Source organism: Pseudalkalibacillus salsuginis, assembly GCF_021646685.1.
Lineage (GTDB): Bacteria > Bacillota > Bacilli > Bacillales > Fictibacillaceae > Pseudalkalibacillus > Pseudalkalibacillus salsuginis.
In genome coordinates this window covers 807402-1028687 of record NZ_JAKJHW010000001.1, presented here as the reverse complement: position 1 = coordinate 1028687, position 221286 = coordinate 807402, and the positions used below count along the sequence as shown (strand labels likewise).

The 221286-nt window shown below is 40.5% G+C and carries 213 protein-coding genes, 1 tRNA gene, 9 pseudogenes and 2 riboswitches (1 of these 225 cut by a window edge); of the genes and pseudogenes, 170 read left to right on the top strand and 53 right to left on the bottom strand.

Translation table 11 applies throughout. From position 1 onward, the window contains the following. The 6 genes from L1611_RS05155 to L1611_RS05130 all read left to right on the top strand — a co-directional run. Positions 1-559: IS3 family transposase (locus L1611_RS05155; RefSeq protein ID WP_236311998.1), on the top strand; the 559-nt coding region annotated here is incomplete at its 5' end. A 225-nt stretch (positions 560-784) separates the two neighbouring features. Beyond that, positions 785-1162 carry a hypothetical protein gene (locus tag L1611_RS05150; protein ID WP_236311997.1) on the top strand — a complete coding sequence of 126 codons (378 nt, stop codon included), beginning with the start codon at positions 785-787 and terminating at the stop codon, positions 1160-1162. 151 nt (positions 1163-1313) lie between these two features. Continuing rightward, the gene (locus tag L1611_RS05145; RefSeq protein WP_236311996.1) at positions 1314-1781 is read left to right on the top strand and encodes an NUDIX hydrolase; all 468 of its coding nucleotides are present in this window, start codon (positions 1314-1316) and stop codon (positions 1779-1781) included. Between the two features lie 541 nt (positions 1782-2322). Next, positions 2323-2649: an HIT family protein gene (locus L1611_RS05140; protein WP_236311995.1), complete on the top strand. Its 327-nt coding sequence runs from the start codon at positions 2323-2325 to the stop codon at positions 2647-2649. 377 nt (positions 2650-3026) lie between these two features. Continuing rightward, entirely contained in the window at positions 3027-3506 is a 480-nt protein-coding gene (locus L1611_RS05135) for a metallophosphoesterase family protein (protein ID WP_236311994.1), read from the top strand. Between the two features lie 133 nt (positions 3507-3639). Next, positions 3640-4173, top strand: a complete 534-nt coding sequence (locus L1611_RS05130; protein WP_236311993.1) for a hypothetical protein — start codon at positions 3640-3642, stop codon at positions 4171-4173. A gap of 306 nt (positions 4174-4479) precedes the next feature. Here the strand turns inward: L1611_RS05130 and L1611_RS05125 are convergent, their stop codons facing one another. After that, positions 4480-4677: a type II toxin-antitoxin system death-on-curing family toxin gene (locus L1611_RS05125; RefSeq protein ID WP_236311992.1), complete on the bottom strand. Its 198-nt coding sequence runs from the start codon at positions 4675-4677 to the stop codon at positions 4480-4482. 817 nt (positions 4678-5494) lie between these two features. Between L1611_RS05125 and L1611_RS05120 the strand changes: the two genes are divergently transcribed. Then, the gene (locus L1611_RS05120) at positions 5495-5938 is read left to right on the top strand and encodes a JAB domain-containing protein (protein WP_236311991.1); all 444 of its coding nucleotides are present in this window, start codon (positions 5495-5497) and stop codon (positions 5936-5938) included. A gap of 96 nt (positions 5939-6034) precedes the next feature. On the opposite strand, the gene L1611_RS20625 is transcribed toward L1611_RS05120, so the two are convergent. Continuing rightward, complete coding sequence (locus L1611_RS20625) at positions 6035-6157, bottom strand: hypothetical protein (protein WP_265738346.1); 123 nt, start codon at positions 6155-6157, stop codon at positions 6035-6037. 371 nt (positions 6158-6528) lie between these two features. Between L1611_RS20625 and L1611_RS05115 the strand changes: the two genes are divergently transcribed. From L1611_RS05115 to L1611_RS05060, 13 genes and pseudogenes are all read left to right on the top strand, one after another. Then, positions 6529-7443, top strand: coding sequence for an aminoglycoside phosphotransferase family protein (locus tag L1611_RS05115; RefSeq protein WP_236311990.1), 915 nt, complete (start codon positions 6529-6531; stop codon positions 7441-7443). A gap of 171 nt (positions 7444-7614) precedes the next feature. After that, entirely contained in the window at positions 7615-8190 is a 576-nt protein-coding gene (locus L1611_RS05110) for a GNAT family N-acetyltransferase (RefSeq protein ID WP_236311989.1), read from the top strand. 1182 nt (positions 8191-9372) lie between these two features. Next, positions 9373-9826, top strand: a pseudogene (locus tag L1611_RS05105) (proline dehydrogenase family protein); the annotation flags it as partial. Positions 9827-9899: 73 nt separating this feature from the next. Then, a pseudogene (locus L1611_RS05100) lies at positions 9900-10106 on the top strand (aldehyde dehydrogenase family protein); the annotation flags it as partial. A gap of 191 nt (positions 10107-10297) precedes the next feature. Continuing rightward, positions 10298-10426: pseudogene (locus L1611_RS20905) on the top strand (proline racemase); the annotation flags it as partial. A 202-nt stretch (positions 10427-10628) separates the two neighbouring features. After that, positions 10629-11654: a TRAP transporter substrate-binding protein DctP gene (dctP, locus tag L1611_RS05095; RefSeq protein WP_236311988.1), complete on the top strand. Its 1026-nt coding sequence runs from the start codon at positions 10629-10631 to the stop codon at positions 11652-11654. Between the two features lie 157 nt (positions 11655-11811). Then, positions 11812-12309 (top strand): TRAP transporter small permease, encoded by a 498-nt coding sequence (locus L1611_RS05090; protein ID WP_236311987.1) that lies wholly within the window; start codon positions 11812-11814, stop codon positions 12307-12309. A 32-nt stretch (positions 12310-12341) separates the two neighbouring features. Continuing rightward, positions 12342-13643, top strand: coding sequence for a TRAP transporter large permease (locus tag L1611_RS05085; RefSeq protein ID WP_236311986.1), 1302 nt, complete (start codon positions 12342-12344; stop codon positions 13641-13643). Positions 13644-13982: 339 nt separating this feature from the next. Continuing rightward, entirely contained in the window at positions 13983-14198 is a 216-nt protein-coding gene (locus tag L1611_RS05080) for a hypothetical protein (RefSeq protein ID WP_236311985.1), read from the top strand. A 209-nt stretch (positions 14199-14407) separates the two neighbouring features. After that, complete coding sequence (locus L1611_RS05075) at positions 14408-15388, top strand: ornithine cyclodeaminase family protein (RefSeq protein WP_236311984.1); 981 nt, start codon at positions 14408-14410, stop codon at positions 15386-15388. A 1105-nt stretch (positions 15389-16493) separates the two neighbouring features. Continuing rightward, positions 16494-17240 carry an ornithine cyclodeaminase family protein gene (locus L1611_RS05070; RefSeq protein ID WP_236311983.1) on the top strand — a complete coding sequence of 249 codons (747 nt, stop codon included), beginning with the start codon at positions 16494-16496 and terminating at the stop codon, positions 17238-17240. Positions 17241-17691: 451 nt separating this feature from the next. Then, a pseudogene (locus tag L1611_RS05065) lies at positions 17692-17994 on the top strand (hypothetical protein); the annotation flags it as partial. A gap of 35 nt (positions 17995-18029) precedes the next feature. Continuing rightward, on the top strand, positions 18030-19082 hold the full coding sequence (locus L1611_RS05060) for a proline racemase family protein (RefSeq protein WP_236311981.1): 1053 nt from the start codon (positions 18030-18032) through the stop codon (positions 19080-19082). Positions 19083-19753: 671 nt separating this feature from the next. Here L1611_RS05060 and L1611_RS05055 read toward each other — a convergent pair. Then, positions 19754-20320, bottom strand: a pseudogene (locus L1611_RS05055) (putative PEP-binding protein); the annotation flags it as partial. 611 nt (positions 20321-20931) lie between these two features. On the opposite strand from L1611_RS05055, the gene L1611_RS05050 reads away from it, so the two are divergent. The 6 genes from L1611_RS05050 (at position 20932) to L1611_RS05025 (ending at position 29581) form a co-directional block, all read left to right on the top strand. Continuing rightward, complete coding sequence (locus L1611_RS05050) at positions 20932-23229, top strand: glycoside hydrolase family 127 protein (RefSeq protein ID WP_236311980.1); 2298 nt, start codon at positions 20932-20934, stop codon at positions 23227-23229. 14 nt (positions 23230-23243) lie between these two features. After that, the gene (locus L1611_RS05045) at positions 23244-25190 is read left to right on the top strand and encodes a glycoside hydrolase family 127 protein (RefSeq protein WP_265738345.1); all 1947 of its coding nucleotides are present in this window, start codon (positions 23244-23246) and stop codon (positions 25188-25190) included. A 42-nt stretch (positions 25191-25232) separates the two neighbouring features. Next, the gene (locus tag L1611_RS05040; protein WP_236311979.1) at positions 25233-26612 is read left to right on the top strand and encodes an ABC transporter substrate-binding protein; all 1380 of its coding nucleotides are present in this window, start codon (positions 25233-25235) and stop codon (positions 26610-26612) included. Between the two features lie 75 nt (positions 26613-26687). Further along, entirely contained in the window at positions 26688-27641 is a 954-nt protein-coding gene (locus L1611_RS05035) for a carbohydrate ABC transporter permease (RefSeq protein WP_236311978.1), read from the top strand. Next, entirely contained in the window at positions 27642-28472 is an 831-nt protein-coding gene (locus tag L1611_RS05030) for a carbohydrate ABC transporter permease (protein ID WP_236311977.1), read from the top strand. A gap of 50 nt (positions 28473-28522) precedes the next feature. After that, on the top strand, positions 28523-29581 hold the full coding sequence (locus tag L1611_RS05025) for a M24 family metallopeptidase (protein WP_236312046.1): 1059 nt from the start codon (positions 28523-28525) through the stop codon (positions 29579-29581). A gap of 150 nt (positions 29582-29731) precedes the next feature. Here the strand turns inward: L1611_RS05025 and L1611_RS20900 are convergent, their stop codons facing one another. Further along, positions 29732-30346 carry a YesL family protein gene (locus L1611_RS20900; protein WP_407681705.1) on the bottom strand — a complete coding sequence of 205 codons (615 nt, stop codon included), beginning with the start codon at positions 30344-30346 and terminating at the stop codon, positions 29732-29734. Between the two features lie 708 nt (positions 30347-31054). On the opposite strand from L1611_RS20900, the pseudogene L1611_RS05020 reads away from it, so the two are divergent. The 12 genes and pseudogenes from L1611_RS05020 to L1611_RS04960 all read left to right on the top strand — a co-directional run. After that, a pseudogene (locus L1611_RS05020) lies at positions 31055-31239 on the top strand (class II aldolase/adducin family protein); the annotation flags it as partial. Between the two features lie 342 nt (positions 31240-31581). Next, positions 31582-32697 carry a GntR family transcriptional regulator gene (locus tag L1611_RS05015; protein WP_236311976.1) on the top strand — a complete coding sequence of 372 codons (1116 nt, stop codon included), beginning with the start codon at positions 31582-31584 and terminating at the stop codon, positions 32695-32697. 385 nt (positions 32698-33082) lie between these two features. After that, positions 33083-34594: an arabinosylfuranosidase ArfA gene (arfA, locus tag L1611_RS05010; protein WP_322972514.1), complete on the top strand. Its 1512-nt coding sequence runs from the start codon at positions 33083-33085 to the stop codon at positions 34592-34594. Positions 34595-34628: 34 nt separating this feature from the next. Continuing rightward, positions 34629-35573, top strand: a complete 945-nt coding sequence (locus L1611_RS05005) for a carbohydrate ABC transporter permease (protein WP_236311975.1) — start codon at positions 34629-34631, stop codon at positions 35571-35573. Further along, positions 35574-36413, top strand: a complete 840-nt coding sequence (locus tag L1611_RS05000) for a carbohydrate ABC transporter permease (protein ID WP_236311974.1) — start codon at positions 35574-35576, stop codon at positions 36411-36413. Between the two features lie 130 nt (positions 36414-36543). Continuing rightward, positions 36544-37164, top strand: a complete 621-nt coding sequence (locus tag L1611_RS04995) for a YesL family protein (protein WP_236311973.1) — start codon at positions 36544-36546, stop codon at positions 37162-37164. Positions 37165-37295: 131 nt separating this feature from the next. Further along, a complete protein-coding gene (locus L1611_RS04990; protein ID WP_236311972.1) occupies positions 37296-38633 on the top strand; it encodes an ABC transporter substrate-binding protein in 1338 nt (445 codons plus the stop codon). 198 nt (positions 38634-38831) lie between these two features. Continuing rightward, complete coding sequence (gene abnB, locus L1611_RS20775; RefSeq protein ID WP_322972513.1) at positions 38832-41243, top strand: arabinan endo-1,5-alpha-L-arabinosidase AbnB; 2412 nt, start codon at positions 38832-38834, stop codon at positions 41241-41243. A gap of 87 nt (positions 41244-41330) precedes the next feature. Further along, the gene (locus tag L1611_RS04975; RefSeq protein ID WP_236311971.1) at positions 41331-42815 is read left to right on the top strand and encodes an alpha-N-arabinofuranosidase; all 1485 of its coding nucleotides are present in this window, start codon (positions 41331-41333) and stop codon (positions 42813-42815) included. Between the two features lie 238 nt (positions 42816-43053). Further along, positions 43054-44256, top strand: a complete 1203-nt coding sequence (locus L1611_RS04970; protein ID WP_236311970.1) for a sn-glycerol-1-phosphate dehydrogenase — start codon at positions 43054-43056, stop codon at positions 44254-44256. Between the two features lie 45 nt (positions 44257-44301). Then, positions 44302-44487, top strand: a complete 186-nt coding sequence (locus L1611_RS04965; RefSeq protein ID WP_236311969.1) for a hypothetical protein — start codon at positions 44302-44304, stop codon at positions 44485-44487. A gap of 364 nt (positions 44488-44851) precedes the next feature. Continuing rightward, positions 44852-45199 (top strand): winged helix-turn-helix transcriptional regulator, encoded by a 348-nt coding sequence (locus tag L1611_RS04960; RefSeq protein WP_236311968.1) that lies wholly within the window; start codon positions 44852-44854, stop codon positions 45197-45199. A gap of 76 nt (positions 45200-45275) precedes the next feature. Here L1611_RS04960 and L1611_RS04955 read toward each other — a convergent pair whose 3' ends face one another. Further along, a complete protein-coding gene (locus tag L1611_RS04955) occupies positions 45276-45836 on the bottom strand; it encodes an NAD(P)H-dependent oxidoreductase (RefSeq protein ID WP_236311967.1) in 561 nt (186 codons plus the stop codon). 439 nt (positions 45837-46275) lie between these two features. Between L1611_RS04955 and L1611_RS04950 the strand changes: the two genes are divergently transcribed. From L1611_RS04950 to L1611_RS04890, 13 genes are all read left to right on the top strand, one after another. After that, positions 46276-46905, top strand: coding sequence for a sulfotransferase family 2 domain-containing protein (locus L1611_RS04950; protein WP_236311966.1), 630 nt, complete (start codon positions 46276-46278; stop codon positions 46903-46905). A gap of 390 nt (positions 46906-47295) precedes the next feature. Next, entirely contained in the window at positions 47296-47541 is a 246-nt protein-coding gene (locus tag L1611_RS04945) for a hypothetical protein (RefSeq protein WP_236311965.1), read from the top strand. Positions 47542-47669: 128 nt separating this feature from the next. Beyond that, positions 47670-47861, top strand: coding sequence for a hypothetical protein (locus L1611_RS04940; RefSeq protein WP_236311964.1), 192 nt, complete (start codon positions 47670-47672; stop codon positions 47859-47861). Then, a complete protein-coding gene (locus L1611_RS04935) occupies positions 47861-48469 on the top strand; it encodes a LysE family transporter (protein WP_236311963.1) in 609 nt (202 codons plus the stop codon). The genes L1611_RS04940 and L1611_RS04935 overlap by 1 nt, the downstream gene beginning before the upstream one ends. 207 nt (positions 48470-48676) lie before the next feature. Further along, positions 48677-48798: riboswitch (SAM riboswitch) on the top strand. Positions 48799-48909: 111 nt separating this feature from the next. Next, positions 48910-49380, top strand: a complete 471-nt coding sequence (msrA, locus tag L1611_RS04930; RefSeq protein WP_236311962.1) for a peptide-methionine (S)-S-oxide reductase MsrA — start codon at positions 48910-48912, stop codon at positions 49378-49380. Positions 49381-49499: 119 nt separating this feature from the next. After that, the gene (locus L1611_RS04925) at positions 49500-50732 is read left to right on the top strand and encodes an SGNH/GDSL hydrolase family protein (RefSeq protein ID WP_236311961.1); all 1233 of its coding nucleotides are present in this window, start codon (positions 49500-49502) and stop codon (positions 50730-50732) included. Positions 50733-51021: 289 nt separating this feature from the next. Next, entirely contained in the window at positions 51022-51867 is an 846-nt protein-coding gene (locus L1611_RS04920; RefSeq protein ID WP_236311960.1) for a DUF72 domain-containing protein, read from the top strand. A gap of 42 nt (positions 51868-51909) precedes the next feature. Further along, positions 51910-53307, top strand: a complete 1398-nt coding sequence (locus L1611_RS04915) for a bifunctional metallophosphatase/5'-nucleotidase (protein WP_236311959.1) — start codon at positions 51910-51912, stop codon at positions 53305-53307. 67 nt (positions 53308-53374) lie between these two features. Then, a complete protein-coding gene (locus tag L1611_RS04910; protein ID WP_236311958.1) occupies positions 53375-53680 on the top strand; it encodes a YunC family protein in 306 nt (101 codons plus the stop codon). 74 nt (positions 53681-53754) lie between these two features. Then, positions 53755-54531 (top strand): sporulation protein YunB, encoded by a 777-nt coding sequence (gene yunB / locus L1611_RS04905; RefSeq protein WP_236311957.1) that lies wholly within the window; start codon positions 53755-53757, stop codon positions 54529-54531. A gap of 103 nt (positions 54532-54634) precedes the next feature. After that, positions 54635-54821, top strand: a riboswitch (Lysine riboswitch). A gap of 90 nt (positions 54822-54911) precedes the next feature. Then, positions 54912-56489, top strand: coding sequence for a Na+/H+ antiporter NhaC family protein (locus L1611_RS04900; protein WP_236311956.1), 1578 nt, complete (start codon positions 54912-54914; stop codon positions 56487-56489). A gap of 402 nt (positions 56490-56891) precedes the next feature. After that, positions 56892-58415, top strand: coding sequence for a sodium-dependent transporter (locus tag L1611_RS04895; protein ID WP_236311955.1), 1524 nt, complete (start codon positions 56892-56894; stop codon positions 58413-58415). Next, positions 58416-58520, top strand: a complete 105-nt coding sequence (locus tag L1611_RS04890; protein ID WP_236311954.1) for a methionine/alanine import family NSS transporter small subunit — start codon at positions 58416-58418, stop codon at positions 58518-58520. A 249-nt stretch (positions 58521-58769) separates the two neighbouring features. Here L1611_RS04890 and L1611_RS04885 read toward each other — a convergent pair whose 3' ends face one another. Continuing rightward, positions 58770-59765: a M23 family metallopeptidase gene (locus tag L1611_RS04885; RefSeq protein WP_236311953.1), complete on the bottom strand. Its 996-nt coding sequence runs from the start codon at positions 59763-59765 to the stop codon at positions 58770-58772. Between the two features lie 215 nt (positions 59766-59980). Here L1611_RS04885 and lipA point away from each other — a divergent pair, with 215 nt between their 5' ends. Next, entirely contained in the window at positions 59981-60880 is a 900-nt protein-coding gene (gene lipA, locus L1611_RS04880; protein ID WP_236311952.1) for a lipoyl synthase, read from the top strand. 196 nt (positions 60881-61076) lie between these two features. Here lipA and L1611_RS04875 read toward each other — a convergent pair whose 3' ends face one another. Continuing rightward, the gene (locus L1611_RS04875; protein ID WP_236311951.1) at positions 61077-61691 is read right to left on the bottom strand and encodes a YhcN/YlaJ family sporulation lipoprotein; all 615 of its coding nucleotides are present in this window, start codon (positions 61689-61691) and stop codon (positions 61077-61079) included. 108 nt (positions 61692-61799) lie between these two features. On the opposite strand from L1611_RS04875, the pseudogene L1611_RS04870 reads away from it, so the two are divergent. Continuing rightward, positions 61800-62075: pseudogene (locus L1611_RS04870) on the top strand (YutD family protein); the annotation flags it as partial. 106 nt (positions 62076-62181) lie between these two features. On the opposite strand, the gene L1611_RS04865 reads toward L1611_RS04870, so the two are convergent. The 3 genes from L1611_RS04865 to glpX all read right to left on the bottom strand — a co-directional run bounded on the left by L1611_RS04865 (position 62182) and on the right by glpX (position 64284). Then, on the bottom strand, positions 62182-62439 hold the full coding sequence (locus L1611_RS04865; protein WP_236312043.1) for a hypothetical protein: 258 nt from the start codon (positions 62437-62439) through the stop codon (positions 62182-62184). Positions 62440-63028: 589 nt separating this feature from the next. Then, a complete protein-coding gene (locus L1611_RS04860) occupies positions 63029-63301 on the bottom strand; it encodes a DUF3055 domain-containing protein (protein WP_236311950.1) in 273 nt (90 codons plus the stop codon). Positions 63302-63315: 14 nt separating this feature from the next. Continuing rightward, a complete protein-coding gene (gene glpX / locus L1611_RS04855) occupies positions 63316-64284 on the bottom strand; it encodes a class II fructose-bisphosphatase (protein ID WP_236311949.1) in 969 nt (322 codons plus the stop codon). 192 nt (positions 64285-64476) lie between these two features. Here glpX and L1611_RS04850 point away from each other — a divergent pair, with 192 nt between their 5' ends. From L1611_RS04850 to L1611_RS04840, 3 genes are all read left to right on the top strand, one after another. Further along, positions 64477-65760 (top strand): EAL domain-containing protein, encoded by a 1284-nt coding sequence (locus L1611_RS04850; RefSeq protein ID WP_236311948.1) that lies wholly within the window; start codon positions 64477-64479, stop codon positions 65758-65760. Between the two features lie 24 nt (positions 65761-65784). Further along, positions 65785-66234 carry a DUF86 domain-containing protein gene (locus L1611_RS04845; protein ID WP_236311947.1) on the top strand — a complete coding sequence of 150 codons (450 nt, stop codon included), beginning with the start codon at positions 65785-65787 and terminating at the stop codon, positions 66232-66234. A gap of 149 nt (positions 66235-66383) precedes the next feature. After that, on the top strand, positions 66384-67151 hold the full coding sequence (locus L1611_RS04840; protein WP_236311946.1) for a TIGR01457 family HAD-type hydrolase: 768 nt from the start codon (positions 66384-66386) through the stop codon (positions 67149-67151). Positions 67152-67186: 35 nt separating this feature from the next. Here L1611_RS04840 and L1611_RS04835 read toward each other — a convergent pair whose 3' ends face one another. Next, positions 67187-67693 (bottom strand): phosphatidylglycerophosphatase A family protein, encoded by a 507-nt coding sequence (locus tag L1611_RS04835; protein ID WP_236311945.1) that lies wholly within the window; start codon positions 67691-67693, stop codon positions 67187-67189. 264 nt (positions 67694-67957) lie between these two features. On the opposite strand from L1611_RS04835, the gene yutH reads away from it, so the two are divergent. Both yutH and L1611_RS04825 read left to right on the top strand, forming a co-directional pair. Further along, positions 67958-68977: a spore coat putative kinase YutH gene (gene yutH / locus L1611_RS04830; protein ID WP_236311944.1), complete on the top strand. Its 1020-nt coding sequence runs from the start codon at positions 67958-67960 to the stop codon at positions 68975-68977. Between the two features lie 123 nt (positions 68978-69100). Next, entirely contained in the window at positions 69101-70075 is a 975-nt protein-coding gene (locus L1611_RS04825) for a 2-hydroxyacid dehydrogenase (protein ID WP_236311943.1), read from the top strand. A gap of 70 nt (positions 70076-70145) precedes the next feature. Here the strand turns inward: L1611_RS04825 and L1611_RS04820 are convergent, their stop codons facing one another. Further along, positions 70146-70367, bottom strand: coding sequence for a NifU family protein (locus L1611_RS04820; RefSeq protein ID WP_221566648.1), 222 nt, complete (start codon positions 70365-70367; stop codon positions 70146-70148). Between the two features lie 277 nt (positions 70368-70644). Next, entirely contained in the window at positions 70645-72282 is a 1638-nt protein-coding gene (locus L1611_RS04815; RefSeq protein ID WP_236311942.1) for an FAD-dependent oxidoreductase, read from the bottom strand. Between the two features lie 229 nt (positions 72283-72511). Here L1611_RS04815 and L1611_RS04810 point away from each other — a divergent pair, with 229 nt between their 5' ends. The 7 genes from L1611_RS04810 to L1611_RS20620 all read left to right on the top strand — a co-directional run bounded on the left by L1611_RS04810 (position 72512) and on the right by L1611_RS20620 (position 77151). Then, positions 72512-72748 (top strand): YuzB family protein, encoded by a 237-nt coding sequence (locus L1611_RS04810; RefSeq protein WP_236311941.1) that lies wholly within the window; start codon positions 72512-72514, stop codon positions 72746-72748. A gap of 554 nt (positions 72749-73302) precedes the next feature. Further along, entirely contained in the window at positions 73303-74520 is a 1218-nt protein-coding gene (locus L1611_RS04805) for a NupC/NupG family nucleoside CNT transporter (protein ID WP_236311940.1), read from the top strand. A 321-nt stretch (positions 74521-74841) separates the two neighbouring features. Next, complete coding sequence (locus L1611_RS04800; protein ID WP_236311939.1) at positions 74842-75072, top strand: hypothetical protein; 231 nt, start codon at positions 74842-74844, stop codon at positions 75070-75072. Positions 75073-75085: 13 nt separating this feature from the next. Beyond that, complete coding sequence (gene dapF, locus L1611_RS04795; RefSeq protein ID WP_236311938.1) at positions 75086-75985, top strand: diaminopimelate epimerase; 900 nt, start codon at positions 75086-75088, stop codon at positions 75983-75985. Between the two features lie 50 nt (positions 75986-76035). Next, positions 76036-76233 (top strand): aspartyl-phosphate phosphatase Spo0E family protein, encoded by a 198-nt coding sequence (locus L1611_RS04790; RefSeq protein WP_225067533.1) that lies wholly within the window; start codon positions 76036-76038, stop codon positions 76231-76233. 57 nt (positions 76234-76290) lie between these two features. Then, entirely contained in the window at positions 76291-76647 is a 357-nt protein-coding gene (gene erpA / locus L1611_RS04785) for an iron-sulfur cluster insertion protein ErpA (protein ID WP_236311937.1), read from the top strand. 372 nt (positions 76648-77019) lie between these two features. Then, on the top strand, positions 77020-77151 hold the full coding sequence (locus L1611_RS20620; RefSeq protein ID WP_265738343.1) for a hypothetical protein: 132 nt from the start codon (positions 77020-77022) through the stop codon (positions 77149-77151). A gap of 149 nt (positions 77152-77300) precedes the next feature. Here the strand turns inward: L1611_RS20620 and L1611_RS04780 are convergent, their stop codons facing one another. Continuing rightward, positions 77301-78293 carry an NAD(P)/FAD-dependent oxidoreductase gene (locus L1611_RS04780; protein ID WP_236311936.1) on the bottom strand — a complete coding sequence of 331 codons (993 nt, stop codon included), beginning with the start codon at positions 78291-78293 and terminating at the stop codon, positions 77301-77303. 273 nt (positions 78294-78566) lie between these two features. On the opposite strand from L1611_RS04780, the gene L1611_RS04775 reads away from it, so the two are divergent. The 5 genes from L1611_RS04775 to L1611_RS04755 all read left to right on the top strand — a co-directional run bounded on the left by L1611_RS04775 (position 78567) and on the right by L1611_RS04755 (position 82311). Continuing rightward, positions 78567-79766, top strand: coding sequence for an NAD(P)/FAD-dependent oxidoreductase (locus L1611_RS04775; RefSeq protein ID WP_236311935.1), 1200 nt, complete (start codon positions 78567-78569; stop codon positions 79764-79766). A 217-nt stretch (positions 79767-79983) separates the two neighbouring features. Beyond that, a complete protein-coding gene (locus L1611_RS04770; RefSeq protein WP_236311934.1) occupies positions 79984-80469 on the top strand; it encodes an NUDIX domain-containing protein in 486 nt (161 codons plus the stop codon). A gap of 140 nt (positions 80470-80609) precedes the next feature. After that, complete coding sequence (locus L1611_RS04765) at positions 80610-80747, top strand: YuiA family protein (protein ID WP_236311933.1); 138 nt, start codon at positions 80610-80612, stop codon at positions 80745-80747. 117 nt (positions 80748-80864) lie between these two features. Further along, positions 80865-81188 (top strand): YuiB family protein, encoded by a 324-nt coding sequence (locus L1611_RS04760; protein WP_236311932.1) that lies wholly within the window; start codon positions 80865-80867, stop codon positions 81186-81188. Between the two features lie 427 nt (positions 81189-81615). Further along, a complete protein-coding gene (locus L1611_RS04755; protein WP_236311931.1) occupies positions 81616-82311 on the top strand; it encodes a 3D domain-containing protein in 696 nt (231 codons plus the stop codon). A gap of 128 nt (positions 82312-82439) precedes the next feature. On the opposite strand, the gene L1611_RS04750 is transcribed toward L1611_RS04755, so the two are convergent. Together L1611_RS04750 and L1611_RS04745 are read right to left on the bottom strand one after the other, a co-directional pair. Continuing rightward, entirely contained in the window at positions 82440-83249 is an 810-nt protein-coding gene (locus tag L1611_RS04750; RefSeq protein ID WP_236312042.1) for a cobalamin-binding protein, read from the bottom strand. Between the two features lie 12 nt (positions 83250-83261). After that, positions 83262-83744, bottom strand: a complete 483-nt coding sequence (locus L1611_RS04745; RefSeq protein WP_236311930.1) for a divergent PAP2 family protein — start codon at positions 83742-83744, stop codon at positions 83262-83264. A gap of 121 nt (positions 83745-83865) precedes the next feature. On the opposite strand from L1611_RS04745, the gene L1611_RS04740 reads away from it, so the two are divergent. The 4 genes from L1611_RS04740 to L1611_RS04725 all read left to right on the top strand — a co-directional run bounded on the left by L1611_RS04740 (position 83866) and on the right by L1611_RS04725 (position 88146). Then, on the top strand, positions 83866-84243 hold the full coding sequence (locus tag L1611_RS04740) for a DUF309 domain-containing protein (protein WP_236311929.1): 378 nt from the start codon (positions 83866-83868) through the stop codon (positions 84241-84243). A 55-nt stretch (positions 84244-84298) separates the two neighbouring features. Then, positions 84299-85798 carry a leucyl aminopeptidase gene (locus L1611_RS04735; protein ID WP_236311928.1) on the top strand — a complete coding sequence of 500 codons (1500 nt, stop codon included), beginning with the start codon at positions 84299-84301 and terminating at the stop codon, positions 85796-85798. Positions 85799-86070: 272 nt separating this feature from the next. After that, the gene (locus tag L1611_RS04730) at positions 86071-87393 is read left to right on the top strand and encodes a Na+/H+ antiporter family protein (RefSeq protein ID WP_236311927.1); all 1323 of its coding nucleotides are present in this window, start codon (positions 86071-86073) and stop codon (positions 87391-87393) included. Positions 87394-87552: 159 nt separating this feature from the next. Continuing rightward, positions 87553-88146: a sulfite oxidase-like oxidoreductase gene (locus tag L1611_RS04725; protein ID WP_236311926.1), complete on the top strand. Its 594-nt coding sequence runs from the start codon at positions 87553-87555 to the stop codon at positions 88144-88146. Positions 88147-88292: 146 nt separating this feature from the next. Here L1611_RS04725 and L1611_RS04720 read toward each other — a convergent pair whose 3' ends face one another. From L1611_RS04720 to L1611_RS04710, 3 genes are all read right to left on the bottom strand, one after another. Beyond that, complete coding sequence (locus tag L1611_RS04720) at positions 88293-89312, bottom strand: C40 family peptidase (protein WP_407681694.1); 1020 nt, start codon at positions 89310-89312, stop codon at positions 88293-88295. A 27-nt stretch (positions 89313-89339) separates the two neighbouring features. Beyond that, complete coding sequence (locus L1611_RS04715; RefSeq protein ID WP_236311925.1) at positions 89340-90506, bottom strand: DUF819 family protein; 1167 nt, start codon at positions 90504-90506, stop codon at positions 89340-89342. A 108-nt stretch (positions 90507-90614) separates the two neighbouring features. After that, positions 90615-90929, bottom strand: coding sequence for a DUF3870 domain-containing protein (locus L1611_RS04710; RefSeq protein WP_236311924.1), 315 nt, complete (start codon positions 90927-90929; stop codon positions 90615-90617). 484 nt (positions 90930-91413) lie between these two features. Between L1611_RS04710 and L1611_RS04705 the strand changes: the two genes are divergently transcribed. Beyond that, positions 91414-91881 carry an SRPBCC family protein gene (locus L1611_RS04705; protein WP_236311923.1) on the top strand — a complete coding sequence of 156 codons (468 nt, stop codon included), beginning with the start codon at positions 91414-91416 and terminating at the stop codon, positions 91879-91881. Positions 91882-91941: 60 nt separating this feature from the next. Here L1611_RS04705 and L1611_RS04700 read toward each other — a convergent pair whose 3' ends face one another. Further along, positions 91942-93105 (bottom strand): CapA family protein, encoded by a 1164-nt coding sequence (locus tag L1611_RS04700; RefSeq protein WP_236311922.1) that lies wholly within the window; start codon positions 93103-93105, stop codon positions 91942-91944. 120 nt (positions 93106-93225) lie between these two features. Between L1611_RS04700 and L1611_RS04695 the strand changes: the two genes are divergently transcribed. Beyond that, complete coding sequence (locus L1611_RS04695) at positions 93226-93507, top strand: hypothetical protein (RefSeq protein WP_236311921.1); 282 nt, start codon at positions 93226-93228, stop codon at positions 93505-93507. Between the two features lie 172 nt (positions 93508-93679). Here L1611_RS04695 and L1611_RS04690 read toward each other — a convergent pair whose 3' ends face one another. Further along, positions 93680-94549, bottom strand: a complete 870-nt coding sequence (locus tag L1611_RS04690; RefSeq protein WP_236311920.1) for an alpha/beta fold hydrolase — start codon at positions 94547-94549, stop codon at positions 93680-93682. Positions 94550-94747: 198 nt separating this feature from the next. Here L1611_RS04690 and L1611_RS20770 point away from each other — a divergent pair, with 198 nt between their 5' ends. From L1611_RS20770 to yugI, 5 genes are all read left to right on the top strand, one after another. Beyond that, positions 94748-95137, top strand: a complete 390-nt coding sequence (locus L1611_RS20770; RefSeq protein ID WP_322972512.1) for a hypothetical protein — start codon at positions 94748-94750, stop codon at positions 95135-95137. A gap of 152 nt (positions 95138-95289) precedes the next feature. Continuing rightward, positions 95290-95571: a hypothetical protein gene (locus L1611_RS04680; RefSeq protein WP_225067555.1), complete on the top strand. Its 282-nt coding sequence runs from the start codon at positions 95290-95292 to the stop codon at positions 95569-95571. Positions 95572-95662: 91 nt separating this feature from the next. Next, positions 95663-97045 (top strand): class II fumarate hydratase, encoded by a 1383-nt coding sequence (locus L1611_RS04675; RefSeq protein ID WP_407681693.1) that lies wholly within the window; start codon positions 95663-95665, stop codon positions 97043-97045. A gap of 340 nt (positions 97046-97385) precedes the next feature. After that, positions 97386-99299, top strand: a complete 1914-nt coding sequence (gene asnB / locus L1611_RS04670) for an asparagine synthase (glutamine-hydrolyzing) (RefSeq protein ID WP_236311918.1) — start codon at positions 97386-97388, stop codon at positions 99297-99299. 164 nt (positions 99300-99463) lie between these two features. Next, on the top strand, positions 99464-99856 hold the full coding sequence (yugI, locus tag L1611_RS04665; RefSeq protein ID WP_236311917.1) for a S1 domain-containing post-transcriptional regulator GSP13: 393 nt from the start codon (positions 99464-99466) through the stop codon (positions 99854-99856). A gap of 309 nt (positions 99857-100165) precedes the next feature. Here yugI and L1611_RS04660 read toward each other — a convergent pair whose 3' ends face one another. After that, the gene (locus tag L1611_RS04660; RefSeq protein ID WP_236311916.1) at positions 100166-100396 is read right to left on the bottom strand and encodes a DUF378 domain-containing protein; all 231 of its coding nucleotides are present in this window, start codon (positions 100394-100396) and stop codon (positions 100166-100168) included. Positions 100397-100602: 206 nt separating this feature from the next. On the opposite strand from L1611_RS04660, the gene L1611_RS04655 reads away from it, so the two are divergent. The 5 genes from L1611_RS04655 to L1611_RS04635 all read left to right on the top strand — a co-directional run bounded on the left by L1611_RS04655 (position 100603) and on the right by L1611_RS04635 (position 107153). After that, a complete protein-coding gene (locus L1611_RS04655) occupies positions 100603-101766 on the top strand; it encodes an iron-containing alcohol dehydrogenase (protein WP_236311915.1) in 1164 nt (387 codons plus the stop codon). Between the two features lie 164 nt (positions 101767-101930). Beyond that, the gene (locus L1611_RS04650; RefSeq protein WP_236311914.1) at positions 101931-103583 is read left to right on the top strand and encodes an SLC13 family permease; all 1653 of its coding nucleotides are present in this window, start codon (positions 101931-101933) and stop codon (positions 103581-103583) included. A gap of 170 nt (positions 103584-103753) precedes the next feature. After that, the gene (locus L1611_RS04645) at positions 103754-104944 is read left to right on the top strand and encodes an MFS transporter (RefSeq protein WP_236311913.1); all 1191 of its coding nucleotides are present in this window, start codon (positions 103754-103756) and stop codon (positions 104942-104944) included. Between the two features lie 105 nt (positions 104945-105049). Further along, entirely contained in the window at positions 105050-106402 is a 1353-nt protein-coding gene (locus L1611_RS04640; RefSeq protein ID WP_236311912.1) for a glucose-6-phosphate isomerase, read from the top strand. Positions 106403-106745: 343 nt separating this feature from the next. After that, on the top strand, positions 106746-107153 hold the full coding sequence (locus tag L1611_RS04635) for a YugN-like family protein (protein ID WP_236311911.1): 408 nt from the start codon (positions 106746-106748) through the stop codon (positions 107151-107153). On the opposite strand, the gene L1611_RS04630 is transcribed toward L1611_RS04635, so the two are convergent. Continuing rightward, complete coding sequence (locus L1611_RS04630) at positions 107147-107905, bottom strand: ion channel (RefSeq protein WP_236311910.1); 759 nt, start codon at positions 107903-107905, stop codon at positions 107147-107149. The two genes, L1611_RS04635 and L1611_RS04630, sit on opposite strands and share 7 nt — an antisense overlap. Positions 107906-107991: 86 nt before the next feature. Between L1611_RS04630 and L1611_RS04625 the strand changes: the two genes are divergently transcribed. The 8 genes from L1611_RS04625 to L1611_RS04590 all read left to right on the top strand — a co-directional run bounded on the left by L1611_RS04625 (position 107992) and on the right by L1611_RS04590 (position 115430). Beyond that, complete coding sequence (locus tag L1611_RS04625) at positions 107992-108291, top strand: YggT family protein (protein ID WP_236311909.1); 300 nt, start codon at positions 107992-107994, stop codon at positions 108289-108291. Positions 108292-108358: 67 nt separating this feature from the next. Beyond that, the gene (chbG, locus tag L1611_RS04620; protein WP_236311908.1) at positions 108359-109063 is read left to right on the top strand and encodes a chitin disaccharide deacetylase; all 705 of its coding nucleotides are present in this window, start codon (positions 108359-108361) and stop codon (positions 109061-109063) included. Positions 109064-109208: 145 nt separating this feature from the next. Continuing rightward, complete coding sequence (locus tag L1611_RS04615) at positions 109209-110927, top strand: pyruvate oxidase (protein ID WP_236311907.1); 1719 nt, start codon at positions 109209-109211, stop codon at positions 110925-110927. Between the two features lie 111 nt (positions 110928-111038). Beyond that, entirely contained in the window at positions 111039-112649 is a 1611-nt protein-coding gene (locus L1611_RS04610) for an FMN-binding glutamate synthase family protein (protein ID WP_236311906.1), read from the top strand. A gap of 134 nt (positions 112650-112783) precedes the next feature. Continuing rightward, positions 112784-112859: transfer RNA gene (locus tag L1611_RS04605), tRNA-Ala, on the top strand. Between the two features lie 268 nt (positions 112860-113127). Then, entirely contained in the window at positions 113128-113649 is a 522-nt protein-coding gene (locus L1611_RS04600; protein ID WP_236311905.1) for a hypothetical protein, read from the top strand. 15 nt (positions 113650-113664) lie between these two features. Then, positions 113665-114420 carry a hypothetical protein gene (locus tag L1611_RS04595; protein WP_236311904.1) on the top strand — a complete coding sequence of 252 codons (756 nt, stop codon included), beginning with the start codon at positions 113665-113667 and terminating at the stop codon, positions 114418-114420. 2 nt (positions 114421-114422) lie between these two features. Then, positions 114423-115430 (top strand): hypothetical protein, encoded by a 1008-nt coding sequence (locus L1611_RS04590; RefSeq protein ID WP_236311903.1) that lies wholly within the window; start codon positions 114423-114425, stop codon positions 115428-115430. A 105-nt stretch (positions 115431-115535) separates the two neighbouring features. Here L1611_RS04590 and L1611_RS04585 read toward each other — a convergent pair whose 3' ends face one another. Continuing rightward, a complete protein-coding gene (locus L1611_RS04585) occupies positions 115536-116714 on the bottom strand; it encodes a tyrosine-type recombinase/integrase (RefSeq protein WP_236311902.1) in 1179 nt (392 codons plus the stop codon). Position 116715: 1 nt separating this feature from the next. Next, complete coding sequence (locus L1611_RS04580) at positions 116716-117675, bottom strand: hypothetical protein (protein WP_236311901.1); 960 nt, start codon at positions 117673-117675, stop codon at positions 116716-116718. A 133-nt stretch (positions 117676-117808) separates the two neighbouring features. Between L1611_RS04580 and L1611_RS04575 the strand changes: the two genes are divergently transcribed. The 11 genes from L1611_RS04575 (at position 117809) to L1611_RS04525 (ending at position 130350) form a co-directional block, all read left to right on the top strand. Next, complete coding sequence (locus L1611_RS04575) at positions 117809-117997, top strand: hypothetical protein (protein WP_236311900.1); 189 nt, start codon at positions 117809-117811, stop codon at positions 117995-117997. After that, positions 117998-118186 (top strand): helix-turn-helix transcriptional regulator, encoded by a 189-nt coding sequence (locus tag L1611_RS04570; RefSeq protein ID WP_322972511.1) that lies wholly within the window; start codon positions 117998-118000, stop codon positions 118184-118186. It abuts the gene before it with no gap. A 42-nt stretch (positions 118187-118228) separates the two neighbouring features. Then, positions 118229-119077 (top strand): bifunctional DNA primase/polymerase, encoded by an 849-nt coding sequence (locus L1611_RS04565; protein WP_236311899.1) that lies wholly within the window; start codon positions 118229-118231, stop codon positions 119075-119077. Beyond that, positions 119049-120575 (top strand): YfjI family protein, encoded by a 1527-nt coding sequence (locus L1611_RS04560; RefSeq protein ID WP_236311898.1) that lies wholly within the window; start codon positions 119049-119051, stop codon positions 120573-120575. Before L1611_RS04565 ends, L1611_RS04560 begins: the two co-directional genes overlap by 29 nt. Before the next feature lie 268 nt (positions 120576-120843). Further along, on the top strand, positions 120844-121266 hold the full coding sequence (locus L1611_RS04555) for a helix-turn-helix domain-containing protein (protein ID WP_236311897.1): 423 nt from the start codon (positions 120844-120846) through the stop codon (positions 121264-121266). Positions 121267-121429: 163 nt separating this feature from the next. Next, complete coding sequence (hsdR, locus tag L1611_RS04550) at positions 121430-124681, top strand: type I restriction-modification system endonuclease (RefSeq protein WP_407681692.1); 3252 nt, start codon at positions 121430-121432, stop codon at positions 124679-124681. Positions 124682-124683: 2 nt separating this feature from the next. Further along, a complete protein-coding gene (locus L1611_RS04545; protein ID WP_236311895.1) occupies positions 124684-126168 on the top strand; it encodes a class I SAM-dependent DNA methyltransferase in 1485 nt (494 codons plus the stop codon). Beyond that, the gene (locus L1611_RS04540) at positions 126161-127657 is read left to right on the top strand and encodes a restriction endonuclease subunit S (protein ID WP_236311894.1); all 1497 of its coding nucleotides are present in this window, start codon (positions 126161-126163) and stop codon (positions 127655-127657) included. The genes L1611_RS04545 and L1611_RS04540 overlap by 8 nt, the downstream gene beginning before the upstream one ends. A gap of 804 nt (positions 127658-128461) precedes the next feature. Further along, positions 128462-129553 (top strand): response regulator aspartate phosphatase, encoded by a 1092-nt coding sequence (locus L1611_RS04535; protein WP_236311893.1) that lies wholly within the window; start codon positions 128462-128464, stop codon positions 129551-129553. Positions 129554-129567: 14 nt separating this feature from the next. After that, complete coding sequence (locus L1611_RS04530) at positions 129568-129999, top strand: hypothetical protein (protein WP_236311892.1); 432 nt, start codon at positions 129568-129570, stop codon at positions 129997-129999. Between the two features lie 198 nt (positions 130000-130197). Further along, complete coding sequence (locus tag L1611_RS04525; protein WP_236311891.1) at positions 130198-130350, top strand: hypothetical protein; 153 nt, start codon at positions 130198-130200, stop codon at positions 130348-130350. 194 nt (positions 130351-130544) lie between these two features. On the opposite strand, the gene L1611_RS04520 is transcribed toward L1611_RS04525, so the two are convergent. The 4 genes from L1611_RS04520 to L1611_RS04505 form a co-directional block, all read right to left on the bottom strand. Continuing rightward, the gene (locus L1611_RS04520; RefSeq protein ID WP_236311890.1) at positions 130545-132686 is read right to left on the bottom strand and encodes a YhgE/Pip domain-containing protein; all 2142 of its coding nucleotides are present in this window, start codon (positions 132684-132686) and stop codon (positions 130545-130547) included. Positions 132687-133006: 320 nt separating this feature from the next. Further along, positions 133007-133732 (bottom strand): hypothetical protein, encoded by a 726-nt coding sequence (locus L1611_RS04515; RefSeq protein WP_236311889.1) that lies wholly within the window; start codon positions 133730-133732, stop codon positions 133007-133009. Continuing rightward, the gene (locus L1611_RS04510) at positions 133713-134246 is read right to left on the bottom strand and encodes an RNA polymerase sigma factor (RefSeq protein ID WP_236311888.1); all 534 of its coding nucleotides are present in this window, start codon (positions 134244-134246) and stop codon (positions 133713-133715) included. Before L1611_RS04510 ends, L1611_RS04515 begins: the two co-directional genes overlap by 20 nt. 309 nt (positions 134247-134555) lie before the next feature. Beyond that, entirely contained in the window at positions 134556-134990 is a 435-nt protein-coding gene (locus L1611_RS04505) for a DMT family transporter (RefSeq protein ID WP_236311887.1), read from the bottom strand. Positions 134991-135524: 534 nt separating this feature from the next. Between L1611_RS04505 and L1611_RS04500 the strand changes: the two genes are divergently transcribed. The 11 genes from L1611_RS04500 (at position 135525) to L1611_RS04450 (ending at position 149152) form a co-directional block, all read left to right on the top strand. Then, a complete protein-coding gene (locus tag L1611_RS04500; protein ID WP_236311886.1) occupies positions 135525-136415 on the top strand; it encodes a nitrilase-related carbon-nitrogen hydrolase in 891 nt (296 codons plus the stop codon). Positions 136416-136512: 97 nt separating this feature from the next. Continuing rightward, positions 136513-137880 carry an NAD(P)-dependent oxidoreductase gene (locus tag L1611_RS04495; protein WP_407681691.1) on the top strand — a complete coding sequence of 456 codons (1368 nt, stop codon included), beginning with the start codon at positions 136513-136515 and terminating at the stop codon, positions 137878-137880. A 42-nt stretch (positions 137881-137922) separates the two neighbouring features. Continuing rightward, positions 137923-139209: an NAD-dependent dihydropyrimidine dehydrogenase subunit PreA gene (gene preA / locus L1611_RS04490; RefSeq protein WP_236311885.1), complete on the top strand. Its 1287-nt coding sequence runs from the start codon at positions 137923-137925 to the stop codon at positions 139207-139209. Positions 139210-139230: 21 nt separating this feature from the next. Then, a complete protein-coding gene (hydA, locus tag L1611_RS04485; RefSeq protein ID WP_236311884.1) occupies positions 139231-140646 on the top strand; it encodes a dihydropyrimidinase in 1416 nt (471 codons plus the stop codon). A 307-nt stretch (positions 140647-140953) separates the two neighbouring features. After that, positions 140954-142414, top strand: coding sequence for an NCS1 family transporter (locus tag L1611_RS04480; protein ID WP_236311883.1), 1461 nt, complete (start codon positions 140954-140956; stop codon positions 142412-142414). A gap of 51 nt (positions 142415-142465) precedes the next feature. Further along, positions 142466-142684, top strand: coding sequence for a hypothetical protein (locus L1611_RS04475; RefSeq protein ID WP_236311882.1), 219 nt, complete (start codon positions 142466-142468; stop codon positions 142682-142684). A gap of 106 nt (positions 142685-142790) precedes the next feature. Next, positions 142791-143027 (top strand): hypothetical protein, encoded by a 237-nt coding sequence (locus tag L1611_RS04470; RefSeq protein WP_236311881.1) that lies wholly within the window; start codon positions 142791-142793, stop codon positions 143025-143027. 63 nt (positions 143028-143090) lie between these two features. After that, on the top strand, positions 143091-144713 hold the full coding sequence (locus L1611_RS04465) for a PucR family transcriptional regulator (RefSeq protein ID WP_236311880.1): 1623 nt from the start codon (positions 143091-143093) through the stop codon (positions 144711-144713). A gap of 118 nt (positions 144714-144831) precedes the next feature. Further along, positions 144832-146298, top strand: a complete 1467-nt coding sequence (locus L1611_RS04460; RefSeq protein ID WP_236311879.1) for a CoA-acylating methylmalonate-semialdehyde dehydrogenase — start codon at positions 144832-144834, stop codon at positions 146296-146298. Between the two features lie 16 nt (positions 146299-146314). Further along, complete coding sequence (locus L1611_RS04455; protein WP_236311878.1) at positions 146315-147676, top strand: aspartate aminotransferase family protein; 1362 nt, start codon at positions 146315-146317, stop codon at positions 147674-147676. 171 nt (positions 147677-147847) lie between these two features. Then, on the top strand, positions 147848-149152 hold the full coding sequence (locus L1611_RS04450) for a lysine N(6)-hydroxylase/L-ornithine N(5)-oxygenase family protein (protein ID WP_236311877.1): 1305 nt from the start codon (positions 147848-147850) through the stop codon (positions 149150-149152). A 344-nt stretch (positions 149153-149496) separates the two neighbouring features. Here the strand turns inward: L1611_RS04450 and L1611_RS04445 are convergent, their stop codons facing one another. After that, on the bottom strand, positions 149497-150243 hold the full coding sequence (locus L1611_RS04445; RefSeq protein ID WP_236311876.1) for an SDR family oxidoreductase: 747 nt from the start codon (positions 150241-150243) through the stop codon (positions 149497-149499). Further along, a complete protein-coding gene (locus tag L1611_RS04440; protein WP_236311875.1) occupies positions 150233-150616 on the bottom strand; it encodes a MerR family transcriptional regulator in 384 nt (127 codons plus the stop codon). Before L1611_RS04440 ends, L1611_RS04445 begins: the two co-directional genes overlap by 11 nt. 538 nt (positions 150617-151154) lie before the next feature. On the opposite strand from L1611_RS04440, the gene L1611_RS04435 reads away from it, so the two are divergent. After that, positions 151155-151352 carry a hypothetical protein gene (locus L1611_RS04435; protein ID WP_236311874.1) on the top strand — a complete coding sequence of 66 codons (198 nt, stop codon included), beginning with the start codon at positions 151155-151157 and terminating at the stop codon, positions 151350-151352. Between the two features lie 78 nt (positions 151353-151430). On the opposite strand, the gene L1611_RS04430 is transcribed toward L1611_RS04435, so the two are convergent. Beyond that, positions 151431-151670, bottom strand: coding sequence for a hypothetical protein (locus L1611_RS04430; protein WP_225066817.1), 240 nt, complete (start codon positions 151668-151670; stop codon positions 151431-151433). Between the two features lie 103 nt (positions 151671-151773). On the opposite strand from L1611_RS04430, the gene L1611_RS04425 reads away from it, so the two are divergent. Together L1611_RS04425 and L1611_RS04420 are read left to right on the top strand one after the other, a co-directional pair. Then, positions 151774-152403 (top strand): TVP38/TMEM64 family protein, encoded by a 630-nt coding sequence (locus L1611_RS04425; RefSeq protein WP_236311873.1) that lies wholly within the window; start codon positions 151774-151776, stop codon positions 152401-152403. A 33-nt stretch (positions 152404-152436) separates the two neighbouring features. Next, positions 152437-153273, top strand: a complete 837-nt coding sequence (locus L1611_RS04420) for a deoxyribonuclease IV (protein WP_236311872.1) — start codon at positions 152437-152439, stop codon at positions 153271-153273. A 31-nt stretch (positions 153274-153304) separates the two neighbouring features. Here the strand turns inward: L1611_RS04420 and L1611_RS04415 are convergent, their stop codons facing one another. Further along, positions 153305-153457, bottom strand: a complete 153-nt coding sequence (locus tag L1611_RS04415; RefSeq protein WP_236311871.1) for a hypothetical protein — start codon at positions 153455-153457, stop codon at positions 153305-153307. A 189-nt stretch (positions 153458-153646) separates the two neighbouring features. Between L1611_RS04415 and L1611_RS04410 the strand changes: the two genes are divergently transcribed. From L1611_RS04410 to L1611_RS04400, 3 genes are read left to right on the top strand one after another with little or no spacing between them, the layout of a single operon-like run. Continuing rightward, positions 153647-154657 carry an ABC transporter substrate-binding protein gene (locus L1611_RS04410; RefSeq protein WP_236311870.1) on the top strand — a complete coding sequence of 337 codons (1011 nt, stop codon included), beginning with the start codon at positions 153647-153649 and terminating at the stop codon, positions 154655-154657. Positions 154658-154675: 18 nt separating this feature from the next. Beyond that, positions 154676-155494 carry an ABC transporter permease gene (locus L1611_RS04405; protein WP_225066812.1) on the top strand — a complete coding sequence of 273 codons (819 nt, stop codon included), beginning with the start codon at positions 154676-154678 and terminating at the stop codon, positions 155492-155494. Beyond that, entirely contained in the window at positions 155494-156231 is a 738-nt protein-coding gene (locus L1611_RS04400; protein ID WP_236311869.1) for an ABC transporter ATP-binding protein, read from the top strand. The genes L1611_RS04405 and L1611_RS04400 overlap by 1 nt, the downstream gene beginning before the upstream one ends. A gap of 39 nt (positions 156232-156270) precedes the next feature. Here the strand turns inward: L1611_RS04400 and L1611_RS04395 are convergent, their stop codons facing one another. Next, complete coding sequence (locus L1611_RS04395) at positions 156271-157638, bottom strand: DUF2254 domain-containing protein (RefSeq protein ID WP_236311868.1); 1368 nt, start codon at positions 157636-157638, stop codon at positions 156271-156273. 235 nt (positions 157639-157873) lie between these two features. On the opposite strand from L1611_RS04395, the gene L1611_RS04390 reads away from it, so the two are divergent. Both L1611_RS04390 and L1611_RS04385 read left to right on the top strand, forming a co-directional pair. Continuing rightward, a complete protein-coding gene (locus L1611_RS04390) occupies positions 157874-158839 on the top strand; it encodes a helix-turn-helix transcriptional regulator (RefSeq protein ID WP_236311867.1) in 966 nt (321 codons plus the stop codon). Positions 158840-158918: 79 nt separating this feature from the next. Then, positions 158919-159377 (top strand): SRPBCC family protein, encoded by a 459-nt coding sequence (locus tag L1611_RS04385; protein ID WP_236312037.1) that lies wholly within the window; start codon positions 158919-158921, stop codon positions 159375-159377. 472 nt (positions 159378-159849) lie between these two features. Here the strand turns inward: L1611_RS04385 and L1611_RS04380 are convergent, their stop codons facing one another. Beyond that, on the bottom strand, positions 159850-160737 hold the full coding sequence (locus L1611_RS04380; RefSeq protein ID WP_236311866.1) for a LysR family transcriptional regulator: 888 nt from the start codon (positions 160735-160737) through the stop codon (positions 159850-159852). A gap of 91 nt (positions 160738-160828) precedes the next feature. Between L1611_RS04380 and L1611_RS04375 the strand changes: the two genes are divergently transcribed. From L1611_RS04375 to L1611_RS21005, 4 genes and pseudogenes are all read left to right on the top strand, one after another. Then, positions 160829-161722, top strand: a complete 894-nt coding sequence (locus tag L1611_RS04375; RefSeq protein WP_236311865.1) for a DMT family transporter — start codon at positions 160829-160831, stop codon at positions 161720-161722. 255 nt (positions 161723-161977) lie between these two features. Beyond that, the gene (locus L1611_RS04370) at positions 161978-162421 is read left to right on the top strand and encodes a pyridoxamine 5'-phosphate oxidase family protein (protein ID WP_236311864.1); all 444 of its coding nucleotides are present in this window, start codon (positions 161978-161980) and stop codon (positions 162419-162421) included. Positions 162422-162480: 59 nt separating this feature from the next. Beyond that, on the top strand, positions 162481-162942 hold the full coding sequence (locus L1611_RS04365; RefSeq protein WP_236311863.1) for a GNAT family N-acetyltransferase: 462 nt from the start codon (positions 162481-162483) through the stop codon (positions 162940-162942). 23 nt (positions 162943-162965) lie between these two features. Beyond that, a pseudogene (locus tag L1611_RS21005) lies at positions 162966-163142 on the top strand (tetratricopeptide repeat protein); the annotation flags it as partial. Between the two features lie 115 nt (positions 163143-163257). Here the strand turns inward: L1611_RS21005 and L1611_RS04360 are convergent. After that, the gene (locus tag L1611_RS04360; protein ID WP_236311862.1) at positions 163258-164109 is read right to left on the bottom strand and encodes a dimethylarginine dimethylaminohydrolase family protein; all 852 of its coding nucleotides are present in this window, start codon (positions 164107-164109) and stop codon (positions 163258-163260) included. 476 nt (positions 164110-164585) lie between these two features. Continuing rightward, positions 164586-165203, bottom strand: a complete 618-nt coding sequence (locus L1611_RS04355) for a TetR/AcrR family transcriptional regulator (protein WP_236312036.1) — start codon at positions 165201-165203, stop codon at positions 164586-164588. 143 nt (positions 165204-165346) lie between these two features. Here L1611_RS04355 and kynU point away from each other — a divergent pair, with 143 nt between their 5' ends. The 5 genes from kynU to L1611_RS04330 all read left to right on the top strand — a co-directional run bounded on the left by kynU (position 165347) and on the right by L1611_RS04330 (position 168852). Continuing rightward, on the top strand, positions 165347-166633 hold the full coding sequence (kynU, locus tag L1611_RS04350) for a kynureninase (protein ID WP_236311861.1): 1287 nt from the start codon (positions 165347-165349) through the stop codon (positions 166631-166633). 32 nt (positions 166634-166665) lie between these two features. Continuing rightward, complete coding sequence (gene kynA, locus L1611_RS04345) at positions 166666-167520, top strand: tryptophan 2,3-dioxygenase (RefSeq protein WP_236311860.1); 855 nt, start codon at positions 166666-166668, stop codon at positions 167518-167520. Between the two features lie 259 nt (positions 167521-167779). After that, positions 167780-167986 carry a helix-turn-helix transcriptional regulator gene (locus tag L1611_RS04340; RefSeq protein WP_236311859.1) on the top strand — a complete coding sequence of 69 codons (207 nt, stop codon included), beginning with the start codon at positions 167780-167782 and terminating at the stop codon, positions 167984-167986. Beyond that, complete coding sequence (locus L1611_RS04335) at positions 167983-168453, top strand: hypothetical protein (protein WP_236311858.1); 471 nt, start codon at positions 167983-167985, stop codon at positions 168451-168453. The genes L1611_RS04340 and L1611_RS04335 overlap by 4 nt, the downstream gene beginning before the upstream one ends. A gap of 63 nt (positions 168454-168516) precedes the next feature. After that, complete coding sequence (locus L1611_RS04330) at positions 168517-168852, top strand: L,D-transpeptidase (RefSeq protein WP_236311857.1); 336 nt, start codon at positions 168517-168519, stop codon at positions 168850-168852. A gap of 67 nt (positions 168853-168919) precedes the next feature. Here the strand turns inward: L1611_RS04330 and L1611_RS04325 are convergent, their stop codons facing one another. The 4 genes from L1611_RS04325 to L1611_RS04310 all read right to left on the bottom strand — a co-directional run bounded on the left by L1611_RS04325 (position 168920) and on the right by L1611_RS04310 (position 171809). Beyond that, positions 168920-169720, bottom strand: a complete 801-nt coding sequence (locus L1611_RS04325; protein ID WP_236311856.1) for a VLRF1 family aeRF1-type release factor — start codon at positions 169718-169720, stop codon at positions 168920-168922. 158 nt (positions 169721-169878) lie between these two features. Further along, complete coding sequence (locus L1611_RS04320) at positions 169879-170454, bottom strand: GNAT family N-acetyltransferase (RefSeq protein WP_236311855.1); 576 nt, start codon at positions 170452-170454, stop codon at positions 169879-169881. A 25-nt stretch (positions 170455-170479) separates the two neighbouring features. Further along, positions 170480-171193: a nucleotidyltransferase domain-containing protein gene (locus tag L1611_RS04315; protein ID WP_236311854.1), complete on the bottom strand. Its 714-nt coding sequence runs from the start codon at positions 171191-171193 to the stop codon at positions 170480-170482. Positions 171194-171467: 274 nt separating this feature from the next. Further along, positions 171468-171809 (bottom strand): hypothetical protein, encoded by a 342-nt coding sequence (locus L1611_RS04310; RefSeq protein WP_236311853.1) that lies wholly within the window; start codon positions 171807-171809, stop codon positions 171468-171470. A 322-nt stretch (positions 171810-172131) separates the two neighbouring features. Here L1611_RS04310 and L1611_RS04305 point away from each other — a divergent pair, with 322 nt between their 5' ends. The 9 genes from L1611_RS04305 (at position 172132) to L1611_RS04265 (ending at position 182959) form a co-directional block, all read left to right on the top strand. Then, positions 172132-173700 (top strand): fatty acid--CoA ligase, encoded by a 1569-nt coding sequence (locus L1611_RS04305; RefSeq protein WP_236311852.1) that lies wholly within the window; start codon positions 172132-172134, stop codon positions 173698-173700. A gap of 22 nt (positions 173701-173722) precedes the next feature. Then, positions 173723-174868: an acyl-CoA dehydrogenase family protein gene (locus tag L1611_RS04300; RefSeq protein WP_236311851.1), complete on the top strand. Its 1146-nt coding sequence runs from the start codon at positions 173723-173725 to the stop codon at positions 174866-174868. A 46-nt stretch (positions 174869-174914) separates the two neighbouring features. Continuing rightward, positions 174915-176537 carry a long-chain fatty acid--CoA ligase gene (locus tag L1611_RS04295; RefSeq protein ID WP_236311850.1) on the top strand — a complete coding sequence of 541 codons (1623 nt, stop codon included), beginning with the start codon at positions 174915-174917 and terminating at the stop codon, positions 176535-176537. 17 nt (positions 176538-176554) lie between these two features. Then, positions 176555-177403, top strand: a complete 849-nt coding sequence (locus L1611_RS04290; protein WP_236311849.1) for a 3-hydroxyacyl-CoA dehydrogenase family protein — start codon at positions 176555-176557, stop codon at positions 177401-177403. 28 nt (positions 177404-177431) lie between these two features. Beyond that, positions 177432-178583: a thiolase family protein gene (locus L1611_RS04285; RefSeq protein ID WP_236311848.1), complete on the top strand. Its 1152-nt coding sequence runs from the start codon at positions 177432-177434 to the stop codon at positions 178581-178583. A 59-nt stretch (positions 178584-178642) separates the two neighbouring features. Next, entirely contained in the window at positions 178643-179407 is a 765-nt protein-coding gene (locus L1611_RS04280; protein ID WP_236311847.1) for an enoyl-CoA hydratase-related protein, read from the top strand. 212 nt (positions 179408-179619) lie between these two features. Continuing rightward, positions 179620-181056, top strand: a complete 1437-nt coding sequence (locus L1611_RS04275; protein WP_236311846.1) for an alanine/glycine:cation symporter family protein — start codon at positions 179620-179622, stop codon at positions 181054-181056. A 162-nt stretch (positions 181057-181218) separates the two neighbouring features. Beyond that, entirely contained in the window at positions 181219-181572 is a 354-nt protein-coding gene (locus tag L1611_RS04270) for a hypothetical protein (RefSeq protein ID WP_236311845.1), read from the top strand. A 157-nt stretch (positions 181573-181729) separates the two neighbouring features. Then, positions 181730-182959: an MFS transporter gene (locus L1611_RS04265; RefSeq protein ID WP_236311844.1), complete on the top strand. Its 1230-nt coding sequence runs from the start codon at positions 181730-181732 to the stop codon at positions 182957-182959. 223 nt (positions 182960-183182) lie between these two features. On the opposite strand, the gene safA is transcribed toward L1611_RS04265, so the two are convergent. Next, entirely contained in the window at positions 183183-183806 is a 624-nt protein-coding gene (safA, locus tag L1611_RS04260; RefSeq protein ID WP_236311843.1) for a SafA/ExsA family spore coat assembly protein, read from the bottom strand. A gap of 138 nt (positions 183807-183944) precedes the next feature. Between safA and L1611_RS04255 the strand changes: the two genes are divergently transcribed. The 10 genes from L1611_RS04255 to L1611_RS04210 all read left to right on the top strand — a co-directional run bounded on the left by L1611_RS04255 (position 183945) and on the right by L1611_RS04210 (position 196204). After that, a complete protein-coding gene (locus L1611_RS04255) occupies positions 183945-185003 on the top strand; it encodes a sulfite oxidase (protein ID WP_236311842.1) in 1059 nt (352 codons plus the stop codon). Positions 185004-185304: 301 nt separating this feature from the next. Next, on the top strand, positions 185305-186699 hold the full coding sequence (locus L1611_RS04250; RefSeq protein ID WP_236311841.1) for an FAD-binding oxidoreductase: 1395 nt from the start codon (positions 185305-185307) through the stop codon (positions 186697-186699). After that, complete coding sequence (locus L1611_RS04245; protein ID WP_236311840.1) at positions 186696-187682, top strand: bile acid:sodium symporter family protein; 987 nt, start codon at positions 186696-186698, stop codon at positions 187680-187682. The genes L1611_RS04250 and L1611_RS04245 overlap by 4 nt, the downstream gene beginning before the upstream one ends. A 496-nt stretch (positions 187683-188178) precedes the next feature. After that, positions 188179-189414 carry a M20 family metallo-hydrolase gene (locus tag L1611_RS04240; protein WP_236311839.1) on the top strand — a complete coding sequence of 412 codons (1236 nt, stop codon included), beginning with the start codon at positions 188179-188181 and terminating at the stop codon, positions 189412-189414. 17 nt (positions 189415-189431) lie between these two features. Further along, positions 189432-191045, top strand: coding sequence for an amidohydrolase (locus L1611_RS04235; protein WP_236311838.1), 1614 nt, complete (start codon positions 189432-189434; stop codon positions 191043-191045). Beyond that, a complete protein-coding gene (locus tag L1611_RS04230; RefSeq protein ID WP_236311837.1) occupies positions 191042-191263 on the top strand; it encodes a DUF3311 domain-containing protein in 222 nt (73 codons plus the stop codon). The genes L1611_RS04235 and L1611_RS04230 overlap by 4 nt, the downstream gene beginning before the upstream one ends. Beyond that, the gene (locus L1611_RS04225) at positions 191264-192730 is read left to right on the top strand and encodes a sodium:solute symporter family protein (RefSeq protein WP_236311836.1); all 1467 of its coding nucleotides are present in this window, start codon (positions 191264-191266) and stop codon (positions 192728-192730) included. A gap of 415 nt (positions 192731-193145) precedes the next feature. Next, positions 193146-194414: an ammonium transporter gene (locus L1611_RS04220; protein ID WP_236311835.1), complete on the top strand. Its 1269-nt coding sequence runs from the start codon at positions 193146-193148 to the stop codon at positions 194412-194414. A 67-nt stretch (positions 194415-194481) separates the two neighbouring features. Continuing rightward, on the top strand, positions 194482-195480 hold the full coding sequence (locus tag L1611_RS04215) for a DUF294 nucleotidyltransferase-like domain-containing protein (RefSeq protein ID WP_236311834.1): 999 nt from the start codon (positions 194482-194484) through the stop codon (positions 195478-195480). Beyond that, positions 195470-196204, top strand: coding sequence for an exonuclease domain-containing protein (locus L1611_RS04210; protein WP_236311833.1), 735 nt, complete (start codon positions 195470-195472; stop codon positions 196202-196204). Before L1611_RS04215 ends, L1611_RS04210 begins: the two co-directional genes overlap by 11 nt. A gap of 85 nt (positions 196205-196289) precedes the next feature. On the opposite strand, the gene L1611_RS04205 is transcribed toward L1611_RS04210, so the two are convergent. The 3 genes from L1611_RS04205 to L1611_RS04195 form a co-directional block, all read right to left on the bottom strand. Continuing rightward, positions 196290-196613, bottom strand: coding sequence for a MerR family transcriptional regulator (locus L1611_RS04205; protein WP_236311832.1), 324 nt, complete (start codon positions 196611-196613; stop codon positions 196290-196292). A gap of 344 nt (positions 196614-196957) precedes the next feature. Further along, entirely contained in the window at positions 196958-198124 is a 1167-nt protein-coding gene (locus L1611_RS04200; RefSeq protein ID WP_236311831.1) for an aminotransferase, read from the bottom strand. Then, positions 198121-198618, bottom strand: a complete 498-nt coding sequence (locus L1611_RS04195) for an Lrp/AsnC family transcriptional regulator (protein WP_236311830.1) — start codon at positions 198616-198618, stop codon at positions 198121-198123. The genes L1611_RS04200 and L1611_RS04195 overlap by 4 nt, the downstream gene beginning before the upstream one ends. 134 nt (positions 198619-198752) lie before the next feature. On the opposite strand from L1611_RS04195, the gene L1611_RS04190 reads away from it, so the two are divergent. The 10 genes from L1611_RS04190 (at position 198753) to L1611_RS04145 (ending at position 207109) form a co-directional block, all read left to right on the top strand. Beyond that, positions 198753-199877 (top strand): NAD(P)/FAD-dependent oxidoreductase, encoded by a 1125-nt coding sequence (locus L1611_RS04190; protein WP_236311829.1) that lies wholly within the window; start codon positions 198753-198755, stop codon positions 199875-199877. A 226-nt stretch (positions 199878-200103) separates the two neighbouring features. Beyond that, positions 200104-200829 carry an SDR family NAD(P)-dependent oxidoreductase gene (locus tag L1611_RS04185; protein ID WP_236311828.1) on the top strand — a complete coding sequence of 242 codons (726 nt, stop codon included), beginning with the start codon at positions 200104-200106 and terminating at the stop codon, positions 200827-200829. Between the two features lie 5 nt (positions 200830-200834). Next, on the top strand, positions 200835-201899 hold the full coding sequence (locus tag L1611_RS04180) for an S-adenosylmethionine:tRNA ribosyltransferase-isomerase (protein ID WP_236311827.1): 1065 nt from the start codon (positions 200835-200837) through the stop codon (positions 201897-201899). Continuing rightward, positions 201896-202240, top strand: coding sequence for a VOC family protein (locus L1611_RS04175; protein WP_236311826.1), 345 nt, complete (start codon positions 201896-201898; stop codon positions 202238-202240). The genes L1611_RS04180 and L1611_RS04175 overlap by 4 nt, the downstream gene beginning before the upstream one ends. Positions 202241-202353: 113 nt before the next feature. After that, entirely contained in the window at positions 202354-203562 is a 1209-nt protein-coding gene (locus L1611_RS04170) for a M24 family metallopeptidase (protein ID WP_236311825.1), read from the top strand. Next, entirely contained in the window at positions 203563-204018 is a 456-nt protein-coding gene (locus L1611_RS04165; RefSeq protein ID WP_236311824.1) for a hypothetical protein, read from the top strand. A 128-nt stretch (positions 204019-204146) separates the two neighbouring features. Then, on the top strand, positions 204147-204671 hold the full coding sequence (locus tag L1611_RS04160; protein ID WP_236311823.1) for a sigma-70 family RNA polymerase sigma factor: 525 nt from the start codon (positions 204147-204149) through the stop codon (positions 204669-204671). Then, positions 204661-205995, top strand: a complete 1335-nt coding sequence (locus tag L1611_RS04155; RefSeq protein ID WP_236311822.1) for a DUF4179 domain-containing protein — start codon at positions 204661-204663, stop codon at positions 205993-205995. The genes L1611_RS04160 and L1611_RS04155 overlap by 11 nt, the downstream gene beginning before the upstream one ends. 174 nt (positions 205996-206169) lie before the next feature. Further along, positions 206170-206589, top strand: coding sequence for an NUDIX hydrolase (locus L1611_RS04150; protein WP_236311821.1), 420 nt, complete (start codon positions 206170-206172; stop codon positions 206587-206589). A 100-nt stretch (positions 206590-206689) separates the two neighbouring features. After that, the gene (locus L1611_RS04145; RefSeq protein WP_236311820.1) at positions 206690-207109 is read left to right on the top strand and encodes an organic hydroperoxide resistance protein; all 420 of its coding nucleotides are present in this window, start codon (positions 206690-206692) and stop codon (positions 207107-207109) included. Between the two features lie 123 nt (positions 207110-207232). Here L1611_RS04145 and moaA read toward each other — a convergent pair whose 3' ends face one another. Together moaA and fdhD are read right to left on the bottom strand one after the other, a co-directional pair. Further along, on the bottom strand, positions 207233-208240 hold the full coding sequence (gene moaA / locus L1611_RS04140) for a GTP 3',8-cyclase MoaA (protein WP_265738341.1): 1008 nt from the start codon (positions 208238-208240) through the stop codon (positions 207233-207235). 31 nt (positions 208241-208271) lie between these two features. Then, entirely contained in the window at positions 208272-209063 is a 792-nt protein-coding gene (gene fdhD / locus L1611_RS04135) for a formate dehydrogenase accessory sulfurtransferase FdhD (protein ID WP_236311819.1), read from the bottom strand. A 408-nt stretch (positions 209064-209471) separates the two neighbouring features. Between fdhD and L1611_RS04130 the strand changes: the two genes are divergently transcribed. Continuing rightward, positions 209472-210728: an L-lactate MFS transporter gene (locus L1611_RS04130; protein ID WP_236311818.1), complete on the top strand. Its 1257-nt coding sequence runs from the start codon at positions 209472-209474 to the stop codon at positions 210726-210728. Between the two features lie 523 nt (positions 210729-211251). Next, positions 211252-212049: an SDR family NAD(P)-dependent oxidoreductase gene (locus L1611_RS04125; RefSeq protein WP_236311817.1), complete on the top strand. Its 798-nt coding sequence runs from the start codon at positions 211252-211254 to the stop codon at positions 212047-212049. Between the two features lie 62 nt (positions 212050-212111). Here the strand turns inward: L1611_RS04125 and L1611_RS04120 are convergent, their stop codons facing one another. Together L1611_RS04120 and L1611_RS04115 are read right to left on the bottom strand one after the other, a co-directional pair. After that, positions 212112-212387, bottom strand: coding sequence for an HU family DNA-binding protein (locus L1611_RS04120; protein WP_221566520.1), 276 nt, complete (start codon positions 212385-212387; stop codon positions 212112-212114). Positions 212388-212843: 456 nt separating this feature from the next. After that, positions 212844-213029 carry a cold-shock protein gene (locus L1611_RS04115; protein ID WP_236311816.1) on the bottom strand — a complete coding sequence of 62 codons (186 nt, stop codon included), beginning with the start codon at positions 213027-213029 and terminating at the stop codon, positions 212844-212846. 140 nt (positions 213030-213169) lie between these two features. Here L1611_RS04115 and L1611_RS04110 point away from each other — a divergent pair, with 140 nt between their 5' ends. The 5 genes from L1611_RS04110 (at position 213170) to L1611_RS04090 (ending at position 218103) form a co-directional block, all read left to right on the top strand. After that, on the top strand, positions 213170-213532 hold the full coding sequence (locus L1611_RS04110; protein WP_236311815.1) for a hypothetical protein: 363 nt from the start codon (positions 213170-213172) through the stop codon (positions 213530-213532). 760 nt (positions 213533-214292) lie between these two features. Continuing rightward, a complete protein-coding gene (gene liaF / locus L1611_RS04105; protein ID WP_236311814.1) occupies positions 214293-215033 on the top strand; it encodes a cell wall-active antibiotics response protein LiaF in 741 nt (246 codons plus the stop codon). 13 nt (positions 215034-215046) lie between these two features. Further along, positions 215047-216108 carry a HAMP domain-containing sensor histidine kinase gene (locus L1611_RS04100; RefSeq protein ID WP_236311813.1) on the top strand — a complete coding sequence of 354 codons (1062 nt, stop codon included), beginning with the start codon at positions 215047-215049 and terminating at the stop codon, positions 216106-216108. Beyond that, entirely contained in the window at positions 216092-216751 is a 660-nt protein-coding gene (locus L1611_RS04095; RefSeq protein WP_265738340.1) for a response regulator transcription factor, read from the top strand. The genes L1611_RS04100 and L1611_RS04095 overlap by 17 nt, the downstream gene beginning before the upstream one ends. 545 nt (positions 216752-217296) lie before the next feature. Beyond that, a complete protein-coding gene (locus tag L1611_RS04090; RefSeq protein WP_236311812.1) occupies positions 217297-218103 on the top strand; it encodes a class I SAM-dependent methyltransferase in 807 nt (268 codons plus the stop codon). 313 nt (positions 218104-218416) lie between these two features. Here the strand turns inward: L1611_RS04090 and L1611_RS04085 are convergent, their stop codons facing one another. From L1611_RS04085 to L1611_RS20765, 4 genes are all read right to left on the bottom strand, one after another. After that, entirely contained in the window at positions 218417-219085 is a 669-nt protein-coding gene (locus L1611_RS04085) for a Type 1 glutamine amidotransferase-like domain-containing protein (protein ID WP_236312033.1), read from the bottom strand. 242 nt (positions 219086-219327) lie between these two features. Beyond that, positions 219328-219651, bottom strand: coding sequence for an SRPBCC domain-containing protein (locus L1611_RS04080; protein ID WP_322972510.1), 324 nt, complete (start codon positions 219649-219651; stop codon positions 219328-219330). Positions 219652-219723: 72 nt separating this feature from the next. Beyond that, positions 219724-220113: a MerR family transcriptional regulator gene (locus L1611_RS04075; protein ID WP_322972518.1), complete on the bottom strand. Its 390-nt coding sequence runs from the start codon at positions 220111-220113 to the stop codon at positions 219724-219726. Continuing rightward, positions 220040-220234: a MerR family DNA-binding transcriptional regulator gene (locus L1611_RS20765; RefSeq protein WP_322972509.1), complete on the bottom strand. Its 195-nt coding sequence runs from the start codon at positions 220232-220234 to the stop codon at positions 220040-220042. Before L1611_RS20765 ends, L1611_RS04075 begins: the two co-directional genes overlap by 74 nt. 830 nt (positions 220235-221064) lie before the next feature. Here L1611_RS20765 and L1611_RS04070 point away from each other — a divergent pair. Continuing rightward, positions 221065-221286 (top strand): annotated as a pseudogene (locus L1611_RS04070) (GNAT family N-acetyltransferase) (it continues 216 nt past the right edge of the window).

Here is a 221286-nt window from a genome sequence, read left to right as displayed (position 1 = left end):
TAAGAAAAGACCATTCTATGGAAAACGGGGTTCGGTCTTATTCCCTAATGTACTTAATCGTGAATTTTACGCAGAAAAACCGTATCAGAAGCTAGTAACAGACATTACGTATGTACGTGTGGGGGATTCATTTAGCTTTTTATCGGCCGTTTTGGACCTTTATAACAACGAAATCGTTGCATGGGAACTATCGGATCGCAATGACCTTGAATTAGTAACGGATACGTTAAAGCAGCTAGAAGGTAAATCCTTTCATAAGGACGCACTCATTCACTCTGATCAAGGTTTCCAATACACCACGAATAGTTATGATAAGCAATTGACGAATTTAAAAGTGCGAGGAAGCCACTCACGTAGAGGAAATTGTCATGACAACGCTTGTATCGAGTGTTTCTATTCTCACCTTAAAACAGAGAAGTTGTATTTTAACAAACCAAAAACAAAAGAAGAGGCACTTCAGGCAATCCAAGAGTATATTGATTTCTACAATAATGATCGTTTTCAAGAAAAATTTAACGGCCTTTCCCCGATTGAATATCGTGAAAAGGCCGCAGCTTAAAGTGCTCTTTTTATAATTGTCTACTTGACAGGGTTATGTGCAAGTTAAGTTTTTGTGCTTTTCTTTTATCCATTTCTTTGAGCCAGCAATCGGGCAGGATTGTGGAATAAGGAAAAAGGAGGCATTTCCAGAATAGAATTAGCCTCTTTTGTGTAATTAATAATTGAGTTACATCAATAAATTTGTAATAATTGGAATTAAATAAGTTATCTTAAGGGGGGTAATATGAAGAGAAAGCTTACCGTGTTAGTAGTTGGTCTATTTTTGTTGACAGCTTGTAATTCGGAAAACTTTACTTTTTCTGGCGAAACGGAAAATTGGGCAGCTAGTCTGAATGTTAACCAAAACAATGACTATGAAGATCAGGAATTTGTACTTCATTATAAGGGTGAAAATGTAGATTCCGTTGGAGAAATTGCTTATGATGTAAAAACTAATGCAGGGAGTTTTGGAGGAAGTGGTTTAACATTGGAGGAAAACGGCTCTCTTAAAGATAGCTCAAAGGGTAATCCGACCACTGCCAAAATTAGTAAAGACTCCAAGGTAGAAGTGATAGTGGAATGGAATGATAATGCAGAAACCATTACATTAAACACAGATTAGTTCCTCCACAAAAGGGGGCATATCGAAGTAGATATGTCTCTTTATTATGAAATTAACTATTGAGTTAGATCCATTAGTTTGAAATAATTGGTATTAGCATCCTGAATTTTTGTAGATTCTTTTATATTCTATTTATAGGGAGAGTTATGTTTTGGGATATGTTGAAGATTTAAGAGAGATTGTAGGTCATAGACCATTAATTTTTGTGGGTTCAGTAACAGTAATTGTTGATAATACTGGAAGGTTATTATTACAACAACGTAAATTTCCTAATGGTGCCTGGGGAATACCTGGAGGATTGATGGAATTAGGTGAATCTACAGAAGATACTGCTAGGCGAGAACTTTTTGAAGAAACAGGTCTTACGGTAAGCAAACTTAATCTTATTAATGTATATTCTGGTCCACAAAATTATATAAAAGCTGAAAATGGTGATGAATTTTATGTTGTAACCACTGCCTATTATTCCGAAGGTTATGAAGGAATTATAAACGTTGACAAAGCTGAATCTATTAAATTTGATTTCTTTCAACCGAAGGAGTTACCAGAGAATATTGTTAGAAGTCATAAGGTGATTTTAGAAGAATTCTTTAAAAAGCATTATAGTCACCAAAAATAATCATGATCAGTAAACGGGTTAATTTCATTTAATACATAAAAGGGGTCATTGATCTAAAAGGATAACGCCCCTGTGTTTAATGCATAAGAATCAGGTAGCATTCCTGTTTAATATGAATACTAATTATAAGGGGGGTACAGGTACTGAATAAAAGAAGTTGGTGGATTTTAACTTCAATTACTCTTGGAATAGTGATGGTATTAGTTTTCTGTAATTGTTATGAAGGAAAATAAATCATACTTAATAACTGACAAAGAAAAGGTCTTAACTATTGCAAATGAAATATCAAGTATGAAAAAACATTCGAAAGTTACTGACTCTAATCCAGAAAAAACACCAGAGTTTACAAAGATTCTTATTTGAACAATAGATAACACTACTTATGGTGGAAGTATACTTATCAAAGGAGAACGAATTTTTCAAATTTCTAACGGTTATTATTATTATTGGAACATAAATTATAAAAAGTTAAATGAAGAATTAAATACATCTATTAAAACTGCTACCATACTAAACTAACTGAAGAAAAGGAGTTATTGTTATGACACAAGATTTTTACTGCGATGAAGTGTTGAGTGGAAATACGGAAGTGGATAAGGTAGAAGAAACGGATAAAGTTATAGCATACCACCATACAAAACCATCGTATGAAGTACATATTGTGGCAATACCTAAAGTTCATATTCCTTCTTTAACTAAAATTGAGGATAAAGAACTTGAAATATTTAATGAATTGATGGATGTTGTAAGAAAGGTTGCTAATAAAGTAGAAACTGATTACGGTGCTTGTCGAGTAATTACAAACTTAGGTAGATACCAAGATTCGAAACATCTACATTGGCACATAATTTCAGGTGATAAAATTTAATTTTCATTATTTAAAAGAAATTGGTTACTCCATTATAATATATGCAAGTATCAGTGGGTTACTTATTCCATAATCGGGGCGATAACCAAATACCGAATTCGCCAAATACGAAGTTGGGGGAGTTTTATGCAAACAAAAATAGCGGTATTAACAGATATTCACGGAAACAGTTCTGCCCTAAGAGCCGTACTTTCTGATATAGAAAGTGACGGAGAGATTGATCATATATACTGTCTCGGGGGATTTAATCGCCATTGGGCACGAAACAAATGAAGATCTTGAGCAGTTGCATTCGCGAAGTAATATTACATATGTCATAGGTAATCACGATGGAGCTGTTCTTAACATACTCGAAGGTAAAGAACCTGGAAGTCAAGGTGAGGAAAGGGCTCATCATTACTGGATTGCAGAACATATGGGATAAGAAATTTCTTCCCTTCCTATGTAGGATCCCCAAAAGCATAGTTACAGAAATTAACGGTGTAAAGATACGTTTGATTCATTATCATTTAGATGGTAAGGGCCAATTCCTACCGATAGATCGCAACCCTTCTTCAGTAAAACTTGAAAAACTATATGATGGTGATGAAGCTGAAATAGTGTGTTTTGGTCACCACCATATTCTTCATCATTTTAAAACAAATAATCGACTTTTTATTAATCCAGGGGCCTTGGGTTGTAATTACAAACCTATTGCTACATATTCCACAGTGCTAATAAAAGATAATGGGTCTATTGACTGTAACTTTAAAGAAGTCCGTTATGACAACAGTGAATTCCTAATTAGTTATGATCGATTACAGGTTCCTGCCAAGGATTCTATTTTAAATATCTTTTTATGGGAATCAACATCGTAATACTGTTTAAAAAAGTTATTCCATAAAGGGGGCGTTGTTCTAAGAAGGATTACGCTTCTTTTGTTTAATATTTAACAATTGAGGAGTTAGACTGTTTTAATATATATTTTACAAGAGTTTATGGGGGGTTAGTATGCTTGTAAAGAATAAGAAAAATTTTTTACTTTTAGTTGCTGCCTTATTGTTAGGCGTTATATCGATTTATGGTTATTTGAATAGTTCATTTTATCTTAATGGTAATGATGAAGAATCTATAATCAAAACAATACATTCTATAGATATGCACAAGGATTCATCTATCGAAGTAATTGAGATCAAAAATATAGGGAGTCAAAGGATTGTTCCATTTTTAGATAATGGAAGACCTGCTTATATTCAATTTACAAAAAATAAATATGGAAATTATAAGTGGAATAGTGTTGAAAGAAGTAGTGGAGGTTCCCTTTCTAATTTCTTAATTCACAATGATGGTCGATTTAGTTTATTTCTTGTGGTAACAACGGAAGAAAATGAAATAGCGAAAATGAAATTAGGTGTTAATGAACATGTTTATATAAAAGAATTTGAAATTCATAAGAACTCCGCAACATGGATTGATTTACCCGACGATAAAGAACAGAGATACACCTATAATTACTACGATAAGGACGGCAACTTAATTGAATAAAATAAAGAGCAATTGTTCTTGAGCATTAAAACAATAACTTTGAATATCGGCTTGTTCCATTATAGGGGGCTTTAATGGAATAAAGCCCCTCAGGATAATATAACGGAGAAAAGAGCTCAGATCTGAGCTCTTTTTCTTGTGACTTCCTTTGCGAAACTGTCTGTAAAAACTCTGCGATTTGCCTTGTGATTTTGGCTGCGAATTTCGTGTTTGTACCTCAAAACGGAACCCGTTAAAGTTCTTCTTAGCTTCTTTATTTAAGTACTTTAGAATAAAATTCTATCCGTTCTCCCATTTCTTCAAAAGTCATTTTTTCAATACGACATCCACTGTAAATTCAACATCTTCCTGGGGATCCATTACAAGTTCGTGGCCATTATAAAATAAAAAATGATCCAGTTCGGTAAATACTGTCCGTTTGTTGCCGTTAAGCATCGAATGGTTTTGTGCCAGTGATTCAAACAGTGCAGCCGCCTTTTGAAAAATGGTTTTGTACGCACTCAATAACGGTATCGTTCATTAAACTCCACGTCTTGTTCGGTAAGATAAACAATTTCCTTCGGCTTAAGCCGTTGTTTTTACTTTTTCACTAAAGGTGAAGCTCTGGCGCTTTAAAAGTTTGACAGAATCAGTCTTAGACATCAGAACATTCTATCGTTATTTATCCAAGAGGTAATATCTTTTTAATAAAGGTGATTGACACAGATTTGACACAGATTAAACATATATTAATAATAAATTTAAAACATATGTCAACTTATATGTTAAATGATTGATAAATACCAACCGAGGTTGTTTTAATGGGAAAGGGGCTGCAAAATTACGGTTTATGGATTGTAACCAGAAACAGTACATTCGACATAGTCGTTATTGGTTTGAGTTAGGAGAAATAGTCCAAATATATATAACGAATTAAATTTGTATCAACAAAGTTCTTAGGAATGCTTAAGAAAATGAACTGCCTACTTTTTGTAACGTCAATCGGGCATCGAGCCCTTTAACGTTAGGCGGTCTATCTCTTCCGGGATGTTCCCACCGCCTCCTCCACTATCCATGGTTTTATCCTTCCTTTGTTCTCCTCAGTATAATTATTTGCTCATCACTCGGTAAAGGATCTGCGTGGTCGAACGGCCGCAAACAAAACCAAGTCGGCTAAGCCAGCGTAACTAGGTAAAAAACGACCGTGAACGCTGGCTAAGTCATTGGGTTTTGCAGATGCCGTAACTTCCCACTTGATGCTTGCGCATACATTCGTAATCCTTCTACTCTCGTTTTCACAAAAATTCCTTTCTTTTCAAACAAAGAAAGGAGTTGTTTCATAATGGAAATAATTTATGAGATTCAACGGATTAGACAGGTGATTTCAGAGGTGGAAGGAGGGGAAACACACATCATCCGTTCTCCAGAAGATGCTGCAAAAGTTGAGGCTGGATTTATCGGAGAAGATGATCGCGAAGTATTCTTTGTCATGTGTCTCAATACAAAAAACAGAGTAGTTGCCGTTCATCGTTGTTATGTAGGTTCAATCAATGCCAGCATTGTTCACCCCAGGGAAGTATTCAAAAGTGCAATCCTAAATAACAGTGCAGCCATCATCCTTTGTCACCAGCATCCCTCTCAAGATACAAAACCATCCAGGGAAGATATCGAGGTGACAAAACGTCTTGTCGAGGCTGGACAAATGATGGGGATTGAGGTTCTCGACCATCTGATTGTCAATGCAGAAGTCGGGTTTACCAGCTTAAAAGAAAAAGGATATGTTTAAAAATTGGAGGAGGGAGATGCTTCTCCTTCCTTTTATTTCTTTGTATAAGTTCTTTCTATAGGGCATCGAACCCTATAGAAAGAAGAAAGTTTAACGTTAGTATTTTTCTTGTATTTCTTCTAAAACTTCAACTGTCACACGGATTTTTTTGTCTTGAAATTGATTGAAAAAGTCTTCTACACTTCTTCCGTTAAAAACCTTCACCATTTCTGCTGGCACCTTTAAATTCTCACCATCATCATTGAAGTCATAACCAACTTTATTAAGTTTAGGGGTGTTTGTTTGGTATTATGCTTTGTTAGGAAAGAGAATTTCGAAAGAAGAAAAGGAAGCTGGAAAAGATTTAACATATAAGATAAATCCCTTTACAGGAACCTCTAAAAATAATAAACAAAAAAAATAATCATCTGTATTGTTTATCTAGACTTACACAAACGGGTTGCGTTACTTTAAGATCCAGCTGCCATCCCAGGTGGCTTTTTTCTTTTTGAACAAACGGGGCAGTTTAGTGGAACAAGGAATTACATGACTACATAAAGAAATAGAGCATGTGAACATGAAAATAGTTTTACGAAGGGAGGAGAATAGTAATGGAGAATGCACCTCAATTTTGGAGAGATTATATTGACTTCCTTCCCATTTTAAATAAAGCAGTTAAGTGGGAACCTTTACGTCAATGGTCACTTTCTGAAGTTTGGAGAATAGTAATGCCAGATGGAAATACAATGATAGCTAAAATAGGAAAAGAAATAAACTCTGGTGAAGTTTCAGTATATAAAAAATTGCTTATCCCATTTGAGCTAAATGTACCAGCAATTTATAACGTCTATGAAGATAATAAGATTGGTGCTTTAATAATGGAAGACCTTAAAGGGCAAACGATAGAAGAATCTCCTCAATTTAAATATTTTGTTAAAGCAGCGCAAACCTTATCAAGTATCCGCACAAAGGCAAGGGTTGCTCTAACAGAAGGAAAACTTACAAATAAAGATTATTTATCTTACCTCGTCTCAAAAAAAGATGTATTAAATGATTTAACGTACATAAATCAACAAACGTATATAGAAATTGCACAACATGTGCTAAAAAAAGCGTTGGAAGAGTTACCGAAACATCTTAATCGGTTATATAAGGAATTTCCAAAAACACTGACCCATAATGATTATCATCCAAAAAATCTACTGATTCACGATGAGGGACTCGCTGTTATTGACTGGTCATCAGCCTATATAAGTCCCCACTTAGGAGATTTATATTGTTTAATTACTTCAGCTAAGGACTACAATATAAGTCCAACTGATTTAATTACTGCCTTTTGTGAAAACATTGATGAAAACTGGGCTCATGATATTGAATGGCAAATAAACATTGGGGGGATTTGTTGGACAATTCATGTAGTTCGATGGTTGTTAGACTATGGGTTAAAGGCTATACCAATTGCAAGTGAATGGATACCTGACTTGGTATTAGATATTGGTAATTTAGTTGAAGATTTATCATATTAAGAGGCAGTATTTTTTAAAATGAGCCTTTCAAAACGAAAACCACTATAATTTTTTTCAATAGGTCCCTATTCAATATCTCGAATAAGCAATTGACCTTGTTCAGCTAACGGGTGTAAAAGCGAAATTATTCAGTTAAGCAGCATAACCCGATCTTTTAGGGGGTGTCTTTTATTGAGCCAAATTGAATTAAAACGATATAAAATCAAGAATGGAGAAACGATACAAGTGAGAACAGCATTTACTAAAGATGCTAACAAGGTACTTAAATTTAATAAAGCGATAATTAGTAATTCTCCCTATTTATTGACTACTGAGGAAGAATTTAAGATAACAATCGAACAGCAAAAAGACTTCTTAAAGCAGATGTTAAATGATGAAGGAAAGCTTGCAATTTTAGCTGAATACCAGGGGGAAATTATAGGCTTTTTAGATTTTCATAATGGAAATAAAAAGAGGGTCCAGCATCATGGGAGTTTTGGTATGAGTGTCGCCGCCGAATTTAGAAATCAAGGAATTGGTAAAGCTTTGTTAACGGAATTAATTAATTGGGCGAAGGAGAATTCTTTAATTGAGAAGGTTTCACTCGAGGTTTTTGCTGATAATACAAATGCTATTTCTTTATATGAAAAGGCAGGGTTCACTAAAGAAGGTCGAAAATTAGCAGCTATTAAGGTTGATTCGGGAAAATATTTTGATTTAATTTTAATGGCTTATTTTACAAAGCATAAAAATATTACTAGAAATTGAATTACAAGTACATCTTTGTCCTCGGAAGTGTCTATTATAAATTAAAATTTATGGTTGGCCGTACAGGGATTAAAATATAATAAACGTCTATTGACTCAGAACAAAATGAGTGAAAATGAATCGAAGAGTATGACAGGATGATTGACGATACTCCTGTAACTCGAAAAGGATTTTACGAAGAAATTCTCCCTAAAATACGTAATCCTAAAGGAGATTTAGTATCATTTGCAAAATTTGATTAAAACATTGCTTACTCAACAAACGGGGGCGCTTTAATTGAATAAGTCATGAGTAAAATGTATGATCATCATATATTGGGTTATATCGAATCTCTTTCTTATTATATATGGATTATATTTGTTTAATTACTCTTACTAAGAGATAATTTTTAACAACTTATTGTAATTCTTTAAGTTGAAAAACGTGCCAATTTCGTGCCAAATTTGTGCCAACTAAGATTGACAAAAGGTGAATTGTTTTGAATAGTATATATTCCTCAAAACCTTGATATATTAACGTTTTTACAAAAGTAAAAAAGGGTTTGAAAGCGCTTTTTAATTAAATTCGAAATGGAAGGCTCAATCGGATAACATCTAATAACCCTTGGCATAACAACGTTTATGCCAAGGGTTATTTTTATGGCGTGCCGATTCAAATTTAAAATCAAATACAAAGACACATGGAGTCATACAATACCATGTATATTTATTCGTTCGAAAATCATATTACTGTATCAGCTAATTGAAGAGTACCTCTCATTAAAGATTTTAGTTCATAATTCTCTAAATCTTTTGGTTTATGTTTTTGTGTTTCAAGAACAGTTGGTTAAAAACTTTGGATTACCCCTGAGCCTGCTACAATTTTAGTAAAAGGACATTAATTAAGCTCTATGCTAAGTTAATGTCCTTTTCTAATAAAAAAATGGAACGATTGCTCCTTTTATATAAAAAAAGGTTTACAACAAACTATATTTAATGCTAGAATATTTTCAAAAGGTTACAAATTTTTAGAAGATTCAAGGGATTTGAATGAGTACAGTTAAAGAGCTCAATAAATTAGAGAAAAGTAAAAAGGTTGTATTTATCTTTCCCAGGAAGACTGCATTAAAGCTGGCGGTCTAAATATGGATGGGACACTGGAAGCGATTCAAAAGTCTTTTGAATTACACGGTCGTAAAGAAGTAATATTGGAACGGTATTACAAGCATATCTCTACCGAACAAAAGAAGATGTCGATGATTTAAATAAATATAAGGCAAATTTACGTTTGGTAAAAGGTGCCTATAAAGAGTTTTCCGAAGTTGCTTTCCCTAAAAAAGCGGATGTTGACAAGAATTATGAAAAAATCATCAAAACACACCTGTTGAATGGAAATTATGCAGGTATCGCGACCCATGATGACAAGATAGTCGATAAAATCATTCAATTTACACAAAAACATTACATCCCCAAAAATCAATTTGAGTTTCAAATGTTATACGGGATTCGTTCTGATTCTACAAAAGCAATTAGCTGTACAGGGATATAAAGTTCGAGTTTACGTACCTTACGGAACTGACTGGTTTGGCTACTTTATGCGGAGACTTGCAGAACGACCTGAAAATGTTGCATTTGTCTTAAAGAATACATTTAAATAGAAACATATTCTAGGAGGAAACAAAATGACTAAAACACTTGATACTCTTAAACTCGATACGTTTCAGAGATTCATCCGTCATGGGAGATTTTATTACCGGACGCTTCATTAGTTTCACAGGATCTAAAGATGTGGGCCTTCATATTAATGAGCTTACAGGAAAAACGACTAAAGGCCAAAAGTGGATCAAACGGGTCAATACAGAAGTAGGCGGAAAAGACGGGATTGTGGTGGATGAAACAGCTGATTTAGAGGTAGCAGCAAAATCGATTGTCGCTTCCAAGAGGTTGCATATGCTATTGCTGTACCGGTATTTACTCTTAGATTGCCAACACTGTCATAAACATAAAGTTCTCGGCAGGGACTACTTTCCAAGAAACAAATATTTCCGTCGCCGTTACAGCTGATACCGTTAAACCGACACAAATGGCCAGTGGGAAGTATAGATACTAAATTTTAGGGACGAGTCGTTGATAAAACAACAGTTGGGAATTTTCCGACTATTTTTTCTAAAATTAATGGAAACGCTTTCGTTACAAGAAGTCACGAATTTATACTACATCTGGATGATCCAATAAAACACGGTTTTTTATTAAAGTAAAATATATACACTCCATTATTACTTGTTAACCCACACTCATAAGGTTAAAACATCACCAAAAGAATAGACTATAAGAATTAAATTCAGACTGTTCATTCTATTAATATTGTTCTATTAACAGGAGGTGGTGAGGCAAGAAATATAATTTAACTTTTTTATACTAAATGATACATTTATTCGAATTTATAAAGGAGGAATAATTTTGAAGAAAAAGATTTTTAGTTTATTTGCTATATTACTTGCATCACTTGTAGTTTCAGCCTGTAGTTCAAGTGAAAGCGTGTCAGATGGAAAAGGAAAAGCTGGAGATACCATTGATATAAGAATCTCAGGACAATCACCAGATGATCATCCAAGTACTCAATCATTGTATAAATTCGCAGAACAGGTAAAAGAAAAAACTGATGGACGAATTAATGTAAAGGTTTATCCAGCAAACCAGTTGGGAGATTACACGACAGTGTATCAAGAAGTAGGTCAGGGAACCATTGACATGGCTTTAATCTCGCTTCCGGGTGAATTAGATGATCGTTTAAGATTAAATTTTGTTCCATATTTAATAGAAGATTATAAAGATATAGAAAAAACAATTGGTACTGACTCTTATGTTTTTAATAAGTTACAAGAGATAAATAATGAGCAGGGTGTTCAATTACTAGGGTTTTATGCAAATGGTTTCGGAGGAATTGGTACTGCTAAGGAAATGACAAATTTATTAGACTTGGGAGAAGATAAAGGTTTGTTAATACGGGTACCACCAGATGATGTATTCAAAAAACCAATGGAGGATATTGGTTTTAGAACTGTGACAATTCCATATGCAGATTTATATACTTCTTTACAAACAGGTTCAGCAGATGGATGGTCTGGTGGAGAAGCTTCCTTAAATTATCTGGGCTTTCGTGATGTAATAAAATATTTTTACTCAACGAATGATTTCTTTAATGCGGACGCTTTTATTATAAATAAAAATCTCTTTGAAAAAATTAATAAAGAGGATCGTAAAATAATAGAGGACTTATCCGAAGAAATGATGGCTAAGAGTATTGAAACTGTTGAAAACTATGATAAGGAATACAGAGAAAAATTGGAGGAAGAGGGAATAAAGGTTGTTCAATTAAATGAAGAAGAAATTCAAAAATTAGCTGAGCATGTTCGAAAGAATACTTGGCCAGAGCTTAAAGATCATTTAGGTGATGATATTATTGATGAATTAATGAAACAATAACATTTACTTTCTAGTGGAAATGGCATGTTACCTATGTGTTTTAAAGTATAAATGCCATTTCCAATACAATAATCTTATGCTTTAAAAAGTTTAATTTTGCATTTATAGGAAGGAGAGGATTTACCTGGGTATATTAATCAAAATACAGAAGGGGATTATGGTCATATCCAGCATCCTTATTCTGATCGGCTTATTTCTATCTGTAACTTTTCGTTATGTTTTGAAAATCGATTTATTTGGAATTGAAGAACTACTCCTTATCCCCATATTTTTGTTGTATTTCATAGGTGCTGCCCAAGGTAGTTACGAGGGAAGTCACATCACTGCTGATATTTTAGAATCCTATATTAAAAGTGAAAAAATAAAAGCATGGAATAGATTGATAACCTCAGCTGTAACACTTATTGTTTGTTTAATTATAACATTTTGGACTGCACAGTACTTAATTTGGAGTTTTAACAATGGTGGTACAACATCCGGCTATCAAATACCTTTATATATACCTCATGGAACAGTATTTATTGGATTTATATTAATGTCTTTTTATTCATTGATTCATTTTTTTCATCAAATTAGTTTAGTTAAACATAAAATGAAAAAAGATAAAGTAGAAAGTAAAGTAGAAAGTTCTCTGAAAGCACATCTTGGGAACTAAAATTTTAATACAAAATATAAGGGTGGGATGTAATGGAAATGTTAATTGCTTTATTAATTTTAATATTTACTTTAATCATTGGAATACCAATACCATTTGTTTTTTTAGCAACAGTCATATATTTAGTATTTGCATTAGGTTATGATCCTAGCTTTTTAATCCCTTATGGATTTAGTAAACTAAATAATACGGTTTTATTGGCAATACCACTTTTTATTATGGCTGGTTCTATAATGAGTATAGGTGGTATTGGAAAGAGAATTGTTGACTTTACAGAATTTTTTGTAGGAAAAATTAAAGGTGGAATGGGAATTGTTACAATATTAGCTTGTGGAATTTTTGGGGCAATGTCTGGTAGTGCGGCGGCCGCACTTACTAGTATTGGAAAAATAATGTTACCTCGGTTAGAGGAAAGTGGTTACTCAAGGGGCTTTGCAACATCATTAATCTCTAGTGCTTCCGTACTCGGTTTACTTATTCCTCCAAGTGCTCTTATGATTTTATATGCTTGGATTGGAAATCAATCTGTATTAGCTAGTTTCCTTGCAACAGTAGGGCCAGGTATTATTTTAATGACTTTTTTAAGTATAATTAATATTATTTATATGAAAAAGAGAAATATTGAAAGTGTTGAAAACCCTAGTGAAATATTATTAACGAGAGGAAAGCGATTCCAAAAGAGAACTGTTGCAGCTATGCCTGGTTTATTAATGCCATTTATCGTATTAGGTAGTATTTATGGAGGAATAATGACGCCAACAGAAGCTGCGGCAATAGCGGTAATTTATGCAATTCCGGTAGGATTTTGGATTTACAAAGAATTAAAAAGTAAAGGACTTTTTGAAGCATTAGCTGAGGCGGCAACTACAACAGGTGTTCTCATGGTTATGTTATTTGCCATTATGATTCTTAGTCGTATTATTATCATGGAAAATGTACCGGATACGTTAATGGAACTACTATTTAAAATTACAGAAAATCAATTACTACTAATGCTATTGATTAATCTATTTTTAATTTTTATTGGAATGTTGATGGATGATGTTAGTGCTGTATTACTTTCTACACCACTACTACTCCCTATAGTTGTAAATCTAGGTGTTGATCCGATTCATTTTGCTGCAATTATTGGTGTAAACCTAGGTGTGGGACTTCTTACACCGCCAACAGCTCCTTTATTATATCTTGGTGGTAGGATGAGTAAAGCACCAATAAAAGAATTATTAGGTCCAACAATGGTAATGATTTTATTTGCATGGGTTCCAACATTATTAATTACTACATTTGTCCCTGAAGTAGCATTGTTTCTTCCAAAGTTACTTTTAGGTAAATAGTGTAATTTTTATAAATAAGCATTACTACAGCTTGTAGACAAAGCTCTTATAAATAAAGGTGTAATTTTTGGTAGCTTAAAGGATTGTGTAAACTCTGCTGTATCAAGCGAAGTTATTATTTCAAAAACTGTTTGGATTAATTAATGATGGTTTATAAAAAGGAGGCGTTTTTTTGTTATTACTTTCAGGAAAAGACATCGAGAATTCCTTATCAAGGGAGTTAGTTCGAAATTCAGAAATAATTATTACGGCAACAACATCAGTCTCCCCCGTTATTCCAGATGATACGGATCTTTATAAAAATAAGTTAGTTGTAGGGTAGGATCTTACAAAAGTAATATGAGGGAATTGCCACAAACTTTGTTTGAGCAAGCTGATTATTATTATATTGATTCGGAACAAGGAAAGGTAGAATCTGGTGATATTATAGACCCGATGGAAAAAGGCTGGGTTAAAGATCCTCAGGTTTTACTTTTATCCGATTTGTTATCTGGGAAAACAAAAGCACCGAGAAATGACAGTCTTATTATATTTTTCCTAAAGGATTCAGTATAGGAGATATTTGGGCATAAGGGGGTTTTGAAAATTAGACTGAATATATAATATTGGGAAAAGTTTTCCGGAAATTTTAGTAGTAATTGGTTCTTGTACAAAAACTTCACCAAAATCCATCATAGTTACGCAAATTATTAAAAAGGTAAAATTTTACTAAACCTGTAAAATTTATATAATATTAGGCACTATTTAAATCTAAGGGGGATATTATGCGACAAATTTCAGAAGAACAAGTACAAAATATACTTGATATGGAACTGGTTCTTCCTGTTATCAAGGAAGCTTATGAAGATTGTGTTGAAGGGAAAATTTATGCAGGAAACCGTATTTTTATGCCTATTCGCGGCGAAAAAAATGTAGGACAATGGTTAGTCGCTAATTGTACGAACAAACCTTTCTTCGGATCAAAATTCTCATCTGTTTTCCATGGGAATTTGAAAAAAGGTCTGCCTAGTACAATCTCTAAAATCAGTTTATATTCAGCTGAAACTGGCGAACTTCAAGCACTGATTGATGCGAACTATCTGACTGCCATCAAAACAGGCGGCAGTGCAGCAATCGCTACTGACTTAATGGCAAGAAAAGATGCCAACAAACTAGGAATTATCGGCTCAGGTCTCCAAGCGTTCTCTCAAGTATTGGCCATCCAAGAAATTCGACCTATTGAGGAACTTTACGTGTATGATATTAATCCTGGACGAGTAGAAAGTTTTATTGAAAGAATTGAAAAGATCAAAAATCGGCCATATAAAATCATTGCGGCTAAAACGGCTGACGAGTGCGTGTCATCCTCTGATATCATCTGTACTTGTACTACCTCACTCACTCCTGTTTTTAAAGGAAGTTCAGTCAAACCAGGTACACATATTAACGCGATTGGTTCTTTTACCTCTTTTATGCAGGAAATTGATACAGAAACAGTACTGAAATCGGATAAAGTAATCACGGAACACGTTGAGGGTTTATGGGAAGCCGCCGGTGATATTTTGATTCCATTCGAACAAGGAAAGATTACCAAAGACAAAGTGTCAGGTACGGTGGGAGATGTGCTAACTGGAAAAATTCCAAAAAGAGAAAATGAGCAAGAAATCACGCTCTATGAAAGTGTCGGATCCGGTGTCTTAGATATCGCACTTTCTATTGCTGTTTACAATAAATTAGTGAAAGAATTAGTGAAAGATGTGAAATAAACCATTTTTAAAAGTATTTATTCAGAAAGGAGCATTGTAACGTGACAGGGAGTAAGAGCTAGACAATTGCACCAATATCTGGAGTCCATAAAAAAGTGTTTATCAGTTTTGCCTTAGGTCAAATACTTACAGATGGACCCGCGGCGCATTAGCTAGTTGGTGAGGTAACGGCTCACCTGGATTTTTTAATTGGTAATTATTGTGTTATTATGTAAATTAGTATTAGGAAAACTCCCCCAATTCCTTATAGATACTTACAACGAAAGAAAAGAGCAGACTGTTCATTTCATAACAGTTTGCTCTTTTTTGTATGCGTGCCCAGCATGCCGTTAATTGCTAGTTGGTGGAAGTCCAACCTGAGTAAGTGCCAAGACGCTCAGTAGCTGACAGGCAACTAGTGGAAAAATCCTAAGGTTGTAGCCCTGTTACAAAGTAACTCTAACAAAGAGTGCGAGCAAACTAACAGGTTGTAACATAAAGTGAATCCTACCGTCTCGTCAAAAGAACCTGCCTACGGTAGCCAAAGAGAAGTCGAGCCTTGGTGTAATGGGCAAAGACCATGGAAGGTGTGAAGAGCTTGGAACAGCAGCACCGAAGAATCTCTCGGGGTATGGGGAACGACATGTTAGGAAAGTAATTAACGGAACTGGGGATACCCACCCTGTCACTTTCTTGAGAAAGTAAAGCAAAAACCTATAAGTGTAAACGAAATGGCTGATGGATGAGAGGGAGTTGGAGGGGGTCATAGAATACAAAAAATAAGCAATTTAATTGAAACACTAAAAGATAAACAAATCAAGTAGAAGATCCTACTATTTTAAAATAGTATGACATTACCGAGCTGATTTCATGGGAGTATTAGGTAATGTCTTTTTTTGATTAATTCACCCGCAAAAGGATCAGATAAACCTTTTTATTAAAAAATGGTTTACAATCAAACCTTTTAGGTGCTAATATACATTAAAGTTAATCAAATTTTTTGATAAATTCGACAAAAGGGGAATCTACTATGGCCAGTGAAGAATTTAGAAAAAGTAGAACAAAGTAAAAGGGTTGGTTTATTTACCTTTTACAAGAGGACTGCATCGAAGCCGGTGGTCTAGATATGGATGGTACACTTGAAGCGATTCAAAAATCTTTCGAATTACACGGCCGCAAGGAAGTAATCCAACCGTCAAAACCGGTTATTCGCTGGGGAGGACCTGAAACAGAAGAGACAAGAGGAAGAATAATGACGATGCCTTCTTATCTTGTTGGTGAAATTGATGTAGCAGGAATGAAGTGGATTCCGAGTATGCCAGAAAATCCGAGAAAAATTGGACAGCCGAGGGCTTCTGCCATCATTATTTTATCTGATCTACATAATGGTTTTCCCCTTGCAATTATGAATGGAACAATTGTAAGCGCTATGAGAACTGGAGCGGCAACTGGTATCGCTATAAAATATTTAGCCAATCCAGATTCCCGTACAGTAGGAATCATTGGAGCAGGTGTCCAAAGTAGAACACAGTTAATGGCTGTAACAGGTGTGTTTAAAAATCCAATTGAACAAATTAAAGTATTCGACTTAAATGAGGAGAAAACTAAACAATTCGTAAAAGAAATGCAATTAGAGCTAAATGTAAACGTTGTCAATGTGACAAGTGCAGAAGAAGCAATTCGAGAATCAGATATCGTAATCACCGCGACAATGTCAACTTTCCCGTATGTAAAAGGAGAGTGGCTAAAAGAAGGAGCATTCCACTCTGAAATTTCTTTCTGGGACACAGATCCGAAAGAATTAGTTCATTATGATAAAGTCGCCATGGATGATTTCGAACATGTGAAGCATCATGGAGTAAATTTACATTAGTAGATGCTCATTTACATCTTAAGTCATCTTTTTAGAAGATTGAACAGTCCAGTTTTGAAATGCGTTAGAAACGGGCACTCTCATAGGTATGTTACGGGGTGTGTTACCCATTTGGCGGATTCAACTTATTCGGTACAGACTTAAGGGTAGAAAGTTATGATTTTTTAAAATTATTTAATCATGGAAACCTTCACATGAATAGAAAAATGAGATGAAGAGGGATGTATTTTTTGATTATTCAAAATATGGAGGGGAATTATGAAAAGAGTACGTACATTAGAAGAAATGCCTTTAGGTAACTTTCATTTTCAAATGTTCTTCTACACCGGCGGGGGAGGGCCTTTATTGACGGGTACATCATTGGTATCATCGCAGTAGCCTTGTCCGTCTCCCCAGTACTTCCGGACGATACGGAGCTCTATAAAAATAAGTTAGTTGTAGGGTAGGATCTTACAAAAGTAATATGAGGGAATTGCCACAAACTTTGTTTGAGCAAGCTGATTATTATTATATTGATTCGGAACAAGGAAAGGTAGAATCTGGTGATATTATGGACCCGATGGAAAAAGGCTGGATTAAAGATCATCAGGTTATACTTTTATTCGATTTGTTATCTGGGAAAACAAAAGCACCGAGAAATGACAGTCTTATTATTTTCAAAACAGTAAATATGGCCTTGTTCGATGCCTCTATTGGTAATTACGTATATAAAAAAGCCAAAAAAGCAGGGATTGGTCAGGAAGTTAATATTTAATGAATATGGAATAAAAAGCATAGGAGTGATAAGATATGAGTTTTAAAAGAATGATCCATGCTGTAGACACTCATTCTGGGGAGCCTCTGCGTGTAATTACTGGAGGAGTCCCTAATATACCTGGAAAAACAGTTTTTGAGCAGATGTGTTGGCTTGAAAAAAACGATGATCAGCTTCGAAAGCTTATGTTAAGGGAACCAAGGGGATATCCACCTCTGTGTTGTAACCTTATCGTGCCCCCGAAGCATCCGAATGCAGATGCTGGTTACATTATAATGGAGCAGGTTGAATATCCAGTTATGTCTGGTGGCAATACCATCGCTGTTGTTACAGTACTTTTGGAAACGGGCATGCTGCCCATGCAGGAACCAGTTACTGAACTAACACTTGAAGCTCCTGCTGGACTTATTCGTGTAAAAGCAGAGTGTTCAAATGGTAAAGTTACGAACGTAACATTTAAGAATGTTCCGGCTTTTGCACCATATATAGATGCAGAAATTGATGTACCTCATTTGGGAAAAGTAAAGGTGGATGTAGGATGGGGAGGGATGTTCTATGTTATTGCTGACGTACGCCAGTTTAAGGGACTTGAACTTATCCCTGAACATGGTCGTGAAATTGCCCGTATTTCCTCTATGATCCGCAAGGCTGCTCAGGAACAATTACCTGTAGAACATCCTGATTATCCAGGAGTCGGTATTACTATTTCTCAGCTTTCTGGACCATCTACAAATTCTGAAGCAGATTGGAAAAATGTTGTTAACGTTGCTTCCGGAGATCTTGACTGGGATGACCCTTCTACATGGACGGGTGCTCTGGATCGGTGTCCTTGTGGGACTGGAACTAGTGCAAAAATGGCTACCTTGTATGCTAAGGGTGAATTGAAATTAAATCAAGACTTTCGACATGAGGGGATTTTAGGGACAGTATATAATGGGCGTCTTGTTGAGGAAGTAAAACTTGGTGACTATAAAGCAGTAGTTCCTACAGTTAGCGGTGAGGCTTGGATTACCGGATTTAACACTTATGTACTTGATCCAACAGACCCTTTTCCAAACGGATTCAATATAGGAGATATTTGGGCATAAAGTATTGAAAAGAGTAACGTCATCTCCATGTGTAAATGTAAAGGTACTTAAAGAGGTTTTTAAAATTTATCAATTTTGTTCTGATACGGACTTCTCTACATCAGATGAACCTCCGAATGATGATAAACTCGGATTGGATAATTTTTAAATATAGTATCTTGTGCTAATTCCTTAACAATTTCCTCCACAAGAGATACTTGAATTTAGAAATAAAAATGTAAGAGAAAGCCAAAATAATTTATCAGGTATTTATATCATCCATAATTGTGTGAAAGATATTTATTACGTTGGACAATCGGAAAGTGTATTGGGCAGAGCTTATGAAAGAACCCTGAAATATATAAGGATTATATTGTTGGGAACGCGAACAATATAATCAACTTTACTAAATTGATAAAACCTTGGCACTATTGTGTCAGGGTATTTTATAGATGATTATGACTTTGAAGAATATAAAGATTTATTAATGTGAGGATTAGCACATACAAAGAAAGGAACCCTAAACATCATCACAGGAGTTGTTTAGAGTTCCTTATTAATTATTACTTAGATCGTCCATTATCGTATTATCTTATTCAAGAAGAGGGTTCTCTTTCCTCATTTAATTGAACTGAGGTTCTTTTATAGGACTACTTTGCTCATGACGTATAGTTGCCTGAGCTGCTGCAAGCCGTGTAGGCGAATGCAAGTCCTGTTTCTCCCTGGACTTGCTCACCAATATTAATCACCAGTTGACGCATTGCTTTCAATTCATTCACATGGCTGACCAAAGGAATCATGATTTCGGATTTAACGTTGATTCCTTTGGTCATAACGTTGGACATCGCATTAAAAATGGCCATGACTTGCATTTCGTAAATTTCAGGATGCATCATACCTAAGCGGCAGCCCCGATGTCCTAACATAGGATTCGATTCTTCTTATAGCCTTACTTTCCGTAAGAATTTTTGCTTTTCCTGTATCTTGAATGAATAAGGTTCGGTCAGTTGCAGCTTTGTCACATCAACGAGCAGTTCTTCTTTGTCCGGCAAAAACTCATGGAGTGGTGGATCTAATAAGCGAACGGTAATCGGATGTCCTTGCATCGTTTCAAAAATTTGCTCAAAATCCTGCTGTTGCATAGGCAGGAGTTGATCGAGAGCGTCTTTCCGTTCCTCGGTAGTTTCAGAAAGAATCATACTTTGTACCGTAGGGATGCGTGAGGCATCCATAAACATATGCTCTGTACGATAAAGTCCAAAATATACGTACATGATTGGTACTGTAAGTAAAAAAATTTTAGCAAATTGTAGAAGACTATTTAAATCCAACTAATTACTTATTAATTAAAAAAACATTGAATTTTCTGAAATGATTTTATATAATTTAAAAAACCTCTTATACGTACATGTATATTATTTTTGTCCGCTCCACATCGAGGTTATTCGTATAATCAATGTAACAGTTGGTTATTTAAGAAGTTGTATTATAAAATCTCCCTTCAGTTTGATAGTGTCGTAGTTGACTCATGAGAAAGTTAAATTTGAGATTTCATCTTTTAACTTCACTTCTTCTAACGATAATAGCTTGTTTTATCTGGCAATTTCTTTTATTTAATCTTCAAATTACGCCCCCCTTAGTTTCTCATCTTTAGATACACAATAAAAGTGTTTAAGTGTACCTACTTGCCATATCCTTTTTTACTTAAAAACCAATCGTAAATAATGTTTTTTTCCTATAGTAAGGACTGAGAAAGTCATTATACTTGCATAATTAAATGTCAAATTATTAGAGAGGAGGATTTTTATAAAGGAGGATAATAGAGAATGAATGATCTAGTTGTACTAATATTTCAAAAAGGAGTATGAATATGGTTGTAAAGATGCAAGTTGAGACAAAGGCGAAACCATTTGATTTAAAAGATGTAAAAATTTCAAGCGGTCCATTTAAACATGCAATGGAACTTAATAAGGAGTATTTACTTCAATTGGAACCGGATCGTCTACTTGCAAGATTTAGAGAATATGCAGGCCTCAAACCAAAAGCTCAGCAGTATGAAGGCTGGGAGGCAATGAGTTTATCGGGTCATACACTCGGCCATTATTTATCAGCCTGTGCAATGTTCTATACATCTTTGGAAGATATCAGATTTAAAGAGCGTTTCGACTATATCATTGATGAGCTTGAAACTTGTCAAAATGCACATGGGGATGGTTATGTTTCGGGCATTCCACGAGGTAAAGAAATATTTCTTGAAGTTGCATCAGGTAATATCCGGTCAAAAGGGTTTGACTTAAATGGAGGATGGGCTCCCTTATATACGCTACATAAACTCATGGCTGGACTGCGTGATGGGTATCAGTTATTAGGTAATAAAAAAGGATTGGAAATCGAAATTAAACTTGCAAATTGGCTCCACGGTATATTCTTAAACATTAGTGACCAACAAATGGAAGAGGTAATGGTATGTGAAATTGGTGGTATAAATGAAGTCCTAGCAGATTTATATGCTGACACGGGTGAGACCAAATATCTTAAACTTGCAGAACGTTTTTGGCATAAAAAAGTTTTGGATCCACTTTCGGAAAATGTGGATTGTTTACCCGGGAAGCATGCAAATACTCAAATACCGAAAATAATTGGGTTAGCTAGGCAATATGAACTTACTAATGATGTAAAACGTAAAGAGACTGTAGAATTTTTTTGGAATCGTGTCGTAAAGCATCACTCATATGTAAACGGTGGTAATAGCTTTAGTGAATATTTTGGAGAGCCGGATTTGTTAAATGATCGGCTCGGTCCGCATACTGCGGAAACGTGCAATACTTATAATATGTTAAAACTGACGAGTCATTTATTTCAGTGGGGGGCAGCAGGTGAAAAGGCGGATTATTACGAAAGAGCTCTTTTTAATCATATTTTAGCATCACAGAATCCAGAAGAAGGATCCGTTTGCTATTGTCTATCATTGGATATGGGTGGTTTCAAAGATTACAATAGAAAATTTGATTTTACTTGTTGTATCGGAACGGGGATGGAAAATCATGCAAACTACGGAAGTAACATTTATTTCCATGATAAAGACAAGCTTTACATCAACCAGTTTATTTCATCCACTCTTAACTGGGAGAGCAAGGGGATAAAGTTGTCACAAGATACAACCTATCCTGAAGACGACATAGTTAAATTTCAGGTAACTACTAAAGATCCAGTGAATTTTTCAATGTTAATTCGTTACCCTTATTGGGCTGAAAACGGCATACAAGTAAAAGTCAATGGGGAAGTACAGAAAGTTGATAGCAACCCCGGGACCTATATAGAAATTGAAAGGACATGGTTGGATGGTGATCAGGTAGAGGTTTATATTCCAATGACACTGCGGCTTGAAAGTATGCCAGATAATCCAAACAGAGTGGCTGTAATGTACGGACCTTTAGTCCTTGCGGGTGAATTAGGTCCACTGAATGATCCAGCAGCTAAAGAACATTTATACACACCGGTTATGATTACAAATGACAAAAAAGTAGAAAAGTGGATTGACCCAGTAGAAGGGAAACGGAATACATTTCAAACGAATGTTGGTTACCTAAAAGATGTGAAACTTTATCCATTTTATAGGATGCACGATAAAATGTACTCGGTTTATTGGGATGTATTTTCGGATGAAGAATGGAAGGAAGCCGAAGAAGAGTATCGTAAAGCCCGCAAAAGAATGAAAATTATGGAAAATTGCACAATAGATTATGTACAGCCAGGAGAAATGCAGCCTGAAAGGGACCATGATTTTGATGGTTACTATACTAGCGTTGGGAGACTTAATAATCGTGGGTACAGGCAAACAGGTGTTGGCGGATGGTTTTCCTATGATTTAAAAGTAAAACCTGATTCTGAAATGATGCTTATTATCACTTATACAGAAGCCAAAGAGTTACAAGATTGTCAATTTGATATTTTGGTAAATGATACTGTGTTGCTTCATAGCACTAAGGGGTTCAAGGAAGTTAATAAGTTTTATAATATCAATCATGTCCTACCACAGGAATTGGTCAATGGAAATGAAGTTATCAAAGTTACATTCAAACCTCACGACGGTCATAGGGTTCGAAGAGTTTTTGGTTTACGAACAGTAAGTAGAAAACAATTTGACGCGCTTGGAAAGAGCCAATAAGGAGTGTTGATTCGTTGAAAACAGTAGATAGTAAATTAACTGATGTTCAAGTAACAGACAATTTTTGGAGTAATTATATGGATGTAGTTATTAATGAAGTGATTCCTTATCAATGGGCTGCATTAAATGATCAAATTCCAGATGCACCACCAAGTCATGCGATTAAAAACTTTCGAATCGCAGCGAAAGAAGAGAAAGGGGAGTTTAAAGGTTATGTATTTCAAGACAGCGATGTGGCGAAATGGTTAGAGGCAGTTGCCTACAGTTTTGAAACGGATCCAAATCCTGAGTTAGAAAAAACAGCTGATGAAGTGATTGATCTTATTGGAAGAGCACAAGAAGAAAGCGGATATTTAAACACTTATTTTACTATAAACGAACCAGATCAAAAATGGACAAACTTACGAGATCACCATGAGCTATATTGTGCAGGTCATATGATAGAGGCAGCGGTTGCATATTACCAATCTACTGGTAAGAGAAAATTATTGGACATCATGTCTCGGTTCGTTGATCATATTGATTCAATATTTGGTCATGGGGAAAATCAACTGCCTGGATATCCTGGCCACCAAGAAATAGAACTATCGCTTGTGAAACTTTACAGAGTGACAAATAATAAGCGATACCTGAATTTAAGTAAGTATTTTATTGATGAACGGGGTAAAACTCCCCATTATTTTGATATTGAAAAACAAAAGAGAGGTGATGAAAAAAAGCCTTGGTGGACTGATGAATATGGGAGCTATAGCTATCATCAAGCACATTTACCTGTCAGGGAGCAGAAAGAAGCAATTGGACATGCTGTTCGTGCCATGTATATGTATACAGCAATGGCTGACTTGGCTTCAGAAACAAATGATCAAACGTTAAAAGAAGCTTCTAAAAGATTATGGGAAAATGTTACCCAACGTCAAATGTATATCACGGCAGGAGTAGGCTCTATGAGCCATGGAGAAGCATTTTCTTTCGACTATGACCTTCCTAATGACTTATGTTATACCGAAACTTGTGCCTCCATAGGTTTAGTATTTTGGGCAAAAAGAATGTTAAACCTTGAAAAGGATAGTCAATATGCCGATGTGATGGAACGTGCTCTCTTTAACGGAACGATAAGCGGAATGGACTTAGACGGAAAGAAATTCTTTTACGTAAATCCATTAGAAGTATGGCCAAAAGCCAGTCTGAAAAGAAAAGATAGGATCCATGTAAAGCATGAACGCCAAAAATGGTTCAATTGTGCTTGTTGCCCACCTAATTTGGCGAGGCTAATTACCTCCATTGGACATTATGTATACTCTGCAGATCAAAACGAAGCTTATGTACACCTTTATGTGGGAAGTGAAGGAGAACTCGATATCGGAGAACAAAAGGTCAAAATTGTCCAGAAATCAAATTTTCCTTGGGATGGAAATATCAATATAACAATACTCCCTGAAGAGGAAGCTGTTTTTACAATTGCCCTTCGTATCCCTGGATGGTCCAAAGGGGCAATTTTAAAGGTTAATGGGGATGTCATCGATCTCAATGATGATGTAAAAAAAGGGTATGCCTATATTTCTCGCAAATGGCGAAAGGGGGATGAAATTCACTTAAACCTTCCTATGACAATTGAAAAAATGAAAGCGCATCCAAATGTTAGAGGGAATATAGGTAAAGTCGCTATTCAACGTGGACCACTCGTTTATTGTTTAGAAGAAGCTGATAATGGAGGTAATTTACCGAGCATCTACCTTCCTCTTAATAGCCAACTTAACGCTCATTTTGATAAGGATTTTCTTGGAGGCATGACTGTTATTACAGGAGACGCTGAACGGTTAGATGACTATGGATGGGACGAGCAACTTTATCAACCTGCAGAATCTAAAAGAAAACCTACAAGGATCAAAGCAATACCTTATTATGCTTGGTGCAATCGAAAGCCAGGGGAAATGCTTGTTTGGATTAATGAAAAAAGCTAGTTGAAAAGTGATATTCCAACATTGATAGGAGGTTTGTATCAAATGGTGAGAATTAAGCAGAGCATTACCATATTTTCAATTCTATTTTTAATTACTAGTTTAATAACCGGTTGTCTAGGTGGGACCGATGCAACAGGAACAACTAAAAAAGATGGTGTCGTACAATTGAAATTTACTTACTGGGGAGGACCATTAGAAAAAAAGGCGATTGAAGGAGTAATCAAGGATTTCAACGACTCCCACCCTAAAATTCAAGTCAATCCACAACAAGTTCAAGGAAGTTATCTAGAAAAAATGAATACTATGGCGTCTTCGAATACATTGCCAGACCTTGGATATTTTTCTGAAGGTTCATTACCGACATGGCTTGAAAACGGGAAAATTAAAGATTTGAAACCCCTTTTTGAATCTGGAGAAATCAATGAAAAATTAGATTATGCTATTTTCCAGTTTGATGACGATGGCCCTATTGGTGGGGCTAGTGTAGCAAATGAAGTATACAACATCTATTATAACAAGGATTTATTTGATGAAAAAAACATCCCATATCCACCTACAAAGGCAGAAGATGCATGGACTTGGGAGGAATTCATCGATGTTGCAAAAAAATTAACTGTCGATCGAAATGGAAAACATCCCGATGACCCAGGCTTTGATCCCAAAAACATTAAAACCTATGGGGTTAATAATTTCTCCACAAGATATGAACCTTATATTTACAGTAACGGTGGTGGTATCGTTTCACTTGATGGCAAAGACATTTTGATTGACGAGCCGGAAACTATTGAAGCATTACAAAAAATTGCTGATTTAATGTATGTTCATCATGTTATGCCAAAACCATCAGACCTATCCACAATCCCTAATGTTGATACAGCCTTATTAACCAAAAGAGTAGGAATGACCCTTGATGGTCAGTGGGCATTGCAGGAACTGGGAAAAGCCAAGGTCGACAAAAACCTGAATTTAGGAATTGGAGTTTTACCTAAATTCAAGGAACCTGTAACCTCTAGTGAGGGGACTCCTATAGTAGTATTTGACACAAAAAACTCAAAGGAAAATTGGGATGAAACAAAAGAATTTCTTAAATTTATAATGGATCCTGAAAATTCATTGCCATTAATTCAAAGTGGTTTATGGATGCCGAACGAAGTGCAATGGTATAAAGATCCTGAACTTATTAAAAAATGGACAGACAACCCTGTTCATCCGCCTGAATATAAAGAAGCGGTTATTGATTGGGCTATGAACAATGTTCGTCAAAATCCTAATTATTACTGGAAAGATCGAAGCAAGGTCAATCAAATTTTAACTCCTGCCCTTGATCAACTTTGGAGTGGTGAAAAGACTGCAGAAGAAGTTGTGAAGGATGATATTATGCCGAAAATAGAGAAACAGTTTGGAGACAAATACAGTAATTAACCTGAGGCAGTCACGAAATTTTCTGAATATTCGTGACTTTCTCTTCCTTATAAAGCTATGAAAAGGAGGGGTCATATGAATCTTGAAAAGGAGATTAAGTTAGGAACAGGTGTCCCTAAGGAAATTACAAAAAAAACAAAAATTCGTAGCCTTCACAGAAAGGAAGCTATAGCAGGCTATATATTTGCTTTGCCTGCCATTTTAGGCTTGCTTCTCTGGACAATAGGACCTATGATTGCAAGTTTGATTATGAGTTTTACAAATTGGAAAATTATTGGGGCATCAGAGTGGGTAGGATTTCAAAACTATGTCAATATCTTTACTAATGATATATATTTTAAAAAGTCTCTATGGGTTACTTTTTATTTTGCCTTCGGAAGTACATTTTTTACGCTTCTATCTGCTCTGATTGTCGCTCTGTTGATGAATATGAATGTTAAAGGCCAATCGGTGTTTAGAACGATGTACTATCTGCCAGTCATCGTTCCTGCTGTGGCTTCTAACATATTATGGTTGTGGCTTTTTAATCCAGATTTTGGATTACTAAATACCATTTTGGATTTTTTAGGATTACCGACACTGATGTGGATATACGATGAGTCCACTGCCATTCCATCGTTAATCCTCTTAAGCGTTTGGAGTTGTGGAGGAACGGCACTCATTTTCCTTGCCGGGTTACAGGATGTCCCAAAACAACTTCTTGAAGCGGTTGATATCGATGGGGGAAACGTTTGGCATAAATTTAGATATGTTACGATTCCAACCATTACACCGGTAATTTTCTTTAATCTCATCATGGGATTAATTGGTGCATTCCAGGCTTTTACTCAGGCTTACGTAATGACAGAGGGTGGGCCGAATAATGCAACATTTTTTTATGTATATCTCATTTTCCGGGAAGCCTTCCTACAGAACAATATGGGATACGCTAGTGCACTCGCATGGATCCTATTCATTATTATTGCCCTGTTTACACTATTCATCTTCAGAAGCTCAAAAGATTGGGTTCACTATGGAGGTAGGAAATAGATGAAGGCGAAAACAATTAAAAAAAATATTGCTTTAATCATTTTAATTATTGGTGCTTTGATAAGCTTTATTCCATTCTTTTGGCTTATTCGTAGTTCACTGATGACTAACGTTGAGATTTTTGAATTTCCCCCTAAGCTCCTACCCGAAAAATTTATATGGAGTAACTATATTGAAATTTTCTCTATTATCGATTTTGGGCTGTATGTAAAAAATACACTCTATATCCTTATACCATGCCTTATAGGAACGGTTTTTACAAGTTGTCTATGCGGATATGCTTTTGCGAGATTAAGGTTTCCTGGTAGGAATATATGGTTTGGAGCAATCATTGCTACAATGATGCTTCCACCTGCTGTCACCTTAATCCCGACCTTTATGATGTGGTCAAAACTTGGCGGTATTAATACTTATTGGCCCTTGGTATTCCCGAGCTTTTTTGGAGGGGGAGGTTTTTTCATCTTCTTGATGCGTCAATTTTTCTTGAATATCCCTAAAGAGTTAGATGAATCTGCTTTAATAGATGGTGCAAGTTATTTTCAAATTTTCACAAAAATATTACTTCCCTTAGTGAAGCCTGCAATGTTGGTAATCGGCTTTTTTACATTTACGAATGTATGGAATGACTTTTTTGGTCCATTAATCTATTTAAATGATGAATCCAAATTCACATTGGCATTAGGGTTATTACAGTTAAAAGGTTCTTATTCATCTGATTGGAACTTGATGATGGCAGCTGCTGCCGTAATGGTCATACCGGCTGTGCTCATTTTCTTTATCGGACAAAGATACTTCATTGAAGGGATTAGTCTGACAGGTATTAAAGGATAGATGCCTGAAAATTATAGGGGAGTAGGTTGATTATGACTACGAAAGTCAATATGGACAAATTAAAAAGTGTTAGAAATCGATTTGAAGAAGTAGGTATTGATGGAATGGTGATTACCAGTCGATCAAACCGACGTTATATGACTAATTTTACCGGATCTGCTGGCATTGTGATCATTTCAGAAAGAGAGGCAAAATTATTAACTGATTCCCGTTATGAAGAACAGGCTGGAGAACAAGCAGTAAACTATGAAGTTGTTTTGTATAAACGATCTGTTGAAGAATTAGCTGAACATGTAGAAAAAATGGGGATCAAGAAGCTTGGAATTGAAAAAGACTACATGACTTATGGGGAGTATCTTCAATATAGGGATAAAATAAATGTTGAACTTGTTCCATTATCAGGTGTAATTGAAAGGCTTCGAGAAATTAAGTCAGAAGAAGAAATCAATACAATCCGTGAGGCAGCTAAGATTACTGATAAAGCATTTACTCATATAGTCGAATTAATTCGTCCTGGATTGGCGGAAAAGCAAGTAGCCAATGAGTTAGAATATATCATGAGGAAAGAAGGTGCGACATCCTCAGGTTCTGATACTATTGTGGCTTCAGGTTATCGATCAGCTCTGCCACATGGGGTTGCATCTGAAAAAACCATCGAAAAAGGAGAAATGGTTACATTAGATTTTGGCGCGTATTATAATGGTTACCGGTCTGACATGACCAGAACAGTTGCGGTTGGGGATCCAGGAGAAAAGTTAAGAGAAGTATATCAAATTGTTCTGGAGGCGTTAAATCGTGGGTTGTCAGGTATAAAACCAGGACTCTCTACAAAAGAGGTGGATGCTTTACCACGTGATTTCATAAAAGCGAAAGGGTATGGGGAATATTTTGGTCATGGTGCAGGGCATGGAATCGGCTTAGATATTCATGAGAATCCATTCTTTTCAACCACTGGCAACAATGTAGTACAAGCTGGTATGGTGGTAACCGTTGAACCCGGTATATATTTACCTGGAATCGGAGGGGTTCGAATTGAAGATGACATACTTATAACCGATAATGGAATTGAAGTATTAACCCATTCACCTAAAGAATTGTTGGTTTTATAGGCTCTATTTTTCTAATATTTTGCATTTTTATTAAGTCTTCGTGAATAAACACGAAGGCTTTTTTTCGGAACAAGCAGAAATAAAACATGAGAGGAATTAGATTTACATCTCGTTGCCATATCCAATCGAGGAGTATCACAAATGCTCAATTTAAGTATATAAAATTTTCTCATCGGGAGTTTTATCTTTTTTTATTTTTTTAAGTTTATAAAAAGATTTATTACATAAGTAATAAATACTATAGGATGACAGTCCTCCTATAAAAAGGAAACTTATAGGCATATAACTAATTATGATTAATGAAATGACCACTATAATTATATTTACTAGTGAAATTGAGATCTGTCCCACTGAAAAGAGAAATGAATTACGGATAATAGAATACCATTTTGCTTTATATTGAACTAAAACGGGAAATATATAAATAGAAGTAATTATAAATAAAAAGATCATTAATGCTAAGACTGAGGTTGTAACTATTTTTAAAAACGTATATGGCATTCGAAAGCTTAAACTAAGATTCATAAGTAATATTGAAACTGTTATTGTCCAAACAAACCCTAGTAAAATACATTGTTTAAAATTTTCCTTGAAATAGGTCCAAAAAGCAGAGAAAATATTAATTTCATTTTTCAAAGTCCATTGTCTTACTACTCCAAACATAGCGTATGTTGAGGGGAAAATGGTAATAATGGGAAGGCAAGTGATAATCCAAAGGATATTTAGAAGTAAAATCTGGGACAATCTATCAATAAAACGATACATTCGACTATCATACGTAAACAGATTCATTTTCCATCACCCTTATTAGTATTGTATTATACTACCAAACTATATGAATATTGGAATTTTTTTGATTGAGCAATATCAAAAAGAGGAATTATACAAAAGTTTATTTTATGCAGTTATAACCTTCAGGGTGTTATGATATCCAAAGTGAGCCAATTCGTAATAAGATTAGCCCTTAAATCTTTTATCGGGTTTAGTCTCTTATGTAATTGTTTAAATCTTCTTGAAGATCTAATGTAGGGTTTCATTAATCCTCAAAATTCACCTGCCTTCAAAATTCCATCTCTTATGTTTTTATCGACTTCATCATATACAATCTCGTAGATAAGTTTTGTTATTCTCAACCCTTGAAAATAGAATTATTTAAATATTTTAAATAGTATTGAAATAGTGATTTCAGTATATTGCATTTATCTTATGATTTCAACATAATTCAATATTCAGCAGACGAATTTTTGGATTATTAAATGAAATGGAGAGGGTTCATGGAAAACAATAAAAATATAGTTATATTATTTTTACATTTGATTATTGTTCATACGTACAAATTATATTAATATGTAATAAATTTAATAATATATACGTATATGTTGGTTCGTATATAAGGAAGGAGTGGATATTAAATGTTAAGAAGCAAACCTAGCCTTACCTAAGCATGGACTACTCACTTTTACTTGGGGAAATATAAGCGGTTTCGATAAAGATACAAGGTAGGTTGTCATAAAGCCAAGCGGAGTTCCTTACAATGAAATGTCTATTGATGATTTGGTCGTACTGGATTTTGAAGGAATGTTGCAGAAGGTAAACTTACACCGTCATCTGATACTCCGACACATCTTGTGTTATATAAAAATTTCACAAATAGTGGTTAGGAAGTATTGGAATAGGTTAAAGATCATTCCGAGCAAATTGCAAAGGAACTGAATGATTCTGAGAGACTGTCCTTCTTAAATCCATATTAACTAGTGCCGGTATTAGAAAATTGACAAATGGATAGATGTTCTCTAATCTTAGTGTACGGATAAGTGGAAAGACGTGTAATACATCCGTTCATTTAGTCTTAGCCATATTCTTGAATTCACAATTTGAAGTGGCACCCTCAGTGGAGGAATATCAGTTGTGAAAGATTACAATCATGCCATTATCTATCATTGTGAAAGCGATTGATATTTGGACGGTGATTTTGCTAGAGCTTTTTTTGAGGTGTATATATGGAAACGAAATACAATATTGTCAAAAAAGCAATTATGTCTAAAATTTTAGACGGTACCTTTCAGCCCAACCAAAAGATCAGTTCAGAGAGCGAACTGATGAAGACATTTAATGTAAGTCGTCATACTATCAGGTTGGCAATAGGAGAATTGGTTAGTCAGGGATGGCTTTATCGGGAGCAAGGTGCAGGTACCTTTTGTGCCGACAGAACAGCAAAAGAAGGTAGCAATAATGGCCGGAATTCCAAAAATATTGCGATCCTTACAACATATATATCTGACTATATTTTCCCCTCCATTATAAGAGGGGCTGAATCATATTTGAGCGAACATGATTATCATGTCACTTTATTTAGTACGAATAATGATCATGAGAATGAAAAGCGATTTTTAGAAAGAATCATCGCCCAACAATATGATGGGGTTATTGTAGAACCGACAAAAAGCGCTTTTGCCAATCCCAATATCAATTATTATCTGAATTTAGAACGAATGAATATTCCGTATATCATGATCAACGCATACTATGATGAACTTGAGCCGATACACATTGTAATGGATGATGACAGAGGTGGATATATCCAGACGGAACACCTGATTAAACAAGGACATCAGAACATTGTAGGTTTTTTTAAAACGGATGATATCCAAGGTTCCAAGAGGATGAAAGGGTATATTAAAGCTCATCGTAGCCATCATCTAGCTATAAACCCCAAAAATATCATTTCATATAACACCCTGGAGAAGAATCAAAAACCAATGAAAGAACTGAATGAATTGTTAAAACAAACGAATGACGATAGACCAACCGGAATCGTTTGTTATAATGATGAGATCGCAATTAACTTATTGGATGTTCTTCGAGAAAAAGATTTACAAATACCAGATGATATTTCAATCGTTGGGTATGATGATTCATTTTTAGCCAAAGTTTCAGAGGTTAAGCTGACTACGATTGAACACCCCCAAAGCAAGATGGGGGAAAAGGCTGCTAAAATGATGTTAGAAATGATAAAAGGAACAAATGGTCATCAGAAGAAATCGGATGAGGTAGGATCTGTCATATTCGAACCCAAGCTTATCATTCGAAATTCTACGAAAGAATACAAGGGTTGACTCTATTCATAAGAGTTGGCCCTTATTTATTTTTGTCCAAGGATAGAAAATGTAAAAATTTTAGTTGCGGTGACGCTCCACCGTCCAACCACTTGGATCACTTCAGTCCTCCTGCGGCTGCGATAACCTCCTAATCGGACTTCCAGTGCCCTTCGTGGTTGCACTTTTCTGTATATTGGAATAAATTTTATTTTAATATTCAAAAAACATTGAAATTTACAATATATTTCTATATAATCTTAAGTGCGGCAACTTATACGTACATATTTTATTTTTTTCTCTTTTATAATGTATATGTTCGGACATAAAAGTGATAATTTTGTCTGATTGAAGTCTCTGAAAATGATTGCATATTGATAAATTATATTCTTAGGGAGTGATTGTAGTGGCTGATCTATTAAAGGCAAAAATGATTGTAGATAAAAACTATGAGATTGCAAAAGTGGATGAACGGATTTATGGATCCTTTATTGAACACCTTGGGCGAGCTGTGTATGGTGGGATCTATGAACCAGAGCACCCAGATTCAGATGAACAAGGATTTCGTACAGATGTTATCGATCTCGTCAAAGAACTGAATGTTCCGATCATCAGGTATCCTGGGGGCAATTTTGTGTCAGGGTATAACTGGGAAGATGGTGTCGGCCCCAAAGAAGAGCGACCACGGCGTTTGGAATTAGCTTGGCGGACGATTGAAACGAATGAACTAGGAACAAATGAGTTTGTAGATTGGGCAAAGAAAGTCAATGCTGAGGTAATGATGGCTGTCAACCTGGGAACTAGAGGCATAGATGCAGCTAGAAACCTATTAGAGTATACGAATCACCCTGGAGGTACCTATTGGAGCGATCTAAGAAAATCACATGGTTATGAAGCCCCTCATAATATTAAAACCTGGTGTCTTGGAAATGAAATGGATGGGCCTTGGCAAATCGGTCATAAAACCGCTCACGAGTATGGAAGAATTGCGAAAGAAACGGCAAAAGCAATGAAACTAGTAGACCCGACAATAGAATTGGTAGCATGCGGCAGTTCAAATACTAATATGCCTACCTTCCCGGAATATGAAGCAATCACGCTTGACCACGCATATGAGGAAGTAGATTATATTTCCCTTCACCAATATTACGGTAACCATGCAAATGATCCTGGAAACTATTTAGCAAAAAATATGGATATGGATCACTTTATCAAGACCGTCATATCTACTTGTGATTATATCAAAGCGAAGCATCGCAGCAAAAAGACCCTCAACCTCAGTTTTGATGAATGGAATGTTTGGTATCACTCGAACGAGGAAGACAAGAAAATTGAGCCATGGACAGTTGCGCCGCCTCAATTAGAAGATCATTATAACTTCGAAGATGCCCTGTTAGTCGGCAGTATGTTGATCACATTTTTACAACATGCGGATCGAGTGAAAATGGCATGTTTAGCGCAACTAGTGAATGTAATAGCTCCTATTATGACTGAAAATACAGGACGTTCATGGAAACAAACAATCTTTTACCCATATATGCATGCATCCGTTTATGGTCGGGGTATATCAATCAAACCGATCCTTACGTCCCCAAAGTATGACAGCAAAGATTATACAGATGTTCCTTATATAGATAGTGCTGTTGTTTATAATGAAGAAAAAGAAGAAGTGACAATCTTTATGGTAAATAAAAATTTGGAAGAATCTATCACCGTATCCAGTGATGTTAGAAGCTTTGAAGGATATCGATTATCAGAGCATATCGTTCTTGAAAATGATGATTTGAAAGCGGTCAATACAGCATCCCATCAGGCTGTAACTCCTCATGGAAACGGCCAATCTACTCTGGAAGAAGGTATGTTGGAAGCTAGCTTGCCAAAAACTTCTTGGAACGTCATACGTTTAAACAAATCATAATGGATAGTAAAGTGAACAATAGGGAGGCGTTATGATGTTGCCTGTACCCAAGAGTACAAAACAGGAGACCATATTGATCAAAGGTCAAAACCAATTTGTCAAGTTCTTGAATTCTAAAAAGGTAGTACCTTACATATTTGTGCTACCTTTTATACTTTCATTTTTGATTTTATCTTTATATCCATCTATACAGGCGATTATCATGAGCTTTCAAAGTGTATTGCCTGGCCAGGTCACATTTATCGGAACCGATAACTATTCCAGAATATTCAATCCTACTTTTTTCAAGGCCCTGTCAAATACAACCATTTATGTCATTTTGACAGTGTCAATTTTGGTAGCATTTCCAATTATCATAGCCGTTTTGCTAGACTCCAAGATTGTCAGATTCAAAACGTTTTTCAGATCCTCCTTATTCGTTCCTGCATTAACTTCAACCATTGTTGCTGGTATGGTATTCAGGCTTTTGTTCGGAGAATCTGATTCGGCAGCAGCAAACCAATTCCTGAATTGGATCGGGTTAGAGTCTGTCGAATGGAGATATAATGCATGGTCAGGAATGTTCTTGATGGTATTGCTTTGCTCTTGGCGTTGGATGGGTGTCAACATATTATACTTCCTTGCAGCTTTGCAAAATATCCCTAAGGAAACCTATGAGGCAGCTGATATTGATGGAGCGACGGCATTTCAGAAATTCAGATATGTCACCCTGCCATTTCTGAAGCCAGTGACTATTTTTGTCACAACGATATCGATCATTGCAGGGTTTCGAATGTTTGAAGAAAGCTTCGTTTACTGGCCGGCAGGTTCACCTGGAAATATCGGTTTAACAGTAGTTGGATACCTTTACCAACAGGGAATCCAACAAAATGACATGGGATTCGGTGCTGCGATCGGAGTTGTATTGATGTTGATCATCTTCGTGATCAGTTTCATTCAGCTGATTCTTACAGGGGCGTTCAAAAGGGGGGATGAATAAATGGAACGGAAGAACAGCAAATCATTAAAATGGATAACAAATATCAGCTTTTTTGTAATCGCTTTCATTACGCTGTTTCCCATCCTAAGTTTGTTGCTATCCTCCTTTAGGCCTTCAACTGAATTGATGAGAAAAGGGATTAGTCTGACTTTGGATCCAAGCACATTGAACTTGGACAATTATACGTATATATTCACCCAAGCAGCTGATTATTGGACATGGTACGGCAATAGTTTGGCTATCTCAGCAATAACGATCATTCTCTCTTTATTTTTCTCGTCAATGGTTGGGTATGCATTAGCTTTATATGACTTTAAGGGCAAAAACCTTTTCTTTACACTTGTCTTGTTCATCTTGATGGTGCCCTTTGAAATTTTGATGCTGCCGCTTTTCCAGTTGATGATCAAGATGCAGTTGATCAATACGTATGCAGCTGTTGTAATTCCGGCCATTGTGGCACCGGTAGCAGTCTTCTTCTTCAGACAATATTGTTTGGGCCTGCCTAAAGAATTGATGGATGCCGCAAGAATAGATGGGTCTACCGAATACGGTATTTTCTTTAAGATCATGCTGCCGCTCATGACGCCTTCTTTAGCAGCGATGGCGATTTTACAGGGGTTACATAGCTGGAATAATTTCCTCTGGCCACTGATTGTACTACGATCCAATGATATGTTCACCTTGCCGATCGGTTTAGCAACACTATTGACACCATATGGGAATAACTATGATGTTTTAATCGCAGGGTCTGTGATGACCATTGTGCCTATAATTATTCTTTTCATTTTCTTTCAACGATACTTTGTCGCAGGGCTTACTGTTGGGGGAGTTAAAGGTTAGGGTATGTTAAATTTTAATGATGTATTTTTTAGTGGAAATTTCTTTAAACGAAATTCACGAAACTCCTGCGGGAAAAGTGAACAGGTAATACCCCGCAGTGAGGAAAGAGAGAAGAAGAGGTGGCAGGCTAATGAAGGGGGAAGAAATCGTCTCAACCTTTGATCTTATTTTCAGTTGGATCATGCGACTGGCCGTTTTAAATGTATTGTGGTTCTTATATTCTCTTCTTGGGTTATTCGTTGGCGGAATTTTTCCTGCAACAGTAGCAGCGCTAGGAGTATCAAGAAAATGGATAAATGGAGAACTGGATATCAAGGTTAGGCGTACATTTGACCAGATCTACCGCCAAGAATTCGTTAATTCAAATATTTTAGGCTGGTTACTGTTTGCGGTGGGCGTATTGCTTTATTTCAGTTATCAAGTCATTGTCCATTCTGCAGGTGAAATTACATTTATCATCCCATTTGTATTCTACCTTGTTTTATTTTTCTACGTCATTATTGTTTTATGGTCTTTTCCATTATTAGTACACTATCAAGCAACTTGGTTCCATCAAATCAAAAATGCATTGATTATTGGTTTGATTAATCTTCATTATACGTTTGCCAGTGGATTGGTTGTCTTTGCAGTGGCATATTTCTCTCTGGTTTATCCCGGAGTGATTCCCTTTTTTTCCATTGGTGTTGCGGCATTAGGATGCATGTGGTTATCTATGAAGATTTTTTGGAAATTGGATCAACATTTATCATAGTTCAATTAAAAGCAGCAGTTATTGTTTTGTTGCAATTCGTTTTCATTAATGTAGGGGGTGATAAGAGTTTTGATTGTTTTATCAGAATATGGGGTCTTTAGATTTGAATATTATGGAAAAGGGGGAGGATTATGAAGAAAGCAAGTATTTTAGTTTCGTTTTTAGGATTAATGGTATTGGTTTTAGTGGCTTGTAGTGGTGATAAGCAAAGCTCAAATGAAGCTGAAGAATCGGAAGTGATTGGTGGCGATGTAGAAAACGCTACTGAACTTACCTATTGGACATTTATAGAATTACACATGGATTTCTTTAAGGACGCTGTACCCCGCTGGAATAAAGAACACCCGGACAAGCCGATCAAATTGGTTGCTGAGACATACCCCTATGATCAAATGCATAATAATCTGCTGTTAGCATTGCAATCAGGTAAAGGTGCACCGGATATTGCCGATATTGAGATCAGCCGCTTTCCAAATTACTTACAGGGTGAGCCGCAAATGCTGCCGATGAATGAATATGTTGATCCGGTCAAAGACAAGTTCGTCTCCTCACGCTTTGACATCTATGCCAAGGATGGAAACTATTATGGTTTGCCCACTCATGTTGGGGCATCTGTTATGTATTACAACAAAGAGATCATGGACGAAGCCGGAGTAGATATCGATTCCATCAAAACTTGGGATGATTTCAATGAAGCTGGCAAAAAGGTTGTTGAAAATACGGATGTGGTCATGACAACGGTTGATACAAATGATTACATTAATTTATGGTCGATGATTTCCCAACAAGGATCCGACTTCTTTAATGAAAATGGAGAGCTTACCGTTAACAATGAAACGAATGTAAAGACGCTCCAGTTTTTGAAAGATCAAATTAACAAGCATAAAATCGCAAAGGTGACACCTGGTGGTGAGAAACACTCGGAAGAATTCTATGCATTTATGAATAAAGGCGGAGCAGCAGCCATCAATATGCCAATGTGGTATATGGGAAGATTCTTGGATTACATGCCAGACCTCAAAGGTAAAATGGTCATCCGTCCAATGCCAGCTTGGGAACAGGGCGGCTACCGTTCTGCCGGTATGGGTGGGACGGGCACTGTCGTCACAAACCAAACGGAACATGCAGAACTAGCGAAGGAGTTTTTGGCATTTGCGAAGCTTACAAAGGAAGCCAACATCCAACTATGGAAGGTCTTAGGGTTTGACCCTCCACGGTTCGATGTTTGGGAAAGTGAAGAAATCCGGGAAGATAACAAATATTATCAATACTTCGGTGAGGATATATTTGATACGCTTGTAGAAATCAAAGATGAAATCAATGCTGTCAATATTACACCGAACACCCCGGATGTCGCAACGGAGTTTAATACAAACGTGTTTAACAGTGTCATCAGGCAAAAATCGCAAACGCCAGAGGAAGCGCTTAAAAAAGCAGAAGATACACTTAAAACTAATATGAAGGAATGATTAGGACGGGGCTGTTCCAAAAGAAAGTGTCAGACACCTCCATCACAACATTTAGAGAAAAAACCGTGAATTGTTCTCTAGATGTTCTAGAAACGGAGAGAGTCATACGCATATGGGACAGCCCTCACCCTTATCATCTTACAACCATGAGAGATTCAATTCTTTATCTGGTATGACAGAGAGGAGAATAGGACGAATATGAAAAAATTTTTTTGCAGAAAATTATTTCTGCCCTTTTTATTTGTCACCTTAATGATACCGGGCTCAGCGGTTGCCAATAGTGACAGTCATAAACCTGATGGTGGACGAGGGGAGGAGGGGCCTGTTTTTAAAGAGGCATCTGTACATGATCCTTCAGTTATCAAGGTAGATGACACCTTTTATGTATTCGGTTCACACTTGGCTGCAGCAAAGACGAAGGACTTCCAACAGTGGGAGCTTGTGGCATCGGGTGTTCATCCTGACAATCCATTATTTGATAATGTATTGCAAGAATTAGAAGAAACGCTATCATGGGCGGAAACGGACACCCTTTGGGCAGCAGATGTTGTTCAGCTGAAGGACGGCAAGTTTTATATGTATTACAACACGTGCAGAGGAGATTCCCCAAGGTCAGCAATGGGTGTAGCAGTAGCTGACAAAGTCGAAGGTCCCTATAAAGACTTAGGGATCATTTTAAAGTCGGGGATGACTGATGAAGAATCTGATGTGGATGGAACCCCTTATGATGATGGCCTATATCCCGAAAAGTACGATGCCACAAAGCATCCGAATGTAGTTGATCCTCATACCTTCTTTGATAAGAACGGGAAGCTTTGGATGATGTACGGTTCTTATTCCGGCGGCATTTTCATACTGGAAATGAATCCTGAAACAGGAAAGCCTCTTCCGGGTCAAGGATACGGTAAAAAGCTGATGGGAGGGAACCACAGCAGAATCGAGGGTCCATATATTCAATATCATCCAGAAACTGATTATTATTATATGTATTTGTCTTTCGGAGGGCTTACTTCAGACGGTGGTTACAATATGCGGGTTGCTCGATCCAAAAATCCTGATGGACCGTATTACGATGCTGAAGACAATAACATGATTGATGTCCATGGCAAACCTGGCACTATTTTTGACGATCGTTCCATCGAACCCTATGGCGTAAAATTGATGGGGAACTACTTGTTTGAAAGGAAAATTGGTGACCCGGGAACAGGTATTGGCACTGGTTATGTTTCACCAGGTCATAATTCAGTCTTTTACGATCAAGAAACAGGTCAGCAATTTTTAATATTCCATTCACGCTTTCCGGAAAGAGGTGAGACCCATGAAATCCGGGTTCATCAAATGTTCATGAATAAGGATGGCTGGCCGGTAGTTGCACCCTATCGGTACGGAGGGGAATCTCTTGATGAAGTTTACCGAAAAGATATCATAGGCGATTACAAATTTATCAATCATGGCAAAGATATTTCTGAAGATATTAAAGAATCTGTTACGATAAGCCTTCATAAAAACAATAAGGTTTCTGGAGAAGTCAGTGGAAAATGGAAAAAGACAGGTCATAACAGCGCAGCACTGACCTTGGATGGTGTAACATATGATGGGGTGTTTCTGCGTCAATGGGATCTCACATCAGAAACCTATAAAATGACATTCAGTGCAGTGTCCAAACAAGGTGTTTCTATTTGGGGCAGTAAAATGATCTCGGACAGATCAGATGAACAACTCGTCGAAGACGTCCGAGCGGACTTGAGCTTGGGAGATACAAGCAACATAATAGATGACTTGACATTACCGACGGTTGGTACTCACGGAACAGAAATCTCTTGGCATTCCTCCAATACCGACGTCATAACGGATGAGGGAATCGTTCATCGACCAGAGGCTGGGTTGGAAAATGTAACGGCAATACTGACAGCAACAATTGTAAAAGGTGATGCTACAGCATCGAAAAGCTTTGCAATTTCCGTTCTTGCGGAAAGAGAGGAAGGGTTAATCGCATATTACGCTTTTGAAGGCAACCTTAGCGATAGTACCGGTAACTTTGACCCAGGTACAGCCACGGGTGATCGAATCAACTATATAGATGGTAACATTTCCTTCACTGGAGGTGTTGCTGGGGATGCAGCGCTGTTCAATGGTTCATCAGGAATCCGACTCCCTGATGGCCTCATTTTAGGTGATGCGTATTCTGTTTCGCTCTGGTTGAATCCTGAACAATTAACGACCTATACAACGGCCTTCTTTGGTGCCAGGGATTCGAATCATTGGGTCAGCTTAGTGCCTAAAGGGCACATTGGAGTCCAAAATCATACGATGGTATGGTCAGCAGGATCTACATGGTATGATGCCGCGGCCGGAATGCAAATTGGAACAGATGAATGGACACATCTTGCGTTCACTGTCGGCAATGGCACGATAAAGGTCTATGTTGACGGTCAGGAAACGTTTACAGGGGCTGGATTCCCGAATACGTTTACGACTGCTGACAGCCTCTTCAGCCTTGGTGTCAATTGGTGGGATCCTCCTTTCAAAGGCTTAATGGACGAGCTGCGCATTTATCAGGGAACACTCTCAGAGCAGGAAATTTCGGAAATTTCAGGGGGAATTCGCTGATAGAACCGATCTTTTTGAACCATCCTTCCGCGACTTCCACCGTTATCCATCAATAATATTATCAAATTCATAGAGGAGTATTACGTTATGGAAAATAAGATCGTTGTGAATTCAGATGTCATTCAAGGAACCATAAACAGGAATATTTATGGACATTTTGCAGAACATCTCGGCCGATGCATATATGAAGGAATCTGGGTAGGTGAGGATTCTGCGATCCCCAATACATTGGGTATTCGAACTGATGTATTGAACGCACTCCGAAAGCTCGACATTCCTGTACTTCGTTGGCCTGGAGGATGCTTTGCCGATGAATACCATTGGAAAGACGGTATTGGCCCTCGAGAAAAACGGAAACGAATGGTCAATACACATTGGGGCGGCGTTATAGAGAATAACCATTTTGGTACTCATGAATTCATGGTGCTTTGTGGGCTGCTAGGGGCTGAGCCATACATATGTGGAAATGTCGGGAGCGGAACCGTTCAGGAAATGTCTGAATGGGTAGAGTACTTGACATTCGATGGCGAATCGCCTATGGCGGACTGGAGAATGGAAAACGGCAGAGAAGAGCCTTGGAAGCTGAAGTACTTCGGCGTTGGGAATGAGAGCTGGGGATGCGGCGGTAACATGCGTCCTGAGTATTACGCTGATCTATACCGACGTTATCAAACCTATGTACGTAATTATGGTAAGAATAAGATTTACAAAATCGCAGGTGGTGCAAATGTCGATGATTTCACTTGGACAGAGGTTTTGATGCGAGAAGCTGGGCATCTTATGGACGGTCTAAGTTTGCACTATTATACGATTCCGGGAGACTTCTGGAAAGGAAAAGGATCTGCCACCGATTTCACAGAGGATGAATGGACCATCACCATGAAAAAAGCTTTACAAATGGATGAACTGATCACGAAACATGCAACCATCATGGATCAGTATGATGCAGCTAAACGGGTGGGCCTGATTGTTGATGAATGGGGAACTTGGTTTGATGTAGAACCAGACACAAATCCGGGTTTTCTGTATCAACAAAATACAATCAGAGATGCTTTAGTGGCAGGTGTTACGCTAAATATATTTAATGATCATTGTGATCGGGTCCAGATGGCGAACATCGCTCAAACCGTTAATGTCCTACAAGCAATGGTATTGACAGAGAAGGATAAGATGACCGTAACACCGACCTATCATGTGTTTGAAATGTATAAAGTGCATCAGGGCGCAAAGAAGCTTTCGATGGATATTAACGTAGATTCGATTAAAATTGGTGATCAATCCATACCCCAGGTGACTGCATCAGCATCTAAAGATACAGATGGAAAAATCCATATAAGTCTTTGTAATCTAGATCATAGAAAGGCTTCTACGATTCACCTTGACATGCGTGGTGACATTTCATTGGCGGAGGTATCTGGCCGTATCCTTACCTCTTCCTCTATGGATGCGAGAAATACTTTCGATGAACCTGACAATGTGAAACCAATCCCATTTCAACATTACAGTGTTGCAGGACATACTTTGGAAGTCGTGCTACCCGCAATGTCTGTAACCGTCTTAACGATTTGCTGACCTTAACTTCAAAAGGAACGTACGATCCGTTCTTTTTACACGTGATAAGGATTTCAGTATAAGCGCTACTTTGCTTTAACCTAAGTCAGAGGCTTGGTTTTGTTCGGTTTTCTTTATACGTGGAGGGGATGACTTTTCATAGAGAAGATCGTTCGGTGTCGTTGAAAACTTAAGGAATCCCAGTACGAGCGTAACTAAGGTTCAGCCTCGCAATAAAATCAATTGGGTGGTGTTAATCTTGAAGATAATACCAGAAATAAGGGGGTTGGTTCAGTATGGAGGGACTGTCCTTCCTGAAGTCACGATCGAAAAAGGAGCCTTGCAACAGATTCCCCTATATATGGAATCAAAGCGTTTTAAAAACGTTATTTTAGTAGCAGACAAAAATACCAATGAAGCCGCGGGGCTACAGCTTTCAAAGATATTGCCCCATCATATTGACCATCAGCTGATCATTTTGCAGCCCAATCAACATGGTCAGGTACTTGCAGACGAACCGACCCTCATTCAATTATTTGCAGAAATGCCGCCATTTACGGATGCTTTGATAGCAGTTGGGACGGGAACCATCCATGATATCGTACGTTTTATAGGATATAAAATGAACATACCTTTCATATCTGTGCCAACAGCTGCATCCGTCGATGGTTTCACTTCAAAAGGTGCTCCGTTATTATTTCGAGGAATGAAGCAAACCGTTCAAACGACTTCCCCTCTGGCTGTTTTTGCAGATGTTGATCTTTTGGCTGCAGCTCCAAAGCAGCTGACTGCGGCTGGCTTTGGTGATATTTTAGGCAAGTACACCTCATTGCTTGATTGGAAAATCTCAGAATTGATCGGAAACGAACCCTATAATCAATTGGCTTCTGATATAACGAGGCGTTCACTTGAAGCGTGTGTTTCGAATGCAGAAATGATTGCACAAGGTGATGCTGATGGTATTGCAATTTTGATGCAATCTTTGGTGGAATCCGGGTTGGTTATGCTTCTTCTTGACTTTTCACGGCCAGCATCTGGTGGGGAGCATCACTTGTCTCACTTTTGGGAAATGGATCTTCTTGATAAAAATGAAGAACAGCTGCTGCATGGTGCAAAGGTCGGTGTGGCAACGGCGATCATTTCTGAATTATATAAACAATTAGGAGAGCAGTTGGATGTAGAACATCTGTCCATAGCGACCCCTTATAATGAATCGTTAAGAAAACATTGGGGGGCCATAAAAGACTTGATTGATGAACTACCTGATCCGAGCAAGCTTAGAAAGCTATTAAAAACAGTCGGTGGTCCCACGACTGCTGTTGATTTGCACATCTCTAACGACCTGGTGCAAGAGAGCTTGAACGAAGCTTATAAATTAAGAGAAAGATGTACAGGGTTGTTTTTAATCAATCAATTCAAGCAATCCAGCATCACATATCCAATCGATTCGTTACCCATATAGACTTTTTGACAAACGATTAAAAAGCCGAAAAAGGAGTGTCCAATAGTGAAATGGTTAGATGATGAACGATGGAACGAATTGCTGAATAACCCAGAGAATGCGATAGAGAAGCGTGTGAAAACAATACCCTATATGTCGATCGAAAACCAGGCGAAATGCAAGTATAGATTCGAGGAAAACATTTTTTTATTAAAAAATGACCAAGTTTTGTCCACAAAAGATTGCTTTTAATGTTCAATTACGAGTAGTGTTGTATACGATTCTTGTTTTAAAATTGATGTTTACATGCGCGTTTACAACTTAAAACGCTGTAGTACTGTGGTTTAATCAAGTTCGAGATAGAAGGTTCAATCGGATACCATCCAATAACCCTTGGTATAAAAACGATTATGCCAAGGGTTAATTGTGTCGTGCCAAATAATCAAATGAAGACGTTTTTTAATAGTCGTTTTAGGGATGTTTTGTTAAAATTTATTCAAATAGAGGTATAGCTAAATTTTATACAATCTTTTTAACACCCTTTAAGACTACATAATGGTCTATAATAATGTATATACATTTATATCATATACCTACCTAAAGGAGAGTGTAACTAGTGCAACGTAAAGTCAGAAAAACCTGTGTTCCGACTGGTGTAGGACAAAAAGACACCGGCTTTGGATATACGTTATCCTTGATAGGAGGTAAATATAAAATGATCATTATGTATTGGCTCTCAGAAAATAAAAGGATGAGGCATAATGAGTTGAAGCGAAGTATCGGTACCATTTCTTTTAAAACGCTAAGCATCATGTTAAAAGAGCTGGAGGCAGATGGCCTTATCATACGTAAGGAATTTCCCCAAATACCTCCAAAAGTAGAATATTCATTATCTGATCGTGGTCTTTCTCTCGTTCCATTATTAAATATGATGTGCGAGTGGGGAGAAAAAAACCGTTTATAAGATTTGTGAGCTGTACAGCGGCAGCTGACCAGGGCGGCTTGCGCTTTTCTTTATAGCTTCAATAAAGCTCTTCCTATTAGAGGCTGTCTATAAAGTTCAAATAATCCTGAGCACTTTTTTCCAACTCTCTTGCACCCGGTCCATTTTCTTCTTTTTCGTTTCCACCCGGCTCATTTTCTTTGCCATAAAACGGAAATAACGAACGATAATCTGCATTGCAATACAGGAATATCGTTTCAAATGGAATTAATATTTGTTCAAGTGTATACCGATACCGTCCATTTTCACTATAATCTTCTTTTTTAATTCCTGCAGATACACCTAAAGCAACTTTGCGATTCTTTAATTTATCCCCTCCATTTGAACCATAAGCCCATCCATAAGCTAAAACATCGTCCAACCATTTTTTAAGGAGAGGTGGACAATTAAACCAATATATAGGGAACTGTAAAACAAGATTACCATGCGATTCAATTAATTGCTGTTCTTGATCCGCATCAATGTTTCCGTCAGGGTAAACCTTATGCAATTCGTGCACAGTATACTTTTCCGGATATTTTTTAATTTCTTCCACCCATCGTTTATTTATGACGGATGTTTCTATGCTTGGGTGTGTTACGATAACAAGAGTTTTCAAAGATTTGTCCTCCTTAAGTATATTTATATATTGAGTATAAATTGCATACTACAGAAGTGTAAGTATGTACTTTTAGTACAGGTACTTACTTAAAGGTGAGTGTTAAGGGGGACTAGCGAGCCTATTATCCGCAAAATAGAATAGCTGGATTCGAGGGATTACTGCACGTTGTACGGGTACTTATAGTCATTGTTAATTATTCATGAAAAGGGCGCAAGAATTGAAAATTAATAGGCTGTTTTAGCATCCATTTGCCATTAGGAGTTCTTGCACATTTATACAACAGAACTTGTTTTCCTCCGAGGGGGTATTTTTATTAAGTCAGATATAAAAGGCTTAATTTTACAGAAAATCGCATAAGAAAAATGCCGTTCCATATAAAGAAATCCTAAATAAAATAAGATAATCTTCCATATGAAACGGAGAGGAAAAAAGAGTAATGATAATATCACATAAATATAAATTTATTTTTTTAAAAACTAAAAAAACAGCAGGGACTAGTATTGAAATTTCATTGTCAAGGTATTGTGGTGATAAAGATATTATCACACCTATCATGTTTGAGGATGAGAAGATTAGAGCTGACCTGGGGAAATACCCACAAAATTACCAAATTGGTCAAATTAATTTTTATAATCATGATTCCGCAAATAAAATAAAATCTTTAATAGGGGAAGATATCTGGGACTCTTATTATAAGTTTTGTTTCGATAGAAACCCTTGGGACAAAGTTATTTCTTTATATTATTTTCTTGTAAAAGACCCTAAAAAAGAAAGCTTTGATGAATTTTTGGAACGAAAAGGTTATAAATATGCTTATAACTTCCCTATCTATACAATTAATAACAAATCAGTAGTTGACTACCTTGGGAAATATGAAAATCTAGAAAGTGATCTAAAATCCATTTGTAATAAGATTTCCCTTCCTTTTGATGGTTGGTTACCAAACGCGAAAGGTAATTTCAGGAAAAATCACCAACATTACAGTACACAATATAATAAGCATCAAAGGGAAGTAATTCATAATTTTTTTAAAAAAGAGATTGAATTATTAAATTATAAATTCTAAGACCTGTTAGAAACTAGGATCTTTTATCCTTACAAAATCATTGGCAAGTGTCCCTATTAATACCCAGTGGCATAATCATTGTTATGCCACTGGGTATTTTTTAATGGATAGGAAGTATAAAAATTTTGGTGCGGTGAGGAAATGTCTAGCTCTACCGCCTAACCACTTGGATCACTTCAGTCCTCGTGCGGCGGCGACAGCCTCCTCGATGGACTTCCAGTAACCTTCGTGGCTGACCAGAGTATTTTCGCTTTTCTTGATGTCTAGCTCCATTATCAGAAGTGATTAGGCACCGAAGATTCCCTCGATTACTAATGGCAATTTGAAAAAAAGGATAAACTAAAAATATACCTTTAAATCCAAGCGGTCATTTTCTAAGGTGGTGTAAAAATGAAGTGGATCATTAAGTCAAAGCATTTGAATGAGGACGAAAAAATTATTGGATTAGAATTGCAGGATGAAGCCGGTACATTCGATGCGAACGTCAGATGGGACGGATCTATGGAGATACACATACATTCAATAACTGAAGAAGATAACATGGTGGTTGATACAATACATACGTATGATATTGATGGACTTATAAACAAATTGGAAGGATTAAAAGAAGTGTGTATGGATTATCTTGACGATTGAAAATAAGAGCAGGCGGGAAGAAAGAAAAAATCATCGTATTGTTAAATCACATTAGGAAAGTAAAACTCCAATAAAAGAGGATGGATTGTTCATACTAAATCAAAAAATCTGTTAAAGAGGGAGATTATATGACACATCAAAAAAATAATCGGACCAATCAAGCTCCATTTGTTGATCAAACTAATAAAAAAGAAGATGACACATACGGCATATTCAAACAAGAAATGGAAGTAGATTCAGATGTCAATGAAGATCCAAATCGGGAAAGGTTATTGGATGAATCAATAAATTCTTTTCTAGAATCAAAAGAAGGACAGTAATGGAAGAACATTTCGTTGTCGTCGCTAATGATCCTATCAATGCCGCTCAAATTGATCAAGGAATAAAGAATGGATTTCTTCATTCATGGTCAATAGGATTGGGTTCCATTTTAGCGGACTTATTTTTCATATTGGCTGTGTTCTTTGGGGTTGTTCATTTTTTAGATGTGCCTTTTATGAAGTCATTTCTTTGGTTATTCGGCACTTTTGTCCTGATGTACACAGGGATTGAAAGTATAATCAGTACTCAACATATGGATGTAAATCATCAGGATATGAGAAAAATTTCTTTGAAAAGAACGTTTGCAACTGGATTTTTAATTTCAATTACAAATCCACTTTCTATACTGTTCTGGCTAGGTATTTATGGCTCTGTACTCGCTGATACGATTTCACGTTACGATGACTACCACTTGGTTTTATATGGCGGAGCGATCCTGATCGGCTTGATGCTATGGGATATTACTATGGCGTTTGCGTCAAGTGGATCTAAAAGGCTTTTGACCTCTCGGATGTTAAAAGGTATATCCATATCGTCAGGGATATGTATGTTGGGCTTCGCTTTTTACTTCGGGTATCAAGCTGTTAAGCTCTTTTTAACCTTTTGAAAAATATTTTTCAGTCATTCAGTATTAGACCACCCAATCCTGTATTCAAGCATTATTTATAAAAATATGTAGAGTGAAGGCACCTTTCCGTGATTACTAAGGAAGAGGTGAAGCCATTATTTTTTACAAATTGATAATGTAAAATAGGCTTTACTTCCTTGCAGAAATAGTGTAGGATTATAATCAAAATAAAATCATAATGAAAACTTCTTATCCAGAGAGGCGGAGGGACTGGCCCTTTGATGCCCGGCAACCATCGAATCAATCAATCGATTGAAGAGAACGGTGCCAATTCCTGTAGGATGGTCAAACATCCTAGAAGATGAGAGGATCGTTGAGATAATTACGAACCCTTTTCTTACTGGATAAGAAAAGGGTTTTTTCGTTATTTCGAAAAGCTCTCTAAAGAAGTTTCGTTATTTTGAAAGGAAAGATGATAAGTGGAAATAGCTATTTTTGGGGCTGGATGCTTCTGGGGTGTTGAAGCATTTTTTGAAAAATTCGAAGGGGTTATCTCGACACGCGTAGGTTATACAGGCGGTCATATCCAGAATCCATCATATGAACATGTGAAGACTGGAGAGACAGGTCATGCGGAGGCGGTCAAAATCCAATATGACCCTGCAGTGATCTCTTATACCGAACTGCTGAACACATTTTTTGAAATTCATGACCCGACTACACAAAATAGACAGGGCATTGATATTGGCAATCAGTATCGTTCAGTCATTTTTTATACAGATGCAAAGCAACAATATCTAGCTAAAGAAAAAATCAAGAAACTTGAAGAAAAAGCAGTCTTCAAGCTTCCGATTGTAACAGAAATCCAGGCAGCATCAACCTTCTATGATGCTGAGGAATATCATCAAAAGTATTTTCAAAAGAATGGTTCAGTCGCTTGCGGCATGTAGTAATGGTGCCTGGCTCAAATAAACCCTTTCCTTGGTTTCACCCCAAGAAAGGGTTTATAATTGTCGAATAGACTCTCTTAGGAAAGAAAAATCGACAAGATATGAAGGGCAAGGAAATTATGTTACGTTTACAGTATTTTGTTCTCGCAAGCGGGATTATTATTTTACTCTCTGTATGCATGGCTGCTTATGGAGATATTGGCTCAACAAACGATAAAGGACAGGGAGAAGGAAATTGGGTAGGTGCTTGGACAGCAAGTATGCAAGCCCCTTTTGAAGACGGGGTATCCGAAAAGGGTTTCGAAAACCAAACGATTCGTTTCATCATTCATCCTCATACTGATGGTAAAAAAATGCGCATCCGTCTTTCGAATACATTCGGGTCAGAACCGCTGACAATAGACAAGGTGAATGTTGCTGTTTCAAAAAAAGGAGCAGGGATCGTTCCTGATACAAATCGCTCGGTTACATTCGGTGGCGACCAGAAGGTCACAGTCCCTTCAGGGGAAAAAGTATTCAGTGATCCGATTTCCTTTAAGGTTAAGAATGCAAAAAACATTGCAGTAAGTCTTTATGTCCGGGATAAAACCGGACCTGCAACCTGGCATCCCCGTTCGATGCAAACGGCTTATATCTCTTCAGGTGACCATGTATCCAACCCTGATGGTTCAGCCTTTAAAACAAAAGAAAATGCCTGGTTCTGGTTGGATGGGGTGGACGTCATTCCGGATTCTTCTGTTAAAGGGTCGCTTGTTGTTTTGGGAAGTTCAATCGCCAATGGAAATCATTCTGAGCAGAATGCGAATCATCGATGGCCAGACTTTTTAGCAAAACGGTTCAACCAAGGGACGGATAACAAAATGTCTGTATTGAACGCAGGAGTCTCTGCCAATCATTTGATCAAAAGTCTACCCGATAAAGGTGAGAATGCTCTGACAAGGTTAGAGCAGGATGTTTTCGGCCAAACAGGGGTCGAAGCGATTATCCTGCATCAAGGGTTGAATGATATCAGGCATCATCCAGAATATGATTCTGAAAAAATCATTGGAAGAATGAAAGAGATCATCGAAGCTTCCCATGATCAAGGGCTTAAAATTTATGGAGGAACCTTAACCCCTTTCAAAGGGTCAGGAAAGTATACTCCAGAAAAGGAGAAAACCCGTCAGGAAGTGAATCACTGGATCAGGACAAGTGGAGAGTTCGATGGTGTGATCGATTTTGACAAAGCACTGAGGGATCCAGAGGACTCTGAACGATATCTTCCTAAATATGATGCAGGGGATCATCTGCATCCGAACGACGCTGGATATAAGGTAATGGCTGAGACTGTGGATCTTTCCATGTTTAAATAGCCTGCGAAAAGAGCTCTGATAAAAAAAGAGCTCTTTTTTTACATTTAAAGAAAGTGAAAAATACTTTCTTCAATATAAGCGCAACTAAGGCTCAGCCTGCGCTAAAGGCTTGGCAAAGCTCGAGTTTTCTTTAAATGGTCTAAATGTACCAATCGGCGTGATTCATCACATAGGCGGCGCAAATATACTTTAGCTGTTAATGCCACATTCAAATACTTGCACTTTTCCTTGATACGACTCAAAATATAAAGTGACAATTATCGATTTTCAGAAGAAAGGATCCAATGACATGATTGAGATTGGACTGACTGGTTGGGGTGATCATGCTTCGCTTTATCCAGCAGATATCAAATCATATGAAAAATTGCAGACATACAGCAGTTTTTTTCCGACCGTAGAAATCGATTCAGCCTTTTACGCTGTCCAACCGGTGAAAAACTATGAGAAATGGGTGAAAGAAACCCCGGCTCGTTTTTCATTCGTAGTCAAGGCATACCAGGGTATGACTGGCCATACAAGAGGGGATATCCCTTTTTCAAGTGATGAGGAGATGTACCTACTCTATAAAGAATCGATCAAGCCATTAGAAGTTGCTAATAAGCTTAAAATGGTTCTCTTTCAGTATCCGCCTTGGTTTGATTGTAACCGTGAGAACGTCGATTTATTGAGATGTACAAAAGAACGGATGGGGGATATCCCTGTTGCACTTGAGTTTCGGCATGAGTCCTGGTTCCACCCTTCCTTTAAGGATCGGACCCTTGATTTTATGAAAGAAGAAGGCTGGATCCATAGCATTTGTGATGAACCTCAATCTGGAGCAGGCTCGATACCGACTGTACTGGAACCAACCCATACAGATCATACGCTGGTCCGATTCCATGGTCGCAATGTTCATGGTTGGCAGAAAAAAGGGAATCCTAACTGGCGTGATGTGCGTTATTTATATCGATATAATGAAGAAGAGCTCTTAGAATGGAAGGATAACCTCTTGAAGCTTGAAAAACCTGGGCATGAGGTCACGGCTCTTTTTAATAACAATTCCGGTGGAGATGCAGCAGATAATGCAAGACGTATGGTCGAACTCCTGGGAATCGAATACGAAGGACTAGCGCCGCGACAGCTCGATCTCTTTTAATTTTACTGACAAAAAGATTACTACTGAACAGGAGATGATACAATGAGCAAACAAATGCTCCATCTGTATCATATCAATGATCTACATAGCCACCTGGAACAGTGGCCGAAGATAGTGGCATTTTTAAAAGATCGACAACGATTACATGACGAGAATGATGAAACTTTCATTCGTTTTGATATTGGAGACCATGCCGATCGCTTCCATCCGATAACAGAGGGGACATCAGGAAAAGGCAACGTTCAATTAATGAATGAAGCTTATTTACTTAATGCCACTATTGGGAATAATGAAGGAATCACATTTTCAAAAGATCAGCTGGATCACCTGTACGATGAAGCGAACTTTCAAGTATTGGTTGCGAATCTTAAAGAAAAGGACGGATGCTTTCCAAAATGGGCGAAACCGTATGAAATCCATGCATTGGCAAATGGATTGAAGGTCGGTGTGATTGGGGTGACAGCTCCATATAAAGCCTATTACGAACAGCTAGGTTGGAATATCCAGGATCCGTATGAGGCGATTGAAACGGCGATAGGAAAGATCCGGAGCCAAGTCGATATACTTATTCTGCTCTCTCATCTCGGATTAGAAGCTGATGAGCAGATCTCTGTTGAAATGAAGGAGATCGATATCATACTAGGTGCCCATACCCATCATGTGCTTCCGAATGGACTACACACAAACGATACCACAATCGGGCAGGCTGGAAAGTTTGGTGTCTATATTGGCCATATGAAAATTGTGTGGGATGAAAAACAACGGAGAATCGAACATGTAAAAGCTGACTGTATTGATCTTCAGGAATATGGAAGTGACGAAGAAAGTGAAAAGCTTCTTTTACGGTTAACAGAACAAGCCAATAAAAATTTATTAGAAGTCGTTACGGTACTGGACCAACCCCTCGACCTGGAGTGGTTCGGCGATTCTGCATTTACAAGTATACTGGCCGAAACGATCAGAGAATGGTGCGATTCGGAAATCAGCATGGTCAATGCAGGATTATTGCTTGAACCATTAAAGGAAGGCCCCGTTACGAAAGGGGATCTCCACCGAGTTTGTCCCCATCCGATCAATCCGTGTAAAATCATGCTCAAGGGCGAGTATTTAAAAGAGTTGATTCACCACGCCATGACAAAGGAATTGGAAAGCCTTGAAATCAAGGGCCTCGGTTTCCGTGGAAAAGTGATGGGACGAATGGTTTTCGATGGTGTAGAGATCGTAGGTGAAGAGCTGGAGGATGGCGAATATCATGTACAGAAAATTACCGTTAATGGTGAACCGATAGCACCTGAAAAAGTTTATTCTATTGGAGCAATCGATATGTTTACATTCGGACGTTTACTACCATCCGTCCATTATGCAGAGGAAAAGATTTATTACTTGCCGGAAATGCTGAGGGATGTCCTTGCGTGGAAGTTAAAAACCTTTGAAAGATAGGCACTACGCCAACACGCTTTGTACCACTATGACATATTGATAGTAGGGAAAAGGAGCGTGAGGAAAGATGATTACGGTCACTCCGATTAAAATCGACGGGCATCTATTCACAGGCGTAACAGTTGCGTTACCGAAAACGAATTTCATGTCGATCAGTAATGATAAAGGATATATCATGTGTGGTGCACTTGATGTCGCATTGCTGAATGAGAAATTGGCTGAGCGAAAAATTATCGCTGGTCGAGCTGTAGGTGTACGAACTTTGGATCAGCTCTTGGATGCCCCATTAGAATCCGTTACATTAGAAGCGGAGGCACTTGGGATCACCAAAGGTACAAGTGGACGTGAAGCTCTTCTAAAAATGGCTCGATGATGGCCCTGTACAAAATAATAGCGATACAACCCCCAATCATTGCATACATATAGCAATAGATAGGGGGTATCTTTATGTGGAGAATCCGGAGGCGTCCCCGGAAACGTCCTCTTCCATTCCAATATGTCTTCATCATATCGTTCATCATATTCACTTTATTGACGGCACAAGCATTATGGCTCGTCGATAAGGGCTTACAACCTACTCTGATGGAAATTGCGGAAAACGAAACGAAGAAGTACGCACAGCTGGCGATCCAGAGTGCCATCAAAAAACGGATTGTTGAATCAGAAAGCATAGAGAATATTATCGAGACGACTATTGATAACAATGGAAAAATTGCATCTGTGACTACAAATCCAAGAGTTGCCAACGAAATCCTCCAGTTGGCCACAACCAATGTCCAGTTTTATCTTGAACAAATCGAAGCCGGCAACGTACCAGACCATGCTGAATTTTCAGATGTAGAGGTCATAAGGGAAAGTGAAGGAAATAGGGGGATCTTTACCGAAATCCCTATGGGGCGAGCTACTAATAACACGTTATTGGCAAACTTGGGACCTAAAATCCCGGTTGGTTTCCGTTTGACCGGAGCAGTGGAAACCGATGTCAAAGAAGATCTGATCTATTCAGGAATCAACAATCATATTTATAAGGTATGGATCAATGTTGTAGTGGATGTCCAGATTGTCGTTCCTTTTGAAACAAAGAAATCGAGGATTGTAACGAATATTCCACTAGTAAACAAATACATTTCAGGGGAAGTACCAGACTATTATAACAATGGTGGAAATGGTACGCTTCAACCTACTTTGCCGATCGAGAAAAAAGAAAATGGAAGCAATAACTAGTAATGATTAGAAAGGGTGAATAAAAACGTAGATATACTTGTTTTTTACTAATTAATCCGCTATAATCCAATGTGTCGTAAAATATCATAGAAGCCTTATCATCAGATGAGGTAGTGGAGCGAAGAACATCAGTACTATGGTGCGAGAAAGACATCGATGACCATCACTGGAAAGGGTTATTTGCCGAAACAGTTTACTTTTGTCGAAAGGTATACTGTTGGGGCTGCATCGAATAGGTGCAGCACTGTCACTATTCGGATTGATTGAATTAGTGGAGAACTACGTGATCGATGGGGGATAACTGTTACTTAAAAGGTAACGATAGGTTATTTTCTATCTATCGATGCCTTTTTTTATTTTAAATGTTTAGGAGGAAAAAAATGGAGAATACAATTTATTCGTTGATTCCACCACTTTTGGCATTGCTGATGGTGGCCTTGACGAGAAAAGTGCTGTTGTCACTTGGCGTAGGGATTCTCGTCGGAGCATTCATGCTTAATCATTTTGATATTATTGCGAGTTTTACCCAGATTTTCGAAATTGCAAGGGACCTTTTCGTTACGCAGAACGATACTGGGGCTTGGGAAGTAAACACCTGGAACGTATTCATCTTATTATTTTTATTGATTCTCGGAATTATGACGTCTCTGATTGCGATTGCGGGTGGAAGCCGGGCTTTCGGTGAATGGGCGATTAAAAAGGTCAAAACACGGGTCGGAGCTCAAATCTTAACGATTGTCCTGGGAATTATCATCTTCATTGATGACTACTTCAATTCTCTGGCAGTCGGTAACGTAAGCCGTCCTCTGACGGACCGTCATCGTATCTCTAGAGCAAAGCTTGCTTACTATATCGACTCAACTGCTGCTCCCGTTTGTGTCATCTCACCCGTTTCGAGCTGGGGTGCTTATATCATTGGTTTGATCGGTGGTATTCTTGCCACTCATGAAGTAGCGGGAATCGGGGCTTTAGAAGCCTTCGTGAAGATGATTCCGATGAACATTTATGCATTGTCCGCCTTGTTGCTTGTTTTTGCAACAGCGTTATTGAACATTAACCTTTTCTCGATGAAGATACATGAAGAGAGAGCGGTTAATGAAGGGCAAGTGTTGGACCCTGAAAACAAAGCAGTACCCGGACAACAAAGTGGGTTGCCAGAAAGTGATAAAGGGAAAGTAGGAGACTTGATCTGGCCGATCGTCGCGCTTATTATCGGGACAGTGGCAGCAATGCTTTATACTGGTGCACAAGCGACGGAAGGGAACGTTACCCTGTTATCGATGTTTGAAAATACCGATGTAGCAAAATCATTGGTGTATGGGGGTCTGTTCGGCTTAGCCGTAACCATTATCCTTTTCATGACGAAAAAACTGCCTGGGAAGTATTTTGGTACCGGTATCTGGAAAGGAATCCAATCCATGCTTCCTGCCATTTATATATTGATTTTCGCGTGGGCGATTATCACCATCATTGATGAAATAGGTACTGGAAAGTATTTGGCTGGAATTGTAGATGATAACATCAATATGGCATTCCTGCCTGTATTATTGTTTGGGATTTCTGGAATCATGGCTTTTGCGACTGGGACATCATGGGGAACGTTTGGTGTCATGCTCCCGATTGCGGGTGAAATAGCAGCCGCGACAGATATAAGTTATATTTTGCCGGTACTTGCCGCAGTACTTGCGGGATCTGTATTCGGGGATCATTGTTCACCAATTTCTGATACGACGATCCTTTCTTCGACTGGAGCAGGAAGCAACCATATTGACCATGTGATGACCCAATTGCCATATGCGATTTTGGCAGCCGTTGTCAGCTCGATTGGTTTCCTCATCCTCGGATTTACACAAAGCATCACGTTATCATTGGTAGCAGCGCTTGTACTGCTGGTCATCATCGCTTTCATTTTACGAAAGATGAGTTTCACCAGTATTGAACAATCCGAAAAGGCTTAAATGATCAGTTTCAACAAATCCTATTGTTGATTATCATTTACTAAGTTTCTTTTAGCGAAATCGTAACACTCCTGTGAAAAACGGATCAGGTGAAACCAGGTAAGCGAGGTGGCGAGTGATCGTCGCGGAAAGGCAATAAAGTCACAGAAATCAATAATGGAGATTAGTAAAAGGCTTGACTAAAAACTGGCACTTTTAGCAGTGCCAGTTTTTAGTATTTATGCAGTAGGTTTATACTATAATATGATTTGCAAAATTTGGATATAAATCACTAAAAATTCTAAGAATCTTTTGACATGGGCAAGCGTAATAGATATACTATAATCGAAAAAGTCAGAAAAAACGGAAGTTTTTTAAAAAGGGACTTTAGTCAGAAAAACAAATCAGAATGGGGGAGAATGTATGGAAAATCGAGCACAATGGGGCACGAGAGCTGGCTTTATATTAGCTGCTGTCGGGTCTGCAATCGGTCTCGGAAACATCTGGCGTTTTCCGGCAGTAGCCTATGACAATGGCGGAGGGGCCTTCTTTATTCCTTATCTAATCGCATTATTGACAGCCGGAATCCCACTATTGGTCATGGAGTTCACCATGGGCCACAAGTACCGGGGCTCTGCGCCGCTTACTTACCACCGTATGAATAAAAAGTACGAGTGGATCGGGTGGTGGCAAGTATTCATTTCTTTTGTCATTTCAACTTATTATGCCGTCATCATCGCTTGGGCAATATCCTATTCCATTTTTGCTTTAAATCTTAAATGGGGCGATGATACAGAAGGATTCTTGTTCTCGGAATATTTGAATTTAAGTGCGCCGGGTGAAGTAGGAAGCTTGGTACCAGGGGTATTCATTCCATTATTAATTGTTTGGGTCATAACTTTGGGCGTATTATTCAAAGGGGTTAAGAAAGGTATTGAAGCAGCCAACAAAATCTTCATTCCTGCACTAGTGGTATTATTCTTGATCATTGTCATCAGAGCGATTACATTACCAGGGGCTGGAACGGGTCTGGAAGCATTCTTCAAACCGAACTTTGATGCAATCTGGGATGGCAGTGTCTGGGTTGCCGCTTATGGACAGATTTTCTTCAGTTTGTCGATTGCATTCGCAATCATGATCACCTATTCCAGTTACCTGCCGAAAAAATCAGATATTACAAACAATGCATTCATTACCGGATTCAGCAACTCAGGATTTGAACTTTTAGCAGGGATCGGAGTATTCAGTGCTCTTGGGTTCATGGCGGTGACAGCTAATGTACCTGTGAATGAAGTTGTGACAGGCGGGGTCGGCCTTGCATTCGTCGTTTTCCCTCAAATCATCAACCAATTTCCAGCGTTTAATGAATTATTCGGGTTCTTGTTCTTTGCCTCATTAGTCCTTGCAGGTCTATCATCATTGATCTCTATCGTTGAAACGTATGTAGCTGGATTTTCGGAGAAATTTGGAACTTCACGCGCAAAGGCTGTTTTTGTAGGTGGAGGTCTTGCGGCTTTAGTATCGATTCTTTTTGCTACTCAAGGCGGCCTGTTCTTCCTTGATGCAGCAGACTACTTCATCAACCAATTCGGTATCGCACTTGTAGGATTAGTCGAAGTAGTCGCAGTTGCATGGTTCTTGAAGAAACTTAACGATTTCCAGGGGCATTCGAATGAAATTTCAGATATCCGCCTTGGCGGCTGGTGGAAGATAAGTTTAGGCATCATCACTCCACTTATTTTAGGATACATGATGTTCCAACTTTTCAAACAGAACCTGATGAGGCAATTCCCAACAGAGACTGGAAACTATGAAGGGTATTCTAACTTCTTCATTTTCTATTCCGGATGGGCTGTTGCAATCGGAGCTGTAATCGTCGGAATCCTCTTCTCATTAAAGAAGTGGAATAAAAATACTTCTCTTGAGTCTGAAAAGGAGGTTAACTAAATGTCTGGTGGAGCGATTACTATGATGGTCATCGGAATAGTTGTCCTTTGGGGAGGTTTAGCAGCAAGCATTACTAATGCGGTAAAGTCTTCTAAACAAAAATAATAAGGAAAGGATGAGCTGGTTCTAACCAAGCTCATCCTTTTTTTCTCTTGCACGTTAAGAAAGTATAAAATTTTTGTGCAGTGCAGGAATGTCCAGTTCCAACGCCAGTCCTCCTGCGGCGGTCTGCACATTGAACTACTTAAGAAGTTACCCACGCAGAACCGAACTTTGTTTGGTTCGAGCCTCCTCGTTGGACTTCCAGTGACCTTCGTGGTTGACCAGGGCGTTTATGCTTTTTTGAACGCGTCTTTATCTTTTTTTGTTTCTGATACGGTCTTGACGTTCCCATGCTTTCAGGTATGGATAAGGATCGAAGGACCACTCGTTATAGCCGTTGTCACGGTACATTCCATAATGTAAATGCGGAGGGAATTTCCCAGCCGTGCCTGGCGGTCCGTACCCTGAACTTCCTACATACCCGATTGTTTGCCCAGGTTTGACAACCGAACCTTTACCGATTCCCTTTTCGAATCCTTTTAAATGGGCGTAATAATGGTAAACGTTGTTCAAATCACGAATTCCCACTCGCCATCCCCCAAAACGATTCCAGCCCGCAATTTCTACAATACCATAGGTTGTTGCTCTGACAGGTACTCCATAACCAGCAAAAATATCGGTCCCTTCATGGATGCGAAGCCCACCGAATCCGCGACGATCACCCCAGGTGTTTTTAAAACTGTAATTCGACCTGATCGGTACAGGGAATGCTCGGTCATCGAGACTAAGAGTCTGATACTCCCTGAAGACTTTCGCGATTCCGAGGATGATATCGACCGTTTTATCCCGATGGTAGTAATCCCACAACCCGATTTTAATATTTTCTTCATCAAAGCCGTATGCGTGAAGATAATTGGCGAACGTATAAAGTACGTCCTCATCATTGTTCCGGTCCGCTTTTCCATCATTATTGCCATCAAGGCCAATACCGCCAAACAGTGAAATGGATGATGCATCCGAGTCGTCCAAATTAGGATTCAAAGGTCCAACCCATTGTATTGGTGAATAATAGATCCCAATCAAGCCTTCTTCTTTGGGAAGATCTTTTTGGGCACGCCGGATCGACCGTTCAAATTGGTCTACTGCAGCCAAATAATACCACGGAATCGATGTAAGAGCCTCCATCTTATGATAGAGCGCATAACGCTCAACATCTTCCTTTTGATATGTTTTCTTCGCTTCAGCTTTTTCAGTTGTACATATGCTCAGACCTATTATGAAAATGAGTAACATTACAAATTTTTTCATACAGGGAGTTCAGTCCTTTCCTGTATCTTTTCATAATGTTAGTTTGTATTGAAAAAGGCAAATAATGATTATCAAATCTTGGAAAACAGACGAATGCTTGGATAATGGAACTTCATTAAACAATATGATACAGTAGAAAGGTATTAGATCAACGCATCAGAGTAGTGCCACTCAATGCCGGAATCTTAAACTAATCCAATATTGGAGTGAGTTAGATGGCGAAAAAAGAAGAACATATTCGAAAGCCCGAATGGCTTAAGATCAAATTAAATACAAACGAAAATTACACTGGACTGAAAAAGATGATGCGCGAGAAAAACTTACATACAGTTTGTGAAGAAGCCCGTTGTCCGAACATCCACGAATGCTGGGCAGTCCGTAAAACAGCTACCTTCATGATCCTTGGTGATGTATGTACGCGTGCTTGCCGGTTCTGTGCTGTCAAGACTGGTTTGCCAAATGAATTGGATTTGAAAGAACCTGAACGTGTTGCTGAATCTGTAAAATTAATGGGCCTTAAGCATGCTGTCATCACAGCAGTCGCAAGGGATGATTTAAAAGACGGAGGAGCAGGTGTATATGCTGAAACTGTGCGTGCCGTACGTCGTGCAAACCCTTTCTGTACAGTAGAGGTGCTTCCTTCTGATATGATGGGTAGATATGAAAACTTGAAGACATTGATGGATGCCCGTCCAGATATCCTGAACCATAATATTGAGACTGTGGAAAGATTGACGCCAAGAGTCCGTGCGCGTGCGACGTATGAACGCTCATTGGAATTCTTACGCCGTGCAAAAGAAATGCAGCCGGATATCCCGACAAAATCCAGTATAATGGTAGGGCTTGGCGAAACAAAGGAAGAGATCATACAGACGATGGACGACCTCCGAGCGAACAATGTTGACATCATGACAATAGGACAATACCTCCAACCTACCAGGAAACACCTGAAGGTTCAGAAGTATTATCACCCGGATGAGTTTACAGAGCTTAAAGAAATCGCTATGTCAAAAGGTTTCAGCCATTGTGAATCCGGACCGTTAGTACGTTCATCTTACCATGCTGACGAACAAGTAAATGCAGCATCGAAACAACGACAAAAAGAAGCAAAATAAGGATAAAATACTAAAAATGAGGCTTGACCGGTCAATATGACCCGGTGCAGGCCTCATTTTAATCTTTAAAAACCAAATGATCTCGACAACTCGTGGTCAAACGCTGAAAAACAAAAATTACCCCGACAACTCAAAGATTATCTCGGGAACGATTGCCGAAGAAAAGTGACCCAAATCGGGGTACTTATCATCTTGCTCATCTCATTCCCTCTGACATTCCATCGCCTTCTAATTCACCATCTTTATTCGGATCTGTATATCCTTGCGGCGATTTTTTCATTTCTTTTATCAGACCGTCGATGCTCCGCTTAACGTTAGCTGACGTTTCATCCATATTTTTATATCGTTCAATGTCTTCGAAAAGAGTCGTATCATCGGAAACGTACACATGGAACCAGCGTGGCACCACTGACATCGCGGACCTTTTAACTATATCAGCAGCCCGATTCCGGTCATCCGTTTTGGCATCATAGACAATAAGTACTTTATCACTTGTGACGAGAGTTGCCGAATCCCTGATTATACGATTCTGCATGATTATCCTCGAAATTGTGTCTGAAAGGATTTTCTTATCAATTTGTGGCGCGCTGCCGAAGTTCCTACGATCATCGCTCGGACTTTGGATGCGAGTATAGCCGAAGTCATCCATAGCCTCCGTTGGCGTTTTTCCTGGGGTTCCCGCGCGATCCTTAACATCGGCGGTAGGATTCAATCCATTCCCGTTTGCACCATCGTAATCACCTTTATCCATCCCGCAAGCTTGTAGGATGAGCATTGTGAATGTAAGTCCAGCTATCATGAATTTTTTCATTAACTGTCACCTCCTACCTATAGATTTTGCTGTAGCTTTTATGGTTATACTGCCAGAACTTGTACATCTACCCATAAATCATGATAAAATAGAACTGTGAATGGAGTGATGAAATTGGTTTGCGTGAATGGAATCAATTATGAGGTTATTAAGGAGTTTCGAGATGGATGGAACGAGGAAGAATTCACATCCAGATATAGCGAAATTTTACATAAATACGATTATATTGTTGGTGATTGGGGTTATAACCAACTTCGGTTACGCGGCTTTTTTGAGGACAACAGCGATAAAGCGAATTATGAAACGAAATTCAGTTCAGTACCTGAATATCTGTTGGAATTTTGTAATTTCGGTTGTCCTTATTTCATCGTAAAAAAAGTCAAGGCGAGTGAACCTAAAAAAGAGTCGAGGAAATCTTTGGACAAAAAAGAGATGAATAAAGCAGAAAAAGGGAGCTGACGTAATGTCAGCCCCTTTTTCGTTATTGATTTTAGTAATCCGTATATGGCGGTTCAGTTTCCCGATCTGGATCACTATGCACAGGATGTGCCCCTGGGAATTGCCGTGGAATGTCTTGATGAAGGGTTTTGTTCTCATAGTTGAAAGCACTGTAAGGACGCTGGTCTTCATCAAACGGCGTCGTTTTGCCTAACTTGGTATTGATGGGAGAGCCATAAGGACCCTCAGGTAAGTCCTCAGGTAAGACGAATTTATGCATCGTCTCTACATTCGAGAAATCAGTGTACATTTCATTCTCTTTTCGAAAACCTCTTCTTCTTGCCAAAGGACACCACTCCTTCTAGGCTTTAGGATAGGGGACTTCTATCCTTTATTATATTGCCCTCTGGAGTGGGTTATTACTGAAGTTAAAAACTTACAAAATACATAAAGAAATGCCAATGGATAAGATTTTCATTGAGAAATCAGGCCTCAAAGTTGTACAATCAGAGGTTTTTCTTTATTTGAAAAAGAAAAAAATCGCTCTAATGGGCGATTTTTTCAGAGACGAAAAAGGGTAAGTTTTTGGTTGCAGTGAAGTAATGTCTACCTCCATTGCCAACCACTATCGCGTTTTCAGGGTATCATGAGGCCTCCATGAGTACCTCAAAATTGCTTTTTAGCGTTTTCAGGGTATCATGAGGCCTCCATGAGTACCTCAAAATTGCCTTTTCGCGTTTTCAGGGTCTCATAAGGCTTCCATGAGTACCTCAAAATTGCTTTTCCGTGACACATTGATTTTAGTCGAAGGGTTCACCCACGCAGTTTTGTTTGGTTCGAGCTTCCTCGTCAACCTTACAGTGATCTTCGTGAGTAAATCAGTGAGCTTGCTTTTTTCTTTAAGAAAATACCTCTTCTTCTAAAAACTCTCGAAGCTCTTGCGCATCCTCTTCGTTCAAATTGAAGGCGTGTTCCAAATAGCCTGGCTCATCAAGGTCATCACGGCCGATAATTCCAAAGCGGCCGCCTTGTATATCCAAAATGAGTGATTTCCCGTAGTGGTGATCTGTTTTCGTAATTGCGAGATCGAAGCGTTGATTTTCTCCCATGAAACTTACGAACCGTGTTTTCGTTTCTTCAACATCGTCATATAAAAAGAATCGTTCTGACACCTTATCCTCAACTCCTATTCCATCACTAAGTTCGGTTTATGGTCCAGGTGATGCTGTGCTTTTATTGATCGAATGGTCTTGGTCTTTGCTCTCATCACGAGGGAATCTGTTTCGACATAATCACCTGATAGGAAACGTACTCCTTCCAATAGTTCCCCGCTGCTTACCCCGGTTGCTGCGAAGATGGCATCATCCCCACGGACAAGGTCATCTAATTGTAAGAGCTGTGTTGGGTCTTCCAACCCCATACGGATGCATCGAGCACGCTCTTCATCATTGTATGGAACTAAACGTGCCTGCATATCTCCACCAAGACATTTGATCGCTGCAGCAGAGATGACGCCTTCTGGTGCGCCGCCTGTTCCAATGAACAGATCAATACCAGTGTTCGGAAGAGCGGCTGCGATAGCAGCGCCAACATCACCGTCTCCAAACAGTGTAACACGGGCACCCTTTTTACGGATACGATCAATCAGTTCATCATGTCTCAATCGTTCTTGAATGATCACAGTAAGGTCATGCAGGCGCTTATCATTTGCCTCAGCTACAATATCCATTGTTTTTTCAATTGGATCTGACAAACTTACTTTCCCTGCCGCTGCTTTCCCGACCACAAGCTTTTCCATGTACATATCAGGTGCATGCAATAAACATCCTCGATCTGCTATGGCAATGACAGCCATAGCATTAGGATGCCCTTTTGCGACGATGTTCGTGCCTTCCAACGGATCAACAGCGATATCGACTTCCGGTCCAAGGCCTGTACCAACTTCTTCTCCGATGTATAACATAGGTGCTTCATCCAGTTCCCCTTCACCGATTACGACAGTCCCTTTTAAGTTGACTGAATCAAACATAGCTCTCATGGCTGTTGTGGCAGCATGATCCGCTTCATTTTTCAATCCTCTGCCCATCCATTGTGCTGAAGCGATTGCGGCAGACTCTGTTACTCGAACAATTTCTAAAGCTAATTCGCGATCCAATATTGGTCCCCCTAGTTCTTTTGTATTAATGTTTCATACTAAATTCCCTAAAATAAATATTCGTATAACATGTTGTTCTTATTATGATAACAAGTTATTGTCGAATAGAAAAATATTTCGCTGATAGTAAGAATTTTCAAATATTTATGGTACACTTAATGGACTATGGTTCAACCTCTGAGGTGATATAATTTGCAGAATCCACGAAAGGATTGGCTATATTTTTGGAGGCACCTGTTTGCTCCTAACCAAAGTCTGCGGTTTTTCCCGCCTCACTTCTGGTTGCGTAATCCTGTCACACCGATTTTAAAAAAATCATATCGTAGCAATCGAATGCATGTCGTAATTGTATTTGACGTCCAGACCTATAAGCATCAAATTGAACAATTCGGGATGGCATATGTCCAACAATTTGAGAAGGATGTACGCATCTTGTTTAAGAAGGTGGTTTGCGATACAGTCAAAGACGAAGAGATTTTGTTTTTACAGCAATATTGGGGTGACGATATCGTACTGCTGCTGTCATTGCCACAAGAGAGCAATGTCATCCATATGATTGAGAAATACATAGAAAATATCAAGGTCAACATCAATGAGCATTTTTTTGCCTATGATCAAGAAGATGAAGATAGCTTCCAAACCGGTTATATGGTGTTGGAAGCCCATACAGACCAACCGTTCCATTCATTTTTGAATGCCTATCAAAAAGCGCTGGTCATGGCGAAAAAGGGTGTCGGGGCAAAATACAACCAAATGGTCCATGAAATCAGAGGAATCATTCAAAAAGAGAACATTTCCCTGTACTCACAACCGATTGTCAATGTCCATCAATTAGATGTGATGGCGTGGGAGGTGTTGACAAGAGGTCCAGAACATACCGCCTATGAGCATCCTCTACATCTCTTCAGTATGGCCAGACAGACGAATATGCTTTATCTATTGGAATTGCTGGTGATCAAAAAAGCTCTGCAAAAAATGAGGGGACAGGATGCGATTTTCATAAATGTCACCCCTCAAACGATCGCACATAAACACTTTATCAATGATCTGGATGAAATTCTACAAGACCATGTACATATCAACCCAGCACAAATTGTCTTTGAAATAACAGAAAGTGAATCTGTGGAACGGTATAGCCACCTGTCAAAAACGATTGAAGACCTTCGTAAGCGGAAGATCAGGATCGCTCTGGATGATACAGGAGCAGGGTATGCAAGTTTAAACTCGATTTCTTTCCTTCGCCCTGATATTATTAAAGTGGATCGTTCCTTAATTGAAAATATCAATGGGAACAAGCTGAAGGAGTCAATGCTGCAGGGGCTGATCCATATTGCACGGGAAGCGAACGCGCAAATTGTAGCAGAGGGTATCGAGACAGCGGAGGAAGCACAGGTCATCAAACGGAATGGTGTCCATTTGGTACAAGGCTTTTTTTACGCACGGCCAAGACTGATCCCGACTCCGACGGCGGGTTAATGCTTTAAGAAGTTAGGTGATAGGATGTATTTTGTCGACCGCAAGAAAATTGAAGTACTGTTGCGTTTCATGAATGATCGGCTTGATGCCCTTCAATCTGAGGAGTTTGGGGAAACGATGAAAGACCAGTTGTTCCTTGAACGGATCAGCCATATGGTAATTGAAACGATCATAGATGTGGGGAATAAGATGATCGATGGCTTCATTATGCGAGACCCTGGAAGTTACGAAGATATCATCGACATTTTGGAAGATGAAAAGGTCGTCACTAGTGAAGATGCAGAAAGCTTAAAACAAGTCATCGCATTACGTAAAATGCTTGTACAAACATACACAGAGGTTGATCATAAGGAAGTTGAACATGTATTAGGTGCCAATTTGAAGGCTTTGAACAATTTTCCAGGTCAGGTACGAAGGTATTTGACAGAGGAATTGGGTCCTGTATCAGCATTTTTACCAAATGGAGACTCTTAACAGAAACATATAGCTGCCTATAATGGGCGGCTTTTTTTAGTATAGAAAAACGCATGTTCCAGAACCTTTTTGCAACATCTTTCACAATGTTCCGTGGTATCCTACAATAAGATAAAATAAATTCATCGTATTTGAGGAAGTGGAAAGTAATGAAATATGAAGGGTATTTGATTGATCTGGACGGCACGATGTACAAAGGAAAGGAACGTATAGAAGAAGCGGTAGAGTTTGTGAAACAGCTTGAAAAAGAGGGTATACCCTACCTGTTTATCACAAACAATTCAGCGAGCACACGTCAACAAGTAACCGAAAGACTTCAGAATTTCGATGTTCCAGTAACACCGGACCACGTGTTTACGTCATCAATGGCGATTGCTGAATTTATGAAGCAAGATAAATTAGGGAAGCGTGTTTTCATGATCGGAGAAGTTGGTCTTCAGGAAGCAATTGAAAGGAACGGTTTTGAATTCGTCGAGGAGGATGCCGATTACGTCGTTATGGGGATCGACCGGAGGCTTACCTATCAAAAATTGGAGCGCGCTTGTTTGGAAGTACGGAAGGGTGCACGTTTCCTTTCTACAAATAAAGATGTGGCTTTTCCGACTGACAGGGGACTGGTACCAGGTAATGGCGCATTGACTTCAGTCGTGGCTGTCTCCACAGGGAAAGATCCGATTTTTGTCGGGAAGCCCGAGCCGATCATCATGGATATGGCAATGACAAAAATGGACTTGCCTAAGGAAAAGGTCCTTATGATCGGGGACAATTATCTGACGGATATTTTAGCAGGTATGAGGGCTGGAATCGACACTCTCCTTGTCTTTACTGGCGTCACCACCACACTTGAAGACATTCCACCCGAAGAAAGACCGACTCATACAATAGAGTCATTAGATTTATGGGATATCCATCTATAATAGGAGGAGAGCAGAGTCGAAGAGGGAAATCAACTCTACTCTGTATTAGCGGTTCTATGGGCCAGTCTGCTGGATGCAGCCGCTGCTATGGCACCTACGATATCGTCTAAGAACGTATGGCATTTTCCAGAGGATTTGTCATTCAATATCTTTAAGATTCCTGGCTTCTGTTTATCAATATATCCGTAATTCGTAAATCCGATCGATCCATAAATATTCACAATTGAAAGAGCGATTACTTCATCCACACCGTAAAGTCCTTCGTCCTTTTTCAAAATTTGAAGTAAAGGCTCTTCAATCATGTTTTTTTCAGCGAGTATGTCGAGTTGAATTCCTGTTAAAATTGCATTTTGTACTTCACGCTTGGCGAGGACACGATCAACATTATATTTACAAATCTCAATATCAAGATCTGTATGGTATTGGCATTGCAGAAGGTACACAAGTTCTGCTATATCATTTTCCGTCACTCCACGATCCCACAGCCATTGGCGAGCTTTGATCTCGAGTACATCTTGTTTATCTGAATGGTTTTCTGTCATAGTCTGATCCCCAATCTTTTCAATTTAAACATTGGCTCCATGAAGGACTATCGTTGATTTAAGAGGCTAGAGACTCCGGAAGGTTAGGTGAAAGGTGATTGTATATCCTATGTCAGATCCTTTGGCGTCCGTCCCTAGTTAAGTTTTCTTAGTATATGGTGTTTAGGTTATGTTATGAACAAAATCAAAAATTGCGTTTAAATGATAAACACTCCCTCCATCTGTTTCATAAACTGCTAATACATGGGAGGGGAGTGAAAGCATTTGTTAGAGCGCGAAATATACCACCACTATAGCTTATATGTCGATCATCGAACTCGTATTGGGGGATATGAGGGATTTCGTGCACATGATCGTTATTATGTGTTGGTGCCAATGAATGATGGCAATTATCTAATGTTGCAGGATATGCAGGCCATCATGTCTTATTTATATGAAAAAGGAGAGAAAGACCTGCCAGTCTGGGTGACGAACCAAAGAGGAAAAGTGGTTTCTAGAGTCGAAGGACAGGATATGATTCTCTTTGAACTTCCGAAATTCGAACGGTCGGAGCGAGGATCGATCGGTAAACAGTTGGGCAAATTCCATAAAGCTGGAGAACAGTTTCCGGTGACGAATGAAGAACTGATTCGTTACAACAAATGGATAGAATTATGGACCTCACGACTTGATCAATTGAAAGAACATTACGATGCCATCAATCAAAGCGGACCTTCAAGTGAGTTCGAGCTTCTGTTCTACGAATCGTTTCCTTACTATGAGGGCTTGACGGAGAATGCGATCCAGTACATTGTTGATTATGAGTGGGATCGTAATGGCAAAGAGGAAGGTAGTTATACGATCACACATGAACGATTTCATTCTGGATCATGGATTCCGATCAAACAAGATGATAACCTATTCATGAAATTACCGCTTCATTTGGTCATCGATCACCCAGTCCGGGATGTGGCAGAATATGTCCGCTATCTGGTAACACAGCAAGCGAAAGGGGATGTGATTTCGGAATTCCTCAATGATTATACCGAAGAAAAGCCCTTAACAAGAGGAGGGTGGCGTCTTTTATATGGGCGGTTATTGTATCCTGCATCTTATTTTGATGTTGTGGAGACATATTTTAATGCTGCAAGAGCCCATCAGAGAGACGGCTTAGTGGATCTTTTGAAATACGTGGTATCCTCTGAGGAAAATCATGAGTCCTTTATGAAGAACTTTTTCAATATCAGTGCACTTCCAAGGGATGTCGTTCAGATCGAGCCTGTTGGATGGTTGGCAAAGTCATAGTGACAGGAGGGGGTATGCTGGGGTCAGGCGTTTGCAAGTGTATGCTTGTCAGGAGCCAGGCACTTATGCACTCCTTCCTATACATATCGAACAAAAACGATGAATGAGGAGAGTGGGACAAAAATGGACAACCCTTATGTTTTCATCACAAGGAAAGTTCCGGAAGATACGATCGCACCAATAAGAGAAGTAGCAGACGTTAAAATGTGGGATTCTGAAGATATCCCTGTTCCGAGAGAGGTTTTGTTGGAAGAGGCGGAGGCCGCAACAGCTATTTACTCCATCCTTTCCGATAAAATAGATCGAGAGTTATTAGAGAGAGCAAAAAATTTAAAAGTAGTCGGGAACCTTGCTGTCGGTTATGACAATGTCGATGTGGAAGCAGCGACAGAACATGGCGTTATCGTTTGTAACACACCAGATGTACTGACCGATACGACAGCAGATTTGGCTTTCGCTCTTCTGATGGCGACGGCTCGCCGGATACCAGAAGCACAACAATATATTAAAGATGGAAAATGGGATAACTGGAGTCCTTTATTATTAGCTGGGCAAGACGTTCATCACAAAATCCTCGGGATTGTCGGTATGGGGCGGATCGGGGAAATAGTAGCGAAAAGGGCAACTGGTTTTGAGATGGATATTCTGTATCATAACCGTTCACGGAATGAAAAAGCGGAAAACGAATTCGGTGCTGTGCATGTTTCATTTGACAGACTCGTGGAGACTGCAGATTATGTTCTAAATTTGACCCCATTGACACCAGAAACAGCAGGCATGTTCAATCGAGATGTTTTCAACAAGATGAAGAAGAATGCAATTTTTCTCAATGTTGGTAGAGGAGGAGCGGTTGTAGAAGAAGATTTGGTTGCAGCCATCGTTCAGGGGGAAATTGCCGGGGCTGGATTAGACGTTTTTGAAAAAGAACCCATTCCAGAGGATCACCCATTAATGCAGTTTCAGAATGTTGTCTGCCTGCCTCACATAGGGAGTGCGAGTGTGGAAACAAGGAAAGCGATGTGCAGTTTGACCGCACGTAATATCAGGGCAGTATTGCGTGGTGAAAAGCCAGAAGCAGCAGTGAACTGGAATGAATGATCAAAGAAAAAGAGCGGATCTCCTTTGTCCGCTCTTCCGTTTTATAAGTCAGCACCTAAGCATTTTTTGTTTAAAATACTTGTTCTAATTCAGTTACACCAGGAACCTCTTCAAGCAATGCACGCTCGATACCTGCTTTTAATGTAATGGTTGAACTTGGGCAGCTTCCGCATGCTCCCATCAGTCGAACTTTGACGATTCCGTCTTCGATATCTACCAGCTCAACGTCACCACCATCACGAAGCAGGAAAGGTCGTAATTTATCAAGTACCTCTTCAACTTGTTCACGCATAAATATCTACCCCTTTCTTAATCTTTATTATAATCATTTTCATGAAAAAATGCTATTGTTAAAAGCTGTTCATCCTCATTTTTTATCGTAGCACATTTAAAAAGTGTATGAAATAAGCAGTATGAAGGATTTTGGCAGATTCGGCCAGGTGCTGCCCTTTTCTCAATTACCCTTCCTTAAATAATAATAATCGATGTAAATATACAATGAAATATCTGTAAAGTGAAAGGGCTATCCCAAAGTGTAAGATACAAAGGGGACAGCCCTGAGGTAAGGTTTAATTTGTATGATATTTGTACATCCATAGAATGCCGGATTTCAAAAGCCTTGGGACACGGCCAGTCAGAGCCGTTCCTTTCATCATACCGAAACCGTGTTTTTTACCAAGTGAACCTAGCACACCTTTAAGCTTGATCTTAGGGAGGTCCTCAAGTGGTTCATCCTTCCAAATCTTCAGCAGGACTTCCACGATTTGATCTCCCTGACCTTCAGCGAGCTGGGCACTTGGTGCATGAGGCAAGCTTGCGCAATCGCCTACCACAAAGACATGTTGATCATCCGGAAGATGGTGGTGTGGTGATAAGACGACACGGCCGGCATCATCTTTTTCTACATCTAGTTCCCGTACAAGACGGTTCGGTTGGATTCCAGCGGTCCAGACAATTGCATCACAAGGAATCGATTCCTCATTGTTATATAAAATATTCGGTTCAACACGTGTTATATTGGATCTGTTGACGATCTCCACACCGTGATCGATGAACCACTTCTGGACGTAATTGCTCAGGCGCCTAGGAAAGGTAGAAAGGATTGTTTCACCGCGGTCAAAAAGCTTGATCGACAAATCCGGGCGGCTTTCGCGAAGTTCACTGGCGAGTTCAACACCGCTCAAGCCTGCACCGACTACGCCGACTACACCTTTAGGCGGCAGATTGTTCAGTTTTTGATAGGTTTCACGTGATTTATCGATTGTCTGTATGCTTAAAGTATGGTCGGGTGCACCAGGGACACCGTGATATTTATCCTCACATCCTAAACCGATGATGAGGTCATCATATTCAAGCGAATCATCATCCTCAAATTCAATTTTCTTGTTGTTCAGATCGATATTTGTCACCTCGCCGTACTTGACAATGACACGAGGGTCTTCTGGAAAACTGACCCGGATGTGATGATCTGAAATTGTACCCGCTGCAAGAGCGTAGTATTCTGTTTTTAGACAATGGTACGGCAGACGGTCTACTAATGTGATCTGAATGTCTTCTGGAAGCTTAGAGTCAAGCAATCCATGGATGATTTTCATTCCACCGTATCCAGCACCTAAGATAACGAGTCTTTTCATTCTGTCATTTCCCCTTTTTTCATGAAATCCTTCTATGCTGACTTCCAATAATGTCATGACCCGCTGAATCAAAGATTCCTTCGTGTCGTCGATGCGTGAGGTCGACAAAACATAATGGAAATGGCTGTTACAAACATGGGCACATGAAGTCAAGTCAATGTGTGAACTTATTTCACCTCTCGTGCTTCCCCTGTTAAGAATCGTCCCCCAATGCTTGATAAGAGGGCTTTCTTCTTTCATTACAGTTGCCCAGAGATCTTTCGTGAAATTCGAATCGAGATCATAATACGTTAAGAGATGACGGACTAAAACCTCCATTTGTTTTTGGTAGGGTTGTGAAAAAATATACCCTTTTTCGAGAAAAATACTCAGAGTATGAAGGCGTTCTTCAGCAAAATGCTGCATTAAATCCTCTTTTGAAGGGAAATAATTGAAAAACGTACCTTTTGCAATATTAGCTCTGTCAGTTATTTCCTTGACGCTTGTATGGGCATATCCTTTTTCATAGAAAAGTTCCAATGCAGCTTTCACGATGTTTTCTTCTGTGTAATTCCTTTTTTTGTTACGGTTCACTTCAAGCTGCATCTCCTTTATATGTTAAAAAAGAAATAGGCCATATACCTGTACGAAATAGGGATATGAATACCCGATTATCCAAGCAAATGACCGTGGTCATCTGTAGTATAACGAAAATGTGACAAATCTACAACACTTATCTATAAAATGATGTTGACAAGCCACGTATGTTGACGGAATTCAGTGTAAGGATGTAGGATAAGGATGGAAAGAAAGGTGGTTGAAAATGAGGCCAATCATCGAATTTTGTGTCAGCAATCTGGCTAACGGATCTCAACGTGCAAGGGAAGTACTTGAACAAGATTCGAATCTCGATGTTATTGAATATGGTTGTCTCGGGAACTGTGGACAATGCTTTCGATCACCGTACGCATTAGTGAACGGTGAATACGTTCCAGGTGAAACACCTGAGGAACTTGTCGACAATGTTTATCAATATTTAGAAGATAACCCGATGTTTTAACGGGTGTTAATAGATATCCGGAAAAGATCTCTTTCAATTGGAAGAGGTCTTTTTTTAAAGGATAAGAAAGTTTTTTGGTTACGGTGAAGTGTCTAGCTCCACCGCCCAACCACTTGGATCACTTCAGTCCTCCTGGGCGGTCGACACATTGATTTAGTTCGAAGCGTTTACCCACGCAGAACCGAACTTTGTTTGGTTCGAACCCCTCGTCGGACTTCCAGTGACCTTCGTGGTTAAACAGGGCGCTTGCACTTTTCATGTGTCAGGAATACGACTTCAAGCGAAAGTGTTTAACGAACAAGTATGGATATATATGGACTAGAGGGGAAATATAACCGTATATCCTGCCCATGCTCGAAAAACTTTTGTAACAAAAAACGGGTTAACGCTTTGCTATTTACGGGTACAAAACAATGGTGGAACATAAGGAAAAAAATGCCCTCTTGTAATTTTGTCGAATTCTGTTACATTGATATTGGCGAAACGTTAGATGTCAGACGACTAAATAGAAAGCGTTTTCGATTTCAATACAATACATTAGGGGAGTGAACGTTATGCAATATGTGTGGGGGATCGTCGGTATTTTAACGATCTTGCTCATTGCGTTTCTAGTGTCGAATAATAAAAGGAAAATTCGACTGCGAACAGTTTTAGGGGGTCTGGCAATCCAGATTGGGTTTGCACTGATTGTTATGGAATGGAATGCTGGTAAAGCTGCATTACAAAAGGTCTCCATGGTTGTACAAAACATCGTGAACAACGCAAACGAAGGAATTGAATTCCTGTTCGGAGGTCTTGTTGCAGAAGACAGTGGCCTTGGATTCATTTTTGCGTTCCAAGTATTGACGATCATCATCTTCTTCTCATCTTTAATTGCAGTACTTTATTATCTAGGAATCATGCAATGGATCATCCGTTTGATTGGTGGAGCTATTTCGGCCCTGCTAGGTACAAGTAAAGCAGAATCACTTTCAGCAACTGCCAACATTTTCGTTGGACAAACTGAAGCACCATTGGTTATTCGTCCTTACTTACCACGAATGACACAATCAGAGCTTTTCGCTGTCATGGTCGGTGGACTTGCTTCGGTCGCTGGATCCGTATTGATTGGATACAGCTTGCTTGGTGTACCGCTAGAATACTTGTTAGCTGCAAGTTTCATGGCTGCTCCAGCTGGATTAGTGATGGCGAAAATCATCTTGCCTGAAACAGAAAAATCGGAAACTACAGACGAAATCAAAATGGAAAAAGACGTTGAAGCAGTCAATGTGATTGATGCTGCAGCTCGCGGGGCTTCTGATGGATTAAAGCTTGCATTGAATGTAGGAGCGATGTTGCTTGCGTTCATCGCGTTGATCGCAATGTTAAACGGCTTGCTTGGTTGGATCGGTGGATTCTTCGGATATGGCCAGCTATCTCTTGAATTGATTCTTGGGTATGTTTTCGCGCCATTTGCATTCATCGTCGGCGTACCTTGGGAAGAGGCAGTCCGTGCAGGAAACTTCATTGGTCAAAAGCTTGTGCTGAATGAATTTGTTGCATACTCTGCGTTCGCTCCTGAGATTCCTGAACTAAGTGCTAAGACTGTAGCAATCGTCAGTTTTGCGCTTTGTGGATTTGCAAACTTATCATCTCTTGCGATTTTACTTGGTGGTCTTGGTGGGATTGCGCCAAACCGTCGATCTGACATCGCAAGACTTGGCATAAAAGCCATCATTGCTGGTTCACTTGCAAACATGTTGAGTGCAGCAATCGCAGGCATGTTGATCTGATGATTTTAAGAACCAGTTAGCTCCTCGTTTCATGCGGGGGGCTTTTTCTTTATATCTACGTACACTTTCTGGACCTATGGCTGAAATATTCTGAAATATACAGTAATTATTAGGATTATCCTTATACCATATGGATGTAGTTGTGTTTTTTGGTAAAATGCACCTATATTGGATGGCAGACTGTCGAACATTGGTCCCTGACTGCTATAGACATTATTGTAGTAAGATGTGATGTTGTTGTTGCGGTAGGAAGTATTCATTGTCATTCCGTGAAAAGCTGATTATACTAATAAAACAAAGAGAAAGAGCAGGGGGAAAATCATGTCTTCTTTCAGGTACACATGGCCTTATGAACGAATGATGAAAGATATCTATATCCAACAGTGTCCTTATTGCGGCAAGGAAAATATATTGACGAATTTAAAAGACGAAGACCTTCAAAATGCAAAAGAAGGCTTTCGAACATATTTGATCATGCCCTGTTGCCATACGAAAATGACGATCCTTAAAGCTGATGATGACTATTTTTGGACGACAGAACAATTGCGATGATGGAGGAAGCTTAATGATACAATTCAATTTTACGAAAATGCACGGACTAGGGAACAATTACATCTATGTCAATTTGTTTGAAGAATCACTTCCAGAAGCGAGACTTTCGTCGATCGCAATTTCTGTCTCCGATCAGAATACAGGAATCGGCTCTGATGGACTGATTTTGATCGGTCCATCCGATCGTGCTGATGTCCTCATGCGTATTTTTAATAACGATGGATCTGAAGCGAAGAATTGCGGCAACGGATTGCGATGTGTCGCTAAATACGTTTATGAACATCATCTCGTCGAGGAAGAACATTTTACGATTGAAACACTCGGCGGTATTGTACAAGCTCAGGTTCTTTCAGAAGAGGAAAAGGTTCATCAGGTAACGATCAATATGGGAAAACCGAGGCTAAAACGCTCGGATCTTCCTATGATCGGTACGGGCAATCCTGATGATCATGTTTTACGAGAAAAAATGGTAGTCCTGAACCAACATCTTGAGCTTACGGGCGTATCGATGGGAAATCCGCATGCCGTCTTTTTTATTGAGGACATTGAAACAGCACCTGTCCTTACTGTTGGGCCTGTTGTAGAAAAGTCGGAAAATTTTCCAGAAGGTGTTAATGTTGAGTTTGTCGAAATGATTGGTGAAAAGGAAATGCACTTTCGTGTTTGGGAAAGAGGTTCTGGTGTCACCCAGGCATGTGGAACTGGCGCATGTGCAGCAGTGGTGGCTGCAGTCTTGAACGGAAAAGCAAAACGGGATGATGAAGTCATTGTCCATTTAGCGGGTGGAGATTTGCGCATAACATGGACTGATGGTGGTGATGTATTGATGAGTGGGCCGGCCGTCACCATTTGTGAAGGAACTTACTATTATGGAAGTACGGATTTCAAAAAACAAAAGGACAGTACGATATAACCGGAAAGTACACCTTTTTGTTCCAGTGTATATTTTAGGGGTGGTGGCGTATGATTAAGACATCGAAATCGATATTGTTCAAAAAATATAATGAGCAAATTGAGTGCCTCCGTAGTGAAATGATCCGTACCGCTCGAGTATTAGGTTTGAATCACCCGAAAGTATTATATTATAGTCGAGAAATAGATCGCCGTCATAATGATTTGATCCGATTGAAGGAAGATGGCATTACAGGCCTGGATGGTTGAGGTTCAATAGAAGGCGCTGTATACTAAAGTATAGAGTTATGAAAGGAGTGATCCAGAATGATTATTACAATCACAGAAGCTGCTGCAGATCAAATCAAACAGATGATGGCTGCTGAAGAAGGAGATAACCTCTATCTTCGTGTTGGAATCCAAGGCGGGGGTTGTAGTGGCCTTTCATATGGCATGGGATTTGATAGTGAAGTTCAAGACACGGATACGAAATTTGAGCAACATGGCATAGGTGTAGTCGTCGATTCAGATAGTAAGAAGGCTTTAGAAGGTACGACCATCGATTATAAACAAAACATGATGGGTGGCGGTTTCACGATCGACAACCCGAATGCGATCGCTTCATGCGGATGTGGAACGTCATTCAAGACAGCAACGAATGAAGGAACTCCGGAAGAATGCTGATATAAGGATAACGAGCTGGTGCCAATATGGTGCCAGCTTTTTTGAAGGATAAAAAAGTATATAAAAATTTGGTTACGGTGAATTGATCTCCAGCTCCACCGCCCAACCACTTGGATCACTTCAGTCCTCCTGCGGCGGTCGACACATTGATTTAGGTCGAAGTGTTACCCACGCAGAACCGAACTTGGTTTGGTTCGAGCCTCCTCGTCGGACATTCAGTGACCTTCGTGGCTGATCAGGGCATTTGCGCTTTTCTTTATTGAATCCCATCAATTTAAAGTTGTTTATGCTACCTAAAACTCTATTTTCAAATCTGTAATAAAAATCAGGAGGTTTCGGTCATACTAACAGAAAAAGGAGATGACTGGAACAGTGGCGGAAAGGACAGATGACAAGTCGACACGCGATCGGAAACTCATGAACGCCAACTATATGGTGTATGCAGTCATATTAGGCGTCCCTTTACTAGGGTTATTAATATATTTGATGTACTATCTCATGTAGCATCGGTGCCAGGTACATTCATAGAAGTCAAGCGTAGCAAGGCTTCCAAAATGGTGCCTGGCACCTCCTAGAAAGCCTGTCATATCAACGTTCATTTTTGGTGCCTGGCACGTAAAAAGACTTCGGCTTGGTTTGGCCGAAGTCTTTTCTTAAAACAGGCTTGTGCTGTGCATGGGTTGTACTTTCGCGTTCGGATCGATGTATGCTTTCGCGTTGTTAATGGCGGTCGGCGCTTCACCGAAGCCCGTTGCGATCAATTTGACCTTTCCGTCGTACGTACAGATATCACCAGCTGCATAAATGCCAGGTACATTCGTTTCCATACGGGAGTTAACGACGATGGAATTCTTTAGAATTTCAAGTCCCCATTCTTTGATTGGTCCGAGTGATGAGATGAAACCATAGTTTACGATAAGTGAATCACATTCGATCTCTTCTTCGTTCTCACCTTTACTTTCTTTCAAAACCACTTTGTTGACAACATGCTCATCGCCAATGATTTCTTTGACTTGATATGGAGTCTTAATATTGACTTTGGAATTCATAAGTTGTTCGACACTATGCTCGTGTGCTCTGAACTTTTCACGACGATGAGTCAAGGTTACCTCTTGCGCAATTGGTTCGAGCATGTTAGCCCAATCTACAGCAGAATCTCCACCACCGCATACAACAACCTTCTGACCAGCGAATGCATTCAGATCATTTACGAAGTAGTGTAGGTTTTTCCCTTCATAGCTTTTCGCATTTTCATGCTCCAAGCGCCTTGGTTGGAATGCCCCTACACCTGCCGTAATAATGACAGCTTTTGTATAATGGACATCTTTATCGGTTGTAAGCTTGAAATTCTTATCGTCCATCCTTTCAACCTTTTGGACCGATTGTTCTAGCGCAACTGTCGGATTGAACTGAAATGCTTGCTCTTTCAAATTATTAACGAGATCTTGTGCGAGAACCTTCGGAAACCCTGCCACATCATATATGTATTTTTCAGGGTAAAGCGCTGATAATTGTCCTCCCAACTGAGGCATACTTTCGATGATTTTTACCTTTAGCTGTCTCATGCCTCCGTAAAATGCGGTGAATAATCCTGTCGGTCCTCCACCTATGATCGTAACGTCATAGACATCGTGTTGCTCGGTCATATCATTCTACACCCCCGGTTATCTGTTTGTACCCATTATAACCTTTAATAATCGATTTAGAAAAGGGGGAGTAATAGTTAGGATCGTAAAAAAGTTCCGGCTATGGGTTGAAAAAAAACTAAAAAAGGTCTAAGATTGACCGTGGGACAAATTCGTCTAAAATGTGACATATTACGCAATAGTACGTGAAATGTGTAACAAACTTTTGGGAAAAATCTATAAATAGTATGATTGTCCAAAATCACACACTACTTGAAGAAGAGGTGGAGAGAAATGAGCAGACCAAAAATCGTCATTCTTGGTGCCGGATATGGCGGAATAATGACAGCAACTCGTCTCACGAAAGAACTTGGGATGAACGAAGCGGAAATCACGCTAGTCAACAAACATAATTACCACTACCAAACAACTTGGTTGCATGAGCCTGCCGCAGGTACATTGCACCACGATCGTACACGTATGCCGATAAAAGACGTCATTGACTCGAATCGTATCAATTTCGTCCAAGATACTGTTATTTCTATCGATGACAACACAAAGACTGTCAAATTGGAGAACGGCGAGCTTAGTTACGATTATCTCGTCATTGGACTTGGTTTCGAGTCTGAAACGTTCGGAATCCCTGGTGTCAAGGACCATGCGTTCAATATCCGAAGCGTGGACACTGTTCGTAAAATCCGTGAACACATCGAATATCAATTCGCCAGCTACAATAATGAGCCGAATCCATCTGACAGTATGCTTACAATCGTAGTTGCCGGAGCCGGGTTCACTGGAATCGAATTTATTGGAGAGATGGCTGACCGTATCCCTGAGCTTTGCACAGAATTTGATGTTCCTCGTGAAAAAGTACGTCTGATCTGTGCTGAAGCAGCTCCGACTGTACTTCCAGGTTTTGATGAAGAGCTTGTTGAATACGCGGTTAACCTTCTTGAAAGCAAAGGTGTCGAGTTCATGCTTGGTACACCGATTAAAGAAGTGACAGCAGACGGGGTTGTATTGGAAGAAGAGGAAATCAAAGCTGATACGATCGTTTGGACGACTGGAATTCGTGGGAATTCCATCGTTGAGAACTCTGGTTTTGAAACGATGCGCGGCCGGATCAAGGTTGAAGGTGACCTTCGTGCCCCTGGTAAAGACCATGTTTTCATCGTCGGTGACTGTGCATTGATCATAAATGAAGAGATCAATCGCCCATACCCGCCAACAGCACAGATTGCGATCCAACAAGCATTCACGGTTGGCCGTAACTTGAAAGCGCTGATTAATGGTACCAAGACAGAGACTTTCGTACCAGAAATTAAAGGTACAGTTGCTTCATTGGGTAAAGGGGAAGCAATCGGTAAAGTAGGGAATAAGAAGCTTTATGGGGCAACAGCTGCTGCGATGAAGAAAATCATCGACAACCGCTACTTGTTCTTATTAGGTGGAATCCCACTAGTTGTGAAAAAAGGTAAACTTAAGTTATTTTAATATTTGATACAATAGGGTGAAGCTGTTTGAAAAACAGCTTTGCTCTTTTTTATTTTGTTTTCTAAAATTTGTTGCTAATTGAATAGAGATAAGGAAATGAAAACCGGAAAATATGCCTTAATAGACAATAAAGCAGCTTCGCGAGGTCAGTGGCAGACCGCATTTTTTGAATTCGAAATTGATATATTACATATAAAAAGGGAAGGGGAGGGATTTTGTGAAAAGGAAAAGAGGGAATGTTTGGTTGGCAGTTGCTGGGATCGTTAACTATAACGATCAATGGTTAGTGGTAAAAAAGAAATATGGTGGCTTGACTGGTAAGTGGTCATTTCCTGCTGGGTTTGTTGATGAAGGCGAAACAGTGGATGAAGCGGTTAAACGTGAAATTTTAGAAGAAACAGGGATTGAAGCGGAGATTATTGGGGTACTTGGAATCCGATCAGGCGTCATCAAGGAACAGATCAGCGATAACATGATCATCTTTCAAATGGAGGCAGTAGGTGGGGTGCTCAAGGCTCAAGAAAGTGAGATCGGGGAAGTAGCTTTCCGGTCTGAAAACGAGCTGTTGAACGACCCGGATTCTTCCCTTATGATTCAATTTTTTCTTGGGAAAAGCCATGATTTGAGCGGTTTTTCAACACATGATTTGGACCCGGGAACACAATTTGGATATACGAATTATAAAATTTTCAATTTGCGTTAAAAAAGTCCGAAAAACATATGAAGGATGAGCATTAAACCGTTGTATACGTTTACATGACAGCATATAGCCAAATATCAGATTTTTCAAAAAACTTATCAGATGATATATTATCTGAAAATTTATAAAAAGAGGTGACAACCATGAAAAAGGAGCAAAAGAATCGTAATCCTCAATCTGCAACATGCCAATATTGCAAAGGAATGGGATATTTCCAATTACTGCTCGGTGGATCTGAGACATGTGACCATTGCGGCGGCAGTGGAAAAAAACACAATTAATAGTTATGACAGGTTTTTGAACATGAGTAATTTTATTTAATGGACCCCTTTCGCTAGCATTGACTCTATTGGTTTAAATAAAGTAAACTAGTCAATGGATATAAAGGGGTGACCATTATGCCGTTAACTATTCCAACGCTGATCATTTCCATGCTTTTGTTCATGGTTTTGTTTTTTGGAATCGGCTTTCTACTCAATATGCTTCTAAGAATGACCTGGGTGATGGCTGTCATCTACCCGATCGTCGTGGTCATGATCGTCGATGATGTAAGTTTGACAGAGTATTTCACTGCACCAGCTTCTTCATTTCCAGAGCTTACGAATAGCATTGTTCAATTGCACTTTTCTGATATATTGGTTCTATTATTCGGTTTACTCGGCGCTATTCTTTCTGGAGTTTCGATCAAAATGCTTAGAGTCAGAGGCTATCAAATGTTCTAGAAGTCATAATTTCTTAAAAATAAAACTTGGTGAAGCCAAGCCTGTGGCGACGGCTGAACCTTAGCTGCACTTATGCTGGAGAAAGTGTTTATACTTTCTAATACTGTAAACAAGGGGACTGACCCAAAGCATCGTCCACAGGACGGTTGTTTAGGTGAGTCCCCTTTTTGGTTGCGGTGAAAGAATGTCCAGCTCCAACCCCTAACCAGGGCGTTGCGCTTTTCTTTTTATGTACCAGGCACCTGAAATAAAGCCTGTTATATCAAGGTTTCTGAGCGGTGCCAGGCACCGATTTGGAAGCGTTGGTGCTATTGGCTTTCATTTCGGTGCCTGGCACCAAAACAAAGTGAATATTCAGATAAATGCTTCCTCTCATGAATACTTTCTGGTGATTTTGGAAAGTATTAGGCATGAGAGGAGTGAAGAGATGCAGTTTACAAAAACAATCCTGAAACGCTCTCTTATGTGTTGCTTGTTCATCCTGGCCCTGTTCATGACAATTGGAAAGCTCTCCGGAGTAGAGGCTTCAGGATTAATGGGTTTATCAAATCAAAAAGAAATCTCTATAAACCTAGAAGCAGTGGAACATATGAAAAAAAGAACAGCTATGATGTTCAAGTCGTTATTCAACACGAAAACACCATTATTGATCGCATCCAATACGATTGCCAAAGAGAGTTCTCTTGAAGCAATGGTAGATACAGAACGATACCCTACAGTGGAAGTCGTGGCTACCGGATATACCGCGGGTGTTGAATCGACAGGTAAAACGGAGGCTCATCCGGCTTATGGAATAACAAAATCAGGTGTTAAAGTACGGCGCGATTTATATTCTACAATCGCAGCTGATACCTCTATATTCCCGATCGGCAGTATCCTATTCATCCCTGGATATGGATATGGTGTGGTGGCTGATACAGGATCGGCCATTAAAAACAAGAAGATCGACCTTTATTACGAGGAAGTAAAGGATGTATTCGAAAAGTGGGGAAAGAAGACGTTAGAAGTCTATATCATAAAAAAGGGGAATGGCTCCCTGACAGAACAAGAGTTGACCGAATTGAATGAGCAAAAGTCCATGCAAGTATTCCGTCAACAGCTGTTTCCGCCCAAAGGTACTTAATGATCCCATATGAAAAAGAGGACTGACCCGGACATCCATCATTGATGAGGATGAGGGTTCAGTCCCCTTCATCTTTATCTTTACATATTGTCATTCGATCATTCAATTTCAATTATAATTTTAATTCCTCAACAAAGGTCTCTATGAGTTTCTTTAAAGGCAGGGTAGTGCTCCGGGTGGATGATCGAGGCGATTTTTTGCAACCCAATTAATAGACGAGGTGAAGGCCTGCAAAAGTAGGGTTCTTCCAGGACATGCACATTCTGTGTCTTCATCGCTTTCATTTCATTCCAACCAGGCCGCTTCTGTAAAATGGCAGGTTTCACTTTCTGGGTTCGTACACCTACCCAAACGAGACAAATATGGTCTGGTTCTTTCCTCCGTACCGTTTCCCAATCTGTTTGAAAACTGGCTGTATCCTCTGAAGCAAAACAATTGACAGCACCAGCCAGCGTACTGATTTCCGTTAGCCAATTGATGCCACCAGGTGTGAAAACAGGCTTTGGCCACCATTCCCAATACAGCTTAGGCTTCACATCAATTTTTTCAGCGATCCCCCGGTACATTTCAATCATTGAACGATATTCCTCTACAACCATCTCAGCCCGTTCCTCAATCCCTGTCAACTTGCCTAAAGTCAGAAGATCAGCTGCGATATCTTCCAGGGAGTTTGGATTGAACACATGAAAGGGGATGTTTCGTCTCTTTAGTCGCTCAATATTTTTCTCCATACCCGGCACACTTAATGAGGCGAGGACGAGATCTGGCTCCAGGGACTCCACTTTGTCGATATCGATATCGAGGTCAGGTCCTAAACGTGGCAATCCAACAATTTCTTCAGGCCAATCTGAGAAATTATCCACTCCGACAATAGAAGAAGTTAACCCTAAATAAGCTGCTAATTCTGTATTGCTTGGACAAATCGATACAATCCGGATTCTAATCTCCCCCTAATGAATGAAACTGTAATAAATGCTAAGACTTAACCCGATCCCAAGGATTGCGCCGAAAAATACCTCACTCGGGCGATGTCCGAGCAATTCTTTCAGTTCCCGGCGTTTTTCCTCTTCGTTTTTCTTAGGCCAGTTCTTTATCTCTGTGGTGAGATGCTGAAAATCACGTAGCAATTGATTCAGTACGATTGCTTGTTCTCCAGCTTGCCAGCGGACACCTTTGGCATCATACATGACGATGACACTGAAAACGACAGTAATAGCAAACATCGTTGAGCCGACTCCTTCAAGCAATCCGACTGACGTAGCCAAACTTGTGACACCGCTAGAATGTGAACTCGGCATTCCTCCCGTACTGAAAAATAGATTCCATTCGATCTTTCGAGTAGAAATATACATGATTGGAATTTTGATCGCTTGTGCAAATAATATGGCGAAGATCGAACACCACAATGGAAAGTTAGTGATAAGTGCGTCCAAGAAAAGCAACGTCCTTTCTATAAAACTGATTATTTTTTAGTTTACCATATCCTCTTTGTATTGATTACCCGCATTTTGTTCCAGGTATGCACGTGGTATGATTAGAAGAGGGGGAGATGACATGGATTATCCGATGGAATATTATCAATTCTTCATAAAATTCAATGAAGGTGATTATTACACATGTCACGATCTTCTTGAGGAAATCTGGATGACAGATAAGCAGAATTTGTTTTTAAAAGGGCTGCTCCAGATGTCAGTCGCGATTTACCACTACGAATATGGCAATGTAAAAGGAGCAAGATTAATGTTCCAGCGGGCTATTGAATGTTTCGAGCCGTATCCAACTTACTATTGGGGACTGAATACTATAGAGCTCTCCGATTTTGTGAAGGAATGTCTCGAACGGATACCTGCAATCGAAAGGGTTCCATTTGAAAAAATCAGAACGTTGCCTGACTTGCCTCGAATTTATTTATATCTAAAAGAAGATGTTTAGGTTATCGAAATATTTCGATATAATAGATTTTAATGAGGACAATAGGGGGAATTAGATGTTTACAATTAAAAACGAGATTGACCTAAAGGAAGGTATACATACTCTAGTCGTTGGAATATACTCTGATGACAAGAAACCAACAGGTATTACGAAAGAAATCGATGGTGCGCTCAATAGCCATATTACCGAACTTTTCAAAAGTGGCGAGCTTTCAGCTAAATTGAAAAAGGTGACACGGATTCATACATTAGGGGCGCTCGGCGTCAAAAGTATCTATTTTGTTGGACTCGGCAAGAAAAATGACCTTACATACCGCAATGTACGTGATGCTTTCGGAAGGGCAGCAAAAGAACTCAAGAGCAGTAAGCAGGAAGATATCGCTATCGCCCTTGATTCCTTCAGGTCAGAGATTGAGATTACCCAAACTGCCCACGCATTAGCAGAAGCATTCATCCTTTCCACATATAAATTCGAAGATTATAAAGAGAAAAAGAATGACAAACGCTATGAATTGAAATCGATCACTGTCTACTCTGAAGAAAATGCTGCAACGGTCATTGATGCATTGAAAACTGGAGAAGCGTATGCTGTTGGTACAAATGTAACACGTGATCTGGTCAACACGCCAGGAAACATGCTTACACCGACGGATTTTGCCGAGCGGGCAGTATGCATCTCGGAAAAATACGGCTTCGAATACGACGTGCTTGAGCGTGAGGATATGATGGAGCTCGGCATGGGTGCCTTGTTAGCGGTGAGCCAGGGGTCTGAACAGGATCCGAAAATGATTGTTGTCAAATACATAGCGAAAAAGGATTGGAATGATGTGCTCACATTTGTCGGTAAAGGTCTCACTTTCGATGCCGGCGGATATTCTATCAAGCCAGCCCTCAACATGCATGAGATGAAATCCGATATGGGTGGTGGGGCAGCTGTTCTTGGTGCGATGGAAGCTGTCGGACGACTCAAGCCAGACGTGAATATCATGTTTGTCATCCCATCAAGTGAAAATCTGATCAACGGTTCCGCGATGAAACCGGGTGATGTCATAACTTCCATGAGTGGTAAAACAATCGAAGTGACGAACACCGATGCTGAGGGTCGTCTGATTTTGGCTGATGCGCTTACGTATGCAAAAGAGCTTGGTGCATCCTATCTTGTGGACCTTGCCACTCTTACTGGTGGAATCGTTGTGGCATTCGGGGACATCGCTTCAGGTGTGATGACGAATGATGAAGATTTCTTCGAAAAGTTTGAGAGATCTGCAGAAGAAGCGGGCGAATATGTATGGAGGCTTCCGATGTTCGGCCCATACAAAAAGATTTTAAAAACAAGCGATGTAGCTGATTTTGTCAACTCAGCCGGTAGACTTGCCCATCCGATCCAAGGTGGGGTCTTCCTGTCTGAATTCGTCGGCGAAACACCTTGGCTGCACCTTGATATCGCAGGTACAGCATACAGCAACAAGACGAGCGACCTGGGGCCAAAAGGGGCCACTGGTGTCATGACACGGTCAATATTAAAATTGATTGAAAAATTCGAAACGCAATCCTGATTTCATCTGAACCCCTCCAGTAAACAGGCTGGAGAGGTTTTTTTGCATTAGAAACAGGTGATCCAGGTTCCCGTTGGAAATTTGTTGGGAAGATTTTTGGATCAATCTCTTCCCAGCGCTTGTGCCCTTGTTTTTAGCCGAAATTCATTATGGAATATACCGGGTTCAGGAAACCGGATGTGTTGACACTCTTATTCATTCATGTTAAATTGTTTGAGGTTTTAATACATTAGTGATTTATCAAGATAAAGTATTCTTTGGAGGTCAACATCATGAATGCTGTTATAATTGCTGTATTCGTCATGCTTATCTTAAGCTTGATGCGTGTACAGGTTGTATTAGCACTTGCCATTGGTGCGTTTACTGGTGGAATCGTCGGTGGACTGGGTATCAGCGAGACGATCACTGTTTTTACTGAAGGGTTAGGCAATAATGCTGTAATCGCTCTAAGTTATGCACTATTAGGAGCATTTGCCTTAGGGATATCGAAGACAGGATTGCCAGAGGTACTCGTTTCTGGAGCATTGAAAGTCACACAGAAGCAAGGTGACTCGAAAAAGAAAGCTTTATCGAAAGCACTATTGCTATTGATTATCGTGACAATCTCCATCTTTTCACAAAACCTCATACCAATCCATATCGCTTTTATTCCGATTTTAATCCCGCCGTTGTTGATGATTTTCAATGAACTGAAAATGGATCGGAGAGCATTGGCTTCTTCGATCACCTTCGGGTTGACGGCGCCATACATTCTGTTGCCAGTCGGTTTTGGTCTGATTTTCCACCAGATCATACAGGAAGAAATGGAGAAAAGCGGACTGAATGTTGATATGGCGATGATTCCGAAGGCGATGAGTCTGCCTGTCATCGGAATGGTGATCGGGTTGCTTATTGCCTTATTCGTTTCTTACAGAAAACCGCGCCGCTATGAAAATAAAGACATCGCAAGCGAAAGTGAACGCATTACGGCGGCCTTTTCAGTTCGATCGATCACGGTTGCCATCATTGCGATTGTAGCGACAGTCGTGATACAAATCCTGACCGAATCGATGATCATGGGTGCTTTGACTGGGATCATCATCCTCTTGTTTAGTGGTTCATTCTCGATCCGTGAATCAGATGTTATCTTTACAGATGGGATGAAAATGATGGCCTTCATCGGATTCGTCATGATCACAGCAGCAGGATTTGCAGAGGTGATGCGTGAAACCGGGCATATTGAACAGCTCGTAGAGAGTGCGTCGGCAGTTTTTGCAGGCAATCAAGTTCTTGCCGCACTTATTATGCTCCTTGTCGGTTTGCTCGTCACTATGGGTATTGGTTCGTCCTTTGCAACCATACCGATCATTGCAACGATTTTTGTACCGTTCGCTCAAGAGCTAGGATTCAGTCCTCTCGCGATCGTTGCATTAGTAGGGACAGCCGGGGCATTGGGTGATGCAGGTTCTCCCGCATCTGACAGTACACTCGGTCCCACAGCTGGACTGAATGCTGATGGGCAACACAACCACATTTGGGATACATGTGTTCCGACATTCCTGCACTATAACATCCCCTTAGTGTTATTCGGGTGGATAGCAGCCATCATCTTTTAAAAGTTTGAATGAAGAAACGATCTCTTAGGAAAATCGGGACGAACATCACTAAAATCGCGACAAAACGAGAAACTATCAACAACAACAGTTTGAAAGATCTTAAAAAACACGTCTACATTTCAAGTTATCACAACATTTTCAATTGGAAGAGGTGCTTAAATGTATTTCGGAAAAGAGGAATCGAAAAAAGACGAACGGGTGCCGCCTAATCAAGTCGTTACGAAAAAATGGCCAGTCCTGCATTACGGGAATGTGCCTTATTATCAGGATCTTGGTGAATGGGATCTCAGACTGTTCGGCCATGTAGAGGAAGAAATCCGTTTGACGTATGAAGAAGTGATGGAAATACCGATTGTCAGATTACAAAACGATATACACTGTGTAACAGGTTGGTCGCGCCTTGATAACCAATGGGAAGGGATATCAACGAAAGAAATTTTTAAGAAGGTCAAACTCCTTCCAGAAGTGAATTATGTACTGATTCATGCTGAAGAAGATTGGACAACAAACCTGCCTATTGAAGACTTTTTTAAGGAGTCAAGCCTTCTGGCCCATACACATGATGGAAAGCCCTTGACCCCTGAACACGGATTCCCCCTCCGTGCGGTCATTCCACATCTTTATTTTTGGAAGAGTGCCAAGTGGATCCGTGGTATTGAATTCATAGTTGAAAATAAGCCGGGTTTCTGGGAAAAGAATGGGTATCATATGCATGGCCGTCCATGGAAGGAAGAAAGGTTCAGTTGGGATTGATTGAAAAAAGGTAAAAATACAATAAATATGGGTAAATGACCTGGAATTTATTGGTAAACAAGTCAAATATGTTGGTAAACCCTATTTAAAATTGGTAATGAGCAACCTGCTCTCAGGTTGCTCATTTTTAGTGCCCGGTACGGCCATCAATCGAGGTATCTTCTTGCGCCTGCGTATTCTTCTCCATATCCTGGTGCGTCATAATCATCGATTTTCACCGTCGTACTGGAGTTTGGTGAATGAATCATTTTACCATTTCCGATGTACATGCCGACATGATGGACACGGCCTTGACCATTATTATAAGCGAAGAAGATCAAGTCACCTTTTTGAAGATCTTCCCGGGCGACTGGTGTGCCATGTGTAGCTTGGACAGAGGAGTCACGTGGAATCGTGATGCCATTCGTTTTATAGACAGTATGGGTGAATCCTGAGCAATCAAATCCGAATCCTGACATTCCTGCCCATAAATAAGGGAGTCCCAGAAATTTTTCAGCCGTTTCAATCACATCATCTGCAGTCGTGGAAGGGATATCACTAACAGATTCATAGACATCTACATCTTGAATTGATAACCATTTAGCACCGTCAGTCGGTGTCATCACCAATACCATGCTTCCGACTTCTTTTAACACAGGAAGTCTTGTATTCATGCTGATTTCCATGAATTCAGACGTCTTTTCCATATCGTCATACAACCAAGTGGTCGGTTCTTTTACAAGAGCCACTGACTTACGCTCGACCATCTTCTCGAACCCGGCCCCGTCAGTTAATTGATCTTTTGGCATCCATCCAGGGTAGCCTACATCGTTTCGGGGAGTCGGCTGTTCATGCGCTGCTACTTTTACCCAATCTCCTTGCTTTTCTAGTATCGTAACCTTTGAACCGAGTAAGGCTTGAGTTTCCAAGTTTCCGACAAGCCAAAGCTTCTCCTCGTATGACATTGAACTCGTCCATGTGCGAAGATCCACTGGGTTTGATGCTGACGGTCCATCAACGGGGCGTAAACGTTCCGGTCCGACCCAAAGCGTCGCAGCGGCTACATCGATATAGGCCGTTTCTGACCCGTTTTCACTCGAGTTTTTTGCGCTGACCATATCCATCGATAAAACCCCAACTAACATGACCGAAAGAATTCCAACCATCCATTTTCGTAACTTTTCCATAATCTGATTCTCCTTTCGTTTTTAAAATCAAAGGGCAGACAATATGTTTGCAGTCAAAATCCCGAAGTAAGTTCCTAGCAGGCTTCCGAGCACCGCCATCAATATCCCGATCGGAATCAACGAACGGTGGAAGGCACCCGCTAAGATCGGCGCTGATGCAACTCCGCCGATGTTGGCAAGGGAAGCGACCCCCATTGTAAAGAGGTCAAGCTTAAATAATTTGGCTAGGAGGAACATGAAGACACCATGGAAAAACAAAATCATGAAGCCTGAAAGGATATAGACCGGCGCCTGGAACAACTGTGAAAAATCCGCGTGTGAAGCAATCAAAGCAATGATGATATACAACATCACTTTGGAAATTTCCAATGAACCTGGTATCCTGGCCACTCTGGTCATCGCGAGCACGATTCCGACAACAGAGGCGAAAAGAATCGTCCAAGTCGTACTATTAACAGCTGTACCAAGTTCTGGCAAGCTGTTTCCAAGCTTAGTGCCAAGTGCTGAGACAAAGATGGCAAGGGCAAGCAAGCTGAGCATCTCCACGAACCCGAACCCCGGGCCCTCATTTTCTTCTGCCGTGGCTGAAATCTCAGCGGAAACCTGATCGAGGTATGTTGTATTCGTCTTGGTCCATCGATTGAATTTATCAGCAAAGGGTACCAGCCAAAACATAAACATCACCCAGAAAGAATAGTTCACCGTATCCATGATCAATGCGAAACCGAATATGTTTTCTGGAACGGTAAGGATATCCTGGAGTATAACCATATTCGCCGATCCGCCTGTCCAACTTGCACTTAATGCTGCAAAGGCCTTCCAAGTGTCAGCCGCATAAAAACCCTTCAACAAGATGTATGTAATCGTGAATCCAGCAACGATGCTTAATGAGGCGGCGAAGAATGCACCCAGCATTTTCGGTCCCAGCCGGATGATTTTGCGTAAATCGCAATGGAGCAGCATAAGCATCAACATCGCGGGCAACAGGACACCTCTCACAGTCCCATAGGCGGTATCATTGGATGCGGTCGCACCGAAAACTCCAAATGTCTGCAACAAAGCACAAACTAGATAAATCAAAACGATCCCAGGAACATACTTGAAGAACTTCGAATCGCTCCTTCTTTCAGCGATAGCGATGATCGCAGTGATGACAAGCAAGACACTGACATACATGATCCCATCCTGAATCAATTCATTTCAACTCCCTTCAAAATTTGATTGAATAAAAAAACAGCTAATGGACGGATTAGACACGCCCGATTAGCTGGATTTCCTCTAAGTGGCTAGAAGAAGCAACTATTATCCGGTTATTTGCTGGAATTTGATGCTTGCATTCTTAAATGCGACAACCAACGCTTTTTGGGACGAACCAAAATAGCGCGTCTCGATCTCCCTGGATACTTTTTCTGTATCCATGATCGATTTTCCGAGGAACAGAGATTTTACGAATTTCTCAGTCAGCGGGATAGTCGAAGAGCAATCAGCATCTACAATCAGACCGCTGCTTTTATCGATGACAAGCCCGATGAAGAATACGTTGAACTTTTGGGTGATCGGATTATTGGAACTGGTTTTGGCATCCCCGATTATGTAAATCGTATTTTCACTGTACATGCTTTTCCTCCTAAGGCAAAACACAGGTATTATGAGAGGGTGTCCAAGGGGTTCATGGACAGTCATCAAAATAGGCGTTCTGGACCTTCAGCCATATTGTAATATAGCGGGATAATATTCTCAATATTTAATCTATTTTATGGTCAAAAAATAGGCCGATGTTATCAGATAACCTTTACTGGACAAAAGTACTGCATATAAATAACCTGCTCATCGGCAAATGATATAAAGATTGACATTGAACAAAACGTATTGTTACCTTTTAATCACATATTCTTAAGAAGATGTTCAAAATCAATGAAAAGTTTGATGAACGATCCATTACATTCTTTAGGTCAGAAGGGTGGGCAGGGTACGTTTAAATTATTTAAACGAAGTTCGATTACGACAAATCTACAATCGTTGGGTGAAGAAGTTCGAAAATAAAGATGCCAGTTTAAGGTTCAAAGGCCAGATCGAACAAAACAAGGAGAGGGATGTTGAAATGGAAAACGGACTCAAGCTAGATACATTTCAAATTGAACAAGAAATCACGATCAATGCGCCTAGAGGGCAGGTTTATAAGGCTTTGACAGAAGAGATCGATCAATGGTGGGCATACCGGTTGAGCGGTACAGCGAAGTCTACATTGACACTCGAACCGAAAGTAGGAGGGCGATTTTTAGAAACATGGCACAATGATGAAGGGGCACTTTGGGGTAGCGTTATGTATGTCAAAGCACCAGAAGAAATCCGACTGAATGGGCTCTTAGGTATGAGAGGCGCTGTGAATAGTGCTTATTCATTCCTTTTAGAGGACAAAGGGGACGAAACGATTTTGAAGGTTTCCCACCATGCCAGTGGTTTATTAGATCCACAATGGAAAGAAATGCATGACAGCGGCTGGAAAGAACTCATTGGAAAATTCCTCAAGGAATATGTGGAATCTGGGAAAAAGCCTGACCTGAGCTGAATAAGAATGTGAAAAAGGTGGCTAACTCTTCAAGGAGGTTGCCACCTATCATTATGGAGGTCAGTTTTCAATGAATTGCATGTCAGGAATCCATTGTGACATATGTTGCTTGATCTCGCTATAGACTTGTTGTTGATCAGCAAGCTGGAACATCGGTTGAATCGTATATTGACGATCGACCCAAGTTGGTATAAAAGCTGGCTCTTCTAGTGAAACGGTTACTTCATCACCCTTCACGACTTTTTTGGCCTTGATTTGTACAATACCGCCTATATCCTTGTAATCCCTTCTCTGGCCTGAGAGGAAATTGCCCAGGGAGTAGACGACAAAAGTTCGGCTGCCGTCAGTGTTTTCAATCCATTCAGCTGGCTGGAGGACATGTGGATGATGGCCGATGATGATGTCTGCTCCAGCTTCTGCCGCTTCACTAGCTAGAAGTTTTTGTTGCTCATTCGGCATCCTTTCATATTCATTTCCGAAATGCAGGCTCAAAACGACGACATCTGATAGACGCTTTGCTTCGTCAATTTCACTTTTGATCAAATCAATATCGATCAGGTTCACAAGGTAGGGTTTTGACTCTGGGACAGGTATGCCATTCGTTCCATATGTATAACTTAGGAAGGAAAAGTGAATATCATTCCGTTCTATGAGTCGGATGTCTGCTCGATCCACTTCAGAGCGATAAGCCCCTGTATATGCCATATCGATTTCATCCCAATGATCGAGAGCATTCATGATTGCTTTTTCACCACGATCAAGGGTATGATTATTAGCAATTGTAACGAGATCGACTCCCGATTCTTTCAGCGTGGTGCCAACCTCAAAAGGACTATTGAATGAAGGATAGGTTGAAACCCCGATCTCTGTTCCGCCAATCATCGTTTCTTGATTTGCCATCGTTAGATCAGCACTTTCAAGGTATGGTTTCACAAGCCGGAACATAGGGGTGAAATCATATTTTCCATTGCCTATAGCAGCTTGATTATAAACGTAATCATGTATTAAAATATCACCGACTGCCATTAAGGATGCGGTGGTGGTGATCTCTTCAGGTTCCGATTCAGGAACATTCGGATCAGGAACTTCTGCATGGATCGATCCGCTCTTCATAGCACCATTCGTTCCAGTTTCTGTTTCTGAAAAAAAATCCAGAGTCAAAAACAAAACGACTAACACACTAAAGGAAACGACAAATAGCGAGATAGCTGTGACTTTTTTCATAATACAACCCCCTTACTACTATTTTACCCGTTAAATCACAACAAGCTATGACTGTTTTTGACGAAAAAAATCGAACTTTAGGCTTGAACAAAGAAATTTCATAATAAGGAGTATTTATATATGATTCAATATGGTTTAGGAGATTATTCACATTGGGTGTTTTCGAACGTTCATGTAGACTTGCTGGAAGAAGACAGGTGGAAAAACCTTCATCTTTCATTCGAGTTGAAAAAAGGTGAAATACCTGAAGGACTGACAGACCCCTCGCTTTTAGTCGTAATGGACGGGGATACGGTAATGGAAATCGTTCTATTGAATGAAGGCTGTGATTCCGAGTATAAGCTCACAGATTTGGAAAAAGAACAGCTGATCGGCTTATTAAGGGATAAGAAACTGATATAACAAAAGGGGCAGTTTAGGGGACAACTGTTTTTAAGACAGCTGATTTTCAAAGGAATTCGGCAAATAGGGTCTCTGGTGCCCTCTATTTTTTTTGTAAAGATCGTGTTTTTGATGGAATAAGGTCTCCTATGTCCACAAAATAATGGTTCACTACCTCTGAGGCATACTCCTTCTACATTTGGTTCAATTTTACAATATCAAAAAATCCGCAAATTTCTTCACTGATTTCCTCCGGTATTTCTTCAGGCAATAAATGACCAGCTTTTTCAAACACCTTCAATTTAGCGTTCGGCAAATCATTGACCATCCGCTCGCCAACAGGCAGGGGAATGACTTGATCGTGTTTTCCCCACAGCAAAAGGATAGGATGACTTACTTCTTGCAATTCCGCTGGCTGCATATCCCCTTCACGGTGCCTCAACACTCGGATGAGCGCATGGAAGGTTTTTTGATCATTAAAGGGTTGCGCATAGCCATTGATTAATTCATCATCAATCAGTGATGGATTATGGACGACGGTAAGAAGGTTCTCATGCACCCCTTTCTTACTGATCCAATGCCTGATTACATAAACAAAAAAGGGTAAATAAGAACATTGGACGATAAAACGGCTTGGCCGCTTCAAATATCCGGAGCAACCGATCAATATCAATTTGTTGATTTTATCGGCAGCAATTTTGGAAGCATGCATTGCCACCTGCCCACCCATAGAGTGACCAATGACATAAACATTTTCTATCTTTAAGCTTTCAATGAAATCAGCGATCAGCTGACCATAATTTTTTAATGAGTACATAAACGTTCTGGACTTTTCGCTTTTCCCAAAACCAGGCAAGTCGATCGCATAAATATGAAAATGTTCCTTCAAAATCGGAATGATCCTGCGGAAACTGAAACAAGAACCTAAAAACCCATGAATCATGATCAAGACAGGAGCATCCGCTTTTCCATGAGGATAATGTTCATAATATATATTGATATCCTGAAGCTGTATCTGCTTTGCTGGGTTTGTTTCTTCAGGTGTAGATACCCTCATCTCCATTTTACTACCCTCCGACTTCTGCTTTTTAATTAGGATTTCCATCAATCCACAGGTCATGTAGGTAAAAAAATGACAATAAATTAGCCATGCACTTGGACAAACGTCTTAAAAAAGGGCTCTTTTTCATGGATATAAGCCTTCCGTTTTTTGGCTCAAGTACATATTTTATTATGAAGAAATAGAAGGAGGTTTAGGGGAATGCCTCAGTATTACGATAATGAAGAATACGATTTCGAATCAAATGTATCGGACGAACGTCCAGGTTGTCATCCGAAACCATATTGCCCGCCACCTTGTCCACCGCAACAGCCGCAGCAGGTAGCTGGAGCACAGACAGCGCCGGCACAGAGCCCGCTGTTATGTGTTCCTGTTGGTGCCAATAATCTAGTTGCAGGTGTACAGTCTCCAGGAATGGTTGCAGGTGCGCAATCGCCTTATGGCGGAGCCCCTTTTTATCCACCATATCCTTTTTACCCTGGAATCGGAGGATTCGGGTTTGGTTTTGGATGGGTGTGGGCGGTCGTCGTCATAGTGGTGATCTTGCTCATCATCTGTGGACTCTGGTGGTGGTTCGGAGGTTGGCGTTAGACGATTTTGACATTAAAGAAAGGGCTTGGCGAAACTCAAGCTCTTTTCTTTAGGTCAGTTTCAATTCGTACAAGCGGGCGATAGCCTTGATCGTTGTAATTCCCGATATTTGGGTAAACTGTTACATAATTCGATAATTTTGGAGGTATACCATGCATTCACGTCAAACAGTCATTTACATTTGTGAAGAATACCCGAGCGGTAACCGTTATTACTATAAAAGGGAACTGATCACCCATGATTCGTGGATGAACCCGAAATCATTGGAATGGTCAGCCCCACGCCCGATTTCAGAGAGAACATTCTATGAAAGAGCAAAAGCAGGTTACCGGACAGAGTATCGTAAAATCAACAAGCCAGTTGCAAAGGTTTATCAGTTTCCCCCTCAAGATAATAGATGTTTTCCTTACTACCCAAGAATGAGATGGAGATGACCTGCCTGTAACTGGAAATCAAATGGGTTTAAAAAGCGAATGAAGTGGAACATAACATAATAGCAGATTATCAGGGATGGGAGCTGTAAATTTGGAAAATTATCGTATTGCAAAAGATACATTAGGAGAAATCAAAGTTCCGAAAGATGCCTATTTTGGAGCACAAACCCAAAGAGCCGTCGAAAACTTCCCAATAAGCGGGCTTCGCTTGCCTAGAGCTTTTATCCGGGCACAAGCGATCATTAAACGATCAGCAGCGGTGGCAAACCGTGATACTGGCCAGATTGAGGAACAGAAGGCAAATGCCATCATCCAGGCTGCTGAAGAAGTGATGGACGGAAAGCTCGATGACCAATTTGTAGTCGATGCCTACCAGGCTGGAGCTGGAACTTCCCAAAACATGAACGCGAATGAAGTCATCGCTTCAAGGGCGAGTGAAATATTAGGCGGGGAACGTGGAGATTGGACAAAGGTCCACCCGAATGATGACGTCAACATGGCACAATCGACGAATGATACCATTCATGTCGCCATCAATATAGCTGTCGCTGAAGAACTCCACCGCCTGTTGTACCCGGCACTTGAAAAAACGATTCAAGCATTGGAAGAGAAAGCTGAAGAATTCCAGCCGTACATCAAATCAGGCCGCACCCACTTACAAGACGCCGTTCCGATGCGATTGGGACAATCCTTCGAAGGTTACGTACAAAGTATCCGGAATGCCTATGATGCAGTGAAAATGGCCGAACCTTTCTTATATGAAATCGGTCTTGGCGGCAATGCGGTGGGTACAGGAATCAACTCACATCCAGAATATAGTGACAGAGCCATTGAAGCCGTGGCGGAAATTACCGGCTTGGATTTCAAGCAGCCGAAGAGCCGCTTCAGTTTCATGCAAAATACTGGCGCAGCGATTCGCGTGAGCCATACATTGAAAGAAACCGCCATTCACTTGATTAAGGTTTCTAGTGATATCCGGCTCTTAAGCTCTGGGCCAAGAACAGGGATTGCCGAGTTGAATTTGCCTGCTGTCCAACCCGGTTCATCCATCATGCCTGGAAAGGTGAATCCGGTCATCCCAGAAAACCTTTATATGATCTGTTCACAAGTCATAGGGAATGACACATGTGTATCAACAGCTGGAATCGGAAGTCAGTTGGAAATCAATCCGATGATGCCAATAATCGGCTATAATGTTCTGCAATCGATTACCATCTTATCAACAGGCATGGAAACATTCACTGAACGATGCATAAAAGGGATCGAACCGAATGAGGGCAGAATGAGTGAGTTAATGGAAAAAAGCCTGGCACTTGCTACTGCATTGAATCCGAAAATCGGCTATGAGAAAGCAGCGGAGATCGCAAAAGAAAGCTTTCGTTCAGGAAAGACAGTTCGGGAAGTCATCCTGGAAAAAGGGATAATGTCTGAAAAAGAGGCAGCTGAACTTCTCGACCCAGAAAATCTGGTTTAATGTGTATACATCTCAGAGCAGACATCAGTCTGTCTTTTTCTTTTTATCTTTTGTTAAACAGTTTGATTAAATTAGTGGGGATTTTGCATAGATCAACAATAACTTCAACAGGAACTTTTTTTAAGCAAAAACACCTTATCAGAATTATTTGTCTAAAAAAATCAAAAAACTGTATTTTCAACAAACTTTTTGTGAACGATATGGGTAATATAAGTGAAATTGGAAAAAATATAGTTTTTCTTCTGAAACATAGACCAAAGTCACTCGTCTAATATAATGAACCGGATTATAATATGAAAGTATGGGTATTTTTAGAAAGAAATTGAAGGAGGCAAGTCAGATGTGTGGATTTGTCGGTTGTGTCTCTGACCAACAACAAGAAATCGATGCAAATGAAATAAGACAATTAAAAGGAATGACCAACCTTATCACTCATAGAGGTCCAGATGATGAAGGTTTTTTTTATGATGACCATATCCGTTTCGGTTTCCGCAGACTAAGTATCATAGATTTAGAAAGCGGGCATCAGCCGTTATCTTATGAAAACGACCGTTACTGCATCATCTTCAACGGTGAAATATATAATTATATTGAACTTCGTGATTCTCTAGTCAAGGATGGGTATGAATTTGAAACCCATTCGGATACAGAGGTCATATTGGCTAACTATGTCTGTAAAGGTCCAGAATCGATTAAAGAACTACGCGGAATGTTCAGTTTTCTGATCTGGGATAAAGAGAAGAAAGTGTTATTTGGCGGACGTGATCCTTTTGGAATCAAACCGTTCTTCTACTTAGAAGAGAATGGACATCTCTTTTGCGCATCCGAAAAGAAAAGCTTGCTCGCATTTAAGGAACAGGATGAAGTCAATTTAGAATCTCTTCATCACTACCTTACTTATCAATTCGTACCAGAGCCGGAAACGATGTCCGTAGGCATACAAAGATTGCTGCCAGGCCACTACTTCCTAAAGCAACCTGGTCAAAAAATGAACATCCAATCCTACTGGTTGCCGGCGTTTCATGTAAAACATGCGCCGATTGATCGAACGATAGAAGAAATCCGAAATGTTTTGAGAGATTCCGTGAAGGTACATATGCGTAGTGATGTACCGGTGGGCAGTTTCTTGTCAGGTGGTATCGATTCAAGTGCAATCGTTGCTTTAGCCAGTGAAATCAATCCTAAGATCAAGACATTCACAGTTGGGTTTGAGCGGCAAGGATACAGCGAAATTGACGTTGCAGTCTCAACTGCAGCTGCCTTGAATGTTGAGAACATCCATTATATCGTTAAACCAGAGGAATTCATAAGTGAATTACCAAAAATAATTTGGCATATGGATGATCCCGTTGCAGATCCCGCAGCGATACCGCTATATTTCGTTTCAAGAGAAGCGAGCAAGCATGTAAAAGTCGTACTCTCCGGAGAGGGAGCAGATGAATTGTTCGGTGGATATACAATTTATAATGAACCGAACTCTTTAAGAAACTATCAAATGTTACCTTTAGGGTTACGCAAGTGGTTGAAACAACTATCAAATCTATTGCCTGAGGGGATGAAGGGAAAGAGTTTCATCGAACGAGGCAGCATGTCAATGGAAGAGCGTTATATCGGTAACGCGAAAATGTTCAGTGAGCATGAGAAAGAATATCTGCTTAAATCTTACAATAAAGATTGGAATTATAAGAAAGTCACATCTGCCATTTACGAGAAGACGAAAGGTTATCATGATATCCACAAGATGCAATACGTAGATATGTATACATGGTTGAGAGGCGATATCCTTGTAAAAGCAGATAAAATGACGATGGCGAATTCTTTAGAACTCCGTGTGCCGTTTCTTGATAAAGAAGTCTTCAGGGTTGCGTCTCAAATCGCCCCGACAGATACAGTGACCAACGGTACGACGAAATACGCATTCCGTGAAGCAATGAAGGGGATCGTTCCAGACTCGGTCCTTTACCGCAGAAAGTTAGGTTTCCCGGTACCAATCCGTCACTGGTTGAAAAATGAGTTGTATGATTGGGCGAGAAGTTTGATTAAAGAAAGTAAAACGGAACGGTATTTAGACAAAAAAATCGTCTTGCGTTTACTCGATGAACATCGGACCGGAAAGCTTGATTACAGCCGTAAGCTATGGACTGTCCTTACATTCATGGTATGGCATCAAATTTATGTCGAAAACCTTTATGATTTCCAGGGCTATATGCTTGAAGATGACACTTTCATAGAAAAAAATGCTTTATCAGGCTGATTTATCCTATTAGATGTATGACCGAAAAAATTCATTTGGATTAGTAGGAAACCATTGTCATCCCAGTGGTTTCTTCCTTTTGTGAACGCACAATCCCTTTTGTATAAACCCGTGTTGTGTGTTATACTGTTAAAGTTAAAAAATTTGTAGGAGTTGTTACTTGTATGAAATACGAAGTTGGAAGCATAGTTGAGGGGAAAGTCACTGGGATCAAACCGTTCGGTGCGTTTGTTGCCCTAGATGACCAGCATCAAGGTCTCGTTCATATTTCAGAGGTTTCTCACGATTACGTGAAAGATATAAATGATCACCTATCTGTCGGAGATGCAGTAGAAGTGAAGGTTATGAACGTAGAAGAAAATAGCGGAAAGATCTCCCTCTCAATCCGTAAAACTCAGGATACGCCTGAGCCAAAACAGCAACAGCGTCCTCGTCGAAAGCGCCCAGCTCAAAACGATAACGCACAAGGGTTCAACACTCTTGAAGATAAACTCAAGGTTTGGTTGAAAGAATCCAACGACCGCCAAGCGCAATTGAATAAGCGTTTAAAAAAATAAGCCTAAAAGCAGCTAACCCGGTCGTTAGCTGCTTTTTCTAGTTATCATGTGTACAATTCAGAGTTGTAACCTTGTCTAGCTCCAACGCCCAACCACTTGGATCACTTCAGCCCTCCTGTGGCGGTCAACACATTGATTTAGGTCGAAGTGTTACCCACGCAGAACCGAACTTGGTTTGGTTCGAGCCTCCTCGTCGGACATTCAGTGACCTTCGTGGCTGATCAGGGCGTTTCCGCTTTTCAATACTCTTCAGTCTAAGTGCAACTATAGCTCAGACTTCGTTAATGCTTGGCAAAGCCCGAGTTTTCTTTATGTCATTTCAGTTCTGTTTTCGCGTTCAAACTCTTCAGATGGCTTGAACAACAAGGTGAGGCAATACAATCCGCTGAGTCCTACTAAGCCGTAAACGATACGTGAAAGCGCAGAATCTTGTCCGCCAAATATCGCTGCCACTAAGTCGAATTGGAAAAAGCCTATAAGTCCCCAGTTGATGGCACCAATAATCACTAATGCTAACGCTGTCCGTTGAAGTCCATTCATATTGCGTTATACCTCCTTTTAATGTGGAAAAATTTACTTCTTTCTTATTTTAGAAAATATGGTCATTCTTTATACATTTTTTTATGTGAAACAGATTACTTTACTTAAATGGATTGAATTCGGGATAATATTAACGTACTTACGAAAGAGGAATGCTCGATACCAACCAAAATCCTGAAAAAATAAAAATAAAGAGGAGGAGTATGATGGAATCCTTTGAATTTCGAAATCCAACAAAGTTGATCTTTGGTAAAGGCAAAGTAGAGGCACTCTCGGGGGAGATCCCTCAATACGGTAAAAATGTAATGGTCGTTTACGGTGGAGGAAGTATTAAAAGAAATGGTTTGTACGACCAGGTCATGGAACGGTTGTCAACAATTGGAGCCCAGGTTTCTGAATTGTCCGGAGTTGAACCGAACCCTAGATTAACCACTGTTCGCAGAGGGGTTGAACTTGCCCGTGAAAATAATGTTGACTTCTTGCTGGCAGTCGGTGGAGGAAGTGTCATTGATTGCACGAAAGCCATCGCCGCTGGAGCAAAATACGATGGAGATGTTTGGGACCTCATCACCAAAAAAGCTGAAGTGAAAGATACGCTTCCATTCGGTACCATTTTGACATTAGCTGCTACAGGGTCAGAAATGAATTCTGGTTCTGTCATCACCAATTGGGAAACGAATGAGAAATATGGATGGGGAAGCCCGTTGAACTTCCCTAAATTCTCAATCCTTGATCCCGTCAATACTATAACCGTTCCGCGAGACCAAACGGTTTATGGTATTGTCGACATGATGTCTCACGTGCTGGAGTCTTATTTCCATCCGGCTACGAATACGAAGCTACAAGAGCGGATGGCTGAAGCGATCTTGCTGACGGTGATTGAAACGGCACCAAAGCTGCTTGAAGACCTTGAAAACTATGAGCATCGTGAAACGGTTTTATACAGTGGTACGATGGCGTTGAACGGTATTTTACAGATGGGTGCCCGTGGTGACTGGGCAACTCACAATATTGAGCACGCTGTTTCAGCTGTATACGATATCCCGCATGCAGGCGGTTTAGCAATTTTGTTCCCGAATTGGATGAAACATAATATCGATGAGGCAGAGCGTAAATTGAAACAATTGGCTGTACGTGTATTCCATGTAGATCCATCTGATCAGTCTGATCGCGAACTTGCACTGGCTGCGATTGATCATATTCAAGAATTTTGGACCTCTCTTGGTGCACCAGCACGCTTAGCAGACTACGATATTGATGACTCGAAAATGGACCTGATGGCAGATCGGGCAATGGCACGAGGAGAGTTCGGGAATTTCAGACCGCAAAATAAAGCGGATGTAGAGAAAATCTTAGAAATGTCATTGTAAGAAATAAAGGGGTGACCCGATGCAATTCCTTTAAAGGAAGGGCAATCAGGGACACCTCTTTTAATTCATTGATACAAGAGTCTTCCTTTAAATTAATATGAAAGCGTTTTATCATCAATAGTAAAGGGAAATGTAAAAGGAATGAAGGGACAGGAGGGGAATTGATGCAACAATCAATACGTATTATTTGGACAACGTTATGGAAATGGCACGATCAAGCAAAGGAATTATTGAAACTTTCTTCAACACAAAATGGATCGTCATCCACCACTCAGTCAAACACGAATAATTATACTGCACGTTCATCTGGAGCCGGCCAAGGACCATCATACGGCAGTCGGAAAGGAATCGGACTGATTTTGGGTCCATTGCTTTTCTTTGCAACACTCCTGTTTTTCCGGCCCGAAGGACTTTCGTCTGAAGGATTGGCGATTTTGGCAAGTACGATATGGATTGCAACCTGGTGGATTTCAGAGGCGATCCCGATACCCGCCACATCTTTATTGCCGTTGATTCTCTTCCCGCTTACCGGTGGATTGAGTGGAGATATCACTGCCTCCTCATATGGTGATAACACGATTTTCCTTTTCTTAGGTGGATTCCTGATTGCTTTGACAATGCAAAAATGGAATCTCCATAAACGGATCGCCCTCTTTATCATATCTGCAATCGGTACGAGTACAGAACGAATTATCCTCGGATTCATGGTTGCAACTGGTTTCCTTTCCATGTGGATTTCAAACACTGCTACTGCCATGATGATGGTTCCAATCGGCATAGCTGTCATCTATCAAGTATCTGAACAGTTGAAAAAGGAAGGGCATGAAAATACGGATGTGAAAAATTTCAATTTCGGAAAAGCGATCATGCTTGGAATTGCCTACTCTGCTTCAATCGGTGGGCTTGCAACTTTGATTGGAACACCTCCGAATACCATTTTTGCAGGGGTCATCCAAAACACTTACGGAATCGAAATTTCCTTTGCGTTATGGATGATGTTCGGTGTGCCGATTGTCATTATCATGATGGCCATCACCTGGTATTACCTTGTTAAGTTCGCATTCCCGATGAAAATCCGTGAACTTCCTGGGGGAAGAGAAGTGATTCAGAAGGAAAAAAGGTCACTCGGTATGATGGGACTTGAAGAGAAGGTCATCTTGACAGTTTTCACATTGACCGCACTTGCTTGGATCTCGAGGTCGTTCGTTTTAGTTAACCTGAATGAAAACATCAATGATACGAATATTGCGATGACTGCAGCAATTATCCTATTCATGATCCCATCAGCAACGAAAAAGGGAGAGTTTCTCCTCGATTGGGAAACGGCTAAAGGAGTGCCTTGGGGTATCCTGCTCCTATTCGGAGGTGGATTGGCAATCGCAGCCGGCTTCCAGGAGTCTGGGCTTGCAGAGTGGTTTGGTACTCAATTGGCCGTACTTGAAGGGGTAAATCTGATTCTGATCATTGCAATTGTGACAGCTATGGTGATCTTCTTGACGGAGATCACCTCGAATACGGCAACAGCAACCATGATGTTCCCGATCATGGCATCACTTGCAGCAGCTGTATCCGTTCACCCTTATGCATTGATGATTGCTGCAGGATTAGCGGCAAGCTGTGCGTTCATGCTGCCCGTTGCGACACCTCCGAACGCAGTCGTGTTCGGTTCAGGATATCTGCGGATCCCGGATATGGCGCGTGCAGGATTGGGGCTGAATCTTATATCCATCGTCATCATAACAATAGCGATCTATTTATATCTACCAGCCGTTTGGGGAATCGACATCACCAGCTTCCCGGACACATTCAAGAAATAAGGATTTGAAAGGCGAGGGGAAAGGATCCTACGCCTTTTTCTTTTAATCTTTTTGTAGGTTTTTGTCGTTTCATCGATAAATATCAAAGTTTCGTCGTTAAACCATTGAATTTCGTCGTTAAAATTAGTTTTCCGCCGTTAACCTTCTCGGAATACAAAAGGGTGAACATTATGGATGTTCAACATGAAAAAGCACTCCCATATACGAAGCAAAGTCCAAAGTTCTGGCGTATCATACTTGCCCTTGCAGTGGCATCCTTACTTATCTTCTCGGCTTTATATATCTTCCAACCATTGCTCCCTGTGTTTGTCGAAGAATTCGATATAACTCCGACGTACTCCAGTCTGTTGGTATCATCCTCAGTCATTACGATGATCCTCGGACTCTTTGTGCTCGGCTTCCTGGCTGACCGATATGGCCGCAGGACAATCATGAACCTATCGCTCATCATAACAGTCGCTACTTTATTTGCAATGCCCTTTGCAGAAAGCTTTTCACTCATCGTCGCTTTGCGGTTTTTGCAAGGGTTTTTCATTGCAGGAATTCCAGCGGCGTCGATGGGTTACTTAGGGGACGAAATCGATAAACAACACTTGAGCCTAGCGATGACTTTTTATATTGCAAGCAATGCACTCGGAGGAATGGGCGGTCGGGTTTTTGCGGGTTATTTTACAGACCTTTTCAGCTGGCAGACGACACTTCTGAGCTTATCCGGTTTCGGAGTCATCGTCATCCTGCTCTTTCTCTTTTTATTGCCGGAAGAGCGCCTATTCAAAAAAAAATCAGCTTCCCTCGTTTCAGATCTAAGAGGTATGTTTGTTCATTTGACGGATATACGTCTCATTCCCCTGTTCATCATGGGGCTTTTTCTGCAAACGATGTTCACTGCCATCTGGACCTACCTGCCGTTCTATTTACATAGCGAACCTTTCAACTGGACTTTGAAAATGATTTCATTCACTTACTTTGCCTATGCTCTAGGTGTTCTAGCCCCTCCATTAGCTGGCCGGATTTCGCCTACAGTCGGCCTTTCAAGGGTTATGTTCGGTGGGCTCAGCTTGTTGGCGATCGGAACATGGCTGACAGCAATTCAATATACTCCGCTCATCCTGATAGGACTCGGTATGATCTGTACAGGGTTTTTCATCGCCCATTCGATGGCTGCGGCCCTTGTCAGCAGGACAGCCACACATCATAAAAGCGGTGCATCAAGCTTTTACCTGATCAATTACTATGTAGGCGTGGCAATCGGGAGTACAGCAGTCGGGAAACTTTGGGATCACTTCGCCTGGACCGGGATCATAAGTACCAGTTTTTTACTCCTGATCGTTGTTATTTTCCTCCCAAAATTAAAAGCATGAAATAATTGAGTGTGTAATCGTTTACATTAAGGGAAGTGGTTGCTTTCAATTTTTCATTCCGATAAAGTGATTTATGATAGCAGTAATAGAAGACGGAGGGGTAATATGACATCTACAATTCGTTTTGATTATACAAAAGCATTGTCATTCATTGGTCAACATGAAATTGACCATCTAACAGATCAAATGAAAACAGCGCATGAAGCATTACATAGCGGAACAGGGGCCGGAAACGATTTTCTTGGCTGGATCGACCTCCCGGAAAATTACGATCGGGAAGAGTTTTCGCGAATCCAAAAAGCAGCTGAAAAAATCAAGTCCGATTCACAAGTCCTTCTCGTCATCGGGATCGGTGGATCGTATCTCGGGGCAAGAGCAGCTATCGAAATGCTGAACCACTCGTTCTACAACATGTTGAATCAAGAAGAGCGCAATACGCCGCAGGTCATTTTTGTCGGGCATCATATCAGTTCTACGTATGTTCAGGATCTTTTTGATGTGTTGAAAGACAAAGATGTTTCGATCAATGTCATCTCGAAGTCTGGAACAACGACAGAACCAGCGATCGCCTTCCGTATTTTCCGCAGCTTTTTAGAGGAGAAGTATGGGAAGGAGGAAGCACGGAAGCGTATTTATGCAACAACCGATCGCGAGAAAGGGGCCCTGAAAACCCTCGCTGATCAAGAAGGCTATGAAACCTTCATCATCCCTGACGATATCGGTGGACGATATTCGGTTTTGACCGCAGTTGGCCTCCTCCCGATTGCAGCTACTGGAATCAATATTGAGGAGATGATGAAAGGTGCTGCGGACGCCCGGAACACATATGACAATCCGAACTTGGCCGAAAATGAGTCTTATCAGTATGCTGCTGTCCGTAATGCCCTTTACAACAAAGGGAAAACGACTGAATTGATGGTCAATTATGAGCCTGCGCTCCATTATGTAGCCGAGTGGTGGAAACAGCTTTATGGTGAAAGTGAAGGAAAGGACTACAAAGGGATTTTTCCAGCGTCAGCTGACTTTTCCACAGACCTTCATTCACTCGGCCAGTACGTACAAGAAGGACGCCGTGATCTGTTTGAAACGATATTGAACGTTGAAAAACCTAAAAAAGAAGTTACAATCGAAGAGGACGAAGGAAATCTTGATAAACTCAATTACTTGGCTGGCAAAACGATGGATTTCGTCAATACGAAAGCATACGAAGGAACTTTGCTTGCTCATACAGATGGCGGAGTGCCTAACCTTGTCGTGAACATACCTGAACTCAGCGCATACCACTTCGGTTATTTGGTCTATTTTTTCGAAAAGGCGTGTGCGGTCAGCGGATACCTGTTAGGCGTGAATCCGTTCGACCAACCAGGTGTCGAAGCCTATAAGAAAAACATGTTTGCGTTGCTTGGGAAACAAGGATTTGAGGACTTGAAGGAAGAATTGGAACGTCGATTGAAATAAATGTTTATACCACTTATCGGACATAGGGGACCTTATTTACTCAATAGTCCGATGAATTACAAAAACCTCTTATCCACTTAACGGGACAGCTGTCCACTACGTTTACAGCACTATTTGTTTCAAAAAAAGAACGAAGAAAATCTGCGGGGAAATTTCATTTTTCCTTCGTGGGTTTTTCTTATTTACAGGACTAGTCGATACGCAAAGCCTTTTCATTACGGGGTCCCCTCCGTCTCCCTTATCCCGTAGGTGTGTCGCGAATTTTCGGTCGGCACATTTTTAATGAAAAGAGAGGAGAGTGGTTACGATAAAGATATAGTTTTCTTGAAGGGAGAAACGGAAAATGATTCAAATACAATCTAAATTAGATGGAGAACAGTTTGAACTGAATGAACTGGAATATACCCTCAAACCACTAGGGTATGACATCGGCGGGGGCTGGGACTACGATCACGGTACATTCGATTATAAGCTTGATGACGAACAAGGTTATATGTATCTTCGGGTCCCTTTTCAGGCGATTAAGGGAGAGCTTGATAAAAATGACTGTATCGTCAGTATCCGAACCCCTTATCTCCTGCACCATGTCTATCAGAGAGGGCTTGATGACCATACGGGTGTCGGTGGTAATGCCGCCGCTTCCTTCAACCAATTTTCTGAACCCCAGGATCCGGATGGATCCATTGATGATAAGTGGATTCAATTAGGTGAAGAGATGATTCGGGATTTGGAGGAACTGCTTCTTCAATAACGAAGGTTTTCAAAAAAGGCTGTACTCACAATATTCGATGTGTTAATGATATGATCCGCACCTGCACGTTTCGCATTTTCATATTGAGCAGGTGTTAATATCTCAACGATCGTTACCACTCTAGAACTAATTCCTTTTACTGATAACAAAGTAAGGATAGCATCCATATCGGACTGTTCTTCACTGACCTGATTGTTTGCGGTCAAAATGGCTGTTTTTGCTTCTTGGACATTGGCTTTCTGCAAGGTCAGATCTTCAAATGGTTTTCCATGAATGAAATGGATATTGCCAAACTGGTACGGATTCTGGGGAAGTGTCCGATCAATCAGGACGATTTTTTGTTCCGGATTTTGATTGTGAATCTGTTCAATCAAGTCTTTTGCCCGTTCATTCCAACCGATAATGATGATTTGGCCGCTTTTTTCAAAAGCCATATCACCTTTGATGAGTCCGGCCTGGCGTTTCACCGTATATCCAGCCACCTGTACAAAAAAGTAAGTAAGGAAAGTGGTTCCAGACAGTATCAACATCATCGCCATCAACTTTCCCAACCCTGTTTTTGGAACAAAGTCGCCATATCCTACCGTTGCAGCTGTAACGATCGCCCAATAGACCCCATCAAAGATCGACCGGAAATTGGTTGGTTCAATGAAATGGATTGTCATTCCAAAAATAAAAATGACAGAAAAAACGATGATGATTAACCGCACAATAGGCGGAAGCCGTAAATATTGCAAAGTGATTGTTTTCATTCCATTCACCTATGGTCAAGTAGTGTCATTATTAGCAGTATAACCATATCTTAATTGATAGAAACTTATTGAAAGGAGGAATGAAGATGAAGCGAAGGCCGTTTGGCATTTATTTGGTCAACCTGTTCATGGGCATTATCGAAGCACTCATCCTATTACGTATTGTCCTGAAGCTTTTCGGTGCCAATCCATTTACACCATTTGTCCAATGGGTTTATAATTTGACCATTCCGCTATTATCACCTTTTCAAAATATCTTTCCGTCGCCTTCCATTCAAGGGCGGTATGAACTGGAATTGACGAGTATATTTGCCTTGATCGTCTATGGGATCTTATCCTATTTCCTCGTCCAATTCATCTTGATGGTGAATTCAGGAAATAAATGATCCATAATACTTTATCTATTCAATAGCTCCATCTACAATGAAGAAAAAAGGGCGGGGCGACTATGTCATGATTAAGTTGATAGTAAATGCGGACGATTTCGGATATTCCAGAGGAGTCAACCATGGAATCATCGATGCTTACAAATATGGGATTGTGAATTCAACCACGATGTTCGTAAACATGCCAGGAACAGAGCATGCAGTAGAATTGGCGAAAAACAATCCCGGTTTACGTGTGGGCATTCATCTAACTCTGACCTGTGGAGACGCTATTTCCCCAAATGTCCCTTCATTGACGAATGATGACGGCCAATTTATCCTGACGAGGGATGTTCAAAAGGATCTTAAACTGGAAGAAATCGATAAAGAATGGGAAGCACAGATTGAACACTTCCTAAGGTTGGGATTGGAACCCACTCACTTTGACAGTCATCATCATATGCACAACCACCCCGAACTGCTCCCAATCGTAAAAAGGTTATCCAAAAAATATGATATGCCAGTACGCAATGTTTTTTATAGTGAAAAGGTACCCGGTGTAAAACTGTTGACGGATGTTTTCTATGGTGACTTTATCAGGGAAAATGTTACTGAAGCCTATTTTTCCACGTTACACGAAAGGATAGGAGACGTTTCCAATGTCGAGGTTATGTGCCATCCAGGATATATCGACCAGGAACTGATAAACGGATCCTCCTATTGCGAAAAGAGAACAGAAGAATTGGAGATCTTGATCAATACCAGATTAAGTGAGCCATTTGTATTAGTATAAAAGAGGTACTCAGCAGGGGCTACAAGTACTTTAGGACCCCCCAAAAAACAGATGTAAGATAGCTTTGGATATATCGGTTTGTTTTACTCCTGATGCTTTGTGGTAATCAATTAGAAAAGGCATAAGGCATATGGAGGGAACAGAAATGAAGCATACAGCAGGAAAGGTAGCAGCGGAAGTTCTTGAACATTGGGATATCAAACATATTTTTGGACTACCAGGGGATTCGATCAACAACTTTGTCGAACATCTTAGAGTACAAAAAGAAAGGATCGAATTCATTCAAGTAAGGCATGAGGAAGTAGGTGCGTTAGCTGCGTCTTCTTATTCGAAATTGACAGGTAAAATCGGAGTCTGTCTTTCGATCGGGGGTCCAGGTGCGATCCATTTACTCAACGGCCTATATGACGCAAAAGCAGACCGTGCACCTGTATTGGTCTTAGCTGGACAAGTCCCTACGGATAAAGTAGGCCATGATGCTTTTCAGGAAGTTCACCTTGAGAAATTGTTTGAAGATGTATCGGTATTCAACCAAAGGGTCTCATCTCCAGAATCGTTTCCATCATTACTCGACCAAGCAATCCGTAAGGCGTATGCTGAAAAAGGTGTTTCCGTCTTGATCATTCCAGATGATATTCCAATGGAACAGATCGAAGGTTATACACCGAACTTGACGGAGACAACCTCTGTTTCAAAGCAAATTCCTTCTGACGAGGACCTGGATGCTGGCTTGAAGTACATAAAAGAGGCGAAAAAGCCAGTCATCCTTGCAGGAACAGGAGCTAACAAAGCCAGGGATGAGCTAGTAAGGTTTGCAGAAAAAATTGCTGCGCCTATTATTTTCACTTTACCGGCAAAGGGGACCTTACCTGACAAACATCCGTATAACCTTGGTCAGCTCGGGCAAATTGGAACGAAACCAGCTTATGAGGCAATGGAAGAAACAGATTTACTTATCATGATCGGTACCTCTTTTCCTTACAGGGATTTTCTGCCTGATAAAGCTCCAGCCGTTCAGATCGATCTTGATCCAAGCCAGATCGGAAAACGATATCCAGTGACGGTAGGCATTGTTGGAGATTCATCCATCGCCCTTCAAAAATGGAACGATCAACTGCCAATGAAGGAACAGAGGACCTTCCTGAAAGAATGTCAAGAAAATATGGTGAATTGGTGGAGACATATTGAAAAGGAAGAAAACCAAGTTTCGTCTCCAATAAAACCCCAAGAAGTCATCCCGAAGCTACAAGAAGTGGTTGATGATGATGCAATCTTATCGGTAGACGTCGGAAATGTCACGGTGTGGATGGCCAGACATTTCAAGATCACTCACCAAAAATTTCTTATCTCAAGCTGGATGGCGACGATGGGTTGTGGGTTGCCAGGGGCAATTGCAGGCAGCTTTGCTTATCCAGGACGGCAAGTGGTGACCGTTTGTGGCGATGGCGGTTTTACCATGGTCATGCATGATTTTGTCACAGCGGTTAAATACGACATGCCCATCATTGTGGTGATCATGAATAATCAAAAGATCGGGATGATCAAATACGAGCAGGAAGAACAAGGTCATCTGGAGTATGGGACGGATCTTGAAAATATCGACTTTGCAGCATTTGCTAGAGCTTGCGGGGGTGAAGGATACAGAGTATCAGACCATCGTGAGTTGAGTGACACCTTTAAAAAGGCTGCCCGAGAGAAGAAGCCGGTCATCATCGATGTGATAATCGAGGATCAGCCACCTTTACCTGGTAAAATCACATACGGACAGGCTGCAGGTTACTCGAAGCATATCATGAAAAAATTCTTTAAGGAACATGAAATAGATATGCCTCCGCTAAGAAAAGCACTAAAACGTTTATTTTAAAGCCTCACTATCTCTTCTCGATAAAGGAATATCGGACTGGTGAAGGGCTTTCGGTACATGCGGTTCTTTCCGTTGTATGGCAAATTTCTTGGTTTAATGAGGTGGTTTTAAATGGATCAGAATATCCTCATACTCGTATTCCTTATCGGGATTCTCCTATTCTTATTTGTTGTGCCATGTTCGCTTGTCCTGTTTTTGTGGTGGACCGATCAGAAACAAAAGGAACATGCTGTGTTACGGAACTTTCCTATTCTCGGGAAATTGAGATATATATTAGAAAAGATGGGTCCCGAACTCCGGCAATACTTATTTCTGAATGATAATGAAGGAACACCTTTCTCAAGAAGGGAGTTCAAGAACACAGTGATAGCCGGGAAGTATAAATCCAGGATGCTCGGTTTCGGTTCAGAACGGAACTTTTCAGAGGAAGGTTTTTATATCCGGAATACTATGTTCCCCAAACAGAGAAATGAACTAAGGGTAGATAATGACGATAAGGTGAAAACCAAAATCTATCAGATTGAAAAGGATAATTTGTTTCTACGTAAAGAACATAGGGAAGAGATCCAGGCCGATCCCTTCTTATTGAACGAAGAGGATTCACCTGTCATCGGTGGAAGGACATCCCGCCATCCTTTCAAAGTAAGAGGTCTGGTAGGCCAATCCGCCATGAGCTTCGGTTCCCTTGGTGATCGGGCGCTTACTGCTTTATCCATAGGCTTGTCCCGAGCCAAAGGCACATGGATGAACACCGGGGAAGGGGGACTTTCTGACTATCATTTAAAAGGCGGATGCGATATCATTTGCCAAATAGGACCGGGACTCTTTGGGGTCCGCACCAAAGACGGAAAGTTTTCGTGGGAAGAATTCAAAAAGAAGAGTGATCTTAAAGAAGTAAAAGCGTTTGAATTGAAACTGGCCCAGGGTGGAAAAACCCGGGGAGGACATGTTGATGGCTCCAAGGTAACTCCTGAAATCGCTGGAATCCGTAATGTAGAACCCTGGAAATCCATTGACAGCCCTAACCGGTTCAAGGAATTCGGGAATAACGAGGAAATGTTGGACTTCATAACCGAATTGAGAGAAGTAGGTGGTAAACCCGTAGGGATCAAAATGGTAGTGGGGAACACCAATGATTTTGAAAGACTGGTCGCATATATGAAAGAAACAGGGAAACACCCAGACTTTATCACTGTGGATGGAGGCGAGGGGGGAACAGGGGCATCCTACCAGGAACTTGCTGATTCAACCGGGATTCCGATCAAAACCGCTCTGCCTTTCGTTCATGACACACTGGAAAGATACGGTATCCGTCATAAAGTGAAAATTTTTGCATCTGGTAAGCTTTTAACGCCTGACAAAGTGGCTGTAGCATTGAGTTTAGGAGCTGACTTTGTCAATATCGCCAGAGGACTGATGTTTTCGGTTGGATGCATCCAAGCACAAGTATGTCACACGAATAATTGTCCAGTCGGAGTTGCTACCACAGATCCTAAGTTGCAAAAAGCATTGATTATAGAAGAGAAGTCGTACAGGGTATGCAACTACATATTATCCTTACGTGAAGGTCTCTTCTTTCTGGCGGCATCTGTAGGAATAGATACACCGGAAAAATTTACAAGGGACCATATCGTTTACAAGGATCGAAATGGACGAATAATCCCCGTGGATAATATGGAATTTATCGACCAGCGTCTAAGTCCCCCTAATACCGTACGTTGACATGGATGTCCATTTTCTCCGCGCTACAAAAGATCGACCTTTTTTCTTTTAATCATACAATTGACGAATTCCCTGGAACGAAGTACAATACAATATGTGAGTAATTTTGGATATACTAACAGTACAACAAATAAGGGGCATTAGCTCAGCTGGGAGAGCGCTTCGCTGGCAGCGAAGAGGTCAGCGGTTCGAGCCCGCTATGCTCCACCATAACAGATTACTACAAGTCCTTGATAAAAGGGCTTTTTTTATTGGTACAGTTTTTAATCAAATTTATTATAACAGGGTTGTTGGGGACGATCTGGGGACAATATTTAATTATTTTAATAAGTGAAGAACGTTTATAAAATTTGGTGATATAAATAAAATTAACAATTATTTGAATAAATGTAATTAAAATAATTGTTTATAAATATATATAATGATATTCTTAATAAGAAAAATTTAGAAAACAAACTAAAGAGAGGTGATATGTTGGATGGTGGAACAACAATTAAAGATGTTTAAATTATTTGATCAAAAGGGGTTCAGTTCACTAAGTGAGATTTTTGGTGAAAATAATGTTGTTGAATTTAAAAATACTGATATTATTGGAATCAAATATGATTATGAAAAAAATAAATTGAAGCATGTTATGAAAAAAGTTCCATTTACACTTACACAACAGTTCATTATGACTTCTCTACATTTTGTTGAAATCATTGAAAATATTGGATCGATAGGATGCAGACCTAATTTTACAATTAATATGGATCTTCCTGAAGAAGAATTGACACAAATAAATGAATATATCTTTAAAATATCAAAACCAGATTCAGATAAAGAGATATGTAAAAAACATATTTTTAATGAAATTAACAGACTAGAAGAAGAGTATGGAGTAGAATTTGAATCTGTTAGCTTTACCTTCGAAAACCATAGGATAGTTTTTAGAAATAACGGAATTGTATTCGTCGCCGAAGATTTATTTGATACTGCTGGAGAAATGTTGTGTTACTAAAGTGGGTTGTTTGATTTGACTAATACATTTAAATTCATAAAATGGCTCCTACAAGCAGGGTCTATCCCATTGGTTTTAATATTGGTATGGTTTTTAGAAATTCGTCCATTCACTTATCTATATACGAAAGCAGATAATCTTTTAGCTTTTGATTTAGCTTCTTTTATGGCAAAAAAGAATATTCCAATCACCATCTACGGAGCTATAGATGTGGCACTTCTTACTTTTTTGTATAACTTTGCAGTGATCATACTTTCGAAACTTTTCAAAAAACCTGTAGAAATTAAGATTTCGATTAGCGATTATAAAAGCAATCAAAACATAACTTCTATTCCATTTGATGAAGAACAAATAGGAATGCAAAGCCCAACGCATATAAAACTAAATGGAAAAATTAAGATTACATACGTTAAATGGTTGTTTGATTTAATTTTAAAAGGTATAAGAGTGAGTATTATTTGGCATCCAAAGTGGCTTTCAATTGAGCCTCAGATTAATGGTAGTCCCCAAATGATTGAATTATATAAACGTCCTGGAGAAATATCTTTAAATTTTTTAGACATGTTATCAGAAAGTGACTGGAGTACTACCATGGACGGGAAACTTTCTATTATGGCTAATTCCAATTTTAAACGAGACGGTTATATAAGCATTAAAGTTGGAATCAACTCTAAAAGTAAATTTATTAGAATTTGTTTTGATTGGGTTATGAATATTTTTGTCAAAACTGATTTGAAATCATGTAAAATTATTCTAGAGGAAGGAAGTTGAGTATGGAATTTCCGGTTATACTAGTTCAATTAGACAATATTCCAAATATAGAAGAAGCGTCTAAAAAACTTTTTGAAAATTCTAACTTGGATGCAAGGCCTGAAAGAGGGGAATGGCCGCAAGGGGATACTCTTCGGAAAAGATGGTTGCCAGGCAGTGCGGAAGAAACGCTAGGTGTAAATAAAATTATTTACAATGAACAGTTAGAATTTAAATACATTTATTTAACCGCATATATTGAGAGAGCAAAGAATATTGTAAAAAGTCAGAATGATGAGTGGTTGGATAGATCAGATAGAATAAATAAAGTTGAAACCGATGTTTTATTTTTTGAAAATGAGGATTCTGTATACGCTGCAATATATATGAACCTTACTAAAAGTCAATATAAATTAAATTTCATTTTAAAGGATTTAATGAAAGATGAGATATGGGGTTCAACTACATTGCTTCCCCCAGCATTCCATATATCGGATAGTACATATTATTGGCTTTTAAGTAAATTCTTAACTGGAGATAAGATTTTATCTGAAAGTCCTACTATGACTATAAAATCTTTCACAGGATATAGTGGTGCTGCAATAGATAATGCACATTTAATGTCAGGGGAAGGAGAACGAATCTCTGCTTTATTAGGTACTCTAGCCTTTATTTTCGGTGATGATACATTGAAATCATTAAGATTAAGTATAAGTTTTAATGAGAATGAAAACTTTTTATTTGAGCTAGCTCAAAAAGGAAATGTTCGTTTAATTGAATATGAAGGAGAAATTGCTTTTGAAGAAAGCCATAAAGAGAAAATTCTTCTTACATTAATTTTGTATAAATTAATAACTCCAGGTATCATTAACAGTTTTGAGAAAGCAGAAGTGGATGAAGAATGGAATAGTCAAATAAAGTTGGAGTTTATACATTCAGTGGGAGAGCAAATTATCTCTAAAGTAAAAGAAGAAATGGAAAAGACTGATAATATGCAAAAAGAAATGGCTAATGAGAAAGTCTCCACATAATTTAATCATTTATTCACAAAAAAAGGAACCTATGAAAATAGATTCCTTTTTTACGGTATGTTATGGGTAAACACTGAAAAATAACATCAATCTTTAAACTTTTTTCTAAGAATTAGTTGAAGCACTATTCATAAAAAAAGAATCAAAATGATTCGCTGCTTCCTGGTCTGCTTCTTGTAAAGCATGGCCATAGATATTCATGGTGGTACGGATATCGGCATGACCTAAGCGGCTGCTGATTGTTTTTGCGTGAACACCTTGATTAATCAGTAGAGTAGCAGATGTATGGCGTAGATCATGAAATCGGATGTAACGGAGGTTATTCTTGTTAATAAAACGTTTCCACCATGTTGTTACACTTGAAGGATGCAATGGTTTGCCATGCCAGGAAGAAAAAAGGAAGTAATAATTCCCACCTTCCCAATGGTCACCTGCTTTCATTCGTTCTTTATTTGTAAAGTGTTTGTATGTTTTCAAAGCTTCGATTAGGGATGCAGGAAGTGAAACCATTCTAATAGAGTTTTTCGTTTTGGGTTCTTTAACAATGTGCTGTTTATTCGTATATGTGAGTGTTTGTTTTATTTGTATAGTGCCTTTTTCGAGATCAACATTTTTCCATTCCAGTCCTAACAGCTCTCCACGTCTCATTCCTGTAGTTAAGGCAAGTATAACCATTATTCTCCACATCGGCTTTTCTTTTCTTAAATGGGTGAAAACTTCCGTTGCTTCTTTTTGGCTAAATACCGATGTTTCTTTTTGTATCCTTTTAGGTTTCTTAACCGTTTCAACAGGACTTTTCTTTATCAATTGCCATTCTACAGCCCTGGAAAAAATATTTCGCAATATTCGGTGGTTATATTCTACTGATGAAGAAGATAACACCCCACTTTTCCCGTCTTGTCTTTGACCCTCCTCTTGAAGGTGTTCTAGAAAATTAACAATATCAATTGGCTTGATTTGGCTTAAATTCTTATGGCCAAAATAGGGGATAATCCGATTCTTCAAATGAGTTCGATATGAAGTTATAGTCGCAGGGCTGAGGTGTTTTTCAGCATATTTCTTTTCCCATTCAATTATAAAAGCAGCAAATTTCATCTTTTCGGGAGCGATATATTCACCCGCTTCAACTTCCGTAATGAACTTTGCTAATTCTTTTTTTGCTTCACTTTTTGTTTTACATTTCACTGTCTTGGTTCTCTTAATTCTTTTACCGTGTTGATCATAACCTAGGCTATATATAAGTCTCCAAGATTCTTGCCCCCGTTTTTCTATACTTCCAGCCACATTATTTATCCCCTTTCTTTTTTGCATTATGGGCCATGACTCTGCATGAGTCAGAACAAAACTTTTTCCGCCCAGACTTTGTAAATGGGTCTCCACAGTATGGACAAAATAAAACATTTTCATTGTTACTTATGAGGGTCCATAAATCGTAATAAATAGCCCCCAATAAATAATTAGTGATATAAGTTTCTTTGAACCTAAACCCAATAGAGGATTTTTGGGAAGGAACAATATCACCAAAATCTAAATTAATGGTGTTCTTCATTCTATTTCTTATCACATTGCCTAAAATGTGAACTCCAGCAAGTTCATCTAAGTGATCAATATCCTCTCGTGTGGTTAAGTCTTCCTCATATATATAAACTGGAATTTTTTCTCCTCCATCTATCCATTCAAAGTCTCCTTGTGCAGATGAATTGTAGTTTACTATATCACCAATAATATCTGTGTTTGTTTCAATATTTTTCTTTTTCAATGTGCTATATATTTTTAGTAAGTTTTTGACCTCTTTAATATGATGTCGCCAAAAGTAAACAGGTTCGAACACAGTTGGATAATAATAGTCGATGGTACCACTAGAAGGCTGAGTTAAAATCCCAAGCAAACCGTATTTATTTGCAAATGCTAGGATTTCCTTATCTGTCTCTAAGGAGGCGAATTCTTTGGCAATCCCCTTTGTATCCTTTCTTATATCTTTATAATCATCAACCATACTGAAAAGGCACGGCGTGTCCATCTTTATTAGCTGTTGCACAAAGAAATCATAATTTGTCATTGCTATAGGAGATTTAATGAATTGTTGGACAAAAAGGCTTTCGTATATCGAACGCCTATTCATCCCTCTTAACCATTTTTCATCTACCTCTTTTGGAATAGTTTCTTGTTTTATGTCTTTCAGACTCGTTGTACTTTCCATTTTAATCTGACCGCTATGATGAATTGTTTCATAAATAAGTTCCAATATAATCCCTCCAAAAAATAAAAATTAACGTAATTTAACGATATAAAGCTATAAATATCTTAAATATCGTTAAATTTAATGATAATTTAAGTATATATCAACAACATCATTAAAATCAACAGGAGGATAGATATTGAAGAATGAAGATCTCAGAGAGGCAATAAGTAAGGCAGGATTAAAACACTGGCAAGTAGCGGAAGCAGTTGGGATACATGAGGGCAATTTCAGCAGGTTGTTGCGTAAGGAATTATCTATCGAAAAGAAAAAAGAAATCCATAATATCATCGATAATTTGAAAAATGATCCTAAGGGAGAGGTCTAATTGCGTATAAAAATGAGAGTTGCAGAAGTTGCGGAGTATCTAGGTGTGTCTAAGGATTTGGTTTACCAGTTGGTACGTGAGAAAGAAATTCCCCATGTTCGATTAAGCAAAAGAGTACTGATATTTGATCGTCATTCAATTGATGATTGGATAAGTGATCAGGAGTACAAAAATGAAAAAGGTAATTAACCATGGAAGGAGGGTGTACCAATAATTTCTTCTTATTCAGAAATGCATATATCAGCCATAGCCTACACTCAAAGTTTAGGCTGGCCAGTGATTCCTTTACACGGTATTTCATTTGATAATTGCACTTGTGGGAGACAATGTGGCAGTGAAGGGAAGCACCCACTTATAGCAAAAGGGGTTCATGCAGCAACAAGAGATCTACATTTGATCAATCAATGGTGGAAGAAATGGCCTCAGGCGAATATCGGCATCCCAACTGGTAGTATAAGTGGAGTTATTGCTTTAGATATAGATCCTCGTAATGGAGGAGATGACTCATTCCACAATCTGATGGTAGAACACGGCAGACTTCCTCAAACAGTTGAAGCACTTACAGGCGGCGATGGTCGACATATTCTATTTAAAACATCTCCTTATAGGCGAATTAAAAATAAGGTTGGCATTTTACCAGGTATCGATATCAGAGGGGATGGTGGTTATATTGTAGTATCTCCTTCTGTTCATATTAGTGGTCAGCGTTATAAATGGGAAGTATCAAGTCGTCCAGATAAAAGTCCACTAGCAAATATACCGGAATGGTTATTCCGACTAATAGGAGATCCACAGCAGGAGAAGAAGATAAAGAAACCTGCAAGCTATTGGATAGAAATTCTTAAAGGTGTTCCTGAGGGAAATCGTAACATGTCTGCAGCCTCTCTTGCCGGTTATTTATTAAGACATGGTATAGCCGCTCCTGTAGCATATGAAATAATGCTCTTATGGAACGAACGGAATACCCCTCCAGAGTCACAGAAAGTAATGGAGACTACGTTTAATAGTATTCTAAAACGCGAGATAGAACGATTGAAAGGGAGGGGAATGAATGGGGATAAACATCCAACAAATGGCTGAATATGAATCTTTGAAAGAAGGGAAAAAATCAGAGATGAAGCAGGAGGGAGTACAATGGGTAAAGCCTGTTCCTATAGATGAATATGAACTACCTGTCTTTCCCGTACATGTGTTCCCTGTTTGGTTGCGGGATTATGTCAAAGGGGTGGCTGAGTCTACACAAACTCCCATAGATGCAGCTGGTATGGCAACAATATCTGTTTTATCAACAACCTTGATGAAAAAATTCTACGTAAAGTTATCAGGAGAATGGAGTGAATCTTTGAACACATATTCTATTATATCACTCCCTTCGGGTAATCGTAAAAGTGCTGTGTTCAAAGCTTTGCAAGAGCCGATAACAATTTTTGAACAACAAGAAAGAGAGCGGTTGGGTCTGAAAGTCTCTAAACAAAAAGCAATATTAAAAGCAAAACGAAAACGATTAGAGCGACATGAAAAAGAGTATGCAAAAAATGGGGAAGAAGCAACATTAAAGGAAATTAAGGATTTAACCAACGAAATACAAGAAGAAAAGTTACTCACTATACCACGTTATATAACAGAAGATGTAACGCCGGAAAAACTTGCGGATTTATTAGCTGAAAATAATGAAAAAATGGCTATTTTATCGGCAGAAGGAGGCGGGATTTTCAGTATTATGGCTGGACGATATTCTTCCGATGGAAAAGCGAATATTGAAATATTTTTAAAAGGCTTCAGCGGGGACTATTGTGCAGTTGATCGGATAGGGAGGGCTGCTAAGGTTTTACGAAATCCTGCTCTGACTATTGGACTATTTGTACAGCCCCACGTTGTGCAGGATACTCCACCTAGTTTTCAAGAAAGGGGGTTGATGCCTAGGTTTCTATATTCTTTTCCTAAATCACTGGTCGGAAACCGTAAAATAAGACCAGAGTCAATAAAGGAAGAAGTGAAAAATGCTTATTCTACAACGATTAGGAATTTATTAAGTTTTGAAGTACCTGATCCTATCCAGCTTACACTTGATGAAAACGCACGAAGGTTAGAGGAAACGTTGAGGGAAGATGTGGAAAGTATGTTCTTGGAAGGGGGTGATTTGGCAGAGATGAAGGAGTGGGGAAGTAAGTTGGCGGGTCAGATCATACGAGTTGCAGGTTTATTACATGTAGCTGATTACGCAAACGAATTACCTTTTAGTAATACGAAAATTGAAGAAATATCACCACAGATTAACGAGCTGACTTTTTCTAGAGCACGGCAGCTTACAAAATATTTTATAGAACATGCCAAAGCTGCTTATGATTGTATGAAGGCTGATAGAAGAACAGAAGACGTTAAATATTTGTTGAATGTCATTAAAAAAAAGCAAAAATCCGTAATTGAGTATAGAGAAATACAAATGCTCACAAGAAAACGGTTTTATAGAGCAGAACATTTGAAAAATACATTATTTGATTTAGAGGATCGTGGTTACATTCGGAAAAAGGAGGGTAGAAAAAAGGTTTATCAGGTTAACCCGTATTTCTTATCGTAAAGTCTTTTGAAAGACCCACTTTGCCCACATTAATTTATAAAACCTGACAGTTAAAGGTAGCTATTGTGGGTCAATCCTAAACACACAACCCACAATTACCCACATTAACAAAAGCTTTATGGTCATTTAAATGTGGGTAATGTGGAATATGTACTAACAAGGGGGACCACATAGCAAAACCAAGTATTCTAAGTAATTGCATCGAATCGTGGGTAATGTGGGTAAAAAGAGTTTGTTGGTGATTATGATATCTAAGAAGGATGATTATATGAAAGACAATAAAACTAAGCAAAAATTCATTGAATTGAGAGCTGCTGGGATCAGCTTTGATAAGATTGCAAAGCAATTGAATGTTGCTAAATCTACCCTGATCGATTGGTCTAAAGAGTTTGAGTATGAAGTGGCCAATCTGAAAACCATGGAAATGGAGGCTTTACAAGAGCAATACTTTATTGCAAAGAAGAATCGGATTGAAACTATCGGAGAGCAGACAAAAAAGTTGCAAGAGGAGCTTAGTCAACGTGATTTTTCTAACGTTCCAACAGAAAAATTATGTGAGATATTCCTGAAATATATGCACACTCTTAAACAGGAGGAAGTAGAACCTGTTTTCCAAAGGGAGAAAGGTACAGACGAAAGTCTTGATGATATGTTGAATATGACTACGGTGGAACGTTGGAAAGCGAACTAAAACACTACCAAAATCGACCAATATGTTATAAAGGAAGCTGGTACTTATAATAGTACCAGTTTTTTTATGGAATAATTTTTAAGATGGAGTTAAGTAGGCTCTAAAGTTTGTTACAATGGAATTGTAAATAAAAGTTAGGTTCTCTTTTATGGGGGTGAGCTTGTTGAAAGACAGTAACTTTTACTTTCTTGATGACCATTGGAGTCTATTAACCAATTTAGGCGAAACTGCTGAACGAAATTTATATATTGATCCCAACACTACTTTAATAAAACTTCGACTCTTTGCTGAGACATTGACCAAATACGTCTTAGCTTATGAGGAAATAAAGGAAACATATGATACAAACCAGGTTGATCGTTTAAGTGTACTTAGAAGAGATGATCTAATAACCGAAGAATTATATACCATGCTGGATACGATACGAAGGAAAGGAAATAAGGCAGTCCATGAAGCTGGATATGGGACGGAACAGGAAGCCCACGCTTTATTACATATGGCCTTTCGGTTATCTGTCTGGTTGATGCAGGTATATGGAGATTGGGACTTTAAGGAACCAGAGTTCCAAGAACCCGTCCAAAAGCAAACAATAGATGAAGAAGAACTTAAGAAGTTATCTAGGTCATATGAAGACAAAGTTGCACAACTTGAAAGTCAACTTGAAAAATTAAGACAGGAACAGGCATATGTTTCATCTACTGATAAATTACAGCGTAAAAAAGGCGCGAAATCTTTAGGTAGCCGTTTTAAGCTGACAGAAGAAGAGACCCGCATCCTTATTGATGAACAACTAAGAAAAGCAGGATGGGAAGCGGATACTGAAAAACTTAGATACGGTAAAGGAGTTCGACCTAAAAAAGGAAAGGACCTTGCGATAGCAGAATGGCCTTTAAAAAAGGGATATGCTGACTATGCTTTGTTTATTGGTCTAGAATTTGTAGGAATCATTGAAGCGAAACGGGCTAGTAAAAACATCATTTCTGACATAGAGCAAGCAAAAGGTTATGCTAGATTGGTAGTAAAACATGATGAAGAAGAAATCCAAACTCCATATGGCGATTACTTTGTCCCTTTTTTGTTTGCGACAAATGGTCGTCCATATGTAAAGCAATTTGAAGAGAAATCTGGGATATGGTTTTTAGATGCCAGAAAACCAACAAATCATCCCCGTCCCTTGAAAGCTTGGTATTCACCGCAAGGGATAAAAGAATTACTAAAGAAAGACATCGATCAAGCAAACAAAAAGCTTCAAGATGAAACATTGGATTATCTAAATTTACGTCCCTATCAAGAAGAGGCAATTAAGGCTGTTGAGAATACTCTTGAAAGAGAACAAAGAGAGATATTGATTGCAATGGCCACTGGCACAGGTAAAACAAGAATGGCGATTGGACTGATCTATCGTCTTATTAAACATAATCGGTTTAACCGGATCCTCTTTTTAGTTGACAGAACTGCTCTAGGAGAACAGGCTGAGGCGGCGTTCAAAGATTCAAAGTTGGAAAGCTATCATTCGTTTACAGAAATCTTCGAACTTCAGACATTACAAGATGTAAAGCCCAATCCTGAAACTAAGGTGCACATCGCTACAGTTCAAGGTATGTTAAAAAGGCTCTTTTATTCAGATACAGACACAGAGCAAGAACCCCCAACAGTAGATCAGTATGATTGCATTATAGTGGATGAAGCACACCGGGGATATACGCTCGATAAGGAAATGTCGGATGTTGAAGAGCTTTTCCGTGATCATGCCGATTATGTAAGTAAATATCGTCAAGTACTGGATTACTTTGATGCAGTTCGTATTGGACTGACAGCTACACCTGCTTTACACACTGCTGAAATTTTCGGAAAGCCTGTCTTTAATTATTCTTACCGTGAAGCGGTAGTAGATGGCTATTTAATTGACCATGAGCCACCTTACCAATTCGAAACAACCTTAAAGAAACATGGAATCCAGTGGTCTGCTGGTGAAACTGTACAAGTCTACAACACTCGTACTGGTGAAATTGAAACAGAGTTACTGGAAGATGAGGTCAACATTGAAGTAACCCAGTTTAATAAGATGGTTATCACTGAAAACTTCAACAAAGCAATCTTATCTGAATTGGCAAATTACATTGATCCTGCCAGTGCGGGTAAAACATTGATATTTGCTGCAACAGATGATCATGCAGATATGGTTGTTCGTATTTTTAAAAAAGAATTAGAAGAAATTCATGGTCCAATCAATGATAATACTGTAATGAAAATCACTGGTTCAATAAAGGACCCATCGCAGGCAATCCGCCTTTTTAAAAATGAGCGGCTACCGAATATCGTAGTTACAGTTGATTTGTTGACGACTGGCATTGATGTTCCGACCATCTCTAACCTTGTTTTCTTAAGACGTGTGCGCTCTCGTATTTTATATGAACAAATGCTTGGACGCGCAACCCGAAGGTCCGATGTTATTGGAAAAGATCATTTCTCTATCTATGATGCTGTGGGACTCTACGAATCATTAGAACCATATTCAAAAATGAAACCTGTTGTAAAAAGACCAAAAGTAACCGTTCATCAATTAGTAGAGGAACTGGAGCAGATTCAAAACACAGAACAAAAAACACAGCACAAGGAAGAACTTATTGCGAAAGTCCAACGTAAAAAACAACGCTGGACTGACAAAGACCATGAAGATTTCAAGGTACTATCAGGCGGTAAAACAATCAATGAGTTTGTTGAATGGATAAAACAATCAAAACCAGAAGAAGTAGTTGATAAACTGACTACCAATCAAAACATTCTCCAATATCTAGATGAGAATAGAGGAAGACCTGTCCTCCAGTACATCTCAACTCATGAGGATGAGGTTAAAGAAGTTACCCGCGGTTATGGTAACGCAGAAAAGCCGGAGGATTATTTGCAAAGCTTCGATCAGTTCATAAAAGAAAATATGAACCTGATTCCTGCACTCCAGGTTGTCTGTACACGTCCGAAAGAATTGACAAGAGAACAATTAAGAGAATTAAGAATCGCATTAGACCAAAAAGGATTTACCGAAAAAAGCCTCCAGACCGCATGGAGAGATGCGAAAAATGAAGATATAGCAGCTGACATCATCAGCTTCATCCGCCAACAAGCACTTGGTGATCCTTTGATCGACCATGAAGAGCGGATTAAAAAGGCTATGAAAAAAATCTATTCAATGAAACCCTGGCCAAAAGTCCAGAAGGCCTGGTTGGAACGAATCGAAAAACAATTGCTGAAAGAATCGGTATTGGACCCTGATCCAGAAAAGGCATTTAATGTAGAACCATTCAAGAGTCGTGGTGGGTATAAACAACTAAACAAAATATTTGGTGGACAACTGGACGATATCGTTAGTAAAATCAACTATGCATTATATGTTAAGGATGAAAAGGAGCAAGCATAAGAATGGGCAACCAACAGATTGTACAGAAGCTATGGAATTTATGTAATGTTTTACGGGATGATGGGATCACCTATCATCAATACGTTACAGAGTTAACTTATCTTTTATTTTTAAAGATGATGAAAGAAACAGACAATGAGGAATCCATACCAGAAGAATATCGTTGGGATTCACTAACGAAACTTCATGGGCTTAAGTTAAAAACCCATTATCAAAAATTGCTTATTGACCTTGGTCAGGAAAGCAATACTATTTTAAGTCAGATTTATACAAACGCAAAAACAAATATTGATGAACCGAAAAACCTGGAAAAAATCATCCGCTCCATTGATGAGCTGGATTGGTACAGTGCGAAAGAAGAAGGACTTGGTGACTTATACGAGGGCTTACTCGAAAAGAATGCGAGTGAAACGAAATCCGGAGCGGGACAGTATTTTACTCCTCGTACCTTAATCGATGTTATTGTAAAATTAACCGATCCAAAACCTAGTGAACGATGCAATGACCCAGCAGCTGGTACATTTGGTTTTATGATTGCAGCTGACCGCCACGTCCGTGAGCAAACAGATGACTATTTCGATCTAGGAGAAAAAGAATCGGAATTTCAAAAATATAAAGCATTTACTGGTGTGGAGCTTGTAAAAGACACACATCGTTTAGCTTTGATGAATGCAATGCTTCATGACATCCAGGGTGAGATTATAATTGGGGACACTTTATCAGAGCTTGGAAAAGACCTTAAGAACTTTGATGTAATTATGACCAATCCTCCATTTGGGACGAAGCAAGGAGGAGAACGTCCGACACGTGACGACTTGACGTTTGCAACAACTAACAAGCAGTTAAACTTCCTTCAGCATATCTACCGTGCATTGAAACCAGATGGTAAAGCACGTGCTGCAGTTGTCTTACCTGATAACGTGCTTTTTGAAAGTGGGATAGGTACAAAAATCCGTGAAGACCTAATGGACAAATGTAATTTACATACGATATTACGTTTACCAACAGGTATTTTCTATGCACAAGGTGTAAAGACGAATGTTTTATTTTTTACCCGAGAAACAAGTGACAAGAACAGCACGAAAAATGTGTGGGTATACGATTTACGAACAAACATGCCGAGCTTTGGTAAAAGAAATCGATTAACCGAAAAGCACTTTAAAGGATTTGTAAAAGCTTATAAAGCAGAGGACCGAGCGAACATAAAAGATGAACGCTTTAATGTATTTACGCGTGAGGAAATTAAGAAAAAAGATAACAGCTTAGATATTGGTTTGGTTGCAGATGATTCACTATCTGTATATGAAAATCTTCCTGATCCAATTGATTCTGCCGAAGAAGCAATAGCAAAACTAGAACAAGCTGTTGAGTTATTGAGTGAAGTAGCAATAGAGTTGAGAAAAGTAGAAAATGGAATCAGCTATGAGAATACCACCTATAGCATTGATAAGGTTGCTGAAACTGTTGAGGTGGGTGGCAATGACTAAGAAAGTAAAAAAGCAAAATTCAATTGAGGAATTATTAGAGGAAGCAGTTATTCCTGAAGAAGAACAACCTTATAATGTGCCAAAAAATTGGATTTGGACTAATTTAGGTTCTTTAACAAATGTGGTTGGCGGAGGGACCCCAAAATCAAAAGTAATTGAATATTATGAAAATGGAACTGTTCCTTGGATTACACCCGCTGATTTATCTGGATATAAAAATATGTTTATAGAAAGAGGCAAAAGGAATATCACTAAATTAGGGCTCGAAAAGAGTTCTGCAAAACTTTTACAAATTAATACTGTTTTGTTATCGTCTAGGGCACCAATAGGTTATGTTGTTATAGCTGCGAAAGAGTTATCAACAAATCAAGGATTTAAAAGTTTCTTACCAACGAATGCAATATACCCCCGGTATTTATATTGGTATTTAAAAAATTCAAAAGCGTATCTTGAATCGATGGCAAGTGGAAGTACTTTTAAAGAAATTTCTGGCTCACGGTGTAAAAACATAAAAATACCTTTAGCTCCCTTAAATGAACAAATACGAATTGCTGATAAAGTTGAACGCCTTATAAATAAAATTGATGAAGCAAAGCAGTTGATTGATGAAGCAAAGGAAACGTTTGAACTTCGTCGAGCAGCTATTCTGGATAAAGCTTATCGGGGGGAGTTGACTGCATGGTGGAGAGAAGAAAATCCTAATGAAGAGACTGCAACTACTTTATTAAAAAAAGTTAAAGAAAAACAAAGTAAAACTGATGGCAAAAAGAAAAAAGGAAAAAAATTAGAGCCAGTAATCGATGAACCTTTTGTGTTACCGAAAGGTTGGAAGTGGGTATGCCTAGGTGAAATTGCCTCAATTAAAGGGGGGAAAAGATTACCTAAAGGTCATAACCTTGTTGATCATCAAACCTCTAATCCTTATGTTCGTGTTACAGACTTTAGGGATTATTCGGTAGATATTTCAGGTATAAAGTATATAACTGAAGAAACAGCAAGTAAAATATCCAGATATATCATTACTTCCGATGATTTATATATTTCTATTGCAGGAACTATTGGAAAGATTGGTGATATTCCTAAAGAAATTAGTGGTGCCAATCTAACTGAAAATGCTGCAAAAATAACCGATATTGATGGAACTGACAAGCATTTTTTATTGTATTTGTTAAATAGTCGCATTGTCCAGGACCAAATTAAAAAAGCCGTTGTCTCAACTAGTCAACCTAAATTGGCTCTATTTAGAATAGAGGGATTGAAAGTCCCATTGCCACCATTACAAGAACAAAATATAATTAAGCAAATCGTGAAAAAATTATTAGATAGAGAACTTAAAAGTGAAGAAACCATAAATGTTTTTGAGAAGTGTGATTATATTAAAAGCTCTGTTTTGTCTAAAGCTTACTGCGGTGAACTTGGAACAAACGATCAAACAGAGGAAAGCTCAATTGAATTATTAAAGGAAGTGCTTAAAGAACAGTTAAACTAAAAGTGTTAAATAAGAAAGAATATTCTTGCCATTTACCTATAATATTCGTTCTAATTTCACTAAAATTGATTCAGAATTGGGAACCAATTGGGGACTAACTTAACCTTGTCGTCCCCAATCCAATCCTACATTATCAAAAGCTCTTTAATTTAAAGTCTATAAAATCAACGTTTTCAAACCGATTCTGTTATAATCAAAAGATATGTCCATCTCTGGCAGCGAAGAGGTCAGCGGTTCGAGCCCGCTATGCTCCACCATAACAGATTACAACAAGTCCTTGATATGAAGGGCTTTTTTTGTTGGTACAGATTATATTCATATTACTACAACAGTTTTCTACGCTTGACTTAGAGTTAACGCTAAGTGGTATGGTTTTTTATGCAAGCAGACAAAGAAGTTTATTGTTCGAAGGGAAGAAGTAAGCATAAAAGTGAGGTGTAAGGATGGTGTATTGCATAGGTGAGATAGCAGAAAATAATAGGTTTTAGCGTAGCGAACATACTTTGATATATTACGAAAAAAGGATTAGTCGTCGTCCTACTCGCTATCTGGATTGTACTGAAAAAAATTATTATAAAATTGACCCCAATTTAAGCAAAATTCAAGGCGATACTTAAAGTAAGGGTCTTTTTTCAACGTTCGCCAAATATTCAATTTCCCTAATGTAGTGCTTTTTTGCCACTTTTCTTCATTCATAGTGTAAATGGACTATCTATTGATAATAGAAAGGTTTTTATTGAAGAAAGTCGAAAAACTGTGTAAATAGACGTCATTCGTATTATTTAAAGGAGATGAATAATTAAAATGAAAGTCATGGTAAGTTCAAGTGAGATGACTAACCTTTTGAATTCCTGGTACGTAATGATTCGTGATCGTAATGTCGAAAAAGCTTTGAAATTAAAGGAAGAGATCGATGAGAAGATAAACCATATGGAGGAAAATCAGAATCTGCTTCTCTATTATTCACTCTTAACTTTCCGGTACAATCTGATCCATTCCAAAACAATAGAGGATGCAGATCTACTCATGCTTGAAATTAATCAAGACAAAAATGAGATGGATGATATGCTTGAGTATTACTATCAATTTTTTAAAGGTATCTATCTATACAGACAAAAGAAGTATGAAGACGCACTGACCCACTTCCATTATGCTGAAAAAAGGCTGACCTCTATTCCCGACCCCATTGAGACGGCAGAATTCCACTATAAATTAGCATCCGTTTACTCTCAGCACCTTGATATTCTAAATTCGATCCAACATACATTCAAGGCTATAGAAATTTTTCAAACAGACGAACATTATCATTTACGCACCGCCGATTGTAAAAATCTACTAGGAACCAATCATATCCTCCTTGGGAACTATGATCGCGCAGAATATTATTTGAATAAGGCAATAAAGTATGCTCAACTTGTAAAATGTTTAGAAACTGAATCTGTGTCCTTGCAAAACCTTGGTTGGATGTACTCAAGAAAGGGGGAATCGACTAAAGCAATCGAGTATCTTGAAAAAAGCCTTACATGGATGGTGGAAAATGATGAATATCAATACCAAGTAAAAACCATGTACATAATGGCAAACGAGTATTTCAGACTTCAACAAAATGAAAATGCAATGTACTGGGTAAACCGATGCTATGATATTTGCGGACACACCAAGGATTCTGAATATCTTGGGAAGTTGAATATCCTAAAAGCAAAACATACATTAAACCTGCAGGATTACATGTGTGTCCTAAGGGAAGAAATTTCTTCGTATCTCGACAAAAAATATTGGGGAAATTTAGAGGAATTCAGTCATGAATTGGCGAAATATTATGAACAAGAGAGAAACATCAAAGAGGCCATGAAGTATTACAAACTGGTCATCCACGCCAAAAACAAATTAAGCTAAGGAGGATTTTTTGGATGAAGAAAGTGGTTGTCTTGTTGATGTTGTCACTGTCTGTCGTTATTTTGCCAATGTTCCTCAGCACAAGTGAAGCACATGATGGGATCATCAAAGATTCACCTGCAAAGCTTGCACATGACGGGATTATCAAAGACTCTGTAGACCTGCTAACACACGATGGAATCATCAAAGACTCACCTGCGAAGCTTGCACATGACGGGATTATCAAAGACTCTGTAGACCTGCTGGCACATGATGGAATCATCAAAGACTCACCTGCGAAGCTTGCACATGATGGGATTATCAAAGACTCTGTAGACCTGCTGGCACATGATGGAATCATCAAAGACTCACCTGCGAAGCTTGCACATGACGGGATCATCAAAGACTCTGTAGACCTGCTGGCACACGACGGAATCATCAAAGACTCACCTCCAAATGACGTATAAATACAAGTTATTATGAAGTAAATGATTCCTAAAGTGCCTTAAATCGGCACTTTTTTCTTTTTAAATGTATTTGCTTTTATACTGGGTTAAATGACCATTTTCCCCTAATACAAATAGGGCTAACTTCTCAGTTTGTTTAAAAATTTTTGACGATAATATGAGAGATACTTTGATGGAGTATAAAAGATAGGAGGAGTAATGGATAGAGAGGCAGATTTAATAAGAGAGATAAGAGGCTTGATCAAGGAATTCCAAAAAGATCTTCCAGAAGACAAACGAAGAGAAATTTTTAATAAAATCATATACTTAACAGGCTCTTTATTAAAAATAAGTAAAAAAGCAAAGCAATAGTGAATCTCTCACTTTTGAAAAAATTGCGTATTTGATATCGATGAGCAGGGGTTCGATCTTCCAAAGCGGGTGCTTTTCTTCCGGACACCCAGCCTAGTTCTTTCGTGATCCAAAGTACCAGCTCTTCATTTTTATTTTTCTCTGATTTCATAGAAAAGGGACAGAACCTTGGTAGGGATCTGTCCCTTGACATTTCACATTGCAGCTTCAACATCATGCTGTTTCGGTTTTTTCATAAAGAGGAACACGGTCAGAGATAGCAGGGCAAAGAGGACAAGATAAGCTAAAAGTATGCTCATGTTTGCCAATGCTGCTCCAAAGTCACCTAACGTGATGACTGATTTGAAGCCCGCAATCGAGTAGGTGAACGGTAAATATTCGCTTAATGTTCTCAGATTCTCTGGGAGCATTTCGATTGGTAAATTCGCTCCTGTTATGGATAATTGTAAAATTACGAGGGCTAGGGCAATAAAACGTCCGATGTTACCGCCAAGCGATGCCAGGAATAGTACGATGGCCGAAAAAACAATGCTTACGACAATCGTGAACAAAATCAGTCCAAGTGGATTGGTTACATTCAATTTTAGTATGAAAAACACGGTCATCAGCAATAAAGCGGCTTGGATAAGCGACAATAATGCAAGATTCATGAACTTGACTGTAAACCAGCTAATACTTGAAACATGAGCTGGTCTTTTGAAATTAATGAACAGGGACATGATCAGGATTCCGACAAATAAACCGAGCGTCAGGATATATGGTGCAGTCGAGTCACGGTAATATTCATAGTCGTTGACCGTATCACTTGCAAGTTCGACCGGTGAGGAGAACATACCAATGTTTTTTTCTCCAGTATTCAGACCGCTCGTTTTATCAGCACCTTCCTTCAAACCTGTAGCAAGTTCTTCACTTCCATCGTTCACTCTTCCTGCTCCATCTTCCAACTTAGATGCCCCGGTCGATAATTTTTTCCATCCCTCATCAACAGCCGCATTTCCTTTGGCGATTCGTCCAGCACCTGAATCAAGTTTTGAAACACCAGTAATGAGTTCTTGCCAGCCATTTTCCACTTGAGCATTCCCATTAGCCAGTCTGCTCGCTCCATCTTCCAATTGAGCGGCACCAGAATCCACTTTCTTTTGTCCAGCTACGAGTTGATTCAATCCATCATGGAGTTGGGCTGTACCAGGTACAATTTTATTATCGATTCCATCTGAAACTTTTACTGCACCTTTACTTAAAGCGACTGATTTCGTTGATAAACTGTTCAAACCATTTGCTAAATTCTGAGCCCCGTCGATGATTTGTTGGTAAGGGTCCTTATATGGCGGCAATGTGGTGGATGGGTTCGCCTCTCGGAATTCCTTCAAGCCTGCGAGCAATCGATTGGCACCATCTGCCAATTTAGCAGATCCATCCTTAAGACGGACCGTACCATCAGCAACCCCTCTTGCTCCGGGGGCCAGATTATTCGCTACACCATTCTTAAGATCTGCACTACCAGTTTCAGCCTTTTGCAAGCCGACTAAGATCTGTCCAGTTCCATCTTTAAGCTTTACGGTACCATCGTGCAATTCCCGGGAACCGTCCGCGAGCTTGTTGATGTCCCCAGATTTTTCTTCCAATTTACTTAATAGGAGGCTTGTCCCGTCCTTTAATTCTTGTGTACCATTTGCTAGTTTGGTAATATCTGATTGTTTCGATGTAACAGAGTTTAAAAGCTTTTCTGTCCCGTTATGCAGCTGGGTTGTTCCATCGGATAACCGGGCAGAGCCGTCAGCTGCCTTTCCGAAGCCGTCAGAAACGTCTTCTAAGCTTGTAAAAACTTTCGAGGTGTAATTTTGCGTAATCGTATCTGCAAGTTGCTCCCGGATACGCTGTGTGGCTGTTTCTGTAACTTTTGAGGCGAGGAAGTTCATCCCTTCATTCTGAATGTATTCAAGTTCAAGCTTCTTCGGATCGGGCTCCATTACAGTGGTGACACGTTGGGAAAAGTCCTCAGGGATAATGATCGCCATGTAATATTCATTCTTTTGAAGCCCCCTCATTGCATCGGTTGAATTCACAAATTCCCAGCCCAGGTTTTTTCCTTCCTTCATATTCGCTACTAATTCGTTTCCTACGTTGATAGGTTCATTTTCAGAAATCGCACCCTGATCATTATTGACGACGGCCACTGGCAAGTTATCAAGGTTATCATAAGGCCCCCAAGTTGCGGACAGAAGGATCCCGCCATAAACGACAGGAACCAACAGAGCAGCGATTACAGAGACTAAGATTCCCTTGTTGGCAGCAATCTTTGAAAATTCAGCAGAAAGTAATTTGAAACTATTCATCCCGATACCTCCAAAAGTATAGTAAACGCTTCCATAAAATGAATGAGTACCCATTCATTTTTGTTAATAATCATAATATTCTAAAAAAATGAAAGTTTCTAGTCCATCTCCGATAATCACGTATATCGTACTACTGCTATAACACGAAAGTAGTATAGTGAAAAACATATGGAAGAATATAGATGAGTGATGTGAAAAAAACACTCTAATTCTGATAAAATAACCCACGGAGAAAACGAAAATTCTCCATGGGTTATTCCATACATTTTTAGATTAGGTAGAAGCGGCTGATGTTGAATGATTTAACAAAATTGAGTCACTCATCCTTTTTCCTCTACGATTTCAAAGTCTTTCATCATGGCATCCAGCCTTACTCCGTGACCTTCTTCAGCTTCTAAGAAGAAACGTTGGTGGAAGATATAGGATCCGCCGTCTTCATCAGGAATGACATAGTAACGATTGATCAGGCTATCCCAATTGTTACCGTCTAAAGTACGTGCTGTCTTGGCGTTGATTGGATAGTTGGTCTGCTCAAAAGTAAAACCGTGTTCTGCTTCCAATTGACTGACCGTCTCATCAACTGACTGGTCCTTTTTCCTGATGATTTTCATGAATACTTCAGGATATTGTACTGGTAGAGGTTCTATTGTGGTGATAATATCATAACCCTCATGTTCTTCCAGCTTATAGCGTTCTTCATCTACATATATCACATATCCATGTTCAGTTTGATCGTTCAAGTATGAGGTGCCTTCCTCTTCGGTGCCCTCAATCGGGATTTCAACCTCTTTTTCAGGTGCAAACCATTCTTTCACTTTATCGACGAGGGCGTATCCTGGTGTTGTATTCATAAGGCCGATGACGAGTATTACAGCCGCAGCTACAGTGGCCGCAAAGCCGATCCATTTCGATTTTTTCTTTTTTGGTTGGATGAAATCCAACTCGTCTTCAATCGCCTTCCATGTTTTTTCCTTTTGTTGTTCTTTTACTTCATACTCTTGCTTCAATTTAGCCCCCAACATATCATCAAAATTGTTCTTGTCCATGGTAATCTCCCCTTAATTCTTCTCTCAGCAGCTTTCGTGCCTTAAACAGTCTCGATTTTACTGCACCGACACTGATTTCGAGGACAGATGACATTTCCTTTTCGCTCAAACCTTCTACATACTTCAGTACGAGTGCTTCACGGTGGTCCTCCTTCAATCTCTCCATTGCCTCATCGAGTATTTCGTTATCAGCTGCAGGGTGAGTCGACTTATCCTGAAAGGCGCTTTGCGGAACCTGATCAATATCGGTTTCAGGCTTGCGTTTACTTACCAATCGCCTGACTTCGTTTGTCAGAATGCGGTAGAACCAGGGTTTGAAAGGTTTAGAATCATCATAAGTATGAATGCCTTTATATACGCGGATGAATGTTTCTTGAACTGCATCCGATGCGTCAGATTCGTTTTTCAACATTGAGATCGACGCTCTCATTGCAGCTTGATAATACTCGTCATATAAGGCTCGGAATGCTTTTTTGTCGCCTTTTTTTATCTTTTTTATCGTTTGTTTATCCAACTGGGATCTCCCCTTTTTTCTTTCTCATATGTAATACCTTTGTAACATAGGAAAAGTTTTAAAAGCTATTAAATCTTTTATTATAAGATCGATCCGGTTACAAATGCTGTTTCGCTTTTGGGGTGAAAAAGTGGAAAGGAGGAATGGAAGGCAAAAAAATATTCCCCCGCAATCCATTATGTAATAGAAAGCAGGGGAATCCTGTGTAGTCCGACACTGGGATAGATGCCGGACTTTAATCATTACCCGTTTATAATATCGTTTAAACCGGTTTTTCAAATACGTTTCAAGCTTCTTCCGTCCATACACTTATTTTCTTGTAAACAAATACAGCGCTGCAACCAGGAAACAAAACCCGAGAATCCGTTTACCATCAATCGGAATCTGTTTCATACCAAGCCAGCCGAAATGATCGATGACAGAACTGGTAATGAGCTGGGCGGCAATGAGAGAAATCAGTGAAGCGGCCACACCGATCTTAGGAACTGCCAGGACCATAGCAAATACATAAAATGCACCGAGTATTCCTCCGAGCAGTTGCCATCTCGGAACAGCCGTTGCTTGCAGGATATTACCGTTTCCGAAAAAGATCATGATGAGGAACAGGGCGACTGTACCAATAAGAAAAGAGAGGAAAGCCCCTTCTATGACTCCGACTTGTTTTCCAAGCCCTCCATTTACACCAGCTTGGATTGCGACTGCAACTCCGCCAAGGAACACAATTGCGACCATCAGCAAATTCATCAAGCAACACCTTTTCTTTAAAATTGAGCGTAAAAAATGCCTTCCTTGCGAATGGTATATTGGACATTTATCATCTAAACTTTAACATAAAGTAAAGTAATTCATCGTATATTTTAAGAAAATTGGAAAAACGACAAAAAAATATATATTTTCCACTCTCATTCTACAATCTTCTTCTCAAACCTATGATATGTTTTTTATCTAAACAGCTTGTTTCATTAAAAGACGAAAAGGAGGGGAGAAATTTTCGCAATGTTAATGATTCATCTAATTTCCTCGTGATCCCTCAAAGATAAGTGGATAGAGACAGTGTTTCGCCAGCTGATTGTTATTAATGACCCCATGATTTTTACCCGATTTTTACACTTTGGACAAAATTGAAAACCGATGTTTTGACGTTTTGTAAAATGCAAACCTTCTTTCGACACCGTAATATAAACTTAAGATTCAAATAATTCAGACAGATATCCATCATCATGTTACGACTCGATTTGCTACATACAAGATTAAGAGTATTGAAGGAGGAAATGTGGAATGTCTGATCTAGTTAAAATTGGCTTGATCCAAGCCATTCATGAAGTGGATGGGAACGAACAGGTAGCTGTCCATAAGGAAAAATCAATTGAAAAGCATGTAAAGCTTGTAAAAGAAGCAGCAGAGAAGGGTGCGCAGATTATTTGTTTACAGGAAATATTCTATGGACCTTATTTTTGTGCTGAACAAAATTCGAAATGGTATGACTCCGCTGAGGAGATCCCGAATGGACCTACCACTGCGCAATTTCAGGCTCTAGCTCGTGAGCTCGGTGTCGTCATCATTCTGCCAATCTATGAACGGGAAGGGATTGCAACCTATTATAATACTGCAGCTGTGATTGATGCGGATGGTTCCTATCTTGGGAAATACCGTAAACAGCATATTCCTCATGTAAAGGTTGGCGATGAAGGGTGTGGTTTTTGGGAGAAGTATTATTTCAAGCCTGGAAACTTAGGATATCCCGTATTTGATACAGCCTTTGCGAAGGTAGGTGTTTATATCTGTTATGACCGTCACTTCCCAGAAGGGGCTAGATTACTAGGTCTGAGGGGGGCGGAAATCGTATTCAATCCTTCCGCAACGGTAGCCGGACTTTCAGAATACCTATGGAAATTGGAGCAGCCTGCACATGCTGTGGCGAATGGCTACTATCTGGGAGCGATCAACCGGGTGGGAACAGAAGGACCTTGGAACATGGGTGAATTTTACGGCCAATCTTACCTTGTGGACCCTCGAGGAAACTTTGTAGCCATAGGCAGCCGTGATCAAGATGAAGTGATCATCGGCGAAATGAATAAGAAAATGATCCGTGAAGTCAGAGATGTATGGCAATTCTACCGTGACCGAAGACCAGAAACCTATGGCGAAATGACTTCGTTGCTTCCGTAAGGTAACTGAAGGCGGCTTATCATCACTGCTGATTCGAGTCGCCTTTTTTAGATCTGTTTATCCAATCATTCTACCAACTCCAAAAGGGGGCTTTGATGTGGGGAATTCTGAAAAGCTGCATATTTCACTGACAGAACTTCCGAAAAACTTTCAAGAAGTCCATCCTGCATTATCCGACCGTGAAGCTGTTGAAGAGGCGAATCGATGTCTTTATTGCTATGATGCGCCCTGTATCCAGGCATGTCCAACTGGCATTGACATTCCAACGTTTATTAAAAAAATCGCTTCTGGAAATATAAAAGGATCCGCGAAGACGATCATGACTGCAAATCCGGTCGGAGCTAGTTGTGCACGTGTCTGTCCTACAGAAGAATTATGTGAAGGGGCGTGTGTTCTCAACCATTCGACGAAACCGATCATGATCGGCGACCTGCAACGGTATGCCACTGATTGGGCGATCAAGAACGACCAGGTTTTGTTTCAAAAAGGACAAAGCAATGGTAAATCCGTCGCCATTGTAGGGGGAGGCCCTGCAGGTCTATCGGCTGCCCGTGAGCTTTCGCTTCTTGGTTATGATGTGACGATTTTTGAAGCATCGCCGACTGCAGGAGGTTTGAACACTTACGGTATCGTATCCTTCCGTCTCCCGCAAAAAATCTCCTATTGGGAAGTCGACCAGGTGAAGAGCCTTGATGTAAAAATCCGTACCAATACGGCAGTAGGAAAAGATGTGTCAGCAGACGAGCTGTTAAACTCTTTCGATCATGTCGTATTAGCTGCTGGAATGGGCCGTGTTCCGGATTTAGGCATTGACGGAGAGGACCTTGATGGCGTGTATGATGCAATCGAGTTTGTTAAGGATACGAAAACGAAACCGTTATCCAACCGACTTGTCGGAAAGAATGTAGTCGTCATCGGAGCGGGTAATACAGCAATCGATGGTGCGACTTGCTCAGTCCGTCTTGGTGCTGGAAATGTAAAGATCCTTTATCGTCGAACACAGGAAGAAATGAGTGCTTATGATTTCGAGTATGAATTTGCTAAGCAGGATGGTGTTGAATTCAGATGGTTGACTCAGCCGATCAAAATCCATGGGGATGAAAACGGTCGGGTTAAAGCGATCGAATGTATCAAGATGGAGCTTGGTGAACCGGGAGCTGATGGCAGAAGACGTCCGGTACCAGTCGAAGGATCGAATTTCATCTTGCCTGTCGATGCTGTCATCAAGGCGATCGGCCAGACCAGGCACCAAAGCCTGATCGATCTTTTCCGACTTGAACATATCGATGGCGTCGTCCAAATCTCGGAGGATTATCGTACCTCGAACCCAAAAGTGTTTGCCTGTGGAGATATCACTTTTGGAAAAGGAAAAAGTGAAGCGATGGTCGTGACGGCGGCTCAACAGGGGAAGAAAGCAGCGTACGCAATCCATTCGCACTATATGGAGGAAACAGTGACGGCTTAATATGCTGGCCAGGAGACTCAGAAGAAAGGGGAGTAATATAGAATGGCAGATTTAAGGACGAATTTAGCTGGGATCGAATCGCCGAATCCATTTTGGCTTGCCTCTGCACCTCCAACCAATTCTGGTTACCAGGTCCAAAGGGCGTTCGAAGCAGGATGGGGAGGAGCAGTATGGAAAACCCTTGGAGACCCGATCTTGAACGTTTCATCACGCTTCGCAGCCGTCAGTTTCAATGGACAAAGGGTTGCTGGTTTCAACAATATCGAACTGATCACAGACCGACCGCTCGAAGTCAATCTACAGGAAATTTATGAAACGAAAAAACGTTTTCCAAATCATACTGTCGTTGCTTCCTTGATGGTCGAACCTCAACAAGAGAAGTGGCATGAGATTGTGAAAAGGGTGGAAGAAGTCGGTGTTGACGGACTTGAATTGAATTTCGGATGTCCGCACGGTATGGCTGAAAGAGGAATGGGATCGGCTTCAGGACAGGTTCCTGAACTAGTAGAAAAACAGACGTATTGGGTAAAAGAAGCGGCCCAGACTCCCGTCATCGTAAAGCTGACACCCAACATAACGGATATAACTGCAACAGCTGAAGCAGCAGCACGAGGTGGAGCGGATGCCATCAGCATGATCAATACGATCAATAGTTTAGCTGGTGTGGATCTGGACTCCTGGAACACGATTCCTCATGTTGGAGGGAAGGGTGCACATGGAGGTTATTGCGGACCAGCAGTAAAACCGATTGCACTGAACATGGTCGGCGAGTGTGCACGGAGCCCAAGAATCAATGTCCCGATTTCTGGTATGGGAGGGGTTTCGAATTGGCAGAATGCGGTTGAATTCATGCTGATGGGAGCGTCCAATGTCCAAGTTTGCACAGCCGCCATGCATCACGGATTCCGAATTGTCGAGGATATGATCGATGGCTTGAATAACTATTTAGATGAAAAGGGAATTGCGTCCGTACAGGATATCATCGGGAAATCTGTACCGAAGTATTCAGATTGGGGCAACCTTGATCTCAATTATAAAATCGTTGCCCGGATCAATAATGATGTGTGTATCAATTGCAACAAGTGCCATATTGCTTGCGAAGATACATCTCATCAATGTATCGATATGTTGAAGGATGATCAAGGGAATTCTTATTTGGAGGTTCGAGAGGAAGATTGTGTCGGTTGTAACCTTTGCTCGATTGTTTGCCCGGTTGATGGAGCGATCGATATGGTCGAAGTCGAAAGTGAACACCCGCCGATGACATGGAATGACCGGCAAGCGGCGATTGGGTCTTTACAGAATCCGAGTGCGGATCCTATAAAATAATTTCTGGAAGGTGATTTGATCGTGAAGAAAATCATACGGAACGGAACCATTGTCACAGCTTCGGATACGTATTGTGCAGATATATTGATTGAGAACGAGCGTATTATCGCGATTGGGGAAAACCTGGATGAACATGGGGCAGAAAAAATTGATGCAAAAGGCTGCTATGTATTCCCTGGCGGAATCGATCCCCATACCCATTTAGAAATGCCTTTCGGCGGAACGGTATCGAAGGATGATTTCGAAACAGGGACAATTGCTGCAGCGTTCGGCGGGACGACCACAGTCATCGACTTTTGCTTGACGAATAAGGGAGAGCCGCTCCAGAAGGCGATCGGTGCATGGCATACAAAATCGAAGGACAAAGCTGTCATTGATTACAGCTTCCATCTGATGATTTCAGAATTGAACGAGGATGTGCTCAATCAACTCCCTTCGATCATGGATAAAGAAGGGATCACTTCTTTCAAGGTCTTCATGGCTTATAAAAATGTGTTCCAGGCAGATGACGAAACTTTGTTCAAAACACTCGTCATGGCAAAAGAGCAGGGCGGCCTTGTCATGGTCCATGCAGAAAACGGAGATGTCATTGATTACCTTGTGAAAGAAGCCCTGGAAAAAGGACAGACTGATCCGATTTACCATGCATTGACCCGGCCACCAGAAGTGGAAGGGGAAGCAACAGGGAGGGCGGCCCAGCTGACCGGCCTGGCAAAATCCCAGTTGTATGTCGTGCATGTATCTTGTGCGGAAGCTGTCGAGAAGATTGCAGAAGCCAGGAACAAGGGGTTCGATGTATGGGGGGAGACGTGCCCTCAATACTTGGCACTTGACCAAACATACCTTGAAAAACCTGACTTTGAAGGGGCGAAATATGTCTGGTCTCCACCGTTAAGGGAAAAGTGGAATCAGGAAGTCCTTTGGAATGCTTTGAAGAACGGACAGCTGCAGACATTGGGATCCGATCAGTGTTCGTTTGATTTTGTCGGTCAAAAGGATTTAGGAAAAGGTGATTTCTCCAAAATCCCGAATGGTGGTCCGATGATTGAAGATCGTGTAAGCATCCTTTTCTCAGAAGGGGTCAAAAAGGGTCGGATTACATTGAATCAATTCGTTGATATCATGTCGACACGAATTGCGAAGCTGTTTGGATTGTTCCCTAAGAAGGGAACGATTACAGTCGGTGCAGATGCTGACATTGTGATTTTCGATCCGAACGTAGAACGCACGATTTCAGCAAAGACCCACCATATGGCGGTCGACTACAATGCCTTTGAAGGAATGAAGGTTACCGGTGAAGCGATATCTGTCCTTTCACGAGGAGAGTTCGTCATCCGGGATAAGAAGTTTGTCGGTAAGCTGGGAACTGGGAACTATCTGAAACGAGCTCGTTATAATCAGATTCTGAAGCCGGCTGATGAAAAAATGACGATCTAGCTTCAGAACCATTGTTCCCTTTGTCCATACTTATCGCAGAATCAGAATGGTTTTTTTAAAAAGATAAGAAAATATAAATTCGATGAAGTGATGTCTAGCTCCATCGCCCAACCACTTGGATCCTTCGGTCCTCCTGCGGCGGCGAAAGCCTCCTCGTCAGACTTTCAGTGACCTTCGTGGTTGACCAGGGCGGACCAGGGCGTTTGCACTTTTCGTTGTGCTAACAAGGATCATAGGCAGCATATTATTAAAGCACCATGATTTCACACCAATTGCATTTATTTAAAGGGTATGAGGAGTGATTGTAATGAAAAAACCGGAAAGTTATTTGAAATCTCCTGACCTGCTGCCGATCAGTCAGGAAGGGAGAAAGATTACAACCCTTGGTTTTTCCTTCATGTGGGTTGGTATGGTTGTTGTCCTCGCGACGTTTGCAATTGGTGGAGCTGGGGTCATGTCGCTTCCTTTGCCTCTCGTCGTTTTCGCGACGATCATCGGTTCTGTGGCCATTGGGCTTTTCATTTCATTGATCGCAGATATCGGGATTGAACACGGCCTTTCATTCCCCGTCTATATGCGCGCACCATTCGGAACGATCGGGACACATATCCCTTCCATTGTCCGCGGAGTAGCTGCATCCATGTGGTTTGGGATCAACACCTATTTCGGAGCAACCGCCATGAATGGCATATTGAATATGCTATGGGGATTTGACAACTGGCTCGTCTGCTTCTTCATTTTCGCCTTCGTACAGTTACTGAATACAGCATTGGGGATTAAAGCGGTTGAACGGTTTGCCGATATGGCAGCACCGACGATCATCCTCATTTCAATCTGGATGTATCTGGAGTTATCCGGTACAGCGGCTGCCGAAGGTCGTAATGTATGGACATGGGCTGAAAACCCGGTGACAGGCGGGGCAGCGTTCACCGCATTCTTAGTCGTCATCTTCAGTAATATGGGATTCTGGGCAACCCTTTCTGCAGATATTCCTTCCATTTCGCGATTCATCAAGGCTCCGAAGTTCGAACGGAACTGGTTCAAACGAAATAAAGGCGCCATTGTCGGCAGCCTGATCGCATTACCGTTGACACAAACCTTTATGATCGTTATTGGTGCGGTGGCTTATATCGCGGTCCAGAACTATGATCCGGTCCTTGCCCTCCAGGAAACAGCGACCGGGCTTGTATTAGGCATCCTTTTACTCATGATCGTCCTTGCGCAATGGTCGACGAATATCTCGGCGAATATCGTTCCAGCTGCTACAATCTTTTCGAATGTCGGTGGACCTAAGTTTCCTTTTTGGGCAGGGGTATTTGCTGCAGGTGTTGTAGGGACAGTCGTCCAACCATGGAGTTTGTTCGGCATCATTATTCCGGTACTGCTCATTGTTGGTGGCATCCTGTCAGCGATCGTCGGCATATTATTTGCTGATTACTATTTGCTGAGGAAACGACGTGTGAATGTCTATGATCTGTATAAACCGGATGGGCAATTCAAATATGCTGGCGGTGTGAACGTTGCTGGATTCATCTCATGGATCATAGGTGCTGTCGTTTCTTACTTCTTCCCGAATTATTCCTTCTTGATCGGTTTTGTGTTAGGCGCTGCTTGTTACTATCTACTCTGTAAGTACTGGTACTTCCAGAAGTACCTTCAGGCTGAAATCGAAGATCCAAGTGATGAGAAGTTTCTTGGCATTACTGTTGGCCGGGATTGGAATCTTGAGGATGAACAACAACAGGTAGAATTGAAGAACGTTAAATAATCTCAATATTCGGCGGATGTGAAAAGGATAGTTGGATAGAGGAGGGTCTATATGTCTGATTACAAGGAGTACCTTTCAGAACGTGAACAAATCGATCTTATGTTTGAAAAAGGATATTTCATCAAAAATGTGCAAGAGAATTTAAGTGGAGCTATAGTGACGTTTGAAAAGAATGGCAGCGAAACTGAAACACTCCATATTAAAACGGCTGATGCAAGAAAATATTTTTCCAACCTTCTTTTAGCAACGTCAAAACGTTTGATCCTTTAACAGGAGGCTTTGTTTAATTTGTTTCTTTTTGCGAATTTCACATAAAGAAACGTTCTAAGCGGCCTTGAAATTCAACAATTCCTTTATAAAAGAAAGGAGTTCTTCAATGGAATTTTCCCTGAAGTGCAAAGAGAGTATGTTTCCATGTGAAGTAACGATTGATGAGGACAACGGACGTTATATGCTTAGAAAAGCCGATTCCAGCGGCGAATTCTTCAACACGCCTCAAGAATTGGCAGACTGGGTATTCAGGAATTGGCGTTCAGATGACTTTGATGAGCAAGAATCATACCAGAATATGCTTCGGACCTTGGAGAAGTACTTGCCGATGAAGCGATCTTAAGATTCCAGGCAAAATTTGTATGGCCGCCGAGTTAACGATGTTCATAGATCGGAGTGTCCAAACTTGCAACATCATTCGAGCTTAGCTGTAAAAGATATATTGAGCAGGAAGCACTTTGAGAAAACAGAAGTGATTGCCGGGGTTGAAGGATTGACCCGTCAAGTCAAGTGGGTCCATGTCGTAGAAGTTCCGAATATCCGTAAGCTGTTGAACGGTAATGAACTCATTCTTTCGACGGGTGTAGCCTGGAAAGATAATCATGCATTACTTGTTGATTTCCTTGAACAATTGATCGATTGTGGTGCGGCCGGTCTATGTATTGAAATCGGGACCTACACGGATTCGATTCCAGATGAGGTCATCAGGCTGGCCGACCATTATTGTTTTCCGATCATTCTTTTTTTAGAAGAGGTCCAGTTCGTGAATATCACGCAAGACATCCATGTTCAACTGATCAATCAACATTATCAAATGATCCAGGATCTCGAAGACTATTCCCAAAAATTGAACCAGAAATTGCTGGCGATAGAAAACAGCGTAGAAATGCTGACATTAATGCAAGAATATACAGGCCTGCAAGTTTTGATGAGAACTTTGAATGCCGAGGATATCTACGTGCCTGAATTGAGCGATGAAAGAAGGGATGACCTTCTTTCATACCTTGATCAGGCAGGTGATTCCCCGTTTATAAGCCATAAGCCTGTACCGCTTATGGAGCAGGAATATGGTGAAATTTTCATTGTATCAAGGGAACGTGAAATCAACGAATTCGATCTGTTGATCCTTGATCGGACAGCGACGGTGCTCGCACAGCTCTTTTTACGAGAAATGTATGTCGAAGAGAGGCGCCGGACAGAAAAAAATGAGTGGATCACGAATTGGCTGGATGGAAAACACAACGAACAGGAAACGTCGGATAACCTCACTTATCATGAGGGGAAGCTGAATGTACTTGGGGGTACTGCAGCGATATGTAAACTGTCACAAAACACCACAAGCTCAAACATCACGTATCTCAATTTATTCATCAGGGCTATTTTTGAACAACAAGGATTTCATATGATTACGACAGAAAGGCACGGTTACATCGTCTATATTTTACTTAATAAACGCGGGAAGAGTTCTTGGAAGCAACGATTGAACAAAGGGATGGAAAGGGTGTATCAAACAGAATTCCTGAAAAAACATGCCTTCAAGATTACGAGTATGGCTGTCGGGCAATATATCGAAACGTTAAGTGATATTGGCAGAAGTTATGAAACAGCTGTAGAAACACTGAAATTACAAAAGAACATGAGGACTGAACGATTTTGCAGCTTTTATGAAGACTTACATATGTACAGGGTCATCAGCCTCGTGAAGTCACAGAATGAGTTCCAGCACATGATCACGGAATACTTGAGCCCTGTCATCGAGTATGACAAACAATTCAACGGTAAATTATTACACACCCTGAAGGCCTATTTAGCATGCAATGGGTCAAAAAAAGAAACAGCAGAACAGTTATTCATCGTACGCCAAACCTTGTATTACCGCCTGGAAAAGTTAGAAAGGCTATTAGGAGAAGATTTCATGTCGAATTCTGAAAAACGTATGGCGATCGAGTTCATGCTTTTCGCCCATAATTACTTGAATACACAGGTTAATATGCAAAATGTAAAATCGGACAAGCCTGTTTCAACGTAATTCACATAATTGTATGTGATGTAAAGGGAGGATTTTTTGACATTCTGTCTAATGTAACACCATATAGAATCAGAGATAATGGAAAGGGATCAACTAATATAAGGGAGGCGCTTTCTGAATGACAGTAACCAAAAGTGATACGAAATTACTGAAGAATTATATCAATGGACAATGGATTGCCTCGAACAGTACAGCAGACCTGGAGGTACCGAACCCCGCTACTAAAGAAGTACTGGCACGTGTACCGATTTCAACGAAAGAAGATTTGAATAAGGCGGTCGAGGCTGCCCAGACTGCTTTTCAAACGTGGAAGAATGTACCTGTTCCAAAACGCGCCCGTGTCATGTACAAATTTCATCATCTTGTCACAGAGAATCATGAAGAGCTTGCTAAATTAGTTGTTCAGGAGAATGGCAAAGCGTTTAAAGAGGCTTATGGAGAAGTCCAGCGTGGTATAGAATGTATTGAATTTGCGGCAGGGGCTCCTACACACCTGATGGGGGAGACGCTCTCCAACATTGCGGAAGATATCGATTCGGAAATGTTCCGCTATCCTTTGGGCGTGGTCGGAGGGATCACTCCGTTCAACTTTCCGATGATGGTTCCGCTATGGATGTTCCCGCTGGCGATCGTATGTGGGAATTCGTTTATACTGAAGCCTTCGGAACGCACACCGATTTTAGCGAACAGGTTAGCGGAACTATTGACTGAAGCTGGCCTGCCGGAAGGTGTCTTCAATATCGTACATGGGGCACATGATGTTGTGAATGGTCTCCTGGACCACCCAGACGTCAAAGCGATCTCCTTCGTAGGCTCTCAGCCGGTCGCGAAATATGTATATGAAAGAGCTGCTCAAAACGGAAAACGTGTGCAGGCATTATCGGGTGCGAAAAATTACCATGTCGTGATGCCGGACGCGGATATTGAAAAAGCAGTGCAAAATGTCATCAGTTCAACGTTCGGAAGCGCTGGTCAACGGTGTATGGCATGCAGTGCTGTCGTTGTCGTCGGTGATAATGATCAGTTTGTGGAAGCACTCCGGAAAAAAGCAGATGAGCTGACAATCGGTAACGGTCTGGATACGGAGGTCCTTTTGACCCCAGTAATACGAAAATCCCATCTAGAAAAAGTACTCGGTTATATTGAAAAAGGGATCAAGGAAGGTGCAGATCTGATTCGTGATGGCAGGAGCGAAATGTCAGATCTGGAAGGCGGAAACTTCCTAGGGGCAACGATCTTCGACCATGTAACCCCTGAAATGACAATCGCCAAAGATGAGATTTTTGCACCTGTGCTGAGTTTACTGCGAGCGGAAAATTTAAACGAAGCCCTTGAATATATCAGGAAATCCCGTTATGGAAATGGGGCGACGCTCTATACGAAAAATGCCCAGGCAGTGCGTCAATTCAGAGAAGAAGCGGATGCAGGAATGCTCGGCATAAATGTAGGAGTGCCAGCGACGATGGCTTTCTTCCCGTTCTCTGGGTGGAAAGACTCCTTCTATGGTGACCTTCATGTAAACGGAAAAGACGGAATCAACTTCTATACACGGAAAAAGATGATCACTTCAAGGTTTGACTATTAAAAAGGGGGAAGCAATGATGGTCCATAAAGTTGATCAATCCCAAGATATTTTGAAAAAAGATGATCAATACGTCTGGCATTCGATGAAGCCTTATAATCCGAATGCAACGATGGTCGTCTCAAGTTCAAAAGGAGCATGGGTCACCGATATTAACGGAGAAAAATATTTGGATGCCATGGCTGGATTATGGTGCGTGAATGTCGGGTATGGAAGGACGGAACTTGCAGATGCTGCATATGAACAATTGAAGGAGATGGCTTACTTTCCTTTGACACACAGTCATGCACCTGCTGTCAGGCTTGCTGAGAAGCTTAATGAAATGCTCGGCGGCGATTATGTGATTTTCTTTTCCAACAGTGGTTCAGAAGCGAATGAAGCAGCCTTCAAAATAGCAAGGCAATACCACCAGCAAAAAGGTGAGCATAACCGCCATAAAATCGTATCGCGGTACAGGGCCTATCATGGGAATACGATGGGATCCCTTGCTGCGACTGGCCAGGCACAACGGAAGTACAGATACGAACCGTTAGCACAGGGCTTCCTCCATGTGTCCCCTCCAGATACGTATCGGATGCCAGATGCGGACCTGGAAGATGCCCATGAAATGGCGTGTGTCCAGGAAATCGATCGCACGATGACGTGGGAGTTGAGTGAAACGATAGCGGCTATGATCATGGAGCCGATCATCACAGGAGGCGGGATTCTTGTGCCGCCGGATGGATACATGAAAGCAGTCAAAGAAATCTGTGAAAAACATGGTGCCTTGCTGATCGTCGATGAAGTCATCTGTGGATTCGGCAGAACAGGGAAACCGTTTGGATTCCAGAATTATGATGTACAGCCAGACATCATTACGATGGCCAAAGGGATTACATCCGCCTATTTGCCCCTTTCGGCTACCGCGGTCAAAAAAGAGGTTTATGAAGCGTTCAAAGGCAGCGAGGAGTATGATTTCTTCCGCCATGTCAATACGTTCGGCGGAAGTCCTGCCTCTTGCGCAGTGGCATTGAAGAATCTTGAAATTATGGAAGATGAAAAACTCTTTGACCGCTCCCGTGAATTAGGGGATCGTCTCAAAAATGAACTGCAGAACCGCCTTCAAAATCATCCTAATGTCGGAGACGTGAGAGGGAAAGGACTATTGATCGGAATTGAGCTTGTGGAAAATAAAGAAACGAAAGAACCACTTGATACCAATAAGCTGAATGACGTGATGGCAACTTGTAAAAAGAATAAACTGCTCATCGGGAAGAATGGCGTGACAGTAGCAGGCTACAACAACGTATTGAGTTTGTCACCACCGTTGAGTCTTGAAGATAGCGACCTGGACTTCATCGTCAACACATTGACGAACGCTTTGAACGAACTTACAAAATAATTTATGAACAGAGACCTGACCTTAAAGGACTGCCTTTGGGGTCAGTCTTTTTTGTTTAGGATAGAAGGGTTTTGAGCATTTTAGTTTATAGAACATCTATATTGCATTAGTGTATTCTTTTTTCTTTTTCCATTATAATAGAACAAGATTTTAAATAGAGGTGGTAGGACCATGGATGATCATGTATATGATTTATTAGGAGCAGGGATAGGACCTTTCAATTTAAGTCTTGCAGCGTTGATAGAAGACCGTACTGAAATCGATGCATTATTTTTCGATCAAAAGCCGCAATTTGATTGGCACCCTGGAATGTTGATAGTAGGGACACGCCTTCAAGTCCCTTTTATGGCAGATCTGGTCACACTAGCAGATCCGACAAGCAGATACAGCTTTCTGAACTATCTATCAAAAGAGAACCGCTTATACCCATTCTACTTTTTACAACGGTTGGACATCCCGAGAAGGGAATATAATGATTATTGCCAATGGGTTGCGAATGAATTGGAAAGTTGCCGATTTGGCAAAAGAGTCGTAGAACTGGATTTCAATGAAGCTGAGGAACTATATTTAGTGACTGTACTAGATATACATACAGAAGAGACCTCTGTCTATAAAAGCAAAAATCTTGTTCTTGGTACTGGAGGGGTTCCTGCGATACCGAAAACGTTCCGTGGGTTTCCTGGAGAAGATGTTTTTCATACGGCTGAATATCTCAGTCGGCAAGACAGATGCAGAGAAGCGAATTCCATTACGGTGATCGGCTCAGGGCAAAGTGCTGCTGAAGTATTCAGAGAGTTATTGAAAGACCATATGGAGCATGAATATCGTTTGAATTGGATTACACGATCACAAAGCTTCTTGACAATGGAAGAATCTAAATTAAGCGTAGAGCAATTTTCCCCTGATTATGTGAATTATTTTTATGACTTTCCTCAGGAAAAGAAGGATGAAATTTTCGGAACCCAAGATCTCTTGTATAAGGGGATCAGTTCGCACACGGTGACCGACATCTATAATTTGCTTTATGAAAATACCGTTTCCCGCCGAAAGATGCAGGTCGGTTTGCAGGCAATGACTGAAGTGAAGGGTATTCAAGAAAAAGACGGGAAATATGAGTTGCAATGTCACCAGTGGCAGCAAGGCAAGGATTTCAAGCTTGAGAGTGAAGTCGTCATTATTGGAACCGGATATCGCCCGTATGTACCAGACTTTATCAATGGTTTGAAACCTTACATCTCCTGGGATGACTATGGGAGGTATGAAGTAGAATCGGATTACCGCTTACGTCTCAATATCCCGAATCAGATTTATGTCCATAGCGGAATCTCCCATTCTCATGGAGTAGGATCCACGAATTTAGGGCTCGCAGTCCATCGGAATAAAGTCATCATCAATCATTTGACAGGGAAAGAAATATTCCCGATGTATGAGAAGCATGTCTTCCAAAACTTTGATGTTGACAAGTTCGAAAAATAAAAAAGTTATTGGTTGAAGTGAACATATTAAAACGTAGATGGTTTCACATTGGAAATCACCTGCGTTTTTTCTTGAAGGATAAGAAGTATAAACATTTTGGTTGCGGTGAAGAAATGTCTAGCTCCAACGCCTAACCACTTGGATCACTTCAGACCTCCTGCGGCGGCGACAGCCTCCTCGTCGGACTTCCAGTGACCTTCGTGGCTGAACAGGGCGTTTGCGCTTTTCTTGTCATTTAAGGATTTTGTACTCGAATACTAAGGGACGTTAGAAAAGTATCTTATGAAAACCAGCATAAAATGAACTCTTTCATTGTTATTCGCTCTCTTTCATCAAACCAATCGTCACCAAGAAATCGGCTGGCGATCACGGAAATAACCACCATTAGGTCCTTCTTCATCTAATGTAGCTAACCATACAGCGGTATCTGCACCTTCTTCAACCGTACTAGGTGCATCAGCTCCTCCCATATCTGTTTGTACGCGGCCAGGACAAACCGCGTTCACTTTGATGCCCTTTTCAGATATATCTTGTGCGACTAAACAGGTTAAGGCATTGAGCATGGTTTTAGATATTCGATAAGCAGCTGAGGATCCGCCAATTTGGATTGGCCCTTGACCACTCATGATTTCAAAAGCTCCCAAACCTGATGAAATATTGACTATTCGTCCATACTTCCATTGCTGCATCAAAGGTACAACCTCTTGTATCATTCGTAAAGCACCAAAAAAATTCGTTTCAAAGGTCTCTTTTATCACTGATTCTCCTACTTTTAAAACAGGAACAGCCCTATCAAGGATAATTCCAGCGTTATTTACAAGCACATCCAGACGACCATACTCTTTTTTTATTTGTTCAATTGTCTGTTTGACGGTTTCTTTATCATTGACATCAACTACTTGCAAACCCACAATAAGTCCATCTTTGTTCATTTCTGCAACGGCCTTTTCTCCTTTTTCTGCATCCCGACATCCAATGAGCACATAGTATCCTTTTGAAGCTAGCTGACGTGTTATTTCTCTCCCGATACCACGATTTCCACCCGTAACTAAAGCAATTCTTCGATTGATCGTGCTTCTTTTATTGCTCATTTTGGATTCCCCCCTTGTTGATTCTATATTTCAAATCTGCCACCAACTCTATTAGCTGAGCTTCTGCTTTTAGTAATAATCCTATTTGTTCTCGGATCTCGGTAAGCTTCATTTCTCCTTTTTCAATTCCATTTCGAATACAGGCATCTTTGGTTTGTCCATTGATCATACAATGAAACAAATCAGCGATTTCATTCGTTTTCAAACCCATACTTAAATAAAGTTTAATCATTCTGATTTGTTCAATATCGATTTCACTATATTGTCTATAGCCATTTTCTAATCTTTCAGGCTGCAATAGGTTTTTTTCTTCGTAATATCTCAAAGAACGAAGGCTTACACCGGTTTTCCGAGAAAGTTCGTTAATTTGCATCGACCATCACCTTCCTAAAACAGTTTTCCATCTAGATTAACTTTAAACTATGACATCATGTGAAGGTCAAGTACATTATTGAATTGCTTTAATTGCTTAACCTACTTCTTTATTTTAGAAGGGTAAAAATTACCTTCCTGAATTTAAGAAAGGTTCTTTTAATTTTCATGTTTAAAGAGTTTTACTTCATTCAACTAACTGATGAGAGAAAGACACAAATGGATTAAATCAGGAGTGAAAGCTACCATATATTGAATGATCTCAGGGGAGTGTTTGATGAAGTGCATCTGTTAGACCTGGCGGAAACTTTGATTGGAAACCGGTGAAAATTAGAAAAAGTAAAGGAGTAAATGTTTATGGGATTCCTTAAAGAGTTATAGGTTTTAGGGAGGTTTCCTATGAAGTCAAAAAATTCAAGCCAATATCTGTCGTTTGTATAACGGCTTATAAAAAATAATCAATGATCTTTCTTAAATCTTAACCTGCATTTGGGAATTAAAAAAACAGTTTTACACAAGCTAGGGTTGAGGTGAAGAAAATGGGACAAGAGCCTAAAAAGAAACCCCTGGAAAATGGCAGCGATAAGGTCAGTATTCGATCGGGTCTGGAATCTGATTGCCCTCTAGACCCCGAAGAAAGATTTCATGGTGATTCTGTTGATGAACATAAAGAATTTGAATCCTCCAATGAATATTTTGCGGAAAAGGAAATTTCCCAGACATTCAATAATTCTTAGTCAAATAGCAATGATGGATCGCCTTCCCTTATACGGTGGACGATCCATTTTGCAACTTTAACGTGTATGGCACAACTCTTATTTTGAACTGTCAGCTTTTTTTCCTCGCATCAATTTTTCAAAATCCTTCATGTCTTCATCAGGTTGAGACTGTGAAAGGTGAAAGGGATTGGGGTCTCGATTGTCCAGATCATTTTGCTGATCTACATAGATCCCCATTTGTCCACCTTGCGTTGCAGTAGAGTCATTAATGATGCTTTCTTTTTCGCCGTCAGGATGTGAAGTCGGTTTTCTGTGGTCTTGCGTATTCCTTGGCATGTCCATCATCTCCTTGTTACTTATGATGACTGACCTATGGAGAAACTATTCTTGATTCCGATAATGAAGGGCCACATGATAAAAACAGTATGGAGTTCAAGTTATGAAAAAATGGTTGATCCTTGTTTACCTCATAATGGTAACGATTGTATTTTTCAATAAAGAGATCTTATTGGAATGGATCCATGAAAGTGACCTGTCCCGTTTGCCGATCATGTTTGGCCTCTCGACTTTTATTGCTACTTTTCCAGTAGTGCCTTTCACATTGTTTGCAGGGATAATGGGTGCCAAATACGGATTCTTGATCGGTCTTATTATCAATTGGTGGGGTGGAGTATCTGCTTCAGTCCTTTACTTCTTAGCGGCACGTTACCTCTTTTCGGATTTCTTCAAAAAATATATTCAACGGTTTCGGGGCATCCATAAGTTCAATACCATGATCGAAAAAAATGCCTTCATCGCGATTCTTTTTGCAAGGCTGGTACCTATCATTCCTCCGCCCGTCGTCAATATCTATTCAGGTCTTACTAAAATTTCCTTTTTGACCTATTTCACAGCATCTGCATTGGGGAAAATCCCTCCAATGTTCATATTCGCTTATGGTGGGGATCAGATTTTATCATCTTGGCAAAATCTATTGGCAGGGATCAGTGTGTACGTCCTTTTCCTCCTTATCGTTTTTCTGATTTATCGGATTTGGGTAAGAAACAAGACGAAGAGGAGGTTTGTTTGAAAATTCATTCCGATAAAGGAGCAAAGGAACGTTATGAAATTCGGCTGTCATGTAAGTATAAGGGAAGGATACACCGGTGCTGCTAAACGGGCATTGAAAATCGGTTGTCAGGCTTATCAATATTTCCCTAAAAATCCGAGAAGTTTATCTGTTAAGGATTTTAATCGGGAAGACGCTGAACGCTGTAAGGATTTTTGTCGCCAACATGATCTTATTTCGGTTGCCCATACGCCATATCCAACAAGTTTGACACCTCCAGCTGAAAAAAAGGATCAGATCATCGATTCATTATTGAATGACTTGGAGATCGCGGAAGCATGTGGATCAGCAGGGGTTGTGGTGCATTTTGGCAGCCGGATCAACCAGTCAGACCAACTAGCCAGCTATCAATTGATGATTGAGATGTTGAACAATATCCTTGAACAGTGGGAAGGAGACTGTAAAATTCTCCTTGAAAACAATGCGGGCAAACCAGGTGCAATGGGGACGACATTGGAAGAACTTATCCAGGTCAAAAATCTTACCAAGTATTCTGAGAAGATCGGATTTTGCTTTGATACGTGCCATGCCTATTCAAGTGGCCTCTGGAGTGGTGAAAACAATGAGGAACTCTGGGAAAAGGGGCGTGAATTAGGGTATATACAGGATATCGAAGTGATCAATTTGAACAATTCCAAATATCCTTTACGTTCGGGAAAAGACCGTCATGCGAACATTTTCAAAGGCGGTCATATCGAAGAAAAACATTTCAAACAATTATTCAGGACTTCCTATTTATCAGGTGTACCATTTATTTTGGAAACCCCATCGGACTACGGGATTTCCCATGAAGAGGAACTTGAAATGTTAAAACAAAAAATGGGAAAGTAAGTGTTTTACTTTTCCCATGATATAGTCCTCCCTATTTTTTGCCATTTCCCCCGGATGCTTCTCCCTTATCGCTTTTCATATCGATACTTTTATAAAACTGGTTGATCCCGATTGCACTGAATAAAAAGAAGATCAATGCTCCGAAAATGGACCCGAACCACATTACTCGATTTTCCCGACTCATCGTTATCACCTCATCATTTATCTTACCCACATGAAGAAGAAACATGAAATTTGTTTAAAAAGGCCGGATATTTTGACTTAGGTTGTCGGGCTTTTTTTTTGTTTTTACATAATTGTTGACTTCAAACTCTTTTTAAACATATAATATTCCTATCTACTTACTCGGAATTATACAGGGGGAGGAATATAGGTGAACATTAAAAAGGTGCTTACAGGCTTATCAGCAGGGTTCCTATTACTGACTGTCGCAGCATGCGGGAACAGCAAGCAAGGTAACGGTGACGGTAGCTCTGACAAATTGACCATTGGTTATGTCAATGTCATGGACGATGCACCTGCCATGTTAGCAGAAGATGCTGGTTTATATGAAAAGCACGGTTTGGATGTCGAGCTGAAGCTATTCGGAAGTGGGACAGACTTGATCAAAGGAATCGTCAATGGTGAACTGGATGCCGGGGTTTTAGGGGCAACGAATGCTGTGTCCTGGGCGGCAAAAGGGGCAGACCTGAAAATAGTCGGCGGTGCACAAATGGGATATCACAGTATCCTGGCCCGAAAAGCCAGTGGAATCAAATCAGTAGAAGATTTAAAAGGGAAAAGCCTGGCATCCCAAAAGCAAGGAAGCACAGCTGATATTGTCTTGAATGGTGTCACGTTGCAAGAGGCAGGGTTGAAGCGAAGCGATTTGAACATGAATTACGTCTCTCCTACAGTTGCAGTCCAATCACTGCAATCCGGCAAAGTGGATGCTGCTTTCCTTTTTGAACCTTATGACCGTATTGCAAGGTTACAGGGAGATGTAGAAGAAATCTATGAAATAGGAGAAGTATGGCCGTTCCCATGTATGGTCGTCATCACCTCAGGGGAGATCATGAAGGAGGATCAGGATAGTATCTATAAAGTGCTTGACGCTCAAAAAGAGGCGATAGAAATGCTTGAAAACGACCCAGGAAAATCAGCCGAGCATATTTATAAGCGTTTCTCTGAAGGGGAAACATTCCAATCCGCAGATGGGGAAGTCCCAGCTGTTGATGTCATAGAAGAAGCGATCGAAGCCCAGACATTCAATTGGGAGCTAACCCCTGAAAATGTCAAACAGATACAAGAAGTTTCTGATCTGATGGTTGAACAAGACATCATGGACAGTAAGTTCAATGTAGAAGAGATTATGGATTTGTCCTGGCAAAAGAAAAATAAGTAACATGCAGGGGGAGTTGCTATGAAATCTGGCCTGAGTGTGAAAAACAAAGGAATACCAGCCATCCCTCTACAGCCATTTGGCAATACGCTGCCTTATCTGGCCGCAGTCGGAAGTTTGTTGTTAATCTGGCAGATTGCTGCATGGATTTTACCAGAATTTTTAATGCCGGATGTGGTCAGAGGCTTGCAAAGATTCATCGGGAATTTTTCAAATCCTGATTTTATAAAAGGTCTGCAGAGCAGCCTATACAGGTTGGCATGGGGATACCCGGTTGCATGCCTGTTAGGGGCTATTCTTGGTTTATTGGGCGGTGTCTCAAAAACATTCTCTGTTTATTTAAAAAGTGTCATTTCGATTTTGCAATCGATTCCGCCAATTACATGGGTCCCCTTTTTCGTCGTATTGATCGGGTTTGGAGACCTGCCGATCATTTTTGTGATCACAATCGCGAGTTTCTTTCCGATGGCCCTTTCTGTTTTAAACGCTACAGAAGGGGTGAACCGGACCCATCTTGAACTTGCAAGGGTGATGGGTGCGAAAAACCGGCAATTGATTACCAAAGTATATGCGCCAGAAACTTTACCCGCTTTCGTTACAGGTGCACAGGTAGCATTCGGTAATGCATGGCGGTCCTTGATTGCTGCGGAAATGGTTGGTGGAGCTTCAGCAGGACTGGGCTGGTCGATCAGTTACGCAGGTGAGATTGCGGATATGGAAGGCGTACTGGCCAGTATCGTCACGATCGGTACAATCGCCATCATCCTGGATCATGTCGTCTTGAATGGGATCAAGCGTAAATTGCTGAAATGGCGTTATGCAGGCGGGGATGAGAAATGATGAAAACCTTACAGTTGAAAAACGTAAATAAAGCATATGGAAAGTTGACGGTCCTGGAGAATCTCAGCTTAGAAGTTGAAAAAGGGGAGTTTGTTGCAATCGTCGGTCCATCAGGTTGTGGCAAGAGTACAGCCCTTCGGATGCTGGCGGGCCTTGAACAACCTACAACAGGGGAAGTATCAGCTGATGGGACTGTAATTAAAGGGCCAAACTCGAATCGGGTCATGATTTTTCAGGAACATGCCCTATATCCCTGGCGGACGATTGAAGATAATGTCGGACTTGGCTTAGAATTGGCCAACGTATCCAAAAAGGAACGTCGCGGGCGAATTCATAAAGTACTTGAGAAAGTGGGATTGGAGAACTTCAAGACGTATTACCCCCATCAACTCTCAGGAGGGATGAAACAACGAGCATCCATTGCAAGGGCGCTTGTCCTGGATCCTGAAGTTCTTTTGTTAGATGAACCATATGGCGCATTAGATGCCATCACTAGACTTACCATGCAAAACGAACTGATCCGATTGTGGGAAGGATCCAACCAGACAATGGTACTGATCACCCATGATATTGATGAAGCTTTGTATTTGGCAGATAGGGTCTTTGTATTAAGTTCAAGACCCGGAAAACTTGTGAAGGAAGTCCGGAATGACATGCTGCGTCCCCGAGACCGTAACAGTACACAATTTGTGAAATTCCGGCAAGAAATCATGGAAAGTTTGGACATCAAAACGTAAAAACCAAAAAAAGTGCAGCTGTCGATCAGCTGCACTTTTTTATGTTTCGCTCAAATATTCTTGTTCTACTTTTCTATACTCAGATTCCCGATTGGTGGCTGTGGCCAGATTGGATAAGTGATCCAGCAGAAATTTCCGGTCGAGACGGTAGATTTCATTTTTTGCGACTCCCTTTGCAGTTTGTACAGCGAAACTCCATAAATCATCATGAAATCGTTCGTCCATTGATTTTGCCAATGTCGTCAGGGAAGCGATGATGTCAGTAATGATGACCCAGTTTTCATTGGCATAATGCCGGATATAACCGAATCCCTTATACAAATAAAATTCAAAATCTTCTTCCTTCAAAATGACTCGTATATTTTTATCTTTGTCGACCAAGAAAGGAGAGAAGTGGGTTAGTTTCGCTATAATTTGTAGCAATTCAGACATTTGGTGGATCGTATTTGCAGCTGTTTTAGGATCATTATTCCCGAGCGCCTTAATCGCAATCTCAGATAATTTGTTTACACCGAATTCAAGGTCTTGAATTTCCGTTTGTTTATGTCCTATTTCCAGTGTCTTCAAATAATCATGTTCTTTGATTGCAGTATCTTCTTCCTTCCAGTAAGTCAGGATCGGAGTGCCTGTCAAGACATACTCGCCGACACTATATTCAAAGCGTACAACTACATTATCCTTTGTGGCCATTTCAATCAATTTAGGATAATCGACGAGTTGGATATAGCCCGATTCCTTTGATACGATCACATGGCCGTCTTTCGGATATTCTTTATCATTCAATTTCGTATTTTCAGTGATTCTGTAAGGTTCTATATCTTTTAAAAGAGAAAAAGTAATGATCTTTTTAGAAATATTTTTCATATTATCCGTAATGTTATGGACTTGCATCCAGGTGGTCGCATGATTGATGAAATAAATGAATGTGACAGCGGTGAAAAAGGCCACTGTTACTGTTGTGATGGGTATGGCAAAATATAATTCGTTATCGTTATTGCTTATGAATAAGAAAACGAGTAGGACATAAACGAAACTTCCATTGAAAATCCCAAGTACGTGCTGAGTTTTCTTATCCGCCACGAAATTTAACAACATTCGAGGTGAAAATTGTCCACTGAAAGTTGTCAGTACTACTAAAAGCGAGTTGAAGGTGAAGGCGCTGAGAGTAAGAATTCCTCCGATCAACGTGCTGACAAGTATTCTGGTCAGCGCAGCTTTCGAACTCCATTTGATAGGAATGTATTGGCTGATGTCAAGACTAAGATCTAGGTTTAGGGTGAAGACTGCTAAACCCATCGATAGCAAGATATAGATTCCTGGTGTGTACCACATGGTGGATCTCAGTTCCTTCCACCGTTGCCTTTTGGACATCTTTTTGTATTTCATCATAGATTCAGGTAATCTCAATAATGTACACACCTTCCTTAAGAAATGTAGTAACCTCTTTACCCGACTTTTTTTGAATTTATGCATTTAATTTAGTAAGTTTCAGTCAGGATATGGAAGGTGATGTAAATCCTATATCGAATTGAAAAGTGAAGAGAGGAATTGAAGTTCTTATGAATTATGAACATTTTTTCAAAAGGTTTATATTTCATACCAGAATGGTTAACTTGAATCTTCGAGAAAGGAATACCTCAGAATGTCTAAAATGGTTAACATGCTTTCTATACTATGGCTCCTTAATACGAGAAAACAAATGACCGCCAAGGAGTTGGCAGAGGAACTAGAGATCAGTATACGTACGGTTTACCGCTATATTGATACGCTGTGTGCAAGTGGTGTACCAATCATTTCAGATGCCGGACATAATGGTGGGTATCGTTTGCTCGATAACTTTACAAAAGCGCCACTGTTTTTTAATCTGGATGAACAGAAAGCGCTTATTCATGCTGCGAATTTTGCCATAGATGCGGGGTATCCCTTTAGTGAAGCATTGGATGAAGCTGTTTCTAAGTTGAAAATGTATACAAACGAGGAACAATTGGATCATATCAATCGCCATTCAGAAGGCTTTGAATTCATCCATCCTCCTGTCGAATCATCAATGAAATCTACCCTCCAAGATTTAGAAATTTCTGTTGCCGAAAGTTCTACGTTATTTATTGATTATCATAAAGGTGGAGAAACTGAACCACTATCGCGTTATATTGATCCTTATGGGATTGTATATTGGAAAGGTAAATGGTACACAGTCGCATATTGCCATCTGCGTCAAGAAATTCGAAGTTTTCGAATCAATCGTATAAAGGCATTATCCAGAACTGATAACACATTTGAGCGACCTTTAGGATTTTCAGCTCGTTCTTTTTTCCTGAAAGGCCTTTTGCCTGATTCAAATCAACTTGACAAACTCATTTCCGTCAAAATTCAAGGCATGACACATGTGCTCGATGACTTGTGTCAGCATTGGATGTTTGGTCATGCACTAATAGAACGTTCCAATAACCAAGCTCATTTTAAGGTCGATTTAGAGTCGATAAACACCTTGATACCTTACTTTCTCCTCCCCTATGGTAAATCCATTACTATTTTGGAACCAAATTTATTACAGGAAAAATTGGCGACGATCAGTTTTGAATTATTCAGTCATTACCAAAATACTTAACTTCACTGACCGTATTTGTCAGTGAAGTTTTTTTATGATGTACATGTAGGGAATAGAATTTATAGGAGGCACAAAAATGATGAAGGATTTGAAGTATCAATTTTATATCGCAGGTACACCAGAGGACGTTTGGAAGACATTGGTCTCTCCTGAGGGTACAAAACAAATTTTTTATGGAAGCGTCATCAGATCTACATTTCAAGAGGGCGATCCCTTGGAATATGTCGGTCCTGGAGTGGACGGGAATGAGACGGTGCATGTATACGGAAATGTATTGGAATATGAACCGAATCAAGTCCTTCGATTTACACACTATACCGGAAATGCATATATGAAAGATGATCAGAAATTCGAGTCAAGAATTTCTTATCATCTGGAGCCTGTTGGTTCATGCACGAAATTGACCCTTATCCATGACCAGTGGAAAGAAGGTGATCCTCATTATGAGAACAGCGACAAGGCCTGGTGGATGATTTTGAATAACATAAAGTCTTTGGTGGAAACAGGAAGAACCTTAGACTTTGGGGAAGGTTTATAGGTCTTTGGTAAGGGATGTACACGATGAATCGGAACCTCCCCAACCAACTATGATTGATCTACTTGCCTGGAAATCGGGTGCAATCCAAGAATATTGGGCTGCACTCTTTGTTCGAGGATAAGAAAGTATAAAAATTTTGGTTGCGGTGATGTGATGTCCAGCTCCAACGCCCAACCACTTGGATCACTTCAGTCCTCCTGTGGCGGCAACACATTGATTTAGTTCGAAGTGATGTCCTGTAGGTACTAAAGGAGCTAAAAGTGAGAGGAGGATATTTCGGCAATTATACATCTATTTCATTTTTTATATGCTCAGACAGCTGACTGAACTTCATTTTTTTTTGATTTAATAGCTTGGTTGGCTTGGATAACTTTTGGAATTCGAATGTACTATTTAATAAAGACATCGTATTATAAGGTCAATCAGAAATCTAATTCTGGTTGGTCTTTTTCATTGGTTGATTCTAAAATCTCTAGGGCCGAAAAAGCTCAGATTTATGAACTTGATTTAGGATGTTAATGAATTCTTTTGTTGCGGGTGTTACTTCATCAAATGAATGTGCGATTATACCGATATCACGAGTTATTCTTGGATTGATATCTTTTATGATTAGGTTATGAGTAACTGAAGACAGAGTGAAACTTGAAATAATACCTATACCTAGGTTATTTTTGACCATATTAATTAAAGTTTCAGCATTTTGGACTGTCAGATTCTCTTTTAACTCAATATTATTCTTTTGAAATGTTTTTGATATCGCGATTTCGTGTCCACCTTTACAAAAAATAATTTCATTCTGATATTTTTCTAATTCAATCTTTTTTTCTTGATTTAATCTATGATTTTCAGGAATAATTGCGACCATATAATCAGTGTTCAATATTTCAAATTCATACGGTTCAAAGGGAGATGCAACGATACCCATATCAACAGTTCGGTCCTCGACCCATTCTTTAATTTGGTTAGAAGTCCCTTCTACTAATTCTATATTAATTAATGGATATTTTGACCTGAATAATGAGATGGTCTTGGGCAAAATAATGGTTGATACAGCAGGAAAAGAGCCTACTTTGATCTTTCCCCTTAGAAGTTTATTTTCTTGATCAGCAACTTGATATATTTTGTTCTCAATAACCTCCATTTGCCTCGCCAAAATTAAAACTTCTTTCCCCGCTTCAGTAAGTATTAAGCCATTTTGTTTATCCCTGATGAACAATTTAATATTTAGGGACTTTTCTAGATTTTTAATCGCCTTACTTACTGCTGGTTGTGAGATAAATAACTCTTTAGAAGCTTCTGTAATATTCATTTTTTCTGCGACCTTCATAAATATCCTTAGGTTGTTCATATTCATAACCAATTGGTTATCCCCTTTATGAAAAAAATGTATTTCAGTTATATATAAATATAACATATTGTTAACCTATATAAAGTGAAAGGGGATAATTTATATGTTCAAAGTTTTCTTAGGAATCATTTCCGTTACTCTCGTTTGGGGATATACATGGGTTACGATGAAAATAGCAATTAGTGACATCCCTCCGTTTTTATTTTCATCTTTACGTTTATTAATAGGGGCGCTTCCTTTATTTATCATTCTCATGATACAAAGAAAAAGACTCTTTGTAGGTAAAGAGAATTTAAAAAACTATTTGATTATAAGCTTTTTAATGGCTATAGGCTATATGGGGATATTAACTTATGGTATGCAATTTGTAGATTCAGGAAAAACTTCCGTTTTGGTATATACCATGCCTATTTTTGTCACCATTATCAGCCATTTTAAATTGAATGAGAGAATTAATGCTTATAAAATGATTGGGCTAATATTTGGTCTTATCGGCCTTTTATTTATTATTGGATTAGAAGTGATTAAGTTTGATACAAAAGTAGTATTTGGAGAGTTATTAATATTGATTTCGGCCCTTAGTTGGGGATCAGCAAATGTTTTTAGCAAACTAAAGCTTAAAAATATAGATATTATTCATATGAATGCCTGGCAACTTATTATAGGAACACTATTTTTATTCATTTTCTCTATCATATTAGAACCAAACCATACAATCGAATGGTCTAATAAAGCAATCTTATCAGTAGTTTTTAATGGTTTATTTTCTACTGCCTTTACATTTGTAGTTTGGTTTTGGATATTAACTAAAATTGATGCATCAAAAGCATCTATGGCATTAATGTTTGTCCCTATATTGGCTATTATTTTTGGATGGTTGCAACTTGGGGAGAAGATAACAATTAGTATTATTATCGGATCGTTATTTATTTGTGCAGGGATCTTTATGAATACGTACAATTTTAAAAGTAATCCACTACTAAAGAAATTTGGTTGATATATCATAAATATTAATATATTTTGATTCTCTATAAAATCAACCTGATAATTATATTAATTTAATCGTTTTAAATTGCACCAGTAACTCTGTAGAAGAGGGTTTCTGCTGTCCACAACTTTTAATGGAATCTTTAGTTTTAAAAAAACAGTTGAGCTATTCATGAACATTTGAAATAATTGGTATTAAATTAGGTGGACGATATTTCCTAATGATAAGAAGAGTATTATTAAGATTTTGAAAGGAAGTACTGGAATGAAGGTTATAGAAGGAACTAGAAGTTTTAACTTAGATGAATTTCTTAAGAAACCCTTGTTTGCACACCTATCTACTTTATCAAAGGAAGGGCCAAGGGAATCCCCTGTATGGTTCTATTGGGAGGATGAATGTATTTATATTATAGGAACCCCATCCTCAGACAGCTTTCCAAGTCGAATAGAAGAAAACCCTGAATGTGCAATTGGGGTAGTGGATTTTGACCCTGCAACAGGAAAAGTATTACATGCAGGGTTTAGAGGCCGGGCTACAGTAGAGGCTTTTGATAAAGGAATTGCAACACGCTTACTGAAGCGTTATCTAGGGTCAGATGAAAAAAACTGGGACTCTAGGTTTCAAGGTTTAGGAAACAGTAATATTTTAATAAGATTTGCCCCAGAAACTGTAGTCGTTCGGGATCAATCCTTTGTTCCAAGTATATAGAGTACTCGGAGCGTAATTCAATAATCTGAATTACGCCCCGATAAAAGGGGGGCAAATAATTGGATAGAGAAATAAAGTTTAGAATAGCTACTGAACAGGATTTAGAAAGAATTGTAGAAATGCTTGCTGATGATGCTTTAGGTAGTAAAAGGGAGCGTTACGAACAACCTCTTCCAAATTGTTACATAAAAGCGTTTCATGCTATTTCATCTGACCCTAACAATGAGTTGGTAGTAGCTTGTTGTGAAAATGAAATTATCGGTGTCCAACAAATTACATTTACACCGTATTTAACACATCAAGGGGGATGGAGAGCTACTATTGAAGGGGTGAGAACATCATCTTCTGAACGTGGTAGAGGGATAGGAACTGAACTTATAAGATGGGCAATTAATCGTGCAAAGGAACGTGGTTGCCACTTGGTTCAACTAACAACAGATAAAAAACGTAAAGATGCTTTGCGTTTTTATGAGCGGTTGGGTTTTAAAGCAACACATGAGGGTTTGAAAATGAAACTTTAAATAACTTCTACTACTAAAATACGAACAACAAAGCAATGCAAGTATTCTATTCAATGAGGCTGTATAACTTGAAAGAACATAAAAGTTCTATGGAGATCCTTCTAAAGACCTTAATAGAAACTACTGGAAATAGGGAAATTTTAGATTACAAGAAAGCTATTAATTTCTATAGTGATAAATTGGATGACATTTGGAATTGATAGTCCATTTAAGGGCATATCATTAAAATCAGAAAAGCCGTAAGCATTCATAGCAATTTTCACAATACAATAAATAAGACTCTCCTAAGTAAGGCTTTTGGGAGAGTCTTTTTCATTATTCTCTTTCTAGTGGAAGGGTACAGCATCTGAACGATCCACCTGACTTGATGATTTCAGAGAAGTCGACTGGAAGAATTCGATATCCTTTTGATTCCATTATCTTGTTCAACCTTTCATTCTGGGAAAGGCTGATGACTTTTCTATTACCGATGGGAAGAACGTTCGGACCCATGTGAAATTGCTCTTCTTTCGTAACAGGGATGATATCGAAATGGGATTTGATTTTTTTCAAATCCTCCGGTATAAAAGCAGGAGGATAAAGGAGTGCGGTATGTTCACTGATGATGTTGAATACACAATCAAGGTGGAGGATATCCCTCGGTAGTGTCAAGGATTCCACGTTGAAGGAAGGGAGACGGCTTTGAAGATATTCGATTGATTCATAAGATGTTCGCCCACTCTTTCCAACCCAGATGGTTGAGCCGTCGATCATGACATCGCCACCTTCAATGGACTTAGGAAGTCCTTCTTGATAAGTCAATGAGTTCTCCTGTAACCAGGTTTTAAGAATAGCTGTTTCGTCCTTGCGAACCTGTTCACTCATCGAGCCGACGAATAGCTGATCTTGAATTGCAAATGCAATGTCCCTTGTAAAGACCTGTTCATGCAGCTTGGGATTAGCAGGAAGTGCGATGACTTCAATATTCTGTTCATTCAGCACATTTATAAACGCATCATGTTGTTGTATAGCAATTGAAGTATCGATGTTCGATGCTTTATAGTGTTTTTGAGTTTCATTGATTGTTTCTGTAATCTTCATAAAGGTCGGTTTTACCGTAAGCACTTTTTTTAGAGTAGAGTATTCTGTATGACAATGAATGCTGGTGTCTACTGCTATTCCCTTCATATCCATAACCTCCGTCTCGGCGATATTGTTCATTTCCCTATGCGCAATACCGTAAAACCCTAAAGGTGTTGATGTTCATCACCAGAATGGTCTTTATGATGAAAAGGACATTTACTTTTTAGCTGATGAATGTGAGTCCCAATGAAAGATCGTTCCGAACCATGTCCCCGAAAGGGCTGATACCAGGGGCACCCCGTCCCATTTTTGTACTCACTTTCTTATAAGACATGATACCACCTTTTTCTGTTCCTTCAAGTCCTTAAAAAATGCCAGGTGGTTGAAATTCGAATTCCTCGTTTTCACTGCCTCTGGTAAGTGAGCCCACTTGTCGTGTTCAATATAAGGATCGTTCCACTGTATTACTTTCTAGCGGTACTCTTTTTGTAATTTCTTCTTTACGTGACTAGTAGTTCTTGAAAAATGAAAAAAGGATAGAAATAGAAAAAAGAGCTTAGAAGTTCAATTCTTAGCTCTTTTTAGCTTCTGATATATAATCCTTTGACATACATCGCTGTGAGGTTATGAACAATTTCTTTCACGGAAGATTGATTTTCGCCGCGGACGATTTCCCATAAATACATCTCATTTGAAAAGAACCAACCTCTTGCTACGAGATTTGCATCGACATCTTTACGGGCTAACCCTTTTTGTTGAGTATACGTAATGTCATTCGTAATCCCTTTGATGAAACGCTCCCGGATTTGCTTCCATTTGTTTTGCACAGGGAGTGATGCACCAATCGCTTCCTCGACTACCTTCAGAATCTGATCCGCTTTTTGGGCCATTTCTAAAAACATTCCTGTTTGTTTTTGGATGAGTTGTTCTGCTTCTTCTACAGATTCCGGTTGGAAGGGAAGCTCTGCAATATCATGAAACTTCTGCATGACGTCTTCCATGAGCTCAACCAGGATGTCATCTTTGTTTTTGAAATGGACATAAGCGGTACCATAGCCAGTATCAGCTTTTCTGATGATTTGGGTGATGGTCGTTTTCTGAAAGCCCTGATCGATGAATATGTATTCAGCAGCTTTCAGCAGGTTTTTACGTGTTTGGATCGACCTATGTTGTCGGCTTGTGAGTTCTTGGTTCTTCAAATTCATACGATTTCATCCCTTTATTTTATGTGCCTTTATTCTAATCATTAGGGAAGATGTTGTCAATGACATAATGTCATTGACACTTTGTCATTAATGAAGGTATAGTAAAATTAACAACCTATTAAAGGAGTCGATATCCTATGGGCAATCAGTCATTTGATATCTCTTTGGATTATGCGAAAAAGCTTGATCAACAGGATGAGCTCTCATCCTTTCGTGATGAATTTTATGTAAAAGAAGATACGATTTATTTTATTGGGAATTCACTCGGTCTTTTATCCAGGCGTTCAGAAACAGCCCTTGCTGAAATTCTTGAGTCTTGGAAGGAATATGGGATTGATGGTTGGACCGAAGGGAAGCAACCATGGTTTTACATGTCTGAAAAATTAGGGGGAATGTCGGCTCCGCTTGTCGGTGGAAAGCCTGAAGAAGTAATTGCAACAGGATCCACGACGGTCAACCTTCATCAACTGGTTTCAACGTTTTATCACCCTTCTGGAAAAAAGACGAAAATTTTAGCCGATGAACTGACTTTCCCTTCTGACATTTTTGCACTCCAGAGCCAATTGAAATTGAAGGGGTATGATCCTGGTGAACATCTGGTCCGTGTCAAAAGCCGTGATGGGAGAATTGTAGAAGAAGATGACATCATCGAAGCAATGACAGATGAAGTAGCATTGATCATGCTGCCGAGCGTCATGTATCGTAGTGGACAATTGCTTGATATGAAGCGATTGACAGCAGAAGCACATAAACGCGGTATCATCATTGGATTCGATTTATGCCATTCGGTCGGGGCGATGCCTCATGCTTTGAATGATTGGGGAGCAGATTTTGCGTTTTGGTGCAATTATAAATATGTCAATGCTGGGCCAGGTAGTGTCGCTGGAATCTATATAAATGAAAAACATGTCGGGAAAACGCCCGGACTCACTGGATGGTTCAGCTCGGATAAAGACAAGCAGTTTGATATGGATCATCAATTGACTCCAGCACGATCGGCTGGGGCATTCCAAATCGGCACACCTCATATGTTGAGTTTGGCACCATTGTTAGGATCATTGGAAATTTTTCAGGAAGCAGGAATTGAACGGCTGCGTAAAAAATCCCTGCAATTAACAGAGTACATGATGGAGCTTATCACTTCCGAATTAGCCGATCATAGGTTTATCATCGGGAACCCTTTAGAAGATCATCGCAGAGGCGGGCATGTCTATTTGGAGCATCCAGAAGCAGCACGTATCTGTAAAGCATTGAAGGTAAATAAAGTGATGCCTGATTTCCGTAACCCGAATGGTATCCGATTGACTCCAGCAGCATTATACAACACCTTTGAAGAAGTGTGGAATGCTATTCAAATATTGAAACGGATCATGGATGGAGAAGAATACAAACAGTTTGAAAATAAACGCGGTGTCGTAGCGTAATATAGTATCTTACGGGAAAGCGAGTGGTGAATATGGGGAACAACTTTGAAGATGGAAACGGGAAATATGTAACTGAAAAGGGGATTCATACTAATTTTGATAACAACATGACATACGGTGAGTACTTACAGCTCGATCGTCTATTATCCAGTCAAACCAGATTATCCGGACATCATGATGAAATGCTGTTCATTGTCATCCACCAGGTCAGTGAGTTATGGATGAAAATGATTTTACATGAACTGAATGCAGCAATTGATTCCATCCGTGAAGGGGAGTTACAGCCTGCCTTTAAAATGCTCGCACGTGTTTCAAAAGTACAATCACAGATCATCCAGGCATGGGATGTGTTATCGACGCTTACGCCGAGCGAATATCTGGAGTTCCGTGAGAAGCTTGGGCAAGCGTCTGGATTCCAATCTTACCAATACCGGATGATCGAGTTCGCGCTCGGATATAAAACACCACATGTTCTGCGGATTTATCAGAAGGACCCAGAGCTTCATTCCCGATTAAAGGAAGCGTATGAAGCACCGAGCATTTATGATGTAGCGATACAACAACTCTCAAAGGCCGGGTTTGATATCAATCCAGAATTGTTGAAGCGGGATTTTTCTGTGACCTATGAAGGAGACTTGTCAGTAAAAGCCGCATGGGTTGAAGTATACCGTCATGTAGATCAATATTGGAATCTTTATCAATTAGCAGAAAAATTGGTTGATATTGAAGATTGGCTTCAGCAGTGGCGATTCCGTCATATGAAAACGGTCGAACGGATCATTGGCCATAAAATGGGAACAGGGGGATCATCTGGAGTATCCTATTTGAAAAAAGTGCTGGACCACCGTTTCTTCCCAGAACTATGGGACATCAGAACAGAGTTGTAATATAGTTTACGGGCATGCCATCCACATTGGATTGCATGCTTTTTTGCATGGAGGAAGGGAAGAAGGGATTTCGGTGCGATTTTGAAATATATCGTAGCAAATGGAGAATATTTCGGTGCAAATCAAAAATTTATCGGTGCAAATGCGGAATATATCGATGATTTCGCAAATTACCTGTACACTTATGTTAAGTTGACTTGACAAAATGTTAAGTTAACCTTACAATACAGTTATCAAATAAAAGAAAAGATGGTTTAAAATGACAATTTCAAATCGAGTAAAGGAGCTTCGGGCAAGGTTCAACACCACACAGTCAGAATTAGCGGAAGCGGTTGATGTCACTAGACAGACGATTGCTGCACTGGAAAAAGGAAGTTATATTCCTTCATTGCTTTTAGCCATGAAAATCTCAAAGTATTTTAACCGACCAATTGAAGAGATCTTTTTTGAGGAGGAAGATGAATGAACATTTGGCGAAATGCAATCATGACGACCATCGTCATCATTTTGTTCGGGTGGGGGATGATCGCGCTATATGAGGCACAGGTGCAATTTGCTGAGATTGTAAGGAATCCTGAACCATCCTGGGAAATAACGATTTCAGCAATCCCGATCCTTGTAGCAATTGTCATAGGCGGGATACTAACGTTCGTTTCCTATAAGGTAAATAAAAAGAAGCACCAGTCATGGAAGAAGGCATTGGTATTACCTCCTGAACTTGAAGAAGCTGATGAGCGTGAAAAGTATATAACCGGAAAAGCTTGCCGGAATTCCTATCTGGCCATGTGGTTCGGAACGCCGATCGTAACAGGTTTAATGTTATTTTACCCATTTGTTTCGAAAGCGTTGCCTTATTACCCGATTCTTATCATATTGGTTATGCCTCTTATTCAGATTTTCACATATGCTATTTCAGTCAGAAGAAGTTATTAAGTGCCTCCTAGAAATAATTCTCCTTTCCATAACATATAGATAGGAAAAACAGGAGGGGCACATATGGTTTACTGGATTGATGTTGCATTGAAGAAACATCAATTGAAGTTATTCGATGCTAGTAAACTCATCAAGTCATATCCCATTGCTGTAGGAAAGATGCTTACCCCGACACCGACCGGTGAATATACGATCATTAACAAACATCCGAACCCTGGGGGGCCATATGGGACGATGTGGATGGGATTATCGAGGCCAGGTTATGGCATTCATGGCACAAACGATCCATCTTCAATCGGAAAGGATGTTTCAAAAGGCTGCATCAGAATGTATAACAAAGATGTGAATGAATTGTCCAGGTTAGTGCCGATTGGTACAAATGTCTGGATCCATAATTAACCGCGCAGGTTCCTTAATGGAATCCTGCGCGTTATATCTTACCTTAAGGGGGAGCAAAGGTTGGAGCTTAACCAGCAATGACTTGATCGATGATTTTAGTTGGTTCCATTTTGCTCGGGTTTTTGCCTGTCTTCTTCGTTTTTTTAATCGATAACTGGCTTTCAAATTCGTTCAGGTACCCTTTTTCACCCATTAAATAGGTTTCCTGCCATTTATTCTTTTTCGCTTTTTTTTCGACTTTATTACTTAAGTTCTTCAGCCAACGTTGCTGATTGGCCTCAAAGCGATCTTGGAATTCATCCCTTTTATTCGTATTAGCGCCTGATATGGCGGCATCAAATGGACCTTGATGTTCCCGCCAATCCTCTGTATCCGGATCGAACGTGTAATGGAATTCATCGACTAGAACGCCCATTTCGGTTTCCAGTACTGTTGCATCTTCTTTATTGATGACAACAATCCCGCTGTAAGGATAGCTGCTTTGCAAGTCTTCAAGCTGATCAAGTACGGGCTCCTTTTCCCAATGGAATGACGTTTCGATCGGTACCTGCAAATCTTCCATAACCCATAATGATTCATCAGGGGTTGCAAACAGAACAACGCTTCGTTTCAGTTCTCGTTCTCGACCGGTAATCGTTTTATAAACCTTATCTTTCAACTCTCTATAGCCCTTCAATTCATCGTGATCATTACCCATCTCATCAATGTATTCTTCAAATTTGTTTAGACCGTTTTTCAGTTTGATTTTCCATTCGCCACCTTGTTGGTCAGCACTGCTTCGATCTGTATTCAAATACAAGGATAGGATCTTTTGTGATCCTGCTGTTCGCTTTTGCTGTAAATCATTCAGTTTTTCGGAGAATCTCATTACCAAAGCCTCCAATCTAAATATTGAATCTACTATTCTTTTTACCGATTTTGGTAAATTTCAAACGTAGAAACGGAGGCGGATCAATAGTCTTGAAGACTTCGAAGTTGATGTGGCAGTGGTTCTAGAGATACATAAAAATAACAACAATCAAGGTGTTATATAGCAGGTTCCTGTCGTTGCTCCCATTCTTCTCTTAATATTCCCATTTTGATAGAATCATAATATTCACCGTCAACAATCCGAGCTTTCCGAATCCGTCCTTCTTCAATCATCCCTATTTTACGTGCCAGTTTCATCATACGTACGTTCCCGGACCATGTGGATATTCCCACCCTCACAACGTCCATGCTTTTAAAAATATAGTCAGTCCATAACTTGAAAGCTTCTGTACCGTAACCTCCTGACCAATACTTAGAATCGAAAATGACAATTCCATTTGAGAGCCAATTGGTGATTTCATCCTCCCAATACCAGTTGACGGTTCCAATCAGCTTTCCTTCTGTTTCAATGACAAGAATTTGCCTAGGTTCTTCCGTTCCCACTTTGCACAGTGCTTTCTCATATCCACTCGCAAACTCGTCCATCGCCAGTTCTGGGAGTTTGTAATAAGGGCCGTTCCACTTCAAATGCTCCCGATCCTCGGCTTCATATTTCCAATAGTAGAGATCCGCCAGATCATCTGAAGTCAAATCTCGCAAAATCACTTTTTCACCTTTCATATGTACATACAATTCATACTCCTCCTAAAGTCTAGATCTACCTACCCAAAGAGAAACCTTCAAACAAGCGTCCGCCGAATGGTTTCAACACATCATCAACCAGTTGAATGACGTGTTTTTTATCCCCCTTTTTATAGAAGGTATCAAAGGCTTCGATAAGCCGGATCGTAAAGGCTTCGTCATATTGATTCAATGCGCGGACAATCCACTTAGATGAGCCTATCCATTCCCGATTTGTCCTTAATACGAATTCACTCACTAATTCTGCTAACGTGTTGGCAATAAAAATCTCTTCCGCTCTATTGGAACTTCCGATGAAATCTTCCAGCGCATCGGTTATGAAATAACGTTTGAACTTGATCGTCTCTTCTGTCCATTCCTCTGGACCATCATCCAAAATCCTTCGGGCTTCTTTTTTGAGCGGTTCGATGATAGGGTCCCCTTTTAAAATGACACCTTCTGAAATCATCCTTTGCATGGAAGGTCTAGCCCGTTCATAATCACTCTTAAAGAATTGTTCATACGAGGTCAAATTGTGGACGAACACTTCAATCGGCCACCCAAATTCAATAAGCGATTGTCGATAAGAGGAAGGGATGCTATGGTCGAATATGACAATATCAAGGTCAGATGTTTCAGTAGCCTCTCCACGTACAACACTTCCAGCCAAGAGAGCAGCATCGCAATCTGGAAAATGGACGTTAAGGAACTCTGCCGCCGCTTTCAAAGGTTCTAGTTTGTTCGTTTTCATTCAAGTCCTCCTTAAAAGGCTGAGTAATACATTCTCTTTGATACCTAAGTTATCCTTCATTAGTTTATTCTAAAAAATAGAAGGAGTAAGCGGCTGAAGTGAAAAGAGGGATATTGATGGAAAAGGGTTGTGGGGAGGGAATCGTAGTAAAGTTTAAGTGAAAGAGAGGAAAGAGGCTGCCGAGTAGGACAGCCTCTATTCTATTTAGAAACAAAGTTTAGTCAACTACATAAAAAACAGACAGCCTTTCCTTAGAAGGTCTGTCTGTCTTCTTTTAGCATGGTAATGTTTGTTCTTTGTTTTTGCGGAGTTCATCAAGTCGATCCCAGATCTCCATGAACCATTCTCTATCTTTCGTCAATAGGGCAATGTCAATGAGGTTTTGAAGGAATACCTCCTGATCATCGATTGTCACTGTCAACGGAGTGATACGGTGAATAAATGTTTCGATATCTTTTCCAAGGATTTGATTATTGTCAGATTGCGTAACTGTGATTTTTACTGTTCCGTTTGCAGGATGAATCGAATGAATAAATCCTTGAATCATCTCATCATTGATCGTTTTCCCCTTGACCCAATCTCCATTGTGGAAAACAGGTAGCTTTAGGCTACTCATTTCAGATTCCTCCCATCCAAATGTTTGGTTTATCGATTATTTTTTTGTAGTAAAAAAGCCGGCCTTTTTAAAAGAGCTATAGACTATCTAGTGTTTTGTTTATAAAGTTAGTACCCCGTTCATTCGACAATTAATCCTTTTTAAAATAAATTTTTCCTTTCTGTTATGTGAAAATTCAAAAAATAGTAGGATATAGCTTAAAAATCACGAAATGAATATAAGGAATGAAGATAGTATGAAAAGGAGGTAAGTCTGCGGGTTTACAGCTGTGCGCAGGCAGAATGTAATTGATTCAATGTAAATTAAGAGGAGGAACGACTTTATGTATGTAACGATTGGGAAATTATTCGAATTGACTGTACAAAAATTTCCGAACAAAGAAGCACTTGTAGATACTACAACCAATCAAAGGTGGACATATAAGGAATGGGATGAAAATGTCAATCGACTTGCAAACGCTCTGATAGGGTCAGGTGTACGCAAGGGTGATCGCGTTTCAACCTTCTTATTCAATACAACTGAGCTTGCAACAGCATTTTTCGCATGCGCTAAAATTGGCGCAATACTGAATCCGATCAATTTTCGTCTAAAAGCACAAGAGGTAGTCTATATCATTGAAGATGCAAAACCGGCAGTCTTCCTGTTCGAAGAAATGCTCGAACCGCATGTTGCTGCCATTTATGAACATGCAGCAGATACCTCTTTTTGGTGCATCAGCAATAATTGTCCGTCCTATGCGGTTGATTATCATGATAGAGTACGTGAATATTCGACAAAAGCACCGGAAGTGGAAGTTGGGGAAAACGACTTATATGCGATCATGTACACGAGTGGGACCACAGGGCGGCCAAAAGGCGTCATGCACCGGCATCGCGATATGGTCGAGCAGAGTATTGTCTGTGCTGCTGTAAAGCAATTGACTGAAAATGACCGCGGACTGGTGGCAGCCCCGATGTTCCACTGTGCAGAACTTCATTGTTGCTTCCTCCCAAGAGTCCATGTCGGGGCAACCAATGTCATCATCCATCATTTCAAGCCTCAACAAGCCCTTCAAGTCATCAATCAAGAAAAGATCTCAGTGTTTTTTGGTGCTCCTACCATGTGGAACATGATCCTTCAGCAAGATCTTACTTCCTATGACATCAGCAGTCTGCGTCTCGGTTTATATGGTGCTGCTCCTATGGCACCTGCCCTCGTCAGAGCATGTAAAGAGAAATTAGGGATCGATCTCATACAAGCATATGGAATGACGGAGATGGGGCCAGCCATCACGTTTCTATCGAATGCCGAGCAAATTTCAAAGGCTGGTTCTGCCGGGAGGGCTTGTTTGAATCATGAGGTCCGTGTAGTACGCCCAAATGAGCATGGACCATCAGAGCCTGAAGAGATCCTGCCACCTGGTGAAGTTGGTGAAATCATCGTCAGGGGACCGAGCATGATGGTCGGGTACTTCAACCGCGAAGAAGCAACGGAAAAGGCGATGTATAAGGGATGGTATCATTCTGGCGACCTGGGTTATATGGATGAGGATCGTTATCTCTATGTAGCTGACCGGGTAGATGACATGATCATTACAGGTGGTGAGAATGTCTACCCGAGAGAAGTGGAAGATGTGCTTTATGAACATGAAGGGGTTCTGGATGTAGCTGTACTCGGTACCCCGGATGAAAAGTGGGGCGAGCGTGTAACCGCTGTCATAGTGAAAAAAGATGAGCGTCTGACCGACGGTGAACTCGAGCAATTTTGCAAATCAAGTACAGCTCTTGCTGACTTCAAACGCCCGAGAAACTACATTTTCGTAAAGGAATTGCCGCGGAATGCGAGCGGTAAGATTCAAAAGTACCTGCTTAGAAAGCAATATAACCGGGATGCTGAAACACAGATGCCTTAATACAGTTGAAAGGGGGATTTGAATGACAGCACGATATTTACAAGATGAACACCAAATATTCCGGGAAGCTTTCCGGAAATTTCTACTGAAGGAGGCGTACCCTTTTTATGACGATTGGGAAAAGGATCGCCTCATTCCACGAAGTTTTTGGGAGAAGATGGGGGAGAACGGTTTCCTCGGTCCAGGGGTGGACGAATCATACGGTGGTTTGAATGCTGATTTTGCCTACTCCGTTGTCATTTTAGAGGAATTGGAGCGTGTAGGGTCAAGCCTGGTCGGAATTGGGCTGCATAATGATATCGTCATTCCTTACCTTGAAGGATACGGGACTGAAGAACAGAAGAACTGCTGGCTGCCCAAGTGTATTACCGGTGAAATCATCACGGCGATCGCCATGACAGAACCAGGTGCAGGGTCGGATCTCGCAGGAATCAGGATGACAGCGCAGAAAGACGGCGATCATTATATTTTAAAAGGAGAGAAAACCTTCATCACCAATGGTATCCATGCTGATCTCATTATGGTTGTATGTAAAACTGATACGACAGTTAAGCCGCCACACAAGGGGATCAGCCTGATTGTTGTTGAACGGGATACGGTTGGGTTCAAGCGTGGGAAAAAGCTCGACAAAGTAGGGCTTCACAGTCAGGATACGGCTGAGTTGATTTTTGAAGATGCAAAGGTTCCGGCAGTCAACTTGCTTGGTGAACCTGGGAAAGGCTTCTATTACCTCATGCAACACCTTCAGCAGGAGCGTCTGGTTGTAGCGATTGAAGCTGTGACAGCAGCGGAAGTGATGCTAAAACAGACGATCGAATATGTAAAGAACAGAAATGCTTTTGGTAGAAAGGTCAGTGATTTTCAAACTGTCCAGTTTCGTTTAGCAGAAATGGCTACTGAGGTGGAGATCGGCAGAACATTCTTAGACGACCTTATCGAGCAGCATATCCAAAAAAAGAATGTAGTCAAGAAAGTATCAATGGCCAAATATTGGACGACGGAGATGGCCCGGAATGTCGCTGCCCAATGTATGCAGCTTCATGGCGGTTATGGATATATGGAAGAATACGAGATTGCGAGAAGATACAGGGACATCCCGGTTTCATCCATTTATGCAGGAACAAATGAAATCATGAAAACAATCATTGCGAAGGAAATGGGGATATGAAACCCGCTTTGTCTAATAGGAAAGACATTTTAAGGGAGGAATTAATATGATGAACATTCCATTGACTGTACCAGGGATGCTAGAGCATGCCGAAAAGTATTTCTCTCAAAAGGAAATAACATCAAGGACTGCCAAAGTAACTTCTAATCTTACGTATGCTGAAGTGGCAGTACGTACTAGAAGATTGTCCAGCGCTTTAAAACAGTTAGGTTTGAGGAAAGGTGATCGGGTAGGTACTTTCGCATGGAATCACCACCGACATCTTGAAGCCTATTTTGGAATCCCAGGTATGGGAGGAGTGCTGCATACGATCAACATCCGACTTTCTTCAGAGCATATCTCCTATATCATCAACCATGCTGAAGACAAGGTCCTCCTTATTGATGCCGAATTAGTACCACTCATTGAAAAAGTCCAGCCCAAGCTGAAGACGGTACAAGCCTTCATCATCATGACAGATGAGGATGTACTTCCTGAAACAAAACTGCGTAATGTCTATCATTATGAAGAATTCCTCGTAAATGGTGACGAAAACTTCGAATTTGTGAAGGATATCGATGAGAATGATCCAGCAGGTATGTGTTTTACTTCGGCAACAACCGGCAATCCAAAGGGTGTTGTCTATTCTCATCGTGGCATCGTCCTTCATAGTATGGCACTCGGTCTTGCTGACAGTACAGCAATCTCTGAATCTGATGTGATGATGCCGGTCGTACCGATGTTTCATGTGAATGCGTGGGGGCTGCCTTTCGCTTCGGTATGGTTTGGAGCGGAACAAGTGCTTCCGGGGCCGATGCCGACTCCAGCCATTTTAGCAGAATTGATTGATGATCACCGTGTAACACTGGCAGCTGGTGTTCCAACCATATGGATTGCGCTCTTAAAAGAACTGGAAAATGGAAGTTATGATACGAGCAGCTTAAGAGGGATTTTATGTGGGGGATCTGCCGCACCTAAGTCGATGATCCATACATTTGAGGAGAAATACAAAGTTCCGTTCATTCACGCCTATGGTATGACGGAATCTACCCCGCTGGTAACGTTGTCACGCCTGAAAAGCTACCAGGAATCCTGCCCTGAAGATGTTCGTCTCGATATTCGTAGTAAACAGGGTTACGTCGTCCCAGGTGTCGAAATGAAGGTAATCGGTAAAGACGGTGAGGTCGAATGGAACAGTAAGGAAATGGGTGAACTGTTGCTTCGCGGCAATTGGGTGGCCGATGAATATTACAAGGATGAGCGTACAAAGGAAGCATTCCGAGATGGTTGGCTCTATACAGGGGATGTGGCCACGGTCGATCAAGAAGGGAACGTCAAGATCATCGATCGTACGAAAGACCTGATCAAGAGTGGCGGGGAATGGATTTCCTCGGTGGATCTCGAAAATGCATTGATGGCCCATGAGACGGTATTTGAGGCGACCGTCATTGCTGTACCCCATAGAGAATGGCAGGAAAGACCACTGGCATGCGTCGTATTGAAGGATGAGATGAAAGATAAAGTGACGAAAGATGAACTGATGGAATTTTTACGACCTCAATTTGCTAAATGGTGGCTTCCTGATGATATCGTTTTCCTTGATGAAATTCCGAAGACGTCAGTCGGTAAGTTCTTAAAACGCACATTACGAGATCAGCTGAAGGATTATTTAGAAACGACTTCTAAATAGAGAGGATATGTAAAAATATGATCAAAAAAGTGGGGGTCATCGGTGCGGGGCTGATGGGAAATGGGATCGCCCAAGTCCTGGCCATGAAAGGCAAAAAAGTCATTATGCAGGATATCACAGAGGATGCACTGAAGAAAGGGATGGAAAAAATCCAGAAAAGTTTGGGACGATTACAGAAGTCGGGTCATCTTTCAACACAGGACGCAGCGAATGCCATCGCTAATATTTCTACTACACTTGAGCTATACTCAGCATGCTCTGAGAGTGATCTGATCATCGAAGCTGTGCCCGAGAATCTAGACTTGAAAAAAGCCGTCTTCAAACAACTGGATGAGTTTGCCCCGAAAGATGCCATTCTCGCCACCAATACTTCTGAACTTAGCGTCACAGCCATCGCCTCCGCCACTGAACGTCCTGGAAGAGTGATCGGTATGCATTGGTTTAACCCTGCTCCGATCATGAAACTGATTGAAATCGTAACAGGAATCGATACGAGTGATGAAACGGTCAAAGTAATCGAACTGGTGTCTGAAGAAATCGGTAAAGAGACGGTTGTTGTGAAAGATACGCAAGGATTCGTTACAACACGGGCATTAGCTGCTCATATGCTTGAATGTATGCGCATTTATGAAGAGGGTGTCGCTTCTATTGGTGATGTTGATAAAGCGATCCGGTTAGGGCTGAATTATCCGATGGGACCCTTGCAACTCGCGGATTATGTAGGATTAGATACAATGTTGTTCGTTTGTGAAGGTATGCTGGAGGCGTATGGAGACCGGTTCCGTCCACCGCAGATCCTGAGAAAGTTGGTTGAAGCAGGGCATTATGGCGTCAAAACAGGACGTGGTTTTTACACTTACGATTGATTAGAACAGTAAACGGAGGGGACCGTACATGAATAGGGAAGTTGTAATTGTGGAAGCCGTTCGGACGGCAGTCGGTAAGCGAAAAGGTGTTTTCCGTAATACTCACCCGGTCCATTTGGCTGGAGCGGTTTTGGATGAAGTGACGAAAAGGGCAAATATTGAAAAACATCTGATTGAAGATATTGTCATGGGATGTGTTACTCCACATTCAGAGCAAGGGTTCAATATCGGACGGCTTGCAGCGCTCGACTCAGGATTTCCAGTTGAAGTCCCATCTGTACAGATCAACAGGATGTGCGGGTCAGGCCAGCAAGCGTTGCATTTTGCTGCACAAGAAATATTGGCTGGTGATATGGACATCACCATTGCCGCAGGTGTGGAAAATATGACGATGGTTCCGATTTTGAGTGATGGGAATGAACGGACGATCCCGGATTCTTTAAAGGAAAAATATAATTTCATCCACCAAGGTGTTTCCGCAGAATTGATTGCTGATAAATATGATATGACAAGAAAGGAGCTCGACCAGTATGCCTTTGAAAGCCACCAGAGGGCTTTGAATGCCCAACAGAAAGGGAGGTTCGATCGGGAAATTCTGCCTGTTTCTGGTGAAGACATAGACGGGAATCTGATTTCAGTGTTGCAAGATGAAGGACCTCGAAAGGATACATCTCTGGAAGCCCTTGCAAGTTTGAAACCTGTCTTCAAGCCGGACGGTGTCGTTACCGCAGGCAATGCGAGCCAGATGAGTGATGGCGCAGCTGCTGTTTTGTTGATGGAAAAAAAGAAAGCGGAATCGCTGGGTATTAAACCACGTGCTCGGATTGTTGAACGGGTAGTCGTCGGTTCAGACCCGACAATGATGCTCGATGGCATCATACCAGCGACATGGAAAGTGCTGAACAAGGCAGGTCTATCGATAGAGGACATCGACCGGGTGGAAATTAACGAAGCTTTTGCCCCGGTTGTCTTAGCATGGGAAAAAGAAATCGGTGGTACGCTTGATCGGGTAAATGTAAATGGTGGGGCAATAGCGCTCGGCCACCCTTTAGGTGCAACCGGAGCTAAGTTGATCACAACTTTGGTCCACGAACTCGAACGGATAGACGGCAAATACGGACTGCTGACGGTATGTATCGGCCATGGAATGGCGACCGCCGCTATTATTGAGAGGCTATGACTTTATGGATGAAACGGAAGATTACAGGTCACGTTTTTAGTATGGAGAGGAGTTCATAAATGAAAGCAACAAGTTCTAGTGAACCAATACGAATAGAGTTTAAAGATCAGATCATTCATATCGAATTGAACCGACCACACGTATTGAATGCAATGAATGTTGAATTGATCGAACAATTGAACGAAAAGCTGGTCTCAGTTACTGATCATGAATCGAAAATTATCCTGGTATTTGGCGCAGGAGCTGGGTTTTCTTCTGGTGGAGACATCACTTCAATGAACGAGGACATTTCGGAAACACGTTTCACTGAAATCATGGAGCAAGTAAAGGAGATGATTGTAAAAGTTTATACCTTGCCCAAGGTCGTGATTTCTGCCGTCCATGGACCCGCAGCAGGCCTTGGTTTCAGCCTGTCTCTTGCTTCTGATTACATTGTTGCTTCTGAGGATGCAAGTTTCGGGTTGAATTTCATAAAGATTGGGCTTGTCGCGGATGGCGGTTGCCATTATCTTTTAAAAAACAAGCTTGGGGATCAGGTAGCGAAGCAGGCGATTTTGAATGGCAGGACGTTCAATGCAGAAGAAGCTTTTCAGCTCGGTCTGATCGACAAAGTCGTTGCCGACCAACCGTTCACCCATGCTGAAGAGATTGCGAAACAATTCCTTAAGCAGCCGATCGAAGCTTTAATTGAAACAAAAATGATTTTCAATTCATTGAATGTGACTGAACTGATCAAAACGTTGGATATGGAAAATGTGGCTCAAGGCAAAATGAGAAAAACGCTGGAACACCAGAGACGCATTCAAGCGTTTTTAAACAAATAACGCTTAAAAATAGTTTTTTAGCGAAAATCGTGATATTCCGAGAACGAGCGAGCTGGCATTTTGTTTATAACAAGTTATTTCTATTCGTAAAAAGGGTATTCCCAAATTATAGCATGTCCTATTGGATTACCAGCCTCATCCAATGACAGGAAGTACCGAGTGTAATACAATAAGGAACTGTATGCTTAATAAAAACAGAAGAGGTGATGCTTTTGTCTTGGTTAGAAACCATCGTCGGATGGGGGAATGATATTTTATGGACGTACGTCCTAATTGCACTCTTACTTATTCTAGGTGTTTATTTCTCCATCCGGACTAAATTTGTACAATTCACCATGCTTAAAGACATGGTGAAGCTCTTAGGTGAAGGAGCGACTGTTTCAAAGGATAAGAAGAAAAGGGGTGTGTCCTCCTTCCAGGCTTTCAGTATCAGTACAGCGTCACGTGTTGGTACAGGGAACCTGGCAGGTGTAGCCTTAGCGATTTCATTAGGTGGTCCTGGAGCAGTCTTCTGGATGTGGATCATTGCATTGATCGGAGCAGCGACTGCATTTGTTGAAAGTACGCTCGCACAAATCTATAAAGTGAAAGATGACTTCGGTTTCCGGGGTGGACCCGCCTATTATATGGAAAAAGGGCTTAATAAACGGTGGATGGGGATTCTGTTTGCTGTTCTTATTACATTTACATTCGGTCTCGTATTCAATTCCGTACAAGCAAACACAATCTCACTAGCATTGGAGAATTCCTTCGGCCTCAACAGGGTTGTATTCGGAATACTATTAAGCACCATCGTTGCCATCATCATCTTTGGCGGAATTAAGCGGATTGCTCGTGTGGCAGAAGCAATCGTACCTGCGATGGCAGTTTTATACTTATTATTAGCTCTTTATGTATTAGTTGTTAACATAACTGAAATACCCTCAGTCATTACGTTGATTGTCAAAAGTGCCTTCGGGTTGGAAGAAGCAATCGGAGGTGGACTTGGGGCTGCTTTGATGAATGGAATCAAACGTGGATTATTCTCGAACGAAGCTGGTATGGGTAGTGCACCGAACGCAGCAGCAACTGCCAACGTTTCACACCCTGTAAAGCAAGGTCTGATCCAAACGTTGAGTGTATTCACTGATACGTTGCTGATCTGTACCGCAACAGCGATGATGATAATCCTCTCAGGTCAGTATACTGGTTCGGAGGATGGAATCCAGTTGACCCAGCAAGCTCTTGCCTTCCATGTGGGTGATTGGGCAGGCTTTATGGTTGCAGTCTTTATTTTCCTGTTCGCCTTCAGTTCAGTCGTCGGAAATTATTATTACGGCGAAACAAATATCGAATTCATCAATCCCGAAAAAAAAAGCTGGGTCTTCATTTACCGTCTGGCGGTAGTAGGGATGGTCATGTTCGGTTCTGTTGCACAAGTTGCGATTGTGTGGAGTTTAGCCGATCTCTTCATGGCAACAATGGCACTGGTCAACTTGATTGCAATTGCTATGCTTGGTAAAATTGCGTTCAATGCCTTGCAGGATTACGTTACTCAAAAACGTACCGGTGTAAATCCAATATTCAATCCAAGAACAATCGGGCTTAAGAACACAGAAATCTGGGATGAAGAACGCGAATTTTATCAGAAAGAGGGAAAGGGGCAGTGAAATGTCCAATAAGGGAGCTGGTCGACGGCAATTCGGCCAGCTTTTCTCCTTATGGAATATGTTTTTATAGGACTCAGCCAAACATCACTTTTGAACTGCTCTAGCTTGTATGATAAATAGAATCTTTATATAAAAGAATAGTAGAACTACGGAGGGACCTTGATGAAGAACAGAGATCAACAAGTCAGAATCCATGATTATATGAGGATGTTCAATGAAAAGATGGATTACGTCGAGTGTCATCATATCAGCAGGGAAATGCTGATTGAGGGTGACAACAAGCCGCTTGCCAAATGCCTGGCTACTCTTTCTGCATTAGTCGAGCAAGCTGATAAAAAGAAATGGGCTGGTTACAATAAACTCCACAAAACCTTTCTCCAGCAATTGGACGAAATTGATGATTTTCCTTTTGATGAAGAAGATTTGAAAATGCAATTGCAACACCTTGATGAACAAGTCAAATATAACTCTGAACAATCCATAAAGCCTATTCAACTATCCATCACTATAAATTGAAACGTTCTTTTACACATGAATAAAGGATAGATCTTTTACTCAGTAAGTGCACAAACTATAATACCTTGCAATAGCTTTGCTACGTTTTTTTACCAATCACCGCAAAAAAGTGGTATGCTAATTTCCATATGGATAATGGAGGAAAGAAGGAAAGCATATGGCGGTTGGGACAGTAAAGGTTTCTGCACAAAAGCCTGCAGCGACCATGTATTCAATACTTTTCATGATTGGGTTCGTCCACTTGTTGAATGACTCGATGCAAGCGGTCATCCCAGCGATCTTCCCCATTCTGGAGCAGTCGATGGGCCTCTCGTTTACACAATTGGGATGGATCGCCTTCACACTTAACATCACTTCATCAATTATGCAGCCTGTCGTTGGATGGTATACTGATCGCTCGACTTCACCCTATCTATTGCCACTGGGGATGTGTGCGAGTTTAGTCGGCATGCTTGGGATCGCATTTGCCGATTCGTTTCCCTCTATTATTTTATCAGTGATCGGTATCGGTCTTGGTTCAGCCGTTTTCCATCCAGAAGGTTCACGGGTCGCTTATATGGCGGCAGGACATAGAAGGGGCCTAGCACAGTCCATCTATCAAGTCGGAGGGAATACCGGAACGTCTCTCGCACCAATCATGACAGCACTTGTCTTTGTTCCGCTTGGACAATTCGGTGCGGTCTGGTTCACCTCATTTGCTGCGATCGCCATCTTTGTTTTGTTGTATGTATCGGGTTGGTACAGCAGACAACTGGTGAATTTTCCTCGAGTACCAAAGGTTATACAAAAGAAAAACGTGACGGTAACACGGAAAAAGCAGGTCATTTTTGCGATGATTGTTTTGGTATTCTTAGTATTTGCACGTTCCTGGTATTTTTCGGGGATTGGGAATTACTATCAATTCTACTTGATGGATGATTACGGTTTGTCGATCAGGCAAGCTCAAATCTACCTTTTTATTTTCTTGGTGGCAGGTGTCTTAGGGACATTTTTCGGCGGACCATTAGCCGACAAACTTGGGAAACGAAATATGATTTTTTGGTCATTGGCAGGAACTGCGCCCCTTGCATTGGTTCTGCCGCATGTCAGTTTATTGCTTGTCATCCCGCTTTTCTTCTTGATCGGCTTCATCCTTAATACGAGCTTTTCTGTCACTGTCGTCTATGCTCAAGAATTGGTGCCAGGGCGGATCGGTATGGTGTCAGGACTTATTGTCGGTTTAGCTTTTGGGATGGGCGCATTAGGATCCGTCTTGCTTGGTAAAATGGCAGACGTCACGAGCATCTCATTCACGATGTTGGCAGTGAGCTTTTTACCGTTGCTTGGATTGTTTACGATACTTCTACCAAAGGATGGAACACTGGAAAATTGGGCGAAGGAAGTATAACGGTAAACTTTAAAAAAAGACTCCTGTACATCATAATGACTACCATTAGCGGACACAGGAGACCTTATCTCTGTAAAAACACCAGAGCGCTTAATTCGAAAAAGTATAGGATAAAGCACCTTTTCAGGACTGAGTAAACGGAACAGATGTCTGATAAAAACACAAAATAACCTCTACAATAGATAAAGGGCTCCCCAATCCTTGTTGGGTAGCCCTTTTGGAATTAGCGGGTGATGAACATTTGTGTCCAGTAATGACCGTAGCTCCCTCCTTCAGCATAACCGACCCCGATTTCATAAAAGTTGTTTGAAAGAATGTTTTTACGGTGGCCGTCACTGTTCATCCACGCCTTCATCACTGCTTGTGCAGTCGGTTGTCCTGCTGCGATATTTTCACCAGCTGTTCGATAGGAGATACCGAAGTTCCTCATCATTGTAAAAGGACTTCCGTATGTTGGAGATGTGTGGCTGAAATAATTGTTTTGTAGCATATCCTTCGATTTATATCTTGCTACACGTGCCAATTCCCAATTTGCTTTTAACGGATGCAAACCATGCTTTGCTCGTTCCTGGTTGACGAGATCGACAATTTGAGCTTCGACTGATTTTACTGTGTTGATCGTTGGGATGTTCAACCGCTGTCCTGGATAGATCCAATTAGGATTGTCAACCTGGGGATTTGCGTTGATGATTTCAGAGGTTCCAATCTTATAACGCATAGCGATTTTCCACATCGTATCTCCGTATTGAACAGTGTGTGAAGTAGAAGCAGATGCTTCTGAATTAAATTCGGCGACTAAAGTGACTGACAACAAAAGGGTGAGGCAAATCTTTGTGAACGTTTTCATACCAAAAGTATTACAAATTCTAGGAATCAATGAAACCGGTAAATTATTCCTGAGTTAATTGCTAGAATAGAGCCGAGCGGATAAAAAACAAAAAATGAGCATAGTTTCTATAAATGCTGCATTCAAAAGGAGGAAATGATGAGCTCTCCGATGAAAAGACCATATTTGACGACGCTTAGTTTGACACCTGAAAATCAGGAGACTCCGATCCATTTTATAAATGGAACAGTGGATGACCAGTTATTTTTTAGAAGAAATCATTTTTCATACCCTCCAATCAGTAATTTAAACTATTGGCTTCCTATAAAAGGCTTCGTTTTGTCCCCACAATGGGTTTCTCTCCGGGACTTGATGAAGATGCCGTCAAAGACGGTCAAGGCAGTTCTTGAATGTGCAGGAGACAAACGCAGATATTTCGAACCGAAAGTATTTGGAGAACAATGGGGCAAAGGGGCGATCAGCCAGGGTTATTGGAAGGGTGTACCTTTAAGGGTACTTTTAGAACAGGCAGGTATCCGAGAAGGAGCCAAAGAGGTGGTTGTTGAGGGTCATGATTTTGGAAAGAGGACAGACACCGATTCGATTCATTCTTTTACAAGAAGCATACCGATAGATAAGGCCCTCCATCAGGATACAATTGTCGCCTATGAATATAACGGTAGGCCGCTCACTTTTAAACACGGCTTTCCATTAAGGTTGATCGTTCCGCAATGGTATGCAATGGCATCTGTAAAATGGATCAGGCAAATCCGGGTGATTGAATCCAGTTTTGAAGGCCCGTTCCAGACCGTAGATTATGTTTATTATCCAAATAAAGAGAATACTGAAGGAGCCTTTCCAGTTACGACCATGAATGTGAATTCGACGATTCAAAAACCTTTGGATATGGCCGTCCTGGATACAGGAAAACATAAGATTGAAGGAATTGCCTGGACAGGGGGAGGGTATATCACGAAAGTAGAAATCAGCACGAATAATGGAGAAAACTGGTCTGAAACGAAATTTTCAAGTGATACTGAAAACGGCTATGGATGGGTCAAATGGGTTTATCAATGGCTGGCAGCGAAAAAAGGAGAGTATACGATCTTAGCGAAAGCAACCGATTCTACTAATCGAGTTCAGCCGGACACTCCTTTTTGGAACCGGAAAGGATACGGGTATAATGCGATAGAAAAAATCAAAGTGAAAATCGAATGAAATGTTCAAGGGGGTGATTCTTATATGGTGCAGTAAAGGAATGTCCATCGCTGAACCACTTGGATCACTTCAGCCCTCCTGCGGGGGCGACACATTGATTTAACGAAGAGTTTACCCCGCGCAGAACCGAACTTTGTTTGGTTTGAGCCTCCTCAATCGTACTTCCAATAATCTTCGTGTTTTAACAGGCGTTTGCGCTTTTCTAAATGGGAAATATTGTGGTTGAAAAATTTTGATTATTATGTATAATTCGATGCAACAGTCTATTCTTATCATCAAAAGTGGACGGGGAGAGATACATATGAAGACGACAATCGATACAGTATATGATGAACTTAACGTTTTCCTGGGTGATCACCAGGTTTCGATGAATGAAACGATACTAGAGCAGCACAGCAAGGATGAATCCTACCATACACCAAGCTCTCCGGATATCGTCGTATTCCCTGAAACAGCCGATCAGGTGAGTGCGATTATCCAAGTGGCGGACAAGCATGGGACACCCATCGTTCCGTTCGGGATAGGTTCCAGCTTGGAAGGACATGTAATCCCCTATGACAAAGGGATTACGATTGATTTCACCCTCATGAATAAGGTGCTTGAAGTGAGGGAGAAGGACTTTCTCGTTAAAGTCCAGCCCGGTGTAACGCGTAATCAATTGAATAGAGAACTGAAAAAATACGGTTTATTCTTTACAGTAGATCCGGGCGCAGATGCAACCCTCGGTGGTATGGCAGCAACTAATGCTAGTGGTACGACTTCGGTAAAGTATGGGGTCATGCGTGACCAAGTCCGTGATTTGGAGGTGGTCCTTCCTGATGGGGAAATCATTCATACGGGCAGTTTAGCGCAAAAATCCTCGTCAGGTTATAACTTGAACAGCCTTTTTGTCGGTTCGGAAGGTACGCTAGGGTGTATTACCGAGTTGACGCTCCGGGTGTACGGCATTCCAGAACATATTGTGGCTGCAAGGGCTGCATTTCCAACGGTCGATGATGCGGTTGAAGCAGTCGTTTCGATCCTACAGGCTGGCATCCCGATCGCGCGTGTTGAACTTGTTGATGAACCTTCGGTCAGACAAGTCAACCGATACAGTGATACGGATTATTTGGAAAAACCGACTTTATTTTTAGAATTTCACGGTAATGAACCAGGACTTAATCATGATGTTGAATTTACAAAAGAAATCGTGGATGACCATGGATGTGAGGAGGTCCATTTTGAAAAGGACAACGCTGCCCGCAATAAACTGTGGGAAGCACGTCACAACCTTGCTTACGCTTATATGCACTTAAACCCTAGCAAGAAACATATGGTTACTGATGTGTGTGTGCCGATCACTAAACTGGCAAGTGCAATCAAATTTGCAAGAAAACGGATTGAAGAGCTAGGCCTTCAAGGGGGGATTCTTGGCCATGTCGGAGATGGGAATTATCATACTTCATTGATGATAGACATGGATGACCCCGAAGAAGTGAAAAGGGCAGAGCAGTTCAATGAGGAAATCGTAGAATATGCCCTTCAGCGCGGGGGCACTTGTACAGGGGAGCATGGTGTCGGGATCGGTAAGATGAAATACCAGCAGCGTGAACACGGGAAAGCGTTTCATGTCATGGAAAAAATCAAATTAGCGCTTGACCCGCATGAACTTATGAATCCGAATAAACTTGTGCATACAAGGAGGAGAGACCGATGAAGTTACTAGAATCGATCAGTAGTTTAGCAGGAAAATACTTTGCCGTCTGGGTAATTGCTATTGCCGTACTTGCATATTTCATTCCAACTCCATTTCTAGGGTTAGGAAGTTATATCACAATTCTATTAGGCGTTGTCATGTTCGGGATGGGACTGACCTTGAAACCGGTCGATTTCAAATTGGTGCTTAAGAAACCGCTCCCAGTCATCCTAGGAGTAGCAGCTCAATTCATGATCATGCCGTTGATTGCCTTGGCGCTTGCATATGCAATGAATCTTCCTGCAGAATTGGCAGCTGGGCTGGTATTGCTTGGCTCCGTTCCCGGCGGTACAGCATCGAATGTGATGGTTTACTTGGCTAAAGGGAATCTCGCCCTTTCTGTTGCGATGACCTCCTTGTCTACGATGCTTGCCCCGATTTTGACGCCGCTCATCCTTCTGGGACTTGCAGGACAATGGTTGCCGGTCGACCCGGTGGCTATGTTCATTTCAATCGTTCAAGTGATCATTGTACCGGTTACACTGGGGCTTATTATACGAAAGGTCTTTCCTGCAGCTGTCCATAAGAGTGCAACGGTTATCCCATTGATTTCAGTTATAGCGATCATTGTCATCGTGTCTGCGGTTGTTTCTGCCAATGTTGAAAGTATAGCAACTTCTGGTCTTGTTATCTTCTCTGCGGTCATGCTTCATAATTTGATAGGTTTGACGCTCGGATATATGACAGCATGGGCAATGAGGCTGGATGAAAGTAAGAGGCGTGCAATTTCAATTGAGGTCGGCATGCAGAATTCTGGGCTCGGTGTCGCTTTAGCTACTGCTCACTTCGGTCCTTTGGCAGCGCTACCGAATGTCATCGCAGCAGTCTGGCACAATATTTCCGGACCGGTTCTTGCCACTTTTTGGTCAAAGAAACCGGTCACAGATAAAGACTCAACTGCAACCGTAGCATCGGACATTCCGGTGCAAAATACAGGCAAATAATCCTTTGTTTTTAAGAGGTTTCTGACTTCTGTTCAGGTCCTCTTTTTTTTATGCGATAAGAAGGTATAAAAATTTCGTTTTGTTGAAGTGATGTCTAGCTCCACCCCCAACCACTTGGATCACTTCAGTCCTCCTGTGGCGGTCGACACATTGATTTAAAAAGAAGCGTTTACCCACGCAGAACCGAACTTTGTTTGGTTCGAGCCTCCTCATCGGACTTCCAGTGACCTTCGTGGCTGATCAGGGCGATTCCGCTTTCCTAGAATAACTGAAAAATTTCTAACATCGTAATTTTCTAGGATGAAATTAACTGGTTAACCCAATCTTTTTTACTATAAAAGTTTGCTTGTGTGAGAGTTTCTTCATGCTAAGAAACTCTTATTTTTTGTTTACAGACAAAAGTAATATAGAACTTCTGAAAGAGGTCAGGTATGATTGATGAAAATAATGAAAATTCAGTTTATTTATCGATTTTTCAGATTGAAGGGGTGAAGGTATGCCGATTTATCGTGAACGTTTAAGCAGCCGTCTCAACAAACTAGCTGAAATAGGAAAAATCGGTGAAACGGGTGTATGCCGGTTGGCACATTCCAAAGAAGACCGGCATGCAGTAGAGGTTGTGAAAGGTTGGATGGAAGAAGCGGGATTGTCGACCAGGATTGATGGATTTGGCAACCTGATCGGCCGTATTGAGGGACGAGATAAGGAGAAGCCGATCCTTATTCTAGGTTCCCACATCGATTCACAGCCTTATGGTGGCCGTTTTGACGGTACTGCTGGATCGCTCGGGGCGATTGAAGTTGTACATACGATGAAAGAGAAAGGAATCGTTCCTGAAAGGACGATTGAAGTCATTTGTTTCTCAGATGAAGAGGGTTGCCGGTTCAACAAGGGTGTATTCGGGGTCCGGGCATTGACCGGGTTATTGGAAAAAGGAGAGCTCGACCGGAAAGATCAGAACGGGATGACAAGGCGTGAAGCTTTGAAAGAATTCGGTGTCGAACCTGACCTTTCAGCGAGCCCTGTCTATCAAAAGGGGGAAATCGCAGCGTTCCTTGAACTGCATATTGAGCAAGGTCCAGTCCTCGAAGCTCTAGGGAAACCTGTAGGGATCGTATCAGGTATCTCCGGCCCAATCTGGCTGACGGTGACTGTCCAGGGCTTTGCAGGTCATGCTGGATCCGTTCCGATGAACTTACGGCAGGATGCTTTGGTCGGAGCTTCGGAGATCATTAGTCAATTCAATGATCTGGTGAAAAAAGAAGGAGCAGAGACAACTGTTGGTACAGTAGGGAATTTGACCGTTTTCCCGAATTCCCGAAACATCATACCTGAAAAAGTCACGTTTACAATCGATCTTCGGGATATTGAGCTTGAAAGGCGTTCAGCAATCGAAAAACAACTGTATCAAATCATTGAAAAAACAGTCGCTGAAAAAAACCTTGAAGTCAATATAAGCGAAGATACACGAAGCGATCCAAGATATTGTGCAGATTGGATCAAGGATATCATGAAAGAGGAAGATGCCAAGCTGGGGTTTGATTCACCAGTATTGATGAGCGGTCCGTTCCATGATGCGCTTTTCATGTCTTATATCAGTGATTACGGAATGATCTTTGTACGTTGTGAAAAAGGAATCAGTCACAATCCATTGGAATTTGCTGAAATGGATGACATTGAAAAAGGAGTCCAATTACTTTATCAGACAGCGTTACGTATTTCACAGTCCTAATAATAGGGGTGATTTTTTTGAAAGCAACAAAGGCATTTTTTAACGGAGAAGTCATAACCGTGGATCCCCAATTCTCGGTACATGAAGCTGTAGCCGTATATGAAAACCATATCCTTTCTGTGGGGACGAATGAAAAGATCCTGGCTACAACCGATGAGAATACGGAGATTATCGACTTGGAGGGGAAAAGTCTATTGCCCGGTTTCATCGATGCTCATGCCCATCTTGAGCTTTATGGGACGAATCTGTTAGGGGTGAACGGGAAAGAGGTTGAAGACATCCATGAGCTACAAGAGAAACTGAAGGATGCCGCTCAAATGACTCCTCGGGGAGAATGGATACGCGGGTGGGGATATAACCAGAACAATTTGGCTGAAGGAAGACATCTGTCACGTTGGGACCTCGATGAAGTTTCCACCGAACATCCGATCATTGTTGTCCGGACTTGCGGGCATATTTCCTGTGTAAATTCAAAAGCTCTTGAACTGGCTGGAATTAATAACAGTCCGGCAGATCCTCCTGGAGGGAAATATGTCAGAGAAAATGGTAAGTTAACTGGACTGCTTCTGGAAGCAGCCCACATGAATATGTTCCTTTTCGCAAATTACTCAGAAGCGGAGATTTTAAAGGGATTGGAACTTGCTTCACAAGACTATCTCACTATGGGGATCACCAGCGTGCATGATGCGGGTGGATACGGACCGGATCATATCCGCTATCTTCAAACAGCTGTACAGGATAATAAGGTCAAGCAACGGGTCTATGCTCTTTACGGTTCTCTCAAGGACTCACCTGATATGGTGCGAAAAGGTCTGGAGAGCGGAATGATGACTGGTCTCGGGGATGAGTGGTTCAAGATCGGCCCTGCAAAAGTTTTCATTGATGGAAGCAGCAGCGGGCCAACTGCCAGAACAAGAGCCCCTTATACAAGCAATCCAAAGGATTCCGGTATTTTATATCTCAACCAAGAAGAACTTGATTCCATTCTCGGAAAAGCACACGAAAAGGGCTGGCAGGTTACTGCACATGCGATAGGCGACCAGGCAGTAGAGATGATGATCAAGTCGATCCATAGAGCGCTTAAAAGGAATCCTAGAACAGATCACAGGCACCGGATCGAGCATGCCGGAATGGCGCCTCCGGATCTAGTAGAGAAAATAAAAGCTTTGGAAGTCGTCCCTATTCCTAATCCTGCATTCATCTATGAATTCGGCGACGGATATATCAAAGATTATGGAGAACGGATCCATACGATATTTCCCCTGAAAAGTTTTGCTGAAAGTGGGATTCCGTTTGCGATAGGCTCTGATAGTCCTATTACGACAGTCAATCCCCTTTATGGTATCCATGCGGCAGTCAATCGCCGAAGTAAATCCGGCAGCCTGGTGGGCGATACACAGAAAATCACTGTTCAGGAAGCGATCAAAGCCTATACCTGGTATGGAGCGTATGCCAGCAATGAAGATCACCTCAAAGGCAGCATTGAAGTGGGGAAGCTTGCTGACTTTGTCGTTTTGAGTAATTCGATCCTTGAAAGCAAACCCGATCGATTAAAAGATTTACAAGTTGAAATGACTGTCCTTGATGGTGAAATCGTCGTGTCCAATTCTTCCAGGGAGGCTGTTAGATGAGTAAAAAGAAATTCACTACGATATACTGTCTGTCCCTTCTTATTCCGTTATTGTTATTGCTGTTTCCGTTGTTTTCGCTAGGGAATCGTTCTACTCCGATGGTCATCGGGCTTCCCTTTTCCGTTTTTTGGGTGATTCTATGGATCATCATCGCTTTCCTGATTGTATTAGCATTATATCGAATCGACCCAGATAAAGATGAAACGGAGGGGAACTAAATGGCTGATTGGCAAATTGCGATGGTGATGATGGTTGGGTATTTAATTGTTGCCTTAGTGATCGGTGTGATGGCTGGAAGGGGCCAGGATAAAGGCTCATTGAATGAATTTGCAGTGGCAGGCGGAAAGCTCGGACTCATCGTCATGTGGTTCCTGATGGGTGGAGCAGTGTTCAGTGCCTTTTCATTTCTTGGGGCTCCAGGTTGGGCATATTCACAAGGTGCTCCTGCCCTTTATATTTTGACTTATACCGCATTTGCAATCCTACCCTGGTATATCATCGGTCCGAAAATCGGGAAAATCGGAAGAAAGTATAACATTTATACCGTCTCAGGGTTTTTGAAGAAAAGATTCGGGGGGAGGGTGCTTCCGATTTTAATCGGATTGATAGCCCTGCTCGCCTCTATCCAATACCTTGCTACACAGATGAAAGGGATGGCTTATATCTTCAACATCATGACGGAAGGCAGGATTCCATTTTGGCTTGGTGCTTTATTATCGTATGGAATCGTTGTCGTATATGTAGCCACGGGAGGGCTGCGAGCTGCTGCCTGGTCTGATGTCTTTCAGGGACTTTTGATGATCATCATCTCATGGGTAGTTGGGCTGGCTATCGTTAATCAGCTTCATAATAGTATTTCAAGTATGTTTAATGAACTCATTGAATCGAATCCAGGCTTTCTTGAAATCGGAAATGCCGGTTCGACGATGTCCCCAATGGCTTATACGACCACCATCCTCGTTTCATTGATCGGTTTCTTGATGTGGCCGCATTTGTTTTCGAAATCGTATGCGTCAAATGCCCGTACCATCAAAAAAACGGTTTTGATTTACCCGGTATTCGCCCTATTTTTGATTCCGCTATTGCTTGTAGGGTTTGCAGCTGTTAATGTAGTCAATTCTTCTGAACTTGGATCACCAGATGAAATTCTTCCCTATTTGATTACGACGGCACTAAGTCTACCAGGTTGGGTTTATGGGCTTGTTGGGGCAGGTGCTCTAGCTGCTGCCATGTCGACGGCTGATGCTATCACCCATAGCGCTTCTCTGGAGTTTACGGACGGTGTCATCAAAAATATAAAGGCTGACATTTCTGATAAAAGTACGCTTTTGATCATGCGGATCGGCGTATTTGTCATTGGTGCACTCGCCTATTTCATAACCGTATTTGGAGGCCAAGGGCTGATTGCTTTGCTTTTAGGAGCTTATGGTTCAATTGTACAGTTCGCCCCTGGTGTCTATGGCGCGTTATATTCGAAACGTGCTACAGCCCCTGCAATCATCACCGGTTTAATTGTCGGCACAGTCGTCAACTACTACTATCAGCTAGTCGCCCCGGTGACACCTTTTGATATCCATGCGGGGATCCTCGGACTGATCTGTAACGTCATCATCGTTATCGTCGTCAGTACACTCACACAAGTAAAAGACGTGAAGATCGCTACAGAATATCGGAATATTGGGTAAAATCAATTTATAAACGATTTGAATCACACACGAAGACGCAGGGGGGTTCTAATGTTCCCCTGCGCTTTTTGTTAAATTCGATGTAGTAATGTCTAGCTCCAATGCCCAACCACTTGGATCACTTCAGACCTACTGCGGCGGCAACACATTGCTTTAGGTCGAAGTGTTTACCCGCGCAGAACCGAACTTTGTTTGGTTCGAGCCTCCTCGTCGGACTTCTAGTGACCTTCGTGGCTGATCAGGGCATTTTCGCTTTTCTTATCATAAAGAAAATTCATAAAAACGAGAAAAGTATGTCAGATTTTCTTACATAGAAGTTGCATGTAATGTTCTAGTGTATAAAATAAACACAACAAGGTTGATGTTAGATTATATAACATCAGCTGCCAATAAATCTGACATAGGGGGATTACTCATGGAAGACATCATGTTTTCGTTAAATAGTGTTTGGTTGATCCTAGGTGCTATTTTAGTCATCTTTATGCAAGGCGGGTTTATTTTACTTGAAGCAGGGTCCACCCGCATGAAAAATGCAGGACATATTGCAGGGAAAACCATCTTTACGTTCGGAATATCTTCTATCGTGTTTTGGGCATTAGGGTATGGATTCATTTTTGGGGAAAATGGAAACTTTCTAGTCGGGTTGTCTGATTTTTTCTACTCTGGTTATGAAATAGAGGGAATGGATTATTCGACAGCAGCTTACTTTATGTTCCAGCTTGCTTTTGCTGGCATTTCACTGACGATTGCGTTTGGAGGATTTGCGGAGCGAGCTAAACTTTCTGTATATGTTATTTTCGCCATCCTGTTTTCTGCTCTCGTTTATCCTGTAGTGGCACATTGGATTTGGGGAGGCGGCTGGTTGGGAGAACATGGAAAGCAAGACTTTGCAGGTTCTACTGTTGTCCATTTAACTGGAGCGATGGCTGCTTTTGCTGCAACGATCCTTTTGAAACCGAGGATGGGGAAATTTAACAAAAATGGAACGGCGAACAATTTATATGGGCACAATCAAGTTTTCACCGCCTTAGGTGTCCTCGTTTTATGGATTGGCTGGTTCGGATTTAATGCCGGAAGTACATTTGTCGTCGATGATGGATTTTTCGGATTTGTTGCTTTGAATACCAATTTAGCAGCTGGTGCTGGGGCGATTTCGGCTTTGATCATTTCCTGGATGGTTCTTGGGAAATCAGATATACCGACGATGTTGAATGGTGGATTGGCAGGGCTCGTAGCCATAACAGCATCCTGTGCGTTTGTTGAAACGTGGGCAGCGGTCGTGATCGGTTTAGTTGCAGGCGTACTTGTTTTTTACAGTATGAAGCTTTTCGAAAGGCTTAAAGTGGATGATCCGATTTATGCACTGTCCGTTCATGGTGCTGCCGGGGTATGGGGGACATTGTCTACTGGATTGTTTGCTACACCAGAATTGGCGACTGTTGGACAGCCTGGACTATTTTACGGTGGCGGATTCACGCAGCTTGGCGTGCAAGCCATGGGTGTCGGGGTGTCAGGTGCTTACGCTTTTGTGATATCATTTGTACTCTTATATATCATGAAGAAGACCATGAATGGATTACGTGTCACTGAAGAAGAAGAGATTATGGGCTTAGACATAAGTGAACATGGATCCTATGGATATCCAGAAGCCTTTTTGACAAAGGAGAAGAAGATCAGCAGCTGATCTTTGGTTGAACAAGGAGGTTGACTTAAAAGGTCACCTCCTTTTAAAGGTTGAAGGAGATGTTTAAATGAATGAACCTGAACCTATGGGACCATATGACACATTGAAAATTTGGCGTGAGAGCCATATAGAAAATCATCAAACGAGCATAAGTGAGTTGAATCATTTTCATGACCAGGTCATGCAAAATCTATTTGATATTGCCTTAAGAGAAGTCAAGGAGAAATTAGGACCTCCGCCTTGCCAGTTTTCCTGGTTTGTCATGGGGAGTGCGGGTAGGTTTGAACAAGCGATCATCAGCGACCAGGATCATGGTCTGGTTTATCAAGAATCAAACGAGAAATCGAGGGAGTATTTCCGTGAATTGGGGAAAGAAATCTCTTTTGGTTTATATGAGATTGGATACCCTTATTGTGATGGAGATGTAATGAGTTCTAATCCGTTATGGTGTAAATCGAACGAAGAGTGGGAGATGCAAATTGATAAGTGGTTGGAAGAAGAAAGTTTTGAGTCCATCCGTTTTTTATTGATTTTTTATGATGCTAGGGTTTTAGCTGGTGAAGAGCATGGCATTACCCGCTTAAAACAGCAATTGCATCATCATATTGAGAAAAGGCCTTATTTTTTATACCGGTTATTTGAAAATACCAGGCATGTTAAGAAAGCGGTTGGCGTATTCCGTCAAATACTGACCGAATCACATGGATCGCACGCTGGGTATGTTGATTTGAAACATTCAGGATTCTTCCCTTATATCAATGCGATCCGTTTATTGGCGATCAAAGAAAACATCAATGACACTTCTACATTGTCTAGACTTGAGAAGCTTTGTGGGTTTCCTGAATACAAGAAGTTGGAGGGCTGCACAGTTGACTTTGAAAAGTTATTGAATTTCCGGCTGCAACAACACCAAGCTTCAGAATTGTATGATGATGTTCACTATCTTGATGTAAAAAAGCTCGACAAGAAGGATAGAAATGAAATTAAACAGATCTTGTTGAATGGTAAAAAACTGCAGGATTATACTGGCACCGTCATCAAAAGGATGTTGGAAAATGAAAATTGATCCGATTATTCAGTTTATGAAACAGGTACAGGGTAAGGTGGGTTCAAGTATTTATGCACCACTGCAAGGACAAACCAATCCGCAGCACCTTGCCTTTTTAAGACAATTGGAAAAAGAAAGGAAAGCTGGGGAAAGTTTATCCATTCCTTTGAAAGACTTGAACGTCGTTGTATTCGATTTAGAAACTACAGGTTTCTACCCTGATCAAGGTGATGAAATTATTTCGATAGGCGCGATAAAAGTGAAGGGTGATATCATTCAACACAATGAAACCTATTATTCCCTTGTACGCTCCGAGCGTAAACTTTCAACTGAAATAATAGAGCTGACAGGAATAACTGACGATAATTTGAAAGAGGCTCCCGAACTTCAACAAGTACTTATCGAATTTTATGATTTTGTAAGAGGGGATGTACTTGTGGCCCATCATTCTAATCATGAGAAAAATTTCCTCCAGCACACAAACCGGAAGCTGTTCCGATCGCAATTCAACCACCGGATTGTCGATACGTCATTTTTATTAAAGATTGCAGAACCGACTATCAATCTGGTCCGATTGGAAGAGTGTTGTGAACATTGTGGAATCCCTGTAGTTGAACGCCATCACGCATTAGGGGATGCAAAATTGACTGCACAATTATGGAGTTTATATCTGAATAAAATTCAAAATCTAGGATACAACACCCTGAACGATTTGTATGTGGGGCTTTCGAATAAGTTTTAATAGATTACATTTTATCTGCACAGTAAGAAAAAAGGGGCTGTCCCAAGTCAATTGTGTCAAACAATTATAGGGCAGCCCTATTATTCTATTTTCTCAAATGGAAATGTGCGTTTAATTGGCCTCGAATCATTTTGTTGATTTCATCCTTTGTTTGGGTCTTTTGTTTTTTAGACATTTCTTTTTTTATTTCATAGGTCTGGACCCCATCTTCAATTTGATTTGCAATTTCCATCAGGATTTCAACATCAGAAAAGGAGTATTTTCGCGTACCTCGCTCTGTCCTTTCCGGGAATATTAATTTTCTTTCTTCGTAATATCGAATTTTACGCTCGGATAATCCTGTTATTTTACTTATGATTCCGATGGACATTACTTTTTTATCTTTATAAGATTTTTTGTCAGTTGACATCTGTTTCACCTCTTTTGAATAGAAAAATCTTATCCTTTAACTAGTCAAAAGCAAATGTTAAATTTCTTTACACTGAGAGTTTGCTTATTACGTAATTATACACTATTTTTAGAAGATACCAAAAGCAATGTCAGATTTTCTGACACGGTTTTATTCATGATCGAAAAATTGATAGGAGAAATCTTACATTTAGAATAGCTATGGTGGTCTTTAAAGGAGAGTGGCGGGGCAGGGGGTGACGGGATTAATATAAAAGGAGCTTTAAAGAAATAAAGATAGGGCAGTTCTGAAACAATCGTGTCAGACACTTATGGAACAGCCCAATCTTTTACATTATAAAAAATTTATATTCGTTTTTCCACAAATCGTTTCATACGTTTCATAGCTTCATCAAGCTGCTTGATGGATGTCGCATAGGAGCAGCGGATATACCCTTCACCATTGGCTCCGAATACATTCCCAGGTACGACAGCAACTTGTTCTTCTTGCAACAGCTGTTCTGCAAACTCATTTGAAGTTAACCCGGTTGCCTCAATGGATGGGAATGCATAAAAAGCCCCGCCTGGATGTGGACATGTCAATCCGATTTCATTCAAGCTGCTGACGATAAAATTCCTTCTTTGTTTGTAGCTTTCAAACATATCCTCGACACTTTGTCTTCCATTTTTCAGGGCCTCTAAGGCAGCATGCTGTGCCATCGTAGGGGCACACATCATCGTATACTGATGAATTTTAACCATAGCTGCAATTAATTCAGCCGGTCCTGCCGCATAGCCGAGTCGCCAGCCTGTCATCGCAAATGCCTTCGAGAACCCGCTGATGAGGAGCGTCCGCTCCTCCATTCCAGTGATGGCAGCGAAGCTCGTGTAATCATCGTCATAGGTTAGCTCAGCGTATATCTCATCGGATAGAACGAGCAGGTCATGTTTTTTAATAACTGACGCCAGTGGTTCCAGTTCTTCTTGCAATAAAAAGGTTCCAGTCGGATTATTCGGATTACATATCAAGATCGCTTTTGTTTTCGGTGTTATGGCTTCTTCAATTTCTTCAGGTTTGAGTTTAAACGCATTTTCCGCTTTCGTTTGGATCGTGACGGGTATTCCTCCAGCGAGCTTTACTGTCGGCACATAAGCAACAAAGCTCGGTTCTACAACGATGACTTCATCTCCAGGATCGATTACCGCCCGGAGTGCTAGATCAATTGCCTGACTTGCTCCAACCGAAACAATTACCTGTTCACTTGGGTCATATGACAAGTGAAAATTTCTACTTAAATATGCGCTGATCTCCCTACGTAGTTCTATCATACCCGCATTTTCAGTATAGGAAGTGTAGCCTTGTTCAAGAGCATGGAAGCTTTGTTCGATAAAGTTCCACGGCGTTACAAAATCAGGCTCACCTACGCCGAGAGAAATGACATCCTCCATCTGAGCAGCCAGATCAAAAAAGCGTCGGATACCAGATGGCTTTAAATCCTTTACTTGCTTCGATACGTATGACATTTGGCTCATGGTGATACCACAATTCTTTTATCATCTTCGTCTGAATCCTGTAAGATGATGCCGTCATGCTTATATCTTTTCAACACAAAATGGGTTGTGGTTGATAGTACAGAATCGAGCGTAGATAATTTTTCAGAAATGAAGTGGCCGATTTCTGTCATCGTGTCTCCTTTCACCGAAACGGACAGATCATAAGCACCGGACATTAAATATACAGCTTTGACTTCTGGAAAACGATAAATGCGCTCAGCCACTTTGTCAAAACCGACACCACGAGCGGGAGTCACCTTTACATCTACCATGGCCGTAACCTCTTCCACATCCAGAACCTTTGCCCAATCAATAAGCGTCGAATAGCCGAGAATGACTTTCTTCTTCTCAAGACTATCAATCAGCTCCTGGATTTCCTCTATACTTTTACCAAGTAACTTCGCGATTTTTTCTACTTCCAAATTAGCGTTCTTCTCAATTAATTTTAATATGTCTATTTCGATTCCTTTCATTGTCACACCTACTTTTTATTTTTACATATGAACCATTCTAACAGTATTTTCGAAGGAACTGAAACACTACAAATTGTATCGTAAAAATCAGTCATGTAAAATAGCTGTAAAACGATTGAAAATAGGTGTTATAGATGGAAAAATTCATTGTCGTAGGCGGTGGGATTCTCGGTGTTTCGACAGCTTATCATCTGTCTGAAGCTGGGGCAGAGGTGACTGTGGTGGACCGGAAAGACAATGGCCAAGCGACTGAGGCTGCGGCTGGAATCGTTTGTCCCTGGCTTTCTCAGCGCCGGAATAAGGCTTGGTACCGTCTGGTTAAAGGCGGGGCGAGATATTACCCAGTCCTGATTAAAGAACTGGAAGCTGCTGGAGAGATGGATACGGGGTATAGGCGTATTGGAGCGATCAGTCTGCATACGGATGAGAAGAAGCTGGAAAAGATGGTCGAGCGTGCCCTGAAACGCCGGGAGGATGCTCCTGAAATCGGAGAAGTAACACGCTTGTCTGCTGATGAAACAAAAGCACTTTTTCCACCGTTGGCTGAGGATTATGCATCCGTACATATCAGCGGGGCGGCTCGTGTCAATGGAAGTGCATTACGGAAGGCTCTGATCAATGCTGCCAAAAAGAATGGGGTGAATTTTCTGGAAGGGGATGCCAGGCTTGTTCAGCGAGAAACCTGTGTAACCGGTATTGAATACGGTGGGAATACAATTGAGGCAGATAAAGTGATCCTTACCACAGGTGCATGGTCGAAAGAACTTCTACAACCTTTAGGATGGGAATTCAAGCTCTCTTCTCAAAGAGCCCAGATCGTACACCTTGAAATACCAGATGCAGATACGGGTGAATGGCCTGTCGTAATGCCGCCGAATAACCATTACCTGCTTAGTTTTGGAGGGGGAAGAGTGGTCGTCGGGGCGACACATGAAGATGATGTAGGGTTCGATTTCCGGGTCACAGCAGGTGGTGTTCACGAGATTTTAGACAAGGCATTGCAAATTGCACCGGGGCTGTCCGAGAGTACCATACATGAAATCAAAGTCGGCTTTCGACCGTTCACCCCTGGATTTCTCCCGATCATCGGCCCGGTTCCAGGCGTAAAGGGATTGCTGATTGCAAATGGTCTCGGAGCTTCAGGTCTTACAAGTGGACCCTATCTGGGGTCGGAACTTGCGAAACTTGCGCTCGGTCACCCGCTTGAACTTGATCTTCATGACTATGACGTTTCAGGAGCGATGGAAAAAAGAATTTGAATTGAAAAGATGAAAGGATGGGGTTCTCCCAAAACAGTAGTGCCAGAGACTTACGGGACAGCCTCATCTATTTTTAAAATTTATCTACATCCATGGTCTTAGATGGGATGTAGATTTTTTATCGGTCCAATTAGGTATGGGAAATTCAATCATCATTCTGACGAAAAGGAACTCCTTATTCAATAAACTGGAACTAAGAAATCCAACAATTAAGGAGTTGTCATAAATGAAGGAAAAACAAGTTGTCATGATTACTGGAGCTTCAAAGGGATTAGGAAGAGCGGTTGCAAGGGGATTTGCGAAGATTGGAGCGAATCTTGCCATTTGCGCACGTGGCGAGATGAACTTGAAAGAAGTTGCAAAAGAATTAGAGGCGTTCGGCGCAGAGGTTTTAGCAGTTCCGGCGGATGCATCGGAACCGAGGGATATTGAGCGATTCGTATCCTTGGCCGAATCAAATTTCGGAAAAATTGATGTGTTGATCAACAACGCATCCCGATTAGGACCCAGTCCGATGCCTTATCTTACAGATTACCCAAGTGAAGAGTTCCTTGATGTTTTACGGGTCAATGCGGATGGCCCTTTCAGGCTGACCAAACGAGTCTTACCGGGCATGTTGGAACGTGAGTCTGGTTCGATCATCAATGTGACTTCTGAAGCAGGGAATGTCGGGTATGCCGGTTGGGGGGCATACGGAGTTTCCAAGTTCGCATTGGAAGGATTGACAGAGATTTGGGCGGATGAAATGGCAGATACCGGCGTCCGGATCAACATGGTAGACCCTGGTGAGATGAATACCGAAATGCATGAGCTCGCTATTCCGGATTGTGATTATGAGCTTGCAGAGCCTGAAGATTTGACGGAGGTATTCCTTTATCTTGCTTCAGATGAATCAAAGCATGTAAACGGAAAACGATTAGAAGCACAAAGCTTTGTCGTAGAGGAGAGGTGATTAAGATGGGATTAGCAGCAAAAAAGCCGATGAAGTTCTATTTGCCAGAAGGGTTGAATGCTTCAAACCCACCGGAGGCAAGAGGAAAAAGGCGTGATCATGTCAGAATGTTGGTTTTGGACCGTGAAAATGGAAAAACAAAACACGACCAGTTTAAAAACCTGGAGAATTACTTGAATAAAGGCGATCTTCTTGTATTGAATATCAGCAGGACACTTCCCGCTTCTTTTAAAGTGAACATAAGAAGAGGCTGTAAGATCATTCAAGAGAACGTCGAAATCCGTCTTGCACAAAGGAAGAGCAATTCAGTTTGGAAGGTCCTGGTCGTAGACGCAAAGGTCCAACAAAGCGATGTCCTTCTCTTTTCACCGAGCTTGACAGGCTTTGTAAGGGCGGTAAATCGTAATGAACCGCTTGTGAAAGTCTGCTTTTCTGCAAGGGGGAATGAGCTCTATGACCAGTTATATAGATTGGGCGAGCCGATCCGTTATGAGTATATAAACGGGGAATGGAGTCTGGAACACTATCAAACAGCTTACGGAACCGTCCCTGGATCTGTCGAAATGGCCTCGGCAGGAAGAGCATTCAGTTGGGAGATACTGCTTCGGTTAAAGAAAAAAGGGGTGCAGATTGCAAGGATCACCCTCCATACTGGGTTGAGCTATTTCTTGAATGACCAGTGGGAAATTGGTCCAGTTGATAGTCTGGAAGAATATGAGGTACCAGGCGAAACAATCCGTAAAATCAAGGCAACAAAAGAGGGTGGTGGGAAAGTTGTCGCTGTAGGGACTACCGTTGTCCGTGCTCTCGAATCTGCGGTGGATTCTCAAGGGATGCCTGTAGCGAAAAAAGGCTGGACCAATCTGCATATCCATGAAGATTTTTCCTTGAAGGTTGTCGATGCATTGATCACCGGTTTTCATGAACCGGAAGCGAGTCATCTCGATATGTTGTCTGCATTCGTCCCTCCGATGCTTTTAAAGGCGGCCTATCATAATGCGATAAAGGAAAAGTACTTATGGCATGAATTTGGAGATATGAACCTTATCATATCAGGGGAAATCATATGACTTTTCATCATGTCGCAATTGAAACAAATCGATTGGGAAGAGCGGTACAATTCTATAAAAAACTGGGTTTCCTATTTGAATCTGAAATCGAGTTATTAGGAGAGAAGATCATTTTCATGATGCTTGATGGGTTTCGACTTGAGCTCGTTTTGGTAGAAGAAGACGTAAAGTTGACCCCTAATAAACATATCGCCTTTGAAGTAGAAAACCTTGATGAAATGCTGGAACGACATCACGAGTTCATTTTATATGAAGGGCCATATGCTTTTGAAAATGGATGGCAATCCGCCTTCATCATAGGACCAAGCGGAGAAGTGATTGAATTACTGCAAACAAGTTAGGGTGGACGTAACAGGAGTTCGCCCTTTTACCTTTCTTAGACGTTATTTCTACCAATCAATGCAGGAGTGTTCTCCATACCTATCTAATTAAATGTATAGTAGGGGGGATTGGTATGACAGTTGCAAAGGCTCAAATTGTACATGAGAAATTGGTGGCGGCCGTCAAGCTACTTAGAGTACATAACGTAGACACGTGGCTTATTTTAACAAGGGAAAGCAATGATCCTAGTTTACCATTCGTAACAGATATAAGAACATACGATATAACCGCTATTTTTATCAATAAAAGCGGTTCCCATCAAGCAATCGTTTCGAAAGAGGACTATGAAACATTCAAGCTGACAGAAGTCTTTTCCGATGTAATCACATATGATACCCACATAGAAGAGGCTTTTCTGAAAGTATTCCATATGCTTGCACCAAAAAAGTTGGCTTTGAACATCTCACATTATGACCATTTGTATGATGGATTATCTTTAGGCCTTTACAAATGGCTTGAGAGATTAATCGGGTCAAACAAATTAGGCGAAATGGAAGTGACGAGTGAACCGATTTTACAACAGTTGAGATGTATAAAATCAGCAGTCGAAATTGAAATGGTGAAGAAGTCGATCAACCATACAACAGATATTTTTGAGGAAGCATTCGCAAAAATGGAAGCCGGGATGACGGAAAAGGAGATCGGACAGCTTTTTGTAGATGGAATGAAGAAGAGAGGCGTTACGAATGGGCTGGGAGATCCTTATGATTTACCGCTTGTCTGTATCGTAAGGTGTGGCCTGGCCCATCGGAAGCCTGGTGATCATAAGGTTGAACCCGGAGACATCGTAATCATTGATTTCAGTTTACGGTGTGAAGGGTATGTTTCGGACATTGCACGGACCTGTTACTTTTTAAAAGAAGGGGAAGCCGGGCCTCCAGAAGATGTGCAGAAAGCATTTGATGCTGCTGTAGACGGAATTACAAAATCAATTGAAGCATTGCAGCCTGGAAAACTGGGTTACGAGATAGATGCAGTTGGCCGTGTTTGCATTGAAGGACATGGGTATCCGACAGTTCGGCATTCTGTCGGCCATCAAGTGGGCAGGGCGACGCATGATGGAGGAACCATCCTCGGTCCTAGGAGGACACCCCCGCGCCCGCAGGTTGAAGGGCTCATTCAATCGGGAGAGATTTACGCTATCGAACCGACTGTTATTCAAGATCATGGACTTCCTTGCATATTGGTCGAAGAGAATGTCCTCGTAACAGATGAAGGACCCGACATATTAAGTGAACGGCAGCTTGAATTGATTACAATTCCATACAAAGGGGTTAAGTAAATGAGATATAACCTTCAAAAGGAAAATTTGAGAAGATCAATCAAGCTTCTAAACGAACAGCAAATCGATTTATGGATCATTTTCACAAGCGAAGGCAGTGACCCGTGTCTCCCTTTTGTAACCGGAGTAAAAACGGTTGGACCAGGGGCGTTCCTCATTACGAAAAATCACGGAAAACTGGCGGTATGCAGTACAATTGACGCGCAGGATATCGAAGAATGCGGTTTGTTTGATGAAGTGAGAACGTATAAAGGGGATCTCGATGAAGTATTGAAATCGATGGTTGAAGAGGTCGCCCCTTCCACAGTTGCAATCAATTACTCTGAATGTTACCCGCTTGCAGATGGGCTTACGGTAGGAAGGTTCCGGTGGTTACAGGAAATGTTACATGAAGTCTATCAGAATGAATACATCTCATCAGAAAGCATTATAAAAGACTTGATAATAAAAGCTTAATTCACACGTTTCATTATCACATTTATGTTTACAATTGATGATAAAATGTTTTGGATTATAGTTTTATAAAACTTTTTAGTTTAGTGAGGTGTCTTATATTCAAGAGATGTTAGAAATAGGGGGAAACCATGGAGGAACTTGTAAAGAAAGCTAAAAAAGGTGATGAAGATGCCTTTATGGAGATCATATATACGCATAAAAAACTGCTATATCATATCGCTTTTAGATATTTCCAAAATGAACATGATGCACTCGAAGCAATTCAAGAAACTACCTATCGAGCATATCGTTCTATTCGAAAACTTAAGGACCCATCATCAGCAAAATCATGGTTACTGAAGATTTTAACGAATTATTGCCTGAATGAAATCCGGAAAAAGAAACGTACCATAACGAATGGATGGTTTTTAGAAAAAGAAGAAATAACAGGGGAACTCGACCTTAATGTCAGTATCGACTTGAAAAACAGAATCTTTGACCTGAAGAGAAACCTACAAAAGGTGATTCTTTTAAAATATTATCAAGGGTTTACGACGAAAGAGATTGCTCAAATTCTTGATAAACCGGAGAGTACGATCAAAACATGGGTTTATAAAGGTTTGAAACAATTGCGCCAACAGATGGAGAAAGAAGGTGCTGCTGATGAGCGATAAACAAATACATATACCCGAGTCAATTGATGACTATATCCAGAACGGAGTCCAAAAAGGGAAACGTTATAAAAAGTATCAAAGAAAATCCGTCATCAGTTTGGTAAGTTCATTATTCCTAATCTTTCTCTTTGTAACCAGTGTGCGAATTTCATCTGCTTTTGCGGATACAGTAAAGGCTTTACCAGGAATGCAGATAATCGTTGATATGATACAAGGTGACCAAGGATTAGAGGATGCAATTTCGAATGATTTTATTCATGAGATAAATAGGAAGGAAACCCACGAAGGTGTCACCATGTCTCTGGAGAGAATCATTATCGATCAAGCTCGAATGGTCATTTTTTATTCAATTGCAACAACTGGTGACCATGAATATTTACGATTGCATGATATAGATTTATTGGATGAAGAGGGTGAAACAATACAAGGAAGTGTCGCCTATAGTGATCCTGCAGAAAGTGTCAATCTACAAGAGGAAAATCAGATGAATGGGAAAATTACTGTCACATTTGTTGAGGACATGGCAGTTCCAGAATCCGTCACCATTAAAGCTAAATTACAGGATGCCGACACACCGACATCCCTCCATAGCGAAGCGAAGACACTTGACTCTGAATGGAACTTGGATATTCCGATTGAGAAAAAGTGGTACGAAAATACCAGGGAAACCATTGCGATTGATAAAACGTTAGTGATGAAAAATCAAAAAATCCATTTCGAAAAGGCTGTCATTGATCCGACTTTGATTGCCATCCATATCAAATATGCTCAGTCCAATGACATGCAGTTATTCAGATTTGATGACTTGAAACTTGTCGATGACCGGGGAGAAGTATGGGAAACCATCAATGATGGCGTAATCAGTTTTGGATCCGAAGATGAAATCATCCTCTTCTTCCAAAGCAATTATTTTCGACAACCGAAGGAACTTTATTTATCAGGGAGTTCGATACGTGCGATCAATAAAGACGAGCAAGAGGTTGTGGTTAACGTGCAAGAAGAAAGGTTGGAGCAGGCTCCAAGGGATGACCGGATTCAATTGGATAAAGTCAATCGTGAAGGCGATTATGTACAATTCGAATTTTCGGTTACTATGGACGAACAAGATGAAGATCATCACTACGAGATATTTGATACTCTACCTGTCAACCTGGAACAGAGTGGTAAAAGGGCTCAAACAAGTCTTTCTATTTCCGGTGAACATCCACCAATCCTAATAAATACCTATACTGTATACAATCCTGAAAATACGAAAGAAATTATTCTTAAAATCACTGATTATCCGAATCGCATAATCGACCCGTTCAAAATGAGAGTCAAATAGTAAGATCAGAAAGAGTCTGGGTTAGCCTGGGCTCTATTTGTATTTTTTCTTAAATGGAAAACGAATACTCTGTGGTCCAGCAATCGCATTTATCAAATTTAGAAGGAGTTAGGATATTTTTATGGAATTTAAATCTTGTAGAAAATCTTCCAATTAAGAAAAAGGAGCGATGAGATGAAACGAGTCAATGTGGTATATTCACTTATTTATGATAAAGAAAAGGATAAGATTTTGATGGTACATAATACGAAATATGATAATTGGTCCATGCCTGGTGGAGCAGTAGAAGAAGGTGAGACATTGATGGAGGCTGCCATTCGAGAAGCTAGAGAAGAAACAGGATTGACAATTGAAATTGAAAACCTCGTATGTGTAAATGAAGCATTCATGAAGGAAAATGATCACCACGCTATTTTCATTACCTTCAAAGCCCGGATTGTCAACGGAGAGATCTCGATTCAAGATACGGAAACCATTTCAGATGTAAAATGGATGGATATTCCAACAGCCAATGGATGGATGCCTTATCATTCTGAAGGAATTGAGGGATTTCTTGAAAATTCTGTTCCATATATATTTCAAGGAACAGTCTGACAGAATACATAGGCCAATATAGTGTTTTAAAAAATCGAATAGCAGGAACTACATATGTGTAAGATTTGATAACTTTAAAGGCTGAAGGAGGAGTTAAAGAATGAATGATGTATTATTTACTGCACATGCGACAGCAAAAGGTGGAAGGAAAGGTCATGTGAAATCTGATACCGGCCAAATCGATCATGATCTTGTAATGCCTACTGATGATACGGATAAGAAAGGTACAAACCCTGAAGAATTATTTGCATCTGGATATTCAGCATGCTTTGATGGGGCACTCAATCTGGTTGCTACAAAACAGAAAAAAGAAATCGAATCAAGTGTGACAGCTGATGTAAGTTTCATGAAGGATTCAAGCGACAATGGTTTCAAGATCGGTGTAACTTTAAATGTAGAAGTGAATGGGGTAAGCCAAGAGGATGCCGAAGAGCTGGTTAGGAAGGCTCATGAATTTTGCCCGTATTCTAAAGCCATACGGGGTAATGTGGACGTTAGGCTGAATACGAAAGTCGTTTAACACTGCGTCCAAAAGCTACACTTAATGTAACCTAGCAGTTGGAAAAGAGGGAGAGCGGCAATTAAATTATGGTCGCTCTCTTTGTTGTGTCAAACATCAAAAAAGGATGACTGATTGTATCAGTCATCCTCCGATATGTGACATTTCAACTTTTGACGTTCTTTTCGTTTGAGCAGTCCTGTTTTCTGAATACCGATCGTGTCGATTTGTCCAAATTCCTTTGATGATTTCCTTCATTTCATCATCATCAGCGCCATTTCGCATAGGACCTCTTAAATCATGACCTTTCGAAGAGAATAAACAGGTGAACAGTTTTCCTTCTGCTGAAAGCCTTGCCCGATTGCATGTTGAACAGAATGCGTCAGTTACAGATGAGATGATACCGATTTCTTCCTTTGAACCTTTGTACCGGTACCTTGTTGCAACCTCACCTTTATAATTCGGCTCTATCGGTTCAATCGGCATTTCTTCATTGATCCGCTCAATAATCGCTTTTTTAGGGAAGACATCATCCATCTTCCAGCCGTTCGTATTCCCTACATCCATGTACTCAATGAACCGGATGATGATCCCCTGTTCTCGGAAATACCTGGCCATCGGCACGATGTCTTGATCATTGACGCCTTTTTGGACGACCATGTTCATCTTGATTCCTAGTCCTGCATCCCGGGCTGCCTGTACTCCTTTTAACACCGTAGAAACAGATATATCTCGTCCGTTGATTTTCTTGAAACGTTCCTCATCAAGGGTATCCAAGCTGATTGTGACACGATGCATCCCGGCAGCTTTCAATTGTTCAGCATATTTTGGCAAAAGTGAACCGTTGGTTGTCATGGCAATGTCTTCGATATGATCGATTTTAGAGAGCATCCGGACTAGATTCGGCATATCCCTTCTCATCAGCGGTTCACCGCCTGTTAGTCGGATTTTCTTGATTCCGGAAGTGTCTTGGAACAATTGAGCTAATCTTGTAATCTCTTCGAAGCTCAAAAGCATATTTTTTTTGAGAAATTCATATTCAGGTCCGAATATATCAGCAGGCATACAGTAATGACACCGGAAATTACAACGGTCTGTTACAGAAATCCGCAGATCCCGAAGCGGACGTTTCAGTTGGTCGTAGACGTTCATAATCGGTCAGTCACCTCCTTGAAAAGGTTAGTCATATAATCCGTTCTGCGTGGGTGTATACATTCACCTTGTTCCCGCGGATGAAGCCTGCGGTGGTGATATTCAAGTCTTCAGCAGCCTGGAGGGCCAGTTCAGTCGGGGCAGCCTTTGAAAGGAATATGCCTACCCCGATTTTCGCAGCCTTCAAAAGAATTTCAGAAGAGATCCTGCCGCTGAAAACAAGGATTTTATCATGAACGTTGATGTTATTCATCAAGCAATGTCCATAAAGTTTATCAAGTGCATTATGCCGTCCGATATCGGTACGGGAAACGATCACGCCATCAGGGGTACAGATCGCGGCATTATGGACGCCGCCAGTCTCTCTGAACGTATTACTTGAAGATTGCAGGTCACTCATCAGGTCAATGCATTGTTGAAAAGTGACCTGGACTTTGGACATGGATGATTTAGCCGTTTTTACATCGTTCTGAAAATAAAAGGATTGTCGGCTTTTTCCGCAACATGAGCCTATGAATCGTTTTGTGTGGTCATGAATGGAAGGCGTGATTTTTTTTACGGTCTCGATATAAGCGAACCCTTTATCTCTATCTATGGAAATCGATGAAATGTCTCGGTTATAAAAACGGATGATTCCTTCTGATGCAAGAAAACCGATTGCCATTTCCTCAATATGTGTAGGTGTACATACCATTGTAGCAAATTCATTGCCATTCAGCATAATGGTAAGAGGAAACTCAGTCACTATGGTATCCTCTGTTTCTGTTATTTTTCCATCCTGATAGGAAATGATTTTTCTTTTTGTTTTGATGAAATCTTCCATCGTATCCCTCATTCCGTACGTCGAATTCCCTTTTACTCATTATATCTTATTTCGAAGTTTCATGTTGTTCGTACTTGAGGAGAGTGGAGGGTAGAGGGAATGGTGATATTGGGAAAATTATTCTATCAACATATCAAATTTTAAACGATAAAAAGCTTGATTTTCCCAATAACGAAGACATGGATCCCATGTTATACTGAAGTAGACAATCCCCTTAATACTCTGACACCGCCCATACCTTTTTCAGTGCAAGCACTTGTTGCTTGCACTCTTTTTTTTATCATAGATCAATCGTATGGTTTGTTAATGAATGCGCTTTCATGGTATTATTTCAAAAAATCATCTTTAGTTTTGAAACAAGCAAGGACACCAAGAGCTTCTCAAATAATAAACGTGAGGAGAGATAATGTGTCGGATAAGGTGAAAAATCGCTGGTTGATTGCCGCTTGTGGGGTCGGGATTCATTTATCGATTGGTTCGGTATACTCTTGGAGTGTTTTTACAAAACCATTGATGAACGAATATGGCTGGAGTTTAAGCAGAGTCTCTTGGACATTCAGTATCGCCATTCTTTTTTTAGGCCTTGCAGCTGCTTTCATGGGCCATTTTGTTGAAAAGCATGGGCCGAGGAAATCAGGAATCATATCAGCATCATTTTTTGGGGTCGGTCTTTTAGGTTCCGGTTTGGCAATCAATGCAGAATCTCTGACCTTACTATATGTTGCATACGGCGTGTTTGGCGGAATCGGGTTAGGAATAGGATATATCGCTCCGGTATCTACATTGGTAAAGTGGTTTCCTGACCGGAGAGGACTTGCGACCGGCCTTGCGATCATGGGCTTTGGTTTCGCCTCTTTAATTGCCAGCCCTGTGATCAATTCACTGATTAATCTGGTCGGCATTGCTGGGACGTTCTATATTTTAGGGATTGTATATTTAGCAATTATGCTCCTCTCATCCTCTTACCTGTCACCACCACCTGTAGGATGGAAACCAAAGGGTTATGATGAGAGCATGGAAAAAAGAAAGCATAAACCGCAGGATCTCTCACAGCTTACAGCTAATGAAGCTTCGAAAACCAGACGATTCTGGTACCTATGGTTGATGTTGTTCATCAATGTCACTTGCGGGATCGCCATCATTTCAGTCGCTTCCCCTATGGCCCAAGAAATAGCTGGTTTAAGTGCAGCAGCAGCAGCGACGATGGTCGGAATTATGGGACTGTTCAACGGATTAGGGCGTATTGGCTGGGCATCACTGTCAGATTACATTGGCAGACCGAATGTGTATACTGCTTTTTTTGCTATCCAGATCGTACTGTTCATCCTGTTACCAATTACTACAGCTTCCCTGTTATTCCAAGTTTCCATTTTTTTTATCTTATCTTGTTATGGTGGAGGTTTCGCTTCCATACCAGCTTATATCGGAGATTTGTTTGGCACGAAACAACTTGGGGCTATCCACGGTTATATCTTGACGGCCTGGGCTGCAGCTGGTCTTGTAGGACCGATTCTCGTTTCATGGTTACGTGAGACTACCCAAAGTTATACACTGACTCTTTATATTTTTGCAGCAGCTTTTTTAGTGGCGCTGGTCGTATCCATCCTTATCCAAGCCGATGTTAAAAAACTGAGACAGAAGAATAAAGAGAGGGCGGCAAGTTAATATGCAAATGTCCGTAAGTAGTACAAAATGATTATAAAAGAGAAAGGTCGCATCGTTTTTATGTGGGTAGGAAAAGTTGGGAAAATCTTTGATTGACAACTACGTTTTTTTCGGTTGTTTTTCGGTTGTTTTCCCAATAACAAACCCTTTAGTGCCGTGTTATACTAAAGTAGACAATCCCCTTAAAACTCTGACACCGCCCATACCTTTTTGGTGCAAGCTAAAGTAGCTTGCACCCTTTTTTTGTTTAAAAAGCCTACTGAGTTCAATTCGTATGATGTTCTCATTGAAATGTCAACTATATTCGGTGGAAAGTGAACATTTTTGGTAAAATGGAATAAACATTAGTTTACATGAATGGAACTAAGGGTAAGTTGATATAAATAACGGCGTTGTCAAACCAATGCAATGAACCTCAAATCTTCTTGAAACGAGGGGTCTGTCTTTTTTTAGTTGAGTCCATCTACTTTAAAATAAAGAAATCATAATTTTTTAGTTCTTAAAAGGTAAAGGAGCGGCCGCGATGAACGTTTTTTCCTTTGATGCACTTGAAAACCGGCATGTCATCGTAACTGGTGCAAGCGGAGGAATCGGAAGTGATACGGCTAAAGCAGTGGTCAAAATGGGTGGAAAAGTGACAATCACAGCAAGAGACGAAAAAAAATTGAACTTGCTGAAGCAAGAAATAGCCGAATTTACCCCTGCCGATAACGTATATGTACATATAGCCGATTTGACGGTTGAGGAAGAACAAATCAACCTAGTTAAAAAAGCAATTGACAAGCTTGGACCTGTTTATGGATTAGTGAATTGTGCTGGGATCAGTGGCGGTGGGATCATTGATGATACCTCAAAAGAAGAGCTTGAATTCATCATGGATCTGAATTTTACCTCCGCGGTAATGTTGACAAAACTGGTTTATCAATGCATGAAAAAACAGCAACGAGGGGTCATCGTCAATGTATCCTCATTATCAGGGGTGAGAGGAACATATGGGAATACAGCATATTCGGGGTCTAAGTTTGCCCTGATTGGGTTTACCCATTCCTTTGCATTTGAAGCCATTGAAAATGGAGTCAGGGTCAATGCGGTTTGCCCGGGGTATGTGAATACACCGATGGGTATTAAAGCTATAGAAAAAAGGGCAGAACGAAACGGGATTTCATTCGAAGAACAATGGAAGGCGATCAAAAAAGAATATCCTTCAGGGAAATTGACTCAGCCAGAAGAAGTGGCTAATACGATTGCGTACTTGCTCACTGATGCTGCGCCAAATATTATTGGGGAGTCAGTGAAAATTTCTGGCGGAAGCGTCATGTGATAATGAAAAGAGAAAAGGGACTTGCCGGATTGGTAGTCCCTTTAGTTTCTTATAGACTTAAACTATGCTCTTACTGCTTCTTTCAGCTGTTTACCCGGCTTGAAGGCAGGTGTACGAGTAGCTGGAATTTGAATGACTTGACCAGTCTGAGGATTGCGTCCTTTTCTTGCTTGGCGTTCGCGAACTTCAAAACTACCAAACCCGATCAATTGTACATTTTCACCATTCGTAAGTCTTTGAGTAATTGCATCAATAACTGCATTGACAGCTGTTGTCGAGTGTTTTTTTGATAAACCGGTTTGTTCAGCAACTTGTTGGATTAAATCACGTTTGTTCACGTTTATTCCTCCTTGATATTATTCGATGGAACCTTATGTATCTACCATTCTTACCGGTTTTGAATTATATATACATCCATTTTTTAAAAATTCTTTTTATCGCCGCTTCAAAAAATAGGCTCCTAAACACTGTGTTCTTTCTTTGGCCATTTTTTAGGCAATAGTCCAAGCGAGCCTGGCGAGAGTTGAGATGCAGAGAAGTGATGTCCAGCTCCGTCGCCGAACCACCAGCCCCCTACGGCGGCTGACACATTGATTTAGATCGAAAGGTTTACCCGCGCAGAACCGAACTTTTTTTGGTTCGAGCCTCCTCGTTGGGCTTCCAGTGCCCCTCGTGGTTAATCAGGGCGATGTCGCATTTTCTCCAGAATCAACATCAACCCTGAAGTATATTAAAGGTAAAAAATAAAGGAAGGCGGATCCATTTAGGAGATCTCGTCCTTCCTGTAAACGATATTATGATAGCTCCGGTAATACTCGGACTTCTGGTTTCATAGGTGCATTACAGAGTGGACAAGCTGGTTCAGAATCAAACGTCAACCCTTCTCTCATCCATCCAGAACAGTTCTGGCTCGTGCAACTCCAAACTTTCGTTTCAACCTCGGGGATTGGTTCTTGTTGATTCTTTGAGAAAAATGCCATTGCTTCCACCCTCTTTATCTTAGTATCTCTATTATACCCAATTTTGCCTAATAATATAGTTTCTATGTTCTGGAATTATGTGAAAATGGTCATGAGTTAGTCTTTGCCATACATAAATATCATGTGTAGGGGGCGATCCAATGGAGTTATCAAGTAAAATACCTGCTCCGTTCAGTAGTATCCAGAGTGACACACGGAAATATTTGGAAGAGAATCGGACGTATTTTGAGATGTACCGGGTAAGAGCATGGATTTGGAGCATTTTTGTACCGTTCATACAATTTGTCCCAACATACTTATTGATTGTGGCTTTTGATCAATTCAATTTTACATCCATTGTTCAGTTTCTATTAGGTATTTTTCTTTTTGTTATTTGGATGGTAATACCTGGTATGTTTTTGCATGTCAATAAAGACCGGAACACTTACTCAAGAGTATGGTACTGGTCATGGTTCGTATTGAACTTAGGATTCGTTGTTTTTTGGATTGTCCTTTTGACTTGATTCATCATATTATGAATATCGATTGTACATGAGGATGGTACTTTTAAGGCCATCCTTTTTAAGTGTGAAAATTTCGTTTCGATGAAGGAATGTCTAGCTCCAACACCCAACCACTTGAATCACTTCGTCCTCCTGTGGCGGTCGACACATTGATTTAGGTCGAAGTGTTACCCGCGCAGAACCGGAACTTTGTTTGGTTCATAAGACCTTTATAGAGCACTTGCAATGCAAAAAACCGATCTTAAGGTACTCATAAGACCTTTATGGAGCACTTACAACGCGAAAAACGGATCTTAAGGTACTCATAAGACCTTTATGGAGCACTTACAACGCGAAAAACGGATCTTAAGGTACTCATAAGACCTTTATGAAGCACTTACAACGCGAAAAACCGATCTTTAGAAACTCCTCGTTGGACGTCCGGTGACCTTCGTGGTTGATCAGGGTGTTTGCGCTTTTCTTATACGTTAAGAAAGTATAACTTTTCAGCGATGTAGCTAACCGACTTAGCAAAAAAGTTTACGAACGAAGTAAAAGTACAGCTAAGGCTCTGCCTTCGCCAAGGCTTGGCAAAGCCCATGTTTTCTATATTGGAATCTCCGTCTTGAGTCGGAGAACAATACATTCCCAGGATTGTTCCAGCTTTCTTGGATGCGCGGTATTCTACTATTAATAGTAGATAAAGAAGGGATAACCCAATACATGTCTAATTTTTTGAGGTGACCTTTCAAAAAAGATAAAGTCAAAGGTGTGTGGTCAGATGAAGTTGAAATCTGGTGGCCAATTTGTAGTAGCAGTGATCTTCGTGTTGATAGGGGTCATGTTGCTGCTTGTCAATTTAGGAATTGTTTCAATGAATGTAAATGAAGCATTTTTCTTTTTATATCCATTTGTCATCTTATTGTTAGGATTAAAATGGTTACTGGAGGCTGTTTTTACAAGAGGACGTCGGGGCAGTTGGTTTATGGGCTTGTTCCTATCTGTTATTGGTGGATTGCTTGTCAGTGATCGGTTGGGATTCATGGATTTCCAGTTTGAACAAATTATCAATTTATGGCCATTATTATTGGTCTATATCGGAATCCGGATGCTTTGGGGAAGAAGGCCGGGAGCAACGATAAAAAAGAAAAAAAAACATTCGAAGAGTAATTTCGTCACCGATGTCTCCATGAAGCATGATAATTGGCATGTTGAAGATTTGGATGAATGGAATGGTGTCGCTGATTTTGATTTTGATTATACCAGGGCCTTCATACCTGATAAAGAAACGATCATTCAATTATCGGGCTGGGTAGGTGATATAAAGATCTTGATTCCTGAGGATGTCGAGTTTTCTGTAACGTCTAACACGAAGGTTGGGGATATCAAGATTGGTAACTATAAAAAGGACGGTTTGATGAAGGAAGCGAAGTATAAGACAGAAGGTTATGACGAGGCAACGAGGAAGCTGACTTTCGACTTCAGGTTCCAAGTGTTGGATTTGAAAATTAACCGGGTCTAGGGAGACGATCGTTATGAGCCAGAACCAGAATGGAATCAGGAGACTGTTTTATCGAACACATTTATTGAACTCGGTCTATACGACCGTCTTAATCTTCATCCTTTTTCAAATCCTCTATATTCTTTACCCGGCGGCTGATCGGATCGTGATCAGCCTCTTGGTCTCTATTGGTGTATTTGTCCTTTCTTTCATGTTAGGGATCTACTTCAGTTTACGAAAAGGGCAAACCCTGATCAATCGTTTGAATGAGATTTCAGTAGGAATTACTAAACTATCCCGCGGAAATTATGATTATCGGATCAGTGATGGAGAGGATGATGAGGTAGGGATCATTTCTGCAGAAATCAATCAGCTTTCTGATAAGATCAAAAAACAAGTCCAATCCTTACAAAAGCTTGCTAACGAAAAGGCTGAGTATGCCGAAAAAGCCCATACAGCTGCAACGATTGAAGAGCGACAACGTCTGGCACGGGATCTGCATGATGCTGTTAGTCAGCAGTTGTTCGCTTTGAATATGATGTCCTCAGCAGCATTGAAGTTATTTGAAAGACACCCTGGCCGGGCAAAAAGTCAGTTGGAACAAGTCGTTGAAATGGCCAACAAAGCCCAGGGAGAAATGAGGGCGCTGCTTCTTCATTTACGGCCGATCGACCTGTCAGGGGAAAAATTACATAGTGGAATCCAGGAACTGGTGAATGAGCTTCAACAAAAATCGGGGATTGAAATCCATTCGGAAATCGATGAGATCCCTGATGTATCACGCGGAATTGAAGACCATCTTTTCAGGTTGATGCAAGAAGGTCTTGCAAATGCGCTCCGACACTCTCAAGCAAGTAAAATTACAGTCAAACTAGATAGCATTCAGAAACATATCCGTATACATTTACGTGATAACGGGGTTGGCTTCGATCTGAACCAAAAGAAAAAGACTTCTTACGGACTGAAAACGATGCAGGAGCGCTGTGATGACATCGGCGGAACTTTTTCGATTACAACTGCTAAAGGGCAAGGGACTGCTATTGACGTCAGGGTTCCAATTGGTAAAGGGGATGAACATGTTGGACAGTCAAATTAAACTTTTTTTAGTAGATGATCATGAAATGGTAAGAAGGGGATTGATCTCTTATTTGTTGACGGATCCATCATTTGAAATCATTGGTGAAGCAGCAAGCGGAAGTGAAGCGGTTAAAAAGTTGAAAGATCTGGAGCCAGATATCGTCCTGATGGACCTGATCATGGAGAATGGGAACGGAATTGAAGCGACAAAGGAAGTCATCAAACTTCATCCGGATTGTAAAATTATCATTCTTACAAGTTTTTATGATGACGAACAGGTCTTTCCGGCTATTGAAGCAGGTGCATTCAGTTACGTTTTGAAAACCGCTTCAGCAGATGAAATTACCAAGACGATCAAAAAAGCTTATGCTGGTGAATCAGTGATTGAATCCAAGGTCGCTCAGAAAATGATGAATAGGTTCCGATCAAAGGAATCTCTCCCTCACCATGAGTTGACGAAAAGAGAGCTTGAAGTGCTATCGCTAATTGGGGAAGGGAAAACCAATCAAGAAATCGGGGATACGTTATTTATCGGAATCAAGACGGTCAAAACCCACGTCAGTAACGTCCTCAGTAAACTTGATGTCTCAGACCGTACACTGGCAGCTATTTACGCGAATCGCCACAACCTTTCAGGTGATGGAGGGAAGGGGCTGTTGTGAATTTTGTAATTACGATAAGATTGGAAATTATCGCAACAAAGGCAACCATTCATATGGAAAAACCGATCCGGGACATTGAAATCATTCTGTGTCTGGATCGGTCTATTATTTAAAAGATGGAAGGTTCAATCGGATGACATCCAATAACCCTTGGTATAACAATGATTATTCCGAGGGTTATTTTTGTGAATTTTGCTTCGTGCCAAATTTGTGCCAACTCAAATTCATTTTTATTAAGACGAACTCTTTGTTCGTCTTTTTAATGCAGTACAAAGATATAAGAAAAACTCATTATTTATATACAAAGAATCATACTGCTAAGTGAAAAAGGGTTTTGAAGGGTGCATATTGAATTTCTATGTTGTTCCAGAAAAGGGTCATATTTTTGAGGAAACAGGAAGTGTAAGAATACTGATTTAAGATTGTTTGTGAAGTGTTACACTTAACTAACGAAGCAGGATACCCTAATTACAACGCAGAGCAGAATTACTTTATATCGTGAAACCCAAAGTTATCCAAAATGAAGTTGAGTATAAGGAGGTATTATGAACTCGAAGAATGATAATAAAAAATTGCGTGAGTCATTTGAACAAGCCGCGAATATTTATCAGCAGGCGCGTCCGGATTACCCGGAAGAATTGTTCGATGATTTAATCCATGCGACAAATTTGAATCCAGGTGATCGTTTGTTGGAAGTGGGTTGTGCTACAGGAAAGGCTACTCTCCCGTTAGCCAAGCGCGGATTTAAAATCACGTGCATAGAACTTGGCGCTGAGCTCGCTGCAGTTGCCCGTCAAAACCTTGTCGGAATGGACGTTGACATAATCAACGTGAGCTTCGAAGACTGGCAACCGGAGGCGGAGAAGAGGTTTGATCTGATATTCGCTGCAACCGCTTGGAAATGGGTTGATCCCGAAGTTCGGTACATTAAGGCATGGCAGGTCCTTCGTCCCGGAGGACACCTGGCATTTTGGAACGCAGATCACGTTTTTCCAGACGATGGAGACCCATTCTTCCGTGAAATTCAAACCGTTTACTATGAGATCGGCGAAGGTATATCGGTAGACAACAACGATTGGACAAGACCAGGGGAACTTCACGAGCAAAGAGATGAGATTGTGAAAAGCGGCCTTTTTGAGGTTGTTCACATACGACATTTCGATTGGGAGCGCATTTATCATGTTGACGAGTACATTAAACTCCTTGAAACTTTCTCCGGGCACATACTTATGGAGGAACGGAAACGCGACAAACTCTTCAACGAAATCCGAGTTCGCCTTAATAGTCGTCCAGAAAAGTCGGTTCGCCGCCACTGGGGCGCTGTTCTCCATGTCGCCCGTCGAATAGATTGACAATGGAGATAACGGCTTTTCATCGTTAAGCTAACGGAGAACGTTAGTGAAATAACTTAGAAGCCATTTTACAGCTCATTCGCATTTTCAATCTTCCGTAATAGGGCGCTTTTCTTGAGTAACGAAAAAGCCCAATTTCTCAATTTTAATGCTGAAAAATTGGGCTTTTTATTTTGAAATTTCCTTAACGTTGTAAATTCGCGTTTTGCTGGTGATACCCCAGTTTGAATCTAAACTTTGATTAACTCTTCAGCTCCACCCCATTTCAGTCACAAAGGAAAGACCGCGAGCGAATCGGCTGACCCTATCGGTATTAAGGGGTGAACAGCTTCCATTGCCCCTCGGAAACAACTTCAACGGCCCCATCGGTCACTTTGATGGCCGTCTGATCGTCAATCGCGTACCCTGGCACTGAGACACCGGCTGCCCACTTTTCTGCATTGGCCAAGGTATTGTCCGGTAACATCTCGTGATCTAGGTGAGGAAACAACGCAAAATCCACCAGCCCAAGTGTTTTATCTCCCCCTGTGGGCGGACGCCAGCCTACGAATTCTTCACCGATATTCGGGGCCATCACCATGCTCCCAGCGCTCATTCCCACATAGACTGCATCCAGTGATGGCAAGAGGTCTGCCAGCCCGGATTGCCGCATCCAGTGGTACAGGTAGAGGGCGTCGCCTCCCGCCACCAGCAGGACGTCCGTCTCCCGGACAAGAGGCACCCAACGGTCTTCGTCGATGCTTGGCAGCGCTGTGAGCTCTAGAACGCCGACAGACTTCCAGCCCAGGTCGACCATGGGATTCTCGGAATTCCCGCTGATGAACTGCCAGGCTTTGACGCCGGGACCGACCCAGGGGTGTCCGTACATCGCGGTAGGTATGCACAGAGCGTTGGAGTCGGCGATCGGCTTGCCCAGCATGTCAACCAGCTCGTTGTGGATAGTCGAGTTATTGACGCCCGCGGAAGTTAGCAGAAATTTCATTCCAAACGTCTCCGAGGACTTGGAATCCTCCAAATAATTATGCGACATATGTTTTTCCTCCTTACGGACCGAAGTCTCAGTTCTTTTCAAATCTTTAGGAAGTTTACGCATTTCTTTTGTTTTTTGTTTTCCTTTTTCAATATCCAGAAAATATAAGGGATTAAATTGAAAGCCCTGATCTATACGAGTGAACTCACCAATAAATGAACGAGCTTTATGACCAATCTACCCTGATTTTCATATCAAAAAATGCCCGAACGATAAGGGGCAACCGGCCATGGACTGCATATTAAATCCAGCGGGGGATCATAACGGAAACCGCTACTATGTTTGAACTCCACTGTTGTCATGGAAGCCAATATCCGTATTTCATCCAAATCCATGGTATAGGAATAGACAATACGCTGATCAGGAACGATTTCCTGATAACGGGCTGCAAAAGTGAAGATCGGTCCGCCGGGTGGTCCAATCTTCATGCTCTCTCGCCCGCCAACTCGAAAATCGAACTCGTTAGCCTTCTGAAACCAATTTTTCTTGGTTTCACGATTGGACCAAGCAGCGAACACCTATGCAGGTGAGGCGTCATATGTCCTTTCAATGACAAATGTATCGTGTGTTACAAATCGTTTATTCATCATTTACTCCTCTTCTTTGCATTGATTTTTCGTGTGCTTATCGAGGAAGTCGCCAAGCTTTTCGAGATGGTGCTCCATACTTGTTCGCCGTTCAATAAAATATTTTTCATGTCTCTGTTTCATCATCCCTAATAATTTTGTTAAATCCTCAACAGATGACTCTTCCATTTCCATTAAGCTTGATACATTTTGTAATTCTTTTAAAAGCTTCTGTTGCATCTTGATTTTTTCTTTAAGGCGCTTCATTTGAATCGATATAACTTCGAATGGATTGTAATCGTCATCACATAGAATCGATTTAATTTCTTCAAGGGATAAGTCAAGATCCTTTAATGCCAAGATTTGATGCAAGCGTGAAAATATCAGATTCGTTATATAACCTGTATCCAGCAACAGAATATCCTGATGGTGAGAACAATCCAATTTGATCATAATATCTTAAGGTCCGAATCGTTAACCCAGATAACCTGGCAAGTTCGCCAACTTTCCAGTACTTTTCACCTGCAATGATCACCCCCTCATTTCGCGCGATTTATTTTGTACCGGTTACTATAATATATACACCATTACGTCACGTAAGGGTCAAGTTTTAAATAAAATTCTTTCAAACGCGAAGAACATACATCTGAATTAAATTCTTTTCTTATGCTCAAAATCGTTTCCTATTCCTTAATCTGGCCCGGTCGTATTATAAGGTCAATCAGATTCTTTTCTGATTGACCATTTTTAATGGTTTAATGAGAGTAGCCGGGGTAGGACGATCTGGCCAGACTGTTGAAGAAGCATATTTATTAAATTCAAGTGTTTTTAAGTCCATGCTATGAATAATAAGTAAGTTACCCATGATTTGAATCAAGAGACTCCTACTGCGAATTTGAAGATTTAAAGGAATATAAGAAGTTACCTTTGATATGTAAGTTAGGAATTCTTATGTTTTATCTTGGTTGTATTGGATTTGCTGGATATATCATACTTGATATTTTTGAAATCAAAGTTATATCACCATTGAGTTCATATTTCCCCTTTTATTGTTTAGGGATAGGTTTTCTTGGGTTTTTTACAACCATTATTTTTGATAAAAATAGAAAGAAAAGAACAAAAACTGGTCCCATGGGTCCTATTTAGTAACCACTAGAAACTGTCTTACTTTACATCCGTACTATTCAGTAAAAAGGAGAACAACACTATTGTCTAAATAGGTTCTTCAATAATCGGGCGCTATCCTGGAACAAGGATAAGCGCTTACTTTTCATTTTAGGGCCGTTTAGTTGAGTGAGAATGGAATATATTGTCTTGGATATTATGCTAAACTGGTAAAGGATATTGAAAGGACTGATTCAATTAATGGATTTTCGAAAACCTACCGATTCGGAACTTAAAAAGGTTTTGACACTTTCTCCAGAAGCAGTTTTTGATGGCACATTAGGTGAAGTAAAACCTACTAATGAAAAAATCGAATAACTAGTTAAACCACTTCTGAATAAGGGAAGCTATTACTTAATAGCAGCAGTAGGCGATAAATTAATGGGCTGGATTCTTTTAGGGGAAAGTAAAGACCAGTTTACT

Coding starts and splice junctions, on each gene's coding strand:
- L1611_RS05150 (WP_236311997.1), top strand. CDS start 785: ATGAAGAGAAAGCTTACCGTGTTAGTAGTTGGTCTATTTTTGTTGACA.
- L1611_RS05140 (WP_236311995.1), top strand. CDS start 2,323: ATGACACAAGATTTTTACTGCGATGAAGTGTTGAGTGGAAATACGGAA.
- L1611_RS05130 (WP_236311993.1), top strand. CDS start 3,640: ATGCTTGTAAAGAATAAGAAAAATTTTTTACTTTTAGTTGCTGCCTTA.
- L1611_RS05120 (WP_236311991.1), top strand. CDS start 5,495: ATGGAAATAATTTATGAGATTCAACGGATTAGACAGGTGATTTCAGAG.
- L1611_RS05115 (WP_236311990.1), top strand. CDS start 6,529: ATGGAGAATGCACCTCAATTTTGGAGAGATTATATTGACTTCCTTCCC.
- L1611_RS05090 (WP_236311987.1), top strand. CDS start 11,812: ATGGTCATATCCAGCATCCTTATTCTGATCGGCTTATTTCTATCTGTA.
- L1611_RS05085 (WP_236311986.1), top strand. CDS start 12,342: ATGGAAATGTTAATTGCTTTATTAATTTTAATATTTACTTTAATCATT.
- L1611_RS05080 (WP_236311985.1), top strand. CDS start 13,983: ATGAGGGAATTGCCACAAACTTTGTTTGAGCAAGCTGATTATTATTAT.
- L1611_RS05075 (WP_236311984.1), top strand. CDS start 14,408: ATGCGACAAATTTCAGAAGAACAAGTACAAAATATACTTGATATGGAA.
- L1611_RS05070 (WP_236311983.1), top strand. CDS start 16,494: ATGGATGGTACACTTGAAGCGATTCAAAAATCTTTCGAATTACACGGC.
- L1611_RS05060 (WP_236311981.1), top strand. CDS start 18,030: ATGAGTTTTAAAAGAATGATCCATGCTGTAGACACTCATTCTGGGGAG.
- L1611_RS05050 (WP_236311980.1), top strand. CDS start 20,932: ATGGTTGTAAAGATGCAAGTTGAGACAAAGGCGAAACCATTTGATTTA.
- L1611_RS05040 (WP_236311979.1), top strand. CDS start 25,233: ATGGTGAGAATTAAGCAGAGCATTACCATATTTTCAATTCTATTTTTA.
- L1611_RS05035 (WP_236311978.1), top strand. CDS start 26,688: ATGAATCTTGAAAAGGAGATTAAGTTAGGAACAGGTGTCCCTAAGGAA.
- L1611_RS05030 (WP_236311977.1), top strand. CDS start 27,642: ATGAAGGCGAAAACAATTAAAAAAAATATTGCTTTAATCATTTTAATT.
- L1611_RS05025 (WP_236312046.1), top strand. CDS start 28,523: ATGGACAAATTAAAAAGTGTTAGAAATCGATTTGAAGAAGTAGGTATT.
- L1611_RS20900 (WP_407681705.1), bottom strand. CDS start 30,346: ATGTATCGTTTTATTGATAGATTGTCCCAGATTTTACTTCTAAATATC.
- L1611_RS05015 (WP_236311976.1), top strand. CDS start 31,582: ATGGAAACGAAATACAATATTGTCAAAAAAGCAATTATGTCTAAAATT.
- L1611_RS05005 (WP_236311975.1), top strand. CDS start 34,629: ATGTTGCCTGTACCCAAGAGTACAAAACAGGAGACCATATTGATCAAA.
- L1611_RS05000 (WP_236311974.1), top strand. CDS start 35,574: ATGGAACGGAAGAACAGCAAATCATTAAAATGGATAACAAATATCAGC.
- L1611_RS04995 (WP_236311973.1), top strand. CDS start 36,544: ATGAAGGGGGAAGAAATCGTCTCAACCTTTGATCTTATTTTCAGTTGG.
- L1611_RS04990 (WP_236311972.1), top strand. CDS start 37,296: ATGAAGAAAGCAAGTATTTTAGTTTCGTTTTTAGGATTAATGGTATTG.
- abnB (WP_322972513.1), top strand. CDS start 38,832: ATGAAAAAATTTTTTTGCAGAAAATTATTTCTGCCCTTTTTATTTGTC.
- L1611_RS04975 (WP_236311971.1), top strand. CDS start 41,331: ATGGAAAATAAGATCGTTGTGAATTCAGATGTCATTCAAGGAACCATA.
- L1611_RS04950 (WP_236311966.1), top strand. CDS start 46,276: ATGATAATATCACATAAATATAAATTTATTTTTTTAAAAACTAAAAAA.
- L1611_RS04945 (WP_236311965.1), top strand. CDS start 47,296: ATGAAGTGGATCATTAAGTCAAAGCATTTGAATGAGGACGAAAAAATT.
- L1611_RS04940 (WP_236311964.1), top strand. CDS start 47,670: ATGACACATCAAAAAAATAATCGGACCAATCAAGCTCCATTTGTTGAT.
- L1611_RS04935 (WP_236311963.1), top strand. CDS start 47,861: ATGGAAGAACATTTCGTTGTCGTCGCTAATGATCCTATCAATGCCGCT.
- L1611_RS04925 (WP_236311961.1), top strand. CDS start 49,500: ATGTTACGTTTACAGTATTTTGTTCTCGCAAGCGGGATTATTATTTTA.
- L1611_RS04920 (WP_236311960.1), top strand. CDS start 51,022: ATGATTGAGATTGGACTGACTGGTTGGGGTGATCATGCTTCGCTTTAT.
- L1611_RS04915 (WP_236311959.1), top strand. CDS start 51,910: ATGAGCAAACAAATGCTCCATCTGTATCATATCAATGATCTACATAGC.
- L1611_RS04910 (WP_236311958.1), top strand. CDS start 53,375: ATGATTACGGTCACTCCGATTAAAATCGACGGGCATCTATTCACAGGC.
- yunB (WP_236311957.1), top strand. CDS start 53,755: ATGTGGAGAATCCGGAGGCGTCCCCGGAAACGTCCTCTTCCATTCCAA.
- L1611_RS04900 (WP_236311956.1), top strand. CDS start 54,912: ATGGAGAATACAATTTATTCGTTGATTCCACCACTTTTGGCATTGCTG.
- L1611_RS04895 (WP_236311955.1), top strand. CDS start 56,892: ATGGAAAATCGAGCACAATGGGGCACGAGAGCTGGCTTTATATTAGCT.
- L1611_RS04890 (WP_236311954.1), top strand. CDS start 58,416: ATGTCTGGTGGAGCGATTACTATGATGGTCATCGGAATAGTTGTCCTT.
- L1611_RS04885 (WP_236311953.1), bottom strand. CDS start 59,765: ATGAAAAAATTTGTAATGTTACTCATTTTCATAATAGGTCTGAGCATA.
- lipA (WP_236311952.1), top strand. CDS start 59,981: ATGGCGAAAAAAGAAGAACATATTCGAAAGCCCGAATGGCTTAAGATC.
- L1611_RS04875 (WP_236311951.1), bottom strand. CDS start 61,691: ATGAAAAAATTCATGATAGCTGGACTTACATTCACAATGCTCATCCTA.
- L1611_RS04865 (WP_236312043.1), bottom strand. CDS start 62,439: ATGTACACTGATTTCTCGAATGTAGAGACGATGCATAAATTCGTCTTA.
- L1611_RS04845 (WP_236311947.1), top strand. CDS start 65,785: ATGTATTTTGTCGACCGCAAGAAAATTGAAGTACTGTTGCGTTTCATG.
- L1611_RS04840 (WP_236311946.1), top strand. CDS start 66,384: ATGAAATATGAAGGGTATTTGATTGATCTGGACGGCACGATGTACAAA.
- L1611_RS04835 (WP_236311945.1), bottom strand. CDS start 67,693: ATGACAGAAAACCATTCAGATAAACAAGATGTACTCGAGATCAAAGCT.
- L1611_RS04825 (WP_236311943.1), top strand. CDS start 69,101: ATGGACAACCCTTATGTTTTCATCACAAGGAAAGTTCCGGAAGATACG.
- L1611_RS04820 (WP_221566648.1), bottom strand. CDS start 70,367: ATGCGTGAACAAGTTGAAGAGGTACTTGATAAATTACGACCTTTCCTG.
- L1611_RS04810 (WP_236311941.1), top strand. CDS start 72,512: ATGAGGCCAATCATCGAATTTTGTGTCAGCAATCTGGCTAACGGATCT.
- L1611_RS04805 (WP_236311940.1), top strand. CDS start 73,303: ATGCAATATGTGTGGGGGATCGTCGGTATTTTAACGATCTTGCTCATT.
- L1611_RS04800 (WP_236311939.1), top strand. CDS start 74,842: ATGTCTTCTTTCAGGTACACATGGCCTTATGAACGAATGATGAAAGAT.
- dapF (WP_236311938.1), top strand. CDS start 75,086: ATGATACAATTCAATTTTACGAAAATGCACGGACTAGGGAACAATTAC.
- L1611_RS04790 (WP_225067533.1), top strand. CDS start 76,036: ATGATTAAGACATCGAAATCGATATTGTTCAAAAAATATAATGAGCAA.
- erpA (WP_236311937.1), top strand. CDS start 76,291: ATGATTATTACAATCACAGAAGCTGCTGCAGATCAAATCAAACAGATG.
- L1611_RS04780 (WP_236311936.1), bottom strand. CDS start 78,293: ATGACCGAGCAACACGATGTCTATGACGTTACGATCATAGGTGGAGGA.
- L1611_RS04775 (WP_236311935.1), top strand. CDS start 78,567: ATGAGCAGACCAAAAATCGTCATTCTTGGTGCCGGATATGGCGGAATA.
- L1611_RS04765 (WP_236311933.1), top strand. CDS start 80,610: ATGAAAAAGGAGCAAAAGAATCGTAATCCTCAATCTGCAACATGCCAA.
- L1611_RS04760 (WP_236311932.1), top strand. CDS start 80,865: ATGCCGTTAACTATTCCAACGCTGATCATTTCCATGCTTTTGTTCATG.
- L1611_RS04755 (WP_236311931.1), top strand. CDS start 81,616: ATGCAGTTTACAAAAACAATCCTGAAACGCTCTCTTATGTGTTGCTTG.
- L1611_RS04740 (WP_236311929.1), top strand. CDS start 83,866: ATGGATTATCCGATGGAATATTATCAATTCTTCATAAAATTCAATGAA.
- L1611_RS04735 (WP_236311928.1), top strand. CDS start 84,299: ATGTTTACAATTAAAAACGAGATTGACCTAAAGGAAGGTATACATACT.
- L1611_RS04730 (WP_236311927.1), top strand. CDS start 86,071: ATGAATGCTGTTATAATTGCTGTATTCGTCATGCTTATCTTAAGCTTG.
- L1611_RS04725 (WP_236311926.1), top strand. CDS start 87,553: ATGTATTTCGGAAAAGAGGAATCGAAAAAAGACGAACGGGTGCCGCCT.
- L1611_RS04720 (WP_407681694.1), bottom strand. CDS start 89,312: ATGGAAAAGTTACGAAAATGGATGGTTGGAATTCTTTCGGTCATGTTA.
- L1611_RS04710 (WP_236311924.1), bottom strand. CDS start 90,929: ATGTACAGTGAAAATACGATTTACATAATCGGGGATGCCAAAACCAGT.
- L1611_RS04705 (WP_236311923.1), top strand. CDS start 91,414: ATGGAAAACGGACTCAAGCTAGATACATTTCAAATTGAACAAGAAATC.
- L1611_RS04700 (WP_236311922.1), bottom strand. CDS start 93,105: ATGAAAAAAGTCACAGCTATCTCGCTATTTGTCGTTTCCTTTAGTGTG.
- L1611_RS04695 (WP_236311921.1), top strand. CDS start 93,226: ATGATTCAATATGGTTTAGGAGATTATTCACATTGGGTGTTTTCGAAC.
- L1611_RS04690 (WP_236311920.1), bottom strand. CDS start 94,549: ATGGAGATGAGGGTATCTACACCTGAAGAAACAAACCCAGCAAAGCAG.
- L1611_RS20770 (WP_322972512.1), top strand. CDS start 94,748: ATGCCTCAGTATTACGATAATGAAGAATACGATTTCGAATCAAATGTA.
- L1611_RS04680 (WP_225067555.1), top strand. CDS start 95,290: ATGCATTCACGTCAAACAGTCATTTACATTTGTGAAGAATACCCGAGC.
- asnB (WP_236311918.1), top strand. CDS start 97,386: ATGTGTGGATTTGTCGGTTGTGTCTCTGACCAACAACAAGAAATCGAT.
- yugI (WP_236311917.1), top strand. CDS start 99,464: ATGAAATACGAAGTTGGAAGCATAGTTGAGGGGAAAGTCACTGGGATC.
- L1611_RS04660 (WP_236311916.1), bottom strand. CDS start 100,396: ATGAATGGACTTCAACGGACAGCGTTAGCATTAGTGATTATTGGTGCC.
- L1611_RS04655 (WP_236311915.1), top strand. CDS start 100,603: ATGGAATCCTTTGAATTTCGAAATCCAACAAAGTTGATCTTTGGTAAA.
- L1611_RS04650 (WP_236311914.1), top strand. CDS start 101,931: ATGCAACAATCAATACGTATTATTTGGACAACGTTATGGAAATGGCAC.
- L1611_RS04645 (WP_236311913.1), top strand. CDS start 103,754: ATGGATGTTCAACATGAAAAAGCACTCCCATATACGAAGCAAAGTCCA.
- L1611_RS04640 (WP_236311912.1), top strand. CDS start 105,050: ATGACATCTACAATTCGTTTTGATTATACAAAAGCATTGTCATTCATT.
- L1611_RS04635 (WP_236311911.1), top strand. CDS start 106,746: ATGATTCAAATACAATCTAAATTAGATGGAGAACAGTTTGAACTGAAT.
- L1611_RS04630 (WP_236311910.1), bottom strand. CDS start 107,905: ATGAAAACAATCACTTTGCAATATTTACGGCTTCCGCCTATTGTGCGG.
- L1611_RS04625 (WP_236311909.1), top strand. CDS start 107,992: ATGAAGCGAAGGCCGTTTGGCATTTATTTGGTCAACCTGTTCATGGGC.
- chbG (WP_236311908.1), top strand. CDS start 108,359: ATGATTAAGTTGATAGTAAATGCGGACGATTTCGGATATTCCAGAGGA.
- L1611_RS04615 (WP_236311907.1), top strand. CDS start 109,209: ATGAAGCATACAGCAGGAAAGGTAGCAGCGGAAGTTCTTGAACATTGG.
- L1611_RS04610 (WP_236311906.1), top strand. CDS start 111,039: ATGGATCAGAATATCCTCATACTCGTATTCCTTATCGGGATTCTCCTA.
- L1611_RS04600 (WP_236311905.1), top strand. CDS start 113,128: ATGGTGGAACAACAATTAAAGATGTTTAAATTATTTGATCAAAAGGGG.
- L1611_RS04590 (WP_236311903.1), top strand. CDS start 114,423: ATGGAATTTCCGGTTATACTAGTTCAATTAGACAATATTCCAAATATA.
- L1611_RS04565 (WP_236311899.1), top strand. CDS start 118,229: ATGCATATATCAGCCATAGCCTACACTCAAAGTTTAGGCTGGCCAGTG.
- L1611_RS04560 (WP_236311898.1), top strand. CDS start 119,049: ATGGGGATAAACATCCAACAAATGGCTGAATATGAATCTTTGAAAGAA.
- L1611_RS04555 (WP_236311897.1), top strand. CDS start 120,844: ATGAAAGACAATAAAACTAAGCAAAAATTCATTGAATTGAGAGCTGCT.
- L1611_RS04545 (WP_236311895.1), top strand. CDS start 124,684: ATGGGCAACCAACAGATTGTACAGAAGCTATGGAATTTATGTAATGTT.
- L1611_RS04540 (WP_236311894.1), top strand. CDS start 126,161: ATGACTAAGAAAGTAAAAAAGCAAAATTCAATTGAGGAATTATTAGAG.
- L1611_RS04535 (WP_236311893.1), top strand. CDS start 128,462: ATGAAAGTCATGGTAAGTTCAAGTGAGATGACTAACCTTTTGAATTCC.
- L1611_RS04530 (WP_236311892.1), top strand. CDS start 129,568: ATGAAGAAAGTGGTTGTCTTGTTGATGTTGTCACTGTCTGTCGTTATT.
- L1611_RS04525 (WP_236311891.1), top strand. CDS start 130,198: ATGGATAGAGAGGCAGATTTAATAAGAGAGATAAGAGGCTTGATCAAG.
- L1611_RS04520 (WP_236311890.1), bottom strand. CDS start 132,686: ATGAATAGTTTCAAATTACTTTCTGCTGAATTTTCAAAGATTGCTGCC.
- L1611_RS04515 (WP_236311889.1), bottom strand. CDS start 133,732: ATGGACAAGAACAATTTTGATGATATGTTGGGGGCTAAATTGAAGCAA.
- L1611_RS04505 (WP_236311887.1), bottom strand. CDS start 134,990: ATGAATTTGCTGATGGTCGCAATTGTGTTCCTTGGCGGAGTTGCAGTC.
- L1611_RS04500 (WP_236311886.1), top strand. CDS start 135,525: ATGTCTGATCTAGTTAAAATTGGCTTGATCCAAGCCATTCATGAAGTG.
- preA (WP_236311885.1), top strand. CDS start 137,923: ATGGCAGATTTAAGGACGAATTTAGCTGGGATCGAATCGCCGAATCCA.
- L1611_RS04480 (WP_236311883.1), top strand. CDS start 140,954: ATGAAAAAACCGGAAAGTTATTTGAAATCTCCTGACCTGCTGCCGATC.
- L1611_RS04475 (WP_236311882.1), top strand. CDS start 142,466: ATGTCTGATTACAAGGAGTACCTTTCAGAACGTGAACAAATCGATCTT.
- L1611_RS04470 (WP_236311881.1), top strand. CDS start 142,791: ATGGAATTTTCCCTGAAGTGCAAAGAGAGTATGTTTCCATGTGAAGTA.
- L1611_RS04460 (WP_236311879.1), top strand. CDS start 144,832: ATGACAGTAACCAAAAGTGATACGAAATTACTGAAGAATTATATCAAT.
- L1611_RS04455 (WP_236311878.1), top strand. CDS start 146,315: ATGGTCCATAAAGTTGATCAATCCCAAGATATTTTGAAAAAAGATGAT.
- L1611_RS04450 (WP_236311877.1), top strand. CDS start 147,848: ATGGATGATCATGTATATGATTTATTAGGAGCAGGGATAGGACCTTTC.
- L1611_RS04445 (WP_236311876.1), bottom strand. CDS start 150,243: ATGAGCAATAAAAGAAGCACGATCAATCGAAGAATTGCTTTAGTTACG.
- L1611_RS04440 (WP_236311875.1), bottom strand. CDS start 150,616: ATGCAAATTAACGAACTTTCTCGGAAAACCGGTGTAAGCCTTCGTTCT.
- L1611_RS04435 (WP_236311874.1), top strand. CDS start 151,155: ATGGGACAAGAGCCTAAAAAGAAACCCCTGGAAAATGGCAGCGATAAG.
- L1611_RS04430 (WP_225066817.1), bottom strand. CDS start 151,670: ATGCCAAGGAATACGCAAGACCACAGAAAACCGACTTCACATCCTGAC.
- L1611_RS04425 (WP_236311873.1), top strand. CDS start 151,774: ATGAAAAAATGGTTGATCCTTGTTTACCTCATAATGGTAACGATTGTA.
- L1611_RS04420 (WP_236311872.1), top strand. CDS start 152,437: ATGAAATTCGGCTGTCATGTAAGTATAAGGGAAGGATACACCGGTGCT.
- L1611_RS04415 (WP_236311871.1), bottom strand. CDS start 153,457: ATGAGTCGGGAAAATCGAGTAATGTGGTTCGGGTCCATTTTCGGAGCA.
- L1611_RS04405 (WP_225066812.1), top strand. CDS start 154,676: ATGAAATCTGGCCTGAGTGTGAAAAACAAAGGAATACCAGCCATCCCT.
- L1611_RS04400 (WP_236311869.1), top strand. CDS start 155,494: ATGAAAACCTTACAGTTGAAAAACGTAAATAAAGCATATGGAAAGTTG.
- L1611_RS04390 (WP_236311867.1), top strand. CDS start 157,874: ATGTCTAAAATGGTTAACATGCTTTCTATACTATGGCTCCTTAATACG.
- L1611_RS04385 (WP_236312037.1), top strand. CDS start 158,919: ATGAAGGATTTGAAGTATCAATTTTATATCGCAGGTACACCAGAGGAC.
- L1611_RS04375 (WP_236311865.1), top strand. CDS start 160,829: ATGTTCAAAGTTTTCTTAGGAATCATTTCCGTTACTCTCGTTTGGGGA.
- L1611_RS04370 (WP_236311864.1), top strand. CDS start 161,978: ATGAAGGTTATAGAAGGAACTAGAAGTTTTAACTTAGATGAATTTCTT.
- L1611_RS04360 (WP_236311862.1), bottom strand. CDS start 164,109: ATGAAGGGAATAGCAGTAGACACCAGCATTCATTGTCATACAGAATAC.
- kynU (WP_236311861.1), top strand. CDS start 165,347: ATGGGCAATCAGTCATTTGATATCTCTTTGGATTATGCGAAAAAGCTT.
- kynA (WP_236311860.1), top strand. CDS start 166,666: ATGGGGAACAACTTTGAAGATGGAAACGGGAAATATGTAACTGAAAAG.
- L1611_RS04340 (WP_236311859.1), top strand. CDS start 167,780: ATGACAATTTCAAATCGAGTAAAGGAGCTTCGGGCAAGGTTCAACACC.
- L1611_RS04335 (WP_236311858.1), top strand. CDS start 167,983: ATGAACATTTGGCGAAATGCAATCATGACGACCATCGTCATCATTTTG.
- L1611_RS04330 (WP_236311857.1), top strand. CDS start 168,517: ATGGTTTACTGGATTGATGTTGCATTGAAGAAACATCAATTGAAGTTA.
- L1611_RS04325 (WP_236311856.1), bottom strand. CDS start 169,720: ATGAGATTCTCCGAAAAACTGAATGATTTACAGCAAAAGCGAACAGCA.
- L1611_RS04315 (WP_236311854.1), bottom strand. CDS start 171,193: ATGAAAACGAACAAACTAGAACCTTTGAAAGCGGCGGCAGAGTTCCTT.
- L1611_RS04310 (WP_236311853.1), bottom strand. CDS start 171,809: ATGAGTAGCCTAAAGCTACCTGTTTTCCACAATGGAGATTGGGTCAAG.
- L1611_RS04305 (WP_236311852.1), top strand. CDS start 172,132: ATGTATGTAACGATTGGGAAATTATTCGAATTGACTGTACAAAAATTT.
- L1611_RS04300 (WP_236311851.1), top strand. CDS start 173,723: ATGACAGCACGATATTTACAAGATGAACACCAAATATTCCGGGAAGCT.
- L1611_RS04295 (WP_236311850.1), top strand. CDS start 174,915: ATGATGAACATTCCATTGACTGTACCAGGGATGCTAGAGCATGCCGAA.
- L1611_RS04290 (WP_236311849.1), top strand. CDS start 176,555: ATGATCAAAAAAGTGGGGGTCATCGGTGCGGGGCTGATGGGAAATGGG.
- L1611_RS04285 (WP_236311848.1), top strand. CDS start 177,432: ATGAATAGGGAAGTTGTAATTGTGGAAGCCGTTCGGACGGCAGTCGGT.
- L1611_RS04280 (WP_236311847.1), top strand. CDS start 178,643: ATGAAAGCAACAAGTTCTAGTGAACCAATACGAATAGAGTTTAAAGAT.
- L1611_RS04270 (WP_236311845.1), top strand. CDS start 181,219: ATGAAGAACAGAGATCAACAAGTCAGAATCCATGATTATATGAGGATG.
- L1611_RS04265 (WP_236311844.1), top strand. CDS start 181,730: ATGGCGGTTGGGACAGTAAAGGTTTCTGCACAAAAGCCTGCAGCGACC.
- safA (WP_236311843.1), bottom strand. CDS start 183,806: ATGAAAACGTTCACAAAGATTTGCCTCACCCTTTTGTTGTCAGTCACT.
- L1611_RS04255 (WP_236311842.1), top strand. CDS start 183,945: ATGAGCTCTCCGATGAAAAGACCATATTTGACGACGCTTAGTTTGACA.
- L1611_RS04250 (WP_236311841.1), top strand. CDS start 185,305: ATGAAGACGACAATCGATACAGTATATGATGAACTTAACGTTTTCCTG.
- L1611_RS04245 (WP_236311840.1), top strand. CDS start 186,696: ATGAAGTTACTAGAATCGATCAGTAGTTTAGCAGGAAAATACTTTGCC.
- L1611_RS04240 (WP_236311839.1), top strand. CDS start 188,179: ATGCCGATTTATCGTGAACGTTTAAGCAGCCGTCTCAACAAACTAGCT.
- L1611_RS04230 (WP_236311837.1), top strand. CDS start 191,042: ATGAGTAAAAAGAAATTCACTACGATATACTGTCTGTCCCTTCTTATT.
- L1611_RS04225 (WP_236311836.1), top strand. CDS start 191,264: ATGGCTGATTGGCAAATTGCGATGGTGATGATGGTTGGGTATTTAATT.
- L1611_RS04220 (WP_236311835.1), top strand. CDS start 193,146: ATGGAAGACATCATGTTTTCGTTAAATAGTGTTTGGTTGATCCTAGGT.
- L1611_RS04215 (WP_236311834.1), top strand. CDS start 194,482: ATGAATGAACCTGAACCTATGGGACCATATGACACATTGAAAATTTGG.
- L1611_RS04210 (WP_236311833.1), top strand. CDS start 195,470: ATGAAAATTGATCCGATTATTCAGTTTATGAAACAGGTACAGGGTAAG.
- L1611_RS04205 (WP_236311832.1), bottom strand. CDS start 196,613: ATGTCAACTGACAAAAAATCTTATAAAGATAAAAAAGTAATGTCCATC.
- L1611_RS04200 (WP_236311831.1), bottom strand. CDS start 198,124: ATGAGCCAAATGTCATACGTATCGAAGCAAGTAAAGGATTTAAAGCCA.
- L1611_RS04195 (WP_236311830.1), bottom strand. CDS start 198,618: ATGAAAGGAATCGAAATAGACATATTAAAATTAATTGAGAAGAACGCT.
- L1611_RS04190 (WP_236311829.1), top strand. CDS start 198,753: ATGGAAAAATTCATTGTCGTAGGCGGTGGGATTCTCGGTGTTTCGACA.
- L1611_RS04185 (WP_236311828.1), top strand. CDS start 200,104: ATGAAGGAAAAACAAGTTGTCATGATTACTGGAGCTTCAAAGGGATTA.
- L1611_RS04180 (WP_236311827.1), top strand. CDS start 200,835: ATGGGATTAGCAGCAAAAAAGCCGATGAAGTTCTATTTGCCAGAAGGG.
- L1611_RS04175 (WP_236311826.1), top strand. CDS start 201,896: ATGACTTTTCATCATGTCGCAATTGAAACAAATCGATTGGGAAGAGCG.
- L1611_RS04170 (WP_236311825.1), top strand. CDS start 202,354: ATGACAGTTGCAAAGGCTCAAATTGTACATGAGAAATTGGTGGCGGCC.
- L1611_RS04165 (WP_236311824.1), top strand. CDS start 203,563: ATGAGATATAACCTTCAAAAGGAAAATTTGAGAAGATCAATCAAGCTT.
- L1611_RS04160 (WP_236311823.1), top strand. CDS start 204,147: ATGGAGGAACTTGTAAAGAAAGCTAAAAAAGGTGATGAAGATGCCTTT.
- L1611_RS04155 (WP_236311822.1), top strand. CDS start 204,661: ATGAGCGATAAACAAATACATATACCCGAGTCAATTGATGACTATATC.
- L1611_RS04150 (WP_236311821.1), top strand. CDS start 206,170: ATGAAACGAGTCAATGTGGTATATTCACTTATTTATGATAAAGAAAAG.
- L1611_RS04145 (WP_236311820.1), top strand. CDS start 206,690: ATGAATGATGTATTATTTACTGCACATGCGACAGCAAAAGGTGGAAGG.
- moaA (WP_265738341.1), bottom strand. CDS start 208,240: ATGAACGTCTACGACCAACTGAAACGTCCGCTTCGGGATCTGCGGATT.
- fdhD (WP_236311819.1), bottom strand. CDS start 209,063: ATGGAAGATTTCATCAAAACAAAAAGAAAAATCATTTCCTATCAGGAT.
- L1611_RS04125 (WP_236311817.1), top strand. CDS start 211,252: ATGAACGTTTTTTCCTTTGATGCACTTGAAAACCGGCATGTCATCGTA.
- L1611_RS04115 (WP_236311816.1), bottom strand. CDS start 213,029: ATGGCATTTTTCTCAAAGAATCAACAAGAACCAATCCCCGAGGTTGAA.
- L1611_RS04110 (WP_236311815.1), top strand. CDS start 213,170: ATGGAGTTATCAAGTAAAATACCTGCTCCGTTCAGTAGTATCCAGAGT.
- liaF (WP_236311814.1), top strand. CDS start 214,293: ATGAAGTTGAAATCTGGTGGCCAATTTGTAGTAGCAGTGATCTTCGTG.
- L1611_RS04100 (WP_236311813.1), top strand. CDS start 215,047: ATGAGCCAGAACCAGAATGGAATCAGGAGACTGTTTTATCGAACACAT.
- L1611_RS04090 (WP_236311812.1), top strand. CDS start 217,297: ATGAACTCGAAGAATGATAATAAAAAATTGCGTGAGTCATTTGAACAA.
- L1611_RS04085 (WP_236312033.1), bottom strand. CDS start 219,085: ATGAAATTTCTGCTAACTTCCGCGGGCGTCAATAACTCGACTATCCAC.